The sequence below is a fragment of the Massilia endophytica genome (genome assembly GCF_021165955.1).
Lineage (GTDB): Bacteria > Pseudomonadota > Gammaproteobacteria > Burkholderiales > Burkholderiaceae_D > Rugamonas > Rugamonas endophytica.
Map to the genome: position 1 here is coordinate 3441801 of NZ_CP088952.1, position 229384 is coordinate 3671184.

The 229384-nt window shown below is 64.2% G+C and carries 194 protein-coding genes, 2 tRNA genes, 1 other RNA gene and 1 pseudogene (2 of these 198 only partly in view); 109 read left to right on the forward strand and 89 right to left on the reverse strand.

Annotation, left to right across the window (positions count from 1 at the left end):
- Positions 1–94, reverse strand: the 5' end (the start) of a protein-coding gene (locus LSQ66_RS15785; RefSeq protein WP_231766152.1) for an HAD-IIIA family hydrolase. Its footprint begins 566 nt before the window's first position; only the first 94 of its 660 coding nucleotides appear in the window; the start codon lies at positions 92–94; its stop codon lies off the left edge, out of view.
- A 14-nt stretch (positions 95–108) separates the two neighbouring features.
- Positions 109–1128 (reverse strand): RluA family pseudouridine synthase, encoded by a 1020-nt coding sequence (locus tag LSQ66_RS15790; protein WP_231770126.1) that lies wholly within the window; start codon positions 1126–1128, stop codon positions 109–111.
- Positions 1129–1683: 555 nt separating this feature from the next.
- Here LSQ66_RS15790 and LSQ66_RS15795 point away from each other — a divergent pair.
- The 4 genes from LSQ66_RS15795 (at position 1684) to moeA (ending at position 9091) form a co-directional block, all read left to right on the forward strand.
- Positions 1684–4668 (forward strand): Rne/Rng family ribonuclease, encoded by a 2985-nt coding sequence (locus LSQ66_RS15795; RefSeq protein WP_231766153.1) that lies wholly within the window; start codon positions 1684–1686, stop codon positions 4666–4668.
- A gap of 77 nt (positions 4669–4745) precedes the next feature.
- Positions 4746–6059, forward strand: coding sequence for a chromate efflux transporter (gene chrA, locus LSQ66_RS15800; protein ID WP_231766154.1), 1314 nt, complete (start codon positions 4746–4748; stop codon positions 6057–6059).
- Between the two features lie 22 nt (positions 6060–6081).
- Positions 6082–7194, forward strand: coding sequence for a GTP 3',8-cyclase MoaA (moaA, locus tag LSQ66_RS15805; RefSeq protein WP_231766155.1), 1113 nt, complete (start codon positions 6082–6084; stop codon positions 7192–7194).
- Position 7195: 1 nt separating this feature from the next.
- A complete protein-coding gene (moeA, locus tag LSQ66_RS15810) occupies positions 7196–9091 on the forward strand; it encodes a molybdopterin molybdotransferase MoeA (RefSeq protein WP_269449086.1) in 1896 nt (631 codons plus the stop codon).
- A 28-nt stretch (positions 9092–9119) separates the two neighbouring features.
- On the opposite strand, the pseudogene LSQ66_RS15815 reads toward moeA, so the two are convergent.
- The 3 genes and pseudogenes from LSQ66_RS15815 to LSQ66_RS15825 all read right to left on the reverse strand — a co-directional run.
- Positions 9120–10670, reverse strand: a pseudogene (locus LSQ66_RS15815) (acyl CoA:acetate/3-ketoacid CoA transferase); the annotation flags it as partial.
- Positions 10671–11915, reverse strand: a complete 1245-nt coding sequence (locus LSQ66_RS15820) for a DNA recombination protein RmuC (RefSeq protein ID WP_407659530.1) — start codon at positions 11913–11915, stop codon at positions 10671–10673.
- Positions 11916–11922: 7 nt separating this feature from the next.
- On the reverse strand, positions 11923–12321 hold the full coding sequence (locus tag LSQ66_RS15825; RefSeq protein ID WP_231770128.1) for a group II truncated hemoglobin: 399 nt from the start codon (positions 12319–12321) through the stop codon (positions 11923–11925).
- 113 nt (positions 12322–12434) lie between these two features.
- Between LSQ66_RS15825 and LSQ66_RS15830 the strand changes: the two genes are divergently transcribed.
- Positions 12435–13706: a sensor histidine kinase gene (locus LSQ66_RS15830; protein WP_231766158.1), complete on the forward strand. Its 1272-nt coding sequence runs from the start codon at positions 12435–12437 to the stop codon at positions 13704–13706.
- Positions 13703–14695 carry a response regulator gene (locus LSQ66_RS15835; protein ID WP_231766159.1) on the forward strand — a complete coding sequence of 331 codons (993 nt, stop codon included), beginning with the start codon at positions 13703–13705 and terminating at the stop codon, positions 14693–14695. Before LSQ66_RS15830 ends, LSQ66_RS15835 begins: the two co-directional genes overlap by 4 nt.
- 2 nt (positions 14696–14697) lie before the next feature.
- On the opposite strand, the gene LSQ66_RS15840 is transcribed toward LSQ66_RS15835, so the two are convergent.
- The 3 genes from LSQ66_RS15840 to LSQ66_RS15850 all read right to left on the reverse strand — a co-directional run bounded on the left by LSQ66_RS15840 (position 14698) and on the right by LSQ66_RS15850 (position 18674).
- Positions 14698–17229 (reverse strand): ABC transporter permease, encoded by a 2532-nt coding sequence (locus LSQ66_RS15840; protein ID WP_231766160.1) that lies wholly within the window; start codon positions 17227–17229, stop codon positions 14698–14700.
- 3 nt (positions 17230–17232) lie between these two features.
- Positions 17233–18246 carry an adenosine deaminase gene (locus LSQ66_RS15845; RefSeq protein WP_231766161.1) on the reverse strand — a complete coding sequence of 338 codons (1014 nt, stop codon included), beginning with the start codon at positions 18244–18246 and terminating at the stop codon, positions 17233–17235.
- Between the two features lie 68 nt (positions 18247–18314).
- Positions 18315–18674, reverse strand: coding sequence for a hypothetical protein (locus LSQ66_RS15850; protein ID WP_231766162.1), 360 nt, complete (start codon positions 18672–18674; stop codon positions 18315–18317).
- Positions 18675–18745: 71 nt separating this feature from the next.
- On the opposite strand from LSQ66_RS15850, the gene LSQ66_RS15855 reads away from it, so the two are divergent.
- From LSQ66_RS15855 to LSQ66_RS15945, 19 genes are all read left to right on the forward strand, one after another.
- Positions 18746–20668 (forward strand): PrkA family serine protein kinase, encoded by a 1923-nt coding sequence (locus LSQ66_RS15855; RefSeq protein WP_231766163.1) that lies wholly within the window; start codon positions 18746–18748, stop codon positions 20666–20668.
- Between the two features lie 78 nt (positions 20669–20746).
- The gene (locus LSQ66_RS15860; protein ID WP_231766164.1) at positions 20747–22015 is read left to right on the forward strand and encodes a YeaH/YhbH family protein; all 1269 of its coding nucleotides are present in this window, start codon (positions 20747–20749) and stop codon (positions 22013–22015) included.
- Positions 22015–23553, forward strand: coding sequence for a SpoVR family protein (locus LSQ66_RS15865; protein ID WP_407659531.1), 1539 nt, complete (start codon positions 22015–22017; stop codon positions 23551–23553). The genes LSQ66_RS15860 and LSQ66_RS15865 overlap by 1 nt, the downstream gene beginning before the upstream one ends.
- Before the next feature lie 475 nt (positions 23554–24028).
- Entirely contained in the window at positions 24029–24691 is a 663-nt protein-coding gene (locus tag LSQ66_RS15870) for an energy transducer TonB (protein WP_231770130.1), read from the forward strand.
- 84 nt (positions 24692–24775) lie between these two features.
- Positions 24776–25684, forward strand: coding sequence for a MotA/TolQ/ExbB proton channel family protein (locus tag LSQ66_RS15875; protein ID WP_231766165.1), 909 nt, complete (start codon positions 24776–24778; stop codon positions 25682–25684).
- A 6-nt stretch (positions 25685–25690) separates the two neighbouring features.
- Entirely contained in the window at positions 25691–26119 is a 429-nt protein-coding gene (locus LSQ66_RS15880; RefSeq protein ID WP_231766166.1) for an ExbD/TolR family protein, read from the forward strand.
- A 54-nt stretch (positions 26120–26173) separates the two neighbouring features.
- Entirely contained in the window at positions 26174–26605 is a 432-nt protein-coding gene (locus LSQ66_RS15885; protein WP_231766167.1) for an ExbD/TolR family protein, read from the forward strand.
- A gap of 73 nt (positions 26606–26678) precedes the next feature.
- Positions 26679–27908 carry a tetratricopeptide repeat protein gene (locus LSQ66_RS15890; protein WP_231766168.1) on the forward strand — a complete coding sequence of 410 codons (1230 nt, stop codon included), beginning with the start codon at positions 26679–26681 and terminating at the stop codon, positions 27906–27908.
- 115 nt (positions 27909–28023) lie between these two features.
- Complete coding sequence (locus LSQ66_RS15895) at positions 28024–28995, forward strand: bifunctional riboflavin kinase/FAD synthetase (protein ID WP_231766169.1); 972 nt, start codon at positions 28024–28026, stop codon at positions 28993–28995.
- Positions 28996–29049: 54 nt separating this feature from the next.
- Entirely contained in the window at positions 29050–31914 is a 2865-nt protein-coding gene (ileS, locus tag LSQ66_RS15900) for an isoleucine--tRNA ligase (protein WP_231766170.1), read from the forward strand.
- Positions 31915–31983: 69 nt separating this feature from the next.
- A complete protein-coding gene (gene lspA / locus LSQ66_RS15905; protein ID WP_231766171.1) occupies positions 31984–32490 on the forward strand; it encodes a signal peptidase II in 507 nt (168 codons plus the stop codon).
- Positions 32491–32505: 15 nt separating this feature from the next.
- Positions 32506–33732 (forward strand): bifunctional phosphopantothenoylcysteine decarboxylase/phosphopantothenate--cysteine ligase CoaBC, encoded by a 1227-nt coding sequence (gene coaBC / locus LSQ66_RS15910; protein ID WP_231766172.1) that lies wholly within the window; start codon positions 32506–32508, stop codon positions 33730–33732.
- On the forward strand, positions 33729–34178 hold the full coding sequence (dut, locus tag LSQ66_RS15915; protein WP_231766173.1) for a dUTP diphosphatase: 450 nt from the start codon (positions 33729–33731) through the stop codon (positions 34176–34178). Before coaBC ends, dut begins: the two co-directional genes overlap by 4 nt.
- Before the next feature lie 9 nt (positions 34179–34187).
- Complete coding sequence (locus LSQ66_RS15920) at positions 34188–35273, forward strand: M48 family metallopeptidase (RefSeq protein ID WP_231766174.1); 1086 nt, start codon at positions 34188–34190, stop codon at positions 35271–35273.
- Positions 35274–35277: 4 nt separating this feature from the next.
- The gene (locus tag LSQ66_RS15925) at positions 35278–35667 is read left to right on the forward strand and encodes a surface-adhesin E family protein (protein WP_231766175.1); all 390 of its coding nucleotides are present in this window, start codon (positions 35278–35280) and stop codon (positions 35665–35667) included.
- A gap of 19 nt (positions 35668–35686) precedes the next feature.
- The gene (locus LSQ66_RS15930) at positions 35687–36694 is read left to right on the forward strand and encodes an XdhC family protein (protein ID WP_231766176.1); all 1008 of its coding nucleotides are present in this window, start codon (positions 35687–35689) and stop codon (positions 36692–36694) included.
- Between the two features lie 182 nt (positions 36695–36876).
- Positions 36877–37767 carry a DMT family transporter gene (locus LSQ66_RS15935; RefSeq protein WP_231770131.1) on the forward strand — a complete coding sequence of 297 codons (891 nt, stop codon included), beginning with the start codon at positions 36877–36879 and terminating at the stop codon, positions 37765–37767.
- Positions 37764–38666: a DNA-3-methyladenine glycosylase family protein gene (locus LSQ66_RS15940; RefSeq protein WP_231766177.1), complete on the forward strand. Its 903-nt coding sequence runs from the start codon at positions 37764–37766 to the stop codon at positions 38664–38666. Before LSQ66_RS15935 ends, LSQ66_RS15940 begins: the two co-directional genes overlap by 4 nt.
- Positions 38667–38776: 110 nt before the next feature.
- Positions 38777–39778: a MerR family transcriptional regulator gene (locus LSQ66_RS15945; protein ID WP_231766178.1), complete on the forward strand. Its 1002-nt coding sequence runs from the start codon at positions 38777–38779 to the stop codon at positions 39776–39778.
- Between the two features lie 49 nt (positions 39779–39827).
- On the opposite strand, the gene LSQ66_RS15950 is transcribed toward LSQ66_RS15945, so the two are convergent.
- Entirely contained in the window at positions 39828–40442 is a 615-nt protein-coding gene (locus tag LSQ66_RS15950; protein WP_231766179.1) for a hypothetical protein, read from the reverse strand.
- Between the two features lie 49 nt (positions 40443–40491).
- Positions 40492–40568: transfer RNA gene (locus LSQ66_RS15955), tRNA-Met, on the reverse strand.
- Between the two features lie 155 nt (positions 40569–40723).
- Between LSQ66_RS15955 and LSQ66_RS15960 the strand changes: the two genes are divergently transcribed.
- The 5 genes from LSQ66_RS15960 (at position 40724) to LSQ66_RS15980 (ending at position 44958) form a co-directional block, all read left to right on the forward strand.
- Positions 40724–41302, forward strand: a complete 579-nt coding sequence (locus tag LSQ66_RS15960) for an NUDIX hydrolase (protein WP_231766180.1) — start codon at positions 40724–40726, stop codon at positions 41300–41302.
- Positions 41299–42027 (forward strand): leucyl/phenylalanyl-tRNA--protein transferase, encoded by a 729-nt coding sequence (aat, locus tag LSQ66_RS15965; RefSeq protein ID WP_231766181.1) that lies wholly within the window; start codon positions 41299–41301, stop codon positions 42025–42027. Before LSQ66_RS15960 ends, aat begins: the two co-directional genes overlap by 4 nt.
- A 73-nt stretch (positions 42028–42100) precedes the next feature.
- A complete protein-coding gene (locus tag LSQ66_RS15970) occupies positions 42101–42829 on the forward strand; it encodes an arginyltransferase (protein ID WP_231766182.1) in 729 nt (242 codons plus the stop codon).
- A 30-nt stretch (positions 42830–42859) separates the two neighbouring features.
- Complete coding sequence (locus LSQ66_RS15975) at positions 42860–43900, forward strand: quinone-dependent dihydroorotate dehydrogenase (RefSeq protein ID WP_231766183.1); 1041 nt, start codon at positions 42860–42862, stop codon at positions 43898–43900.
- Positions 43901–43911: 11 nt separating this feature from the next.
- A complete protein-coding gene (locus LSQ66_RS15980; RefSeq protein WP_231766184.1) occupies positions 43912–44958 on the forward strand; it encodes an aldo/keto reductase in 1047 nt (348 codons plus the stop codon).
- Positions 44959–44961: 3 nt separating this feature from the next.
- On the opposite strand, the gene LSQ66_RS15985 is transcribed toward LSQ66_RS15980, so the two are convergent.
- The 7 genes from LSQ66_RS15985 to LSQ66_RS16015 all read right to left on the reverse strand — a co-directional run bounded on the left by LSQ66_RS15985 (position 44962) and on the right by LSQ66_RS16015 (position 51441).
- Positions 44962–45651 carry a methyltransferase family protein gene (locus LSQ66_RS15985; RefSeq protein WP_231766185.1) on the reverse strand — a complete coding sequence of 230 codons (690 nt, stop codon included), beginning with the start codon at positions 45649–45651 and terminating at the stop codon, positions 44962–44964.
- Positions 45652–45660: 9 nt separating this feature from the next.
- On the reverse strand, positions 45661–47076 hold the full coding sequence (locus LSQ66_RS15990) for an FAD-binding oxidoreductase (protein WP_231766186.1): 1416 nt from the start codon (positions 47074–47076) through the stop codon (positions 45661–45663).
- A 51-nt stretch (positions 47077–47127) separates the two neighbouring features.
- On the reverse strand, positions 47128–48060 hold the full coding sequence (locus LSQ66_RS15995; RefSeq protein WP_231766187.1) for a CysB family HTH-type transcriptional regulator: 933 nt from the start codon (positions 48058–48060) through the stop codon (positions 47128–47130).
- Positions 48057–49124, reverse strand: coding sequence for a sulfate/molybdate ABC transporter ATP-binding protein (locus LSQ66_RS16000; protein WP_231766188.1), 1068 nt, complete (start codon positions 49122–49124; stop codon positions 48057–48059). The genes LSQ66_RS15995 and LSQ66_RS16000 overlap by 4 nt, the downstream gene beginning before the upstream one ends.
- 1 nt (position 49125) lies before the next feature.
- Positions 49126–49998, reverse strand: coding sequence for a sulfate ABC transporter permease subunit CysW (gene cysW / locus LSQ66_RS16005; RefSeq protein ID WP_231766189.1), 873 nt, complete (start codon positions 49996–49998; stop codon positions 49126–49128).
- Between the two features lies 1 nt (position 49999).
- A complete protein-coding gene (gene cysT / locus LSQ66_RS16010) occupies positions 50000–50806 on the reverse strand; it encodes a sulfate ABC transporter permease subunit CysT (protein WP_231770132.1) in 807 nt (268 codons plus the stop codon).
- Positions 50807–50991: 185 nt separating this feature from the next.
- Positions 50992–51441, reverse strand: a complete 450-nt coding sequence (locus LSQ66_RS16015; protein ID WP_231766190.1) for a hypothetical protein — start codon at positions 51439–51441, stop codon at positions 50992–50994.
- Between the two features lie 152 nt (positions 51442–51593).
- Between LSQ66_RS16015 and LSQ66_RS16020 the strand changes: the two genes are divergently transcribed.
- Positions 51594–51953 carry a hypothetical protein gene (locus LSQ66_RS16020; protein ID WP_231766191.1) on the forward strand — a complete coding sequence of 120 codons (360 nt, stop codon included), beginning with the start codon at positions 51594–51596 and terminating at the stop codon, positions 51951–51953.
- Positions 51954–51956: 3 nt separating this feature from the next.
- Here the strand turns inward: LSQ66_RS16020 and LSQ66_RS16025 are convergent, their stop codons facing one another.
- The 4 genes from LSQ66_RS16025 to LSQ66_RS16040 form a co-directional block, all read right to left on the reverse strand.
- A complete protein-coding gene (locus LSQ66_RS16025) occupies positions 51957–52595 on the reverse strand; it encodes a peroxiredoxin (protein WP_231766192.1) in 639 nt (212 codons plus the stop codon).
- 17 nt (positions 52596–52612) lie between these two features.
- A complete protein-coding gene (locus LSQ66_RS16030) occupies positions 52613–53173 on the reverse strand; it encodes an RBBP9/YdeN family alpha/beta hydrolase (RefSeq protein ID WP_231766193.1) in 561 nt (186 codons plus the stop codon).
- A gap of 9 nt (positions 53174–53182) precedes the next feature.
- A complete protein-coding gene (locus LSQ66_RS16035; RefSeq protein WP_231766194.1) occupies positions 53183–54175 on the reverse strand; it encodes a sulfate ABC transporter substrate-binding protein in 993 nt (330 codons plus the stop codon).
- Positions 54176–54274: 99 nt separating this feature from the next.
- On the reverse strand, positions 54275–54661 hold the full coding sequence (locus LSQ66_RS16040; RefSeq protein ID WP_269449089.1) for a diacylglycerol kinase: 387 nt from the start codon (positions 54659–54661) through the stop codon (positions 54275–54277).
- Positions 54662–54785: 124 nt separating this feature from the next.
- Here LSQ66_RS16040 and LSQ66_RS16045 point away from each other — a divergent pair, with 124 nt between their 5' ends.
- Positions 54786–55568 (forward strand): IclR family transcriptional regulator, encoded by a 783-nt coding sequence (locus LSQ66_RS16045; protein WP_231766195.1) that lies wholly within the window; start codon positions 54786–54788, stop codon positions 55566–55568.
- Here LSQ66_RS16045 and LSQ66_RS16050 read toward each other — a convergent pair.
- The 3 genes from LSQ66_RS16050 to LSQ66_RS16060 all read right to left on the reverse strand — a co-directional run bounded on the left by LSQ66_RS16050 (position 55547) and on the right by LSQ66_RS16060 (position 58365).
- Positions 55547–56620 (reverse strand): serine hydrolase, encoded by a 1074-nt coding sequence (locus LSQ66_RS16050; RefSeq protein WP_231766196.1) that lies wholly within the window; start codon positions 56618–56620, stop codon positions 55547–55549. The genes LSQ66_RS16045 and LSQ66_RS16050 overlap by 22 nt on opposite strands.
- 151 nt (positions 56621–56771) lie before the next feature.
- Complete coding sequence (locus tag LSQ66_RS16055; protein WP_231766197.1) at positions 56772–57467, reverse strand: nitroreductase; 696 nt, start codon at positions 57465–57467, stop codon at positions 56772–56774.
- A gap of 10 nt (positions 57468–57477) precedes the next feature.
- Positions 57478–58365, reverse strand: coding sequence for a DMT family transporter (locus tag LSQ66_RS16060; RefSeq protein ID WP_231766198.1), 888 nt, complete (start codon positions 58363–58365; stop codon positions 57478–57480).
- A 221-nt stretch (positions 58366–58586) separates the two neighbouring features.
- Here LSQ66_RS16060 and phaP point away from each other — a divergent pair, with 221 nt between their 5' ends.
- The 4 genes from phaP to LSQ66_RS16080 all read left to right on the forward strand — a co-directional run bounded on the left by phaP (position 58587) and on the right by LSQ66_RS16080 (position 61836).
- On the forward strand, positions 58587–59150 hold the full coding sequence (gene phaP, locus LSQ66_RS16065) for a TIGR01841 family phasin (RefSeq protein WP_231766199.1): 564 nt from the start codon (positions 58587–58589) through the stop codon (positions 59148–59150).
- Positions 59151–59248: 98 nt separating this feature from the next.
- On the forward strand, positions 59249–59878 hold the full coding sequence (locus LSQ66_RS16070; RefSeq protein ID WP_231770134.1) for a helix-turn-helix transcriptional regulator: 630 nt from the start codon (positions 59249–59251) through the stop codon (positions 59876–59878).
- Positions 59879–59887: 9 nt separating this feature from the next.
- A complete protein-coding gene (locus LSQ66_RS16075) occupies positions 59888–60853 on the forward strand; it encodes an ornithine cyclodeaminase family protein (protein WP_231766200.1) in 966 nt (321 codons plus the stop codon).
- 17 nt (positions 60854–60870) lie between these two features.
- On the forward strand, positions 60871–61836 hold the full coding sequence (locus LSQ66_RS16080) for a threo-3-hydroxy-L-aspartate ammonia-lyase (protein WP_231766201.1): 966 nt from the start codon (positions 60871–60873) through the stop codon (positions 61834–61836).
- A 131-nt stretch (positions 61837–61967) separates the two neighbouring features.
- Here LSQ66_RS16080 and LSQ66_RS16085 read toward each other — a convergent pair whose 3' ends face one another.
- The 6 genes from LSQ66_RS16085 to LSQ66_RS16110 all read right to left on the reverse strand — a co-directional run bounded on the left by LSQ66_RS16085 (position 61968) and on the right by LSQ66_RS16110 (position 67295).
- Positions 61968–62690, reverse strand: a complete 723-nt coding sequence (locus LSQ66_RS16085) for an ABC transporter ATP-binding protein (protein WP_231766202.1) — start codon at positions 62688–62690, stop codon at positions 61968–61970.
- Positions 62690–63463 carry an ABC transporter ATP-binding protein gene (locus LSQ66_RS16090; RefSeq protein ID WP_231766203.1) on the reverse strand — a complete coding sequence of 258 codons (774 nt, stop codon included), beginning with the start codon at positions 63461–63463 and terminating at the stop codon, positions 62690–62692. Before LSQ66_RS16090 ends, LSQ66_RS16085 begins: the two co-directional genes overlap by 1 nt.
- 14 nt (positions 63464–63477) lie before the next feature.
- The gene (locus LSQ66_RS16095; RefSeq protein WP_231766204.1) at positions 63478–64695 is read right to left on the reverse strand and encodes an ABC transporter permease subunit; all 1218 of its coding nucleotides are present in this window, start codon (positions 64693–64695) and stop codon (positions 63478–63480) included.
- Positions 64696–64712: 17 nt separating this feature from the next.
- A complete protein-coding gene (locus LSQ66_RS16100) occupies positions 64713–65642 on the reverse strand; it encodes a branched-chain amino acid ABC transporter permease (RefSeq protein ID WP_231766205.1) in 930 nt (309 codons plus the stop codon).
- Between the two features lie 247 nt (positions 65643–65889).
- Positions 65890–66840, reverse strand: a complete 951-nt coding sequence (gene ispH / locus LSQ66_RS16105) for a 4-hydroxy-3-methylbut-2-enyl diphosphate reductase (RefSeq protein WP_231766206.1) — start codon at positions 66838–66840, stop codon at positions 65890–65892.
- On the reverse strand, positions 66840–67295 hold the full coding sequence (locus LSQ66_RS16110) for an FKBP-type peptidyl-prolyl cis-trans isomerase (protein WP_231766207.1): 456 nt from the start codon (positions 67293–67295) through the stop codon (positions 66840–66842). The genes ispH and LSQ66_RS16110 overlap by 1 nt, the downstream gene beginning before the upstream one ends.
- A 127-nt stretch (positions 67296–67422) precedes the next feature.
- Between LSQ66_RS16110 and LSQ66_RS16115 the strand changes: the two genes are divergently transcribed.
- The 4 genes from LSQ66_RS16115 to rpmG all read left to right on the forward strand — a co-directional run bounded on the left by LSQ66_RS16115 (position 67423) and on the right by rpmG (position 69340).
- Positions 67423–68091 (forward strand): hypothetical protein, encoded by a 669-nt coding sequence (locus LSQ66_RS16115; RefSeq protein ID WP_231766208.1) that lies wholly within the window; start codon positions 67423–67425, stop codon positions 68089–68091.
- Positions 68092–68119: 28 nt separating this feature from the next.
- On the forward strand, positions 68120–68794 hold the full coding sequence (gene radC / locus LSQ66_RS16120) for a RadC family protein (protein WP_231766209.1): 675 nt from the start codon (positions 68120–68122) through the stop codon (positions 68792–68794).
- A gap of 129 nt (positions 68795–68923) precedes the next feature.
- Positions 68924–69160: a 50S ribosomal protein L28 gene (gene rpmB / locus LSQ66_RS16125; RefSeq protein WP_008451488.1), complete on the forward strand. Its 237-nt coding sequence runs from the start codon at positions 68924–68926 to the stop codon at positions 69158–69160.
- Positions 69161–69172: 12 nt separating this feature from the next.
- On the forward strand, positions 69173–69340 hold the full coding sequence (gene rpmG, locus LSQ66_RS16130) for a 50S ribosomal protein L33 (protein WP_050411857.1): 168 nt from the start codon (positions 69173–69175) through the stop codon (positions 69338–69340).
- A gap of 57 nt (positions 69341–69397) precedes the next feature.
- On the opposite strand, the gene LSQ66_RS16135 is transcribed toward rpmG, so the two are convergent.
- From LSQ66_RS16135 to LSQ66_RS16160, 6 genes are all read right to left on the reverse strand, one after another.
- Positions 69398–69898, reverse strand: coding sequence for a hypothetical protein (locus LSQ66_RS16135; RefSeq protein WP_231766210.1), 501 nt, complete (start codon positions 69896–69898; stop codon positions 69398–69400).
- Between the two features lie 63 nt (positions 69899–69961).
- The gene (locus LSQ66_RS16140) at positions 69962–71152 is read right to left on the reverse strand and encodes a DesA family fatty acid desaturase (protein ID WP_231766211.1); all 1191 of its coding nucleotides are present in this window, start codon (positions 71150–71152) and stop codon (positions 69962–69964) included.
- Between the two features lie 49 nt (positions 71153–71201).
- Positions 71202–72593, reverse strand: a complete 1392-nt coding sequence (locus tag LSQ66_RS16145) for a mechanosensitive ion channel family protein (protein ID WP_231766212.1) — start codon at positions 72591–72593, stop codon at positions 71202–71204.
- 136 nt (positions 72594–72729) lie between these two features.
- Positions 72730–74022: an RsmB/NOP family class I SAM-dependent RNA methyltransferase gene (locus LSQ66_RS16150; RefSeq protein ID WP_231766213.1), complete on the reverse strand. Its 1293-nt coding sequence runs from the start codon at positions 74020–74022 to the stop codon at positions 72730–72732.
- Between the two features lie 8 nt (positions 74023–74030).
- Positions 74031–74645 carry a phosphoribosylglycinamide formyltransferase gene (gene purN, locus LSQ66_RS16155; RefSeq protein WP_231766214.1) on the reverse strand — a complete coding sequence of 205 codons (615 nt, stop codon included), beginning with the start codon at positions 74643–74645 and terminating at the stop codon, positions 74031–74033.
- A 46-nt stretch (positions 74646–74691) separates the two neighbouring features.
- Positions 74692–75090, reverse strand: coding sequence for a barstar family protein (locus LSQ66_RS16160; RefSeq protein ID WP_231766215.1), 399 nt, complete (start codon positions 75088–75090; stop codon positions 74692–74694).
- A gap of 400 nt (positions 75091–75490) precedes the next feature.
- Between LSQ66_RS16160 and LSQ66_RS16165 the strand changes: the two genes are divergently transcribed.
- From LSQ66_RS16165 to LSQ66_RS16195, 7 genes are all read left to right on the forward strand, one after another.
- Complete coding sequence (locus tag LSQ66_RS16165; protein WP_231766216.1) at positions 75491–76000, forward strand: glycine zipper 2TM domain-containing protein; 510 nt, start codon at positions 75491–75493, stop codon at positions 75998–76000.
- Between the two features lie 103 nt (positions 76001–76103).
- Positions 76104–76901: a spermine/spermidine synthase domain-containing protein gene (locus tag LSQ66_RS16170; RefSeq protein WP_231766217.1), complete on the forward strand. Its 798-nt coding sequence runs from the start codon at positions 76104–76106 to the stop codon at positions 76899–76901.
- 12 nt (positions 76902–76913) lie between these two features.
- A complete protein-coding gene (locus LSQ66_RS16175; RefSeq protein ID WP_231766218.1) occupies positions 76914–78683 on the forward strand; it encodes a GspE/PulE family protein in 1770 nt (589 codons plus the stop codon).
- 58 nt (positions 78684–78741) lie between these two features.
- Positions 78742–78817 (forward strand) — tRNA-Lys (locus LSQ66_RS16180).
- Positions 78818–78978: 161 nt separating this feature from the next.
- Positions 78979–80535: an RICIN domain-containing protein gene (locus tag LSQ66_RS16185; protein ID WP_231766219.1), complete on the forward strand. Its 1557-nt coding sequence runs from the start codon at positions 78979–78981 to the stop codon at positions 80533–80535.
- A gap of 246 nt (positions 80536–80781) precedes the next feature.
- Positions 80782–82191, forward strand: coding sequence for an amidase (locus LSQ66_RS16190; RefSeq protein WP_231766220.1), 1410 nt, complete (start codon positions 80782–80784; stop codon positions 82189–82191).
- A gap of 54 nt (positions 82192–82245) precedes the next feature.
- Positions 82246–82845, forward strand: coding sequence for an IMPACT family protein (locus LSQ66_RS16195; RefSeq protein WP_231766221.1), 600 nt, complete (start codon positions 82246–82248; stop codon positions 82843–82845).
- A 45-nt stretch (positions 82846–82890) separates the two neighbouring features.
- Here LSQ66_RS16195 and LSQ66_RS16200 read toward each other — a convergent pair whose 3' ends face one another.
- The 5 genes from LSQ66_RS16200 to LSQ66_RS16220 form a co-directional block, all read right to left on the reverse strand.
- Complete coding sequence (locus tag LSQ66_RS16200) at positions 82891–83703, reverse strand: BON domain-containing protein (protein WP_231766222.1); 813 nt, start codon at positions 83701–83703, stop codon at positions 82891–82893.
- A 96-nt stretch (positions 83704–83799) separates the two neighbouring features.
- Entirely contained in the window at positions 83800–84486 is a 687-nt protein-coding gene (locus LSQ66_RS16205; RefSeq protein ID WP_231766223.1) for a hypothetical protein, read from the reverse strand.
- A gap of 189 nt (positions 84487–84675) precedes the next feature.
- A complete protein-coding gene (locus tag LSQ66_RS16210) occupies positions 84676–86430 on the reverse strand; it encodes a methyl-accepting chemotaxis protein (RefSeq protein ID WP_231766224.1) in 1755 nt (584 codons plus the stop codon).
- A gap of 132 nt (positions 86431–86562) precedes the next feature.
- The gene (locus LSQ66_RS16215; protein ID WP_231766225.1) at positions 86563–88263 is read right to left on the reverse strand and encodes a dipeptidyl-peptidase 3 family protein; all 1701 of its coding nucleotides are present in this window, start codon (positions 88261–88263) and stop codon (positions 86563–86565) included.
- A 48-nt stretch (positions 88264–88311) separates the two neighbouring features.
- Positions 88312–88911, reverse strand: a complete 600-nt coding sequence (locus LSQ66_RS16220; RefSeq protein ID WP_231766226.1) for a short chain dehydrogenase — start codon at positions 88909–88911, stop codon at positions 88312–88314.
- 99 nt (positions 88912–89010) lie between these two features.
- Here LSQ66_RS16220 and LSQ66_RS16225 point away from each other — a divergent pair, with 99 nt between their 5' ends.
- The gene (locus LSQ66_RS16225) at positions 89011–89889 is read left to right on the forward strand and encodes a LysR family transcriptional regulator (RefSeq protein WP_231766227.1); all 879 of its coding nucleotides are present in this window, start codon (positions 89011–89013) and stop codon (positions 89887–89889) included.
- On the opposite strand, the gene LSQ66_RS16230 is transcribed toward LSQ66_RS16225, so the two are convergent.
- From LSQ66_RS16230 to LSQ66_RS16240, 3 genes are read right to left on the reverse strand one after another with little or no spacing between them, the layout of a single operon-like run.
- On the reverse strand, positions 89882–91315 hold the full coding sequence (locus LSQ66_RS16230) for an efflux transporter outer membrane subunit (RefSeq protein WP_231766228.1): 1434 nt from the start codon (positions 91313–91315) through the stop codon (positions 89882–89884). The two genes, LSQ66_RS16225 and LSQ66_RS16230, sit on opposite strands and share 8 nt — an antisense overlap.
- Before the next feature lie 18 nt (positions 91316–91333).
- Complete coding sequence (locus LSQ66_RS16235; protein WP_231766229.1) at positions 91334–92917, reverse strand: DHA2 family efflux MFS transporter permease subunit; 1584 nt, start codon at positions 92915–92917, stop codon at positions 91334–91336.
- A 12-nt stretch (positions 92918–92929) separates the two neighbouring features.
- Positions 92930–94054 carry an HlyD family secretion protein gene (locus LSQ66_RS16240; protein ID WP_231766230.1) on the reverse strand — a complete coding sequence of 375 codons (1125 nt, stop codon included), beginning with the start codon at positions 94052–94054 and terminating at the stop codon, positions 92930–92932.
- Between the two features lie 157 nt (positions 94055–94211).
- Here LSQ66_RS16240 and LSQ66_RS16245 point away from each other — a divergent pair, with 157 nt between their 5' ends.
- The 5 genes from LSQ66_RS16245 (at position 94212) to LSQ66_RS16265 (ending at position 98367) form a co-directional block, all read left to right on the forward strand.
- On the forward strand, positions 94212–94868 hold the full coding sequence (locus tag LSQ66_RS16245; protein WP_231766231.1) for a TetR/AcrR family transcriptional regulator: 657 nt from the start codon (positions 94212–94214) through the stop codon (positions 94866–94868).
- 92 nt (positions 94869–94960) lie between these two features.
- Entirely contained in the window at positions 94961–95143 is a 183-nt protein-coding gene (locus tag LSQ66_RS16250; protein ID WP_231766232.1) for a hypothetical protein, read from the forward strand.
- 95 nt (positions 95144–95238) lie between these two features.
- On the forward strand, positions 95239–95535 hold the full coding sequence (locus LSQ66_RS16255; RefSeq protein ID WP_231766233.1) for a DUF3144 domain-containing protein: 297 nt from the start codon (positions 95239–95241) through the stop codon (positions 95533–95535).
- 127 nt (positions 95536–95662) lie between these two features.
- Entirely contained in the window at positions 95663–96985 is a 1323-nt protein-coding gene (locus LSQ66_RS16260) for a GH1 family beta-glucosidase (RefSeq protein ID WP_231766234.1), read from the forward strand.
- A 53-nt stretch (positions 96986–97038) separates the two neighbouring features.
- A complete protein-coding gene (locus tag LSQ66_RS16265; RefSeq protein ID WP_231766235.1) occupies positions 97039–98367 on the forward strand; it encodes an MFS transporter in 1329 nt (442 codons plus the stop codon).
- Between the two features lie 82 nt (positions 98368–98449).
- Here the strand turns inward: LSQ66_RS16265 and lpdA are convergent, their stop codons facing one another.
- Genes lpdA through aceE form a run of 3 tightly spaced genes read right to left on the reverse strand, consistent with a single transcriptional unit; the run spans position 98450 to position 104603 of the window.
- Complete coding sequence (gene lpdA, locus LSQ66_RS16270) at positions 98450–100219, reverse strand: dihydrolipoyl dehydrogenase (protein ID WP_231766236.1); 1770 nt, start codon at positions 100217–100219, stop codon at positions 98450–98452.
- Between the two features lie 10 nt (positions 100220–100229).
- Positions 100230–101885: a dihydrolipoyllysine-residue acetyltransferase gene (aceF, locus tag LSQ66_RS16275; protein WP_231766237.1), complete on the reverse strand. Its 1656-nt coding sequence runs from the start codon at positions 101883–101885 to the stop codon at positions 100230–100232.
- 21 nt (positions 101886–101906) lie between these two features.
- A complete protein-coding gene (gene aceE / locus LSQ66_RS16280; RefSeq protein WP_231766238.1) occupies positions 101907–104603 on the reverse strand; it encodes a pyruvate dehydrogenase (acetyl-transferring), homodimeric type in 2697 nt (898 codons plus the stop codon).
- Between the two features lie 177 nt (positions 104604–104780).
- Between aceE and LSQ66_RS16285 the strand changes: the two genes are divergently transcribed.
- From LSQ66_RS16285 to LSQ66_RS16320, 8 genes are all read left to right on the forward strand, one after another.
- Positions 104781–106724: a hypothetical protein gene (locus LSQ66_RS16285; RefSeq protein ID WP_231766239.1), complete on the forward strand. Its 1944-nt coding sequence runs from the start codon at positions 104781–104783 to the stop codon at positions 106722–106724.
- Between the two features lie 52 nt (positions 106725–106776).
- Complete coding sequence (folD, locus tag LSQ66_RS16290; RefSeq protein ID WP_231766240.1) at positions 106777–107622, forward strand: bifunctional methylenetetrahydrofolate dehydrogenase/methenyltetrahydrofolate cyclohydrolase FolD; 846 nt, start codon at positions 106777–106779, stop codon at positions 107620–107622.
- Between the two features lie 45 nt (positions 107623–107667).
- Complete coding sequence (locus tag LSQ66_RS16295) at positions 107668–109743, forward strand: M3 family metallopeptidase (RefSeq protein ID WP_231766241.1); 2076 nt, start codon at positions 107668–107670, stop codon at positions 109741–109743.
- A 2-nt stretch (positions 109744–109745) separates the two neighbouring features.
- Complete coding sequence (locus tag LSQ66_RS16300; RefSeq protein WP_231766242.1) at positions 109746–110351, forward strand: glutaredoxin family protein; 606 nt, start codon at positions 109746–109748, stop codon at positions 110349–110351.
- 10 nt (positions 110352–110361) lie between these two features.
- On the forward strand, positions 110362–110787 hold the full coding sequence (locus LSQ66_RS16305) for a DNA polymerase III subunit chi (protein ID WP_231766243.1): 426 nt from the start codon (positions 110362–110364) through the stop codon (positions 110785–110787).
- Positions 110784–111134, forward strand: a complete 351-nt coding sequence (locus LSQ66_RS16310; protein WP_231766244.1) for a hypothetical protein — start codon at positions 110784–110786, stop codon at positions 111132–111134. The genes LSQ66_RS16305 and LSQ66_RS16310 overlap by 4 nt, the downstream gene beginning before the upstream one ends.
- 114 nt (positions 111135–111248) lie before the next feature.
- Positions 111249–112379: a branched-chain amino acid ABC transporter substrate-binding protein gene (locus LSQ66_RS16315; RefSeq protein WP_231766245.1), complete on the forward strand. Its 1131-nt coding sequence runs from the start codon at positions 111249–111251 to the stop codon at positions 112377–112379.
- 65 nt (positions 112380–112444) lie between these two features.
- A complete protein-coding gene (locus tag LSQ66_RS16320; RefSeq protein WP_231766246.1) occupies positions 112445–113569 on the forward strand; it encodes a branched-chain amino acid ABC transporter substrate-binding protein in 1125 nt (374 codons plus the stop codon).
- Between the two features lie 48 nt (positions 113570–113617).
- On the opposite strand, the gene LSQ66_RS16325 is transcribed toward LSQ66_RS16320, so the two are convergent.
- Positions 113618–113929 carry a c-type cytochrome gene (locus LSQ66_RS16325; protein WP_231770135.1) on the reverse strand — a complete coding sequence of 104 codons (312 nt, stop codon included), beginning with the start codon at positions 113927–113929 and terminating at the stop codon, positions 113618–113620.
- A gap of 141 nt (positions 113930–114070) precedes the next feature.
- Here LSQ66_RS16325 and LSQ66_RS16330 point away from each other — a divergent pair, with 141 nt between their 5' ends.
- A complete protein-coding gene (locus tag LSQ66_RS16330; protein ID WP_231766247.1) occupies positions 114071–114301 on the forward strand; it encodes a TIGR04438 family Trp-rich protein in 231 nt (76 codons plus the stop codon).
- Positions 114302–114317: 16 nt separating this feature from the next.
- Here the strand turns inward: LSQ66_RS16330 and ilvD are convergent, their stop codons facing one another.
- The gene (ilvD, locus tag LSQ66_RS16335) at positions 114318–116183 is read right to left on the reverse strand and encodes a dihydroxy-acid dehydratase (RefSeq protein ID WP_231766248.1); all 1866 of its coding nucleotides are present in this window, start codon (positions 116181–116183) and stop codon (positions 114318–114320) included.
- A gap of 100 nt (positions 116184–116283) precedes the next feature.
- Here ilvD and LSQ66_RS16340 point away from each other — a divergent pair, with 100 nt between their 5' ends.
- Together LSQ66_RS16340 and lgt are read left to right on the forward strand one after the other, a co-directional pair.
- Positions 116284–117186: a LysR family transcriptional regulator gene (locus tag LSQ66_RS16340; RefSeq protein WP_231766249.1), complete on the forward strand. Its 903-nt coding sequence runs from the start codon at positions 116284–116286 to the stop codon at positions 117184–117186.
- The gene (gene lgt / locus LSQ66_RS16345) at positions 117187–118035 is read left to right on the forward strand and encodes a prolipoprotein diacylglyceryl transferase (RefSeq protein ID WP_231766250.1); all 849 of its coding nucleotides are present in this window, start codon (positions 117187–117189) and stop codon (positions 118033–118035) included.
- Here lgt and LSQ66_RS16350 read toward each other — a convergent pair.
- From LSQ66_RS16350 to LSQ66_RS16385, 8 genes are all read right to left on the reverse strand, one after another.
- Positions 118032–118301 (reverse strand): TfoX/Sxy family DNA transformation protein, encoded by a 270-nt coding sequence (locus tag LSQ66_RS16350; protein ID WP_231766251.1) that lies wholly within the window; start codon positions 118299–118301, stop codon positions 118032–118034. The two genes, lgt and LSQ66_RS16350, sit on opposite strands and share 4 nt — an antisense overlap.
- The gene (locus tag LSQ66_RS16355) at positions 118298–118765 is read right to left on the reverse strand and encodes an EVE domain-containing protein (protein ID WP_231766252.1); all 468 of its coding nucleotides are present in this window, start codon (positions 118763–118765) and stop codon (positions 118298–118300) included. Before LSQ66_RS16355 ends, LSQ66_RS16350 begins: the two co-directional genes overlap by 4 nt.
- Positions 118766–118788: 23 nt before the next feature.
- Positions 118789–125667: a cadherin-like domain-containing protein gene (locus tag LSQ66_RS16360; RefSeq protein WP_231766253.1), complete on the reverse strand. Its 6879-nt coding sequence runs from the start codon at positions 125665–125667 to the stop codon at positions 118789–118791.
- A 383-nt stretch (positions 125668–126050) separates the two neighbouring features.
- A non-coding RNA gene (gene ssrS, locus LSQ66_RS16365) (6S RNA) lies at positions 126051–126230 on the reverse strand.
- A gap of 45 nt (positions 126231–126275) precedes the next feature.
- A complete protein-coding gene (locus tag LSQ66_RS16370; RefSeq protein WP_231766254.1) occupies positions 126276–126587 on the reverse strand; it encodes a cell division protein ZapA in 312 nt (103 codons plus the stop codon).
- A complete protein-coding gene (locus LSQ66_RS16375; protein ID WP_231766255.1) occupies positions 126584–126814 on the reverse strand; it encodes a hypothetical protein in 231 nt (76 codons plus the stop codon). Before LSQ66_RS16375 ends, LSQ66_RS16370 begins: the two co-directional genes overlap by 4 nt.
- Before the next feature lie 51 nt (positions 126815–126865).
- A complete protein-coding gene (locus tag LSQ66_RS16380; RefSeq protein ID WP_231766256.1) occupies positions 126866–128113 on the reverse strand; it encodes a gliding motility protein GldB-related protein in 1248 nt (415 codons plus the stop codon).
- Complete coding sequence (locus tag LSQ66_RS16385; RefSeq protein ID WP_231766257.1) at positions 128110–128748, reverse strand: glutathione S-transferase family protein; 639 nt, start codon at positions 128746–128748, stop codon at positions 128110–128112. Before LSQ66_RS16385 ends, LSQ66_RS16380 begins: the two co-directional genes overlap by 4 nt.
- A 290-nt stretch (positions 128749–129038) precedes the next feature.
- Between LSQ66_RS16385 and groES the strand changes: the two genes are divergently transcribed.
- The 6 genes from groES to LSQ66_RS16415 all read left to right on the forward strand — a co-directional run bounded on the left by groES (position 129039) and on the right by LSQ66_RS16415 (position 134800).
- On the forward strand, positions 129039–129329 hold the full coding sequence (gene groES / locus LSQ66_RS16390) for a co-chaperone GroES (protein WP_231766258.1): 291 nt from the start codon (positions 129039–129041) through the stop codon (positions 129327–129329).
- Positions 129330–129363: 34 nt separating this feature from the next.
- Positions 129364–131010, forward strand: coding sequence for a chaperonin GroEL (gene groL / locus LSQ66_RS16395; protein WP_231766259.1), 1647 nt, complete (start codon positions 129364–129366; stop codon positions 131008–131010).
- Between the two features lie 127 nt (positions 131011–131137).
- Positions 131138–132928 (forward strand): thiamine pyrophosphate-requiring protein, encoded by a 1791-nt coding sequence (locus LSQ66_RS16400; RefSeq protein WP_231766260.1) that lies wholly within the window; start codon positions 131138–131140, stop codon positions 132926–132928.
- An 82-nt stretch (positions 132929–133010) separates the two neighbouring features.
- Positions 133011–133508 carry a hypothetical protein gene (locus LSQ66_RS16405; RefSeq protein ID WP_231766261.1) on the forward strand — a complete coding sequence of 166 codons (498 nt, stop codon included), beginning with the start codon at positions 133011–133013 and terminating at the stop codon, positions 133506–133508.
- Between the two features lie 8 nt (positions 133509–133516).
- Positions 133517–134143 carry a glutathione S-transferase family protein gene (locus LSQ66_RS16410; protein ID WP_231766262.1) on the forward strand — a complete coding sequence of 209 codons (627 nt, stop codon included), beginning with the start codon at positions 133517–133519 and terminating at the stop codon, positions 134141–134143.
- 18 nt (positions 134144–134161) lie between these two features.
- On the forward strand, positions 134162–134800 hold the full coding sequence (locus LSQ66_RS16415) for a hypothetical protein (protein ID WP_231766263.1): 639 nt from the start codon (positions 134162–134164) through the stop codon (positions 134798–134800).
- On the opposite strand, the gene LSQ66_RS16420 is transcribed toward LSQ66_RS16415, so the two are convergent.
- The 4 genes from LSQ66_RS16420 to LSQ66_RS16435 form a co-directional block, all read right to left on the reverse strand.
- Entirely contained in the window at positions 134784–136016 is a 1233-nt protein-coding gene (locus LSQ66_RS16420; protein ID WP_231766264.1) for an MFS transporter, read from the reverse strand. The genes LSQ66_RS16415 and LSQ66_RS16420 overlap by 17 nt on opposite strands.
- Positions 136013–136528 carry a PadR family transcriptional regulator gene (locus LSQ66_RS16425; RefSeq protein WP_231766265.1) on the reverse strand — a complete coding sequence of 172 codons (516 nt, stop codon included), beginning with the start codon at positions 136526–136528 and terminating at the stop codon, positions 136013–136015. The genes LSQ66_RS16420 and LSQ66_RS16425 overlap by 4 nt, the downstream gene beginning before the upstream one ends.
- Before the next feature lie 121 nt (positions 136529–136649).
- Positions 136650–138521, reverse strand: a complete 1872-nt coding sequence (locus tag LSQ66_RS16430) for a glucokinase (RefSeq protein WP_231766266.1) — start codon at positions 138519–138521, stop codon at positions 136650–136652.
- Positions 138522–138531: 10 nt separating this feature from the next.
- The gene (locus tag LSQ66_RS16435) at positions 138532–140151 is read right to left on the reverse strand and encodes an alpha-glucosidase (protein ID WP_231766267.1); all 1620 of its coding nucleotides are present in this window, start codon (positions 140149–140151) and stop codon (positions 138532–138534) included.
- Positions 140152–140375: 224 nt separating this feature from the next.
- On the opposite strand from LSQ66_RS16435, the gene LSQ66_RS16440 reads away from it, so the two are divergent.
- The 7 genes from LSQ66_RS16440 to LSQ66_RS16470 all read left to right on the forward strand — a co-directional run bounded on the left by LSQ66_RS16440 (position 140376) and on the right by LSQ66_RS16470 (position 150757).
- Positions 140376–142001, forward strand: coding sequence for a POT-type proton-dependent oligopeptide transporter (locus LSQ66_RS16440; protein WP_231766268.1), 1626 nt, complete (start codon positions 140376–140378; stop codon positions 141999–142001).
- A 177-nt stretch (positions 142002–142178) separates the two neighbouring features.
- The gene (locus LSQ66_RS16445; protein WP_231766269.1) at positions 142179–143147 is read left to right on the forward strand and encodes an ABC transporter substrate-binding protein; all 969 of its coding nucleotides are present in this window, start codon (positions 142179–142181) and stop codon (positions 143145–143147) included.
- Positions 143148–143159: 12 nt separating this feature from the next.
- A complete protein-coding gene (locus tag LSQ66_RS16450; RefSeq protein ID WP_231766270.1) occupies positions 143160–143981 on the forward strand; it encodes an ABC transporter permease in 822 nt (273 codons plus the stop codon).
- 1 nt (position 143982) lies between these two features.
- Positions 143983–144780: an ABC transporter ATP-binding protein gene (locus tag LSQ66_RS16455; RefSeq protein WP_231766271.1), complete on the forward strand. Its 798-nt coding sequence runs from the start codon at positions 143983–143985 to the stop codon at positions 144778–144780.
- A 144-nt stretch (positions 144781–144924) separates the two neighbouring features.
- On the forward strand, positions 144925–146700 hold the full coding sequence (locus tag LSQ66_RS16460) for a sensor histidine kinase (RefSeq protein WP_231766272.1): 1776 nt from the start codon (positions 144925–144927) through the stop codon (positions 146698–146700).
- The gene (locus LSQ66_RS16465; RefSeq protein WP_231766273.1) at positions 146697–148022 is read left to right on the forward strand and encodes a sigma-54-dependent transcriptional regulator; all 1326 of its coding nucleotides are present in this window, start codon (positions 146697–146699) and stop codon (positions 148020–148022) included. The genes LSQ66_RS16460 and LSQ66_RS16465 overlap by 4 nt, the downstream gene beginning before the upstream one ends.
- Before the next feature lie 86 nt (positions 148023–148108).
- Positions 148109–150757, forward strand: a complete 2649-nt coding sequence (locus LSQ66_RS16470; RefSeq protein WP_231766274.1) for an alpha-1,6-glucosidase domain-containing protein — start codon at positions 148109–148111, stop codon at positions 150755–150757.
- 3 nt (positions 150758–150760) lie between these two features.
- Here the strand turns inward: LSQ66_RS16470 and LSQ66_RS16475 are convergent, their stop codons facing one another.
- From LSQ66_RS16475 to LSQ66_RS16490, 4 genes are all read right to left on the reverse strand, one after another.
- Positions 150761–152404: an alpha-amylase family glycosyl hydrolase gene (locus tag LSQ66_RS16475; protein ID WP_231766275.1), complete on the reverse strand. Its 1644-nt coding sequence runs from the start codon at positions 152402–152404 to the stop codon at positions 150761–150763.
- Positions 152405–152417: 13 nt separating this feature from the next.
- The gene (locus LSQ66_RS16480) at positions 152418–154049 is read right to left on the reverse strand and encodes an alpha-D-glucose phosphate-specific phosphoglucomutase (protein ID WP_231766276.1); all 1632 of its coding nucleotides are present in this window, start codon (positions 154047–154049) and stop codon (positions 152418–152420) included.
- A 90-nt stretch (positions 154050–154139) separates the two neighbouring features.
- Positions 154140–155465: an MFS transporter gene (locus LSQ66_RS16485; RefSeq protein WP_231766277.1), complete on the reverse strand. Its 1326-nt coding sequence runs from the start codon at positions 155463–155465 to the stop codon at positions 154140–154142.
- A 159-nt stretch (positions 155466–155624) separates the two neighbouring features.
- Positions 155625–158012 (reverse strand): glycoside hydrolase family 31 protein, encoded by a 2388-nt coding sequence (locus LSQ66_RS16490; RefSeq protein WP_231766278.1) that lies wholly within the window; start codon positions 158010–158012, stop codon positions 155625–155627.
- Positions 158013–158129: 117 nt separating this feature from the next.
- Between LSQ66_RS16490 and LSQ66_RS16495 the strand changes: the two genes are divergently transcribed.
- On the forward strand, positions 158130–159941 hold the full coding sequence (locus LSQ66_RS16495) for a M2 family metallopeptidase (RefSeq protein WP_231766279.1): 1812 nt from the start codon (positions 158130–158132) through the stop codon (positions 159939–159941).
- Positions 159942–160010: 69 nt separating this feature from the next.
- Here the strand turns inward: LSQ66_RS16495 and LSQ66_RS16500 are convergent, their stop codons facing one another.
- The gene (locus LSQ66_RS16500) at positions 160011–162743 is read right to left on the reverse strand and encodes a TonB-dependent receptor (protein WP_231766280.1); all 2733 of its coding nucleotides are present in this window, start codon (positions 162741–162743) and stop codon (positions 160011–160013) included.
- 343 nt (positions 162744–163086) lie between these two features.
- On the opposite strand from LSQ66_RS16500, the gene LSQ66_RS16505 reads away from it, so the two are divergent.
- Both LSQ66_RS16505 and LSQ66_RS16510 read left to right on the forward strand, forming a co-directional pair.
- Positions 163087–164937, forward strand: a complete 1851-nt coding sequence (locus LSQ66_RS16505; RefSeq protein ID WP_231766281.1) for a glycoside hydrolase family 13 protein — start codon at positions 163087–163089, stop codon at positions 164935–164937.
- Positions 164934–168158 carry an alpha/beta hydrolase-fold protein gene (locus tag LSQ66_RS16510; RefSeq protein WP_231766282.1) on the forward strand — a complete coding sequence of 1075 codons (3225 nt, stop codon included), beginning with the start codon at positions 164934–164936 and terminating at the stop codon, positions 168156–168158. Before LSQ66_RS16505 ends, LSQ66_RS16510 begins: the two co-directional genes overlap by 4 nt.
- Here the strand turns inward: LSQ66_RS16510 and LSQ66_RS16515 are convergent.
- A complete protein-coding gene (locus LSQ66_RS16515) occupies positions 168136–168585 on the reverse strand; it encodes a MarR family winged helix-turn-helix transcriptional regulator (RefSeq protein ID WP_231766283.1) in 450 nt (149 codons plus the stop codon). The two genes, LSQ66_RS16510 and LSQ66_RS16515, sit on opposite strands and share 23 nt — an antisense overlap.
- An 86-nt stretch (positions 168586–168671) precedes the next feature.
- On the opposite strand from LSQ66_RS16515, the gene LSQ66_RS16520 reads away from it, so the two are divergent.
- The 3 genes from LSQ66_RS16520 (at position 168672) to LSQ66_RS16530 (ending at position 169965) form a co-directional block, all read left to right on the forward strand.
- Positions 168672–169097 carry a DoxX family protein gene (locus tag LSQ66_RS16520; protein ID WP_231766284.1) on the forward strand — a complete coding sequence of 142 codons (426 nt, stop codon included), beginning with the start codon at positions 168672–168674 and terminating at the stop codon, positions 169095–169097.
- 90 nt (positions 169098–169187) lie between these two features.
- Positions 169188–169496, forward strand: a complete 309-nt coding sequence (locus tag LSQ66_RS16525) for a type II toxin-antitoxin system TacA family antitoxin (protein ID WP_231766285.1) — start codon at positions 169188–169190, stop codon at positions 169494–169496.
- A complete protein-coding gene (locus LSQ66_RS16530; RefSeq protein ID WP_231766286.1) occupies positions 169459–169965 on the forward strand; it encodes a GNAT family N-acetyltransferase in 507 nt (168 codons plus the stop codon). The genes LSQ66_RS16525 and LSQ66_RS16530 overlap by 38 nt, the downstream gene beginning before the upstream one ends.
- On the opposite strand, the gene LSQ66_RS16535 is transcribed toward LSQ66_RS16530, so the two are convergent.
- Genes LSQ66_RS16535 through LSQ66_RS16545 form a run of 3 tightly spaced genes read right to left on the reverse strand, consistent with a single transcriptional unit; the run spans position 169958 to position 173377 of the window.
- On the reverse strand, positions 169958–171571 hold the full coding sequence (locus LSQ66_RS16535; RefSeq protein WP_231766287.1) for a methyl-accepting chemotaxis protein: 1614 nt from the start codon (positions 171569–171571) through the stop codon (positions 169958–169960). The two genes, LSQ66_RS16530 and LSQ66_RS16535, sit on opposite strands and share 8 nt — an antisense overlap.
- A 10-nt stretch (positions 171572–171581) precedes the next feature.
- Positions 171582–172094, reverse strand: a complete 513-nt coding sequence (locus LSQ66_RS16540) for a GNAT family N-acetyltransferase (protein WP_231766288.1) — start codon at positions 172092–172094, stop codon at positions 171582–171584.
- A complete protein-coding gene (locus LSQ66_RS16545) occupies positions 172091–173377 on the reverse strand; it encodes an amidohydrolase family protein (protein ID WP_231766289.1) in 1287 nt (428 codons plus the stop codon). The genes LSQ66_RS16540 and LSQ66_RS16545 overlap by 4 nt, the downstream gene beginning before the upstream one ends.
- A gap of 174 nt (positions 173378–173551) precedes the next feature.
- On the opposite strand from LSQ66_RS16545, the gene LSQ66_RS16550 reads away from it, so the two are divergent.
- From LSQ66_RS16550 to LSQ66_RS16565, 4 genes are all read left to right on the forward strand, one after another.
- On the forward strand, positions 173552–174157 hold the full coding sequence (locus tag LSQ66_RS16550; protein ID WP_231766290.1) for a phasin family protein: 606 nt from the start codon (positions 173552–173554) through the stop codon (positions 174155–174157).
- Positions 174158–174295: 138 nt separating this feature from the next.
- Positions 174296–176047 (forward strand): ABC transporter ATP-binding protein, encoded by a 1752-nt coding sequence (locus LSQ66_RS16555; protein ID WP_231766291.1) that lies wholly within the window; start codon positions 174296–174298, stop codon positions 176045–176047.
- A gap of 22 nt (positions 176048–176069) precedes the next feature.
- Positions 176070–177818 carry an ABC transporter ATP-binding protein gene (locus LSQ66_RS16560; RefSeq protein ID WP_407659642.1) on the forward strand — a complete coding sequence of 583 codons (1749 nt, stop codon included), beginning with the start codon at positions 176070–176072 and terminating at the stop codon, positions 177816–177818.
- A gap of 162 nt (positions 177819–177980) precedes the next feature.
- Entirely contained in the window at positions 177981–180086 is a 2106-nt protein-coding gene (locus LSQ66_RS16565) for a sensor domain-containing diguanylate cyclase (protein WP_231766292.1), read from the forward strand.
- A gap of 3 nt (positions 180087–180089) precedes the next feature.
- Here LSQ66_RS16565 and LSQ66_RS16570 read toward each other — a convergent pair whose 3' ends face one another.
- The 7 genes from LSQ66_RS16570 to LSQ66_RS16600 all read right to left on the reverse strand — a co-directional run bounded on the left by LSQ66_RS16570 (position 180090) and on the right by LSQ66_RS16600 (position 189094).
- Positions 180090–180386, reverse strand: coding sequence for a hypothetical protein (locus LSQ66_RS16570; RefSeq protein WP_231766293.1), 297 nt, complete (start codon positions 180384–180386; stop codon positions 180090–180092).
- A gap of 66 nt (positions 180387–180452) precedes the next feature.
- Positions 180453–181421, reverse strand: a complete 969-nt coding sequence (locus LSQ66_RS16575; RefSeq protein WP_231766294.1) for a hypothetical protein — start codon at positions 181419–181421, stop codon at positions 180453–180455.
- Positions 181422–181430: 9 nt separating this feature from the next.
- Positions 181431–185009, reverse strand: coding sequence for a tubulin-like doman-containing protein (locus LSQ66_RS16580; protein ID WP_231766295.1), 3579 nt, complete (start codon positions 185007–185009; stop codon positions 181431–181433).
- A 9-nt stretch (positions 185010–185018) separates the two neighbouring features.
- Positions 185019–185456 carry a hypothetical protein gene (locus tag LSQ66_RS16585; protein ID WP_231766296.1) on the reverse strand — a complete coding sequence of 146 codons (438 nt, stop codon included), beginning with the start codon at positions 185454–185456 and terminating at the stop codon, positions 185019–185021.
- A 7-nt stretch (positions 185457–185463) separates the two neighbouring features.
- Positions 185464–186948 carry a hypothetical protein gene (locus tag LSQ66_RS16590; protein WP_231766297.1) on the reverse strand — a complete coding sequence of 495 codons (1485 nt, stop codon included), beginning with the start codon at positions 186946–186948 and terminating at the stop codon, positions 185464–185466.
- Positions 186945–188459: a hypothetical protein gene (locus tag LSQ66_RS16595; protein WP_231766298.1), complete on the reverse strand. Its 1515-nt coding sequence runs from the start codon at positions 188457–188459 to the stop codon at positions 186945–186947. Before LSQ66_RS16595 ends, LSQ66_RS16590 begins: the two co-directional genes overlap by 4 nt.
- 158 nt (positions 188460–188617) lie before the next feature.
- Positions 188618–189094: a cache domain-containing protein gene (locus tag LSQ66_RS16600; RefSeq protein ID WP_231766299.1), complete on the reverse strand. Its 477-nt coding sequence runs from the start codon at positions 189092–189094 to the stop codon at positions 188618–188620.
- A gap of 293 nt (positions 189095–189387) precedes the next feature.
- Here LSQ66_RS16600 and LSQ66_RS16605 point away from each other — a divergent pair, with 293 nt between their 5' ends.
- The 3 genes from LSQ66_RS16605 to LSQ66_RS16615 are packed head-to-tail and all read left to right on the forward strand — an operon-like array spanning position 189388 to position 194560.
- Positions 189388–191694 (forward strand): DUF6531 domain-containing protein, encoded by a 2307-nt coding sequence (locus LSQ66_RS16605; RefSeq protein ID WP_231766300.1) that lies wholly within the window; start codon positions 189388–189390, stop codon positions 191692–191694.
- Positions 191691–193895, forward strand: a complete 2205-nt coding sequence (locus LSQ66_RS16610; protein ID WP_231766301.1) for an RHS repeat-associated core domain-containing protein — start codon at positions 191691–191693, stop codon at positions 193893–193895. The genes LSQ66_RS16605 and LSQ66_RS16610 overlap by 4 nt, the downstream gene beginning before the upstream one ends.
- The gene (locus LSQ66_RS16615; protein WP_231766302.1) at positions 193895–194560 is read left to right on the forward strand and encodes a hypothetical protein; all 666 of its coding nucleotides are present in this window, start codon (positions 193895–193897) and stop codon (positions 194558–194560) included. Before LSQ66_RS16610 ends, LSQ66_RS16615 begins: the two co-directional genes overlap by 1 nt.
- Positions 194561–194966: 406 nt before the next feature.
- Here the strand turns inward: LSQ66_RS16615 and LSQ66_RS16620 are convergent, their stop codons facing one another.
- Positions 194967–195419 carry a hypothetical protein gene (locus tag LSQ66_RS16620; RefSeq protein ID WP_231766303.1) on the reverse strand — a complete coding sequence of 151 codons (453 nt, stop codon included), beginning with the start codon at positions 195417–195419 and terminating at the stop codon, positions 194967–194969.
- Positions 195420–195549: 130 nt separating this feature from the next.
- Between LSQ66_RS16620 and LSQ66_RS16625 the strand changes: the two genes are divergently transcribed.
- A complete protein-coding gene (locus LSQ66_RS16625; RefSeq protein WP_231766304.1) occupies positions 195550–196581 on the forward strand; it encodes a M29 family metallopeptidase in 1032 nt (343 codons plus the stop codon).
- Here LSQ66_RS16625 and LSQ66_RS16630 read toward each other — a convergent pair.
- Positions 196568–197494: a LysR family transcriptional regulator gene (locus LSQ66_RS16630; protein WP_231766305.1), complete on the reverse strand. Its 927-nt coding sequence runs from the start codon at positions 197492–197494 to the stop codon at positions 196568–196570. The genes LSQ66_RS16625 and LSQ66_RS16630 overlap by 14 nt on opposite strands.
- Positions 197495–197599: 105 nt before the next feature.
- Here LSQ66_RS16630 and LSQ66_RS16635 point away from each other — a divergent pair, with 105 nt between their 5' ends.
- Entirely contained in the window at positions 197600–198439 is an 840-nt protein-coding gene (locus tag LSQ66_RS16635) for a phytanoyl-CoA dioxygenase family protein (protein WP_231766306.1), read from the forward strand.
- On the forward strand, positions 198439–199272 hold the full coding sequence (locus LSQ66_RS16640; protein ID WP_231766307.1) for a sugar phosphate isomerase/epimerase family protein: 834 nt from the start codon (positions 198439–198441) through the stop codon (positions 199270–199272). Before LSQ66_RS16635 ends, LSQ66_RS16640 begins: the two co-directional genes overlap by 1 nt.
- Here LSQ66_RS16640 and LSQ66_RS16645 read toward each other — a convergent pair.
- From LSQ66_RS16645 to LSQ66_RS16655, 3 genes are all read right to left on the reverse strand, one after another.
- Positions 199245–201530, reverse strand: a complete 2286-nt coding sequence (locus LSQ66_RS16645) for a CHASE domain-containing protein (protein WP_231766308.1) — start codon at positions 201528–201530, stop codon at positions 199245–199247. The genes LSQ66_RS16640 and LSQ66_RS16645 overlap by 28 nt on opposite strands.
- A gap of 72 nt (positions 201531–201602) precedes the next feature.
- Positions 201603–202715: an HD-GYP domain-containing protein gene (locus LSQ66_RS16650; RefSeq protein ID WP_231766309.1), complete on the reverse strand. Its 1113-nt coding sequence runs from the start codon at positions 202713–202715 to the stop codon at positions 201603–201605.
- Between the two features lie 90 nt (positions 202716–202805).
- The gene (locus LSQ66_RS16655; protein WP_231766310.1) at positions 202806–203108 is read right to left on the reverse strand and encodes a hypothetical protein; all 303 of its coding nucleotides are present in this window, start codon (positions 203106–203108) and stop codon (positions 202806–202808) included.
- Between the two features lie 122 nt (positions 203109–203230).
- Between LSQ66_RS16655 and LSQ66_RS16660 the strand changes: the two genes are divergently transcribed.
- The 8 genes from LSQ66_RS16660 (at position 203231) to LSQ66_RS16695 (ending at position 212365) form a co-directional block, all read left to right on the forward strand.
- The gene (locus tag LSQ66_RS16660) at positions 203231–203689 is read left to right on the forward strand and encodes a MarR family winged helix-turn-helix transcriptional regulator (RefSeq protein WP_231766311.1); all 459 of its coding nucleotides are present in this window, start codon (positions 203231–203233) and stop codon (positions 203687–203689) included.
- Positions 203686–204660, forward strand: a complete 975-nt coding sequence (locus tag LSQ66_RS16665; RefSeq protein WP_231766312.1) for an alpha/beta hydrolase — start codon at positions 203686–203688, stop codon at positions 204658–204660. Before LSQ66_RS16660 ends, LSQ66_RS16665 begins: the two co-directional genes overlap by 4 nt.
- A gap of 222 nt (positions 204661–204882) precedes the next feature.
- A complete protein-coding gene (locus LSQ66_RS16670; RefSeq protein ID WP_231766313.1) occupies positions 204883–207306 on the forward strand; it encodes a M1 family metallopeptidase in 2424 nt (807 codons plus the stop codon).
- Positions 207306–207806 carry a DUF6702 family protein gene (locus LSQ66_RS16675; RefSeq protein ID WP_231766314.1) on the forward strand — a complete coding sequence of 167 codons (501 nt, stop codon included), beginning with the start codon at positions 207306–207308 and terminating at the stop codon, positions 207804–207806. Before LSQ66_RS16670 ends, LSQ66_RS16675 begins: the two co-directional genes overlap by 1 nt.
- Positions 207803–209806, forward strand: coding sequence for a TonB-dependent receptor (locus LSQ66_RS16680; RefSeq protein ID WP_231766315.1), 2004 nt, complete (start codon positions 207803–207805; stop codon positions 209804–209806). The genes LSQ66_RS16675 and LSQ66_RS16680 overlap by 4 nt, the downstream gene beginning before the upstream one ends.
- Before the next feature lie 19 nt (positions 209807–209825).
- Positions 209826–210581 carry a 2OG-Fe dioxygenase family protein gene (locus tag LSQ66_RS16685; protein ID WP_231766316.1) on the forward strand — a complete coding sequence of 252 codons (756 nt, stop codon included), beginning with the start codon at positions 209826–209828 and terminating at the stop codon, positions 210579–210581.
- Positions 210582–210619: 38 nt separating this feature from the next.
- A complete protein-coding gene (locus LSQ66_RS16690; RefSeq protein WP_231766317.1) occupies positions 210620–211972 on the forward strand; it encodes a hybrid sensor histidine kinase/response regulator in 1353 nt (450 codons plus the stop codon).
- On the forward strand, positions 211973–212365 hold the full coding sequence (locus tag LSQ66_RS16695; RefSeq protein ID WP_231766318.1) for a response regulator: 393 nt from the start codon (positions 211973–211975) through the stop codon (positions 212363–212365).
- 199 nt (positions 212366–212564) lie between these two features.
- Here LSQ66_RS16695 and LSQ66_RS16700 read toward each other — a convergent pair whose 3' ends face one another.
- Positions 212565–213965, reverse strand: coding sequence for an SH3 domain-containing protein (locus LSQ66_RS16700; protein WP_231766319.1), 1401 nt, complete (start codon positions 213963–213965; stop codon positions 212565–212567).
- A 269-nt stretch (positions 213966–214234) separates the two neighbouring features.
- Between LSQ66_RS16700 and LSQ66_RS16705 the strand changes: the two genes are divergently transcribed.
- A complete protein-coding gene (locus LSQ66_RS16705) occupies positions 214235–214966 on the forward strand; it encodes a right-handed parallel beta-helix repeat-containing protein (RefSeq protein WP_231766320.1) in 732 nt (243 codons plus the stop codon).
- Positions 214967–214987: 21 nt separating this feature from the next.
- On the opposite strand, the gene LSQ66_RS16710 is transcribed toward LSQ66_RS16705, so the two are convergent.
- Entirely contained in the window at positions 214988–216238 is a 1251-nt protein-coding gene (locus LSQ66_RS16710) for a DUF1501 domain-containing protein (RefSeq protein ID WP_231766321.1), read from the reverse strand.
- A gap of 10 nt (positions 216239–216248) precedes the next feature.
- The gene (locus LSQ66_RS16715) at positions 216249–217649 is read right to left on the reverse strand and encodes a DUF1800 domain-containing protein (protein ID WP_231766322.1); all 1401 of its coding nucleotides are present in this window, start codon (positions 217647–217649) and stop codon (positions 216249–216251) included.
- 223 nt (positions 217650–217872) lie between these two features.
- On the opposite strand from LSQ66_RS16715, the gene LSQ66_RS16720 reads away from it, so the two are divergent.
- Genes LSQ66_RS16720 through LSQ66_RS16735 form a run of 4 tightly spaced genes read left to right on the forward strand, consistent with a single transcriptional unit; the run spans position 217873 to position 224165 of the window.
- Positions 217873–218472: a CerR family C-terminal domain-containing protein gene (locus LSQ66_RS16720; protein ID WP_231766323.1), complete on the forward strand. Its 600-nt coding sequence runs from the start codon at positions 217873–217875 to the stop codon at positions 218470–218472.
- The gene (locus LSQ66_RS16725) at positions 218469–219866 is read left to right on the forward strand and encodes an efflux transporter outer membrane subunit (RefSeq protein ID WP_231766324.1); all 1398 of its coding nucleotides are present in this window, start codon (positions 218469–218471) and stop codon (positions 219864–219866) included. Before LSQ66_RS16720 ends, LSQ66_RS16725 begins: the two co-directional genes overlap by 4 nt.
- Before the next feature lie 24 nt (positions 219867–219890).
- Complete coding sequence (locus LSQ66_RS16730; protein ID WP_231766325.1) at positions 219891–221048, forward strand: efflux RND transporter periplasmic adaptor subunit; 1158 nt, start codon at positions 219891–219893, stop codon at positions 221046–221048.
- 9 nt (positions 221049–221057) lie between these two features.
- On the forward strand, positions 221058–224165 hold the full coding sequence (locus LSQ66_RS16735) for an efflux RND transporter permease subunit (protein ID WP_231766326.1): 3108 nt from the start codon (positions 221058–221060) through the stop codon (positions 224163–224165).
- Positions 224166–224264: 99 nt separating this feature from the next.
- On the opposite strand, the gene LSQ66_RS16740 is transcribed toward LSQ66_RS16735, so the two are convergent.
- Positions 224265–224690: a hypothetical protein gene (locus tag LSQ66_RS16740; protein ID WP_231766327.1), complete on the reverse strand. Its 426-nt coding sequence runs from the start codon at positions 224688–224690 to the stop codon at positions 224265–224267.
- A gap of 193 nt (positions 224691–224883) precedes the next feature.
- Between LSQ66_RS16740 and LSQ66_RS16745 the strand changes: the two genes are divergently transcribed.
- Both LSQ66_RS16745 and LSQ66_RS16750 read left to right on the forward strand, forming a co-directional pair.
- Entirely contained in the window at positions 224884–225066 is a 183-nt protein-coding gene (locus LSQ66_RS16745; RefSeq protein WP_231766328.1) for a hypothetical protein, read from the forward strand.
- 63 nt (positions 225067–225129) lie between these two features.
- The gene (locus tag LSQ66_RS16750; protein ID WP_231766329.1) at positions 225130–226254 is read left to right on the forward strand and encodes a branched-chain amino acid ABC transporter substrate-binding protein; all 1125 of its coding nucleotides are present in this window, start codon (positions 225130–225132) and stop codon (positions 226252–226254) included.
- Positions 226255–226261: 7 nt separating this feature from the next.
- On the opposite strand, the gene LSQ66_RS16755 is transcribed toward LSQ66_RS16750, so the two are convergent.
- Both LSQ66_RS16755 and LSQ66_RS16760 read right to left on the reverse strand, forming a co-directional pair.
- Positions 226262–226540 carry a DUF4242 domain-containing protein gene (locus tag LSQ66_RS16755; RefSeq protein ID WP_231766330.1) on the reverse strand — a complete coding sequence of 93 codons (279 nt, stop codon included), beginning with the start codon at positions 226538–226540 and terminating at the stop codon, positions 226262–226264.
- Between the two features lie 40 nt (positions 226541–226580).
- Positions 226581–227390, reverse strand: a complete 810-nt coding sequence (locus tag LSQ66_RS16760) for a methyltransferase domain-containing protein (RefSeq protein WP_231766331.1) — start codon at positions 227388–227390, stop codon at positions 226581–226583.
- A gap of 170 nt (positions 227391–227560) precedes the next feature.
- Here LSQ66_RS16760 and LSQ66_RS16765 point away from each other — a divergent pair, with 170 nt between their 5' ends.
- Positions 227561–228592 (forward strand): GlxA family transcriptional regulator, encoded by a 1032-nt coding sequence (locus LSQ66_RS16765; RefSeq protein WP_231766332.1) that lies wholly within the window; start codon positions 227561–227563, stop codon positions 228590–228592.
- A 20-nt stretch (positions 228593–228612) separates the two neighbouring features.
- Here the strand turns inward: LSQ66_RS16765 and LSQ66_RS16770 are convergent, their stop codons facing one another.
- Positions 228613–229384: the end of an FtsX-like permease family protein gene (locus tag LSQ66_RS16770; protein ID WP_231766333.1), read on the reverse strand. It continues 1670 nt past the right edge of the window; only the last 772 of its 2442 coding nucleotides appear in the window; its start codon lies off the right edge, out of view; the stop codon is at positions 228613–228615.

Here is a 229384-nt window from a genome sequence, read left to right on the forward strand (position 1 = left end):
CCGCGGCCTGGATCGACTTCACGATGGTGGCGGTGCTGTCCATCAGCGTGCCGTCCCAGTCGAAGACGATCAGATCAAATTGCTTTCTTGGCATGTATTGTCGTTTACTTAATCCAGCGGTTTGCCCAAGCTTACCAAGAATTTTTCGCATTCGGGGGCGAGCGGCGCCTTGAGGGTCATTTTTTTGCCGCTTTCCGGATGGGTGAAGGTGATCTGGTGGGCGTGCAGGAACATGCGCTTGAGGGCCCCGCGCGTCGCATTGGCCTTCTGCAGCGCCTTGTTCAGGGCGAAATCGCCGTATTTGTCGTCACCTGCGATGGGAAAGCCCGACGATGCCAGATGAACGCGGATCTGGTGCGTGCGGCCCGTTTTCAGCTCGGCTTCCAGCAGGGCAAAGCCGGGATATTTATGCAGCAGCGTGAACACCGTATGCGCGGGCTGGCCGTCGGCCTGCACCACCACGCGGCGCTCGCCGTCCGGCGTCGAGTACTTAAACAGGGGCAACTTCACGTGCTGGCGCTTGTTCTTCCAGTCCCCCACGGCCAGGGCGTAGTAGCGCTTGTCCGTCTCACCGTCGCGCATCTGGTCGTGCAGATGAGTAAGCGCCGACCTCTTCTTGGCCAGGAGCAATAGTCCGCTCGTTTCCCGGTCCAGGCGGTGCACCAGTTCCAGGAACTTGGCGTCCGGCCGCGAGGCGCGCAGCTGCTCGATGACACCGAAGGAGACGCCCGAGCCGCCATGCACAGCCACGCCGGCCGGCTTGTCCACCACCAGCAGGTGGGCATCTTCGAAAATGACGGGAAATTCGGCGGCCGGGACGGCATTTTCGGCCTTCTCCGCGATACGGATGGGCGGAATGCGCACTTGGTCGCCCTCCTGCAGCCGGTACAACTGGTCGATGCGGCCCTTGTTGACCCGCACTTCGCCCGAGCGCAGGATACGGTAGATGTGGCTTTTTGGTACGCCTTTGCAAACACGCAACAGGTAGTTATCTATCCGTTGACCGGCCTCTTCTTCGCCAATTGTCACGAATTGCGCCTGCGGCAGGACCTTTGTTGGAGAAGTTGCAACAGCCGCTTGCGCAGGCTTTTGCCTTGCCTTCCCAGAAATTCCCTCTAAGTCCTTCATTTTGAATATATAATCGTCTCGCGGCGGTTTGGCTGCTGCACGTGTAAGAAAGAAAAGTACAATTTTACACAGGGGCGTCACCACTGGCCTCGCCATTTTGCAAATTCAGTGGAAATAAATGTATGCGCACATTTCGGCGCAGGCCAGGGTGGCAACCACTGTTGTGATCGGGTCGGGCGACGGAATGCCGGAATTAGACTGGCTGGATATTAAGGATAAGTCCGGCGAGCAAGCACTACAGTCGTTGCTCGCCGGTTGATGGAACTGATAACGCTTGCCGTTTCGCCAGGCACCATACAAGATGCCCTGGCTCGACGCTTCGCGCACGCCTGCATTCTCCGCCCCGTCAGAACGGGATGTCCGGATGAGTTGCCAGCAGTGCGACACTCGGCAAAACGATCGGCTCCATGCGCCCTTTGCGGCAGCAGCGCCCGTGCGCGCTGTCGCATGACAAGGCATTTCCCCGCAGCCTCCTTAATTCTCGCGTGTATCCCTATGGTAGCCCTTCCCCGGAAGGGCATTGCTTGGCCTATGGGCCCGCGGAGTTAATAAAAAATGAAACGCATGTTGTTCAATGCGACGCAGCAGGAAGAATTGCGCGTCGCCATTGTCGATGGTCAGAAACTGATCGATATCGACATCGAGACCGCCGGACGCGAGCAGCGCAAGTCCAATATCTACAAAGGCGTCATCACCCGGATCGAACCCTCGCTGGAAGCCTGCTTCGTCAGCTACGGCGAAGACCGCCACGGTTTCCTGCCGTTCAAGGAAGTGGCGCGCAGCTACTTCCGCGAAGGCGTGGACGTGCGCAACGCCTCCGTCAAGGAAGCGCTGCGCGAGGGCCAGGAAATCATGGTCCAGGTAGAGAAGGAGGAACGCGGCAATAAAGGCGCGGCCCTCACCTCCTTCATTTCCCTGGCCGGCCGCTACCTGGTGCTGATGCCGAACAACCCGCGCGGGGGCGGCGTGTCGCGCCGCGTGGAAGGCGAAGAACGCCAGGAACTGCGCGAAACCATGGACAAGCTGGACCTGCCGCAGGGCATGTCCGTCATCGCCCGCACCGCAGGCATCGGCCGCACGGTCGAAGAGCTGCAGTGGGACCTGAACTACCTGATGCAGCTGTGGCGCGCCATTGAAGGCGCCTCCAAGTCCGCGCCGGGCGCCTTCCTGATCTACCAGGAATCCTCGCTGGTCATCCGCGCCATCCGCGACTACTACCAGCCCGATATCGGCGAAATCCTGATCGATACCGACGATATCTACGAGCAGGCGCACCAGTTCATGAGCCACGTGATGCCGGACATGGTGCACCGCGTCAAGCGCTACAGCGACGACGTGCCCCTGTTCTCGCGCTTCCAGATCGAACACCAGATCGAAACGGCCTACTCGCGCACCGTGCCCCTGCCGAGCGGCGGCGCCATCGTGATCGACCACACCGAGGCCCTGGTCTCCGTGGACGTGAACTCGGCCCGCGCCACCCGCGGCTCGGACATCGAAACCACCGCCTTCCACACCAACTGCGAAGCGGCCGAGGAAGTGGCCCGCCAGCTGCGCCTGCGCGACCTGGGCGGCCTGATCGTGATCGACTTCATCGACATGGAAGTGGCCAAGAACCAGCGCGAAGTGGAACAGCGCCTGAAGGACGCCCTGCACCATGACCGCGCCCGCGTCCAGATGGGCAAGATCTCCCGCTTCGGCCTGATGGAGCTCTCGCGCCAGCGCCTGCGCCCTTCCCTGTCCGAAGGCTCGCACGTGACCTGCCCGCGCTGCTCGGGCACCGGCCATATCCGCGATACCGAGTCCTCCGCCCTGCAGGTGCTGCGCATCATCCAGGAAGAGGCGATGAAGGAAAACTCGGCCGCCATCCACGTGCAGGTGCCGGTGGACGTTGCCGCCTTCCTGCTGAACGAAAAGCGCGGCGAAGTGCTGAAGATCGAAAGCCGCCACCGCATTACCGTGATCCTGATCCCGAACAAGCATCTGGACACCCCGCACTACAAGCTGGAACGCATCAAGCACGACGATCCGCGCCTGGAAGACCACGCCGCCAGCTACACCATGGCAGAGCAGGCCGAAACCGACATGGCCTTCAGCAAACGCCAGAAGGAAGACGCCAAGCCGCGCCAGGAAGCCGTGGTCAAGACCATCACCCCGGACCAGCCGGCGCCGATGGTGGACCGCAGCGCCGCTGCCGCTCCCGCAGCGCCGGCGAAAGCCGCCCCTGTGGCAGCCGCTCCGGCCGAAAAAGGCTTCTTCGCCAAGCTGATCGCTTTCTTCACCGGCAAGACCGAAGAACCTGCCAAACCGGCAGCCCCCGCCATCGTGAGCAAGCCTGCGGGCGGCGAGCGCGGCGAACGCAATGCACGCGGCCCGCGCGGCCGCAACCGCGGCAAGGGCCGCGGCGAGCGCGAGGAGCGCGAACCGGGCAGCCGTGCGGGCGCCGAGGAAAGCACGGGCAAGGCAGCTGCCGAAGCCCGTCCGCCGCGCCAGCCGCGTCCTCCACGCGAACCGCGTGAGCCGCGCGAAGGCGCCGAAGGCCAGGTGGAGGCGAAAGCCCCGCGCGGCGAGCGCGCCGAGAAGGGCGAACGCGCCGAGCGCCCACCGCGTCCGCCACGCGAGCCGCGTGAACCGCGCGCCGACAAGAATGTGCCAGCCGAAGCCAAGGCTGAAGAACTGGCGCTGGCCGCCGCTGGCGTCGGCCCGGTCGGCACCGGCACGGGCACGCCTGAGAACGTGGGCGCCGTGAAGTCCGCGGGTAATGCGGGTCCGGAAGGCGAAGAGGCTGATGGCGCCGAAGGCGGCGACGAGCCGCGCCGCCGCCGCCGCCGTGGCGGCCGTAACCGCAACCGCCGCGAGCGCGAAGGCGCCGAGGGCATGGAAGCGGCAGAAGGCGCGGAAGGCGCCGAGGTTGTCGCCGCACCGGTGGAAACCGTCGAGGAAAAACTGGCGGCCCGTCCGGCGGAAGATGCGCCGGTGGTGGCTGAAGCCCCTGCCGCGCCGGTGGAAGCCGCTCCAGTGGCGGAATCCGCAGCGCCGGTAGTGGAAGCTGCTGCGCCGGTGGCCGAAGCGGCCCCTGCTGTCGAAGCTCCGGCTGCGGTGGAAGCCCCTGCCGCCGCCCCAGTGGTCCAGCCTGCCGTGCAGCCCGAGCCTGTTGCCGCAGCGCCCGTGGTGCATGCCGAAGAAGCCGCAGCGCCGGCTGTAGCGGCCGAACCTGCCGAGGCGGAAATCGCAGCGTCGGGCGCCGGAGCTCCGGTTGCACAGCCAGCTGTTGAAGCGCCCGCCCCGGCGCCTGCTCCAGCCCCGGCCCCGGTGGCAGCTGCGCCGGCGCCGGCCCCGGCTCCCGCCCCCGCGCCAGCGGTGGACATGAACCAGGTGCTGGAAGCCGCCGGCCTGACGATGGCGGCCACCGACCCGGCCAAACTGCGCGCCGCGCAGGAAGCCGCCGCCCAGATCCAGCCGCCGGTCCGCAAGCCGCGCGAGCGCAAGCCAGCGCCGCCGGTTCCGGACGAGCCGCTGATCCAGGTCGACACCCGCCGCTAAGCGGATGACGCTGGAACGCAGCATCAAAGGGAAGCCTTCGGGCTTCCCTTTTTTCTTGTCCCCGCCCAAGGGCTTCCATGAACCGTCCTGATCCCGTCAGCCTGGCCGAAGCCTTCCGCTACTGGCTGAAGCTCGGCTTCATCAGCTTCGGCGGCCCCGCCGGGCAGATCGCCATGATGCACCGCGAGCTGGTTGAGCGCCGCCGCTGGATTTCCGAGCAGCGCTTCCTGCATGCCCTGAACTACTGCATGCTGCTGCCAGGCCCGGAGGCCACGCAGCTCGCCGTCTATATCGGCTGGCTGATGCACCGCACCCGCGGCGGCATCATCGCCGGAGCGCTCTTCGTGCTGCCATCGCTGCTGCTCCTGATGCTGCTGTCCTGGATCTATCTTGCCTTTGGCGCCGTGCCTGCGGTGGCCGGGGTGCTGTACGGCATCAAGCCCGCCGTCGTGGCCATTGTGCTGGCCGCCGCCTGGCGCATCGGCACGCGCACGCTGCGCAACGCTGCATTGATTACCCTTGCCGCGCTGGCCTTCATGGCCATCAGCCTGCTGCACATTCCCTTCCCTGCCGTCGTGCTGGGCGCGGCGCTGGCAGGCTGGCTTGGCGGCCGCTATCTGCCCGGTCATTTCAGCCCCGGCGGCCATGCGGCAACATCCGCCCCGGCCAGCTACGGTCCCGCGCTCATCGGCGACGACACTCCCACTCCGCCGCACGCCCTGTTCAGCTCCCGCCGCCTGGCGCTTACTGTGGCCATGGGGCTGCTGCTGACGGTGGGCGTATGGCTGCTGCTGGCCGCCCTCACGGGCATCCGGAACCCGCCGGCGCAGATGGGATGGTTCTTCACCAAGGCCGCCATGCTCACTTTCGGCGGCGCCTACGCCGTGCTGCCCTACGTCTACCAGGGCGCGGTCGATCACTATCACTGGCTCACTCCGGGGCAGATGATCGACGGCCTCGCGCTGGGCGAAACGACGCCCGGCCCGCTGATCATGATCGTCGCCTTCGTCGGCTTCGTCGGCGGCTGGACGCACGAAGTCTTCGGTTCCTGGCCCGGCCTGGGCGGCATCGCAGGTGCGGCCACGGCGGCCTGGTTCACCTTCGTCCCCTCCTTCCTCTTCATTCTCGTGGGCGGCCCGCTGGTGGAGGCGACGCGCGGCAATATCCGCATGACGGCCCCGCTGACGGCCATTTCCGCCGCCGTGGTGGGGGTGATCGCCAGCCTCGCCGTCTTCTTTGGTGCGCACGTCTTTCACGCGGCGGCACGCTGGGACTGGACCGCCATCGCCATGGCAGCCGCCGGCGCGCTCGCCCTCATGCGTTATCGGGTTGGCACCATTACACTGCTGGCCGCCTGCGCCGCTGTGGGCCTCGCGCTGCACGGCTGGTGATGCATCGTGCTATCGTATAGGAATGACTGAGAGAATCATCCTGCTCAAGCAGGAACGGGGCAGCAAGCCCGCCGTTCCGCTCGTGCCAGAAGCGCCCGACGGGCTGCTGGCCGACGCCCTCGCGCGCCCGCTGCACGACCTGCGCATTTCCATCACGGACCGCTGTAATTTCCGCTGCGTCTACTGCATGCCGAAGGAAGTGTTCGACAAGGACTACCAGTACCTGCCGCACTCTTCCCTGCTCACCTTCGAAGAAATTACGCGCATCGCGCGCCTGTTCGTGGCGCACGGCGTCGAAAAAATCCGCCTCACCGGCGGCGAGCCCCTGCTGCGCAAAAATGTCGAGAAGCTGATCGAAATGCTGGCCAATCTGCGCACGGTCACTGGCAAACCGCTCGACCTGACGCTGACCACCAATGGCTCCCTGCTGGCGCGCAAGGCACAGTCCCTGAAGGACGCAGGCCTGCAGCGCGTGACGGTATCCCTCGACTCCCTGGACGATGCCACCTTCAAACGCATGAACGACGTCGACTTCGCGGTTGCAGACGTGCTGCACGGGATCGACGCGGCCCACAGCGTGGGGCTGGGTCCGATCAAGGTCAACATGGTGGTCAAGGGCGGCATGAACGACCAGGAAATCCTGCCCATGGCGCGCCATTTCAGGAACACGCCCTACATCCTTCGCTTCATCGAATACATGGACGTTGGCGCCTCCAATGGCTGGAACATGAAGGAAGTGATTCCTTCCGCCGAGGTGGTGCGGCGCATCGGCGCCGAAATGCCGCTGGTGCAGGCCGATCCCAACTACACCGGGGAGACCGCCGCGCGCTGGCGCTATGCCGATGGCGGCGGCGAGATCGGCGTGATCTCCAGCGTCACCCAGGCCTTCTGCAGCGACTGTACGCGCGCGCGCCTGTCCACCGAAGGCAAGCTGTATACCTGCCTCTTCGCCACGCAGGGCCACGACCTGCGCGCCCTGCTGCGCGACGGCCACAGCGACAACGAACTGTCCGGCGCCATAGCCGGCATTTGGCGCGCACGCGGCGACCGCTATTCCGAACTTCGCACCATCAACACCGACGGCCTGGCGCACGGCAGCGAGCGCAAGGTCGAGATGTCCTATATTGGGGGGTAGTTTGACGATCAAAGAGAAAGTCAGCGCACTGATACTGGCCGGTGGACGCGGCACCCGCATGGGCCGGGTGGACAAAGGCTTGCAACCCTTCCGCGGCGGCACGCTCGCCTCGCACGTGCTGCAAAAGCTGGCGCCGCAGGTGGCGAAAGCCGCCATCAACGCGAACCGCAACCTGCCGCAGTACGAGGCGCTCGGCGTGCCGGTGCTGCCGGATGAACTCAAGGGCTTCGAAGGCCCCCTTGCCGGCCTGCAGACAGGCCTCAGGCATTGCAGCACGGAGCTGCTCGTCACCGCGCCCTGCGACTCCCCTTTCCTGCCGTCCGACCTGGTGCAGCGCCTGTACGACGCCATGGAGGCGCAGGATGCCGACCTTGCTGTCGCCGCCACGATGGAGGCGGATGAATCGGGGGCCGCGCACAAGCAGCAGCATCCCGTATTCAGCCTGATGAAGGTGTCGGTAAAGCCGCATCTGGACGCCTACCTCCAAAGCGGTGCGCGGCGCATGGATGGCTGGTACAAATCCATCAAGGTGGCGGAAGTCATGTTCAGCGACTCGGCAGCCTTCCGCAACATCAACACGCTGGAGGAACTGCAGAAGGAAGAATCTTCTGCGGGCGCGCGGACGCTGAAGGACGTGGTGAGCTGCCTGTCGGACTACGATCCCGACGCGCTGCCGGTGACGCAGGCGCAGCGCATCATCCGCGATTTCATCCAGCCGGTGCAGACGGTCGAAAAGGTGGCCCTGCGCGCTGCGCTCGACCGCGTGCTGGCCGAGGACATCATCTCTCCGATCAGCGTTCCGGCCCACGACAACTCGGCCATGGACGGTTTCGCCTTCGCGGGCGCCCAGCTGCAGGCCGGTACGCCAACCACTTTCGAAGTGATCGGCACCGTGTATGCGGGCCGCACGTCCGATCTGGCGCCGGGCCCCGGCCAGTGCGTGCGCATCATGACGGGCGGCGTCATGCCCGCAGGCTGCGACACGGTGCTGCCGCAGGAGCATGCTGCCGAAATCAGTGAGCGCAGCGTGACAGTGAAACCGGGCAGCATCCGCACGGGCGACAACCGCCGCTTCAAGGGCGAAGACCTGAAGGAAGGCAGCCCTGCCCTGCGCAAGGGCAAGATCATCCGCCCGGCGGACCTGGGGCTGATCGCATCGCTCGGCATTGCCGAGGTGCCGGTCCGGCGCAGGCTGCGCGTGGCCTTCTTCAGCACCGGCGACGAACTGCGCTCCATCGGCGAACCGCTGGCGCAAGGCTGCGTCTACGACAGCAACCGCTACACCCTGTTCGGCATGCTCACGCGGCTGGGCTGCGACATCATCGACATGGGCATCGTGCGCGACGACCCGGCATCGCTGGAGGCAGCGCTGCGCAGCGCCTGCGAAAGCGCGGATGCCATCATCACCTCGGGCGGCGTATCGGTGGGCGCGGCGGACTACACGAAGCAGATCATGGCCACGCTGGGCGAAGTCGCCTTCTGGACCATCGGCATGCGTCCTGGGCGGCCCATGGCCTTCGGGAAGATCGCCTCCAACGGCTGCAGCGCCTTCCTGTTCGGACTTCCGGGCAATCCGGTGGCGGTGATGGTGACCTTCTACTTCTTCGCCCGCCACGCCCTGCTGCGCATGATGGGTGCGGAGGCGGCGGACGACCAGCTGCTGCGCGTGCGTTCCCAGAGCGCGATCCGCAAGAAGCCGGGCCGCACGGAATACCAGCGCGGCATCCTCTCCCTTGGCGCGGACGGCCAGCGCGAAGTGCGCACCACAGGCTCGCAAGGCTCGGGCATCCTGCGTTCCATGTCCGAAGCCAACTGCATGGTTGTGCTGCACGACGGCCAGGGCAGCGTCGCCCCCGGGGACATGGTCGACGTTCTCCTCTTCGAAGGCCTGGCCTGACAGCTTAGCCGTGCCCGGTGAGCGTCCAGCCCATCGGGGCGTCGGCGAAGAGGCGCGCGTCCATCTGGCGCAGGCCGGCGGCGACGCGGGGGCGGAATTCCATTTGCCCAAAGATGTCGCGTTCGAGGTCGATACCGGGCGCGATCTCGGTCAGCTCCAGGCCATCCTCGCACAGGCGGAATACGCAGCGCTCCGTCACGAACAGCGCTGGCTGGCCTTTTTCGCGGGCGTAGGTGCCGCTGTAGGTGCGGTGCTCCACTTCTTCCACGAACTTGCAGCACTCCCCTTCCTGCACGATCCGAAGCGCCCCGCCCTCGATAGCGATTTCCAGCGCGCCCGCCGTGAAGGTGCCGGCGAAGACCACCTTCTTCGCGTTCTGGCTGATGTTGATGAAACCTCCCGATCCGGCCAGCTTGCTCCCGAACTTGCTCACGTTGAGATTGCCGCAGCGGTCGGCCTGCGCCAGCCCGAGGATGGCGACATCGAGTCCGCCGCCGTCGTAGAAGTCGAACTGGTAAGGCTGGTCGATCACGGCGTCCGCGTTGGTGGCGGCGCCGAAGTTCAGGCCGCCCGCGGGCATGCCGCCGATGACGCCCGGCTCCGCCGTCAGGGTCACCCGGTCCAGCAGGTCCTCTTCCGCCGCCACATTGGCCACGCCTTCCGGCATGCCGATGCCGAGGTTGACCACGTCGCCGTCCCTTAGCTCCATCAGCGCCCGGCGCGCAATGATCTTTCGCGCGCTGAGCGGCATGCGCGCAATCTCCGAAAGCGGCACCCGCACTTCACCCGCGAAGCCTGCATCGTAATGCGTGGAAAATGTCTGCATGTGGTATTCGGGCTTCTCGGCTACCACCACAAAGTCCACCAGAATGCCGGGAATCTTCACCTGGCGCGGATTGATCGCCCCTTCCGCGATGCGCTCGACCTGCACGATGACGATGCCGCCCGAGTTGTGCGCCGCCATCGCAATGGCCAGCGCCTCCAGCGTGAGCGCCTCGCGCTCCATCGACACGTTGCCGCAGGCATCCGCCGTGGTGCCGCGGATGATGGCGCAGTGGATAGGCTGGGCCTTGTAGAAGAGGTGCTCGGCGCCGCCCAGCGTCGTCAGTTCAACCAGGTCTTCGGTGGTGCGCGCATTGATCTTGCCGCCGCCGTGGCGCGGATCGACGAACGTGCCCAGGCCCACATGCGTCAGCAATCCCGGCTTGCCTGCCGCCGTGTCGCGGAACAGCTGGCTGATGACGCCTTGCGGCAGGTTGTAGGCTTCGATGGCATTGTCCATCGCGAGCTGCTGCAGCCTGGGCACCAGGCTCCAATGCCCGCCGATCACGCGCTTGACCATGCCCGCGTGGCCGAAGTGGTTCAGGCCACGATCCTTGCCGTCGCCCTGCCCCGCCGCGTACACCAGCGTCAACCCGCGCGGCGACTCGCTGGCGAGAAAGCGCTGCTCCAGCGCCACCGCGATATTCTCCGCGAATCCCACCCCGACAAAACCGCCCGTCGCCACCGTATCGCCATCGCGGACATGGGCCACTGCTTCGGTGGCGCTGACGATCTTGTTGCGGCGGTTTGCGGCCATTCAGTTCTCCTGTTGCGGGTCGTCGTCCGTATCTTTTCCAAGCAGAAGCTGGGCCGCTTCCGCAGGCAGCGCCTCCACCGACTTGAGCTTGCGCGCCATTTGGCGGCTGCGCACTTCGGCGTTCTCGATATTGCGCGCCGCGCGCTCGAGCGTGGTGCGCGTCGCGGCAAGCACGTCGCCGAACTTGGCGAATTCCGTCTTGACGGCGCCCAGCACCTCCCACACTTCGGAGGAGCGCTTCTCCAGCGCCAGCGTGCGGAAACCCATCTGCAGGCTGTTGAGCAGGGCCGACAAGGTCGAAGGCCCGGCGATGCTCACGCGGCACACGCGCTGCAGCTCGTCCGCCAGGCCGGGACGGCGCATCACCTCCGCATACAGGCCTTCGGTGGGCAGGAAGAGGATGGCGAAATCGGTGGTCTGCGGCGGGGACAGGTATTTCTCGGCGATGGTCTTCGCTTCCACGCGCACGGCCCGCTCCAGCTCCCTGCCCGCCAGCGCCAGCGCTTCGGCGTCGGCCTGGTCGGCCGCTTCCAGCAAGCGCTCGTACTGCTCTTTCGGGAACTTGGCGTCGATGGGCATCCACACCGGCGCGCCTTCCTTCTGGCCCGGCAGCTTGAGCGCGAATTCCACGCGCGCATTGCTGCCTGCTACAGTCTCCACGTTCTTCGCATACTGGTCCGGCGTGAGCATCTGCTCCAGCAGCATCTCCAGCTGCACTTCGCCCCAGGTGCCGCGCGTCTTCACATTGGTGAGTACGCGTTTCAGGTCGCCCACGCCCAGCGCCAGCTGCTGCATCTCGCCCAGGCCCTGGTGCACCCGCTCCAGCCGCTCCGACACCTGGCGGAACGATTCGCTCAGGCGCGACTCCAGCGTGGCGTGCAGTTTCTCGTCCACGGTCTTGCGCATCTCTTCCAGCCGCGCGCCGTTATCGGCCTGCAGTTCGCGGATGCGGCCTTCCAGCGTCGCCCGCACCTCGGCCATGCGGCGCGCGTTCGATTCGGTGAGCGCCTCGATCTGGCGGCGCATGCTGTCCAGCTGCTGCACCGTGGCTGCGTGGGCCTGGGACAGGGTATGCCCCATCTCCTGGCGCTGCGCCTGGGCCGTGGCCTGCAACTGCATGCGCACCTCGCGCTCCACGCGTTCCAGCCGCTCGGCCATCTCGCCACCGCCCTGGCCGCGCGCGCGCCACAGCAGCACGAGCTGCAAGGCCAGTACCGCCGCCACCAGCGCCAACAGGATCAGCATCTCCATCTCAGTCGGCCTTGTTGCGCATCCAGTCGGCCGTCTGGTAGAAGGACTGCATGAGGCGCAGGCGCAAGTCCTCCTCGATGCCGACATCTTCCATGGCCCAGGCCATGGCGCGCAGCCACTGGTCGCGCTCACTCGTTCCCACCGCGAATGGCAGGTGGCGGGCGCGCAGGCGGGGGTGGCCGAACTGCTCCTGGTAGAGATCCGGTCCGCCCATCCAGCCGCTCAGGAACCAGAACAGCTTGTCGCGCGAGCCGTCGGTGGACGGCGGATGCATGGCGCGGATGCCCGCGAACTCGGGCTCCAGCTCCATGAGGTCGTAAAAACGGTCCACCATCGCGCGCAGAACGCTCTCTCCGCCGATGACGTCATATAGGGTGCGTGATTCAGTCATAGCTGCCATCATAACGCAGCAAAGCGGTACGTATTGATCAAGATCAAACTCAGCGTCGATTTCTTTCAAAACGGTCCTGTTTGCTTGCACCATGGAAGATTCGGAACAGCCCGCCGACTGCCATGCCTACTGCGCCCGACCAGCCCTGGAACTTCCGTACCCGCCGCCGCTTCGGCCCATTGCTCCGCTATCGCCGCGACGACAGCAAGGGAGCCCTGCGCGTGACGCTGCTGGCCTGGCTCGGGGTGGCCGGTTTCCCCGCCTACTACTGGGTCTGCACCGTCCTCTTCCCCCAGCCCTACGAGAGCGTAACGGCCCGCCTGATCGGCATGGCCATTGCCCTGGCCGGGCTGGCCGCCGCGCGTTTCAGCTATCCCTACCGCGAGATCTATGTGGCGGTCGCGCTGACGTATTTCCTGCCCTTCTTCTGCAGCTACATGTTCCTCATGAACGAGGGCGGGAGGCTGTGGGGCCAGGTGCTCATGGTGGCCCTGGTCGCGCTGTTCCATTTCGAGATGCGCCTCGCCGTTCCCGCCTACCTGGCCGGAACCCTGCTGGCCGTTGCCTGCGTCGCCATCCAGGGCCGGACCTCGCTGCTGCTTCTGCCTTCCGTGCTGGAACAGCTGCCCGTGCATGCGTTTGCCATTTCCGCCTTGAGCGCCGTGCGCATCGGCCGCGCGGCGCTGGAGCAGCAGAAACTGAGCGGCCTGAAGGAAGGGCTGGGCACCGTGGCGCACGAGATGCGCACGCCGCTGGCCAGCGTGGACGCGAACGTGCGCGGCCTGACCCGCCTCCTGCAATGCGGCGACGGCGACGAGGAACGCCAGCAGGAAGTGCGCCAGGCCATGACCCGCATCCAGTACGAGGTGCGCCACATGAACCACCTGATCGACATGTTCCTGGTCAGCGCCAGCGCCACGCGGCGCCGCATGGACCCGTTCGAGACCGTGTCCATGGAGGAGACCGTGCAGGCGGCGATGCGGCGCTATCCCTTTACCGGCCCGGCCCAGAGCGACATGGTGAGCGTCGAGGTGCGCAGCAATTTCCGCTTCCCCGGCCAGCAGGAGCTGGCCGTGGTGGTGCTGCTGAACCTCCTGCGCAATGCCATGAAGGCGATTCACCGCGCAGGAAAAGGGCGCGTGCGCATCGTGGTGGACGGCGCGCGCGCCACCCCGCGCCTGCTGTTCATCGACACCGCCTGCGGCATCTCGGCGCGGCGCGTGCCGCTGATCTTCCAGCGCTTCTACGCCTATCCGTCCCATAACGGCACCGGCATCGGCCTAGCCCTGTGCCGCCAGATCATGAAGGCCTGGAACGCCAATATCCGCTGTATCTCCCGCGAGAGCGCTTATGCTATCTTCATACTGGAATTTCCACGTTCAGGTGCCCTATGAAACTGCCCGTACTGAGTCACCCCACGACCACCGTGCTGGTGGATGACAGCGACTCCTTCCTGCAAAGCGTCGTGTTCCAGCTCGATTCCTCGATCGCCAGCAAAACCTTCCACAACACCACCGAAGCCCTGAACTGGTTCCAGGCGAGCGCCAAACGCAGCGAGCTGCCGCTGGAAGTGAATGTGGACGTGCTGAACCTGCCGCCGGACCAGCGCAATGTGGCGGTGGATGTGCGCCGCATTTTCCGCGTGTGCGGCCAGCGCCAGCGCTTCGCCATTCCCTCGGTGCTGGTGGTGGACTATTCAATGCCGCAGATGAACGGCGTGGCATTCTGCGAGGCGCTGCAGGGCATCCCCTGCAAGAAGATCCTGTTCACCGGCGCGGCGGACGAGAAGATCGCCGTGGACGCCTTCAACCGCGGCCTGATCGACCGCTATATCCGCAAGAGCGCGGAGGATGCGCTGGACCGCCTGGAGCAGGAAATCCAGGCCATGCAGCAGGCCTACTTCATCGACCATTCCGAAACCCTGGGCGAGATGCTGGCCCTGCACGACTATGGATTCCTGCGCTGCCAGGCGATGGCGTCACTGATCCAGCGCCTGCGCCGGGAGCATGGGCTGGTGGAGCACTACCTGTTCCACGGCCCTACCGGCGTACTGTTCTTCGACCGCCACGGGCGCGCCCAGCTCATGGTGATCGAGACCGAAAAGAGCATGTGCTCCCACTACGAAATCGCCCGCGACAACGACGCGCCCCCTTCGCTGCTGGAGGCGCTGCGCGAACGCCGGGTGATTCCCTTCTTCAGCCAGCCCGGCGCGGACGGCATGTATTCCGCGGCGGTGGGCGAGCAATGGCACCGCTATTGCGCGGCGCCGCAGGTCTGCCTGGGCCGGGAGACCTACTACTGGGCCCTGTTCGACGTGCCCGACCACTACCTCGAATCGCCGGTCTACGCCTTCAACGAATACCTGCGCGCCGAACGCGCCTGAACTCAGGCCTCGCGCAAGGTCTGCAGGGGCGGCTGCCTCAGCACGTTGCGCAAGCCCAGCCAGCCGCCCGCTATCGCGCACAGCGCGCCCGCGGCGAGGCCCGCCAGCCATACTCCCGGAGTGAACGCCCATTCGAACTTGAACTGGTAGGTCGCCAGGCCCCAGCCCATGGCCGCCGCGCCGCTGGCCGCCAGCCCCCCCGCCAGCGAACCGACCAGCAGGAACTCGATCAGCTGCGCCTGCGAGAGCTGGCGCCGGGTGGCGCCCAGCGCCCGCAGCAGGCCCGCCTCGCGGGTGCGCTCGTCCTGCGATCCCATGAGCGCCGCGTACAGCACCAGCACACCGGAAGCGAGCGTAAAGGCGAACAGGAACTCGACGGCCTGGATCACCTGGTCCAGCACCGCCTGGATCTGGCGCAGCACGCTGCCCACATCCACCACCGTCAGGTTCGGGAAGTCGCGCGAGAGCGCATTGCCCGTCCCCGCGGACTGTTTGGGCAGGTGGAAGGAGGTGATCCAGGTCTGCGGCGTGTCGGCCATGGCGGCCGGATTGATGATGACGAAGAAGTTCACCCGCATCGAGCCCCACTCCAGCTTGCGCAGGCTGGTGATCTTCGCCTCCACCGGGGAACCCGCGATATCGAAGCGCATGGTGTCGCCCAGCTTCAGGCGCAAGGTGCGCGCCAGGCCCTCCTCCACCGAGGCCTCGGCGCTTCCGGGCGCGTCGCTGTACCAGCGCCCCTGCACGATCCTGTTCTGCGCGGGCGGCTCGGTCATGGTGGAGAGATTGAACTCGCGCGCAGCCAGGCCGCGCGCGCGGTCGTCCGTGTAGGTATCCGCCGTCACGGCCTTGCCGTTCACCGCCACCAGGCGGCCCCGGATCATGGGATACAGCGGAATCTCCGCCACGCCAGCCTTGCGCAGGCGCCCGGCGATGGCTTCCTTCTGGTCCGGCTGGATGTTGATGATGAAGTGATTCGGCGCGTCCGGCGGCGTGGCGCTGCGCCAGGCCGTCATGAGGTCTCCGCGCACAACGGTCAGCAGCAGCAGGGCCATCAGGCCCAGCGCCAGCGACACCACCTGCACCACCGTCGCGCCGGGACGCCGCTGCAGCGAGGTCACCGCGAAGCGCCAGCCCTGATGGTTGAACACGCCCCGCAGGCTCTTGAGCGAGGCCAGGCCGAGCCAGCCCGCCAGCGCGAAGAGGCCGAAGGCCCCGAGGAAGCCGAGCGCCGTGTACAGCGCCAGCTGCAGGTCGCCCGCCTGCCACAGCAGCAGGGCCGTGAAGCTGGCAAGACCCAGGCCATAGGTCGCCAGCGCGGCCGGCTGCGGGGCGCCCTGCTCGCGGCGGATGACACGGTTATGCGGCACATTGCGCAGCTGGAGTACGGGCGGCAGGGCGAAGCCCGCCAGCAGCAGCATGCCGGTGGCGAGGCCCTGCAGGGCAGGCAGAACGGTGGGCGGCGGCAGGTCGGCCGACACGAGCCTGCCTAGCATCTCCAGCAGCACGTAGTGGCTGCCGAAACCGGCCAGAACACCCAGCAGGCTGCCCGCCAGCCCCACCAGCAGGAATTCGATCAGGTAGATGGCCGTGACCTGGTTCTGCGTCAGCCCCAGGCAGCGCAGCATGGCGCAGGCGTCCAGGTGGCGCATCATGAAGCGGCGCGCGGCCATGGCGACAGCCACGGCGGCCAGCATGGCGGAGAGCAGGCCCACCAGGGACAGGAAGCGGTCGGCGCGCTCCAGGGTGGCGCGCATTTCGGGCCGCCCGTCCTCCAGCGAGTCGATGCGCACACCCTTGATGTTGCCGCGCTTGATGGTCTCCCGCAGCCACTCCCCATAGGCGCGCAAGGCCCCGGCATCCGAGGGGGCGGGCGCGGCCAGCAGCAGGCGGTAGCTCACGCGCGATCCGTCCTGCACCAGCTTTGTCGCGGGAAGGTCCGACAGCGGCAGCATCACGCGCGGGGCGAAATTCAGGAAACCCGTGCCCCTGTCGGGCTCTGTGGCGATCAGCTGGGCCACGCGGAAGACCTTTTCGCCCAGGCGCAGCTCGCCGCCCACTTTCACATTCAGTGCGCCCAGCAGATTGGCATCGAGCCAGACAGTACCAGGGGCCGGGATCGCGCGCGCCGGCGTGCCGACACTGTCGATGGCCTGCGACGGATCGGTAGTGATCTTCAGCGCGCCGCGCAGGGGATAGCCGTCGCTTACGGCCTTGAGTGAGGCCAGCACCGATTGCGCGGCATCGCCCGCCCCTGCCTGGGCCATGCTGGGGAAGATGGCCGTTTCGGCGATCAGCAGGCCGCGCCTGCGGGCCTCCTCGCGCCAGGCCTGGGCGACGGGCTGGTCGGCGTTGACCACGAGGTCCGCCCCCAGCAGCTGATGGGCGTCGCGATTCAGGCCGGAACGCAGGCGGTCGATGAAGAAACCGGCGGCCGACAGGGCCGCGACGGCAACGATCAGCGCCACCAGCAGGAAGCGCAGCTGGCCGGCGCGCCAGTCGCGCGCGGTCATTCTCAGGGCTTGAAGGAACATGGATCAGACCACGTTGAAGGCGGTGAAGTAGGCGTCCACCTCGTCCAGGAACTGCTGCTTGGCGGGCGCATCGAGGAAGGAGGCGGCGAAGCTGTTGCGCGCGAGCTGGTAGGCGTGCTGCAGGCCGAGCGGCAAGGCTTCGAAGGCGGCCACGAAATTGTCGTTCATGTAGCCGCCGAAATAGGCCGGGTCGTCCGAGTTCACGGTCGCGGCCAGTCCTGCGTCCAGCAGCTTGAGCAGGTTATGGTCGTGCATGGTGTCGAATACACGGAGTTTGATATTGGACAAAGGACAGACGGTCAGCGCGATCTGCTGCTCGGCAACGCGCTTCGTCAGCGCCTGGTCCTCCAGGATGCGCACGCCATGGTCGATGCGCTCCACTTTCAGCACGTCCAGTGCGCTCTGGATGTACGCAGGTGGCCCCTCCTCTCCCGCATGGGCCACGAGGTGCAGGCCGAGGCCGCGCGCCTTCTCGAACACGCGGGCGAACTTTTCGGGGGGATGCCCCACTTCCGAAGAATCGAGCCCCACGCCAATGAACTTGCCGCGGAAGGGCAAGGCCGCGTCCAGCGTTGCCAGCGCGTCCTCCTCGCTCAGGTGGCGCAGGAAGCACAGGATCAGGGAGGCGCTGATGCCGCTGTCCGCGCAGGCCCGGTGGATGCCGTTGACCACGTCCGCCATCGGCACGCCGCGCGAGGTGTGGGTCTGCGGGTCGAAGAAGATCTCCGCATGCCGCACATGGTCCGCCTTCGCGCGCGCCAGGTAAGCCGCCGTCATGTCGTAGAAATCCTGTTCCTTCAGCAGCACGCTGGCGCCAGCGTAGTAGATGTCGAGGAAGGACTGCAGGTCCTTGAAGGCATAGGCCGCGCGCAGCGCGTCGACCGAGGGATAGGCGAGCTTCACGCCATTGCGCTCGGCCAGCGCGAAAATGAGTTCCGGTTCGAGCGAACCTTCGATGTGGATATGCAGTTCGGCCTTGGGCATGTTCTGCACGATATGGCGAAGTTGGGTGTTCATTCGAGGTCCCTGGAATTGGCAAGCTGACAGCGCATCTTAGCGCAAGACGGCGGCAGTTTTCATGCGCTCTACCAGCGCACGGTTTGTGCGGTGTTCAGCACGGCTTTTGCAGGCGTGCTACTGTGTGAAAAAAGTGGCAACACGCCGAGTGGATGATGCGCAATGTGTGGCGAAACGTGCGCAAGTTTTGACAGCAAAATCAGACGTTTACGAAAAATTTTGCGCGTGCCGGATAATCTTTTGACTTCCAGCACCATAAGAGCAATAATCAATTTCATAGACGTAAGAAGCGTTTCGACCCACACATTCAGACGCCGGAATCCACTCCGCGCGCCCCATAAAAACGCCGGCTCCGAGGCATGGGCAATCCATGCCGCCGCAAGCAAGCCGGCACGCAAAAACAATAACAGACAAGGAGCAGCACCCAAGGATCAGGCCAGCAGCCGCGCGATGACTGCCGACCACAGTGAAAGCAGGTTTACCCGAAAAGGACATGCACATGACCATTTTTGACAACTACGCCTCACGGTACGAGCGCACCAAAGAAGAAGAGATGTCGATCTCCGAATATCTCCAGCTATGCAAGAAGGACCCGCTGACTTATGCCAGCGCGGCCGAACGCATGCTGGCAGCCATCGGCGAGCCGACCCTGGTGGACACCCGTACCGATACGCGCCTGTCCCGCATCTTCGCCAACAAGGTCATCAAGATCTATCCCGCCTTCCGCGAGTTCTACGGCATGGAGGAAGTGATCGAGCAGGTCGTTTCCTATTTCCGCCACGCGGCGCAGGGCCTGGAAGAACGCAAGCAGATCCTGTATCTGCTGGGCCCCGTGGGCGGCGGCAAGTCCTCGATTGCAGAAAAACTCAAGGCGCTGATGGAGCAGGTGCCCTTCTACTGCCTGAAGGGATCGCCCGTCAACGAGTCGCCCCTCGGCCTGTTCGACGAACAGGAGGACGGCACCATCCTCGAAGAGGACTACGGCATTCCGCGCCGCTACCTGCGCAGCATTCCCAGCCCCTGGGCGGTGAAGCGCCTGCATGAATTCAACGGCGACATCAATCAGTTCCGTGTGGTCAAGCGCTACCCTTCCGTGCTGAAGCAGGTGGCCATCGCCAAGACCGAGCCGGGCGACGAGAACAACCAGGACATCTCCTCCCTCGTGGGCAAGGTCGATATCCGCAAGCTGGAAGACTACGCCCAGGACGATCCGGACGCCTACAGCTACTCGGGCGGCCTGTGCCTGGCCAACCAGGGCCTGATGGAATTCGTGGAGATGTTCAAGGCCCCCATCAAGGTGCTGCACCCGCTGCTGACGGCCACCCAGGAAGGCAACTACAAGGGCACGGAAGGCTTCGGCGCCATTCCCTTCGACGGCATCGTGCTGGCGCACTCGAACGAATCGGAATGGAAGAGCTTCCGCAACAACCGCAACAACGAGGCCTTCCTCGACCGTATCTACATCGTGAAGGTGCCCTACTGCCTGCGCGTGTCCGACGAGATCAAGATCTACGACAAGCTGCTGCGCAACTCCTCGCTCAGCGCCGCGCCCTGCGCGCCGGGCACCCTGCGCATGATGGCGCAGTTCGCGATCCTCTCGCGCCTGAAGGAGCCGGAGAATTCCTCCATCTTCAGCAAGATGCTGGTCTACGATGGCGAGAACCTGAAGGACACGGACCCGAAAGCGAAGTCCATCCACGAGTACGTGGACTACGCGGGCGTGGACGAAGGCATGAACGGCCTGTCGACCCGCTTCGCCTTCAAGATCCTGTCCAAGGTGTTCAACTTCGATTCCACGGAAGTGGCGGCCAACCCGGTGCACCTGCTCTATGTGCTGGAGCAGCAGGTCGAGCGCGAGCAGTTCCCGCCGGAGACCGAGCAGAAGTACTTCTCCTATATCAAGGAGCACCTGGCCCAGCGCTACGTGGACTTTATCGGCAAGGAGATCCAGACGGCCTACCTGGAAAGCTATTCCGAGTACGGCCAGAACATCTTCGACCGCTACGTGACCTTCGCCGACTTCTGGATCCAGGACCAGGAATACCGCGATCCGGACACGGGCGAGAGCTTCGACCGCGAGGCCCTGAACAGCGAGCTGGAAAAGATCGAGAAGCCGGCCGGCATCTCGAACCCGAAGGATTTCCGCAACGAGATCGTCAACTTCGGCCTGCGCGCGCGCGCCAACAACGGCGGCAAAAACCCGGCCTGGACCAGCTACGAGAAGTTCCGCACCGTGATCGAGAAGAAGATGTTCTCGAACACCGAGGAGCTGCTGCCGGTGATCTCCTTCAATGCGAAGGCGAGCGCCGAAGATGCCAACAAGCATGCCGACTTCGTCGCGCGCATGGTGGAAAAAGGCTATACCGCCAAGCAGGTGCGCCTGCTGTGCGAATGGTATCTGCGTGTGAGGAAGTCGTCGTAAGCTGACGGTGGGATAATTGGGGACAGAGGGCGCAGCCCTGCGGGGTCTGTGCCCGAAAGCCTGGTACAGGAGGCATCGTTGACTTACCTCATCGACCGTCGTTTGCAAGGCAAGAACAAGTCCGCGGTGAACCGCGAACGCTTCTTGCGGCGCTACAAAAGCCAGATCAAGGATGCGGTCGGGCGCGCCATCAAGGGCCGCTCCATCACCGACATCGAGAATGGCGAAAAGGTTTCGATTCCCGTCAAGGACGTGAACGAGCCCTCGTTCGGGCACGCCCATGGCGGCGTGTGGGAAGTGGTGAATCCCGGCAACGAGGAATACCAGAAAGGCGACCAGATCGCCCGCCCCAAGGGCGGCGGCGGGTCCGGCAAGGGCAAGGCCGGCAACAGCGACCAGACCACCGAGGACGACTTCATCTTCGAGCTCTCGCGCGAAGAATTCATGAACTACTTCTTCGAGGACCTGGAGCTGCCCAACCTGGTCAAGACCCAGCTCACCGCCACCGTGGAGTTCAAGAACCAGCGCGCCGGCTATACCGTGTCCGGCACGCCTTCGAACATCCACGTGCTGCGCTCCCTGCGCGGGGCTCTGGGCCGGCGCATTGCCGTGGGCGGCAAGCCGCGCAAGCAGCTGGCCGAGGCCGAGAAGGAACTGGAAGAGCTGCTGCTGAACGATACGCCGCTGGCCGACCCGCGCGTGGTGGAGCTCAAGAAGCTGATCCACCATCTGCACACGCGCATCCTGGCCATTCCCTTCATCGACCCCTTCGACCTGCGCTACAGCAACCGCATCAAGGTGCCCAAGCCCATGACCCAGGCCGTGATGTTCTGCATCATGGACGTGTCGGGCTCCATGGACGAGCAGCGCAAGGACACGGCCAAGCGCTTCTTCATCCTGCTCTATCTCTTCCTGAAGCGGGTGTACGAGAAGATCGAGGTGGTCTTCATCCGCCACCACACGGCGGCGCTGGAGGTGGACGAGAACGAGTTCTTCCACTCGCGCGAGTCGGGCGGCACGGTGGTGTCCTCGGCCCTGAACCTGCTCAACAAGATCATCGACGAGCGCTATGGCGCGGGCCAGTGGAACAGCTACGTGGCCCAGGCCTCGGACGGCGACAACTGGGACAACGACTCCGTGCTGTGCCGCCAGCTGCTGGCCAACACCATCATGCCCAAGGTGCAGTACTACACCTACGTCGAGATCACCGACGGGCCGCCGCAAAACCTGTGGGAGCAGTATGCGCAGGTGCCGGAACTGCATCCCCACTTCGCGATGCAAAAGATAGTGACGCCGGCCGATATCTATCCGGTGTTCCGTGAACTGTTCAAGAAGCAGCCCAAATAATGAACCAGATGACGAAACGGCCGCCCCACCCGCGCGCCCTGCCCGAGCAGTCCGAGTGGACCTTCGAGCTGATCGAGCAGGCGCACGAGGAGATCAAGCGCGTGGCCCAGGGCTTCGGCCTGGATACCTATCCCAACCAGCTGGAAATCATCACGGCCGAGCAGATGATGGATGCCTACACTTCGGTGGGCATGCCCGTGTCCTACGCCCACTGGTCCTTCGGCAAGCATTTCCTCTCCACGGAGAAGGGCTACAAGCGCGGGCAGATGGGCCTGGCCTACGAGATCGTGATCAATTCCAATCCCTGCATCGCCTACCTGATGGAGGAGAACAGCCTGACCATGCAGGCCCTGGTGATCGCGCACGCGGCCTACGGGCACAATTCCTTCTTCAAGGGGAATTACCTGTTCCGCACCTGGACCGACGCCGACGCCATCGTCGACTACATGGTCTTCGCCAAGAACTACATCACGGAATGCGAGCAGCGCCACGGCATCGATGCGGTGGAGCTGCTGCTGGATTCCTGCCACGCCATCCAGAACTACGGGGTGGACCGCTACAAGCGTCCGGCCAAGCTCTCCCTGGCGCAGGAGCAGCAGAAGCAGAAGGAGCGCGAGGAATACCTGCAGTCCCAGATCAATGAGCTGTGGCGCACGGTGCCCAAGCGCGAAGAGGAGGAAGTGAACCGGCCGGCGCCGCGCTTCCCCCAGGAGCCGGAAGAGAACCTGCTGTACTTTATAGAGAAGTACGCGCCCCTGCTCGAACCCTGGCAGCGCGAGATCGTGCGCATCGTGCGCAAGATCTCCCAGTACTTCTATCCGCAGCGCCAGACCCAGGTGATGAACGAGGGCTGGGCCACCTTCTGGCACTACACCATCCTCAACCAGTTGTACGACGAGGGCGTGGTGGGCGACGGCTTCATGATGGAGTTCCTGAAGAGCCATACGAACGTGGTCTACCAGCCGCCGGTGCACAGTCCCTACTACAACGGGATCAACCCCTATGCCCTCGGTTTCGCGATGATGCAGGACATTCGCCGCATTTGCGAGAACCCGACGGCGGAAGACCGGGAATGGTTCCCGGATATCGCGGGCAGCGACTGGAAGAAGACGCTCGACTTCGCCATGCGCAACTTCAAGGACGAGAGCTTCATCGCCCAGTTCCTCTCGCCGCGCCTGATCCGCGACTTCCACTTCTTCGCCGTCCTGGACGACGACAAGAACGAGAAACTTTCGGTATCGGCCATTCACGACGAAATGGGTTACCGCTACGTGCGCCAGCAGCTGGCCGACCAGTACAACCTGGGCAACCGCGAACCGAACATCCAGGTGTGGTCCGTGAATACCCGGGACGACCGCGCCCTCACCCTGCGCCATACGCAGTTCAACCGCCGCCCCCTGAACCAGCAGGCCCACGAGGTGCTCAAGCACGTGGCCCGGCTGTGGGGCTTCGACGTCCACCTCGACACCGTCACGCCCGAGGGCCAGCTGGTCTCCACCCTCGAATGCCGCCGCGAGAAACGCGGGCGCATCTTCTGAGAACCCGGGCAGGCGGCCGCCTGCCGGGCTCTTCCCTGTAGTGAAATTTCATCCTTACATGTTTTACATCATCCGTGCGCTACTCTGCACGCCTTTTGCATATACTGGGCCGGTGTCTTGTTCTTGAAATAACTTGCAACAGGGCAACTCGTGCACCAAATTTTCAATAGGCAAACGTTTGCTAAAGTGCGAAAAATTCGGCGTTTTACCAAAAGGCTAAATTTATCCACGTGGCCCCGGCGGCCGCCCCAAAGCGGGGCCGCAGCCGCCCAAAACCGTGCGCCGGAATGGTGCAGTGCACACTCCGGAGTTGCCGTAAGATCATGAAATTTAAGCCGATTTTATGGATCAAATTTCTATGTGATTTCGTAAATTCGTATGTATAATTCGCCGACGTCCCGGATGCGGCTGTAGCTTTGTGCCGCCTCTTCGGGGTTTAGTAGTATCAAGAGAGTTGGTATTGGAGAAAGCAGTCATGGATTTTAGTGATAACGGGAAGGGCGGCAAAAAGAACTATACCGGCATCGCCGTAGTATTGGCCTTGCACGTAGTGGCTGCTTACGGGATCGTATCGGGCCTGGGCAAGCGCATGATCAATAAGATGATCGAGCCTGTTGAGACCAAGATCATCGAAGAAGTGGCCCCGCCGCCACCGAAGGAGCTGCCGCCACCGCCTCCACCGCCAGAAATGAAGGCGCCACCGCCCCCCTTCATTCCGCCGGTTGAAGTACAGGTTCAGCAGCCTCCGCCACCGCAGAACACGATCGCCAACGCGACCAATGTGAAGCCGGCATCGAACGAACTGCAGCGCCCGGCCCCGCCGGCCCCGCCTGCACCCCCAGCGCCGCCGGCCCAGTCCGTCCGCGTTCCCGCAGTGGCTGACTTCAGCACCTGCGCGAAGCCGGAATGGCCGAAATCGTCGCTGCGTAACGAAGAAACGGGTACGGTAACCCTATCGTTCCTGATTGGAGTAGATGGCCGCGTTGCGGACTCGAAAGTCGTGAAATCCAGCGGCTTCCGGGACCTGGACAAGGCTGCTCAGGTGGGTATCGGCAAGTGCCGATTCAAGCCTACCATGGTTGACGGCAAGCCGGAACAAGCGTGGATGCAAATGCAATACGTCTGGACGCTGGAATAACCCGGGACAGCTGCACCGTCCCACTTAGTAATTTCGTTGTCGTTATGTTCAGCGAACTGATTATTTTATCAATTTGGAGGAAGCATGTTTAAGAATACCCGTTTGTCCGCTGTACTGGCCGCTGTGCTGTTCTCGGTGACCGCAGCAACCGCCCTGGTGAGCGCGCCAGCGATGGCCGACGCTCCTGCCTCGGCCGCTGCCGAAGCCCCAGCCGCCGCCCCAGCGGATACGGCTGCCGCCCCTGCCGCCGCACCAGCTGCTGACGCTGCTGCTGCCGCTCCCGTGGCAAAAGAAGAAGTGGAAAACCCATTCGGCATCAAGGCTGTGTGGGAATCGGGCTGGGTCCCGCGCGGCACCATCATCATCATGTCCCTGATGTCCATCGGTTCCTGGTACATCATCATCACCAAGCTGATCGACCAGATGAAGATCATGCGTCAAGCCAAGGAAACTTCCGCCAAGTTCTGGAAAGCTTCCTCGATCGCCGCTGGCACCACCACCCTGGCCGAAGGCTCGCCTTTCCGCTTCATCGCTGAAACCGGCACCAAGGCTACCGCCCACCACGACGGCGCCCTGCTGGAGCAGATCGACCTGTCGACCTGGGTGACCATGTCCATCCAGCGCGCTGTGGACAAGGTGCAGTCCCGTCTGCAGGACGGCCTGTCCTTCCTGGCAACCGTCGGTTCGACCGCACCGTTCATCGGTCTGTTCGGTACCGTGTGGGGTATTTACGGTGCACTGACCAACATCGGTATGACCGGTAACGCCTCCATCGACAAGGTGGCAGGTCCTGTGGGTGAAGCGCTGATCATGACCGCCTTCGGTCTGGCAGTGGCAGTTCCTGCGGTTCTGGGCTACAACTGGCTGGTGCGTCGTAACAAGACCGTGATGGAAGACGTGCGTACCTTCTCCGCAGACGTGCACTCCGTGCTGATCTCGGGCGCCATGTCCACCGCCGATTCCGCTGCTAAAGCTGCTAAAAAGATTGGGTAATTAACCATGTCGATGTCCGTAGGCTCCGATAGCGGAGATCAAGATCAGGTAATGTCGGAGATCAACACGACGCCCCTCGTGGACATCATGTTGGTTCTGCTGATTATCTTCCTGATCACGAGCCCGGTCGTTCTCAAACTGCAGAAGATTCAGCTGCCGGAAGAGATCAACCAGGCGATCCAGACGAAGCCGGAAAATGTCAACATCGTGGTTAACAAGGATGGCGACATCTACTGGAATCAGAAGAAGATGCGCGATACGAATGAGCTGTTCGATCTGCTGAAGGTGGAAGCTGTGAAGCTGCCGCAGCCGGAAGTGCACGTGCGCGGCGACAAGGACGCCAAGTACGAATCGATCGGCCGCGTGATCTTCACCACCCAGCGCGCTGGCATCCAGAAGGTCGGTTTCATCACCGAACCGCCTGACAAGATGTAATTGGACACGCCGCCCCGCCCTCACGGGGGGCGGCGGCCATGAAAGGAACACTACATGAGTATGAATGTCGGTTCTCCGGGCGGAGCAGCAGCTGATCCGGAACCAATGATGGAAATGAATATGACACCGCTGATTGACGTCATGCTGGTGCTCATTATCATGTTGATTATCACGATTCCAAAAGCGAATCACTCGGTGAACCTGAACATGCCGGTGGGCACCCCGCCGCCGCAGACGACGGAACCCGTGGTTGTGACGATCGACGTGGACTTTGACGGTACGGTCCTGTGGGATGGCCAGGTTGTTCCTGACCGTTCCGCGCTGGAACAGAAACTGATGAACGTGGCAGCGCAAGCTGACCAGCCGGAAGTGCACCTGCGTCCGAACAAGCTGGTACAGTACAGCGCAGTCGCAGGCGTGATGGCTTCGGCCCAGCGCCTGGGCGTGACGAAAATCGGTCTGGTCGGCAACGAGCAGTTCCAGTAAGTACGGCTCTTTATTTTCCGTGATAGGCAGGTTATCCTGCCTATTTCGTTTTTTGATGAAAGAAATTTAACCCATGTCCAAGTTCCGTCTCGCTCATCTCGGCCTGGTGATGGCCGCCATTGGTTTTAGCGCCGCCGCCCCGCTGGCAGGCCTGGTTCCGGCCGCGTATGCTGCCGATACCGTGCGCGCCGAAGTTGGCAAACCATTGCAGGAAGCCCAGCGCCTGGCCTCGTCCGGCAAGAACCGCGAAGCCCTGGCGAAACTGAAAGAAGCCGACGCCGTCGGTGGCAAGACCGAATTCGAGAAATACCAGATTGAACGCGTGCGCGCCTCGGCCGCCGCCGCCGCCGGCGACAGCGACACCGCTGCCCGCGCCTTTGAGGCCGTGATCAACTCCGGCCGCCTGTCCGCCGCGGAACAGCCGAAATTCACCGAAGCCCTGGCCGGCATGTACTACCGCGCCAAGGACTACAACAAGGCCATCACCTGGATCCAGCGCGCCCTGAAGGACAATCCGAACAACGGCACCATGCGCGACCTGCTGATCCAGACCTACTACATCAGCGGCAAGTACAACGAAGCGGCCAAGGAACTGCAGTCGCAGGGCAAGACCAGCGAGCAGAACCTGCAGATGCTGGCCAATATCCAGCTCAAGCAGAACGACAAGGCCGGCTATGTGCAGACCCTGGAAAAGCTGGCCGGCCAGTATCCCAAAGCCTCCTACTGGGCCGACCTGCTGAACCGCGTGGTGGGCAAGCCGGGCTTCTCCCCTACCCTGAACCTGGACGTGATGCGCCTGAAACTGGCCCTGGGCCAGCTGGCCAAGCCGGCCGAATTCATGGAAATGGGCCAGCTCGCGCTGCAGGCGCGCAATGCGCCTGAATCGCTGAAGATCATCGAGCAGGGCTACAAGAAGGGCGCCCTGGGCACCGGCACCGACGCCGGCCGCCACCAGCGCCTGAAAGACCTGGCCGTGAAGAGCCAGGCCGAGCACAGCGCCAACCTGGCGAAGGACGAGGCCGAAGCCATTGCCCAGAAAGACGCCGACACCCTGGCCAACATCGGCTTCGCGCTGGTGAGCGACGGCAAGGGCGAGGAAGGCCTGAAACTGATCGACCAGGCCATGAAGTTCGGCACCGCGCGCAATCCGGAAGCGATGAAGCTGCACTATGGCATCGCCCAGTTCCGCGCTGGCAAGAAAGCGGCTGCCATCAGCACCCTGAAATCGGTGCGCGGCACCAGCGGCGAAGCCGAACTGGCCCGCTACTGGGTGCTGTACATCAACAATCCGATTTCCGGCTGATCCCGGCCTTCGGCTTGTCCGCAAAGCGCCGCCTGCCCCAGCAGGCGGCGCTTTTTGCTTGTGGGCGGGCTATAATCGAGCATTCAGGCAGAGAAACAAGAGAATCACACACCTCATGAAGGTTTTTCGCGGACTTCCGAACGCAGCGGCGCGCGCGCCCTGCGCCCTCACGATCGGCAATTTCGACGGCGTCCACCGCGGCCACCAGGCGCTGCTGGCGCAGGTGCGCGCTGCCGCCTCGTCGCTGGGCCTGGAAGCGGCCGTCATGACCTTCGAGCCCCATCCCCGCGAGTTCTTCGCCCGCAGGATGGGCCAGCCGGACAAGGCCCCACCCCGCATCGCCAACCTGCGCGACAAGCTCGCTTCCCTGGCCAATAACGGCATCGACCGCGTCATCGTCGAACACTTCAGCGACAGCTTCGCCTCCCTCACGCCCCAGGAATTCACGGAGCGCGTGCTGGTCGAGGGCCTGCACGTCAAATGGCTGATGGTGGGCGACGACTTCTGCTATGGCGCCAAGCGGGCGGGCAATGTGGCCCTGCTCAAGGAAGCGGGCCGGCGCTACGGCTTCCAGGTCGAGACCCTGCCCACGGTGATGAACGGCGACATCCGCATCTCCTCCTCCGCCGTGCGCGCCGCGCTGGCGGCAGGCGACTTCGCGCGCGCCGAACAGCTGCTGGGCCACCCCTATTCGATTTCCGGCCATGTGATCCATGGCCAGAAGCTGGGCCGCGACCTGGGCTTCCCCACCCTGAACCTGCGCGTACCGCACCGCCCCGCCCTCTCGGGCATCTTCATCGTGCAGGTGCACGGCCTGGCCGCGGGCCCCATGCCTGCCGTGGCCAGCCTGGGCGTGCGTCCCACGGTGGAGGATGCGGGCCGCGTGCTGCTGGAAGTGCATGTCTTCGACTTTGCACGCTCCTGCTACGGCGAACGCGTGCGCGTCGAGTTCCTGCACAAGATCCGCGACGAAGAAAAGTTCATCGACCTGCCCACGCTGACTGCCGCCATCGAGCGCGACGCGATGGAAGCGCGCGCTTATTTCCGCGAGCGCAGCGGCGCCGTCACCGCCACCGACCGAATTTGAGTGCCGCGCCACCGCAACGACACTCACACCGAAACACGATAAAGAAAACCTGATATGTCCGAAAACAAAGCAAAGAAGGCCGAGAGCAAGTACCCGGTCAACATGACTGAAACGCCCTTCCCCATGCGCGGCGACCTCGCCAAGCGCGAGCCGGGCTGGGTGAAGCAATGGCAGGAAAAGAAGATCTACGAGCGCGTGCGCAAGGCTGCCGCCGGCCGTCCCAAGTTCGTGCTGCACGACGGTCCGCCCTATGCGAACGGCGACATCCACCTGGGCCACGCCGTCAACAAGATCCTGAAGGACATCGTCGTCAAGTCGCGCACCATGGCGGGCTTCGATGCGCCCTATGTGCCGGGCTGGGACTGCCACGGCATGCCCATCGAGATCCAGATCGAGAAGCAGTTCGGCAAGAACCTGCCGACCGCCGAAGTGCTGACGAAGGCCCGCGCCTACGCGCTGGAGCAGATCGACCGCCAGCGCGCGGGCTTCATCCGCCTGGGCGTGCTGGGCGAGTGGGACAATCCCTACCTCACCATGGCCTACAGCAATGAGGCAGACGAGCTGCGCGCCCTGGGCAAGCTGCTGGAAAAGGGCTATGTCTACCGCGGCCTGAAGCCGGTGAACTGGTGCTTCGACTGCGGCTCCGCCCTGGCGGAAGCGGAAGTGGAATACCAGGACAAGCGCGACCCGGCCATCGACGTGGGCTTCAAGTTCGCCGAGTTCGACAAGCTGGCCGCCGCCTTCGGCCTGGACACGCTGCCCACCGAGAACGGCTTCGTCGTGATCTGGACCACCACGCCCTGGACCATCCCGTCCAACCAGGCGCTGAACGCCAATCCGGAAGTGACCTATGCACTGGTCGAAACGAGCCGCGACGGCGCTCCCCTCCTGCTCCTGCTGGCGCAGGACCTGGTGGAGGCCTGCCTGCAGCGCTACAAGCTGGAAGGCAAGGTCATTGCCACCACCACGGGCGCCAAGCTGGGAGGCATCGCCTTCCGCCATCCGCTGCACGGCCGCGACGCTTTCTACGACCGCCTGTCGCCCATGTACCTGGCCGACTATGTGACCACGGACAGCGGCACCGGCATCGTGCACTCCGCGCCTGCCTACGGCCTGGAAGACTTCATCTCCTGCCGCCAGCACGGCATGAAGGACGACGAGATCCTGACGCCCGTGATGGGCGACGGCAAATACGCCTCCACCCTGCCGCTCTTCGGCGGCATGACGATCTGGGAAGCTTCGAAGCCCATCTGCGACGCCCTGCGCGAAGCGGGCGCCCTGTTCGAACTGAAGATGTTCGACCACAGCTACATGCACTGTTGGCGCCACAAGACGCCTATCGTCTACCGCGCCACCTCGCAGTGGTTCGCGGGCATGGACATCCAGCCCCTGGACGGCGGCGCCACCCTGCGCGAGACCGCGCTCGAAGGCATCGCCCAGACCCAGTTCTTCCCTGACTGGGGCAAGGCCCGCCTGCACGGCATGATCGCCAACCGTCCGGACTGGACCCTCTCGCGCCAGCGCCAGTGGGGCGTGCCCATGGCCTTCTTCGTGCACAAGGAAACGGGCGAGCTGCATCCGCGCACCCAGGAACTGCTGGAGCAGGTTGCGCAGCGCGTCGAGAAGAACGGCATCGACGCCTGGCTGGCCCTCGACCCGAAAGAGCTGCTGGGCGACGAAGCGGACATGTACCTGAAGAACAAGGACACGCTGGACGTGTGGTTCGACTCGGGCGTCACGCACCAGACCGTGCTGCGCGGCTCGCATGCCCAGCAGTCCCACTTCCCGGCGGACCTGTACCTGGAAGGCTCGGACCAGCACCGCGGCTGGTTCCACTCCTCGCTGCTCACCTCCTCCATGCTGAACGGCCGCCCGCCTTACAAGGCGCTGCTGACGCACGGCTTCACGGTGGATGGCGAAGGCAAGAAGATGTCCAAATCCCTGGGCAATACGCTGGCGCCGCAGAAGATCTCCGACACCCTGGGCGCCGACATCCTGCGCCTGTGGATCGCCGCGACCGACTACACGGGCGAGCTCTCGATCTCGGACGAGATCCTGAAGCGCGTCACGGAGTCCTACCGCCGCCTGCGCAATACCCTGCGCTTCCTGCTGGCGAACACCTCGGACTTCGATCCCAAGGCGAACGCCGTGCCCGTGGCCGAAATGCTGGAAACGGACCGCTACGCCCTGGCCAGCCTCGCCGTGCTGCAGTCCTCCATCGAGAAGCACTACGAGCAGTACGAATTCCACCCCGTGGTGTCCAAGCTGCAGAACTACTGCTCGGAAGACCTGGGCGGCTTCTACCTCGACATCCTGAAGGACCGCCTGTACACCACGGCCGTCGATTCGAAGGCCCGCCGCTCGGCGCAGACGGCACTGTGGCACATCACGCAAAGCCTGCTGCGCATGCTGGCGCCGGTGCTCTCCTTCACCGTCGAAGAAGCCTGGGCCTCGTTCGCCGGCACGGAAGCCTATGCTTCCAGCGACGAGACCATCTTCACGCAAACCTGGTGGCAGCTGCCCGCCGTGCCGGACAGCGAAGCCCTGCTGGCGAAGTACGCCACCATCCTTGCCGTGCGCGCGGACGTCACCAAGCAGCTCGAAGACCTGCGCACCTCGGGCGCCATCGGCTCCTCGCTGCAGGCCGAACTCGAAATCAAGGCCTCGGGCGAGAAGTACAAGGCGCTCTCCAGCCTGGGCGACGACCTGAAGTTCGTCTTCATCACCTCCCTGGCCAAGGCCATCGAGGTGGCGAAGGAAGCGGATGAGGCGGTGGCGGTTGCCGCCTCGCAGAACGCGAAGTGCGAGCGCTGCTGGCACTACCGCGCGGACGTGGGCGTCAATCCAGCCCACCCCACCCTGTGCGGCCGCTGCGACAGCAATCTGCATGGCGCGGGCGAAGTGCGCAAGGTCGCTTAAGCAGCAAGCAGTTCCGGTCCCGCCGCCGTGCCATGGCGCGGCGGCGGCCTCCAACACACCTGAGAACACATGGCCACCAACAAGAAAACCTTCTCGAACGCGCCTTCCTCCAGCCTTGCGCCGTGGCTGGGCATTGCCGCCATCGTCATCCTGTTCGACCAGCTCTCCAAGATCACCATCAGCAAACTGTTCGTCTACGGCGAAGAAAAGGTGGTCACCAGCTTCTTCAATCTCGTGCTGGCCTATAACCGCGGCGCGGCCTTCAGCTTCCTCTCCAACGAGAGCGGCTGGCAGCGCTACTTCTTCACCGCCATCGGCATCGGCGCGGCGCTGTACATCGTCTACCTGCTGCGCAGGCATTCCGGCCAGCGCCTGTTCTGCTGGGCCCTCGCCCTGATCCTGGGCGGCGCCATCGGCAATGTGATCGACCGCCTGGTGTACGGCCATGTGATCGACTTCCTGGATTTCCACTGGCGCGGCCTGGGCCACTTCCCCGCCTTTAACATCGCCGATTCCGCCATCTGCATTGGCGCCGGACTGTTTATACTGGACGAATTGCGCCGGGTGAACCGGTAAGCGCAAGGAGGCATCATGGAACTGACTGGCAAGAAGATCGTTCTCGGCCTGACTGGCGGCGTCGCCTGCTACAAGGCGGCGGAACTGTGCCGCGCGCTGACCAAGGAAGGCGCGTCGGTGCAGGTGGTGATGACGGACGCCGCCGAGCACTTCATCACGCCGGTCACCATGCAGGCCCTCTCCGGCAAGCAGGTCTACAGCAGCCAGTGGGACCCGCGCGTGGCCAACAACATGGCCCACATCGACGTGACCCGCCAGGCGGACGCCGTCATCATCGCTCCCTGTTCGGCGGACTTCATCCGCAAGCTGGCGCATGGCGCCTGCGACGACCTGCTCTCCACCATGTGCGTGGCCCGGCCGCGCCACGTGCCCCTGCTGGTGGCGCCCGCAATGAACGTGGAGATGTGGACCAACCCCGCCACCCAGCGCAATGTGGCCCAGCTGCGCGAAGACGGCATCGCCATTCTCGGCCCCGCGGCAGGCGACCAGGCCTGCGGCGAGGTGGGCATGGGCCGCATGCTGGAAGCCGAGCAGTTGCTGGCAGAGCTGATCGCCTCCTTCCAGCCCAAGGTCATGGCGGGCAAACGCGTGCTGATCACGGCCGGCCCCACCTTCGAAGCCATCGACCCCGTGCGCGGCATCACCAATCTCTCCTCGGGCAAGATGGGCTATGCCGTCGCCCGCGCCGCCCACGAGGCGGGCGCGGAAGTCATGCTGATCTCCGGGCCGACCGCCCTGCCCACGCCCTTCGGCGTCACCCGCGTCAACGTGAAGAGCGCGCAGGAGATGCATGACGCGGTGATGGCGGCGCTGGACGGCCAGCACGTCTTCATCGCCGTCGCCGCGGTCGCGGACTGGCGCGTGGTGAACCCGAGCGCGCAGAAGGTGAAGAAAACAGGCGACGGCAGCGTGCCCCAGCTCCAGTTCGAACAGAACCCGGACATCCTGGCTTCCGCCGCCTCCCGCACCACACTGGCAGGCCATCCCTACTGCGTGGGCTTTGCCGCCGAATCGGAAAACCTCATCGAATACGGGGCAGCCAAGCGCGAACGCAAAGGCATTCCCCTCCTGGTGGGGAACATCGGCCACAACACCTTCGGGCAGGACGACAACACGATCATCCTCTTCGACGAGAACGGCCACACCATCCTGCCGCGCGCGAGCAAGCTCACGCTGGCACGCCAGCTCATTTCTGAAATATCCAAACGCATCGACCAGCATTCCCTGTTCCGCCGCCCATGAAAAACATCGACGTCAAAATTCTCGACCCGCGCATGAAAGAGCAGATGCCGGCCTACGCAACCCCCGGCAGCGCGGGCCTCGACCTGCGCGCCTGCATCGATGCGCCCATGGTGATCGAGGCCGGGCAAACCGTTCTTATTCCCACCGGCCTGTCCATCCACATCGGCGATCCGGGCTATGCGGCCATGATCCTCCCGCGCAGCGGCATGGGCCACAAGAACGGCATTGTTCTCGGGAATCTGGTAGGCTTGATCGACTCCGACTACCAGGGCCAGCTCATGGTCTCGACCTGGAACCGCGGGCATGCGGCGTTTACGCTGAACCCGATGGAGCGCCTCGCCCAGCTGATCATCGTACCGGTCCTGCAAGTCGGCTTTAACATCGTCGAAGAATTCGGCGCCAGCGAAAGGGGCGAAGGAGGCTTCGGCAGCACCGGCAAACACTGAGGAAGGACTATGGCAGGAGAAAAGAACAATAACCGGAACGCCTGGGCCGCGATCGCGGCGGCATTGCTGCTGAGCGCCTGCGCCACCACCGCCCCGCCCCCCGCTCCGCCTTCCGAGCCAGTTGCGCCCCCGCCGCCTTCGGAACCTGTGGTCACGGCCCGCCAGGCCGCCGCGCGCGAAACGCTGCGCACCATGGTGAACCTGCAGGACCGCCTGTACCGCGTCGCCGCCCCCATCCTGATCAACAACGCGGAACTGTGCCGCACCCAGGCGCGCAACCTGCTTGGCTTCACCGCCAAGAACCGCTGGTCCTACCCGGGCGAATACAACGACGCCTCGGCCGCCGTGCTGGGATATGACGACGTGCTGCAGGTCTCGGGCATCCTTCCCGGCAGCGGCGCGGCGCGTGCCGGCCTGCGCAAGGGTGACGACCTGGTGGCCGCCGACGGCAAGAACCTGCCTACGGGCCGCGATGCCGAATCCAAGGCCGCCGCCGTCTTCGGGCCGCTGGTCTCCAGCCGGGCGTCGCTGAGCATGACCATCGCCCGCAACGGCAATCGCCAGACCCTGAACGTCCCGGTGACGCGCGCTTGCGCCATCCGCGTGGACCTGGGCAACTCGGACAACATCAATTCCTATGCGGACGGCTCGCGCGTGCTGGTCACCCGCGGCATGATCAATTTCGCGCAGAGCGACGAGAACCTGGCCTACGTGCTGGCCAAGGACATCGCCCACAATGTGCTGGGCCACTCCGTCACGATGCGCAACAACGCGGCCATCGGCAGCATCATCGACAACCTGGCCAGCGTGAACCCGGACCTCAATATGCTGATCGGAACGGCGGGCATGAAAGCCTACCCGCTCGATATGGAGATCGCCGCCGACAACCTGGCGCTCTACATGCTGGCGCGCGCGGGCTACAGCATCGACAAGTACAAGAGCTTCTGGCAGCGCGTGTTCACCCAGTACCCGCCGACGGTGCTGAACGGCTACAGCGCGACCCACCCCAATGCGACGGGCCGCATGGCGCCCATCGACCGCAGCGTGGCCGAAATCAAGTCCAAGCAGAACGCGAAACGTCCGCTGACGCCGTAAAGCCATGAAAGCCCTGTGCGCGCTGCTGATGCTGCTGCCCATGCTGGCCCAGGCCGCGCCCTGGGCCAAGGCAGGCGGCGACAAGGGCAGCACGGTCTACATCGACCGCAGCACCATCCGCAAGACGGAGGAAGGGCGCAAGGCCTGGACCCTGCAGTCCTTCGACAAGGACCAGAGCGCGCCGGACGGCAAGCCTTACCGCTCCCTGCGCGCCCAGCACATCTACGACTGCGAAGCGCGCACCATCACCCTCAAGACCCAGCTGCTGTACGCCGGCCCTATGGCGCGCGGCGAGGCGCTCGGCACGTACAAATACGAGTCCTTCGACCCCGAGGAAGTGGGCGAAAAACACCCTTATGCGGGGGCCATGAAGGCGGTCTGCAAGCGCAAATAAGTCCGTGTATAGTTGATGCATGGACAGCATTGACCTCGAAGTACTCAAGACCAGCGCAGGCTGGATTGCCGCCGGACACCGCTGCGAACTCGTCACCGTCATCAAGACCTGGGGCTCCAGCCCCCGGCCGATTGGCGCCACCCTGGCCATCTGCGACGACGGCAGCGTGGTCGGCTCCGTGAGCGGCGGCTGCATCGAGGACGACCTCATCGACCGTGTGCGCAAGGAAGGCATCACGCGCAGCGCGCCCGAAGTGGTCAGCTACGGCATCACGGCCGATGAAGCCCACCGCTTCGGCCTGCCCTGCGGCGGCACCATCCAGCTCGCGATCGAGCCTTTAGGCCCGCACAGCCGCATCGGCGAACTGCTCGAACGGCTCGAACAGCACCAGCTGGTGGAACGCCGGCTCGACCTCAAGACGGGCGAAGCCAGCCTGAGTCCTGCCGGTCCCGGCGCCGTGCTCACACTGGGCGATGGGGTCCTGACCACACAGCACGGCCCCCGCTGGCGCCTGCTCATCATCGGCGCGGGCCAGCTCTCCCGCTTCCTGGCGCAGATTGCGACGGCCATGGACTACCACGTTACCGTCTGCGACCCGCGGGAAGAATACCGCGCAGGCTGGGCCCTGCCGGAAGTGCAGCTCGTGCACGCCATGCCGGACGACCTCGTCCTCAGCATGCAGCTCGACAGCCGCAGTGCCGTGGTGGCGCTGACGCACGACCCCAAGCTGGACGACCTGGCCCTGATGGAAGCCTTGAAATCCGGCGCATTCTATGTGGGCGCCATCGGCTCCCGGGTCAACAACGCCAAGCGGCGCGAGCGCCTGCTGCAGTTCGACCTGACGCCCGAGCAGCTGGCGCGCCTGCACGGCCCAATCGGCCTCTACATCGGCAGCAAGACCCCGGCGGAGATCGCCATCTCCATCCTGGCCGAGATGACGGCGGTCAAGAACGGCGTCCCCTCCGCGCTCCAGGTCAACCACGCGGCGGCCCTCTCCCCCGCCACAACGGAGCTCTGCGCTAACTAAAGAATTCGATAGCAAGAATCGGCTATCCCCGATACCCTTTCCCCATCACAATGTCCACTTCTGGTGCCAGGGAAGAAATTTGGACACAAGCTCGGCTGTAGCACTTATTGCTGAGGCTGTGTCCAAATTTCTTCCCTGGCACCAGAGTTGGACACGGGCTGGACTGTAATGATTGGATGATGATGAGTACTGCGAATTTGCTGCGCCTTGTTTTGCTTGCCGCTATCTGGGGCGGGTCTTTCTTGTTCATGCGCATCGCGGCGCCGGTGCTGGGGCCCGCCGTGCTGATCGAGTACCGGCTGGTCTTCGCCGCCCTCTTCCTGGCCACTATCGGCTTCTTCATGCGCAAGCCGCTCCAGGTGCGCGAGCATTGGAAGCATTACCTGATCCTCGGTTTCTTCAATTCGGCCCTGCCTTTCCTGCTCTTTGCCTATGCGGCGAAGACGCTGTCCGCTTCCGTGCTGTCGGTGCTGAATGCCACCGCGCCCATCTGGGGCGCCGTCATCGGCGCCGTCTGGCAGCGGCAGATGGTGAGCGCGCGCGTGATGCTGGGACTGGTCCTCGGCACCGCCGGCGTGGCCCTGCTGGTGGGCTTCGATCATGTGAGCTCGCGCGAGGGCGCGGGCATCGCCATTGCCGCCGCCTTGTTCGCGGCCTTTAACTATGGCATCGCCAGCACCTACGCGAAGTCTGCCAAGTCCGTGGAGCCGTTCGCCAATGCCCACGGCAGCATGTGGGCGGCTGCCCTGCTCGTCACGCCGTCGCTTGCCGTCTTCCCGCAAACCGGGGAGGCGAGCATGGGCATCATGGCCGCTGCGCTTGCCTTGGGCGTGCTGTGCTCGGGCGTCGCTTATCTGCTGTATTACCGCCTGATCCGCGACGTTGGCCCCACTTCGGCGCTGACCGTCACCTTCCTGAATCCACTGTTCGGTATTCTCTGGGGCACGCTGTTCCTGCACGAGATCGTCGGCTGGTACACCGTGCTGGGCGCCGCCATCGTCATCACCGGGACCGCATTGGTGACGGGCTATAAGCCGAAGCTGCCCTGGGCGAGCAAGGCCGAGACCGCATGAAGCAGCAATTCACGCTCGACCTGCCTCCCGGCTACCGGGTGCAGGATGTGATGGCCTTCCACAGCCGCGACGCGGAAAGTGTCGCGGAAGAGGTATCCCCGGAGCGCCTGCGCAAGGGGATGCTGCTCGACGGCGTGCCCGTCGTGCTCACGGTGGAACTGGGCAAGGCTGCACTTTGCGAAGCGGAGGCCGATCTGCCGGGCAAGCGCAAGTTTCCGGACCAGCTGCTCGCCAAGGTGCACGAAGCGGCCCGCAATATCCTGGGCTTGCGCATCGACCCTGCCGATTTCAGCGCCTTTGCGAGGAACGACAAGCTGCTCGGCCCCCTTGTCCGTGCCCAGCCCGGCTTGCGCATCGTGCAGTCGGCTACCGTTTTCGAGGCGCTGACCTGGGCCATCATCGGGCAGCAGATCAATCTGCCGTTTGCCATTTCCCTGCGCCGCACCTTCATCCTGCAGGCCGGACGGCAGCACAGCAGCGGCCTCTGGTGCTATCCAGAGGCCGCAGATGTCGTCAAATTGACGGCAGAAGACCTCACAAGCCGGAAGTTCTCGACAGCGAAAGCGGAAACCCTGCTGCGCTTCGCCGGGCTTGTGGCGGGCGGCGAGCTCGATCTCGTCCCCAGCGCGGCCAATCCCATCGAGACCATCAGCGCCAATCTGCTGGCCGTCAAGGGCATCGGACCCTGGACGGTGAACTACGGCCTGCTGCGCGGCTACGGCTATGCGGACTGTTCTTTGCACGGCGACGTGGCCATCCGCGCCGCCCTCCAGCGCCTGCTGGGCGAGGAATCGAAGCCGGACATGGCGCGCACCGAACGCATCCTCCAGCAATACCAGCCTCACCGCACCATGGCCGCCGCCCATCTCTGGGCCAGCCTGGCCGCGACAGCGGGCTGAGCCGTTGCACTTCCTTGCGCCTTGGCGCAATATCGCGTCAGCAAACTATTGACCCTCACGTAACGTCAGGCTCCAAGCTTGCGTCACGCATGAAGAAAAGGAGCTGACGGATGCTGAAAATTGGTGAACTGGCAACGCGCGCGGGCCTCACGGTCCGCACCCTCCACCATTACGACAGTATCGGCCTGCTCCAGCCTTCGGCGCGCTCCGATTCCGGTTACCGGCTGTACTGCCATCAGGACGTCGTCCGCCTGCACCACATCCAGGCCCTGCGGCGTTTCGGGATGGCATTGACCGACATCGGGGCTTTCCTGGCCAATCCCGAGGCCTCGCCCCTGTCCATTGTGGTCCGGCAGATCGAAGCGCTGGACCGGCAGATCGAAGAAGCCGGCCGCGTCCGCGCCCAGCTGACACGCCTGCATGAACAGCTTTCCGAAGGCGAGGAACCGGCTTTGGCCGCGTGGCTGACGACTTTGGAGCTGATGACTATGTACGAAAAGTATTTTTCAAAAGAAGAACTGGAGCAGCTGCCGCTGTACCAGAACCCGGAAGCGGAATATGAATGGAAGCTTCTGGCCATGCAGGTAAAGCAGGCGATGGAAGGCGGCCTCACGCCAAAAGACGCCCATCACCTGGCCTTGCGCTGGATGGAAATGCTGGACCGGGATACCGGCGGCAATATCGAACTGATGAGCCGCCTGGACCGCATGCATATTTCCGAGCCCTCGGTTCAAAAGGAAACCGGCATCGGCCTGGATATGCGGTCCTATATCATGCGCGCCATCAGCGAAGTAAAACTCGGACTGTACGCCAAATATTTGCTGCCAGATGAGCTGGCACAAATGCGCAGGCATTTCGACAGCCGGGGACAGGAATGGCCGGGATTAATAGAACAGATCAAGGCCCAAATGCGGGCCGATCCTTCGCCGAATAACCCGGCGGCGCGCACCCTGTCCGCAAAATGGATGGCGCTGTTCCGGGACATGGTGGGAACCAACCCCGAAACGATCGGCCGATTCCGCACCGCAACCGAAAGCGAGCCCACCCTTCGCCTGGGCCGTGGCATGAATGACGAGATGATCGCTTTCCTGCGCGCGGCAGACGGACGCTGAGCCCGGAATATGCCAGCTTCTGACGCAAACGCGCCAGAAGCTGGCACGATCAGAAGCGAACTGGACAGCTCGACATGGTCGGCTGCCCGAAATAGGCCTGCCCGGAATCGGGCGTCGATTTGCTCTTGTCCGGATAAAACACGCAGTACTCGCCGAACGCGGTGGTGACCTTGTATATCTTGCGCGGGTCATCGGGGGCGCTGAACAGTTCGATACGCGCGCCCTCAAACCATTTCGGCTTGACCCCATCGCGCGCTTCGGCCAGCCCGCGCGCCAATTTGCGTTCGAAACTGTCGCGGTTTGGCACGTTTTTTTCCTTGGCAGATAATTCCTTGCCGATTAATCCGGCTTGCCGCACCAGCGCTTCCATATTCATTTGGGGCTCGGCCGGTTCGGCCGGCCTAGCCGGTTCAGAAATGGTGGCGCTTTTCTCCGGCTCCACAGGAGAAGCAGCAATGGTTTTATCAGGAGCGCGCCGGGAAATTGGCGCAGGGGAAACCGGCCGCTTTTCCGGCTTCGGAGCAGGAGATTTAAGCCACACAATCTGGGAACGCAGAGATTCGAGCTGGGATAAGGGCGTGGGCGCCACGCCGCGCAGGGCAAACACCAGCACAAGAAGATGCAGGACCAGCGCGGCCAGCAAGCCGCCGGAGCGGCTCAGCATACAAAAAAACCGTCCCGGCGCGAGCCTGGAACGGTTCTTTGATGAATTCTGGTTGCGGGGACAGGATTTGAACCTGTGACCTTCGGGTTATGAGCCCGACGAGCTGCCAGACTGCTCCACCCCGCGTCTGATACGAGTATTATACGCGCTCCAGCCAATTTAGACAATCTTAATGCCGCTTTTCCGGTCGATAGACCGGCTTTATTTTGACGCAGCTCGCCACCGTGCTCGGGGCAGGCGGTGTAAAGTAAAGCATTAGACAAGTTTTCGTCCCTTTTCCTATGAAATTCTGCTCCGAATGCGCCCATCCGGTCGAACTGGCCATCCCTGCCGGGGACAACCGTCCGCGCTACGTGTGCGCCAACTGCTCGACCATCCACTACCAGAATCCGAAGATGGTCATCGGTTCCATCCCGGTCTGGGAGCGCGAGGGCGAACTGCAGGTGCTGCTCTGCCGCCGCGCCATCGAGCCCCGCTACGGCTTCTGGACCCTGCCCGCGGGTTTCATGGAAAACAACGAAACCACCGCCGACGCGGCGGCCCGCGAAACCCAGGAGGAAGCCGGAGCCAACATCGAACTTGGCAAACTGTTCACCTTGCTTAACGTTTCACATGTGCATCAGGTGCACATGTTTTATTTGGCAACACTGCGCGACCTGGATTTTTCCCCGGGCGAGGAAAGCCTGGACGTAAAAATGTTCAGGGAAGCCGAAATACCCTGGGACGAGCTGGCCTTCCCCACCATCCGCAAGACCCTGGAACTGTTCTTCGCCGACCGCCGCAAGGTGCGCGAAGGGGGCAGCTACGGCTTCCACGAGCATGACATCACCCGTCCCATGCGTCCGATCACCGACTCATGATCCCCTGGCTCGACGCCCACACCCCCTTTCCCGACGTTTCCGAAGCGCTGACCACCGAGGCGCCCGGACTGCTGGCGGCCGGGGGCGACCTCTCCCCGCAGCGCCTGCTGGCCGCTTACCAGCGCGGCATCTTCCCCTGGTTTTCGGAGGGCCAGCCCATCCTGTGGTGGAGCACGGACCCGCGCATGGTGCTGATGACCGAGCGCTTCAAGATTTCGGACAGCCTGAAGAAAACCCTGAAGAAGGTGGATAAAAGCAGCCGCAGCGACGGCCGCTGGCAGGTGCGCTTCGACAGCGCCTTCGAGCAGGTGATGCGCGCCTGCGCCGCGCCCCGCAAGGACGGCCCCGGCACCTGGATTTCGGAAGACATCGTGCAGGGCTACACCGGCCTGCACAAGCTCGGTTTCGCCCACTCCTCCGAAGTCTGGCTGGATGGCGAACTGGTGGGAGGCGCCTACGGCGTGTCCATCGGCCGCATGTTTTACGGCGAGTCCATGTTTGCGAAGGTGACGGACGCCTCCAAGGTCGCCCTCGCCTACCTCGTGCACTTCCTGAAGCTGAACGGGGTAAGGATGATCGATTGCCAACAGGAGACCGGCCACCTGGCCTCGCTGGGCGCCTCGCCCATCCCGCGCAACGACTTCCTCGCCCTCCTGAAGCAGGCCATCGACCAGCCGCGCATCCGGCACTGGGAGCCCGTGCCCCCCTTTGCGTCAACGTTCTGAGCGATACCACACACAGAAGCGGGCGGGAACGCGTTATGATATGGCCATACGGCTTCGTACCGGACGGGATTGCATGACGCAGCTAAACGACCTTCCTTTTGCGACGCTGCAGTTCTACACGACTGCACCGTACCCCTGCAGCTACCTGGATGCGCGCCAGGCGCGCTCGCAGGTGGCGACGCCCTCGCACCTGATCAATGCCGACGTCTATTCCGAGCTGGTGAAGAACGGCTTCCGCCGCAGCGGCATCTTCACTTACCGGCCCTATTGCGACGGCTGCCAGGCCTGCATTCCCGTGCGCGTGGTGGCCGAGGGCTTCCAGCCTTCGCGCGGCCAGCGCCGCGCCTGGGCGCGCCACAGCAGCCTGAAGACGGGTGTCGCCAGCCTTTCCTTCTCGGACGAGCACTACGCCCTCTACCTGCGCTACCAGAGCACACGCCACGCGGGCGGCGGCATGGACCAGGACAGCCGCGACCAGTACGCCCAGTTCCTGCTGCAAAGCCGGGTCAACACGCGCCTGGTGGAATTCCGCGAACCGGACGGCACGCTGCGCATGGTCAGCATCATCGACATGCTGAGCGACGGCCTGTCCTCGGTCTACACCTTCTTCGATCCGGACGTGCCGGGCGCCTCCTTCGGCACCTACAACATCATGTGGCAGATCGCCCAGGCCCGCGAACTGGGCCTGCCCTATGTCTATCTCGGCTACTGGATCGAGGACAGCCAGAAGATGAACTACAAGATCAACTTCCAGCCGCTGGAAGCCCGCCGCAAGGGGGTATGGAGCGTCATGCCAAGGTAAAATGGCGGCAATTCATCTGCTGATTGCCCCATGTCCGACAAATTCCTGTATTCCCTCGCGCGTCCCCTGCTGTTCTCGGTGGACGCCGAAGCCGCGCACCATTTCACCCTCCCTGCCCTGAAGCGCCTGTCCGCATTGGGCCTCACGCGCGCCATCGTGCAGCCGCCGAAACCCGACCCGCGCACGGTCATGGGCCTGCTGTTCAAGAATCCCGTCGGCCTGGCCGCAGGCCTGGACAAGGACGGCGCCTTCATCGACGCGCTGGCCGACCTGGGCTTCGGCTCCATCGAAGTGGGCACCGTCACGCCGCGCGCCCAGCCGGGCAACCCCAAGCCGCGCATGTTCCGCCTGCCCGCCGCGCATGCCATCATCAACCGCATGGGCTTCAACAACGGCGGCGTGGACGCCTTCGTGGCCAACGTGCAGTCGTCGCGCTTCTACCAGCGCAAGGAAGGTGTGCTGGGGCTGAACATCGGCAAGAATGCGGATACCCCCATCGAGCGCGCCGCGGAAGACTACCTGCACTGCCTGGAGAAGGTTTATCCCTACGCCAGCTACGTCACGGTCAACATCTCCTCGCCGAACACGAAGAACCTGCGCCAGCTGCAGGGCGGTTCGGAGCTGGATGGCCTGCTCGCGCAGCTCAAGGACGCGCAGCAGCGCCTCGCCGACCGGCACAAGCGCTACGTGCCGCTGGCCCTGAAGATCGCACCGGACATGGATGGCGACCAGGTGAAGAACATCGCCGATGCGCTGATCCGCCACAAGATCGACGGCGTCATCGCCACCAACACCACCCTGAGCCGCACGGCCGTGGAAGGCATGCAGCATGGCGCCGAAGCGGGCGGCCTCTCCGGCGCTCCCGTGTTCGAATTCTCGAACCAGGTGATCCGCCTGCTGAAGGCGGAACTGGGCGACGCCCTGCCCATCATCGGGGTCGGCGGCATCATGAAAGGCGCGGACGCGAAGGCCAAGATCGACGCGGGCGCGCAGCTCGTGCAGCTGTACAGCGGCCTGATTTACGCGGGCCCCGCGCTGGTGCGCGACTGCGCCGACGCGCTGCGCCGCTGAGGAGCGCCCGCATGGAGAAGACAAGGCTCGGCCGCACAGATCTTGAAGTCAGCAAGATCTGCCTGGGCACCATGACCTTCGGCGAGCAGAACACCGAAGCGGACGCGCACAGCCAGCTCGATTATGCGCTGGAGCGCGGCATCAACTTCATCGACACGGCGGAGCTCTATCCCGTGCCGCCGCGCGCCGCTACGCAGGGTTCCACGGAACGCTTCATCGGCTCCTGGCTGAAGAAGAGCGGCCGCCGTGCGGACGTGGTCATCGCCACCAAGGCCGCGGGGCCGAACTCCAACATGCACTGGATACGGGGCGGAAAACAGAACTTCGACGAGCAGAACCTGCGTACTGCCGTGGAAGCCAGCCTGAAACGCCTGCAGACGGATTACATCGACCTGTACCAGCTGCACTGGCCCAGCCGCAATGTGCCCATCTTCGGCGCCAGCGCCTTCGATCCCGCAAAGGAGCGCCGCGCGGTGGCCATCGAGGACACCCTGGCCGCGCTGGGCAAGCTGGTGGACGAAGGGAAGCTCCGCCACATCGGCGTGTCGAACGAAACCTGCTGGGGCGTGGCGGAATTCATCAAGCAGGCCGAGATGAAGGGCCTGCCGCGCATCGCCACCATCCAGAACCTGTACAACCTGAGTGCGCGGCATTTCGAAACCAGCCTGCTGGACGAAACCTGCTACCGGGAGGGCGTGAGCCTGCTCGCCTACAGCCCGCTCGCCTTCGGCCAGCTGAGCGCGAAGTATCACGACAACCTGAAGGCGCACGGCCGCCTCACCATCTTCCCGCCCACCTGGAGCCCGCGCTACCTGCGGCCCGGGGTATGGAAGGTTGTGGGCCAATATGCGGAACTGGCACGCGCCAACGGCCTTACGCCCGCGCAGCTCGCGCTGGCCTGGTGCTATTCGCGCTGGTTTGTCGGCTCCACCATCATCGGCGCCACCACGCTCGAACAGCTCAAGGCCAACATCGATGCCTGGTCAGTGAAGCTCACGCCGGAACTGGCCGCGGCGGTCGATGCCATCCACGCTGAAACACCCAATCCGGGCCAGTAGGCCTCAGCGCCGGCGCCACAGGCGTGGCAGCAGCGCAGGCACATCCCTCCGGTAGGCGCGGTAGCTCTCGCCGAGCGCCGCCTCCAGGTCATGCTCCTCCAGCCTGAGGGTGGCCAGCACGCTGTAGGCCGTGAGCACGGCGGCCATCAGCGCATGGCCCACGCTCATGTGCGGCGCTGACCATAGCGCAACGATCAGCCCTGTCTGGATCGGATGCCGCACGTAGCGGTAAGGCCCCTTCAGCGCAAACGGCGGCTCCGCCGTTCGCAGGCCGAAGAAGTGCAGCGCGTCGATGCTGAAGATGGCCCACGCCACCAGCAGCAGGCTTGCGCCGTACAGCGCTAGGAAAACACCGACCGCAGCGGGCGTGGAAAAATGCCAGACAACGCCCGGCATCGGCGTCCACAGCACCAGCAGCGCGCCGAGCTGCAATGCGCTGACGGCGATATACACCGGCCTGCTCCACGCAGCATTTGCGCCATACAGCCTGCGCTTGACGGCAGGCCGCGCCAGCGCGCTGTGCACAATGCCGAAGAAAGCGAGCAGCAGCAGATTGAATACAATGCCGCCCTCTATCGGCGGCATGCCGGTATCGATACCCTTCGGTATCCAGTTCTGCAGAAAGGCCGCAAACGCAGCCAGCACGGCCAGTACAGCAAGGCTGGACGCCACGGCAAACAGTCTCAATCCCATTTCGCCCCCCTACAGATATTTCGCCCACATCTCGTTCGAGAATTTGCCGCCCGGGTCGACACGCGCCTTGAGGGCGCGCAGCTGTACCGCTTCCGGGTAGGCCTTGCCGAACTGCTCGCGGGTGGCGTGCGGCTGGTATGGCAGGTAGTAGCGGCCGCCGAAGCTCAAGGCCGTATCGATCAGTTCCCGAGTCCACGCTCCCACCGTCCGCAAGGCCGCCTGAGTGCTGCGCTGCTTGAAGTAGACAACGAAGGAGAACACTTCTTCCTTCGCCCAAGGCAGCAGCGCCAGCGTATCCGCATCCGAATGGCGCACCGATACGTTCAGCACCTCCGCATCGTGCTTGCGGATGATCGCGGCCATCTTGCGGGTGAAAGCGGCGAAGTGCCGCACCGGCACGAAATACTCCTGCAGCGCATAGGTCGACATGGCCCTGGTACGCGGCTCCAGCTCCGCCACATCCAGGCTTGCCTCGTGGTTGCGCCACTTGACCGCAGGCTGGGACATGAGCAGGGGATGCAGGACCTTGCTGCGCAACAGGCTGCCGCCCGGCAGTTCCGTCACAACGAAGATCACGTTCTGGTTCATCGCATAGGTCTGCCCCCGCTGCACCAGCCGGGCCTTTTCCGTCAGCGGCTTGCCGGATTCGCGCCACGACACGGCCACCGGCGCATCGAAGAATGGCGGCAGCAGGTCGGCGTTGTGCAGCACGCAGCCGTGCGCCTGCTTCACCTCACGCTCGAAGTAGTCCGGGTAGCGCTCCAGCTTCACTTCCTTGACGCTGCGCTCGATTCGCGTGTTGGCGGCCAGGTCCAGCTCCACCTCGGTAATGAGGCCAACGGCGCCATAGCCCCCGATGGCGGCGCGGAACAGGTCGAAGTTCTCGTCGCGGCTCGCCTGCACGATGCTGCCGTCCGCCAGCACCAGCTGCAGGGCGCGCACGGAATTGCCGACGGGGCCATTGCCCACATAGCGTCCATGCGCATTGACCGAAACTGCGCCGCCGACCGTGAAGTTGGCATAGCTCTGCATCGTCTTCACGGCGAGGCCCACGGGATCCAGCACGTCCTGCAGGTCGCGCCAGCGCATGCCCGCTTGCACACGGGCGACACGGTTCGCGGCATCAATGCTGACCAGGTGGTTCATGCCGCGCATGTCCAGATGCAGCCCGCCGCGGACTGCGACCTGCCCGCCCATGCTGTAGCGGCCGCCACCAATCGCAACCCTGCCCTGCCACTCCCTGATGGCGCGTGCGGCTTCCTGCGTCGACGCGGGCGCCACCGCCTTCGCGACTTCGACCGTGTACAGGCCGGTCACATTGGGAATGGAGATGGCGGCCGCGGAGAGCGCGGGCAGCGGAGTCAGCGTCAGCAGGCCTGCGCCTGCCATCGCCTGGAAGAGAAAGGTGCGGCGTGATGGCGACATGCGGGCGACTTTAACATTGCATTGCCGCTTCGGCAATGCAATGAAAGCGCCTTACGCCGCCTCAGTGCCGATCAGGGCGTGCTCGATGGCGTTGCGCGTGAGCTCGGGTGCGAACTGCTGGATGAATTCATAGGCATAGGTGCGCAGATAGGCGCCACGGCGCACGGCGAGGCGCGTCGTGTTCACCGCGAACAGGTGCGAGGCCTCGATGGCGCGCAGGCCCTTGTCGCGGCCATGGTCGAAAGCCATGGAAGCGACGATGCCGACGCCGAGGCCGAGGGCCACGTATTGCTTGATCACGTCGGAGTCCATGGCCGTCAGCACAATGTCCGGCCTCACGTTGGCGCGGTCGAAGGCGGCGTCGATATGGCCCCGGCCCGTGAAGCCCACGTCATAGGTAATCAAGGGGAACTCGGCCAAGTCTTCCAGCTTCACCGGTGAGCGGGCAAGCAGGGGATGCCCGTCCGGCACCACGATAAGGTGGCTCCAGCGGTAGCAGGGGAAGGAAACCAGATCGGGGAACTGCGACAGGCCTTCGGTGGCGATGCCGATATCCGCCTTGCCGGACAAAACCCACTCGGCGATATGCTCCGGCGCGCTCTGCTGCAGGGCGATGCGCACGTCCGGGAAAGCGGCGCGGAATGCCTGCACAGCCTTGGGCAGCGCATAGCGCGCCTGCGTGTGCGTGGCCGCGATGGTCAGCGTGCCGCTGCTCTGGCCCTTGTATTCCAGGCTGGCCTGCTGCAGGTTCTCGGCCTCCACCAGCAGCCGGTCGATGATCTTCAGTATCCCCTTGCCCGGTTCCGTCAGGCCGGTCAGACGCTTGCCGTTGCGCTCGAAAATGACGACGCCCAGTTCGTCCTCCAGCTCGCGGATCTGGCGGCTCACGCCAGGCTGCGAGGTGAAGAGCGCGTTGGCGACTTCGGTAAGGTTGTAGTTGCGCCGCGCCGCCTCTCGGATGGACCGCAGCTGCTGGAAGTTCATATCGAAGCTCCTTCGTCCACGAACACGTGCATGCGCTTGGGCCGCACCACCAGGGTCTCGCCCTCCTTCAGCTCCAGGTTGCGGAAGCGGTCATTCGAAATGGTCGCCTCGATCAGCTCCGCATTGTCGGCGCGCTCCAGGTCCAGCTGGGCCAGCGGGCCGATGGCGTGGGCGCGGCGCAATTTGACCACAATGCCTTCGGCGCCTGCCGCATAGCGGTCGATCTCAAGATCGTGCGGGCGTACATAGGCGATACCCTTGCCTTCGCGGGTCGATTCCGGCACGTCCAGCTGGATGCCGTCGGTGGCCAGCACGCCGCCATGCACGCGGCCATGGAATACGTTCACGTTGCCGAGGAAGCCGTAGACGAAAGGCGATGCGGGATGGTTGTACACCTCGTCCGGCGCGCCCAGCTGCTCGACGCGGCCTTTGTTCATCAGCACCACCTGGTCGGCCACTTCCAGCGCCTCTTCCTGGTCGTGGGTCACGAAGATGGAGGTAACATGCAGGTCGTCGTGCAGGCGGCGCAGCCAGCGGCGCAGCTCCTTGCGCACCTTGGCGTCCAGCGCGCCGAAGGGCTCGTCCAGCAGCAGCACGCGCGGTTCCACGGCCAGGGCGCGGGCCAGGGCGATACGCTGGCGCTGACCGCCGGAGAGCTGCGGCGGGTAGCGGTCGGCCAGCCAGTCCAGCTGCACCAGTTCCAGCAGGTCCTTCACCTTGCGGCGGATCTGGTCTTCCGAGGGACGCTCGCTGCGCGGCTTCACGCGCAGGCCGAAGGCCACGTTCTCGAACACGGTCATGTGCTTGAACAGCGCATAGTGCTGGAAGACGAAGCCCACCTGGCGCTCGCGCACGTGGCGGTCGGATGCATCCTGGCCATCCAGCAGCACCTGGCCCGAGTCCGGATGTTCCAGGCCGGCGATGCAGCGCAGCAGCGTGGTTTTGCCGCAGCCGGAGGGGCCGAGCAGCGCGGTCAGCTCGCCCTGCGGGAAGTCCAGCGAGACGTCGTTCAGGGCGACGAAGTCGCCGAAACGCTTGTTGATGTTCTTGACTGCGATCGTCATATCAGTGCTCCGTTGCGTCGTCGGCGTAGTTCTCGTGCAGACGCCATTCGATAAAGGTTTTCAGGGCCAGCGTGACCAGGGCCAGCAGCGCCAGCAGCGATGCCACGGCGAAGGCGGCCACGAAGTTGTATTCGTTGTAGAGGATCTCGACCTGCAGCGGCATGGTGTTGGTCTCGCCACGGATATGGCCGGACACCACGGACACCGCGCCGAATTCACCCATGGCGCGCGCGTTACACAGGATCACGCCATACAGCAGGCCCCATTTGATGTTGGGCAGCGTCACGCGGAAGAAGGTCTGCCAGCCGGATGCACCCAGCACCACCGCCGCCTCCTCCTCTTCGCTGCCCTGGGCCTGCATCAGCGGAATCAGCTCGCGCGCCACGAAGGGGAAGGTGATGAAGATGGTGGCGATCACAATGCCCGGCACGGCGAACAGGATCTTGATGTCGTGCGCCGCCAGCCATTCGCCGAACCAGCCCTGTGCGCCGAACAGCAGCACATAGATCAGGCCCGAAATCACGGGCGACACCGAGAACGGCAGGTCGATCAGCGTGAGCAGCAGGCTCTTGCCGCGGAACTCGAACTTCGCCACCGCCCAGGAGGCGGCAATGCCGAAGACCATGTTCAGGGGCACGGCGATGGCCGCGGTAATCAGCGTCAGCTTGATCGCGGCAATCGCATCCTCGTCCAGGATGGATTCCACATAAACGCTCCAGCCCTTGCGCAGCGCTTCGGTGAACACGGCCACCAGCGGCACGAAGAGGAAGAGCGTCAGGAAAACCAGTGCGACCGCCAGCAGCGCATAGCGCACCCAGGACGGCTCCAGCACATCGGAAACGGTTGGCAGTTCGCCACGGTGTTGAGTGGCCATCTTATTTCCCCGACTTTCCGCGGGCCCAGGCCTGCAGCAGGTTAATCGTCAACAGCATGAAGAAGGAGGCGACCAGCATCACCACGGCAATCGCGGTGGCGCCTGCGTAGTCGTACTGCTCCAGCTTCGTGATGATGAAGAGCGGCGTAATTTCAGAAACCATGGGCATGTTCCCCGCGATGAAGATCACCGAGCCGTATTCGCCGGTGGCGCGCGCGAAGGCCAGCGCGAAGCCCGTCATCAGCGAAGGCAGGATGGTGGGGAACACCACGCGGAGAAAGGTCTGCAGCGAGGAAGCGCCCAGGCTGGCCGCAGCCTCCTCCAGTTCGCGCTCCGCATCTTCCAGCACGGGCTGCACGGTGCGCACCACGAAGGGCAGGCCGATGAAGGTGAGCGCGACCACCACGCCGACCGGGGTGAAAGCGACCTTGAGGCCGAGCATGCCTTCGATATAGCGGCCGAACCAGCCGTTGGAGGAATACAGGGCCGTCAGCGTAATGCCCGCGACGGCGGTGGGCAGCGCGAACGGCAGGTCCACGAGGGCGTCGATGAGGCGCTTGCCGGGGAAGCGGTAGCGCACCAGCACCCAGGCCACAATGCCGCCGAAGAAGGCGTTGATGCTGGCGCCGATCAGGGCGGCGCCGAAGGTCAGCTTGTAGGACGCCACCACGCGCTCGGAAGTCACGGCGGACCAGAAGCCTTCCCAGGTCATGGTGAAAGTCTTCAGGAAAACGGCGGACAGCGGAATCAGGACGATCAGCGTCAGGTAGAAGATCGTAAAGCCCAGGGACAGCTTAAAGCCCGGCATCACGCGGTAAGGCGCGCGCCGGGCCGGAACAGCTACCGGCACAGGAACCGGTATCACGACTGCTGTCATATTCACTCCCTCTTATTACATTTTCGACTAATAGGAGCGAATAATCGCAGAGCCGCGTTATATATCAAACTAACCTTTTGTCATTTGCTTAGATGTCAAAGCCGATATAAGCGGACTCAAGGGAGCGTGCATGGCACCTGCTGCAGGGCATGGGTAGTGAGCGAACCCGTGAAGGTCGAGCGCTGCACCTGCCACTGCTCGTTCTCCAGCGAGATGCGGGTCGTCATCACCGAGCCCGAGCTGTTGTCGAAGCCGGTCACCGCGCCCGCGGCGATCCAGTCCAGCGCTCCATCAGGACGGAACGAAGCCATGCCGCTCATGAAACCCTGCAGGTACAGGCGCCGTTCCGGCGGCTGGTAGCTGAAGACCACGTGCTCGTACACATTCACGGCAGCCGATTCGGTGCTGGTCTGCAGCGCCATGGGGTTGCCCGTATCCCGCGCAACGACATAGAAGCGGTTCAGGCTATCGTTCGTCATTTTGAAGCATGCCGGGAGGGTATCGGCATGGGCCGCGGTAGCCAGGGTAATGGCGGCGATTGCGGCGATCAGAGGTTTTACCTTCATTTTCTTATCCCTATTTCTGAGTTGTTTGACGGAGCGGGTCCGCCCCGCTACAGCCAGGGTCGTTGCAAACCTGGCACTGTTGCTTTGCAGAGGGAAGTGGAAAAAAGGAAAAAATGGCCTATGATGGACACAGAACAATTCAGGAGACAGCCATGACCCATGCATTGCTGCTGACGGACCGCCTGTGCGATCTCACCGAGATGGCCCTGCAGGCGTACACGAAGTTCGAAAAGGCCACGGTGTTCTCGGCCACCCGCGCCATCCGCGCGGAATTCCATGAAGTGGCGCCGCAGATGCCGCCGGCGGCGGAAGAGAAGCTCGCTTCCATCTGCCACGCCATCCTGGGCGCCGTGGAATATACGCCCACGGAAGGCCGCACCAATCCGCAGTGCATCGTTTGCGCGCGCAACGATATCGTCGCCTTGCGCGAGATGCTGAAGCAGCTGCCGCCCGCCTACTTCGCCCAACAAAAAGAGCGCCTCGAAGGGCGCTCTTCACCAACGCTGCAATAGCGCTTACTTGTTCGGCTGCGGCGTGACGCGCAGATAGGGGCGCAGCGCCGTATAGCCTTTCGGGTATTTCTGCTTGAGGAGATCCGGGTCCTGCACGGTGAGCGGAATGATCACGTCGTCGCCGTCCTTCCAGTTGCCCGGCGTGGCCACGGTGTGCTTGTCGGTCAGCTGCAGGGCGTCGATCACGCGCAGCACTTCGTCGAAGTTGCGGCCGGTGCTCATCGGGTAGGTGATGATCAGGCGGACCTTCTTGTTCGGATCGATCACGAACAGGGAACGCACGGTGGCCGTGGCGCTCTGCTCCGGGTGGATCATGTCGTACAGGCCGGACACCTTGCGGTCCGAGTCGGCGATGATGGGGAAGCCCACCACGGTCTTCTGGGTGTCCTCGATATCCTTGATCCACTCCTTGTGCGCATCGACCGGGTCCACGGACAGCGCGATGGCTTTCACATTGCGCTTGTCGAACTCCGGTTTCAGCTTGGCGGTCAGGCCCAGCTCAGTGGTGCACACCGGCGTGAAGTCGGCCGGATGAGAGAACAGCACCACCCAGGAATCGCCCGCCCACTCGTGGAACTTGATGCGGCCAATGGAGGTATCCTGCTCGAAATCGGGGGCGGTGTCGCCGAGGCGTAAAGTCATGGAAGTCTCCAAGATAGTTAAACAGACAACGGACTGCCATTGTGCGCTGTTTCGGCCAGCAATTGCAACTGCTGCTGGCCAAAAATCCAGTCGCCCAGCCCGGACTCGGAATTGATATGTCCCCGCTCGCCGATATCGATGAAGCGGCTGCCCCAGCGCGCGGCCCATTCGCGGGCCTTGCCGATGTCCATCCAGGGGTCGGTGCTGCTCGCGATGACGATGGAGGGGCAAGGCAGCGGGCCTTGCGGCAGCCGGGCCGCCAGGCCGAACTTGTCCGGATCGGCAGGCGCCACCAGCAGCAGGCCTTCGACGCCCAGCGGGTCTTCGGCCACGCTCAGGGCCGAAGCCAGGCTGCCGAAGCTGTGGGCCGCGATCAGCGTGGGCCTGCGGTCCTCCTGGCGCACACGGTCCACATTTGCCCGCCAGGCTTGCAGATTGGGAGTCTCCCAGTCCTGCTGGTTCACGCGTTCGAAGCCGGGATACAGGCGCTGCCAGCGGCTCTGCCAGTGCTCTTCTCCGCTGTTGGACAGGCCGGGCACCACGAGGACCCGGTAGTTCGATAGCAGCGCTGCTCCCATGCTTGCTCCTTATTTCGTCTGATAGATCTGGTCGAACACGCCGCCGTCGGCGAAGTGCGTTTTCTGCGCGCGGGTCCAGTCGCCCGCCACATCGGCAATCGTGAACAGCTTCACGTTGGGGAACTGGGCGGCGTACTTCTTCGCTTCCTTCTCCACCGTTGGGCGGTAGTAGTTCTTCGCGATGATCTCCTGCGCTGCATCAGTGTAGAGGAAATTCAGGTAGGCCTCGGCCACTTTGCGGGTGCCGCGCTTGTCCACCACCTTATCCACGATGGCGACGGGCGGCTCGGCGAGAATGCTCACGGAAGGCGCCACGATCTCCACCTTGTCCGGGCCCAGCTCCTTGATCGCGAGCAGGGCTTCGTTTTCCCATGCGAGGAGCACGTCGCCGATGCCGCGCTCCACGAAAGTGGTGGTGGCGCCGCGCGCGCCGGAGTCCAGCACGGGCACGTTCTTGTACAGCTTCTTCAGGTACTCGCGGGCGCTCGCCTCGCTGCCGCCCGGCTGGCGCAGCGCGTAGCCGTAGGCGGCAAGGTGGTTCCAGCGCGCGCCGCCGGAAGTCTTGGGATTGGGCGTGATCACGGCGACGCCGGGCTTCACCAGGTCGCCCCAGTCCTTGATGCCTTTCGGGTTGCCCTTGCGGACCAGGAAGACGATGGTGGAGCTGTAAGGCGTGGAGTTGTGGCCCAGGCGCTTCTGCCAGGCCTTGTCCACCAGGCCCTTTTCGGCCACGGCATCGATGTCGTAAGCCAGTGCCAGGGTCACCACGTCCGCCTCCAGGCCGTCGATCACGGCGCGCGCCTGCTTGCCCGAGCCGCCGTGCGACTGCTTGATCTTCACGTTGTCGCCGGTCTTCGCCTTCCAGTCCTTGGCGAAGGCGGCGTTCACGTCCTGGTAGAGCTCACGCGTGGGATCGTAGGAGACGTTGAGCAGGTTGATGTCGGCCGCCTGGGCGGTCAGCGAGACAAAGGCAGCAAGAGCGAGCAGTTTCTTGGACAGCATTGGATTTCCCCTGTTTGTTTGGAAATCGCAGGATAGAGCCGTCCTATATAAATGAGAACGAAGTATTTCGCGGTTTCTTATGCCGCCAATACATATAGCCTAGTAAAAGCGGTTGAACAGCACCACGGCCCAGGTGGCGCCGGCGAGCAGGCAGGCCAGCAGCACGGCGGCCGACCCGAAATCCTTGGCGTTCTTGGAGAGGGGATGGCGCTCGAGGGAGATGCGGTCCACCACGGCCTCGATGGCGGAGTTGATGAGTTCAACGATCAGCACCAGCACCATGACGCCGATCAGCAGCAGCTTCTGATAGGCCGAGAGCGGCAGGGCCAGCGCCACGGCCGAGGCCACCACGAAGAGCATCAGCTCCTGGCGGAAGGCGTGCTCGGTCTGCCAGGCCGACTTGAGCCCATCCATGGAATAGAAGAAGGCCGAAAAGATACGCTTGAGGCCGCTTTTGCTTTTGAATTCGCTGATTGGCTGTTCCATGGGGCACGATTTTGATTCGGTGCATCAATTATAGCCCCCGCTCTTGCGCGCAAAGCGTATTTCCACTTTTTTTCACATCATGGTATAAAGTGAAGCACGCATACTGCACTGCACCAACCACATCATGAAAAGCGAAATTGTCCCCGAACAAAAAACCACCATCCAGGTTATCGAACGCATGGTGGCGCTGCTCGATGCGCTGGCCAAGTATCCCGATCCGGTCAGCCTGAAGGAATTGTCCAAGGTCTCCGGACTGCACCCTTCCACGGCCCACCGCATTCTGAACGATATGGTGGTGACCCGCTTCGTCGACCGCATCGAGCCCGGCACCTACCGCCTGGGCATGCGCCTGCTGGAGCTGGGCAATGTGGTCAAGAGCCGCCTCTCCGTGCGCGAAGCGGCGCTCGATTTCATGCGCTCCCTGCACAAGAAGACGCAGCAGACCATCAACCTCTCCGTGCGCCAGGGCGACGAGATCGTCTACATCGACCGCGCCTTCTCCGAGCGCTCCGGCATGCAGGTGGTGCGCGCCATCGGCGGCCGCGGCCCCCTGCACCTGACCTCGACGGGCAAGCTCTTCCTGTCCGTGGACGAGCCCAAGGCCATCCGCGCCTACGCCACCCGCACGGGCCTGGCGGGGCACAACAAGAATTCGATTACGGATCTGGCCAAGCTGGAACGCGAGCTGAGCCTGGTGCGCGCGCGCGGCTATGCGCGCGACAACGAGGAACTGGAACTGGGCGTGCGCTGCATGGCCGCAGGCATCCGTGACGACTCGGGGAAGCTGGTGGCAGGCCTGTCGATTTCGGCGCCCGCCGACCGCCTGCAGGAGGAATGGCTGGAAGACCTGGTCAGCACCGCCAACCAGATCTCCGCAACCCTGGGTTACATGCCCGTGGCCGACTGAGCGCTGCCGCCCGCGCTGTCCGTGAAGGACGGCTTCAGGGCGGACAGCCACTTGCGCATGCGCATGGCATCGCCCACGCGCGCCGCGGTGCCTTTCGCATCCAGCAGCACCATGATGACGGCGCGGCCTTCGATCACAGCCTGCATCATCACGCAGCGGCCTGCTTCGTTGATGAAGCCCGTCTTCTGCAGGCCGATCTCCCAGCCCGACTTCGGCGACACGAGGCCGTTGGTGGTGCCGAACTGCACCGGACGGCCATTGCGCTCGATGATCGCTTTCGGATCGGTGGAGAACTCGCGCAGGATCGGGTGTTCGTACGCGGCCTGCGCCAGCTTGGCCAGGTCGCGCGCGCTCGCCACATTCATTTTCGACAGGCCGCTCGAATCCACGTAGTGGGTGTCGTTCATGCCGAGGGACTGGGCCTTCGCGTTCATGGCTTCCACAAAGGCAGGCAGGCCGCCCGGATAATTGCGTCCCAGCGCGGAGGCGGCGCGGTTTTCCGAGCTCATGAGCGCGATATGCAGCATATTGCGGCGGGTCAGGCGGTCGCCCACATTCAGGCGCGAGCTGGAGAATTTTTCGCGGTCCACGTCCTCGTCCGTCACCGTGAGCATTTCGTCCATGTCCTGGTTGGCTTCCACCACCACCAGGCCGGTCATCATCTTGGTAATCGAAGCGATGGGCAGGGCCACATTGGCGTTCTTTTCGAACAGCACTTCGGAATTGGCCTGGTCGACGACCAGGGCCACATTGGATTTCAGGTCGAGGGGATCGCGGGTCAGGTTCAGGCCCGCCAGGTCGCCCATGGTCGGCTTCGAGATCGCGCCGCCCACATTGGTTACGCGCTGGTACACCACCTTGCGCTTGCCGTTCACGGTGATGACGCGCTTGATGATGCGCTCGCGCGGGATCACGCTCTCCGGCGCCATGCGGCGCACGCCGGCCTTTTTCACGCTTACTTTTTTCGCGCTTGCTTTCGCCGCCTGCGCGTCGGCCACCGGCAGCGACACGAAGAGAGCGGAAATCAAGGCAGTCAATGCAAGTTTGAACATGGATAATTCCCCGGAACAGAGCAAAACAGCGCCGTTGCAGTGTAGCAAATCACTGATCCAGCGCAAGCGAATTTAACGTTTTTCGCTCGATTGTAGACAGTAGCGCAAGAGGTAAAGCCGATTCTTGAGGCTGTCGCACAACGAATGCTTGTCACTCCATAAATTTAACAAAACTGGCAACCGGCTCGCGTTCACTGATCAAGGAGTTCTCGATTTTCTCAGGGTCGGCGTAACCGAGGGCCATCCCGCACACCACCATTTCGTCGCTGGAGAGATCGAGTTCTTTCGCGATCAGGCGGTGGAACTGCGTGAAGGCGGCCTGGGGGCAGGTATCCAGTCCCCTGCCCCGTGCGGCCACCATAATATTCTGCAGGAACATTCCATAATCGAGCCAGGAGCCCTGCTCCATGATGCGGTCGATGGTAAAGATCATGCCCACGGGCGCATCGAAGAAGGTGAAGTTGCGCGCGTGCTGGGCGGCCATGCCCGCCTTGTTCTCGCGCGTCAGCCCCAGCAGGGCGTACAGGTCCCAGCCCACCTTGCGGCGGCGGTCGATATAGGGCGACTTCCACTCGCGGGGATAGTAGGCGTATTCCTCGGTGTGCTGGCGGTTCTGCTCGGGATCCTTGTACGCGTCCACAATCCGGGCGCACAGGCGCGCCTTGGCCTCGCCCGTGAGCACATAGGCTTTCCACGGCTGGGTATTGGTGCCCGAAGGAGCGCGGGCCGCGACCTGCAGGATCGCCTCGATGTCCTCGCGCGCCACCGGCGTGGGCAGAAAGGCGCGGATCGAGCGGCGCGAAGTGATGGCGGCGTCTACCGCCTGCTGGTCGGGGCTTGAAATCATGCTGAAATCCCTACTTTGACTTCTTTACAACGAATACTACACCGATTACGGCGAGCGCCATGCCCGCCATGCCGAGAAAACTGAAGGCCTCGCCGAACATGAGCCAGGCCATAAGGGCTGTAGTCGGGGGCGTGAGATAGAGCAGGCTCGTCACCTGCGTCGCCCCGCTGCCCCGAATCAGCTTGAACAGGAGGAAGATGGCGCCAATGGACAGGGCCAGTACCGACCACAGCAAAGCGGCAATAAAGCGCGGCGTCCACTGCACCGCATCCAGCGACAGGTTCAGGCCCTCCAGCCAGATGGCGAAGGGCAGCACCACCACGGTGGAGGCCGCAAACTGGATCACCGTGCCCGTGCGCAGGTCGAAATGGGGGCAGAAGTGCTTCTGGTACAGAGTGCCCGCCGTCATCGCGAGCAGCGCACCCACGCAGAGGGCCACCGCCTCCCAGCGCAGGCCCACGAGATTGATCTTGGCATAGACCACCAGGGCCACGCCCGCGATGCCGAACACCAGCCCCAGCCACTGAACCGGCCGCACGCGCTCGCCGATCAGGGGCGCGGCGAAGGCGGTCAGGATGGGCTGCATGCCCACGATGAGGGCCGACAGGCCCGCAGGCATGCCCAGCTTGATCGCGCACCACACCCCGCTGAGATAGCAGGCCTGCACCAGGATACCCGCAACGGCGATATGGGCCACCTTCCCTGCCGGCCAGGGTGCCTTGAGCACCAGCACGGCCGGCGCGAGGAGGACGAGGACGCCAAGGAAGCGCAGCAGCAGGAAAGTGAGCGGCGGCGCGTAAGGCAGGCCGAACTTCGCCACGACAAAGCCCGTGCTCCACAGGAAGACGAAAAACAGGGGAATGGGCGAGAGGAAACTTGCGTGTGGCTGACTGGACATCTGTCGAGTCTATCACGCGTCAGAAGGCCCTGCCGGAGGAGGCCCGAAAGCCTAAAAATTTCCTACCAGAACAATCACTTAGATATTTTGGTGCGTCGCACAAAAAACGCTTGACATCTGATTTCAGACCCGTAGAATGGTCCATGTTGCGTTGCACAATGTTGTTTATTACCCGGAACAGCAGGACCTATCAACGACTAATTCATTTTTTGGAGAGCTTCATGTTTTCGATTCCTGAACAATTTTCCAATGCGACCAAGGCCAATGTTGAAAGCCAGTTCGCCATCTTCTCCGCGCTGACCAACAAAGCCTTCGAAGGCGTTGAGAAGTTTGTGGACCTGAACCTGACCGCTGCCAAGGCCTCCCTGGAAGAGACCTCCTCCGCCGCCAAGCAGCTGCTGGCCGCCAAGGATCCGCAGGAATTCTTCTCGCTGACCGCCGCCCAGGCCCAGCCGACCGCCGAGAAAGCCATCGCTTACGGCCGTCACCTGGCTTCGATCGCTACCGGCACCACCGCCGAGTTCAGCAAGGCCGCCGAGACCCAGATCGCCGAGACCAACCGCAAGGTGATCTCCCTGGTGGAAGAAGTGAGCAAGAACGCCCCGGCCGGCACCGAGAACGCCGTGGCCCTGTTCAAGTCCGCCCTGGGCAGCGCCAGCGCCGGCTACGAGCAGTTCAGCAAGACCGCCAAGCAGGCTGCCGAGACCCTGGAAGCCAACGTCAACGCCGCCGTGAACCAGTTCACCTCGGCTGTGAAAGCTGCACCGGCTGCTGCTGCCAAGTAATCTCCTCGATCCGCGAGCAAGCGGAATCGTCTGCCCCGGCCTCGTCCGGGGCTTTTTTTCGTCCAAGAGTATACATTTCGTCCAAATCGAGATAATCTATCCAAATGCATACCCCTGAACAGAAACAGCTGCTGGAGCAGCTGCAGCACATCGCCGCCGGTCTTGGCCAGACGCTGGCCCCCTTCGGCGAAGTGGTGCTGCACGACCTGTGCGATCCCGAACACACCGTACTCGCCATCCACAACAATCTGTCCGGCCGCGAGGTGGGCGACCCGGCCACCGAACTGGGGCTCGCCCGCATTGCGGACCCGGACTTCGCCCAGGTGGTGGCCAACTACCCCAACCGCTTCCCGGACGGGCGGCAGGCCAAGAGCACCTCCATCGGCATCAAGGACAGCCAGGGCAACTACATCGCCGCCCTGTGCATGAACATCGACCTGACGCTGTTCCAGGGACTGCAAAACCTGCTTGGCCAGTTCGGCAGCATGAATACCAGCGCGGGCATCAAGGAAACCCTGTCGACGGCGGGGTCGGACACCATCCGCGCCTACATCGACACCTTCGCCGCGCGCCACGCCACCACGCCCCGCGCATTGAGCGCAGACCAGCGCCGCATGCTGATGCGCGAACTCAGGGAAGCGGGACTGACCGAAATGCGGCGCGCCATGGAAACCGTGGCGGCTCACCTGGGCGTATCGCGCGCTGCCGTCTACAACTACGCCAAATAAGGACGCCCCATGAGCGAAACCAGCCAGCTGCTTCTGCTCGACCGCGACCAGGCAGCCGCCCTGCTCGACCCCGAGGCGGTGCTGGAGGCCACACGCGAGGCCTTCCTGCTGCATGCCAGCCGCGCGGGGCGCATCTTCCCGCTGGTGCGCGAGCCGCTGCCGAACGGGATCTTCGGCATCAAATCCGGCAACGTGGAAGACGAGCAGCTGCTTGGCTTCAAGGCAGCGGGCTTCTGGCCGGGCAACCGCGCGCATGGCGCCGATGCGCACCAGGCCACCATCATGCTCTTCGATCCCGACACGGGCCGGCCGCAGTGCCTCATCGATGGCAACGCCGTGACCACGACGCGCACGGCGGCGGCAGGCGCCATCGGCCTGCTCGCGCTGGCGCGGCCCGAAAGCAGCAGCGTATGCGTCTTCGGCACCGGCGTGCAGGCCGTGGCCCAGCTGGACTATGCGCTGCGCTTCCTGCCCTCGCTGCGCACGGTGCGCTACATGGCATCCGGGGGCCGCCGTGACGAGGCCTTCGAAGCACGCTTCGCACAGCGCTGCGATATTTCGCCGGGGGTCAATGCCAACGAGGCGGTTGCGGCAAGCGACATCGTCATCGCCGCCACGCCGGGGCGCGCCGTGCTCTTCGACGCGGATGCGGTGAAGCCCGGCACCCACATCAATGCCGTCGGCAGCGACACGCGCGGCAAGCGCGAACTGCCGGAAGGCCTGCTGCCGCGCGCCCGCGTCTGGGCCGACGACCTGGCGCAGGCACGCACCCTGGGCGAACTGCAATGGAGCCCGGGCCATCCGGCGGAAGAACTCGGAACCGTGCTGGCAAGCGGCGCGGCGGCGCGCGCGGCGCACGACGTCACGGTTTTCGACATGACGGGCATCGCCCTGCAGGATCTCACGGTGGCGCGCATGCTCCGGCAGCGCGCCTTGGCAAGCGGCGCAGGCAGCAGCATCGCCTGGCCATGGTAATCACACAGGAAAAGCAAATGAGCGAACTTCAACTACCGACTTACGAAGACGTCGTCGCGGCGTCGAAACGCATCGAAGGCAAGGCCCACCGCACGCCGGTGCTCACCTCGCGCACGGCGAACGAGGAACTGGGCGCGGAGCTCTTCTTCAAGGCGGAGAACATGCAGCGCATGGGCGCCTTCAAGTTCCGCGGCGCCTACAACGCGCTGGCGCGCTTCAGTCCCGAGCAGAAGAAGGCGGGTGTGGTCGCTTTCTCGTCGGGTAACCATGCGCAGGCGGTTGCGCTGTCGGCAAAGCTGATCGGCATGCCCGCCACCATCGTCATGCCGCACGACGCACCTGAATCGAAAGTCGCGGCGACGCGCGGTTACGGCGCCAACGTGATCATTTACGACCGCTACACGGAGGACCGCGAACAGATCGGCCGCGAACTGGCGCAGAAGCACGGCTACACCCTGATCCCGCCCTACGACCACGCGGACGTGATTGCAGGCCAGGGCACGGCGGCGAAGGAACTGTTCGAGGACGTGGGCGAGCTGGATGCGCTGTTCGTCTGCATGGGCGGCGGCGGCCTGCTGAGCGGCTCTTCGCTGGCGGCGAAGGCGCTCTCGCCGAAATGCAAGCTGTATGGCGTGGAACCGGAAGCGGGGAACGACGGCCAGCAATCCTTCCGCAGCGGCAGCATTGTCCACATCGACACCCCGAAGACGATTGCGGACGGCGCGCAGACGCAGCACCTGGGCCAGCTCACCTTCCCCATCATTCGGCGCAATGCGGACGACATCCTGACGGTGAGCGATGCGCAGCTGATCGAAGCGATGCGCTTCTTTGCCTCGCGCATGAAGATCGTGGTGGAGCCGACGGGCTGCCTGGGCTATGCGGCGGCGCGCGCGATGCAGGACGGGCTGCGCGGCAAGCGCGTCGGCGTCATCCTCAGCGGCGGCAACATCGACATTCCCCGCCTCGCCGCCCTTCTCGCCTAAAGCCGAGCCCGTGTCCAACTCTGGTGCCAGGGAAGAAATTTGGACACGTGCTCTGCACTAAGCATGTAGGGCCGAGCTCGTGTCCACTTTTCTTCCCTGGCACCAGAAGTGGACACGAACACAGCAGTTTTTTATTCGCCGAGGTAGGCGGCTTTGACGCGGGGGTCGTCGAGCATGTCGGCGGCGTTGCCGCTCATGGTGATGACGCCGGAGTCCATCACGTAGCCGCGGTGGGCCGCCTGCAAAGCAAGCTTGGCGTTCTGTTCGACCAGCAGGATCGTGATGCCTTCCTTCGAGACATTGCGGATCACCTCGAAGATCTTGTCCACCATGATCGGGGACAGGCCCATGGAGGGCTCGTCCAGCAGCAGCAGGTGCGGGTGGCACATCAGCGCGCGCGCCATCGCCAGCATCTGCTGCTCGCCGCCGGACAGGGTGCCCGCCAGCTGCGCCGAGCGTTCCTTCAGGCGCGGGAAGACTTCGTACCACTTTTCGATGTCCGCCTCGATGCCCGCCTTGTCGTCGCGCGTGTAGGCGCCCATCATGAGGTTTTCACGGATGGTCATGCGGGTGAACACGCCGCGGCCTTCCGGCACCATGGCGAGCTTTTTCTCCACCAGATGGAACGATTGCGTGCCTTTCAGCGACTGGCCCAGGTAGGAAACCGTGCCTTCCACCTTGCAGGGCGGGAGCGTGCCGGTGATCGCTTTCAGCGTCGTGGTCTTGCCCGCGCCGTTGGCGCCGATCAGCGTTACCAGTTCGCCTTCGTTGACTTCCAGGTCGATGCCTTTGACTGCCTTGATGCCGCCGTAGGCGACCTTCAGGCCGGAGACTTTCAGTACATTGGCACCCATCAGTGCGATCCTCCCAGGTAGGCCTCAATCACGGCCTGATTGCTTTGAATCTCGGAAGGCAGGCCTTCCGCAATGAGCTTGCCGTATTCGAGCACGGAGATGCGGTCGCACAGGCCCATCATCAGTTTCACGTCGTGCTCGATCAGCAGCACGGTCTTGCCTTCGTTCTTGATCTTGACCAGCAGTTCGCGCAGCGCGAGCTTCTCGGTGGCGTTCATGCCCGCAGCCGGTTCGTCCAGCGCGAGCAGCTGGGGATCGGTCGCGAGGGCGCGCGCGATTTCCAGGCGGCGCTGGTCGCCGTAGGACAGGAACTTCGAGGTGCGGTTGGCGAACTGGCCGATGCCCACGAAGTCCAGCAGTTCCTGGGCGCGGCGGCGGATCGACGCCTCTTCCTCGCGCGCTGCCTTGTGGCGGAACACGGCGCCGAACACGCCCTGGTGCGAGCGCACATGGCGGCCCACCATCACGTTTTCCAGCGCGGTCATCTCGCCGAAGAGGCGGATGTTCTGGAAGGTGCGTGCGATGCCAGCTTTCGCCACTTCATGCGGCGCGGAAGGCGAATACGGCTTGCCGGCCAGTTCGAAGGTGCCGGTATCGGGCTGATACAGGCCGGTGATGACGTTGAAGAAGGTGGTCTTGCCCGCGCCGTTCGGGCCGATCAGGCCATAGATCTGGCCGCGCAGGATCTTGATGCCGACGTCCGTCAGCGCCTGCAGGCCGCCGAAGCGCTTGTTGACGCCCGCAATATTCAGGAGAACTTCTTGTTGGCTCATTCTGTTTCGCTCACTCAGGCTGGCATGACGCCGGACGATTGGTCTTTGGTGTCGGAGTCGGCATCCGGACGGTCTTCATGCTTCGGCGCCGGCCACAGGCCCGCAGGACGGTTCAGCATGATGAGCACCATGGCCAGGCCGTACAGCAGCTGGCGCAGCACTTCCGCTTCGATCAGCACATGGCCGAACAGTTTTTGCTGCAGCGGCTCCACCACGTGGCGCAGCACTTCCGGCAGCGCCGCCAGCAGCGCGCCGCCCATGATGACGCCGGGGATGTGGCCGATGCCGCCCAGCACCACCATCGCCAGCACGGCAATCGATTCGGTCAGCGAGAACGATTCGGGCGACACGAAGCCCTGGAAGGAGGCGAACATGGCGCCCGCCACGCCGCCGAAGGTGGCGCCCATGGAGAAGGCCAGCAGCTTGACGTTGCGGGTGTTGATGCCCATGGCTTTCGCTGCGATTTCGTCTTCGCGGATGGCGACCCAGGCACGGCCCAGGCGCGAATGCTGCAGGCGCGCCGTGATGAACACGGTGACCACGGTCAGCAGCAGGAAGAGGAAGTAGTAGGCGTTCACGGACGGCATGGCGAAACTGCCGATGTAGACGGTGGCGCGCGAACCCGCCTCGCCTGCAAGGTTCACGCCGAACACGCGGATCGGGTCGATCAGGTTGATGCCCTGCGGGCCGTTGGTGACATTGATCGGATCGTTCAGGTTGTTCATGAAGATGCGGATGATCTCGCCGAAGCCCAGGGTCACGATGGCCAGGTAGTCGCCGCGCAGCTTCAGGGTCGGCGCGCCGAGCAGCGCGCCGAACACGCCTGCCAGCGCTGCGGCCAGCGGCACGATGACCCACACGGAAAGGTGGATGCCGTTGGTGCGGATATCCTCGCCCAGCACCGCGGCCAGCGCTTCGCCGGTGCCGGGGTGCAGGTTGATCAGCGATTCCAGCAGGGTCGCGAACTGGGGCGACGCCAGCAGGCCGGTCATGTAAGCGCCCAGCGCGTAGAAGGCGATATAGCCCAGGTCCAGCAGGCCCGCGAAGCCCACCACGATATTGAGGCCCAGCGCCAGCATGATGTAGAGCAGCGCGAGGTCGACGATACGTACCCAGGAGTTGCCGAAGTTCTGGGCGATGAAGGGGAAGACCATCATCAGCACGAGCACGACGCCCATGCTGATATAGGCTTTCTTCGGATTCTTCTGGACTTCGAAATTGAGGAGTGCCATGTTTCGTGTTCCTATTCTTATGCGCGGTCGGCGACGCGTTCACCCATGATGCCGGACGGACGGATCGTCAGCACCAGGATCAGCACCACGAAGGCGAAGATGTCCTGGTAGTTGGAGCCGAGGAAGCCGCCGGTCAGGTCGCCGATGTAGCCTGCGCCCAGGCTCTCGATAATGCCCAGCACAATGCCGCCGATCATGGCGCCGTAGATATTGCCGATACCGCCCAGCACCGCGGCGGAGAAAGCCTTCAGGCCGGGCACGAAGCCCATGGCGAACTGGATGGACGCGTAGTTCGCGCCCCACATCACGCCTGCCACGGCGGCCAGCGCGGCGCCGATGCCGAAGGTGGCGACGATCACGCGGTTCGAGTCCACGCCCATGAGGCCCGCCACGCGCGGGTTCTCCGCCACGGCGCGCATGGCGCGGCCCATGCGGGTTTTCTCGACCAGCATCACGAGGCCGAACATGGAGGCGGCGGCCAGCACCAGCAGCAGCACCTGGGTCACGCTGATCACGGCGCCACCCACCAGGATTGGATCGCTTGGCAGCAGCTGCGGGAAGGGCAGCGGATTGCGGCCCCAGATCATCATGGCGAAGGTCTGGAGCAGGATGGACACGCCGATGGCGGTAATCAGGGGAGCGAGGCGGGGTGCGTTGCGCAGGCGGCGGTAGGCCACGCGTTCGATGATGATGTTGACCAGCATGCAGAGCGGAATGGCGCCGATGATGGCAACGGCCAGCTGCACGTAGCCCGGCAGGCCGGGCGCATACGCTTCGAGCAGGCGCAGGATGGTCAGGCCGATCATGGCGCCGATCATCAGCACGTCGCCGTGGGCGAAGTTAATCAGGTTCAGCACGCCGTACACCATGGTGTACCCGAGGGCGACCAGCGCATACATGCTGCCTAGCACCAGCCCGTTGATAATTTGTTGGATAAATGTATCCATCGTGAGAAAGCCCCTTCAGGTAACAAAAACGGCACCCGGAAACTCCAACTGTCTCCGAAGTGCCGCCGTTCGACGCGACTGCGTGTTATCCGGGTTCCGGCGGCTTTCTGTTGAGCAGAAGAGTCGCCAGAACGGCAATTTTTCAAAGCGTTCGCAATGATAGCGATGTTTGCATAAAACTAAACGCTGAAAAATCGGGAATATTCTAAATTAAATTCATGCAAATGGAACACCTCTGAGGCGCTTGTTACATAGTCGTGTTGTTTTTATTGCCATCCAGGCCTTTGGGCAGGGGGAAGGTCACGTGCTCCTCCACGCCCTCCAGGGGACGCACGCTCTTCGCGCCCAGCTCCTTGAGGCGGTCGATCACAGCCTGCACCAGCACTTCGGGGGCCGACGCGCCGGCGGTCACGCCCACGCGCAACTTGCCTTCCAGCCAGGCGGGGTTGATCTGGGAGGCGTTGTCCACCATGTAGGCCGGTGTGCCCTTCTTCTCGGCCACTTCGCGCAGGCGGTTGGAATTCGAGCTGTTCGGGCTGCCCACCACGATCACCACCTCCACCTGCGGCGCCATGAACTTCACGGCTTCCTGGCGGTTGGTGGTGGCGTAGCAGATGTCGCCCTTCTTCGGCTCGATGATGGCCGGGTAGCGCGCCTTCAGGGCGGCGATGATGTCCGCCGTGTCGTCCACGGACAGGGTGGTCTGCGATACATAGGCCACCATCTCGGGATTGCGCACGTTCAGCTTCGCCACGTCGTCCACGGTTTCCACCAGGTGCATGCCCTCTTCCGCCTGGCCCATGGTGCCTTCCACTTCAGGATGGCCGTCGTGGCCGATCATGACGATCTCGCAGCCCTGCTTGCGCATCTTGGCCACTTCCACGTGCACCTTGGTGACCAGGGGGCAGGTGGCGTCGAAAATGGAGAGGCCGCGCGCCTCGGCTTCGGCGCGCACGGCCTTCGATACGCCGTGGGCCGAGAACACCAGCGTGTTCCCCGCGGGGACGTCGTCCAGTTCCTCGATGAAGATGGCGCCCTTGGCGCGCAGGTCTTCCACCACATAGGCGTTGTGCACAATCTCGTGGCGCACGTAGATGGGCGCGCCGAACTGCTGCAGCGCGCGTTCCACGATTTCGATGGCGCGGTCCACGCCAGCGCAGAAGCCGCGCGGCTGGGCCAGGAGAATTTCTTTGTCCATTACAGTACCGAGATGATGTTCACTTCGAACTTCACCGGCTGGCCAGCCAGCGGGTGGTTGAAATCGAAAACGGCGGAGTCCTCGCGCAGCTCGCGCAGGATGCCCGCAAAGCGGCCGCCGCCCGGCGCCGCGAAGTCCACCAGGTCGCCCACCTTGTAATCGGCGCCCGGCACCGAGTTCTCGTCGAGCGTGGCGCGCGACACGTGCTGGATCAGGTCCGGGTTGCGCGGGCCGAAGCCGACGCCTGGTTCCAGGTCGAAGACCTTGTGCGTGCCCTCGGGCAGGCCGATCAGCAGATCCTCCAGCACGGGCGCCAGCTGGCCCTGGCCCAGCATCAGCGTGGCCGGATTGCCCGCGAAGGTGGAAACGATGTCCGCCCCATCGAGGGTGGCAAGGCGGTAGTGCAGGGTCAGGTAGGCCGACTTGGTAACGACGGCAGCTTGAGTGTCAGACATGGCAATACTTTTTACGTGCAAACCGCTATTGTAAGCCAGCTTGGCCTGCCTCAGTGCGGGCCGATGCTCGCGGCCGATAATACGCATGATATGCTCGCCTTCCCTATAACAAGCAAGGCGGAGAGCTGTGAGCAAATCGATCGAAGAACGGCTGGCAGCCCTTGAGCAGGAAAACGCCAGCCTGCGCAAGCGCGTCGCGCGCCAGAATGCAGCGTGGCTGTTCGGCGTTCTGGCGCTGGTGGGCGGCGTCGCGGTGGCTGGCGTGGCGGTGAAGGATGCGGTATTTGGCAGCATCAAGGCGCGTGAAGTGGTCGTGGTCGACAGCAAAGGCACCATCCGCGCCCGCCTCGGCGGCGACGTGCCGGACGCAGTGATGGCAGGCGGGCGCGTTTCCAAACGCGGCACCAAGGCCAGCGGCTTGATTATTTACGACGAGGAAGGCATCGAGCGCGGCGGCTATGTCACCGCCGACGAGGGCAGCAACGCCATGATCACACTGGATTCCAAGCATCGCATGGCTGCCATCCTGGTGGCGGGTCCGGATCAGAGCCAGGCTGCGGCCATGTCGCTGATTACCAAGGGCAGCATGCTTGACTTCCGCGCCGACGAAAACGGCTCGCGCATGACGATGGCCGACAAGGATGGCGTGAAATTCCAGCAGCCTGCTATTGCAACGCTGTCGGCCGGTACTTGCGGCGAGTATCGTGAGATCGAGAAAAAGGAGCCCGGCAAGCGCTGGTGCCAGAAACGATTCTCCGACGCAGCCTGCCAGGCCTGCCTGGAGGGCAGTAACTAAGCAAATCGGCGGAACGACGGAGGTCGATATGGGCATCACGGATTGGCCGGAACATCTGCGTCCAAGGGAACGCCTGATTCGCGAAGGCCCGCAAGCCCTGTCCGACGCCGAGCTGCTGGCCGTCTTCCTGCGCGTGGGCGTGCGCGGCAAGAGCGCCGTGGATCTGGCGGGCGAGATGGTGCGCCATTTCGGCTCCCTCCAGGCCCTGTTCGCGGCCGGACAGGCCGAATTCACCCGTATCCCCGGCCTGGGCGCGGCCAAATACGCCCAGCTGCAGGCAGTGATGGAACTTGCCCGCCGCGCCATCGCCGAAGAATTGCGTACCGGGCCCACCCTCAGCTCGCCCCAGGCCGTGAAGACCTACCTCCAGGCCGCGCTGACGGGAAAACGCCACGAGGCCTTCCACGTGTTGTTCCTGGACGTCAAAAACCGCCTCATCGAGGCCCGCGAACTATTTCGTGGCACCCTCACCCACACCAGCGTCTACCCGCGTGAAGTGGTGCGCGAGGCGCTGGCGCGCAACGCCGCCGCCGTCATGCTGGCTCATAACCACCCTTCCGGCACACCCGAACCCAGCGAGTCCGACCTGCTGCTCACCAGGGCCCTGGTGCAGGCCCTGGCCCTTGTGGACATCAGGGTTCTGGACCATTTCGTGGTGGCCGGCAGCCGCGTCCACTCCTTCGCCGAACATGGTCAAATCTAGCTTGCGGCAAATGTTAAATTTATCGATTTAGTCGAGACACAATTGTTTTTCGCAAGTGATTGAAAAATCTGAGTTTTTTGGATATACTCTTGTTTTTTCCAATTTCGGAAGTTATCAAAGGAGTGCGTCATGGCACGTGTCTGCCAAGTTACTGGGAAGAAGCCGATGGTCGGCAACAACGTTTCCCACGCAAACAACAAGACGAAACGTCGTTTCCTGCCTAACCTGCAGAACCGCCGTATCTTCGTTGAATCGGAAAACCGCTGGGTCTCCCTGCGTCTGTCCAACGCCGGTCTGCGCGTTATCGACAAGGTCGGCATCGACGCCGTCCTGGCCGACATGCGCGCTCGTGGCGAAAAAGTTTAATAGGGAGCTATCATGGCGAAAACTGGCCGCGACAAAATCAAGCTGGAATCGACCGCAGGTACCGGTCACTTCTACACCACCACCAAGAACAAGCGCACGATGCCTGGCAAGATGGAGATCATGAAGTTCGATCCCAAAGCACGCAAGCACGTGACCTACAAAGAAACCAAGATCAAGTAATCCCGGTTTCTCGCAAAAAACCGCTCTACGGAGCGGTTTTTTTTCGCCTGGCGACCTCTAAAGGCAGCCCTCCATGTACTCCACCTGGTCCCAGCTGCCTGCATGGTAGGACTTGACGCGTCCCGCGCTGGCGCGGAAACGGAAGCCGTGCTGGCCGCTGCCGGAGCGCACGCTCAGATAGCGCTCGCTCCGCTCATAGTCCGCCGGGGTCACATGCACCGCTTCGCCGTACAGGCGCAGCACCTTGTCCGCCGGGTCGCCGACGCCGATGCCGCGGTCGTTCAGCACGCCCGGCTCCTCCACGTCCACCCGGCGCAGCACATCCTTCACGAACATGAGTCCCACGCGCGGCTCCGCGGCGGGAATCACATAGAAGCACTCCGGCGATGCCCGCAGCTCGGGCGGCACGCGCACCATCCGCTCGCCGAGCACGCGGTTCACGGTATCGAAGTCCATGCCCACCTTCAGCGGCCCCGCCCCGTCGATGCGCACCACCCAGCCCTGGGCCTGCGCCGACAGGGCCACGCCGCACAGCAGCGCCAATAACCAGGCTCTCATCCTTTTCCTCCGCCGGAAACAACAACGGCCCCGAAGGGCCGCCGTTCATTGCATCTTTTCCGCTTACGCGTAGCTGCGCAGGCGCAGCGAGAAGTCCTGCAGCGCCTTGATGCCGGACGCCTCGGCGCGCTCGCACCAGTCCTGCAGCTTGTGCACCAGCTCGTCGCGCGAGAAGTGCGAACGCTCCCAGATCACGCCCAGTTCCACGCGCATATTGTGCATGGTCTCCAGCGCCTTGCTGTGCTGGAAGAGCTCGATCAGCTGCTGCTTCTGCGGCGCCTCCAGCTTGGCCGGTTCGCGCTGCAGCAGCTTGCGCGAGGACTTCAGGAAGCGCGATTCCAGCTGCGCCTTGTCCTTCAGGTGCTCCAGCTCTTCCTTCCAGGCGTGCTTGACCGACTTGGCATACTTGGCCATCACGTCGTAGCGGTTGGCGATGACGGACTGCAGCGTGTCGAAGTCCGCCTTCAGCTTGCCTTCGGCGAATTTCGGCACCGGCGGCAGCTTCTTCACTTTGGCCAGGCCCAGCATCTCCAGGGCGCGGATATAGCCCCAGCCGATATCGAACTCGTACCACTTGGACGACAGCTTGGCCGAGGTCGCATAAGTGTGGTGATTGTTATGCAGCTCCTCGCCGCCGATGATGATGCCCCAGGGGATGATGTTGGTGGCGGCATCCGAGCAGTCGTAATTGCGGTAGCCCCAGTAGTGGCCGATGCCGTTGATGATGCCGGCGGCCGTCACGGGAATCCACAGCATCTGCACAGCCCACACCGTAATGCCTTTGGCGCCGAACAGGATGAAGTCGACGATCAGCATCAGGGCCACGCCCTGCCAGCTGAAGCGCGAATACAGGTTCTTCTCGATCCAGTCGCTCGGGGTGCCGTGGCCGTACTTCTCCAGCGTTTCCTTGTTCTTCGACTCGGCGCGGTACAGTTCGGCGCCTTCCCAGAACACTTTCTTGATGCCGCGGGTCACCGGGCTGTGCGGATCTTCCTCGGTATCGCACTTCGCATGGTGCTTGCGGTGGATGGCGGCCCACTCCTTGGTCACCTGGCCGGTGGTCAGCCACAGCCAGAAGCGGAAGAAGTGGCTCGGAAGGGCGTGCAGCTCCAGGGCGCGGTGCGCCTGATGGCGGTGCAGATAAATCGTCACGCTCGCGATCGTAATATGCGTCACGATCAGCGTAAAAATCACGGTCTGCCAGTTGGACAGGCCGGAGACGCCATGCGTCAGGAACTCCAGTACTGCGTTCAAATTACTACTCCACGGTAATTGCCCCGGCTAGAGGCCCGACGGTCGGGCTTTAGCGGCCGGTGTTTTCGCTTGTATCGGACGTGATTGTACGCGCATTTCCCGCCGAATCCCGGAAAGTTGCCTGCTCATCAACACGGTTCTGCGACAGCGCAACATCGGGCAGCGGACCCAGAATGCGCAGCTCGCGCTGGGGGAAAGGCAGCGATATCCGATTGTCTTTCAAGGCTTTCCACACGGCGCGGTTCACGTCCGACGTCACCCCGCCCTTGCCGTGCTCGGGATCGCTGATCCAGAAGCTCAGCTGGAGCTCCAGCCCGTCGGCGCCGAAGGCCTGGAGCGTGGCGCCCGGCGGCTTCTCCGCCGACACCCGTTCGACCGAAGCGGCGGCCTCTTCCAGCAGCTTCAGCACCTGGTCCAGGTCCGAATCGTAGGCCACGGTGACTTTGGTGCTCAGCGCCAGCATCTTGTTCGACAGGGAAGAATTCTGAACCGGGCTCGACACGAACATCTCGTTCGGCACAATGGATTCCACCCCGTCCAGGCCCTGCAGCACGGTATAGCGGGTATTGATGCGGGTGACCTGGCCGCTGAACTTGTCCACGGTAATCATGTCGCCGATGGTCAGGCTGCGGTCCAGCAGGATGATAAAGCCCGACACGTAATTGCTCGCGATCTTCTGCAGGCCCAGGCCGAGGCCCACGCCCAGCGCGCCGCCGAACACGGACAGCACCGTCAGGTCGATGCCCACGAGCGACAAGCTCAGCAGCACGGAAACCAGGATCAGCAGCGCCCTCCCCGTACGCGCCAGCACCACGCGCAGATTCGTGTGCAGGGTGGGCATGTTCATCAGCCGCTCCTCCAGCGCCGCGCCCGCCCACATCGCCAGCACCAGCAGCACGACGACGGAGATGGCGCCCTGGAAGATAGCGGCCACCGACACCCGGTACTTCCCGAGCGGCAGCACGATGGCATCCAGATGGCGGTAGATATCGTCCCACAGGCCGGTAATGTAGAGCGCGAAGGCAAGCCAGACGAGGAGCTGGAAGATCTTCTCGAAGGTCAGGAGGGCGGCGCCGAGCTGGCCCTGGCGGGCGAAGACGCGGCGCAGCAGGAAGAACACGAAGCGGATGACGGCAAGCGAGCCGAAGATCGGCAGCGCCACCTTCAGCAGATTTACATGATGCCAGCGCTGCAGCACAACCTGCGCGGCCGCCAGCAGGCAGACGATGGCGAGCGGTCCCACGACACGGCCGAAGCTCTCCACGCCGAAGCGCTGCACCCCGTGCACCTCGCGCTGGGCGAGGCGGCTGCGGATCATGCCCGACAAAGTCCAGCCCAGCACGATGGCCACGACGAGAGCGCCGAGCTGCCACATCAAGCCGGGATCGCGCAGATCGCCCAGCAGGTCGTTGATCAGATTAGACAGCGGAATCTGCTTCATACCTCTCCTATGGCTCAGCCCGTGTCCACTTCTGGTGCCAGGGAAGATTTTTGGACACGGGCTCGTCTGTTGACCACGCTACGGCTGCGCTTGTGTCCACTTTTCTTCCCTGGCACCAGAAGTGGACACGAACTGGTCAGTTGTCCTCGGTGGATGCGGGGGCGGGTTTGGGCATGGGCTTGCGCTCGAAGACGGCGGCGAAGAAGCCGTCCGTCTGGTGCTTGTGCGGCAGCAGCTTGAGGTAGTCGCCCATGTCGAGGTCGATCTTCTGCTCGGCCAGCACGTCTTTCATCGGCACCAGCGTGAAGTCGGGGTGGCTTTCCAGGAATTGCGCCGCGACCGCGTCGTTCTCTTCGTTCAGCAGGCTGCAGGTGGCGTACACGAGGCGGCCACCGCTTTTCACCAGCCGCGCCGCCCCGTCCAGGATCGAGACCTGCTTGTCGTGCATCTCGGCGATGGCTTCCGGCGGCTGGCGCCATTTCACGTCCGGATTGCGGCGCAGCGTGCCCATGCCGGAGCATGGCGCATCGACCAGCACGCGATCGATCTTGCCCGCCAGGCGCTTAATCTTGGCGTCGCGCTCGTGCGCAATGGCCACGGGGTGCACATTGGACAGGCCCGAACGCGCCAGGCGCGGCTTGAGCTTGGCGAGGCGCTTTTCCGATACGTCGAAGGCGTAGAGGCGCCCCGTATTGCGCATCTGCGCGCCCAGCGCCAGCGTCTTGCCGCCCGCGCCCGCGCAGAAGTCGACCACCATCTCGCCACGCTTCGCGCCCAGGATCTGCGCCAGCACCTGGCTGCCTTCGTCCTGCACCTCGATGGCGCCTTCCTTGAACAGCGGCAGGTTCTGCAGCGCGGGCTTTTTCAGCACGCGCAGGCCCAGCGGCGCATAGGGCGTGGGATTGGCGGCAATCGGCGCCTCGGCCAGCTTGGCGATCACTTCGTCGCGTCCGGCCTTGAGGGCGTTCACGCGCAGGTCCAGCGGCGCCGGCGTGTTCAGTGCGTCGGCCAGGGCCAGGGTTTCTTCTTCGCCGTACTGCTCCACCAGTTTCTCGAACAGCCATTTCGGCATGTTGGTGCGCATGGATTTATGCAGCAGCTTGCGGTCGATCTGGGCCACACGCTGCAGCCATTCGCCCTCTTCCTCGGTGAGGCCGGGCAGCGCATCGGCGCCCACGGCGTCGGACATGCCCAGCAGCATCAGGCGGCGCATGGTGGCGCCGCCCGCGCCTTCGGCGAAGTCGGTGAAGAAGGCCTTGTTGCGCAGCACGGCATAGACGCATTCGGCGATGGCGCCGCGCTCGCGTCCGCCCAGGCGGGGGTGGTCCTTGAAGTAGCGCGACAGGGTGGTGTCCGCCGGCGCGGTAAAGCGCAGGATCTCGCGCAGCACTTCTTCGGCGCTGGCGAGTACGGCTGGTGGCAATCTCATTTCAATCCTTAATTAACGGTATGGTCCACACGGACCTTGCCATCCTCGACCGTGAGTCTATCTTCAATAAACCAGCGGATGGCGCGCGGGTAAAGTACATGTTCCTGTTCCAGCACGCGGGCCGACAGGGTGTCCACCGTATCCCCCGGCAGCACGGGCACGGCGACCTGGTCCACCATGGGACCATGGTCCAGCTCGGCCGTCACGAAGTGGACGGTGGCGCCGTGCTGGGCCAGCCCGGAGGCCAGCGCCGCCTCGTGCGTATGCAGCCCGGGGAAGAGCGGCAGCAGCGAGGGGTGGATATTGAGCATGCGCCCCGCATAATGCTCGACGAAGCCGGGCGTGAGGATGCGCATGAAGCCCGCCAGCACCACCAGGTCCGGCTGGTAGCTGTCGATCACCTGCTGCAGCGCCGCATCGAAGGCCTCGCGGCTGGGATATTCCTTGTTGGCGACCACCGCCGTGGGAATGCCATGGCGGGCGGCAAATTCCAGCCCTTTGGCATCCGGCTTGTTGCTGATGACGGCGGCAATACGCGCCGGCCACTGCTCGGCCTCGGCGGCCTTGACCACGGCTTCCATATTGCTGCCGCGTCCGGAAATCAGGATGACGATGTTTTTCATAACCCGCCATTGTACCCGCTGCGGCAGAGCGCGGGCCAAAAGCGGACTATTCGAAGGAGTAGAAAACCCGGAACGGGACTTTCTTTTCGGCCCAGTAATCGGCCGCGTCGCGGAACACGTCGAGCAGGGTCTCGCGGGCTTCGCGGTCGAATTTTTGCGTGTTGGGCAGCTGCTCCAGCACAATCAGGAAGCCCGGCTGGGGACCGGCCTGATGCAGCGTATTGGTCAGCGTTTCGCGCAGCGCGTCGAAGTTTTTACCGCAGGGCTTGGGAAAGCGGAAGGATTCGGCAATGATCCCCAGTACTTGCTGCTTGGTCAGGCCAGCGTGGCAGTGCGCATACAGGAAATGCTGTCCCAGGCGGCCGGCTTCTTCTTGCAGTTCCACCACCCGGAAGGCCCGGATGGACTGGACAAGATTGGGCGGCACGGTTATCAACAAACTCATTTTTCCCTCAAATCGACCTGTTCTGTACGGTTTTGTTTTTTTGCTATTGTGAAACACCTATACAATTGTCCGGACGGGCGGGTCATCGCGCCTGCCTGGGCGTAGTCGCATTTCTCTCTGTCAATGTGATCCCAGGGTGTTAGGGTAACGTGTTGTCCAGCATGAATCAACTTGAATGTGCTGCATGGCGAAATAAACGTTAAAAATCAGCCATTTTCCGCGCATTTTGCGAGACATTGCCGTACGGCAGCATCCCCGGCAAGCTTGGCGCCGAGGGGTTACAATTTGTTGCCATGAACGCAGGAACGTTACACGCACCCGCGTTACTATAGGGCTGTGCACTTCCCATTTCCCGTTGAACTGCCACCCGAACTGAATAAAATACAAACGAGGTACTGATATGAAAATGCAAACGAAGCTGATCCTGTCCGCACTCTGCCTGGGCGCGGCCGTGCCGGCGGTTCAGGCTGTCGAGTTCGAAGACTACGCCCGCGTGGTGCGCGTCACCCCGCAAATGGAACGCATCAACCGTCCGCGCCAGGAGTGCCGCACTGAGTATGTGCAGGTCCAGCAGCAGCCCCAGCGCAGCGTGGGCGGCTCCATCATCGGCGGCGTGGCCGGCGCCCTGCTGGGCAGCCAGGTGGGCAGCGGCCACGGCAAGACGGCCGCCACCGCGGCCGGGGCCATCGCCGGCGCCGTGGTGGGCGACCGCGTGGATAACCAGAACGCCGGCCCAGGCGGCGTGACCGAGCAGGCAGTGAAGCAGTGCCGCATGGTCGACAACTGGGAACAGCGTCCGAACGGCTATGAGGTGGTGTACGATTACCGCGGCCGCAATTACACCAGTTTCATGAGCTACGACCCGGGCGAGCGCCTGCGCCTGCGCGTGTCGGTCGAGCCCATGCAGTAAAGAGCATCACAACCCGCCTCCTCGGGTGACTGCCGGCCAGCAATGGCCGGCAGTTTTTATTTGGGCGCTTGCCTCATGGCAAGAGCTCGCGGGATAATAGCCCATGCTTATCAAACGCAAATCCATCGAAAAAGAAGAGTCGTCCCGTCCCGCGTCCCCCCGGACGGCCGTATCCCGCAAGCCCAAGTTCGCGCCGGTGACCCTGTCCGAACAGGACGGCGTGCGCTACCTTCATTTCGGCACCGAATGGGTGCAGGGCGCCATGCGCATCCGCAAGCCGGACTGGCCCGAGCTGGAATACGCGCAGCAGATGATGGCCTGGATGCTGTGGAACCGGGCGCCGCGCCGCATCGCCCAGCTGGGCCTGGGCACCGGCGCGCTCACCAAGTTCTGCTACAAGACCTTCCCGGAAGCCTCGGTAACGGCCGTGGAGCTGAACCCCTCCGTCATCGCCATCGGCGCCTCCATGTTCAAGATGCCGCCGAACGACGAGCGCCTGCAGGTACTGGAAGGCGACGCCATGGATTTCGTGAACGATCCCGCCAACCACGGCACCCTCGACGCCTTGCAGGTGGACCTGTACGACGCCACCGCGCGCGGCCCCGTGCTCGACACGCCGGAGTTCTACCAGGCCTGCGCCGCCTGCCTGACGGCCGATGGCATCATGACCGTCAACCTCTTTGGCGATCACCCGAGCTACGCGAAGAACCTGAAGGCGATGAAGTTCGCCTTCCCGCAAGTTCTCAGCCTGCCGCAGGTGCATGATGGGAATGTTGTGGCGATAGCCTTCAAGACCGAACGCGCCATCGATGCACAGGCGCTCAAAGACCGGGCCGCGCAGATCGCGGCCGAAACCAAACTGCCGGCCAAGTCCTGGGTCAAGGGCCTGCTGGCGAGCTGACACGGATACCTCATGGCGAAAGCGCTCGACCTTCAGCAGATCTTCACCTGGCTCCTCGCCGATGGCATGGTCGCGAAGGCGGACGTCAAGGCCCACTACAACCAGGCGCAGGGCATCCTGCGCAACGCCTCGGGGGTGATGCATCCCCTGTGCGCGGTGGCGCACTGCAAGCTGCTTTCGGCCAAGCCGCCGCACAAGCTGCTCACGCTCGATGCGCTGAGCGAATGGCTGGCCGAACGCAGCCACCTGCCCTTCTACCGCATCGACCCGCTGAAGGTGGACTTCACGCGCGTGGCGGACGTGATGTCCGCCAGCTATGCGGCCCGTTTCAATATCCTGCCCGTGGAGATCAGCGCGGACACGCTGACCGTGGCCACGGCCGATCCCTTCGCCCTGGAATGGGAGAGCGAGATCGCCAAGGTCTCGCGCCGCGCCATCCGCCGCGTGATCGCCAATCCGCTCGATATCGCGCAGTACACCTCGCAGTTCTTCTCGCTCGCCAAATCGATCAAGAAGGCCAGCAAGACGACCGGCCAGGACGTCGCCCTGCGCAACAACTTCGAGCAGCTGGTCGAAATGGGCAAGTCCAACAAGCAGGTGGACGCCAACGACCAGCACGTGATCAACATCGTGGACTGGCTGTGGCAGTACGCCTTCGAACAGCGCGCCTCGGACATTCACCTTGAGCCCAAGCGCGAGATGGGCGCCATCCGCTTCCGCATTGACGGCGTTCTGCACCAGGTCTACCAGGTTCCCGCCGTGGTGATGATCGCCATGACGGCGCGCATCAAGCTCCTGGGCCGCATGGACGTCATCGAAAAGCGCCGCCCGCAGGATGGCCGCATCAAGACCCGCACGGCGGGCGGCCAGGAGATCGAACTGCGCCTCTCCACGCTGCCAACAGCCTTCGGCGAAAAGCTCGTGATGCGTATCTTCGATCCGGACGTGGTGGTGAAGACCCTGCCGGAGCTTGGCTTCCCGCCGGAAGACGCGGCGCGCTGGGACGCGCTCACCAACCGCCCGCACGGCATCATCCTCGTCACCGGCCCCACCGGCTCGGGCAAGACGACAACGCTGTACACCACGCTCAAGGCGCTGGCGACGTCCGAGGTCAACGTCTGCACGGTGGAAGACCCCATCGAGATGGTGGAAGCCTCCTTCAACCAGATGCAGGTGCAGCCCGGCATCGACCTCTCGTTTGCCGACGGCGTGCGCGCCCTGATGCGGCAGGACCCGGACATCATCATGGTGGGCGAGATCCGCGACCTGGCGACGGCGGAGATGGCGATCCAGGCCGCGCTGACGGGCCACCTTGTACTGTCCACCCTGCACACGAACGACGCCCCATCCGCCGTCATGCGCCTGCTGGAGCTGGGCGTGCCCTACTACCTGCTGGAGGCCACGCTGATCGGCATCATGGCCCAGCGCCTGGTGCGCACCCTCTGCCCGGACTGCAAGCAGGACGATGGCGAGATCGCGGACGACATCTGGCAAAGCATCGGCGGCGCCTGGAACATCCCCAAGCCGGAAAAGGTCTACCGTCCCGTGGGCTGCCCCGAATGCCGCCAGACAGGCTACCGCGGCCGCACCGGCATCTACGAGCTGCTCACGGTGACCGAGCCCTTCAACCAGCTGCTGCAGGAAGAGACCGACATCGGCGCGCTGCGCAGGCAGGCCGCCACGGACGGCATGAAGCCCCTGCGCATTGCGGGCGCCCACAAAATCCGCGAGGGCGTGACGACGGCCGAAGAAGTGCTGAAGGTGACGGCGGCGCTGGCCTGATGCCCGCACGCGGCACTTGGCAGACCGTCATTGCGATGTGTATAATGCGGCCTCTTTCGGGTCGTTAGCTCAGCTGGTAGAGCAGCGGACTTTTAATCCGTTGGTCGCAGGTTCGAATCCCGCACGGCCTACCACCGAATTCAGCAGCAGCAAATCAGGCTTTCCCGCTTCGGCGCGAAAGCCTTTTTTGCGTCCGCCGTATAAAGATATTTCCCCACAAGAAGAACTCCTCAGGTAGCATCGGGATTGAAAAATAAGCAATAGTTACTTTCAATAACGTACCGAGGGACCATACATGAGTAACTTCTACATTAGCAACGTTGGCGGTGGAGTCGTAACGGCGGCACAGGGAACTGCGGGCTCGGCGATAGCACTGCTGAATCAGGGCTCCTCCGGCCTGCAAGGCTGGGCTCTCACGGCGGATGGCTATCTTGTCCTCTCCTCGTCGGCGAACCTTTGCCTGAGCATCGCAAGCAGCCAGCTCCAGGACGGAAGCGCCGCGACCCTGGCGGCAAAGGGCGCCAGCGGATACCTCCAGCAGTGGAACTACGATGCTGCCACCTCCCAGCTCTCGCTCCAGAACAATCCCGGCTATCTGCTGGCGAGTGCCTCCGGCGGCCCGGCGGGTCCCCTCGTCTACGTTTCCACGTCATCGGCCGCGCCGCAGAACCAATGGAGCCTGATCGCCAGCGTACTCCTGCAACCGATGATCGGCATGAACTGGGAACCCTCGCCTTCGGATTACGCCAGCCTGCCTGCGCCGTCCAAGTATGGCGATACCGATTTCGCGAATGCGGATTTCCAGGCGCTGTGGAGCCCGGGCCAGCGAAACGATCTCGGTACGATCGCGGGCTTCGGCTGCAATACGATCAAAATGTACAACTGGAGCGTGCCGGCGCCGAACGGCTACTGGATGCGCAATCACCAGCCGTTTCTCGCTGCCGCGGCGAACGCAGGCCTGAGCGTCATCGTCCCCATCAGCAATTTCTTCACGGGCACCGCGTACAACAACCGGACCCAGAACGCCAATCCCGCAGGCCCCTCGTCGAGCACGGATCTGGCGTCGTGGATCACCGAAATCGTCACCGAAGTCTATGCGAACAACAAGGCGCCCGGACCGGTGGTGATGTGGGCCATCGGCAATGAATACGACAACAGCAATAGCGGCGCCTACGGCTATTGCGAGGCGCAGGACATTGCGGCGGTCGCGAGTCTCATCATCGCCGCGGAGGCGAGCCTTGGCATTCCCGCCGCTAATGTGCTGCCTTTCACCAGCCCGGTCACGACCGCGATCAATCCGGTCAACACCAGCATTCCGCAGCCCAACCCGCCCGCCAATCCCATCATGGGCCAATACGCGATCCAGGCGCTCAGCGATGCCTTCACCGCCGCCGGGATTCCTGCAACGCGCTTCATCGCATCGGTCAACTCCTACCAGACCGGCGCCCAGCTGACCGAATACAATGCGGCGTTTCCAGCGGCATTCCCGGGCATGTACTGGTTCTACGGCGAGCTCGGTTGGAGCAACGCCAACGGCGGCGAAACCACCCAGGCCAACAATCTCTACAACCAGTTCTCGACGATTCTTCCGTTGGCGAAGGCTGCAGGCAGCACCTTCCTGGGCGCCTGCTGTTTCGAGTATTCGGACGAGCTCTGGAAAGGAGCCGCCGGGTCATCGGAAACCGAGTTCGGGATCTACACCTTCCCGGCGAGCGGCACACCTCCGACCGCGCTGGAGGGGGACCACTCGCCGGTGTGGGGCGCGTCCTACCCCGTCGACGCGTTCGCAGCGCGCCCGGCCGTAGCGTCCTTCACCGCCGCGATCGCAGGATTGCCGAATCCCCAGTCCTGAGCTTTTTCCGCCGACTAGTCCTATTCAGCGGTAACAAATCAGGCTTTGCCGCTTCGGCGGGAAAGCCTTTTTTCGTCCGTAGATAAAAGCATATTGTCCGCGCAGATGAATTTCTCAGGAACAGATACTCTCAAGCCCCTTTTATCTTTACGTATGGCGTACCCATTGCAAAAAAGGCTTGTCTATTGCGGCTAGCCCTGTCGCACTGGTGGCAAAATGCCAACTCGTCCATTGTCGAACCCTTTTATGCCAAACAATTCCAAGCGTTTACCGATGCCCGATGCCAGTGCCTATCTGGAGCGGATGCGCGCAGGCCAACTGACCGCTAGCGCTCTCCTCGAGCAGCAACTGGGCCAACTCCAACTGAGCCAGCCCAAGCTCAACGCTTGCACGACAATCCTGGACGAGATCGCGCGCCGCCAAGCGTTTGAGCGACGCCCGGGGCCCCTTTGCGGCTTGCCGGTTACGGTCAAGGAGACGTTCGCCCTTGCCGGGACCAGCATCACAGCGGGCTCCCTACGGATGCGTCCCCAACAACAAGGCAGCGATGCGGCGGTGGTCCGGCGCCTGCGCGATGCTGGCGCGATCATCGTCGCCCGCAGCAATATTCCCGAGTTTGCGATGACGGGGGAAACGAGCAATCCACGTTTTGGGCGAACCAACAACCCGCTCGACCCGGAACGTGTGGCCGGAGGCTCAACTGGCGGAGAAGGTGCGCTCGTGGCATCCGGCGCCAGCCTGATCGGCCTCGGGTCGGACATCCTCGGCTCAATCCGCATACCGGCCGCTTTTTGCGGTGTGGTCGGTTTCAAGCCTGCTTCAGGCGCAGTCGACAAACAGGGCACCTGGCCCAGCGTAGCGGGTTACTCGGCCAACTGGCTGGCTGTCGGTCCTCTCGCTCGCAGCGTGCGCGATGCCCGTCTGGTCTATGAGGTGATTGCGCGCGAGCCTCTGCGTGCTCCGGCACCTCTGGAAGGCTTGCGCCTGCTTGTACCGGACCGCTTCCCTTACAGTGTGGAACAGCCGTGCATCCAGGAGGCACTAAGCGCCGCCCTGTCATTCCTCGTCGAGGCCGGACTCAGACCGGAAACACCGGCGTTCGACGACGTGCCCCGGATGTTTGTTCGCAGCGCCGACGTGATCCTGTACGACTTCGAGCAGGACTGGCACACATTGCTCAGTCCCGATGGCGCTCCAAAGTTCAGCGTGTGGCGCGAAGCATGGCATCAAGTAACAGGCCGTCCGGGCATCGATCCCGGTTTGTTTACCTGGATACTGCACGGCGCTACGCTCGGCCGTTTGTCCAAGCCACGCGATGTACGCCAGATGACGCGCCTGGCCGCTTTCTTCGATTCCGCACGCAACCACTACCGCGCCATGCTTGGCGAGGACGGCATCCTTGTGCTGCCAACCATTGGCATGCTGGCGCCCAAGCACGGCCAGATGAACAGAAAGACCCTGCGTCCCGGCTTGAACAAGCTCATGACGCCGCTTACCTTCTGCAATTACCTTGACTTGCCAGCGATGGCCATTCCGGCTTGGCGTTTCGCCGACCCGGCCACGGGGCTGCCGCCCAGCGTCATGATTGTGTGCGCACCAGGTGCAGAGAGCCGCCTGTTCGACGTCGCGGCGGCACTCGAGCCGGAATTGAACTGAGCCGGGGAACGGACACGACTGCGCCCGCCGCGAGTTTTGTTTTAAGATGGCGCCATGCCTCATACCTTAGCCGCCTCAGTCAACTTTGAACTCCTCATCAAAAAAAGCCGCTTCATCGCCTGCGTGCAGCCCATGCCTGACCGGGCGGGTGCGCAGGCCGTCGTTGCGCAGCTGCGTGCGCAGCATCCCGGCGCGGCGCATGTGTGCTGGGCCTTGCTGGCGGGCGGCCAGTCGGCGGCAGTGGACGATGGGGAGCCGAGCGGCACGGCAGGACGTCCCATGCTCGACGTGCTGCGCCACCAGGATCTGGAAGGGGTGCTGGCAACCGTGGTGCGCTACTTCGGCGGCGTGAAGCTGGGCGCGGGCGGCCTGGTGCGCGCCTATACCGACAGCGTGGCGCAGGCCCTGCTCACAGCGCAGAAGGTGCCCATCATCCGGCTGCAGACCTTGCGCTGCGCTGTCCCCTACCCGCTGGAAGGACTGCTGCGCCGGGAGCTCGATGCCGCGGGCGCAAGGCTGGACGAAGTGGTGCATGGCGACGATGTCGGCTTCACCTTCAGCCTCCCCGCCGGGGATGCGGCAGGCCTGCAGCTTCGCCTGAACGAAGCGGGAGCGGGCCGCATCGTATGGCGCCGCGAGGAAGATAGCGCATAAAAAAACGGCCTGCATTGCGCAGGCCGCGAGGTGAAGAAAACCGGCTTACTTGGTGTTCTTCACTTGAATCGAACTTTTCACGTCGGTGACGCCCTTCACGCCCTTGGCCAGCTGCACGGCGCGATCGGCTTCCGCCTTGGTGGGCACGAAGCCGCTCAGCATCACGACGCCGTTCTGGGTCTCGACGTGCACGTCCATCGCCTTCACAGTCTTGTCGGCCGCCATGTCGGCTTTCACCTTGGTGGTGATCATGGTGTCGGACATGGCCTGCGATGCGTCAGCCGTTTTCTCCGCAGTCTTTTCCTTCATGTCATGTGCTGCGGCCACGGTCTTGTCCTTGGCGTTTTCGGCAGCGTTGGCGGTGCGGTCGGCAGCCGTGTTGGCGGCAGCGGCCGTACGGTCGCGCACATCGGCGGCGTTGGCAGCGACGGTGGAACGGTTGGTGTTATCGACCAGAACACCGGTGCGGCTGTCGGCCGTGGTGCCTGCAATGGCGGAGCTCTTCGCTGCCTTGGCTTGCGCCTGGCAGGTGTCCTTGGCGTTGCCGCTCAGGTCATCGCATTTTTCCTTGGCGAGGTCATACTCGGCGTCGGCCAGCTTGCGGTTGGCGCGGTCGATGTCCGATTTGTTGTTCTTGTACTGGGCTACGGCATTGGCTTCGGCACGGGCGCGCGCCACTTTCGCTTCTTCCTTGCACACGTCCTTGCTGTTGCCCTTCATGCCGTCGCAACGTTCCTTGGCGACTTTGTAGTCGGCTTCGGCTTTCTCGTGGGCGGCCTTGTAGCCGGCGCTGTCAGTGTTTTGTGCGAACGCAACGCTAGCGGCAGTGGCCAGCGTCAGGAATACGAGTTTCTTCATGTCGGTCCCCTTTAGGATGGTTGGCATGAAGATTTAACGCTGTTGGGCACATTCCTTCTGTGCGTGAGCGAACACAGACCACACCTCGGCCTTACTTTATTCAGACTGAAGCAGCCCTTCGCTCCACAGAACTTTCACCTGGTCAAAAAGACTGGCGCCAGCCGCGAACTGGCCTCCATTGCCCGCAAGTTTGAGCCAGGCGCGCGTGTCGTGCGAGCCATGGCTGGGCTGGTCCGCCCGCACGCCTTCCAGCCAGCGATGGACGCGTGCGTAGTCGCCGGGGTGCGTGCGCTGGGTCCAGGCCAGCGCAGCGAGGTCGGAGTAGGCTTCTTCGCGGCGGGTTTCGCGCATCTGCTTGGAGAGCTCGAGCAGTTCCGGGCTGTCCGATTGTTCCTGCCCAACTTCCACGAAGCCGGAGGGCAGCGCGTGCCAGCTGCCTTGCGCGTAGCGCCAGCAATGGGCCACCTCATGCGCCGTCATCGCTTCGATCAGCACGCCCTGCTGCGCTTCCGGCACGCCGTCGAAAATCGATTCCGCGTTGGGGTTGCCGCGCATGGAGAGCACGAGCTTGCAGCGGCCGTCGGCGAAGCCCATGGCCATGGGAACATCGTTTGGTCCGGCCTGGGGCTGGACGATGATGTCGATGGGGAGTTTCAATTCCTTCGCGTAAGCCAGCACCGGCGAACCGGCCGTCAGCCAGCGCGTTTCCGTTGCGGTCAATTGGCCTGCGCTGGCGCCTGCTGCGGCAAGAGAAAGGAGGACGGCGGCGGGGAATTTTGACATGGTGAAACTCCTGATTCGAAGTTTCACTATACATGCCGTAGCGCAATTTGTTACAGGCCGGGATGGGCTGTTACAAAATATTTGCTTGTGGAAATAGGCATGTTTGAGGGATTGTTAAGGCCGCGGACTGTGTTCGGTGGCGGACTGGGGTACCGGGGACAGACCCTGTTCAGGTCTGTCCCCTGCTCATCAGAACTCTTCCCAGCTGTCTTCTTCGGCGGCGGCAGCGGCGGGGGCGGCCTTGCGCGCTGCGGCGGCCTTGCGGGCGCCTGCGAGGCGCGCCTGCGGACGCGGCGCGGGACGTGGCATCGGCACCACGGCGGCGGCGGACGCCACGGCGCTCACCGGCGGCGCCAGCGGCGCGCTCTGCTGCGAGTCGTCCAGGCGGAACACGCTGACCACCGATTCCAGGTGATTCGCTTCATCCTGCAGCGAGGCTGCTGCGGCAGCGGCCTGCTCCACCAGCGCGGCGTTCTGCTGCACCACCGCGTCCATGTTCGAGATGGCTTCGTTCACCTGCTCGATGCCCGCAGTCTGCTCCTGGCTCGCCGTGGAGATCTCGCCCATGATGTCCGTCACGCGCTTCACGCTGTCCACGATCTCCTTCATCGTGTCGCCCGCCTGGTCCACAAGCTTCGCGCCAGCGTCCACGCGTTCGACGGAATCGTCGATCAGTGCCTTGATCTCCTTCGCCGCGCCAGCGGAACGCTGGGCGAGGTTGCGCACCTCGGTCGCCACCACAGCAAAACCCCGTCCCTGCTCGCCCGCGCGCGCCGCTTCCACGGCCGCATTCAGGGCCAGGATGTTGGTCTGGAATGCAATGCTGTCGATCACGCCAATGATGTCCACAATCTTCTTGGACGATTCGTTGATCGATGCCATGGTGCTCACAACTTCTTCCACCACGGCGCCGCCCTTGGTCGCCACTTCGGATGCGGACATGGCGAGCTGGTTGGCCTGGCGCGCGTGGTCGGAGTTCTGCTTCACGGTGCCCGTCAGTTCTTCCATCGACGATGCGGTCTGTTCGATATTCCCGGCCTGCATTTCGGTGCGGGCCGACAGGTCCTGGTTGCCCGCCGCGATCTCGCGCGATGCGGTGGCAATGGTCTGCGTACCGGCACGCACCTGGCTAACGATGTTTACCAGGCTGTCGCGCATGCCGCGCATGGCGTGCAGCAGGCTGGAACGGTCGCCCGCCTTGGTGTCGATGTTCACGGCCAGGTTGCCAGCGGCGATGCTGGCCACGATGGAGGCCGCATATTCAGGCTCGCCGCCCAGTTGCTTGAGCAGGCCGCGGCTGATGAACCATGCGGCCGCCACGCCGATGGCGATCGCAACCCCGCACAGCACCACCATGAAGAAGAAGAAGCTGCGCGCAACGGTCTTGGCGCTTTCCGCCTGGTCCTGGCTCATCTTCTCTTCGAGGTCGATCATCTTGTTGATGGCGGCGAGCCAGCTCGTGAAGGCAGGCGCCGCCTGCTGCGCCAGCAGCGTTCCCGCTTCGGCCGTGTTGTCGGCCTGGCGCAGTTCGATCACCTTGGCGATGAGCGGCTGGGTCCTCGCCTCGGCTTCCTTGATGCCCGCAATGGCTTCCTTTTCGGCCGCGCTGGTGTCCTTGCGGCTGGCCAGCAGCTGGTCCAGGGGCGCGGCGGACTTGGCGTAGTTGTCAGCCAGGGTGCGGATGGTTTCGATATGCGGCCTGGCGGCATTGGCATCGGCCGCCAGCACCACGTCGCGCAGGGCGATCGAGCGGTCATGCACGCTGCCGCGGAAATTGATGGCGTAGCGCTGCTTGACGTTGTTCACGTCGCTGACGTTGGTGAGGATGGTGTCGATCTTCTGCACCCGGTTGATGCCGAGCGCCGTCACTACAATCAGGAGGAGGAAAACCAGCCCAAAGCCAATGGAAAGGCGGGTGCTGATCTTGGTGCTTTCGATGTCCATTTAGAAATGTCCCTGGTCTGGATGTTAAGTAACAAAAGGAAACGTTACCACGAAAGCCAGGGTCTTGCTGCGGACCAACAAGAGATTAGCGGTAGAGCAAGATTGGTTTTGCTCTACCGCAAACGGACTGTCTTATTTCGCCAACAGCGCTTTGGCGGTCGGGAAGGAAGGACGGATGTCGTTCGGGACGGACTTCATCTTGTCCAGCGCCTTCTGCACATCGGGGCGGATCACCACGTACTTGGCCATCATGGCCTTGGCGGCGGCATAGTCGCCCGTGGCTTCGATGGTCAGGAACTCGCGGTCCAGGTCCATGACGGCCTGCTTGATCTTTTTGAAGTCGACCGAGAAGGTGCCGTCGCCGTGGGACACGAAGCCGCCCTTGTCCAGCAGGTAGTTCATCTGGATCGCCATGCCGCGCGCATGCGAGTCGGTGAGGCCGAAATGCAGGGTGCGGAAGGCCGAGGCGAGGAAGGTGGTGTGCAGCTTGCGTTCGGCTTCGGCGCCCTGGCCCAGCGTGTCCTTCAGCTGGCCCTTCTCCATCATGTACATCAGGGCATAGAGGCCGGTGACGTCCGCCTTCGCTTCCTCGATGGTGGAGTAGGTCTCCTTCAGGTCCTGGCGCGGCGTGGAGGCGACGCCTTTCACTTTCGTGATGTGCGGCCCGAGGCCGTGCGTGATTTCGTGCGCGAGAATGTGGGTGAAGAAGGAGTTGAAATCCACGTCTTTCTGGTCCTGCGCGCGCAGAACGATCTTCGAGATCGGCGTCAGCGTGGCCTTGAACTTCTCTTCCTGCACGTTCTTCAGCATTACGCGCTTGGAACCGCGCTGGCTGATGATGCGCTCATCGTTCGGCAGGTTGTAGGCGGCCGTCTGCACGCCCATATTGCCGTCGCCCGCGCCATACACTTCGTTCACCACCACCATCGGCGCCACGGCGCCAACCTTCGGGTTGCGGTACTGCTTGTCCAGCGGCAGATTGTCTTCCAGCTCCTGCATGTGCTTGGCGAAGAAGTCCAGCTTCTTCGTCTCCTTCTCGTCGCGGATGCTCACATAGGCTTCGAAGGCGGCCTTGTAGCCGAACAGTTCGTCGTTGTAGGTCTCGTACGGGCCAATGGTGACGTCCACCAGCGAGTCCAGGTCCATCCACGCGAAGTCGGAGGCGAGATAGTCGTTGCTCAGGAATGCGTCCGCGCGCAGGTTCAGGAACTTCTTCAGCGATGCGTTATCGGTGGCGGCGGCGGCTTCCTTCAGGAGCGCGGAGAGCTTCTGCATCTCCGGCTTGTATTCTTCCGAATACTTCACGGTCTTGAACTTGCCGTCCGCTCCGCTGCGGATGGTAGTGAAGAACCACTGCGCGTCCTGCTTGTCCTTGGCGGCCAGGCCGTTCATCCACTTTTCGAGCGCTTCCTTCGATGCGCCGGACGGATAGAAATTGGCGCCCTCGGGCTTCTTGGCCGGGATCTTGATCCCCGCAATGTCGGCTGGCAGGAAGGACTGGTTGCCGTCGATGATGGACCACGGGCCCTTGTTCAGCCAGAAGTACTCGGCGCGGGCCTTGCCCAGCGGCGAAGTGTCCTTCTGCAGCGCCGCCCACAGCGCCTCGTTGCCTTCCCAGCGCTGGCGCAGCTGCAGCGTGTCGACGATCTTCGCCGCTTCGATCAACTTGGCGATGGCCTTGCGGTCGCCTGCGCTGAGGCCGGACGTATCGGCCTTCAGCTCCACCGGCGCGAAGCGCTGCGTCATCTTGTTCAGCTCTGCGACGGTGGCGGGCGCCGCCACGGCAGCGGCGCTGGCGGCAGCCAGCACCATCGGGATCAGGATCTTGTTCATGTGGCCTTTTCTCAACAGTTGAAAGGAGGCCACATTGTAATCCTGTCTTTACCAAACTTTATAGGTTTTGCCGGTCTCCGCGCCCTCTACACTTCGGCTGTAGGCCAGGGCCACGCGCCTGGCATCGGCCGATTCGAAGCCGTAGAAGAAGGGGCCGTATTTGTCCAGCGATTCGGTCAGCACCGTCGGGCTCACGACGTTGATGCGCAGGCCGCGCTGCAGTTCGATCGCCGCACCCAGCACGAAGCCTTCCACCGCGGCATTCACCGCAGACGCATTCGCGCCGAAGCGGATCGGCTGCTGGCCCACGATGCCGCTGGTGAGCGTGATCGAGCCGCCGTCGTTCAGGTATTCCTGCGCAATGAGAGCCACGTTGATCTGCCCCATCAGCTTGCTGTTCAGGCCTTTGCGGAACTGCTCAGGCGTCATCTCGTGCAGCGGGCCGAAATGCAGATCGCCCGCGGCGACAACGACAGCGTCCACCTTGCCCGTTTTGGCGAACAGGGCGCGCACCGAGGCTTCGTCCTCGAACTTCACCTGGTACTGGCCCCCGGTGCCGCCGACGGTGACGATCTCGTGGCGCTGGCCCAGCTGCTCCACCACTGCCTTGCCTACCGCGCCCGTGGCGCCGATCACGACGATTTTCATTACTGCTCTCCTGTATGGTCAAAGAGCGGCCAGTATCCAATTCTTCCAAACAGGAATAAATGAGTTAGGATGAACATCATTCCAAACCATAGGTTAGTAATGGACAAGCTGCGCAGCATGGAGATTTTCGTCGCGGTCGTGGACCAGGGCAGTTTCACGGCCGCCGCGGACCGCTTCAAGATTTCGCCCGTCATGGTGGGGAAACATATCCGCTCGCTGGAACAGCGGCTGGGCGCAGCCCTGCTTACGCGCACGACGCGGCGCCAGTCGCTCACCGAGATCGGCAGGCAGTATGCGGACCAGTGCCGCATCATCCTGGCGCAGATCCAGGCGGCGGAAAGCGGGGCCGAGGCGATGCGCGGCGCGCCGCGCGGGCAGCTGAAGATTTCGGCGCCCGTATCGTTTGGCGCCGAGTGGCTGAGCCCTGCCCTCACCGAATATCTGGCGCTGTATCCCGAGATCGGTGTGGAACTGAGCCTGAACGACAGGATGGTGGACCTGGTGGAGGAAGGTTTCGATGCGGCGGTGCGCATCGGCGTGCTGGGCGACTCGACGATGATCGCGCGGCCCCTGAAGCCTTACGGCATGGCTATCTGCGCCTCGCCCGAGTATCTTGCACGGCGCGGCGTGCCGCGCGTTCCGGCCGATCTGGCGCAACACGAATGCCTCGACTTCACCGGCTGGTCGGCGCAGGGACGCTGGCGTCTGAAGGGCGAGAAGGACGGCCGCGCCTTCCCGCCTGCGCGGCTGCGGTCCAACAGCACGCATGCGCTGCGCATGGCGGCACTGAGCGGCTTCGGCATCACCATGCAGGCGGAGATGATTCTTTCGCGCGATATCGCGGCGGGGCGGCTCGTGCGCATCCTGGAAGACTACGTCCCGGCCGCGCGCCCCGTGCACCTTCTCTACCCGCGCGACCGCCAGCCCACGCCGAAGCTCACCACCTTCATCGACTTCGTGCTGGAACGTTTCAGTTAGCGGACCATCCGGCGCCGAGGGAGCGCGCGACGGCGACCGAGGCGAGCAGGCGCTGCGTGCCGATCTGCACGCCCGCACGGTCCGCCGCCAGGGCGCTGCGCTGGGCATCGGTCACGTCCAGATAGGTCGAAAGACCGCGCTCGTAGCGCGCACGCGCGACCAGGTAGGCGCGTTCCGCCGCCTCGCGCGAGGCCGATTGCACCTGCGCCTGCTGCTGCCGCTGCTGCACGTCGGAGAGCGAGTCTTCCACTTCGCGCAGCGCCGTCAGCAGCTTGCTCTGGTGGTTGGCCAGCGCTTCCTCGTAGCGCGACTTCGCGATGTTCAGGTTGGCCTGGTTGCGGCCGCCATCCAGCACCGGCAGCGACAGGGCCAGGGGTCCGAAGCTGAAGGCGCGCGAACCGCTTTTCAGCAGGTCGCCCAGGCTCTCGGAAGCAAAGCCGAAATTGCCGGTCAGGCTGAGCGAAGGATAGAAGGCGCCTTCCGCCACGCCCACGTTCGCATTGGCCGCGCGCAGCTGCGCAACGCTGGACGCGATGTCGGGGCGGTGGCCCAGCACGGTGGCCGGAACGCCCACGGGAATCGCAGGCGGCTGCGGCAGCTTTGCTTCCGCAACGGCGGGCAGCACGGTAGTGGTGGGCAAAGCTCCCAGCAGCACGGCCAGGCCGTGCTCCAGCTGGTTGCGCTGGCGCTGCACTTCTTCCAGGTCCGCCTCCGCATTGGCGCGTTCGATCTTCGCGCGCGAAGTATCGAGCTCGTTGGAAAGGCCGGCGTTGAAGCGGGCGTTCACCAGTTCTTCCGTTTCGCGGCGCGTGTCCAGCGCACCGCGCAGGATGGCCATTTCCGCATCCAGGCCGCGCAGCTGCCAGTAGGCGGTGGCGACCTGCGAGGACAGGAGCAGCAGCACGCCGTCGCGGTCCGACTGCGCCGCCAGGGCCTGCGCGTCCGCCGCCTCGACGGCGCGGCGCACGCGGCCCAGCAGGTCCAGCTCATAGGAGAAGGCGGCGCCTGCCGAGAAGTTGTTGCCGCTGATGGAACGGCCGCCCAGCGCCAGGCCCTGCGAGGTGTTGGCCGAGGTGCGGGCATTCGAGATGCCTGCATTCACGTTCACCGACGGCTGCTGGCTGGCGCGCGCGAGGCCCAGCTGCGCTTCGGCCTGAACGATGCGCTGCGCGGCGATGCGCACGGATGGATTGTCGCGCAGTGCCTGCTGCTCGAGGCGGTTCAGGGTCTCGTCGCCGAACACGGTCCACCACTGCGCAGGCAGGCGGGCGCCGCTGGCCGCGCCCTGCGGCGCATGGCGGAACGACGTTTCGCTCACATTGGCCGGGGCTTTGAAGTCGCTGCCCACGGTCGCGCAGCCGGACAGCGCCAGCACAGCGGCGGCAACGGCCGCGCCAAGAGTCATGCGTTGGAATTGCTTGGTCATTTCTTTACCTCGTTCTTTTCAATGCGCGCCGCCGCCGGCGCCGGAGGGCGATTTCACTTTGTCCGACAGCCACAGGATCGGAATGCAGGCCAGCAGGATGGCGCCCACGATCAGGAAGCCGTCGTTGTAGGCCATGACGTAGGACTCGCGCCGCACGATGCCGTCGATGGCTTTCAGCGCCTTGTCCGCTGCCGATACCGGATCGATGCCCTGGCCGATGAAGGCCTGCGTCATCGAGTCCAGGCGCTGCTGCACGGCCAGCGAGAAGCCGGTGATGGATTCGCCAAGGCGGGCCGAGTGGAAGTGCTCGCGCTGGGTCAGCGCCGTCGCCAGCATGGCGATGCCGATGGAGCCGCCCAGGTTGCGGGTCATGTTGAACAGGCTCGAAGCCGATGGCATGTCCTTGGGCTGGATGCCGTTCATGGCGAAGTTCGACAGCGTGAGCATCACGAAGGGCTGGCCCATGGCGCGGATCACCTGCGACACCATCAGCTGGTCGTAGCCGGTGCTCGCGTCCATGAAGGCATTCATCAGGCAGGAGCCGCCGAAGAGCAGCAGGCCGATGGTGCACAGCAGCCGGTTGTCGAACTTCGACGACAGCTTGGCCACGAAAGGCATGATGAACAGCTGCGGCAGGCCGACCCACATGATCACTTCACCGATCTGCATGGGCGAGTAGCCCGCGATCTGGCTCAGGAAGAGCGGCAGCAGGAAGGAAGACCCGTACAGGCCCATGCCCATCACGGCCGACAATGCCGTCGCCACCAGGAAGTTGCGCTGGCCGTAGAGGCCCAGGTTGACGAATGGCTGGGCGCGCATGGCGCTGGTCACGACCCAGCCCAGCAAGCCAAACAGCGCCAGCGCGGCGAAGGTGATGATGAAGCCGGAGTCAAACCAGTCCTTGCTGTTGCCTTCCTCGAGGAAGATGGTGAGGCAGCCCAGGCCGAGCGCCATCAGGCCGATGCCCAGCCAGTCCGCATCGCGCAGCAGCTCCCATTTCGATTTCTCGGCATCCAGGCCGTAGGCGATGCCGCCCATGAGCAGCAGGCCGGGAACCCAGTTGATATAGAAGATGGAAGGCCAGCCGTACAGCTCGCTGAGATAGCCGCCCAGGGTGGGGCCCATGGCCGGAGCCAGGGTGGCGGTCAGGCCGAAGATGGCCATGCCGGTGGCGCGTTTGGAAGGCGGCAGCTTGGCCATCACGAGCGTCATCGCCATCGGGATCAGCGCGCCGCCCGTGAAGCCCTGCATCATGCGGAACACGATCATGCTCTCCAGGTTCCATGCGAAGCCGCACAGGGTGGAGAAGACGAGGAAAAGGCCCGTGGTGCCCATCATGTAGCCGCGCATGCCGAAGACGCGCGTCAGCAGGGCCGTCATGGGAATGACGATGATCTCGGCCACCAGGTAGGCGGTGGAAATCCAGGAGCCCTCCTCCTGCGTGGCGGACAGGGTGCCGAGAATGTCGCGCAGCGAGGAGTTGGTGATCTGGATGTCCAGCACCGCCATGAAGGCGCCCAGCATGCCGGCCGCCACCGCGATCCAGGTGCGTGCGGGCACCGCCGCGCCGGCCGTGCCGGGAAGCGTTTGCGTTGTGCTCATTGCGAGCGCTCCTTAGTGCGCGGCGGTTTCTTTGACGGCCACTTCGGCGATCACGGACATGCCGGGCACCAGGCGGCCGCTGTAGGCCTTGATGTCTTCCGGCTTGAGCGTGATCTTCACGGGCACGCGCTGCACGATCTTGGTGAAGTTGCCGGTCGCGTTATCCGCCGGGAGCAGCGCGAACTGCGCGCCCGAGGCAGGCGAGAAGCTGTCCACGCGGCCCACCAGTTCCTTGCCCGGCAGCGCGTCGATGCTCAGGTGGACCGGCTGGCCCACGTGCATATCCGCGAGCTGGGTTTCCTTGAAGTTGGCGGTGACCCAGACGTTGTCCTGCACGATGGCCGCGAGCTGCTGGCCGGGCTGAATGCGCTGGCCCACTTCGATGGTGCGCTTGCCGATACGGCCGCCCACCGGCGCGAGGATCTTGTTATAGGCCAGCTGCTGCTCCGCGTCCTTCAGCTGCACGTTCAGCACTTCGATCTGCGCCTTCAGCACGTCGCGCGCCGAAGCGGCGGCGGTGATCTGGGCGCGGGCGGCGGCGGCGCTGTCCCTGCGCGCGCTGACGTCGGCGGCGGCGCTGGCGCGGCTCGCATTGGCCGCATCCAGTTCCGCCTTCGACACCGCCTTCATCTGCGCCGTGTACAGCTGGCTGTACCGCTCGGCGTCCTGGGTGGCGCGCAGCTGCAGCGCCTCTGCCTGTTTGACCTGGGCCGCGGCCGCGCTGGCCTGCGCATTCACCTGCGCCACCTGCGCATCGGCCTGCAGCACCTGCTGGCGCGCGCTCGCGATCTGGGCCTTGATCTGGTCCACCTTCATCTGCTGGTCCACCGGATCCAGCTCGGCGATCACATCGCCCTGCTTCACGATCTGGTTATCGTCGATCAGCACCTTGCCGACCACGCCCGCCACGCGCGAGGACACTGGGTGCACATGGCCCGCCACATAGGCGTTCTCCGTCTCGACATAGAAATGGCTGCGATACCACATGCGGCCGCCCGCCACCAGGGCGGCCAGTGCGATCAGCCCTGCCCCCACGAGGACGCGGCGGTTGGGCGGGGTGCGGGCGGGAGCGGCCTGGGCGGCAGGAGCTGCGGGAACGGCGCTCAGCGGTTTTTGTTCTGCGTGGTGGGTGGACATGGGACGCTCCATCAAAATGAAATGTGTTCGGAGCATTATTAGCGCAAAAATCCCACAAGTCAAGAAATGAAACGATTTCATTTCATTTTCCGAGCCGGATGGTGTAAAGTAATGGCATCTGATAGCCTGTTTTCTTTTGACGGAGTCTCTTTTCGCAATGTCCGACGAGCAGATCGATCTTTCCTGCCCCGCCTGTTCCAAGCCCGGCCGCCCCAAGGCCAGCGAGGCGGAGGCGCGCATGTTCGAACTGACGAACACGGCGGCCACCTTGTTCCTGAGCAAGGGCTACAGCAAGGTGAGCCTGGAAATGATTGCGCGCGCCGCGCGGGTGGCGGTGCGCACCATCTATGTGAAATTCGGCGGCAAGGCCGGCCTCTTCCGGGCCATCCTCCTGCGCGGGCGGGAGCATTTCTTCTCCTCGATGGAAGACCTGGAATCGAGCCAGCGCCCGATCCGGGAGGTGCTGCTGGACGTGGGCCAGCGCATCCACGAGCTGCTGGCGTCGCCGGCCGTCATCAACCTGCACCGCATGGTCATTGCCGAGGCGCATGCGACCCCCGAGCTGGCCCAGGCCTTCTTCGAAGGCGGGCCCCAGCAGACCCGCCTCATGCTGACGCGCTATTTCGAGCGCCCCGACATCCGCGCCCAGCTGCGGGACGACATGCCGCCCAACCAGCTGGCCGTGCATTTGATCAACTGCCTGACGGGCGATCCCCTGAAGCGCTATCTGTTTGGGGTGGAAGCGCTGAGCCGCGAGGAGTCGCCTTCTGTCGAGTTCGCCGTGGACCTGTTCCTGCGCAGCGTCCTCCGCTAAGCTGCTCAGCGATATGTGCGGCAACGCACGGAGCGGGAACGCCCGCTGCCGGATACTGATTCCCTTAAGAATAATTTTGTAGGGAGGGCAGTATGAGCAAGATGGATCGGCTCGAATGGAGCAAGAAGGTCGCCTCGCTGAACGAACGCATCCGGGGCTTCCAGGCCAATCCGAGCAAGGAGCAATTGGACCTCGCCATCAACGAACTGCGCGAATACGCCAATGCGGCGCATGAAGGCGGCATCGAGATACCGCCGCGCTTCGTCGCCAACTGAACAAAGACCGGGCCACGCCCGGTTTTTTTTTCGCACTCTTGCAGCCCTCCCCCGTTCGTGTCAGCATAGCCAGTCCACCTTAACGAAAGCCCCCGATGAGCGAGCAAGAGAACAATGAAGACCAGCTGTTCTGGCAGTTGAGCAACTCCCTGATCCAGCACACCAATAACGAGGGCCGTGAAAGCGGCGCCACGCCCGGCCTGGCCGCGGCAGCCCTGCTGTTTGCCGCCGCGCGCTTCAACGCCCACCTGCTGGCGCGCAATGCGGAAACGGTCGAGCAGTTCCGCGAGATGCAGAAGGAAGGCATGGAACACTTCCAGGAGCAGTTCCGTAAGATGCTGACCGACAATCTGGCCGACTACGAAAAGAACTTCGACCAGTTCCGCGGCTAAGTCCGCCCACCCGGCTGCGTCCGCAGCCGGCTTTTCTCACTTCAGCAATTGACACCGGGGATGGCATGCTGTTTAATGCTCGGACACTCGTGAAATCGTTTTCAAACCAAAACTCAAAACCTGCACAATGAGCGAACTCCAGCATTTCCCGCCCTCCTTCACCTGGGGCGTGGCCACCAGCGCCTTCCAGATCGAGGGCGGCGCCACCGCCGACGGGAAGGGCCCGTCCATCTGGGACACCTTTACCCATACGCCGGGCAAGATCATCGATGGCGGCACGGGCGATGTGGCCTGCGACCACTACCACCGCTACGCCGAGGACGTGGCCCTCATGGCCAGTCTGCATGTGGACGCCTACCGCTTCTCCATTGCCTGGTCGCGCGTGCAGCCTCAGGGCAAGGGCGCATGGAACGAGGCGGGCTTCGCTTTCTACGACCGCCTGCTGGGCGAGCTGGAGGCGCGCAATATCGAGGCGCACGTCACCCTCTACCACTGGGACCTGCCGCAGGGCCTGCAGGACGAAGGCGGCTGGCTGAACCGCGATACCGCCAAGCACTTCGCCGTCTATGCAGCGGAAGTGGCACGCCGTTTCGGCAACCGCGTGAAAACGATTGCAACGCACAATGAACCCTGGTGCTCGGCCAACCTCGGCTACGGCAACGCCCAGTTCGCGCCCGGCGTGGCCGACCTGAAGCAGTCGATCCAGGTCTCCCACCATCTGCTGCTGTCGCACGGGCTGGCCATGCAGGCCATGCGGGCGGTGGGCAGCAGCGCCAGGCTCGGCATCGTGCTCAACCAGTGGACGGCCGACCCCGCAACGGACAGCCAGGCCGACCGCGACCTGGCCGCCTTCGAGTACTCGCGCTCGGTGGAATGGTTCATGGACCCCATCTTCAAGGGCCGCTATCCGGAGCTTGCCCTGAAAGCCCATGGGGCCAATGCGCCGGTCGTGCATGATAACGATTTCAAAGATATCCAGCAGCCTATCGACTTCCTCGGCTGTAACTACTACTTCCGCGCCTTCTGCAGCGCCGAAACGCCGCCGCGCCAGCCCCAGCCGCCCCTGGGCTTCACCGACATGGGCTGGGAAATCTACCCGCAGGGCCTGACCGAGCTGCTGCTCAAGTTGAACGCCGCCTACGAGCTGCCGCCCATCCTCATCACCGAGAACGGCATGGCCAATGCCGACCAGCTGGTCGGCGGCCGCGTGCCGGACGCGAAGCGCATCGAGTACGTGGAGCACCATCTTGCGGCGCTGAAGAAGGCGATGGACGCCGGCGTGAAGGTGGAGGGTTATTTCCTCTGGAGCCTGCTGGACAACTTCGAATGGAACTCCGGCTACGCCAAGCGCTTCGGCATCGTCCACGTGGACTACGAGACCCAGGTCCGCACGCCCAAGGACAGTGCGCTCTGGTATCGCGATTTCATCGACGCCCAGCGCGCCCGCTGATCCAGCACGGATGACCCGGCAGCATAGCCGGGCATTTTTTTTAAGGAGACACCATGTCCGCATTGCCATCCGAGATCGGCGCCGCCAGCATGCCGCGCGCCGGCGCCAGCCCCCTGCTGTGGGTGCCCAGCACCTATTTCACCATGGCCCTCGCCTATGTGATGCTCAACAGCGTCACCGCCATCATGTTCAAGAACCTGGGCATGGACAACGGCAAGGCGGCCGAATACGCGAGCTACCTGATCCTCGCCTACACCATCAAGCCCCTGTTCGCGCCGGTGGTGGAGATGTACCGCACCAAGAAGTTCTTCGTGCTGTGCGCCCAGTTCGCCATCGCGCTGGGTTTCGCGGGCGTGGCCCTGGCCATGGCGCTGCCGGACTACATGGTGCTGCTGGTGTTCCTGTTCACGGTGCTGTCCTTCATTGGCGCCACGATGGACATTGCCGCCGACGGCGTCTACGTCACGGCCCTGGACGGGCGCTCGCAGTCGCTGTACTGCGGCGTGCAGAGCCTGAGCTGGAATATCGGGCCCATCGTCGCCTCGGGCGGCATGGTCTACCTGAGCGGCTGGCTGCACAGCCAGTACTTCCATCACGATTCCAAGGTATTCGGGCCGGAATGGATCGATGCCTGGCGCATCGTCTTCTTCCTTGCAGCCGGGCTCGCGCTGGTGATGGCGCTGTGGCACATGAAAACCATGCCCGAAGGCGCGCGCGCCGAGAATGCGCCCTCCTCCATCGGCCAGGCCTGGTTCATCCTGAAGGATTCCTTCGTCACCTTCTTCGGCAAGCGCGACGTGTGGCTGATGATCGGCTTCGCCTTCCTGTTCCGCCTCAGCATCGGGCTACTGGAAAAGATCGGCCCCTTCTTCATGGTGGACCCGGTGGCAAAGGGCGGGCTGGGGCTGTCCAACGAACTGCTCGGCATCGTCTACGGCACCTACGGGCTGGTGGCGGTGCTGGTAGGTTCCCTGCTGGGCGGCCTGTTCGTGGCCAGGCGCGGCCTGAGGCCCACGCTGTTCCTGCTGTGCTGCGCCGTCAATATCCCCAACGTCACCTTCCTGCTGATGGCCTACTACCAGCCTGCCAGCCTGGTGGTGATCAGCGTGGGCGTGGCGGTGGAAAAGTTCTTCTTCGGCTTCGGCTCGGTGGGCTTCATGATCTACCTGATGCAGCAGCTCGCGCCCGGTAAGTACACCACCACCCATTACGCCTTCGGCACGGGCCTGATGGGCATGTGCATGATGGTGACGGGCCTGGTGAGCGGCCACCTGCAGCAGTTCCTCGGCTACGTGAACTACTTCTGGTTCGTGATGGCCGCCACCATCCCCTCCTTCCTCGTCACCTGGTTCGCGCCCTTCCACAACAAGGAAGACGCCTGAACCAGAAACAGCCGAGCCCGTGTCCACACCTTGGGGTCAGACCCCCAAGGTTGGACACGGGCTCGGCTGTAGGAGCGCCAGATCAGCGCTTGCGCGGAGGCGGGAGGTCGGTGCAGACGCCTTCGTAGACTTCGGCGGCCATGCCGATCGATTCGCCCAGCGTCGGGTGCGGGTGGATGGTGCGGCCGATGTCCGTGCCATCCGCTCCCATCTCGATCGCCAGCGCGATCTCGCCGATCATGTCGCCAGCGTGCGTGCCGACGATGGTGCCGCCGATGATGCGGTGGGTCTCGGCGTCGAACAGCAGCTTGGTGAAGCCTTCCTCGCGGCCATTGGCCACGGCGCGGCCGCTGGCGGCCCAGGGGAAGTGGCCCTTCTCGACCTTGATCCCCTTGACCTTCGCTTCGTCCTCGGTAATGCCTGCCCACGCCACTTCAGGATCGGTGTAGGCGACCGACGGAATCACTTTCACGTCGAAGTGCGCCTTCTCGCCGTGCGCCGCTTCCGCAGCCACGTGGCCCTCGTGCACGGCCTTGTGCGCCAGCATCGGCTGGCCCACCAGGTCGCCGATGGCGAAGATGTGCGGCACGTTCGTGCGCATCTGGCTGTCCACGTTGATGAAGCCGCGGTCGGTGACGATCACGCCTGCCTTCTCGGCGGCGATCTTCTTGCCGTTCGGGCTGCGGCCCACGGCCACCAGCACCATGTCGTACACCTGCGGCGCGGGCGCGGTGGCGCCGGCTTCCGCCGCTTCGAAAGTGACCTTGATGCCTTCCGGCAGAGCCTCGACCGCCACGGTCTTGGTCTTGGTCATGATGTTGTCGAAGCGGTGGGCGTTGAACTTCTGCCAGACCTTCACGGCCTCGCGGTCCGCGCCCTGCATCAGGCCATCCATCATTTCGACCACGTCGATGCGGGCGCCGAAGGTGGAATAGACGGTAGCCATTTCCAGGCCGATGATGCCGCCGCCGATCACGAGCATGCGCTTCGGGATCTGGCGCAGTTCCAGCGCGCCGGTGGAGTCCACGATGCGCGGGTCTTCCGGCACGAAAGGCAGCTTCACCACGGAGGAACCGGCGGCGATGATAGCCTGCTTGAACTGCACAACCTTCTTCGTGCCGTCGGCAGCGGTCACTTCGATGTGGTTCGGGCTGACGAACTGGCCCACGCCCTGCACCACATTGACCTTGCGCGCCTTGGCCATGCCGGCCAGGCCGCCCGTCATCTTCTTGATGACGTCTTCCTTGTACTTGCGCACTTCGTCGATATCGACTTCAGGCTTGGCGAACTTCACGCCGTGCTTGCTCATGGTCGCGGTTTCGTCGATCACGGCCGCCAGGTGCAGCAGCGCTTTCGAAGGGATGCAGCCCACGTTCAGGCAGACGCCGCCCAGCGTGGCATAGCGCTCCACGATCACGGTGTTCATGCCCAGGTCCGCGGCGCGGAAGGCGGCCGAGTAGCCGCCCGGGCCGCCGCCCAGGACCATCATGTCGCATTGCACATCCACCTGGCCGCTGTAGCCGCCCGCTACGGGGGCTGCCACAGGAGCGGGCGCAGGGGCTGGCGCCGCAGCGGCCGGCGCGGGAGCCGGCGCAGGAGCCGGGGCGGCGGCGCCTGCCGCCTCGTCCAGCATCAGCAGCAGGCTGCCTTCGGAGACCTTGTCGCCAACCTTGATCTTCAGTTCCTTCACCACGCCAGCGTGGGTCGAAGGAATCTCCATGGATGCCTTGTCGGATTCGACGGTGGCGATGGACTGGTCGACCTTGATCGTGTCGCCCGCCTTCACCATCACTTCGATCACTTCCACTTCCTTGAAGTCGCCGATGTTCGGCACTTTCACTTCTACGGTCATTGCGGCCTCCTTACAGCAGGATCTTGCGCATATCGGCCAGTACCTCGGCCAGATACACGGCGAAGCGTGCGCCGGACGCGCCATCGACCACGCGGTGATCGTAGGACAGCGACAGCGTCATCATCAGGCGGGGAGCGAACTGCTTGCCGTCCCACACCGGCTTCATTGCGGCCTTGGACAGGCCCAGGATCGCCACTTCCGGCGCATTCACGATAGGCGTGAAGTGCGTGCCGCCGATGCCGCCCAGCGAGGAGATGGTGAAGGTTGCGCCCTGCATGTCGGTCGGCTTCAGCTTGCCTTCGCGCGCCTGCAGCGACAGTTCCGTCATCTCTTTCGCGATCTGCGTCACACTCTTCTGGTCCGCGTTCTTGATCACGGGGACCACGAGGCCGTTCGGCGTATCGGCCGCGAAGCCGATGTTGTAGAACTTCTTCAGGATCAGGTTCTCGCCCTTCTCGTCCAGCGAGGAATTGAAGGACGGGTATTTCTTCAGCGCGGCGACCGATGCCTTGATCACGAAGGCCAGCATGGTCAGCTTGACCGCATCCTTGTTCTTCGCGTTGGCCGCGTTCGAGGCGACACGGAACTCTTCGAGCTCGGTGATGTCCGCATCTTCGAACTGCGTTACGTGCGGGATCATCACCCAGTTGCGGTGCAGGTTCGGGCCGGAGATCTTCTTGATGCGCGGCAGCGGCTGCAGTTCCGTTTCGCCAAACTTGCTGAAGTCCAGCGACGGCCATGGCAGCAGGTTCAGGCCCGCGCCGCCGCCCGCAGGCGCAGCGGCGCCAGCCGGGGAAGCCACGGCGCCGGACATCACGCCCTTCACGAAGTTCTGCACGTCCTGCTGGGTGATGCGGCCTTTCGGGCCGCTGCCCGGCACGCGGCCGACGTCCACGCCCAGTTCGCGCGCGAACTTGCGCACGGAGGGCGATGCGTGGGCCGCCTTGCCGCTGACGGCAGGCGCGGATGCGGCAGCAGGCGCAGGCGCCGCGGCGGCAGGGGCCGGAGCGGCGGCAACTGGAGCGGGAGCAGCGGCAGGAGCCGGGGCGCTCGGCGCAGGAGCCGCGCCAGCGGCGCCTTCAACGACCAGCACCAGCGAGCCTTCGGCCACCTTGTCGCCAACCTTGACCTTGATCTCCTTCACGACACCGGCGTGCGACGATGGAATCTCCATCGAGGCCTTGTCCGATTCCACGGTGATCAGGGACTGGTCCTTGGCGACGGTATCGCCCACCTTGACCATGACCTCGATGACTTCCACCTCCTTGAAGTCGCCGATATCCGGCACCTTCACTTCGATGGGGCCCGAGGCGGCAGCAGGCGCCGCCGGGGCGGGAGCCGGGGCGGGAGCCGGGGCTGGCGCAGGCGCCGCAGCGGCAGGCGCAGGAGCGGCGGCAGCGGCCGGAGCGGGCGCCGCAGCGCCGGCGCCATCGGCCTCCACCATCAGCAGCAGCGAGCCTTCCGCGACCTTGTCGCCCACCTTCACCTTGATTTCCTTGACCACGCCAGCGGCGGAGGAAGGAATCTCCATGCTGGCCTTGTCCGATTCAACGGTGATCAGCGACTGGTCCACCTTGATCGTATCGCCGACCTTCACCATCAGCTCGATGACTTCAACTTCCTTGAAGTCGCCGATATCCGGGACTTTGACTTCCACAATGCTCATAGCGTTTGCTCCGTATTCTCGTTATTGGGTCACCGGATTTGGCTTGTTCGGGTTGATGCCGTACTTGGCGACGGCCTTCTCGACCACCGTCATGGCGATCTTGCCTTCGTCGGCCAGGGCGCGCAGGGCGGCAACGGTCACGTAGTAACGGTTCACTTCGAAGAACTCGCGCAGCTTCACGCGGCTGTCCGAGCGGCCGAAGCCATCGGTGCCCAGCACCTTGTAGGTGCGGTCTTTCGGAATGAACGGACGGATCTGGTCCGCAAACGCACGCATGTAGTCGGTGGTGGCGATGACCGGGCCGGTGGTCTTCTGCAGCAGGCCGGTCACGTAAGGTACGCGCTGTTCCTTGGTCGGGTTGACCATGTTCCAGCGCTCGCAGTCCTGGCCTTCGCGCGCCACCAGCGTCAGGGACGGAGCGGACCACACGTCGGCGGCGATGCCCCAGTCGTTCTTCAGCAGTTCCGCCGCGAAGATGGATTCGCGCAGGATGGTGCCCGAGCCGATCAGCTGCACGCGCTCCTTGGCCTTCTTGTCGCCTTCCTGGAGCAGGTACATGCCCTTCAGGATGCCCTCTTCCTGGCCTGGCTTCAGGCCTGGATGGGCGTAGTTCTCGTTCATGATGGTGATGTAGTAGAACACGTCTTCCTGCTCGCCCACCATGCGGCGCAGGCCGTCCTGGATGATGACCGCCAGCTCATGGCCGAAGGTCGGGTCGTAAGGCACGCAGTTCGGGATGGTGGCGGCCATGATGTGGCTGTGGCCATCCTCGTGCTGCAGGCCTTCGCCGTTCAGCGTGGTGCGGCCTGCGGTGCCGCCCATCAGGAAGCCGCGTGCGCGCATGTCGCCGGCGGCCCATGCCAGGTCGCCGATACGCTGCATGCCGAACATCGAGTAGAAGGTGTAGAACGGAATCATCACCCGGTTGTTGGTCGAGTACGAAGTCGCCGCCGCGATCCAGGAGCTCATGCCGCCCGCTTCGTTGATACCTTCCTGCAGGATCTGGCCCGCCTTGTCTTCGCGGTAGTACATCACCTGGTCCTTGTCGACCGGCTCGTACAACTGGCCCTGCTGGTTGAAGATGCCGATCTGGCGGAACAGGCCTTCCATACCGAAAGTGCGCGATTCGTCGACCAGGATAGGCACAATGCGCTGGCCCAGGCTCTGGTCGCGCAGCAGCGCGGTGATGATACGCACGAAGGATTGGGTGGTGGAGATCTCGCGGCCTTCCGCGGTCGGCTCCAGCACGGCCTTGAAGGCGTCCAGCGGCGGCACGGTCAGCTGCTCGTCCGCCTTCACGCGGCGCTGCGGCAGGTAGCCGCCCAGGGCCTTGCGGCGCTCGTGCAGGTACTTGATCTCGGGCGCGTCGTCGGACGGCTTGAAGAAGGGGATCTCGGCGAGCTTGTCGTCCGGGATGGGGATGTTGAAGCGGTCGCGCATTTCGCGGATCGCCTCGTCGTCCAGCTTCTTGGTCTGGTGCGCGGTGTTGCGCGCCTCGCCGGACTTGCCCATGCCGTAGCCCTTGATGGTCTTCACCAGCAGCACGGTCGGCTTGCCCACGCTTTCCTGCGCGTTCTTGAAGGCGGCGTAGATCTTGTGCGGATCGTGGCCGCCGCGGGTCAGGCGCCAGATGTCGTCGTCGCTCATGTTGGCGACCATTTCCAGCAGCTTCGGATGCTTGCCGAAGAAGTGCTTGCGCACGTAAGCGCCGTCCTTGGCCTTGTAGTTCTGGTATTCGCCGTCCACGGTTTCCATCATCACCCGCTGCAGGATGCCGTCCTTGTCCTTGGCCAGCAGGTTATCCCAGCCCGGGCCCCAGATGACCTTGACCACGTTCCAGCCTGCGCCGCGGAAGTCCGCTTCCAGTTCCTGGATGATCTTGCCGTTGCCGCGCACCGGCCCGTCCAGGCGCTGCAGGTTGCAGTTGACGACGATGACGAGGTTGTCCAGCTTCTCGCGCGCGGCCATGCCGATAGCGCCCATCGATTCCGGTTCGTCCATCTCGCCGTCGCCGCAGAAGGCCCATACCTTGCGGCCTTCGGTGTTGGCGATGGAACGCGCGTGCAGGTACTTCAGGAAGCGCGCCTGGTAGATCGCCATCAGCGGGCCCAGGCCCATGGACACGGTCGGGAACTGCCAGAAGTCCGGCATCAGTTTCGGGTGCGGGTAGGAGGACAGGCCCTTGCCGTCCACTTCGCGGCGGAAGTTCAGCAGCTGCTCTTCGGTGAGGCGGCCTTCCAGGAAGGCGCGGGCGTACACGCCCGGCGAGGAGTGGCCCTGGATGTAGAGCAGGTCGCCGCCGTGTTCTTCGGTCGGCGCTTTCCAGAAGTGGTTGAAGCCGATGCCCAGCATGTTCGCCAGCGAGGCGAAGGAGGACAGGTGGCCGCCCAGGTCGCCGTCCGCGCGGTTGGCCTTCACCACCATCGCCATGGCGTTCCAGCGCATCCAGGAGCGCAGGCGCTCTTCGTATTCCAGGTTGCCCGGGCAGTGGGCTTCCAGGTGGGCGGGGATGGTGTTGACGTAGGCGGTGTTGGCCGAGAACGGAATCTGCGCGCCGCGGCGGCGGGCCAGGTCGACCAGGCGTTCCATCAGGTAGTGCGCGCGCTCCGGACCTTCGTTTTCAATGACGGCCTCGAGCGCGTCAAGCCATTCTTTCGTTTCGAGCGAATCAGGATCGTTGACGGCCTGGGCCGTGACCTGGTCGAGTTGAGCTGACATTGACGTGTCTCCTTTAATTAGTCCGTCGATTATTCACGAAGAGGGCGAAATTAGTGCGAAGATTCTAACAGTGTTTTTGGCATTTTCCAAATTACGGTATGCCGTTTCATAATACGAAATTTACCGAAAGAAATTGCGTTTATGTTACCTTTGGGTATACATCGTATGAGGCCCTCCATGCACTTCCGAACCCTTGGCGCATCCCTGTTGGCGGCGGGCATTCTCGCCGCCCCTTCCGCGCACGCCGGACTCTTCGGCAACTTCATCAGTTGCTCGGACGATGGCGCCGCCACCCGCCAGCTGGACAGGAAGGGTTTCTCGTTCTCCGGGAACTACCAGTGCTGGAAGGGCAGCGGCGCTTTCCGGGGCAAGGGGACGCTGTTCGCCGCCGAGGACAACAGTACCGTCCGCGCCACCAACTGGTTCGGGGAATACGACAGCGGCGCCATCCCCAGGATCGGGGGCGAGCAGGAACACACCAATCCGCGCGGCAACCTGCTGGAGCGGTATCACGAGCACGAGCCCTGGCTGTTCGAGGTGCTGACCGCCGACGGCAAGTTCCGCGTGAGCGGTCCCACGAAGTTCCGCTACATGAAACTGCTGGACAGCGGACTGGACGGCTGGGAGCTGAAAATCAACGACAAGGTGATCTACAGCATGGAAGGGCCAGGCGAGATCAGGGTCAAGAAGATCGCCTGCCCCGGCACCCCCGCCGGCCTGTTCATGGTCAAGGGCGCCTGCGTCAACGGCATGCCCGACGGCGATGTCGAGCTGCTGTCGGGAAACGGCTTGCAGCAATACCTCGTCAAGTTCGCGGACGGCCGGCCAACCGGCAACATGGAATACCGCACCCTGCATCTGGATTCCCGCACCCTGAATGATGGCGAGCAGCCTTTCCTGCCCAACATTGTCCGTCCCGAGAGCGACCGCGAACGCGACATCGTGAAGGTGAAGCGCTTCATCTCCGCGAACGGGAGACCGGAGCTTGTCGCTGGCAAGCTGGAATTTGCCGCCATCGCCAAATACACCATCAACAACACAACGGGCACCGAATATTTCTATGGCGGACGCACCGTCGATGGCATCGCGCGCGGCGACGGGACTTGCCAGGTCACCGGCTACAACGACATGACGCATGTGAAGTCCGACAGCCGCAGCTACGACCGCGAAGCCTGCACCGTGGCTGACGGGCGCACCTGGCTGTACCGTGTGGACCAGGTCTACCAGGACCGCATGGAGGCGCGCGCTGCAGAGCGGCGCGAGGCGGAAGCGGAATCGGACCGCCGCTACGAAGAGGAGAAGCGGCGCCGCGAGGCCGAGTGGGCCGCCGCCGATGCCGAAATGCGCAACAGCCGCAAGGACGATATCGGCCTCTATATATTGCAGAAGGGCGCCGAGATGAACGCCCACATGCAGGAAGTGAACCGCCAGACCCAGGCGGCCCTGCGCGACGCCGAGCGCATCCGGCAGCGCCAGGCTGCCGAGCGCGAGCGCGAATCGCGCGACCGCGCGGAGCGCCAGGCCGAGGACCGGCGGCAGGATGCGGCAATCCGCGCCCGCCTTGCCCAGGGAAGCCAGCCATCCCAGCCTTCGCGGCCGGCCGCGCAGGAAACACCGCCTCCGGCACGTCCGGCGCCCCAGCAGCAGGCGCCAAGGCCGGTGATGGCGTCCCCGGCGCCCGTGCTCACCTACGCCGCGCAGCAGCAGCAGATGCAGCTCGCGGCGACTGCACCGTCCGCCCCAGCCGCCGAGCGCCCGCGCCCCGAGCGGAAGATCGAACTGGGCCCCGTGGTCCAGGAAATGCTGGCGGTCTGCCGCCAGGGCAAAAGCGGCGGCTGGGCCTGCCATGGAGGGCTGGACAACCAGGTCCTCTTCGACGAACCCTCGGTCGAAAGCGCCCTGGCCCGCCAGGGCTGCGAAGGCGGCACCTGGGCGGCGGGCGGCCCCACCCTGGACGGCGTCAAGTGGGAAGCCTACCGCTGCAACAAGTCGCTCGGCGCAGGCGACTACGACGTGGCGGCGCGCTACCACATGGTCACGGCACGCCGTTCCTACCAGTGCGAAAAAGGCAAGCCATCCGACGGCCGCTGCACCACGCCCTATGGTATGGCCCCGCAATAGCATTTGGACAGGTAATTTATAATGGCGTTTTTCCTTCTTTCCCGAACGCCCCATGTCTGCCCAACTGATCGACGGAGTCAAACTTTCCCAACAACTGCGCGCTGAAATCGCCGGCCGCGCCGCCGCACTGACCGCCAAGGGCAAGCAGCCCGGCCTGGCGGTCATCCTGGTCGGCGAAGACCCGGCCAGCCAGGTCTATGTGCGCAACAAGATCAAGGCTTGCGGCGACGTGGGCATCCACTCCGTCTTCGAAAAGTACGAGGCCGACCTGACCGAGCAGGCCCTGCTGGACCGGATCGAGGCGCTGAACAACGATCCCACGATCCACGGCATCCTGGTGCAGATGCCGCTGCCCAAGCATATCAACCCGCACAAGGTCATCGAAGCCATCTCCACCTCCAAGGACGTGGACGGCTACTCCGTGCTGTCGGCAGGCGAGCTGATGACCGGCCTGGAAGGCTTCCGGCCCTGCACCCCCTACGGCTGCATGAAGCTGATCGAATCGACCGGCGTCAGCCTGCGCGGCAAGCACGCCGTGGTGATCGGCCGCAGCAACACCGTGGGCAAGCCCATGGCCCTGCTCCTCTTGCAGGCGAACGCTACCGTCACCATCTGTCATAGCGCCACCCCGGACCTGGGCCTCTACACCCGCCAGGCGGACGTGGTGGTGGCCGCCGTCGGCCGCCGCAATACCTTGACGGCGGACATGGTGAAGCCCGGCGCAATCGTGATCGATGTCGGCATGAACCGCGACGATAATGGGAAACTGTGTGGCGACGTGGATTTTGCCGCCAACAAGGAAGTGGCCGCGCACATCACGCCCGTGCCGGGCGGTGTGGGCCCGATGACCATTACCATGCTGCTGATGAATACCATCGAGTCGGCTGAGCGCGTCTGATCGAAGGCGCGGCGCGGCCGGGTCGAACAACCTTTGGAAAAGACTATGACTCAAGACAATCCCCTGCTGGACTTTTCCGGCCTGCCGCGCTTCGATGTCATCAAGCCGGAACACGTTACGCCCGCCATTGAGGAACTGCTCGGCAAGAGCCGGGAGGTCGTCAGGCAGCTGGAAGGCCCCGCGGACAGCGTCAGCTGGGCCAACTTCGTTACCCCGCTGGAGAACTCCACGGAGCTGCTGGGCCGCGCCTGGGGCATTGTGAGCCACCTGAACAATGTGGCCGATACGCCCGAGCTGCGCGCCGTCTACAACGAGAACCTGCCCAAGGTCACCGAGTTCTGGACCGAACTGGCCCAGAACGAGGCGCTCTTCGCCAAATACAAGGCCCTGCGCGCGAGCGCCGAATTCAACGCCCTGTCGCCCGCCCGCAAGCGCATCGTCGAGAACGCCATCCGCGACTTCCGCATGGGCGGCGCGGAACTGCCCGCCGACAAGAAAGAACGCTTCGCCGCCATCCAGGAAGAGCACGCTGCCACCTCCACCCGCTTCTCCGAGAACGTGCTGGACGCCACCAACGACTGGAAACTGGTGGTGGAGACCGAAGCCGAACTGTCCGGCCTGCCGGACGACGTGAAGGCCGCCGCCAAGGCGCTGGCCGCGAAGGAGGGCAAGAGCGGCTACATGTTCACGCTGCACTTCCCCTCCTACTACCCCATCCTGCAGTTTGCCGACAACCGCGCCCTGCGTGAGCAGGTCTACCGCGCCAACGCCACCAAGGCCTCCGAGCTGGGCGAGGTGTTCAGCGAGCGCGAGAAGTGGGACAACAGCGGCAATATCGTCAAGCTGCTGAAGCTGCGCGCGGAAGAGGCGCAGCTGCTGGGCTATGCGAATTTTGCGGAGGTCTCGCTGGTGCCGAAGATGGCCCAGAGCCCCGAGCATGTGATTGGTTTCCTGGAAGACCTGGCCAAACGCGCCCGTCCCTTCGCGGAGAAGGATGTGGCCGAGCTCCGCCAGTTCGCGAAAGACGAGCTGGGCCTGGACAAGCTCGAAGCCTGGGACCTGCCCTACGCCTCGGAAAAGCTGCAGGAACGGCGCTACGCCTTCTCCGCCCAGGAAGTGAAGCAGTACTTCCCCGAGCCGAAAGTGATCGACGGCCTGTTCCGCCTGGTGCAGTCCCTGTTCTCCGTGAATATCGTTCCGGACAGCGCCCCCGTGTGGCACAAGGACGTGCGCTTCTACCGCATCGAGCGGGACGGCAAGCTGATCGGCCAGTTCTACCTGGACCTGTATGCCCGCTCGGGCAAGAACGGCGGCGCCTGGATGGACGACGCGCGCAGCCGCCGCGTGGAAGGCGGCAAGCTGCAGACCCCTGTGGCCTATCTCACCTGCAATTTCACGGAACCTGCCGTCATCGACGGCAAGCCCCAGCCTTCCCTGTTCACGCACGATGAAGTGATCACACTCTTCCACGAGTTCGGCCATGGCCTGCACCATATGCTGACGGTGGTGGAGGAACTGGGCGTTTCCGGCATCGCGGGCGTGGAATGGGACGCGGTGGAGCTCCCTTCCCAGTTCATGGAGAACTTCTGCTGGGAGTGGGACGTGCTGAGCCACATGACGGCCCACGTCAAGACCGGCAAGCCCCTGCCGCGCGAGCTCTACGACAAGATGCTGGCGGCGAAGAACTTCCAGTCCGGCATGCAGACCCTGCGCCAGGTGGAGTTCGCCCTGCTGGACATGCACCTGCACTACGACTACCAGCCGGAAAGCGGCAAGCCGGTGCAGGAGGTGATCGACGAAGTGCGCCGCAAGTTCTCGGTCGTGATTCCACCCGCCTTCAACCGCTTCCAGAACTCCTTCGGCCATATCTTCGCAGGCGGCTACGCGGCGGGCTATTACAGCTACAAGTGGGCCGAGGTGCTGTCCGCCGACGCCTACGCGGCATTCGAGGAGGCGGCGGCCCTGGATGGCGGCAGGCTCTCCACCGAGACCGGCAAGCGCTTCCTGGAAGAGATTTTGTCCGTTGGCGGATCGCGCCCGGCGCTGGAATCCTTCACGGCCTTCCGCGGCCGCGAGCCGAGCATCGATGCCCTGCTGCGCCACAGCGGGATGGCGGTGTAGCGATGAAGAAGCTGGCGGCTGTCCTGCTGGCCTGCCTGGTCCTCCCGGCCCAGGCGCAGATGTACAAGTGGAAGGACGCCAGGGGCGTCACCCACTATACGGACACGCCGCCGCCCGCCGCCAGGGCGGAAGTGAAGAACTTCGCCACCGGGGCTCCGGTCTCCCTGCCTTACGAACTGGCGGAGCCTGCCCGCGCCCGCCCCGTCACCCTCTACACCACCGCGGACTGCGCGGCCTGCGCCGAAGCGCGCAACATGCTGCGCGCGCGCGGCATTCCCTTTGCGGAAAAGACGGTCGCCACGAACGAGGACTATGCCGCCCTGAAGCGCGCCGGAAGCAACGGCCAGTTGCCCCTGCTCCTGGTGGGGCGCAGCAAGCAGATCGGCTTCGAGCAGGTGGCCTGGGACACGATGCTGACCGACGCAGGCTACCCGCTCACGCGCGTTCTGCCGCAGGGCTACCAGTGGCCCTCCCCCACTCCGGCCGCCCCGCCGCGCCAGCCCACCGAGGAAGAAAAGGCCGTGGCCGCGGCAAAGGTGGCGGCGGAGGAGCAGGCCCGCCTGAAGCGCAAGCCGCCGGTCAACGCCCCACCCGATTTTCAGTTTTAGAATAGCGTTCATGACCCGAATCGATTTCCACAGCAATGTCCCGGACAAGATCGCCTATGCCTGCCGCCTGCTGCGCAAGGCCTACGGCGCGCGCAACCGCATCGTCGTGATGACGGAGGATGCAGCCCAGCTGGCGGAGCTGGACCAGGCGCTGTGGACCTTCTCCTCCACCGATTTCCTGCCGCACGCCCACGTCAACGACCCGCTGGCGCCGGACAGCGCCATCGTGCTGGCCGACAGCGACGACACGGAGCTGCCGCAGGCGGACGTGCTGGTCAACCTCTCGCGCCGCGCCCCGGCCCAGTTCGAGAGCTTCCCTCGCCTCATCGAGGTGATCTCGACCGACGAAGCCGACACCGCCGCGGGCAGGCAGCGCTTCATCGCCTACAAGCGCCAGGAATTCCAGCCAACCCACCTCAACGTAGGACAAGCATGAACCAGGCATTCGACGCCAGCATTCCCGTTCTCACCGAAGTCGTGCGCGAGGAAGCCCCCGCCCCGGCGCCGGCGCCGGCGCCAGAGCCTGCGGCCGAAGCATCCTTCCTGGGCACGGACTGGGAGCAGTTCGAGAAGGAGGTTTCCGTCCGCATCCTGCAGCAGCTGCAGTCGCGGGTGGACTTCGTGCTGGAGCAGCGCATCCGCGACAGCATCGCCGAAGTGCTGGACCAGTCCCTGCGGGAACTCACCGGCCAGCTGCGCGAGGGGCTGCACGACACGCTGGGCAAGATCGTCACCCGGGCGGTGCAACAGGAAATCACCCACCTGCAGGCCCGGAAAAAGTAAGGCTGGGGAAATCCCGCTTTTCCAATTGAACATTTTGTTGTACCTTCTGCCCCTGTACAATCAGAGCCGGCGTCCCGGAGGCGCTGCCGTTTTCACATTCACTGGAGAATGAATATGCTGTTCAAGACGAAGTTCATGCCGCTCGCTATCGCCCTCGCGTTCGCTGGCAGCGCCGGCGCACAGGAAATCATCAAGATCGGCCACGTTGCCCCTGTCTCCGGTCCTTCGGCCCACCTCGGCAAGGACAATGAAAACGGCGCCAAGATGGCGGTGGAAGAACTGAACGCCCGCCCCTTCAAGATCAACGGCAAGCCGGTCAAGTTCGTGCTGGTGCTGGAAGACGACGGCGGCGACCCGAAACAGGGCACCACCGTGGCCCAGAAGCTGGTGGACGCCAAAGTGAACGGCGTGATCGGCCACCTGAATTCGGGCACCACCGTTCCCGCCTCGAAGATCTACTTCGACGCCGGCATTCCCCAAATTTCCCCTTCGGCCACCAACCCGGTCTACACCAAGCAGAAGTTCAACACCACCTTCCGCGTGGTCGCCAACGACAACAAGCTGGGCGGCACCCTGGGCAAATACGCCGTGGAGAAGCTGAAGGCCAAGAAGATCGCCGTGATCGACGACCGCACGGCCTACGGCCAGGGCGTGGCGGGTGAATTCGTCAAGGGCGCCAAGGGCCCGGGCGTTTCGGTCGTGGACAAGCAGTTCACCACCGACAAGGCCACCGACTTCAACGCCATCCTCACCAGCATCAAGGCCAAGAACCCTGACCTGGTCTTCTTCGGCGGCATGGACTCCGTGGGCGGCCCGCTGCTGCGCCAGATGCGCGCGCTGGGCATCAAGGCCAAGTACATGGGCGGCGACGGCGTCTGCACCGAATCCCTGCCGAAGCTGTCCGGCGCCGCCGACGAAAGCGTGACCTGCGCCGAAGCGGGCGGCGTGACGCCGGACCTGCAGAAGAACATGGACGACTTCGTGGCGCGCTACAAGAAGAAGTACAACTCGGACGTGCAGCTGTACGCGCCGTACGTGTACGACGCCGTGATGACCATGGCCACCGCGATGGCGGACGCCAAGTCGGCCGAACCTGCCAAATACCTGCCTTACCTGGCCAAGGTGAAGTACCAGGGCATCACCGGCCCGATCTCCTTCGACCAGTACGGCGACGTGAAGGACGGCGCCCTGACCCTGTTCACCTACACGGGCGGCAAGAAGACGAAGATGGAAGTGGTGAAGTAAGCTTCACCGCGGGAATCGCAGGCCGTCCAGTTTGCGCGGACGGCCTTTATTTTTTGGAGAATACAATGCAAAGCAAGCTCATCCCTCTGGCCCTGGCCCTCGCCTTCGCAGGCAGCGCCGGTGCGCAGCAAGTGGTGAAGATCGGCCACGTGGCCGCGATCTCCGGCCCTTCCGCCCACCTGGGCAAGGACGACGAAAACGGCGCCCGCCTCGCCATCGAAGACCTGAATGCCAAAGGCTTCAAGATCGACGGAAAAGCCGTGAAATGGGTGCTGGTGCCGGAAGATGACGCCTCCGATCCGAAACAGGGTACGGCTGCCGCGCAGAAGCTGGTGGACGCAAGGGTGAACGGCGTGGTGGGCCACCAGAGCTCGGGCACCACCATTCCCGCCTCCAAGATCTATTACGACGCGGGCATTCCGCAGATTTCGGGCGCCGCGACCAATCCCGTCTACACCCACCAGGGCTTCAACACGGCCTTCCGCGTCGTGGCCAACGACAGCAAGCTGGGAAGCACGCTGGGCAAATACGCCGTGACCAAGCTGGGCGCCAAGCGCATCGCCGTGATCGACGACCGCACCGCCTACGGCCAGGGCGTGGCCAGCGAGTTCGCCAAGGCCGTCAAGGGGCCGGGCGTTTCCATCGTCGACAAACAGTTCACGAACGACAAGGCCACCGACTTCAACGCCATCCTCACCAGCATCAAGGCCAAGAATCCTGACCTGATCTTCTTCGGCGGCATGGACTCGGTAGGCGGCCCGCTCTTGCGCCAGATGAAGGCGCTGGGCATCAAGGCCAAATTCATGGGCGGCGACGGCATCTGCACGGAAGCGATGCCCAAGCTGGCCGGCAATGCGGACGACATCGTCACCTGCGCGGAAGCGGGCGGCGTGCTGGCAGGCCAGCAGAAGAACATGGACGAATTCGCGGCGCGCTTCAAGAAGCGCTTCGGGGTGGAGGTGCAGATCTACGCGCCCTACTACTACGATGCGGTGATGACGATGGCGACAGCCATGGCCAATGCCCGCTCCGCGGACCCCATCAAATACCTGCCCTACCTGGCGAAGGTGAAATACCAGGGCATTACCGGCCCTATTGCCTTCGACAACTACGGCGACATCAAGGACGGCGCGCTGACGCTCTTCACTTACAAGAACGGCAAGAAGACCCTGCTCGAAGTGGTCAAGTAAATAAAAAAGGGACAGCCGAGGCTGTCCCTTTTTGCTGGTGCTACAGAATTACTTCTGCGCCAGGATCCATTTCACCAGCGTATGCGCTTCGGCTTCGCTGACTTGCGGATTGGCGGGCATCGGGACTGCGCCCCACACGCCGGAGCCGCCCTTCATCACTTTTGCGACCAGCTTGGCTTCGGCGTCCTTCTGGCCCGCGTACTTGGCTGCCACATCCTTGTAAGCAGGGCCCACCAGCTTGTTGGCCACAGCGTGGCAAGCCATGCAATTCTTCGCCTTGGCCAGATCCGGATTCGCCATTGCAGCCTGCGAAGCAAACGCAGAGGCCAGCACCGCGACAACCATCAGGGAACGTTTCATCATTTTCTCCAAAGAAAAACCAAACTCATTCTACCGCGTTTCCAGAACGCAGGGAGAGGTGGCCGCGTTGACGATGGGGCGGCAAAAACCTCCCCATAAATCGTAATGTTTTGTAAGATGGGCGTTCAACAGGAGTTGCCCATGCCCATCATTATCATCATTGCAGCCTTGTGCGCGCTGCGCTACTTCGAAGTGTGGAAATTTGCCGAGCTGTCCTGGTGGTGGATAGTGGGGCTGATGGCGGCCGCCTTCATCTGGTTCGAGTTCCTCGAACCCATGCTGGGCCTGGACAAGCGCAAGGCCCACAACGAAGACGAAAAGCGCCGCCAGGCCCGCGTCGCCAAAAACTTCAACGACCCCAAGCGCAAATAAGCGCTCAAGCAGGTAGCTAGCGCTTGAGCTGGCTGAGGTCGCGGACGGCGCCGCGGTCGGCGCTGGTCGTGAGGGCGGCGTAGGCCTGCAGGGCCTGCGAGACGTAGCGCTCGCGCTTGACCGGCTGCCAGGCGTCCGCGCCTTTCGCTTCCATCGCGGCGCGGCGCGCGGCCAGCTCCGTATCGCCGATGCGCAGGCTGATCGTGCGCGCGGGGATGTCGATGTCGATCATGTCGCCTTCCTCCACCAGGCCGATGGCGCCGCCTTCCGCCGCTTCCGGCGAGGCGTGGCCGATGACGAGGCCCGAGGAGCCGCCGGAGAAGCGGCCGTCCGTCAGCAAGGCGCAGGCTTTGCCCAGGCCCTTGGACTTGATATAGGAAGTGGGGTAGAGCATCTCCTGCATGCCCGGCCCGCCCTTTGGACCTTCGTAGCGGATGATGACGACGTCGCCCGCCTGCACCGTGTCGCCCAGAATGCCTTCCACCGCCGCGTCCTGGCTTTCGAAGACGCGCGCCTTGCCGCTGAACTTCAGGATGCTTTCGTCCACGCCCGCCGTCTTCACGATGCAGCCCTTCTCCGCCAGGTTCCCGTACAGGACCGCCAGGCCGCCGTCCTTCGAATAGGCGTGCGCGATGTCGCGGATGCAGCCGCCGGCGCGGTCGATGTCGTTCGCTTCATAGCGCTCCGCCTGCGAGAAGGCGATCTGCGTGGGCACGCCGCCCGGCGCCGCGCGGAACAGCTTGTGCACTTCGGGGTCGTCGGCGCGCTTGATGTCGTAGTTTTCGATGGCCTCGCCCATGGTCCTGCTGTGGACCGTCGGCAGCGAGGTGTCGAGCAGGCCCGCACGCGCCAGTTCGCCCAGGATGGAGATGATGCCTCCAGCGCGGTGCACGTCCTCGATGTGGAACTTGTCCGTCATCGGCGCGACCTTGCACAGGCAGGGCACCTTGCGCGAGATGCGGTCGATGTCCTTCATGGTGAAGGGCACGCCCGCTTCGTGCGCCGCCGCCAGCAGGTGCAGCACCGTGTTGGTGGAGCCGCCCATCGACACGTCCAGCGCCATGGCGTTCTCGAAGGCCGCGAAGCTGGCGATGCTGCGCGGGAGCACCGAGGCGTCGTCCTGTTCGTAGTAGCGCTTGGCCAGGTCGACGATCAGGCGCCCGGCCTTCAGGAACAGTTCCTTGCGGTCTGCGTGGGTGGCGACGATGGTGCCGTTGCCGGGCAGGGAAAGGCCCAGCGCCTCGGTGAGGCAGTTCATGGAGTTCGCGGTGAACATGCCGGAGCAGGAGCCGCAGGTGGGGCAGGCCGAGCGCTCCACCTCCGCCACGTCCGCATCGGACACGTTCTTGTCGCCCGCCTTGATCATGGCGTCGATCAGGTCCAGCTTGATGACCTTCTGCGCCCCGCCATCGACCACCTTGAGCACCTTGCCCGCCTCCATCGGCCCGCCGGACACGAAGACCACGGGAATATTGAGGCGCATGGCCGCCATCAGCATGCCCGGGGTGATCTTGTCGCAGTTCGAGATGCAGACCATGGCGTCCGCGCAGTGCGCATTGACCATGTATTCCACGGAGTCGGCGATCAGGTCGCGCGAGGGCAGCGAGTAGAGCATGCCGCCGTGGCCCATGGCGATGCCGTCATCGACCGCGATGGTGTTGAATTCCTTGGCCACGCCGCCCGAGGCTTCGATCTCGCGCGCCACCAGCTGGCCCAGGTCCTTGAGGTGGACGTGGCCGGGAACGAACTGGGTGAAGGAATTCACCACGGCGATGATCGGCTTGTCGAAATCCCCGTCCTTCATGCCAGTCGCGCGCCACAGGGCGCGGGCGCCTGCCATATTGCGGCCTTGGGTCGTGGTACGTGAGCGGTATTCGGGCATGGCGGTCTCCTTCGGGTAAGGGCATCAGAGTGCCTTTCCCCGCAGAATATGTCAAATATATGATTTAATAGTCAGTGAGTCGAATTACATATCACAGGAAATGAGCGCCAACATAGAACTGCGCCAGCTGCGCTATTTCGTCACCGTGGCCGAGGAGCTGCATTTCGGCCGCGCCGCGAAACGCCTGCACATGACCCAGCCCCCGCTGTCGCAGACCATCCTGGCGCTGGAGGACCTGCTGGGCGCCTCCCTGTTCGACCGCAACCGGCGCGGCGTGGCGCTCACTCCCGCCGGGGAGGCCCTGCTGCCGGAGGCGCGCCGCCTGCTGGCCCAGGCCCAGGAACTGTCCGGCGTGGTGAAGCGGGCCGCCACGGGCGCCTCCGGCCGCCTGTCGCTGGCTTTCGTGTCCTCGGCCGACTACAGCGTGCTGCCGCCTTCCCTGCGCGCCTACCGCGCCGTCTATCCCCATGTGCAGATCCAGCTGCAGGAGGCGACCTCGGACCTGCAGCTGGAAGAGCTGCTGCACGGGCGCATCGATGCGGGCCTGCTGATCCCGCCCCTGCCGGAAAAAGCCAAGGCGGAGCTGGATTACATGCCGGTGCTGAACGAGCCGCTGATTCTCGCCTCGCCCGCGAACCTGCCGGAGCTGCATGGGCAGCACATGGTGAGCCTGCGCACCCTGCCGCCGCTGCCGCTCATTATCTTCCCGCGCGCGATTTCGCCCGGCCTGTACGACGCGGTGCTGTCCGTGTTCCGCGCCGCGGGCATGACGCCCGTGATCGGGCAGGAGGCGATCCAGATGCAGACCATCGTGAGCCTGGTGTCGGCTGGCATGGGCATCGCACTTGTGCCACAATCGGTCTCGAATTTGCGCCGGCCCGGCGTAGAATACCGCCCGCTGGCGCAGTCCACGCCGCTGGTCGAGACCGGCCTGGCCTGGCGCCGCGACAATGCCTCGCCCGTGCTGCGCGGCTTCCTAGAATTGATGCGAAAGAGACTCTGAATGCTGATTCATCCAATGCCCGATCCGGTGGCGCTGCACATCGGTCCCGTGGCGATCCATTGGTATGGCCTGATGTATGTGCTGGCCTTCGCGCTGTTCATCGCCCTCGGCCGCGTGCGCGTGAAGCAGCCGCATATCGCGAAGCTGGGCTGGAAGAACCAGGACCTGGATGACATGCTCTTTTACGGCATGCTGGGCGTGGTGATCGGCGGCCGCATGGGCGAAGTGCTGTTCTACCGCCTGCCCTACTTCGCCGCCAACCCGCTGGAGATCTTCATGGTCTGGCACGGCGGCATGTCCTTCCACGGCGGCTTTATCGGCGTGCTGGTTGCGATGTGGTTCTGGTCGCGCCGCGCGGGCCGCAACCTGCTGGATGTCTACGACTTCATCGCTCCCATGGTGCCGCTTGGCTATGCCTGCGGGCGCTTCGGCAATTTCATCAACGCCGAACTGCCCGGCCGCGTGGCCGATCCTTCCCTGCCCTGGGCCATGCTGTGGCCGGACACGCACTATCCCATCGGCGTGAACGCCGTCTTCCTGGAAGGCCTGCGCCATCCCTCGCCCATCTACCAGATGCTGGTGGACGGCCTGCTGGTCTTCGCCATTCTCTGGCTGTTCGCGCGCAAGGAGCGTCCGCAGCTGGCGGTGGGCGCCATGTATACGCTGCTGTATGGCTGCGCGCGTTTCTTCACCGAGTATTTCCGCACGCCGGACTGGGAGATCCACGTGGCGGGCCTGCCCGTCACTTCCGGCCAGGTGCTGTCCCTGCCCATGATCGTGGCCGGGATCGCGATGCTGGTGTGGTCCTACCGCCGCAAGGTGTACGGAGCGAGCCCGGTGCGCGCCTAGCGCGGCGCCAGCCCCATATCCTCCAGGCGCATCAGGATCTCGCCCTTGCGTTCGCGCTTGATGTCCAGCCAGTGCCGGTCTTCGATGGCGCCGATCAACGCATACAGCGCATTCAGGCTGGTGCCCGGAACCGTCGCCTTCAGGCGCGCATAGACTTCGTAGGGATCAGACGCCAGCAGGGCCTCCACGGTGTGGATGCCCACTTGCGCCAGCATGCCTTCGCTGCGCGGCCCGAGCCCTTTCAGGCTGCTGAAAGGCCGCGTCATGCCGCCTTGCCGATCAGCTTCAGGATGAAGCGCCACTCTTCCGGTTCCACCGGCATCACCGACAGGCGGCTGCCCTTGGCCAGCAGCCGCATGTTCTCCAGTTCGGGATGGCTGCGCAGCTCCTTCAGCTCCACGTAGCGCCCTTTCTTCACGGCCTTCACGTCGATGCCCGTCCAGCGGGGCTGCTCGGGCGTGGCCTTGGGATCGTAATAAGGACTCTTGGGATCGAACTGCGAGGCATCCGGATACGGCGCGCTCACGATCTCCGCCACGCCCGCCACGCCGGGCACCGCGCAGCTGGAGTGGTAAAACAGCACCCCGTCCCCGACCTTCATCTGGTCGCGGATGAAGTTGCGCGCCTGGTAGTTGCGCACGCCGTACCACGAGGTGGTCTGGCGCGGCGAGGCCAGCACGTCGTCGAAACTGACATCGTCCGGCTCCGATTTCATCAGCCAATACTGCATTGCGGGCTCCCCAAAATGGCGGTTCAGTAGAAACGGCTATGATACTCCGCACTGTTGAGGAAGCCTCCAATCATGTCCACATGGCTCATGCCCGCCTGGCTCAAACCGGTCCAGTAGGCCAGCCCGGCCGCCTCCGGCGTGCGATCGAGCAGGTCGACATACAGCGCCGTCACGGCGTTGGCAGCATCGTGCAGGGCATGGAATTCCTGCGACTCGATCACGCCATGCACGATGTCCGCACGCGACTTCCCGGCCTGCAGCTGCGCCAGCCAGAAGTCGTATCCGGCCTGCTCCGGAGCACGGTTCAGGGCATTCCTGTACAGCTGCGACACGAAGGCGCCATCATCCACCAGACCGGTACTCTTGCCGAACCAGTCGGAGGAGAACAGCCGCTCGGCAATCTTCGAGGCGTCCATGCCATTGTGCAGGCTGGCATTCCAGCTGTCGAACGCCGCCTTCTCCGCAGGCTGGCCGAACACGGCGATGTACAGGCTTGGCAGGTCGCCCAGAATATCGAGCTGCTGGTCGATGATCTCCTTGGCGATTTGCGCCTCATTGGCGATGTGATTGTCCAGCTTCGATTGCAGCACGTCCTTCGTTTCCGCGCCGATTTCGCGGCCGAAAGTGTCGCGGTAGGCCTGCATCACGAACAGGTCGCCGCGCTCGAACACAAAGTTGTCGCGCTGGTCCACGCCTTTCCCCACGTTACCTTCCACGGCATTGGGAATACCATCCTTGTCGTGGTCCGTGCTCCAGCTGCCGGGGGCGCCGATCTCCGTGACACGCCCGTCCACCTTGCCGTCCGCGTCGAATTCGCCGCCGTCGGTGACCGCGAACTCGATGCGCGTCTTGCCCCCCGCGGTGACAATACTGCTGCTCACATCGACCCACTCCCCGTGACGGTTCTGCATCCAGTAGCCGTTCAGGACAATATCCGACGAGACATAGGTCGTCATCTTCAGGGTCTGCCCGGCCGCAATGCCGCTGATCGATGCCTCGACCTGGCCAACCGGTATCTTCAGGTCGATCGGCAGCGCGGCAGGAGACGCCAGCGTGCGCGCCGCGAGCTGGTCGAGCTTCAGGTCGTTGGTGAACGTGACATAGCTGGTAGGTTTGCCGCCATTGGCAACCCAGGGCAGCGAAGTCACATAGCCCTGTTCCGCGTCGCGGATGCCGTCGCCGTTGCCGTCGCCCAGCAAGCCGCTGCCCATCGCGGGCGCCCTGCTCTCGATGTCGCTGCTCACGCCATCGCGGTCGTCGCTCGCTGTGGGCACTGGTACTGGCACCACCCTGTCCGACACGTTGCTGTAGACCGTTTCGGCCGTTCCCCGTCCATCCGTATAGGCGATTTTGAGGCGAAGGAACTTGCCGAGGTCCGTGGCCAGCGGCGTATAGGAGGCAGCTGTTGCGGCAGGAATGGCCGCCCAGCCCGAGCTGCCGTCCGCCGAGGCTTCCCATACATAGGTAAATGCGCCGAGGCCTTCCGCATCGGTCAGGGTGTTCGATGCCGCCAGCACCTGGCCGACCATCGGGCTGCCCGCGATGCCGACGGCGCCACCCGGCAGGTCGTTCACTTCCGCCACCGTGATGGCGAAGTCTGTGCTGGCGATGGCGCCGCCCGCGCCATCGGACACGGTGAATTTGAACAGGTCCGCGCCGTAGTAGTTTGCGTATGGGGTGTAGCGCACTCCCATGCCCGGGGTAGCGTTCTCGATGTCCGCCTGGGTGAATGTCTGGCCCGCCGCGGTCAGGGCCACGCCATTCACGCTCAGGGTGCCGTGCGCCGGAAGCGTGCCGACGGTGTACACGCGCAGCGCTGCGCTTTGGTCGTCGTCATTCACGGACAATTCAGTGGGGGTGATGCGCACGGCTGCGTCTTCGGCAATCGACAGGCCAGTGTTGGCAACCAGCAGCGGCTTCGTGTTCACCAGCACTGGCGCCGTGGTATAGCTCTCCGCGTTGGACTCGCCATCCGTATAACTGGCTTTCACGCGCAGCTCATGGCCTGCATAGGCAGATGCCAGCGCCAGCGAGCTGCCGCTTCCGGCGGCATTCCACACTCCCAGGCTGTCCTTCACCTGCCACTCGTAGCTGACCGCGCCCACGCCTTCCGCGTCGGTCAGGCTGTGCGCCACCGTCAGCGTTTCGCCTTCGCTTACGGTGCCAGATATCGTGACTGTGCCACCCGGCAGGTCGTTCACCGAAGACACGGCGATGTTGAAGGTCTGGGCGCCAACCGTGCCGCCATCGCCATCGCTGACCGTGAAGGTGAAGCTGTCGGCGCCATGGTAGTTGCCCGTCGGCGTATAGCGCAGCCCCATGCCCGCCGTGGTGTTCTCGATGTCCGCCTGGGTGAAGGTCTGGGCGGTGCTGGTGATCTCCGCACCGTTGAGATAGAGCTTGCCGTGCGCAGGCAGGCTGCCCAGGGTGAATACACGCAGTGCGGCGCTTTGCTCGGGGTCGGCCGCTGCCAGTTCGGCAGGCGTAATCCGCACCGCTGTGCTGTCCTCGGTCACGGTGATGCCGTTGTTGGTCACCGTCGGCATCGTGTTGACCGTGTCCACTGCGCTGAGAACACTTTCGCTCTTGCTGCCGCCATCGGTGTAGATTGCCTTGAGGCGGATATCATGGCCCGCATGCGCGTGGTCGATCAGCAGCGTCGCACCCGTTCCCACTGCATTCCACACGCCCAGGCCGTCCTTCACCTGCCATTCGTAGCTGATGCCCGGCGCAGGAATGCCGTCATCGTCCGTGATGGTGTTGTGGGCCGCGAGCGTTTCGCCTTCGCTGACGGTGCCAGTAAAGGTCACCGTGCCGCCAGGCGCGTCATCGACGTTGCTGACCGCAATATTGAAGGTCTGCGTGGCAACCGTTCCGCCATCACCGTCGCTCACGCTGAAGCTGAAATTGTCGGCGCCGAAGTAGTTGCCCGTCGGCGTATAGCGCAGCCCCATGCCCGCCGTGGTGTTCTCGATGTCCGCCTGGGTGAAGGTCTGGGCGGTGCTGGTGATCTCCGCACCGTTGAGATAGAGCTTGCCGTGCGCAGGCAGGCTGCCCAGGGTGAATACACGCAGTGCGGCGCTTTGCTCGGGGTCGGCCGCTGCCAGTTCGGCAGGCGTAATCCGCACCGCTGTGCTGTCCTCGGTCACGGTGATGCCGTTGTTGGTCACCGTCGGCATCGTGTTGACCGTGTCCACTGCGCTGAGAACACTTTCGCTCTTGCTGCCGCCATCGGTGTAGATTGCCTTGAGGCGGATATCATGGCCCGCATGCGCGTGGTCGATCAGCAGCGTCGCACCCGTTCCCACTGCATTCCACACGCCCAGGCCGTCCTTCACCTGCCATTCGTAGCTGATGCCCGGCGCAGGAATGCCGTCATCGTCCGTGATGGTGTTGTGGGCCGTGAGCGTTTCGCCTTCGCTGGCGGTGCCAGTGAAGGTCACCGTGCCGCCAGGGGCATCGTCCACGTTGCTGACGGCGATATTGAAGGTCTGGCTGCCAACCGTGCCACCTGCGCCGTCGCTGACCGTGAAAGTGAAGCTGTCCGCTCCGAAGTAGTTCCCAGTCGGCGTGTAGCGCAGGCCCATGCCTGCCGTCGTGTTCTCGATGTCGGCCTGGGTGAAGGTCTGGGCAGTGCTGGTGATCTCCACGCCGTTGAGATACAGCTTGCCGTGCGTGGGCAGGCTGCCCAGGGTGAACAGGCGCAATGCAGCGCCCTGCTCGGCGTCGGCCGCCGCCAGTTCGGCGGGGGTGATGCGCACTGCCGTGCTGTCCTCGGTTACCGTGATGCCGTTATTGGTCACCGCCGGCTTGCTGTTGACTACCTGGACTGCGCTGTAGCTGACTTCGGCCTTGCCGCCGCCATCGGTGTAGCTGGCCTTCAGGCGCAGCTCGTGGTGTGCATAGGAAGGGTCGAGCAGCAGCGTGTTGGCGGCGCCCACGGCGTTCCACACGCCCAGGCCATCCTTCACCTGCCACTCGTAGGCGACGCCCGGCGCGGGCATGCCGTCCACGTCCGCCAGATTGTTGGCAGCGGTCAGGGTCTCGCCCTCGCTCACCGTGCCGGTGAAGCTCGTGCCGCCGGTATAGGCGTCGTCCAGGGCATTGATCGAAATGCTGAAGGTCTGGTGTTCCAGGATGGCGCCGTGCGGGTCCTTCACGCTGAACTTGAAGGAGTCGCCAAGGTTGGCGTCCGCATTCGGCCGATAGGTCAGCAGGTGCGCCGCGAGATCCGCCTTGGTGAAGGTCGCGCCAACGGCGAGGCTGAGCGTACCCTTGGCAGGGCCGGTCTCGATGGTGTAGACCAGGTCATCGGCCGAATCGTCCACGTCGGAGGAGACAAGCATCGCCGATGTGATTTCCGTTACGCCGTCGTCTTCATTCAGCGTGAGCCCGAGGTTCGTATCCACCGTCGGCGTGTCGTTCACCGCCGATACGGAAATGTCGAACTGGGTGCTGCCGATGGCGCCGCCCGCGCCGTCGCTGGCAGTGAAGAGGATGCGGTCGGCGCCGCTGTAGTTGCTATTCGCCTGGTAGCGCAGCCCCATGCCGGGCGCCGCGTTCTCGATGTCGGCCTGGGTGAAGGTGGCCGGTACGGCGCCGATCGGCGTGCCGTTCAGCGTCAGCGTGCCATGCAGCGGCAAGGCGGTGAGCGTGAAGACGCGCGCCGCGGCGCCCTGCTCCGGGTCCGCCAGCGCCAGCTCGGACGGCGTGATGCGGATGCTGGTGTCCTCGTTGACGGTGAGCCCCGCATTGGTGAGCGTGGGAATGGTGTTGACCACCGCGCCCGCAGTCGTCACGGTCTCGGCATGGCCGGTGCCGTCGACGTAGCTGGCCTGCAGGCGGACGGAATGGCCGGCATAGGCATGGTCGAGCAGAAGGGTAGTGCTCGTGCCGACCGTGTTCCATACGCCCAGGCCGTCCTGCACCTGCCAGGCGTAGCCGATACCGGGGGCTGCGATATTGTCGCCATCCGTAATCGTATTGCTGGCGGTAAGAGTCTCGCCTTCGCTGACGGTGCCCGAATAGCTCAACGTACCGCCGGGAGCGTCGTCCACATTGTTGACGTTGATGCTGAAGGTCGTGCTGCCGATGCTGCCGCCCGAGCCGTCGCTGACGGTAAAGGTGAACCCATCGCTCCCGTGGTAGTTGAGCGCAGGCGTGTAGCGCACGCCCATGCCCGGCGCGCCGTTCTCGATGTCAGCCTGGGTGAACGCCACGCCGGTGCCCGTGATGGCAACACCGTTGACGGTCAGCGTACCATGCAGCGGCAAGGCGGTGAGCGAGTAAACCAGGCGCGCCTTGGGCTGCTCGACGTCCGATACGGCCAGTTCGCCCGCCGTGATGCGGATCTCGGTTTCCTCCGTGGCAGTGAGCCCGTTGTTGGCGGCCAGCGTCGGCGGCGTATTCGGAATGACCTGGTTGGTGGAATTGCTGTACGAAACCTCGGTGTGCCCCTGGCCGTCGGTATAGGTGACCACCGCGCGCAGGTACTTGTTCGCCTCCGGAATACCGAGCAGATATGAGTCCGACGTCGCGCCGCCGATCGTTGTCCAGCCGCTGGTGCCGTTGTCCGAAATCTCCCACTGGTAGCTGAGCGGCGTGGCCGCGCTGAAGCCGTCGATGTCGGCAATGTCGCCGCGCGTGGCATGGATCGTGTCGCCCTGCACCGCCACCAGGGTGACCGCGGCGTCGCCCGTGTGCGTGTCGTTGACCTTGCTGATCGTGATGCTGAAAGTCTGGTCGTCGTTGTGCGACCACACGCCGTCGAACACATTGAACTTGAAGGAGTCCGTGCCGTTATAGTTCGCGTCCGGCGTGTAGGTCAGCTTGCCCTGGTCGATATCGTCCTGGGTGAAAATGGTTCCGGCCACAGGCGGCGATGTGGTGTTCAGGACGATGCTGCCGCCATTGAACTGAAGCACGCCATGCGTGGGCATCTGCCTGATCACGTACTTGATCTGGGAGGAGGTGTAGCCGTATTCCCTGCTGCTCAGGTAATTCTCGTCCAGCGTCACGGTCACCGGCGTGCTGGTACTGCTGCTGCTGCCGTCCTCGTTCATCGTGATGGACGTGTGGTCCATGAAGATCTGCTGGTGGCTCACGTACCACACGTTCGCCGCGGACGGGGTCTCGGCGTTGCCCGAGCTGTCCGTGTAGCTCACGTACAGCTTCATCGTCCAGCCTTCCATGGAAGGATCGAGGAAGACCGATTTGAACGCGTCGCCCGTCCCGGACAGCGCAGGCTGCAGGGTCTCCGCCGATGTGCTGGTGTTGACCCTGTACCACTGGTACAGAACGTTCGCGGGGTTGAAGCCGTTCGAGTCGCTGATCACCGCCGTCAGCGTCTGTCCCACCTGCTGCAGGCCAGTCAGGGAAAGCGAGCCGTTCACCGCCAGCACGCCGCGGAAACCGGCAAAGACCAGCGGGGTGGTGGCAAGGCTGCCCTGCATCTGATCCAGCTCCCAGCTGCCGCCAAGGCGGGCTTCGCCCACCAGGCGCGAGGACGCCGCCACGTTGGCGCCCACCACGCGCGAAAGACTCGCGGTAAAGGCCTGGCCCTGGGGACCGCGCGCCACTTCGCAGGCATACAGCAGCAGGTCGCCGCCGCGCAGCGCCGTGGCAATCATGTCGAGTGCGGCCGTATAGCTGTGCAGGTTCCCGGTACACAGCCAGTCGCTGCCAAGCTTGAGCAGGCCCTGCTCCCCGTGGCAGAACAGATGGATGCTTCTCAGGCGAGGAAAACTGGCAAGCTCGCGGGCGATGGCGGTGAGCGCATCGCGACGATGGTCGATGGCGACGGGCCAGATATGCGGCGGCAGATTCTCGAGAATGTCTTCGGCAAACTCGATATCCGTCAGTACGAATGCAACTTCCTGTGCGACGTTCAGCGTTCTGGACATAACTCCCTTTTCCCCCGGCGCCGGATCACGGCCCCATTGGTCCGGCATTTCACGACGGGAATGGGCTGCAAGCGCTGCCGCGGAAACGGTAATTTCCAATGCGGTCGCGCGCCGCCGAGAAGCACGGCGGCATGTTGGCGTTCACCGTCGCTGCCTTGTAATTAACTACTAGGTGGCAGAAGACTTGGAACCAAGAAAGCAGGAGTTATAGTTTTGAGTTGCTGCGGGGGATTATAGTGAGCAAAGCTTGCTGGCAAGAGAAGATATCTTTCCTTTTCCCATCAAATGTTGCTTTTTAGCCTCGGAAATTAACCACAATAAATTAATGTCCCGGGACTTGGGACGAAAAAAAAGCTGCACCGGATGGTGCAGCTTTTTTGGTAGAGGGCCCCGCCTGTGCCGCTATGCCGGCATCCCGAACCTGACGGCTCAAGGTGGTTGCAGTTAGTCCAACTTCGGGTTCATCGGACAAGCGACGCTCACGCCCGTCGAACAAATTTCCGCAACCGATGCATGTAAATGGTTCAAGGAATATATGACAATCGCGAACACTGCAGGGTGACACGGAGTTTACTCCTCTCGCCGCCTCGGCGAAAGGCTTTTTCGCATCAGAACAGATTTTCTTGTGGCGTCAGTGCGCTGTCGAGCACCTTGTGCATGGCGCCGATCTTCTGCTGCACTTCCAGCAGCGACATGTCCGACAGGGGACCGGCCGGCGATTTTGCGGTCAGGAATTCGGCAGCCATGCTGAGGGCCGCCATCACGGCGATACGGTCATTGCCCTTCACCTTGCCGCTCTCGCGGATGCCGCTCATTTTCTTATCCAGCAGCAGCGCCGCTTCCTTCAGGGCGCGGTCTTCGCCTTCCTTGCAGGCCAGCCGGTAGGGCTGGTCCATGATGGTCACGTCGACATGGATCATTGCGCATCCTCTTTTTCAGGCGCGGCTTCTTCAGCCGGCGCAGGAATTTTTTCCAGCAGCGCCGTCACGCGTTCGTACGCTTCCGTCAGCCGGCGCTGGTAGCCCATGTTGTCGGCAACTAAAGCAGCATTAGCCTGGCGCAACTGGGCGTTCTCGCGGCGCAGGGACTGCGTCAGCTCGGCCAGCTGGGCGATCTTGTCGGAGAGTTCTTGGAAATCTGAAATCATTTCGCCACTATAGGGCCGCACGAAAGGGCGGTCAACCGCTTTCAGTCCGGCCTACTGCAGATACGCGCTCTCGCGCAGGATCTGTTCCGGGTCGCGGTAGGTGAGCAGGGTTTTCACCGCCGCCTTCTTGTCCGCGCTCCTGTTGTAATAGGCCTGGGCGATGCGGAAGCCCATGAAGTAGCCCAGGTCCGCCGGGCGGTCGCCTTCCATGCTGCCCGCGCCGAACCAGCGCTTGCGCTCATTGCGCTTCACGTCCTCCGCGAAAGCCTGCTTCAGCGCCGCTTCGTGCTTGTAGCCGTAGGCGTAGGTGACTTCGTTGAAGTTCCCGTTCGAGATGAGCGATGCCAGGAAGTCCGCCGTGCCCTCTTTCAGCGCCCCTGCCAGCAGGGTGTTTTCCGGCACCTGCTGCTGGGTGTGCATCAGTTCATGGATGGTGATGTTGGGGATCAGCGCGGCGGTCTTGGTGCCATTGCGCAGCCAGGGCGAGAGTTCGTCGATGGGGACGGAATCGTCCCGGCTGAACATTTCGGCGCCCATGATGAGGCCATCGGAACTCGCCGTACCGCCGGAGGACAGGGCGCCGATGACGAAGTAGATGTCGCCGAAGGTGGCATCGTCGTACAGGGCCTTGAACTTGTGCAGCGAGGCGCGGATCTCGCCCTCCATCTCCTTCACGCGCAGCGTATTGGCGCGGATCGCCTTGTAGTAGCGGGCGTGCTTCTGCGTGACGGCATGCAGGGAGGCGCCGCTGCGGATGCGCATGTTGATGAAGCTGTGCAGGCCGGGGCTGCCCGGTTCCAGATAGTCGGTGTCGTACAGCGCGCCGGGATCGGCGGCCTGCGCGGCGCGGTCGTAGACGGACCAGAAGCGGTCGATATCGCTGGTGACAATGCGTGCGCGGTCCGGGTCCGAGCGCAGCGCGCGGTAGGCGGCGTCGTTGGCCGATATTTTTTCGAGCACGGCGGCCCAGCGCGCGTCGCCATGCAGGGGGAGCAGGTCGCTGTCGTTCTCCACCATCAGGCGGCCGCGCATGCCTGCCGCGGCGGCGCGTTCGGCCATTGCGAGCGCTTCCTCGCGCTTGCCCTCCAGCGCCAGCGCGCACGCTGCGTCGTAGATCACGGAAGGATGGCCCGCGCCCTGGTCCATGGCCTGGCGGAAGGATGCCGCCGCGGCGGCATACTCCTTCTTCCCGATATGGGCGCGCGCGTCCGCGATGAGCTGCTGCGTGGTGGCGGCTGCCGCGCTTCCGGCGAAGGAGGCGGCGAGCATGAATGCGGTGATGAATGGCTTGATCGTCATGGCGTACCGTTTGCACAGAATTGATTGAATCCCGCCTCCGAGGCAAGGCGGGCGTACCACGCTTCCACGGCGGGCAGCGCGGCGTGTTCGATGGGCGTCATTTTCCAGCGGTTGGTGGAGAGCCCGAGCACGATGTCCGCCAGCGAGAAGCTGGAACCGGCGGCGTAGGCGCCCGTCTTTTCGAGCTGGCTTTCCAGGATGCGCATTTTCGCGTTCCAGGCCGCGGCGCTGGCTTCGATGCCTGCCGCGTCGGCGAACTGCGGGCTTCCGCGCACCAGCCCCATGAAGGCGTGCCGCCAGGCGGGATTGAGCTCCGTGGCCTGCCAGTCCATCCATTGCTCCACCATCGCGCGGCGGGCCGGTTCGGCAGGCAGCAGCGCTCCCTTGCCGTAGGCGCCCGCCAGGTAGCGGCAGATCGTGTTCGATTCGTACAGCACGAGCGCGCCGTCGCGCAGCACGGGCACCATGGCGTTGGGGTTCAGGGCCAGGAATTCGGGAACATTGGTATCGCGGTGGCCGCTGCCCCACTCCTCCTCCAGTTCGTACGGCAGGCCGAGGGCCTCCAGCGTCCACAGGACTTTGCGCACATTGATGGAGCTGCGCTTCCCCAGCAGGCTGATGTTTGTGTTTTCCATAGGTAACAAGTTATCAGATTGGCACTCTTGCGTCATCTTCTTTGTCAGGAACGCGGCTTACCTGCGACTCAAAGGGGATGGCGGCACCCCGGCGCCATCGTTTCACGCTGTTCCTCAGTTTTCACGCCGGCCCCGGGCCGGCGTCTTTTTGCTCGTCCGCAAACTTCCCGACTTGAAATCGCATGTGGTCGTCCCTATAATTGTTGGCACTCGTTAGTACCGAGTGCTAACAATGTTGAGCAGTCTTGCATAAATAGCATTAACCCCACTGAATATAAAAGGAGTTTTGTATGAACCTTCGCCCTTTGCACGATCGCGTCATCGTCAAACGTCTGGACCAGGAAACCAAAACTGCGTCCGGCCTGATCATTCCTGATGCAGCGGCCGAGAAGCCGGATCAGGGTGAAGTGCTGGCTGTAGGCAACGGCAAAGTGACCGACAGCGGCGCCCTGCGCGCGCTGGAAGTGAAAGTGGGTGACCGCGTTCTGTTCGGCAAATACTCCGGCCAGGCCGTCAAAGTCGACGGCGAAGAGCTGCTGGTGATGCGCGAAGAAGACATCATGGCCATCGTTAACAAGTAATCGGCCCTTTTAAAGAATTCAGGAGAATACAAACATGGCAGCTAAAGAAGTTATTTTCGGCGACGCAGCGCGCGCCAAGATGGTTGAAGGCGTCAACATCCTCGCCAACGCCGTTAAAGTCACCCTGGGCCCGAAAGGCCGCAACGTCGTGCTGGAGCGCTCCTTCGGCGCCCCTACCGTCACCAAGGACGGCGTGTCGGTCGCCAAAGAGATCGAACTCAAAGACAAGCTCATGAACATGGGCGCGCAGATGGTGAAGGAAGTCGCTTCCAAGACCAGCGACAACGCCGGTGACGGCACCACCACCGCGACCGTGCTGGCACAAGCCATCGTTCGCGAAGGCATGAAGTTCGTGGCCGCCGGCATGAACCCGATGGACCTGAAGCGCGGCATCGACAAGGCCGTGGCAGCGACCGTCGAAGAACTGAAGAAGATCGCCAAGCCCTGCACCACCTCCAAGGAAATCGCCCAGGTTGGCGCGATCTCCGCCAACTCCGATTCCTCGATCGGCGAGCGTATCGCTGAAGCGATGGAAAAAGTGGGCAAGGAAGGCGTCATCACCGTGGAAGACGGCAAGTCCCTGAACGACGAGCTGGATATCGTGGAAGGCATGCAGTTCGACCGCGGCTACCTGTCCCCGTACTTCATCAACAACCAGGACAAGCAAGTTGCCGTGCTGGAGAACCCGTTCGTTCTGCTGTGCGACAAGAAGATCTCCAACATCCGCGACCTGCTGCCCGTGCTGGAGCAAGTGGCCAAGGCTGGCCGTCCGCTGCTGATCATCGCCGAAGACATCGAAGGCGAAGCGCTGGCCACCCTGGTGGTGAACAACATCCGCGGCATCCTGAAGACCTGCGCAGTGAAGGCTCCTGGCTTCGGCGACCGCCGCAAGGCCATGCTGGAAGACATCGCCATCCTGACCGGCGGCCAGGTGGTGGCTGAAGAAGTCGGCCTGACCCTGGAAAAGATCTCGCTGGCAGAACTGGGCCAGGCGAAGCGCATCGAAGTGGGCAAGGAAAACACCATCGTCATCGACGGCGCTGGCGAAGCCTCCAACATCGAAGCGCGCGTCAAGCAGATCCGCGTGCAGATCGAAGAAGCGACCTCGGACTATGACCGTGAGAAGCTGCAGGAGCGCGTGGCCAAGCTGGCTGGCGGCGTTGCAGTGATCAAGGTTGGCGCAGCCACCGAAGTCGAAATGAAAGAGAAGAAGGCCCGCGTGGAAGACGCGCTGCACGCAACCCGTGCCGCCGTTGAAGAAGGCATCGTCCCAGGCGGCGGCGTGGCCCTGCTGCGCGCCCGCGCTGCACTGAGCCTGAAAGGCGACAACCCCGACCAGGAAGCCGGTATCAAGATCGTTCTGCGCGCGATGGAAGAGCCGCTGCGCATGATCGTTCAGAACGCAGGCGAGGAATCGTCCGTGGTCGTGAACGCCGTGCTGGCTGGCAAAGGCAACTACGGCTACAACGCTGCCAACGGCACCTACGGCGACATGGTCGAAATGGGCGTGCTGGATCCAGCCAAGGTGACCCGTTCGGCCCTGCAGAACGCAGCGTCGATCGCTGGCCTGATGCTGACCACCGACTGCATGGTGGCTGAAGTTGTGGAAGACAAGCCAGCCGGCGGTATGGGTGGCATGGGTGGCATGGGCGGCATGGGTGGCATGGACGGCATGATGTAATAGCCGCCAGACCTCACCGTCTGAACAGGGCCGCTTCTTTGGAAGCGGCCTTTTTTATTGCCTTGAGGATTGCGTGCGCCACCGCCGGCGGCGGGCTTCTATCATCTTGCCCTGACGGGAGGGCGCCATGGCGAAGACGGTCGGGGATTTTCTTTTGGAGCGGCTGCATGCCTGGGGCGTGCAGCGTGTGTTCGCCTATCCGGGCGATGGCATCAACGGCATCATGGGCGCCTTCGAGCGGCAGGACAAGATCGCCTTCATCCAGGCCCGCCATGAGGAGATGACAGCCTTCATGGCTACAGCGCACGCCAAGTTCACCGGCGAGGTGGGCGTCTGCCTTGCCACCTCCGGCCCCGGCGCCATCCACCTGCTCAACGGTTTGTACGACGCGAAGCTGGACCATCAGCCCGTGGTGGCCATCGTGGGCCAGCAGAAGCGGCTCTCCCTCGGCAGCGACTACCAGCAGGAAGTGGACCTGCTCTCGCTGTTCAAGGACGTGGCCCACGAATACGTGCAGATGGCGACGGATGCGGCGCAGGTGCGCCATCTCATCGACCGCGCCTTCCGCATCGCGAAGGAGCAGCGCACCGTCACCTGCATCATCCTCCCCAACGACGTGCAGGACCTGGACGCGGTGGCCGAACCGCCGCGCGAGCACGGTTCCGTGCACTCGGGGATCGGCGCCCTGGAACGCAGCCATGTGCCGCCCGCCCAGGCCTTGCAGCAGGCCGCGCGCATCCTCAACGAGGGCAGGAAGGTGGCGATACTCGCCGGAGCAGGCGCGCTGCACGCCACCGACGAACTGCTGCAGGTGGCCGACCTGCTGGGCGCGGGCATTGCGAAAGCCCTGCTGGGAAAGGCCGCCGTGCCGGACGACCTGCCTTTCGTGACAGGCTCCATCGGCCTGCTCGGCACGAAGCCCAGCCACGACATGATGAACGGCTGCGACACGCTTCTCATGGTCGGCTCCAACTTCCCCTACGGCGAATTCCTGCCGAAGGAAGGCAAGGCGCGTGGCGTGCAGATCGATATCGACGGCCGGCGCGCCAGCCTGCGCTACCCCATGGAGTTCAACCTGATCGGCGATGCGCGCGACACCCTGCGCGCGCTGATCCCGCTCCTCGAACGCAAGACGGACCGCAGCTGGCAGGACGGCATCGCCGAAAACGTGGCGCGCTGGTGGCGCGTGCTCGAAGCGCGGGCAATGAACGATGCGGACCCCATCAATCCCCAGCGCGTGTTCTGGGAGCTCTCCCCTCGCCTGCCGGACAACTGCATCGTCACCGGCGATTCCGGCTCCTCCACCAACTGGATGGCGCGCGACCTGAAAATCCGGCGCGGCATGATGTGCACCGTTTCCGGCGGGCTGGCCACGATGGGCTGCGCCGTGCCCTATGCCATCGCCGCCAAGTTCGCGCTGCCCGAACGCCACGCCATCGCGCTGGTGGGCGACGGGGCCATGCAGATGAACGGCCTGAATGAGCTCATCACCATTGCGCGCTACTGGCAGGGCTGGGGCAACGGCAAGCTGACCATCATGGTGCTGAAGAACGGGGACCTGAACCTCGTCACCTGGGAACAGCGCGCCATGGGCGGCGATCCGCGCTATGCCCCATCGCAGACCGTGCCGGACTTCCCCTACGCCGCCTACGCCGAGCTGCTTGGCCTGAAGGGCATCAAGGTCGAGCGCCCCGAGGACGTGGGCCCGGCGTGGGATGCCGCCCTGGCCAGCGACCGCCCCTGCGTGATCGAGATGGTGACCGATCCCAAGGTGCCGCCGCTGCCGCCGGACGTCACGCTGAAGCAGGCGCGCAGCTACTTCACGGCGCTGCTCAAAGGCGACAAGGACGCGCTCTCCATCGTCAAGGCAGGCATCAAGGAGACATGGGATTCCTGGTTCCCGCCCAAGCCTCCCTGATGCATCAGGCCATTGGAAATATTGATGCAGCAACAACTTTGGTTTAGTATGTCCGCTCCATCGATCTCCAAGGCCTGCCGCGATGTCATCCCGCTCTCCCCTTCGATTTCCCGCCATCGCCGGCAGCGTGGCGGGCCTGCTGGCCGCCGGGCTGGCTGTCTGGTATCTCTATCCCCAGCCCGAGAAGGCCGTGCCGCAGCGCAGCGCGCCCCAGGCCACGGCGCCTTCGCCCGTGCAGCCGCCCGCGCCTTCGGTGCTGAGCCGCGAGCAGGCGACCGAACGCCTCATGGCGCTGCCCGAGCTGAAAGCCTGGTCCGCCCTGATCGAGAAGAATTCCGGCGGCAAGGTGCACGGCGCCCTGATCGAATACGACCCCGAACCGCGCGCCGTGAAAGGCAAGGACTTCTACCAGTTCAGCTTTATCGAGAACCGTCCCGAAGCCGCCGTGCGCTGGGAGAACTTCCTGGTCTCGACCACCGATGGCGAGATCCTCGTCGAAGACGCGGTCACCGACGAACTGCAATCGCTCGACCAGTGGCGCGATACCAAAAAACCCATGTCGCGCCGCAGCGCGCAATAAGGAAACCCATGTACACACTTTACTACTCCGCCGGCGCCGCCAGCCTGGCGCTGCATGCCGCGCTCTTCGAAATCGGCGCACCCTATGAACTGGTGGAAGTTGACCTGAGCAAGAAGCGCGACGCCTCCTACCTCAAGCTCAACCCGCAAGGCGTGGTGCCCACGCTGGTGGTGGACGGCGAAGTGCTGCGCGAATCCGCCGCGCTGATGCTGCTGCTGACGGAGCGCCATCCCGAAGCCGGGCTGGCGCCGCAGCCGGGCTCCCCGCTGCGCGGCCGCTTCCTGCAGGACGTGGTGTGGATGGCGAACACCTTCGGCTCGGCCTACCGCCTGTGGTTCTACCCCGCCGACCTGGATGCTACGGAGGAGAACTGCCAGGGCCGCGACGCCCTGCGCCGCCGCATCGAATCGAGCTTCGCCGAACTGGATGAACGGCTGAGCGCCAACGGCCCCTATCTGCTGGGCGAGCAGTTCTCCGCCGCGGACCTGATGCTGACCATGTACATGCGCTGGTCACGCAAGATGCCGCGTCCCGCGACGGAGTGGCCTGCCCTGAACAAGCTGGCGGACCTGGTATGCGCGCGCCCCAGCTGGAAGCACGTGAACGCCACAGAAGGACTCAGCGGCTGGCGTTAAATGGCTTATGATGGCGGCATGTTCAAGAAATTACTCGCCGTCTTCGGCGGCCGCAAGGCCGCCGCCAACCCCTACCAGCAGGATGAGCTGAACCTCGTCTACAAGCTGCTGTTCTGCGACGATCCTTCCCTCGTCGCGCCCCAGGGGAAGCCCGCCAGCCACCTGTTCGGCGACAGCCCCGATCCCCGCGTGGTGAAAGCCATCGCGGACGACGCCGCCGAAGAGAGCCGCGTGCGCCTGCTGGCCTGGCATTGGCTGCGCAAGTCCGGCGCCCAATCCGATTCCACGGAACTGCTGGGCGTTGTGGTCGAAGTGCCGATGAAGGAAGGCCTGGACGCGCTGGCCGCCTATGCCGATGGCAGCGCGCGCTACATCAACCACACCGGCCGCGTGGCCGTCTTCGAAGGCGCGCCGGAAGATATCGCCCACCAGGCCCGCATGCTGGTGCATGCCGCCATTCCCGCCGCCGCCAAGGCGCCCCTGCGCGAACGGGGCGGCCCGCCCGCCATCGGCAACGTGCGCTTCAGTTTCCTGGGTGCGGACGGCCTGCACGTGCGGGAGGGCGGCTTCGGCGAAATCGACCGCGATTCGCTGGCGGGCCCCGTGCTGAAACAGGCCCAGACCCTGCTGGACCTGATCGTCAGGCAGGCGAGCTGACAGGAGCGGCGCTCGCGCCGCGCACATTGCCCACCCACCAGCAGCAGACCACGATCAGCCCTGCCGCGATCCAGCCATTCAAGCCATAGCCGCCGATGCGGCCCGACGCGTCCGTGGTCAGCCACATGCCGCCCACCAGCGCACCCAGCCCGGTTCCCACCTGCTGCAGCGCGGAGTTCGCGCTAAGGAAGGCGCCCCGCTTCTGCGGCTCGGGAATGGTCGTCATCAGCGCCTGCATCGGCACATTGCGGCCGGACATGGACACCATGAAGAATGGGAAGAAGACGATCAAGGCGGCCAGCGAGAGCTGGGGCAGGTGCGTGATCGCCAGCGTGGGCAGGATGGAGAACATGGCCGCGTAGCGGTAGACCCGGTGCTTGCCCGCCCTGTCCGACCAGGTGCCGATCATGCGCGAGGTGAAGAAGGTCGCGATCCCGCCCGCCATATAGATCCAGGTGATATCACCCGGATGCACGCCCAGGTTCCCCACCAGCACAGGCGAGATGAATGGGATGATCAGCATGCCCGTGAACATGTTCAGCATGGAGAGCGCAAAAGCCTTCAGGTGTGCCGGCACGCGGAACAGCCCAATCAGCCGTGGCAGCGCCTGCGACAGGGGAACCGGCGCGCCGAGATGGTCCTTCATCGGCGGCAGCACGCTTGCGCCCATGAGCCAGATCACCATCGAGAACACCACCAGCAGGTAGAACGGCGACTGCCAGCCGAACTTCGCGGCCATGCTCACGCCGAGCGGCACGCCCAGCACGGCGGCCATGCTGAAGGACGTCATGACGATGCCGGTGGCGTAGCCACGGCGGTTCGGCGCAATGAGGTCGCCGATGATGGCCATGACGATGGCGCCCAGCACGCCCCCCGTCAGCCCTGCGAAAGCGCGCGAGAGCACCAGCACATGGAAGCTTGGGGCCAGCGCGCAGGCCAGGTTGGAGAGGTTAAAAAGCAGGAAGACCGACAGCAGCATGCGCTTGCGGTCGAAGCGGTCGATATAAGTCACGGCGAGCAGGCCGGAAAGCCCGGCGCACCAGGCGTACGCCGACACCGCGCCCGAAACCTGGGCAGCGCTGATGGAAAAGGCCTGCATCAGCTGGGGCGCCAGCGGCATCATCACAATGAAGTCCATGATGACGGTGAACTGGGTAAGCGCGAGCAGCCAAAGGATCAGCCGCTCGCGGCCTGGAGATAAGGGTTGTGCGCTCATAGGGCCTCGATCTCCGCGCTGGCGCGGCGCAGGATGGCGGCGATCTGCTCGTGCCGCGACTGGTCGGCGGAAGCGTCGCGGGCGCGGGAGATCACGACCGCCTTCAGTTCGTGCATGACCGAGCGCAGGTCGTCCGATCCGTGGCGCTGCTCGGGAACGCGCGCCATCAGCGCATCCACCATCTGCCGGTTCTCGTCGAGGAAGGCCTGCCCTTCGGGCGTGATGCTGTGCAGCTTCTTGTTGCCTTCATGGCTGATGGAGACATGGCCCATGTCGTAGAGCATGGCCATGAGCGGATAGATGGCGCCAGGGCTCGGCGCGTAGCCGCTGCCCGCGCGCTGTTCGAGCTCCTTGATGATTTCGTAGCCGTGGCGCGGCTTTTCGGCGATCAGCTGCAGCACCACATAGCGCATGGCGCCGGCGTCGAACATGCGGGGACCGCGGCCACGGCCGCCCCCGCCATGATGGTGATGGTGACTGTGGAATGCGTGCTTGCGCAGGAAATGAAACATGATGATCCTCATTAAGATATATCGCAATAAGATATATCGTAAACGTTTTTGCGCGAAGTGCAAGCTTTTTTTAGGACGAGCGAAGGCCGCCCGCTTGCGCAGGCCGCCCTCAGCCGGGATCTCAGTTGTCGAGGTGGGAGATCAGCAGGCGGCGGCTTTCGTGGGTCTTGCCTGCCTTGTTTTCGAGGACGAGGGACGCGTTCTGCTCGTCGAGCGAGATACCCACGGAGAGAATGTCGATCAGCAGCAGCTGCAGGATGCGCGAGATCATGGAGAGGAAGGTGGTGCTGTCCTCGCTGTGATCGACCGCCAGGCACACGCTCGCGCGCTTGGCCAGCGGCGACTGGCTGCTGGTAATGGCGATAACGTCCGCCCCTGCCGCGCGCGCCGCATCCACGGCTTCGAGCAGCTCCGGCAGCTTGCCGGAATTGGAGATGGCGATGACCACGTCGCCCGGCCCAAGCAGCTCGGCGGCCAGCGTGAACAGGTGCGAATCGCCATACATGGCGGTGGGAATGCGGAAGCGGAAGAACTTGTGCTGGCCGTCCAGCGCCACCACGCGCGAGTTCCCCATGGCGTAGAACTCCACCTTCTTCGCCTTGCTGATCAGGGCGATGGCGCGGTCCAGCGAGCGCACGTCCAGCTGGTCGCGGAACTTGAGGATGGCGGAGACGGTGTTGTCGATCACCTTCGCGCTCAGGTCGTGCGTGCTGTCGCTCACGCGCACCTGGCTGTGGCGCACGGGAATGGCGCCCGTCAGGCTGCTGGCGAACTTCAGCTTGAAGTCCGCCAGGCCGAGGAAGCCCAGCGAGCGGCAGAAGCGGATCACGGTGGGCTGGCTCACTTCGGCGAGGCGCGCGATATCCGCAATCGGCTCGTTCAGCACAAGGCGCGGCTGTTCCAGCACCAGCTGGGCCACGCGCTGCTCGGCGGGCGTGAGCTCGTGCTGCAGATGCTGCACGCGCTCCATCAGCGTATTGGCGCCGCTGCGGCCGCGCAGGTGCTCGGAAAGAATGGTGGCCACGCCGTAGAACGCCGGATTCGGCGTGGTGATCACATAGGTCGGAATCTCGGCCAGATAGGACGAGAAGCGGCCCTTGGCTTCGAAGCGCGTGCGGAATGGCGAAGATTTGAACCACTCGCCCATGCGCGGCACGATGCCGCCGCCGATGAAGATGCCGCCGAAGGAACCCAGCGTCACCGCCAGGTTCGCCGCTGCGCCGCCCAGCATGGCGCAGAAGCACTCCAGCACTTCCACGCACAGCGGTTCCTTGTCCTTCAAGGCGCCCGCGATGATCTGCTGCGAGGTGAGGTCGCGCACATTGCGGCCATTGCGGCGCGCGATGGCGCGGTAGATGATCTCCATGCCGGGGCCGGAAATCAGGCGCTCGTTCGACACGTGCGGCCAGGTCTGCCACGCGTACTGCAGGATGGCGTATTCCCGTTCGTCCGCCGGGGCGAAGTTATTGTGGCCGCCTTCCGAGCCCAGGGTGACAAAACCGTCGATGGTGGGAATCACGCCCGAGCAGCCGAGGCCCGTGCCGGGGCCGAGCACGCCGATCACCGAGTTCGCCGCAGGCGCCCCGCCGCCCACCTGCATCAGGTCATCCGGCTTGAATGTCGGAATGGCCATGGCCAGGGCGGTGAAGTCGTTCACCACCAGCAGGGTATGCAGGCCCAGTTCGCGCCGCACTTCGTCGGTGGAGAACTGCCAGTCGCGGTTGGTCATGCGGATATAGTCGCCATGCACCGGGTTGGCCAGCGCCAGCGCGCCGTGATTCAGGTTGATGCCGGGATGGTCCGCGAGATAGCTGCGCAGCAGCGGCACAATGCCCGTGAAGTCGTCGCACTGGAGCACGCGCACGGCCTGGTACTCGCCGGGCGCCGTCTGCAGGGCAAAGCGTGCGTGCGTGGCGCCGATATCGGCCAGCAGGCGGGGGCCGTCGGCGAAGGCGGCGCGGTTCAGTTTCTGGTCGGCGTCGAGCTGTTTCATTTCGCCCCCCTCAGGCTGCGTAGCCGAACCAGGCGCCGTAACCCGGCAGCTTCACTTCGCCATCCCTCACTTCGCCCGGCAGGCCTGGCTGGTCCAGCTTCTGTGCGCCCTTCGCGGCGGGCAGCGCGAAGCTCGCTGGCTCCTTGCCGAGATTGAAGATGGCGATCACGCTGCGCTCGCCCGGCAGGTCGCGGCGCAGGGCCAGCACCGGTTCGGGCGCGTCGAGGAATTCGATATCGCCGCGCGTGAGCTGCGGCATGGTGCGGCGCCAGGCGATCATGCGGCGCGCGAAGGACAGCGGCGAATCGGGATCGCCCTCCTGCAGGGAGGCCGCAACGGCCTTGTGCTCCGGCGCGACAGGCAACCATGGCTTGCCGCTCGTGAAACCGCCGTTCTCGCCATCGGTCCATGCAATGGGGGTGCGGCAACCGTCGCGGCCCTTGAACTCGGGCCAGAAGGTGATGCCGTAAGGGTCCTGGATCAGCTCATACGGCACTTCCGCTTCCGTGAAGGCCAGCTCGTCGCCCTGGTACAGGCAGGGCGTGCCCTTGAGCGAAAGCTGCATTGCCAGCACCAGCTTGCCGAAAGCGGCGGGATTCTCGCCGCCGCCCCAGCGCGTAGCAACGCGCGGCACATCGTGATTGCCGATGGACCAGGAAGCCCAGCCATCCTTCACGCGCGCCTTGAAGTCCTCCACCTGGGTGCGGATATGCTTCGCCGTGCAGATGTTGTTCAGCAGGTTGAAGCTGTAGGCCATGTGCAGCTTGTCGCCGCCCGCGGTGTATTCGGCCATGACGGCCAGCGCATCGTCCGCGCCCACCTCGCCGATGGCTACCGCGCCGTATTCGTCCAGCAGCTGGCGCAGGCGCTTGAGGAAGGCCACGTTCTCGGGCTGGCTCTTGTCGTGGATATGGGCCTGCATGCCGTAAGGGTTCACGTCCGTCACGGTGGCGGTGTCGCGCACCAGCGCGGGAGGATTGCTGCGCAGCTGGCGGTCGTGGAAGTGGAAATTGCAGGCGTCCATGCGCACGCCGTCCACGCCGCGTTCGAGCCAGAAGCGCAGGCTGTCCAGCAAGGCCTGCTGCACTTCGGGATTGTGGAAGTTCAGGTCCGGCTGGCTGACCAGGAAGTTGTGCATGTAGTACTGCTTGCGGCGCGAATCCCATTGCCAGGACGAGCCGCCGAAGACGGACAGCCAGTTGTTGGGCGGGTTCCCGTCCGGCAGGGGATCGGCCCACACGAACCAGTCGGCCTTCGGGTTATCGCGGCTGCTGCGGCTCTCCTTGAACCAGGGATGCTCCTCGGAGCAGTGGGACATGACCTGGTCGATCATGATCTTCACGCCCAGGCTGTGGGCCTTCGCAATGAGCTTGTCGAAGTCCGCGAGATTGCCGAACAGGGGATCGACGTCGCAGTAGTCCGACACGTCGTAGCCGAAGTCCTTCATGGGGGACTTGAAGAAAGGCGAGATCCACACGATGTCCACGCCCAGTTTCGCAATATAATCCAGCCGGTCCGTAATGCCGGCCAGGTCGCCGACGCCGTCGCCGTTCGTATCGAGATAGCTGCGCGGATAAACCTGGTAGATGATCGCTTCCTGCCACCAGTTCGGATTCGTGTGTTTGCTCATATTGCTGTCCCCGGATTTGCTTTGTAGATAATATACATGAACTATGCCGTTTATTCAACGGCAAGCGACGCCTGTGTAGTTCTATATATTCGTTGAAAATCAATGACTTAATGATTTTCGTAGTATCGATACCGTAGTCAAACTACAGTGCAGCACACTCAGCGGTTGCCAATCCCACCCCGTTCGCATAGCATCGCGTCCATATCAAAAATCCGGGAGACCTCATGTCACAAGCAGAGCCACACGCCGGGAACGGGCCGCTACCGCGCCAAATTCCCTATATCGTCGCCACCGAAGGCTGCGAGCGATTCAGCTTCTACGGGATGCGCAACATCCTCACGCCGTTCCTGATCAGCACCCTGCTTGCCTTCATCCCGCTGATGGAAGACCGCACGAGCGAAGCGAAACACGTCTTCCACACCTTCGTGATCGGCGTGTACTTCTTCCCGCTGCTGGGCGGCTTCCTCGCCGACCGCTTCTACGGCAAATACAACACCATCTTCTGGCTCAGCCTCATTTATGTGATCGGGCATGGCTGCCTTGCCGTCTTCGAGGACAACCTCACAGGCTTCTACTTCGGCCTCTTCCTGATTGCGCTGGGCTCTGGCGGCATCAAGCCGCTGATCTCCGCCTTCGTCGGCGACCAGTTCGACCAGACCAACAAGAACAAGGCCAAGATCGTCTTCGACGCCTTCTACTGGATGATCAACTTCGGCTCCTTCTTCGCGTCGCTGCTGATGCCGGTGTTCCTGAAGAACCTCGGCCCCTCCATCGCCTTCGCCATTCCCGGCCTGCTGATGCTCACCGCCTGGATCGTGCTCTGGTCCGGCCGCAAGAAGTATGTGAACGTGCCGCCAGCCGCGCCGAACGAGAACTCCTTCACGCGCGTGGCGCAAACCGCCCTGCTGGCGAAGAAGCCCGGCGAAGGCCGCCCCGGCCTGGTGGTGGCGCTGATCGGCGCGCTGGGCGCCGTGGCTTCGCTGATCATGTCCTATAAATGGGGCTTCGTGATCGGCGCATGCACCGCGCTCGTGCTGGTGCTGGCCTTCGGCGGCATCGGCACCTCGATGCAGCTGGAGCGCGCACGCGGCAAGCATGGCGACGAAGCGGTTGAAGGCGTGCGCGCGGTGCTGCGCATCCTTATCGTGTTCGCGCTGGTGACGCCGTTCTGGTCCCTCTTCGACCAGAAGGCATCGACCTGGATCGTGCAGGCGAACTCCATGACCAGCCCCATGCTCTCCATCTTCGGCTGGGAATTCCAGCTGCTGCCCGCGCAGATGCAGGCCATGAACCCGCTGATGGTGATGATCCTCATCCCGCTGAATAACATCCTGATCTTCCCCATCCTGCGTGCGCTGGGCATCGAACCGACCGCGCTGCGCCGCATGGGCGCGGGCATTGCGCTTTCGGGCCTGGCCTGGATCATCATCGGCTGGATCCAGATCTCGATGGATGCAGGCACGCCCATGTCCCTGCTGTGGCAGTTGCTGCCCTATATCGTGCTGACGATGGGCGAAGTGCTGGTTTCGGCCACCGGCCTGGAATTCGCATACAGCCAGTCCCCCGCATCGATGAAGGGCTCGATCACCGGCTTCTGGCAGCTGGCCGTCACCGTCGGCAACCTGTGGGTGCTGATCGTGAACTCCAGCGTGAAGAACGACGCGGTGCTTGGCCATATCGCGGGCACCGGCATGTCGACCATCGCCTTCCAGATGTTCTTCTTCGCCGGATTCGCCCTGCTCACGGCGCTGGTCTTCATGCTCTACGCCATGCGCTACAAAATGGTGGACAACTACCGCGTCACCGAACCTGCCGCCACCTGCTACGGCGCCATTCCGGCCAAGGCCTGAGGACGGAAAACCGCACACGGCGCGGCGGAATTTCCGGAATTCCGCCCGCCGCCTCCCTGCCCGCCGCATCTGCGGCGGCGCAGCAAACGAAGCAAATCAAGCACTTAGTCTTCGAGCCGTGCGCTGGCACGGAAGCTGCTCTTAGTCTCCCCAAACTATTCAACCAAGGAGACCAGCATGAGCAAGACCCGCCTGTTAACCCTCGCCCTCGCCGCAGCCTTCGCCACCTCCGCCAATGCGCAGGAAGTGGTCCGCCTCGGCAACCTGAAGTTCGCCCACTATGGCGCCGTTTCGTACATCAAGGAGATTGCGCCCAAGTGCGGCATCAAGGTCGAAGAACACGTCTTCGCCAAAGGCCCGGACGTGATGCAGGCCATCCTCGCCGGTGAACTGGACGTGGGCGCCACCGCATCCGAAGCCGCCATCCAGGGCCGCGCCAACGGCGCACCGATCTTCGTCGTCGCGGGCTTCGCCAAGGGCGGCGCGCGCCTGGTGGCGCGCAGCGACGTGCCGGTGAAATCCATCAAGGACCTGAAAGGCAAGAAGGTCGGCGTCACGCGCGGCGGCATTCACGAAGTGCTGCTGGCTGCGGAACTGCAGCAGGCAGGCCTCACCTTCTCCGACCAGCCGGGCAAGGACGTGCAGCTCGTCTTCCTCGCCTTCGCGGACCTGAACCAGGCGCTGCTCGGCAAGAACCTGGACGCGATCATGCAATCGGAACCGCAGTCCTCGCAGGCCATCAACAAAGGCTTCGGCGTGGAAGTGATGAAGCCTTACGACACGCCGATCGGCGAACCGGTGCGCACCATGGTCATGAGCGAGATGTTCTACAAGGACAAGCGCGCCACGGCCGCCAAATTCATGAAGTGCTTCGTCCAGGCGACCAAGACCTTCATCGACCAGAAGCCGGTGGCCGAAAAATACGTGCGCGAAGTGATCTTCAAGGGCCAGATCACCTCCGACGACTTCCAGGACGCGATCAGCAACTCGCCATACACCTACGACATCACGCCGCAGCACATCCAGATCACGACGGACGTGATGGCCAAGACGGGCGTGGGCAAGATGCGCCGTCCGCCGGTGGCCGCCGAGTGGGTCAGGACCGACCTGCTGGACGAAGCCAAGAAAAGCCTCAATATCAAATAAGCGGAGCACACGATGGCAACTCTGAAATGGCGAGAGATCGCCGTGGGCGCGGTCGTGCCCGTAATCGTCATCGCGCTTTGGCAGGCGAGCGCGATGCAAGGCTGGATCAACCCTCAGGTGCTGCCATCGCCGCTGGCGGTGCTCACCAAGTGGGTTGAATATGCGCTGCCGCTGCAGGCGCACGATCCGGCGACCCAGTCCTGGCTGGAATGGGCGCTTTCCGGCGAACTCTGGGCCGATACGCTGGGCAGCATGTACCGCGTGCTGGTCGGTTTCGCGGTAGGCGCCGGCCTGGCGCTGCCCATCGGCCTCATGATGGGCGCCAGCCAGCGCATGTACGCATGGCTCAACCCCATGATGCAGGTGCTGCGCCCAATTCCGCCGATTGCCTATATCCCGCTGTCGATCCTCTGGTTCGGCCTTGGGAATGCGCCTGCGGTCTTCCTCATCGCGCTGGGCGCATTCTTCCCGGTGCTGATGAACACCATCGCCGGTGTGCGCCATGTGGACGGCATCTACATCCGTGCTGCGCGCAACCTTGGCGTGAGCCAGCGGGCGATGTTCGTGCGCGTGATGCTGCCTGCGGCCGTGCCCTACATCCTGTCCGGCGTGCGTATCGGCATCGGCACCGCCTTCATCGTGGTCATCGTTTCCGAGATGATCGCCGTGAACAACGGGCTGGGCTTCCGCATCCTTGAGGCGCGCGAGTACTTCTGGTCCGACAAGATCATTGCGGGCATGATCAGCATCGGCATTCTGGGCCTGATCATCGACATCGGCATGAACAAACTGAATAACCACCTGCTGCGCTGGCACCGCGGCCTGGAGAACTGACATGAGCGCGACCCACATCAACGTCAAGGGCGTCAACAAGGTCTTCAAGACCGACAGCCGCGAAGTGATCGCGCTGAAGGACATCAACCTCGAAATCCCGCAGGGGCAGTTCGTGTGCCTGCTGGGCCCATCGGGCTGCGGCAAGTCCACGCTGCTGAACGCCATTGCAGGCTTCTCCCTGCCGTCGAGCGGCGAGATCACGGCGGACGGGCAGCTCATTACCGGCCCCGGTCCCGAGCGCGGCATGGTCTTCCAGGAATACGCCCTCTTCCCATGGATGACGGTCGAGAAGAACATCGCCTTCGGCCTGGAAGTGAAAGGCATGCCGAAAGCGCAGATCGAGCAGACGGTCGCGCAGCTGCTGCAGATGCTCTCCCTGAGCGACTTCCGCAACCGCTACCCGAAGGACCTCTCCGGCGGCATGCGCCAGCGCGTGGCGATTGCGCGGGTGCTGGCGCTCGACTCGCCCATCATGCTGATGGACGAACCGTTTGGCGCGCTGGACGCCCTCACCCGGCGCAACCTGCAGGACGAGTTGCTGCGCATCTGGTCGGAGCTGAAGAAGACCATCATCTTCGTCACGCACAGCATCGAGGAAGCCGTCTACCTGGCCGACCGCATTGTGGTGATGACCTACCGTCCCGGCACGGTCAAGCGCGACATGATGGTCGAGCTCCCGCGCCTGCGCGACCCGGCGGCGGCCGAATTCAACGCCCTCAAGCGCGAACTCGGCATGCTCGTAATGGAAGAACAGCAGCGCCACCACAACGACGAACTCCGCCTCGCCGCCGTCGACTAACCACCGCCGAGCCCGTGTCCACTTCTGGTGCCAGGGAAGATTTTTGGACACGAGCTCTGCGCTAGCCCGCTCGCGGCCCAGCTCGTGTCCACTTTTCTTCCCTGGCACCAGAAGTGGACACGGGCTGTGCAGTAGAATCGGTTTATGCGCGTTAGAAAGCTCCTGTTATTGCTGCCGGTTGGGATGGCTGCGGCCTGCATTATTGCGGGCGCCTTTGCGCTGGGTGCGCATCGGGCGCGCGCGGAGCTCTTGGAGCAGGGGCAGCGCCAGCTGCAGTTGATGGCGCCGGACCTGCAATCGGTCCTGGAACGCTTCGAAACCCTGCCTTTCGTCCTCGGCCAGCAGCCGGACCTCACCCACGCCCTCGCCCACCCGAACGATCCCGCCGCCATCGCCCGCCTGAACGCGACCTTGCAGACGATCCAGCAGCAGGCGAAGGTCGGCGCTCTCTATCTGATGGACCATACCGGCCTGACCCTCGGCGCCAGCAATTGGGATCAGCCGCTCGGTTTCGTGGGCAAGAACTTCTCTTACCGTCCCTACTTCAGGGAGGCTATCCAGGGGCGCGCGGGACGTTTCTACGGTATCGGCACCAGCACCAGCGAGGCGGGCTACTTCATCGCGCAGCCGGTGTACCGCAACGGCAGCAAGGGAGGCCCCATCGCCGGCGTCATCGCGGTGAAGATCAGCCTCGCCGACTTTGAACACACCTGGGGCAGCAGCGAAGACCCCATCGTGCTCGCGGACCGCAGCGGCGTGATCTTCCTCAGCAACCGCCCCGCATGGCGCTATCACAGCCTGCATCCGCTCGACCTGGGCACGCGGCAGGAACTCGCGCGCACGCAGCAGTATATGGGCCAGAACATCACGCCTCTCCTTCGCCATCCCGGCGACTTCGTGACGCAGCCGGTCGGGCGCCTCGGCTGGCACCTGATGCTCTTTCCGGGCCAGACGCGCGTTGTCCGCGCGGGTGCGCTGTGGGCCCTCGCCGCTGCGCTGCTGCTGGCCAGCGCTGGCGCGAGCTACTGGGCCATGCACCAGCGCCGCCGCCGCCTGGAGGAGCGCATGGCTTCGCGCGAGGCCTTGCAGCAGGCCGCGCGCGAGCTGGAGGACCGCATCGTCCAGCGCACGCAGGAACTGAGTGATACGAACCGGCATCTGGAGCAGAAGTACGCGAAACTGCAGGAGACCGAGCATCTGCTGCGCAGCACGCAGAATGAGCTGATCCAGGCGGGAAAGCTGACGATGCTCGGGCAGATGGCCGCTGGCGTCACCCATGAACTGAACCAGCCTCTCGCCGCTATCCGCGCCTTTGCGGACAATGCGCGTACCTTCCTTTCACGCGGCCAAAGCGAACAGGCCGAGAAGAATCTCACCCATATCGGGGAGGCCAGCGCGCGCATGGGCGCCATCATCTCCCAGCTGAAGGGCTTTGCGCGGCGGGACGAGACAGTTTCGATTGTGGACCTGGCCCAGTCCGTGCGCGCTTCCGTCTTCCTTCTCGAGAGCGAGTTTCGGCGCCACGACGTAACGCTCCTCTGCGGCACGGGCGAGGAGCCGCTGCTGGTTGCGGGCAATCCCGTGCGCCTCGAGCAGGTGTTGATCAACCTGTTGCGCAATGCTCTCGACGCCGTCGAGGATGCGCCCCGGCGCGAGGTCGGCGTCACCATGGCGAGCGAAGACGGGCAGGCAATCGTCCGCATTGCCGACAGCGGCAGTGGCATCCCCGAGCAGGTTGCCGCCCATCTGTTCGAGCCATTTTTTACGACGAAGCCGTCCGGCAAAGGTCTGGGACTCGGCCTGGCTATTTCCTCGTCCATCGTGCAGGCGATGAACGGACAGCTCTCGGCGCATAATCAGGCCAGCGGCGGAGCGGAATTCGAGTTGCGCCTGCCCCTGGCGAAAGGAGTATCCGATTGAACGCGCAAGCCATCCTGGTTGAAGACGAAGCCTCGCTGCGCCTGGCTACAGCACAAACGCTCGAGCTGGGCGGGTTCAGCGTGCAGGCCTGTTCCAGTGCTGAGGAAGCGCTGGCCCTGCTGCGCGCGGACTTCGGCGGCGTACTGGTTACCGATGTGCGCCTTCCCGGCCGTTCAGGCCTGGAGCTGCTGGCGCAGGCCGTGGCGCTCGATGCGGAACTGCCGGTCATCGTTGTCACCGGTCACGGGGATGTGAGCATGGCCGTGGAGGCGATGCGCAGCGGCGCCTACGATTTCATTGAGAAGCCCTTCGCCTCGGAACGGCTGATGGACGCGGTACGCCGCGCCCAGGAGCGGCGCAATCTCGTGCTGGAGAACCGGCAGCTGCGCACCGCCCGCGCCCTGCATCCGGATACGCCGGACCTCATCGGCCGCTCCCCGGCCATGGAGCAGCTCAAGCTCACTATCCGCAATGTCGGCCCCGCTGGCGTCGATATCCTGATCAACGGTCAGACAGGCACGGGCAAGGAGGTTGTAGCCCGGGTTCTGCACGCGGCCAGCGGCCGCAAGGGCAATTTCGTCGCCATCAACTGCGGCGCGCTCCCGGAATCCGTGTTCGAGAGCGAAATCTTCGGCCATGAACCCGGGGCGTTCACCGGCGCGCAGAAGCGCCGTGTCGGCAAGCTCGAATACGCCAACGGCGGCACGGTGTTCCTGGACGAGATCGAGACCATGCCGATGTCGCTGCAGGTGAAGCTGCTGCGCGTGCTGCAGGAACGCCGCCTTGAGCGCCTTGGGGCCAACGAGGCTGTGCCTCTGGACTGCCGCGTCATCGCGGCCAGCAAGGCGAACCTGCTCCAGCTCAGCGCCGAGGGAAGGTTCCGCGAAGACCTTTACTACCGCATCGGCGTCGTCACCATCGATCTGCCTCGGCTGAACGAAAGACGGGACGATATTCCGCTGCTGCTGGCCCACTTCGTGCAGGAGGCCGCGCTGCGCTACCAGCGTCCCCTGCCCCAGTGGAGCGCTCAGGATATGGCGGCCTGGCAGGCTGCGGACTGGCCGGGCAACGTGCGGGAGCTGCGGAATTTCGCCGAGCGCCTCACGCTGGGCCTCGCGCCGCAGGCCGCTGCCGCGCAAGCAGCCGAATACACTTCGGGTTCGCTGCCGCAGCAGGTGGATGCCTACGAACGTGATCTGATCCTGCGCGCGCTGGCGGAGGCGGATCACAATGTCGGCATCGCAGCGGACCGCCTGATGGTGCCGCGTAAAACGCTGTACGACAAAATGAAGAAATACCAGATCAGCACCGGCCGCAAATAGCCCGCTTTCCGGTAACATACCGGCCAGCGCATTCCTTCTGGAGACTGGCCATCAAACCCCTCGCCCACTTCATCACTATTGCGGCGTTGGCCGCGCCGCTCGACAACGCCTACGCGGCGCCCCAGCTGGCAGTTTGCAATGGCCCCTTCGCCACCGTCCTGCACGCGGCGCCCTCCATGGAGGCGCGCGCTTTGTGGCTGGATGGCCGAACTATCATATGGCCGGGCGCGGGCAAGGAAGGACAGTTCAAGCTCTATCATTCGGCGGAGGCAGCCCTGCAGGCCGGAGTTGGCAAGCAGGTTGAGGGCGCGGACGGAGCATTGTCCCTGCCGATTGCCGAAGGCACAGTGCCGCAGCGCTTCCGTTTTGCTGGAGAGGGCCCCCTTCTCTCCGCTGCCATCGATCCGAAACTGCTCGGCAGCCAGCTCCTTCTCGTACGCGAGGATGCGAACGGAATCGTGCTGGAATCGACCGCCCTTCAGATTGCGGGGGCGCTGGATGACATCTATTCATCAGCGGAGAACGAACGGGCGCTGGGCGTGACGCTGAGCCGGTCCGGCGCGGTATTCAAGCTCTGGGCTCCCACAGCGCGCAACGTGGCCGTCTGCATTTACGATACCGGCACGTCTTCGGCCAGCAGGGTCGCGCCGATGCGCATGGATGCGAAAACCGGCATCTGGTCGGCCAGCATTCCCGCACCCGCGAAGGGCAGGTATTACAAGTATGCGCTGGACGTCTTCACGCCAGCGGCGGGACTGGTCCGCAACCTCGTCACCGATCCCTATTCGATCAGCCTCACAAGCGATTCGAAGCGCAGCTACATCGGCGACCTGAACGACTCCAGCCTCAAGCCCGCAGGCTGGGATGCGTCGCGCGCACCGCTCAACGTAAAGGCTCAGCCGGACATGTCGATCTACGAGCTGCATGTGCGTGACTTCTCGATCAACGACCCGGCGGTCAGCGCCGCGAACCGCGGCAAGTACACGGCGTTCAAGGAAACCTCTTCGGCGGGGATGCGCCACCTCATTGCGCTCGCCAGGGCGGGGATGACCGACGTTCACCTGCTGCCGGTCTATGACATCGGCAGCATTCCGGAGCACGGCTGCGTGTCGCCCGCACCTGCGGGCGCGCCAGACAGCGAGGAGCAGCAGGCGCTCATTGCGCGCTCCATGCTGAAGGACTGCTACAACTGGGGCTACGATCCCTATCACTACAGTGCGCCGGAAGGGAGCTACAGCACGGACGCCGCCGATGGCGCGCGCCGCATCGTGGAGTTCCGCGAGATGGTGATGGCGCTGCACAAGGCGGGGCTGCGCGTCGGCATGGACGTGGTCTATAACCACACCTATCGCGCGGGCCAGGAGGAAGCCTCTGTCCTGGACCGCATCGTTCCGGGCTACTACCACCGCCGTAATGCCCGCGGCGAGATCGAGCAGTCCACCTGCTGCTTCAACACGGCTACCGAAAACCGCATGATGGCCAAGCTCATGATTGATTCCGCCGAGCTGTGGGCCCGGCATTACAAGATCGATTCCTTCCGCTTCGACCTGATGGGCCACCAGCCGCGCGAGGCCATGCTGGCTCTCCAGGAGCGCGTTAACAAGGCGGCTGGGCGCCACGTCAACCTGATTGGCGAGGGCTGGAACTTCGGCGAGGTGGCGAACGGCGCGCGCTTCGCGCAGGCTTCGCAGCTGTCGCTGAATGGCACAGGCATCGGCACCTTCAGCGACCGTGGCAGGGACGCCGTGCGCGGCGGCGGGGCAGGCGATTCAGGCGAGAAGATGTTTTCGCAGCAGGGCTATATCAATGGCCTCTTCTACGACCCCAACGGCCATGGGGCCCACAGTCGCGAGGAACTTCTGAACGCGGCGGACATGGTGAAGGTTGGACTAGCGGGTTCCGTGCGCAGCTACCGCCTTCGCACGCATACGGGAGAGGTGCGGGAGCTGCAAGCCATGGTGTACGGCGGCGGCCAGCCTGCCGGTTACGCAAGCCAGCCCGGCGAAGTCGTGAACTATGTGGAGAATCACGACAACCAGACGCTGTATGACCTCAACGTCCTGCGCCTGCCCCGCGCAACCAGTACGGCGGATCGCGCCCGCGTTCAGGTGCTCGCTGCGGCGATCAACGCCTTTAGCCAGGGCGTGGCCTACTACCACGCTGGCTTCGACATCCTGCGCTCCAAATCGCTCGACCGCAACAGCTTCGAGTCCGGCGACTGGTTCAACCGCCTGGACTGGAGCTACCAGCACAATTACTTCGGGACCGGCCTCCCGCCAGCAGCGGACAACGGCAAGGACTACGCGCTCCTCAAGCCACTGCTGGCGGACGCGCAACTGAAACCCTCGCCTGTGGATATCGCCTTCACCCGCGACGCCTTCCGCGATCTTCTCCGGATCCGCGACAGCAGCACCTTGTTCCGCCTGCGCACGGCGGACGATATCGGCCAGCGCCTGCATTTCCTCAATACGGGACCGGAGCAGGTGCCAACCGTTGTCGCAGCGCGCATCGACGGCACGGGAGACGCCGGCGCCAGGTTCAAATCGCTGGTTTACCTGATCAACGTGGGCAAGGAGGAGGCGATCATTCCGGCCGATACCGGCATGGCGTACCGACTGCACCCTGTCCACTCAAGCAAGGAAGCAGCGGACAAGCGCGCAGCCAGCGCGCGCTACGACAGCGCCACGGGGCGTTTCACCGTCCCGCCCCGTACTGCCGTCGTCTTCGTGGAGTAAGGATTATTTCGCGAGAAGGACGGTGTTGAACTTGCCGCTGGTGCGCACAACTCCTTTGCGCACCGTGTAGCTGGCGCCGGAATATCCGTCCTTCACGCGCGTGCCGTCCGCGAACACGCCGCCGACCGTAATGTCCACCGGCTGGCCGGTCGGCACATCGAGCGCCACCACCACCTTGTCCTCGCCCAGCGTGCGCTTGAAGGTGTAGGGCTTGTCAGCCAGCTTCTCGTGGACGCCCGCGCCGATGGCGAGGTGCTGCTGGCGGAAGAGACCCAGCTTGCTCCAGTGCTGGCGAACCGCGGCTGTCTTGTAGCCTTCCCGCTGCGCGTTGCGTTTCAGGTCGTCCCAGTTCATGAAGGAGCGCAGCTTCGCGTCGCCCACAGCCTCGGCCACGTCAAGCCGGCGCGCAGTCTCGTCGCCGTAGTAGATCTGGGCGGCGCCCGGGGCGAGCAGCAGCTTGTTGGCGCTCTCAAAAGGTTTGTGGCGCGCACCGTCGAAGGGGTTGCCGTCGTCGTGCGAGTCCAGATAGTTCAGCACCGAGTAGCCTTTCAAAGGTCCATTCAGCAGCGCCGAGTATTTGCTGAACAGGCTCTCGTAATCGCCCTTGGCGTCATGGATCAGGCCAAAGTTGATCAGGCTGTCGAAACCGTTCTGGTAGAAGTTGGCCTTCTCGCCGCCGCCCATGTCGAATTCCTGGCCATGCGCGATGGCGTAGTTGTAGACCTCCGCCGTCATGTAGAACTTGCCGTCGCCGAGCACCTTCTTCGGGTTGGCCTTCTTCCAGTCCTCGTAGGCCGCTTCGGCTACAGTACGCAGCTCCTTCCATACGCCGGGCTCCGTATGCTTGACGGTGTCCCCGCGGAAGCCGTCGATGCCGTACTTGCGCACCCAGTCGGCATGCCACTTCATCAGGTAGTAGCGCGGTGCACGCGGATAGCCGGTGCGGGCGAAGAAGTCGTCCAGCTCCTTCACCTCGCGCTCGTAGCGCCCTTCCGCTTTCCATTTCGCCGCCAGAGCCTCCGGCAGCGCAACAGGCTTTTCGCTGTCGGTCAGCACGTCCGGCAGGTTCTTCACCAGCGTGCAGCTGACGGTGGTGGGAACGTCCTTGTACTGGCATTGAGGGCTGGTGCGTACCCAGTCGGATGGCCAGACCGGATCTTCCTCCGTCACCGGGCCGGTATGGTTCATCACCACGTCCAGCAGCACGCGGATGCCGCGCGCGTGCGCAGCTTCCACGAAGTCGCGGAAGTCCTTTTCGGTGCCCAGGTTGGCGTCGATGGCGGTCCAGTCGCGGGCCCAGTAGCCGTGGAAGCCGTAGGACTTGCCCGTGCCTTCGTCAGTGCCAGCGTGAATCTGCTCGACGGGCGGCGTGGTCCAGATGGCGTTCACGCCCAGGCTGTCGAAGTAGCCTTCCTTGATTTTTGCCGTCAGGCCTTTGAAATCCCCGCCCATGTAGCCGCGCAGCGGCGCGGCATCCGCCTTGCGGTGGTAGGCCAGGTCGTTGCCGCGATCGCCGTTGCTGAAACGGTCGGTGAGCAGGAAGTAGATGGTCGCATTCTCCCATGCGAAGGGCTTTGGTTTTGCTGCCAGTGCGGCGCCGCAAGTGGCAGCCAGCAAAACGGACAGTGCGATGGGAGTCAACTTCATGCGGCCTTTCCTTTCAGGTGATAACGGACGGATTGCTCCGCCCCGTGTTGGCAGCAATGTTGGCAACGCTGTCCGCAATGGCGATCAGCGCGGCCAGGGCCTGCTGCGTTGGGATGTTGTGCATGGACGGATCGGCCTCGTAGCGTTCGAGGTAAACGCGCAGCGTGGCGCCTTCCGTACCGGTGCCGGAGAGCCGGTACACGATACGCGATCCATCCGTCATGACGATACGGACGCCCTGCTTGTGCGCCTGCGATCCGTCCACGGGATCGGTGTAGGAAAAATCGTCCGCGAACGCCACCGTGTAGTGGTTCATGTCCTGGCCCGCCAGGTTGGCGAGCTTCACGCGCAAATCGTCCATCAGGATATTCGCCGCGCCAGCGTCGATGCCTTCGTAGTCGTGCCGCGAATAGTAGTTGCGCCCGAAGCGCGCCCAATGCGAAGCGACGATCTGCTGCACGGACTTGCCCGTTACGGCAATGAGGTTGAGCCAGAACAGCACGGCCCACAGGCCGTCCTTCTCGCGCACGTGGTTCGAGCCGGTGCCGTAGCTTTCCTCGCCGCACAGCGTGGCCTTGCCTGCGTCGAGCAGGGTTCCGAAGTATTTCCAGCCGGTCGGCGTTTCGTAGCAGGGCACACCCAGCGCCTCGGCTACCCGGTCGGCAGCGCGGGAAGTCGGCATCGAACGCGCTATGCCCTTGATGCCGTCGCGGTAGCCCGGCGCCACAGTGGCGTTGGCCGCCAGCACTGCCAGGCTGTCCGAGGGTGTGACGTCGAACTTGCGGCCGACGATCATGTTGCGGTCCGCATCGCCATCCGATGCGGCGCCGAAGTCGGGTGCGTCCACCCCGGCCATCAGTTCGATCAGCTGGGCAGCGTTCACGGGGTTGGGATCGGGATGCAGGCCGCCGAAATCCTCGAGCGGCACGGCGTTGATGACGGTGCCCTGCGGCGCGCCCAGCATGCCCTCGATGATCGCCTTGGCGTAAGGCCCGGATACCGCGTGCATGGCGTCGAAGCACATGGTGAAGCCGCCCGCAAACAGCTTGCGGATGGCGTCGAAATCGAAGAGGCGCTGCATCAGTTCCGCATAGTCGGCCACCGGGTCGATCACTTCCACCTGCATCTGCTCCAGCAGGAGTGTGCCAACGGTATCGATGTCGATATCCGGCGCGTCGCTGATGCGGTAGGAGTTGATCGTCTCGCTGCGGGCGTACACGGCTTCCGTCACGGATTCCGGTGCGGGGCCGCCGTTGGAGATGTTGTACTTGATGCCGAAGTCGCCGTCCGGTCCGCCGGGATTGTGGCTGGCCGAGAGCACAATGCCGCCCAGCGCCTCGCGCTTGCGGATCACGCAGCTGGCGGCGGGCGTGGAGAGAATGCCGCCCTGTCCCACCAGCACGCGCCCCACTCCGTTGGCTGCGGCCATCTTCAGTATGGTCTGGATAGCGCTGCGGTTGTGGAAGCGGCCATCGCCGCCGAGAACGAGGGTTTTGCCCGCGAGGCCGCCCAGCGTATCGAACAGGCTCTGGACGAAGTTTTCGAGGTAGTGGGGCTGTCGGAAGACGCTCACCTTCTTCCGCAGGCCGGAGGTTCCGGGCCGCTGGCCTGGAATGGGTGTGCTGGATACCGTTTGGATTGCCATGTTCGCTCCGAGTGGGTGGTCTTGCCGGCCGCCCGATGAGCGCCGGCGCAACCGCCTTTTTACCCCGAACAATCGTGCGGCGGCGCGCGCTTAACCCGCCGGTTTGGCCGAATCTTTCACGAACACGGTCAGCACTCCGGCCAGCGCCATCGAGATACCGCCCAGCACCAGCGTGCTGGCCGCGTGGCCGTTGAACACGTGCTTGATGAAGAAGCCCAGCACGATGCCGCTGACGATCTGCGGGATCACGACGAAGAAGTTGAACACGCCCATGTAGTAGCCCATGCGGTGGGCGGGCAGCGCGCCGGCCAGAATCGCGTAGGGCATGGTCAGGATGCTGGCCCAGGCCACGCCCACGCCCGCCATCGGCAGCAGCAGCATATGCTTGTCCGTGATGAGGAAGATGCTGATGAGACTCAGGCCGCCGATGAGGAGGCAGACGGTGTGCACCAGCTTGCGGCTGAAGGCGCGCGCGAACACCGGCAGCACGAAGGCCGCGAGCGCGGATACGCCGCTATACACCGCGAACATGGTCCCTACCCAGTTGCCCGCCTCCTGGTACAGCGAGGACTGGGCGTCGGTAGTGCCGAATACATTGTCCGCCACAGCGCTGGTGGTGTAGATCCACATGGCGAACAGGGCGATCCAGGTGAAGAACTGCACGAACGCCAGCTGCACCATGGTCTTGGGCATGCGGCGGAAGCCGCTGAAGATATCCTTCAGCGCATGGCCAAGGCCGCGCGATGCCGCGCGCTCTGCGCGGAACTGCTCCAGATTCTCGGGCGGGTTCTCGGAGCTCGTAAGCACCGTCCACAGCACGGAGAAGAAGAACACGGCGCCGCCCGCATAGAAGGAGTAGCGCACCGTGTCGGGAATGCTGCCGTTCACCGCCTCGTTACTGACGTGGAAAACCCAGGCGAAGAGGGTTGGCAGCAGCGAGGCAATCACGGCGCCGCAGCCGATGAAGAAGGTCTGCATCGCGAAGCCGGCCGTCTGCTGCGAGGCATCGAGCTTGTCGCCGACGAAGGCGCGGAAAGGCTCCATCGAGATATTGATCGCGGCGTCCATCATCCACAGCACGGCAGCGGCCATCCACAAGGCCGTTGAATTCGGCATCAGGAACAGGGCAATGGAAGCGAGAAGTGCCCCAAGGAAGAAGAAGGGACGGCGGCGGCCCCATTTCGCGTGCCAGGTGTTGTCGCTCAGGTAGCCGATGATGGGCTGCACCAGCAGGCCGGTGACCGGCGCCGCAAGCCACAGCAGCGGAAGCTCGTCCTGGTTCGCGCCCAGCGTGGAGAAGATCCGGCTGGTGTTCGCGTTCTGCAGCGCGAAGCCGAACTGGATGCCGAAGAAACCAAAGCTCATGTTCCAGAGCTGCCAGAACGACAGCCTGGGCTTGATGGAAGAAGATTGCATCTACCGTGTCCCCGTTATCTGCGGCTGAGTGCGCAGGTCAATTTGTAGCAAAATAACATGCGCCATTTCGCATGTCAATCGAGCAAACCGCTCTTTTCCGGGGCACAGCGTGAAAGTCTGTAGTCAAACAACAGACTTTCGCCTTGCCAACTACAGAATCTACAGCGCTACCGAGATGCGGGTCTCCGCGGCGGCGGCAGCTGGGACCTGCACTGTGAGCAGTTTGCGTTTCGCATCCCACTGGAAGTCCGCACCTCGCTGGCCGATCGCCACGCGCTTCGGGCGGGACGCCACGTTATGCACCTGCACCGTATAGCCGCGCGAGACCGGCTTCCATGCCTTGCCGGCTTCAGTCCTCAGCGTCAGCGTGAGTTCGCCGGGCGCCGCCGCGCTGTTGAAGCGGACGATCTCGTACTGGCCCTGCTCGTAGGCCTGCGCGGTTTCGCCGTCGTCGTCATACAGCTTGCCGGTGGAGGAGCTGACGCTGGCGTCATGGTAGTAGTGCAGGTCGATATGGCGGGTGGAGTAGTCGCGCGTGGACTGCACAGGCTTCGCCAGTGGGATGAAGGCGCCCGCGCGCACGAACACCGGGATATGCTCGGCCACCGCGGGCACCACCTCGGTAATGCCGCCGCGGTGGGGCTTGTCCGTATAGAAGTCGAACCACATCGAACCCTTGTTGGGGAAATAGACTTCCTTGCGCAGCGCGCCCGGCTCCACGATGGGCGACACGAGGAAATCGCTGCCCCACAGGTAGGTGGAGGACATGGCCGCTGCGTCGCCGCTGTCAGGCTCCTCGAACAGAATGGGACGCATCAGCGGCATGCCGGTGCGGCTGTTCTCGAACGCCGCCGTGTAGTTATAGGGCAGCATGGCATAGCGCAGGCGTACCGCCTCCGCAGCCAGCTTCTTGGCCGCGCCTTCGCGGAACACCGGTTCCGCAGGAACTTCCTCCTGCGCGTGAGGACGGAACACGGGCTGGAACACGCCGTACTGCAGCCAGCGCACATAGAGCTCGTCGTCCAGCACCGGCGATGCGAACCCGCCCAGGTCCGAATGCATATAGGCCATGCCCTGCATGCCCATCTGCAGCGCGATCTCCATCTGCGACTGCAAACCGCCCCAGCTGCGGCTTACGTCGCCGGACCAGGGAATCATGCCGAAACGCTGCGAGCCGGAATATCCCGCCCGCATCAGGATGAACGGTCGCTCCTTCGGGAACTCCTTCGCGTAGCCCTCGGCGATGAGGCGCGCCCAGTCGTGGCCGTAGATATTGTGCACCTGGTCGGCGCTGCCCACCGCATGCTGAAGAGCGGAAGGATGCACTTCCGGCTCGCCCAGGTCGCCCCACCAGCCGGTAACGCCGCCCTTCTTCAGGTCCTTGTAGATATCCCAGAACCAGTCCTTGCCCTGCTGGCTGTAGATGTCGATCAAGCCGGTGTTCCCGAAGAAGAAATCGTAGGTGTAGGGCTTGCCGTCTTTCGTGGTGGCCAGCGCCTTGCGGTCCACGGCTTCCTGCCAGCGCTTCGACGTGGTGAGCACGAAGGGCTCGGTGATGACCACCGTCTTCACGCCCTTCTTCGCCAGGTCCGCCATCATGCCTTCCGGGTTGGGGAAGCTGTCGCGGTCCCAGGCCAGGTTGCCCATGGTGCCCTTCACTTCCTTGCCGAACCAGTAGAGATCGAGCACCACAGCATCCAGCGGGATCTTCTCGGCGACGAACTTGTCCACCACGGCGCGCGTTTCCGCCTCCGTGTGGTAGCCGAAGCGGCTCGCGAAATTGCCGAAGGTCCAGCGCGGCGGGAGCGGCTGGCGGCCCGTGAGGCTGGTGTAGGCAGCCATGACATCGGCCCATTGCTCGCCCGCGATCACCTGGTAGGTCTTGCGGCCGCCAATGGTCTCGTAGCGCAGCGTGCCGTTCCTGCGGCTGTCGAAATCGAGATAGCCGATCTGCGGATTGTCGAAATGGATGGCGTACTTCTTCGAGGAGAGCGCCATCGGGATCGTGAAGTTCAGCAGCTCCGAACGGCTGCCGTAGCCGTAGTGCGCCTTGTTATACAGCTGGAAGCGGTTGCCCCGGCGGTTCATGCCCACCGCGCGGGCCCCGGCTCCATACAGGGCCTCGCCATCGTCCAGCGCGAACTCGATGGTTTCCATCCCGTCCGCCTTTGCATAGCCCGACTTCTCCGCCACCAGCGGCCGGCCCTTGTAGGCGTAGCTGATGCGGAAAGGACTCTTCTCCACCGTGACCACGATGCCGGATGTGGCGAACTCAATCCGGCCGGGCGATTCGCGCAGGGCTGCGGTGGCCGAAGGCGCGAGGATCACCGCATGCGATGCATCGATCGCGCTCTCGCCTTTCGGCACGAAGGTCGTTTCGACGACGGTGGCGGAATACGGCTTGATCAGGTATCGGCCGTCGCTGGTGACGATTTCCAGCACATTGCTGCTGGCACGGAACCCCTCGAAGTGGCGGTTGGCGCTCTGGGAAAAGGCGGGGAAGGCGGCCAGCAATGCGGCCAGTGGAGCAAGCTGTTTGAATTCCATCGGTCTCGAAAGGCGTTATTGGTATCGATGCCAGGAGCATGACAGATTCCGGCTGAGGAAAACAGTCCGGATTCAGTTATATTAGCGCCCAGCTTCATACCTGAGGAGACCATAACGATGAAACAAACCATCGCAGTAGCGGTGTCGCTCGCACTGAGCGCCGCCTATGCCAATGCAGCACCTGCCACGGCAAAACCCAATGCTGCGGAAGCGCAGCGCTTCCTGGCAAGCACGGAAGCAAAGTTCGACAAGCTGAATCTGGACCAGGCTCGCGCCGAGTGGGTTGGCTCGAACTTCATTACGGACGATACGGAAGCCATCGCCGCCTACTTTGGCGAACTGGCGCTCACGGCCAGTGGCGAAGCCGCCCTCCAGGCGCGCCGCTACAACGGCCTGAAACTGAAACCCGACGAGCAGCGCAAGCTCAAGCTGCTGCAGCTGAGCCTCATGCTGTCCGACCCCAAGGACCGAGCCGCCTATGCCAGCGCGCGCGCCGCCCTGACGGGCGCCTACGGCAAGGCCAAGTACTGCCCGAAGAATGCGGACGGCAGCGAAGCGGCATGCATGCCGCTGGGCGAGCTGGAAAAGATCCTGGCCACGAGCCGCGATCCGGCCAAGCTGCTGGACGCCTGGTCGGGCTGGCATATGCAGGCTGCTTCGTACAAGCAGCGCTACGCCGATTTCGTCCAGCTCTCGAACAAGGGCGCGCGCGAGATGGGCTTTGCGGACACCGGTTCCCTGTGGCGCTCCCAGTACGACATGCCTCCGGAAGCTTTCGCCGCGGAGATGGAGCGCCTGTGGCAGCAGGTGAAGCCCCTGTACGACTCGCTGCACACCTACGCCCGCCACAAGCTGCGCGCCGCCTACGGGCCGGACGTGGTGCCGCCTACGGGCCCCGTTCCCGCCCACCTGTTCGGCAATATGTGGAGCCAGACCTGGGACAATATCTATCCCCTGCTGAAGCCCGAGCAAGGCGCGAGCAGCTTTGACCTGAGCAAGGTGCTGGAGGAGCGCAAGACCACGGCGAAGGAGATGACCCAGTATGCGGAGCGCTTCTACACCTCGCTCGGCATGCAGAAACTCCCCGCCTCCTTCTGGGAACGTTCGCTGCTGACCAAGCCGCGCGACCGCGACGTGGTCTGCCACGCTTCCGCATGGCCTATCGACGGCAAGGATGACGTGCGCATCAAGATGTGCATCAACCCTACCGCCGAAGACTTCACGGTGATTCATCACGAGCTGGGCCACGTCTACTACTTCCTGGGTTACCAGAACCAGCCCGTCCTGTTCCGCAACGGCGCGAACGACGGCTTCCATGAAGCGATCGGCGACACGGTGGCGCTGTCCATCACGCCGAGCTATCTGAAGCAGGTCGGCCTGATGAACGAGGCGCCCGACCCGAAGGCCGATATCGGCGAGCTGCTGCGCCGCGCCTTGTCGAAAGTGGCGATCCTGCCCTTTGCCTATTCCGTGGACAAGTGGCGCTGGGACGTCTACAGCGGCAAGACCCAGCCTGCCGACTACGACAAGACCTGGTGGCAGCTGCGCGAGCAGTACATGGGCGTGAAGCGTCCCGCGCCTGCGCTGCCCAACGGCTTCGACGCGGGCGCCAAGTACCACGTGCCTGCGGACGTGCCCTATGCCCGCTACTTCCTCGCCGACCTGCTGCAGTTCCAGTTCCACCGCGCGCTGTGCCGCGAGGCTGGCTATACCGGCCCGCTGCACCAGTGCTCGATCTACGGCAACGAGAAGGCAGGCAAGAAGCTGCAGGCGATGCTGGAAATGGGCGTCAGCAAGCCATGGCCGGAAGCGCTGAAAGCCATCAGCGGCGAAGACCGCATCGACGGCCAGGCCCTGCTCGACTACTTCGCGCCGCTGAAGGCGTGGCTCGATGAGCAGAACAGGCAGCTCGCTGCGCAGGCAAAGTAAACGCAGCATCAAACAAAAAACCCCGCCGCTTGCGCGGCGGGGTTTTTCTTTGGCCGTTCAGTTCCGGAATCAGAACTTGTAGCTTGCGCCCAGCAGGATGGTGCGGCCGTACTTCTGGTACTCCAGCTGCTGGTTGCGGTTGCCGTTGTAGGTTTCGTAGGCGGCGTTGCGCAGGTTGTTCGCCTGCAGCACCAGGCCCAGGCCTTTCAGCGGGCCGTCGTTGAAGTTGTAACCGATCTGGAAGTCGATCACGTTCTCGCCGACGACGTAGCGCAGGGTGCGTTCCGCTGCGAAGTTGCCGATCTCACCCACGAAGTCCGAACGCTTGCGCTGCGAGATACGGGTTTCGAAGCCGTTCTTCTCGTAGTACATGGTCAGGTTGTACACGTGCTTCGACTGGCCTGGCAGCGGGATGTGCTGGCCGATGTTGGAGCCGTCGTCCTCGATCGTGATGTCGGAATCGTTGTAGCTCGCCGAAGCGATCACGCCGAAGCCGTCCAGCGCCGGGGTCACCATGTTCAGAGGCAGGGAACCGGACAGTTCCAGGCCCTTCATCTTGCCGCCGTTGCCGTTGTACGGCGCCTTGTAGTCGCCGAACTGCGTATTGGCGATGGTGCCAGGAATGAACTTCGAGAAGTCGTAGGTCTTCGTCTGCGTGAAGATGTAGGTATCCAGCTTCTTGTAGAAGAACGCGGCAGCCAGGTAGGCCTTCTTGCCGAAGTACTTCTCATACGACAGGTCGAACGCCTTTGCGCGCCATGGATCCAGCTGCGCATTGCCGCCGCTCGCACCCGGCTTGAAGGTGGTTTCGCTCACGCCGAAGTCCAGGGCGGAACGCAGCTGGTCGACGCGCGGACGTGCAAGCTGCTTGGCCAGCGCCACACGCACGGTCTGGTCGTTCTGCAGGCCGAAGGCCAGGTTCATGCTTGGCAGGTAGTCGGTGTAGGTCTTGCCGTCGTGGACAGGCTTGACCTGCTTGCCGGCAGGCGCGGTGCCATCCCAGTAGTTCGCATCGGAGAACTGCTTGGTGTGCTGCGCCTGCACGCCGATATTGCCGCGCAGGGTCACGTCGCCCAGGTCATGATCGATGTTCGCCTTGAAGAAGGCGGTGCTGATCTTCTCGGACACCAGCCAGCTCTTCGAGATCAGGTAGCTCTCGGTCGAAGTCGGCTTGAAGCTCATGTACTTGGAGACCACGGCTGGAACGTTCCATGCCGGGATGGTGCCGACACCGGCGAAGCCCAGGCCCACCGATGGATACAGCAGGTCGGACGAAATCGTGGTCGGGTTGCCCACCAGGTTGATGCCGCCTTCCGGCTGGTCCTTGGCCTTCTCGCGGTTCGCGTAGTTGAAGCCCACGTCGAAGCCGGAGAACCACTTCTCCAGTGCGCCGGTTGCCTGGATATTGGCGGCCAGTTTGAAGCTCTTCAGCTCGTCTTCCACGAACGGGGTCTTGCCGTAGCCGGAACCGTAGATCGTGCCCTTCACGTAGAGCTGGGCCGGATCGCTGTAGGTGCGGCGGGTCGGCACCATCTGCGGGAAGCCGCCGGAGGTGAACGTCAGGTTCAGGTTGTCCAGCGAAGCGGCGCTGTTGGTGGCGCCCAGCTGCAGGTTGTTTTCGAGGCTCAGCTCATCGCGCTTGGCCTTGGACCAGGAAGCGTCGGCCACCAGGCTCCAGCCGTCCATGCGCACTTCGTTGTTCCAGCCGATGGCGCGGATATCGTCGCGGCGGTTGGTGTACATGCCGCGCACCAGCGGGTAGACGTTGTTGGCGGTGGCGCTGCCAATGGCGTTGCCGTTCTTGGTGACGTTGGTGAACTGCAGGCCAGGATCGATGCCGCCGTTCCAGCCGCCCAGGTTCACTTCGAACTGGTTGGCGGTGTCTTCATGCTTGAAGATGGAAGCGTACATGTCGACCATGCTGGTCCACTGCTTGTTCGGGCGGTACTGGATCACGCCCATCAGGCCATCGCGGCGGTTGTAGCCGGAACGTGCCAGCGACTTGATGCCGTCGGTAATGGTGGTGCCGGCGGCAACGCCGGGACGGGAATCGGTCTTCCACGGTTCGTAGATACCGGTTTCCTGTGCCAGCACTGGCGATTCCAGGTGAGCGAAGCCCACGGCCACACCCAGGGTGCGGTCCAGGAACTGGTCGATGTAGCTGATGCTGAAGCGGTTGCCCAGCGCATCGGTGTTGGCGATGCGGCCGATGGAGTTCTTCTCGCCGCGCACGTTCAGCGCCACGGTGCGCTTGCCGAAGTTCAGCGGACGCACGGTCTGCAGGTCGAGGGTGCCGGACAGGCCCTGGCCGATCAGGCCGGAGTCAGGGGTTTTGTAGATGGTCACGCCGGACAGCAGTTCCGACGGATACTGGTCGAACTCCACGGAGCGGTTGTCGCCGGTGGACACCTGTTCGCGGCCGTTCAGCAGCGTGGTGGCGAAGTCGGGCGACAGGCCGCGCACGGAGATCACCTGGGCGCGGCCGGCGACGCGCTGGGCGGCCAGGCCTGGCAGGCGGGCGATCGATTCCGCGATACTCACATCCGGCAGCTTGCCGATGTCTTCAGCGGAAATCGCTTCGACGATGGAGGTGGCGTCCTTCTTGACCGAGATGGCGTCCTCGATACCGCGGCGGATGCCCGACACGGTCACGGTGGCGATCGGCGCATCGGCGGCCGGGGTGGATTGGGCCTGGGCATAGGCAGGATTAGCCAGTGCTGCAACGAACAGGGCGCAGCCAGCGGCTACCGGGCTCAGTTGCAGGGCCGTGCGCGAGCTACGCTCGGTCGCGAAAATTTTCATAAAGTCCCCTCACTCATTAATCAATTTTCCCGTAGCGCAACGACAAATCCGCTTAATTCAACTACACGGGAATCCAAGGCAAACGGACGTTCTTCTGGACGTCCTGTGGGAATTTTGTACTAAAACTAGATTCAGTGTCAATAAATGCTCCGCTCGACTACGCGAAACTACGGGCATTTGTTGGCCTTCTCCCTATGAAGGGTGCTGTTGCGTTGTATTTAGGCTACACAGATGCTTCCGGACACTTGTAGTCGAACTACACGCCACCCCGCTCAGTTTGGTGTACCATCCTTGCAAACCTACAAGTTTGTAGTTCCGCTACTAACAGAATAAGGAGACACGCATGAAGCGCACAGCGCTGGCCTTCCTGATGGCCGCCGCCCTCTCCCCCGCCGCCCAGGCGAGCGGCTACCGCATCGAGCACATGGAGCCCGCCTTCTGGTGGAGCGGCATGCAGCACAAGCGGCTGCAGCTGATGGTGCACGGCGCGCATATCGCCGACCTGCAGCCCGCGCTGAACTATCCCGGCGTGCGCATCGAAGCGGTTTCGCGCGTGGCCAACCCGAATTACCTGTTCATCGATCTGGCGCTCGCGGACAGCGCGGCGCCCGGCCAGTTCGACATCAGCTTCAGCCGTGACGGCAAAACGGCGGCCAGCTACCGCTACCGGCTCCTCGAGCGCGAGCCCGGCTCCGCCCAGCGCAAGGGCTTCGGCCCCGAGGACGTGATCTACAACCTCATGCCCGACCGCTTCGCCAACGGCGATTCCGCCAACGACAGCGTGCCGCGCCTGGCGGACAAGCTGGATCGCAAGAACGGCTCCGGGCGCCATGGCGGCGACCTGCGCGGCATGGCGCAAAGCCTGGACTACCTGGCAGGCATGGGCTACACGCAGATCTGGCCCACGCCCCTGGTGGAGAACGACATGCCGGCCTACTCCTACCACGGCTACGCCTCCACCAATCATTACAAGGTCGATGAGCGCTTCGGCAGCAACGAGGACTACCGCAGCTTCGTGGCGCAGGCAAAGGCGAAGGGCATCGGCGTGATCCAGGACGTGGTGCTGAACCACATCGGCAGCAGGCACTGGTGGATGCAGGACATGCCCATGCCCGACTGGATCAGCTACGAAGGCAAGCCTGTGATGACAGCGCACCACCGGGTCGCCACGCAGGATCCTTACGCCAGCAAGGAGGATGCGCGCAACTTCACCGAGGGCTGGTTCAGCAAGGGCATGCCGGACATGAACCAGGCCAATCCCTATGTGGCCAATTACCTTATCCAGAACAGCATCTGGTGGATCGAGTACGCAGGCCTTTCCGGCCTGCGCGTGGATACCTACGGCTACTCCAATGTGAACTTCCTCACCGAGTGGTCGCGCCGCCTCACGCAGGAATACCCCAACATCAACCTCGTTGGCGAGGAGTGGAGCAACCATGTGCCCATTGTGGCGCGCTGGCAGCGCGGCAAGCAGAATTTCGACGGCTACCGCTCCTACATGCCAAGCATGATGGACTTTCCGCTCAACGACGTGCTGCGCAAGGCCCTTTCGGACACGGATGGAACCTGGAGCCTGAAGGACCTCTACGAAACCCTGTCGATGGACTACCTGTATCCGGACGCGCACAATCTTGTGCTCTTCGAAGGTAACCACGACCTGGCGCGTACCTTCAGCGTCCTGCACGGCGATCCCGCCCTCTTCCGCATGGCGATGGCCTACGTGCTCACCGCGCCACGCATCCCGCAGCTCTATTACGGCAGCGAAGTGCTGATGACCAGCACCACCAAGGGCCGCGACGATCCATCCTACCGCCAGGATTTCCCGGGCGGCTGGGCAGGCGACAAGGTCAATGCCTTCACGGGCGAAGGCCTGAGCGCCCAGCAGCGCGAGGCGCAGGCCTTCCTGAAAAAGCTGCTGAACTGGCGCAAGGGCGCGGGTGTCATCCACCACGGCAAGACCATGCACTTCGGGCCGGAGCAGGACAGCTACGTGTTCTTCCGCTACGACGGAAAGAAGAAGGTCATGGTGTCACTGAACCGCAATACAAAGGATGTCACCCTCGACGCAGGCCGTTTCCGCGAAATGCTGGCCGGCGTGCGCAGCGGGCGCGATGTCATCAGCGGCAAGGAATATCCCCTGCGGGACAGCATTACGCTGCCTGCGCGTTCGGCATTGATCCTGGAGCTTCAATGAACAGACTTACCCAAATGATGATGCTGGCCGGGCTGCTGTCCTGCACCGGCCACGCAGCGGCGCAAGCCATGCAGTTCGGCGCCTTCGGCAAGCAGGAATCCGTCAACATCGCCTCGCCCGATCCTGCCGCGCCCTTGCGCAGCTATACCCACAGCACCAGCATGGCGCTGCGCGAAGGGGATCCGCAGTCGGTCACCTATGCAGAGCGGGCGGACCTGCCGCGCGTGCGCAGCGGTTTCCTTCCTTTCGACGGCCTCTTTGCCCTGGCCGTGAACGAGATGAAGCAGGATTCGGTTTCCGCCATTCGCGACGGCAGCTACAACGGCGGCCAGCCAATTCCTTGCGAATGCTTCGAAACGGGCGAAAAGTGGAACTACGTATGGACGCGCGACCTGTCCTACGCCGCCCATCTCGGCCTCGGCATGCTCGACCCGAAGCGCGTACGCAACTCCCTCCTGTTCAAGCTCTCCGGCTACCGCGAAGGTGCGGCAAAGCCGCCGGAAGCCGCAGGCACCGCCGACGGCCTGCAGATCATCCAGGATACCGGCAGCGGCGGCAGCTGGCCCGTGAGCACGGACCGCGTCAGCTGGGCCTTCGGCGCCGACGAAGCGCTGAAGGCCCTCCCCGCGAACGAACGCGCCGCATTTGCCGCCACCGCCCTCAAGGCGCTGGTCAACACCATCGAGAACGACCGCATTGCGGCCTACGATGCCGCCGATGGCCTGTACAGGGGCGAACAGTCCTTCCTCGACTGGCGCGACCAGACTTACGCATCCTGGATTCCGGGCGACCTCGCGAGCATGGCCTCTTCCAAGGCCCTGTCCACCAACGTCGGCCACTACAAGGCGCTGACGCTGGCCGCGCAACTGGCGCAGGAGGCAGGCGACACCGCGGTGGCGGAACGATACAAGGGCTGGGCCGCTGCGCTGAAGCTGGCAATCAATGCGGGCTTCTGGCTGAACGACGCAGGCATGTACAGCAGCCTGACCGCAGGCCACTTCGACGGCGCGCCGCTGCACAAGTTCGACTGGCTGGGCCAGTCCCTCGCCATCGTCACCGGCGTGGCGGATGCCGAGCAGGCGCGCAGCATCATGGCACACTATCCGCATGGCCCCATGGGCGCGCCCGTCATCTGGCCCCAGCAGCAGGACATGCCGGTCTACCACAACCGCGCGATCTGGCCCTTCGTCACCGCCTACGGACTGAAAGCGGCGGCCATGACGCGCAATGTACTGGTCGCCGATGCCGCGTATGAAACGCTGCTGCGCGGCGCCGCCGTCAGCGCTTCGAACATGGAGAACCTGGAGTGGCTTTCCGGCCAGACGGTGCTGCACTTCCCGGGCAAGGCAGCGCTGGACGGCCCGGTAGTCAATTCGCGCCGCCAGCTCTGGTCCGTTGGCGGCTACCTGGGCGCTGTGATCGGCACCATGTTCGGCATTTCCACCACCACCGACGGCATCGACATCAAGCCCTTCATCACCTCGCGGCTGCGGGGCGGCCTGTTCCAGGGCAGCGAAGCCATCGTCCTCGACCAGCTCGTCCTGCAGGGCAAGCGCCTGCGCGTAAAGATCGCCCTGCCGCCTGCGGAAAACAGGGCTGGATACTACTTCGTGCAGGGTGTGGCGCAGAATGGCAAACCGCTCAACATGCCCGCGAAGTGGAGCGAAATTGCAGACGACAGCCAGATCGAGGTGACGCTCGGCCAGTTGATGCCCGGCCGCCAGGAGATCACCCGTATCGGCGCGCCCGTGCTGGAGCAGGACAGCACCGTGTTCGCGCCCCATGAGCCGGTGATCGCCTCCCTGAAGCGCGTTGGCGGCAAGCCCGTTCTTGCCATTTCAGGCAAGGAGCCGCTTGCCGCAGGCACTGTTCTGCCGGACCGTGGCCGCATCGCCTACAACATCTACCGCGACGGCAAGCTGGTCGCGGAACGCATTTCGGGCAGCAGCTGGACCGACCTTACGCCGGCCCTCGGCAACGCCTGCTACGCAGCCGAAGCCGTGTTCACCGATTCCGGCAACCGCAGCCACCACAGTGCGCCCGTGTGCCTGGACCAAGGCATTGCCACCGGCGGAAGCGAAACCGTGCAGCTTGCACAGGCAGGCCGCTACGCGGTGCAGGCCCTGTATCGCAACACCGCGCACCAGATCAACCTTGGCATCACGAACGGGGTGAAGTGGCTGCGCGTACGGGATGCATCCGGCGCCACCGTGGCGGAAGGCGTGGTGCAGATGCCCCACTCTCCCGCCGACGCTAAACAGCCTTCCTACTCCACGCCCCTGTACGCCCAGCTCAAGCCGGGCCGCTACACGCTGCAGATGAGCGACTTCTACAACATGAGCTACCTGCAGTCGAATGCGGCCTATGCGGACGCAGGAGGAAAGTCCGGCGCGCGCAATCGCACCGACCTTCACGGCTACCGCCTCATGCCGCTCGCCGCACAGGAAGCGCCTGCTGCCTCGAACGGCACCGTGAAGATCGTTGACGGTTTCCGCTCGCCGCAACTGGGCAACGAGCGCAAGCTGCGCATCTACCTGCCGCCCGGCTACGAGGCCAATGCCGGCAAGCGCTATCCGGTGCTTTACATGCACGACGGCCAGAATCTGTTCGACGCACGCAGCGCCGCCTATGGCGTGGAATGGAATATCGATGAAGTGGCGGACCGGCTGATCGCCAGCGGCAAGATGAAGGAGGTGATCGTGGTCGGCATCGACAACACGCCGGACCGCATCTCCGAATATACCCCCTGCTGCGACCTTTTCGTTGGCGGCGGGAAGCTGGACGACTACGCGCGCTTCATTGTGGAGACCGTGAAGCCCTGGGCGGACAAGGAGTTCCGCACACTTCCCGACCGCGGCAACACGGCCATCATGGGTTCCTCGCTGGGCGGCATCGCTTCGGTCTATATCGCGCAGCGCTATCCGCAGGTGTTCTCCAAGGCGGGCGGCGTATCGAGCTCCTTCTGGTGGAACCAGCGCGCCTTCGTGTCTTCGCCGCCTCCGCATCTGCCGGTGCAGTTCTACATCGACGCGGGCAACGCGGCGGACGGCATCGAGGATACGAAGCTCTTCCGCGATGCGATGCTGAAGCAGGGTTACCAGCAGGGCAAGGACCTTTACTACTACGAGGACGAGGGCGGCATCCACAACGAGCAATCGTGGGCCAGCCGCGTGCACTTGCCCCTGCTCTGGTTCTTTTCTAAGAACGCGCCCCCGAAATAAGCTTGCGCAGCGCGCTGCCCAGCACGCGCTGCTCTTCCGCCGACAGGCGCGAGTCGTAAAGCTCGCCGATGGCCGCCGAATAGTGCGGCCACATTTTTTTGCGCAGCGCCTTTCCCTCCGCCGTCAGCACGGCATAGGCGCCGCGCCGGTCGTTCAGGTCCTGCTCGCGGGACAGCAGCCCCGCCGCCATCAGCCTGTCCGCCAGGCGGGTCAAATTGCTGCGCGTGAGCACCACGTGCTGCGCCAGTTCCGACATGCGCAGCCGGTGTTCCGGCGCACGTTCCAGCGCCCACAGCACGTCATACCACCCCAGCGGCGGCAGATCGGCCTCCGCCAGCCTGCGCTCGATCAGCTCCGTGAGCAGAGCATGCGCGGTCAGGAACAAGGGCCAGGACGAATCCTGCGCCGCTTCGGACGTTTTCTTCATGCGCATAATTTTAGTTGCAATTGCAATTATCTGCAACTACAATGCGATTTAGTTGCATTTGCAATTACCTTGAAAGGATGAAGATCATGCAAACTTCGAACGCAGGCCGTCCCGACCTGGCCGCCGCACTGCTGCGCGTCAGCCTGGGTGCAATGTGGATCTCGCACGCGCTGTTGAAAGTGCTGGTATTTACGATGGCGGGAACGAGCCAGTTCTTCGTGTCGCAAGGCCTGCCCGGCTGGCTGGCCTGGCCCGTGGTGGCGGCGGAAATCGTTGGGGGCGCCGCCATCCTGGCGGGCTACCGCGGCAGGCTCGTTTCGCTGCTTCTGCTGCCCGTGCTGGCGGGTGCGCTGTACGTCCACGCCGGGAACGGCTGGGTATTCACCAGCGCCGGCGGCGGCTGGGAATATCCGCTCTTCCTGATGGCGATGTCGCTGGTCCACGCCCTGCTGGGCGACGGCGCCTATGCCGCGAGCAGTCCGCAGCAGAACCCGATTGCTGCGCGGGCGTAAGGGCGCCAAAGGTGCCATTTTGACGCCTGGCGGCAAATTGGCACCAGTATGCTATTATCCTCCACATCAAGTGACGTGTGGGTTAGCCATATGAAAGCAACTACGGAACGAGAGCGTATTACTGCGCGGGTTTCCAGCTCCGTGGCGGAAACGCTGAGCGAGGCTGCCGAGTTGTCCGGAACGACCTTGAACAGCTTTGTCATTCAGGCAGCACTGAAGGAAGCGCAACGTGTGATCGACCGGGAAAAGATGATCCTTATGTCCCGCGATGATGCAGCCATGATGCTGGACCTGCTTGAGAATCCTGCTCCCCCGAATGCCGCACTGACGCGTGCTTTTGAGCGCTTCAAGAAAGCGAAATATGGCGCCGGAACTAAAACCGCTCGAAAGCGTGCATGACATAAGCAGCTTTGATTGCGGCAATCCTGCACTCAATAGCTGGCTGCAGACGACAGCGATGCAACACCAGAAAAATGGGATGTCACGGACTTTCGTCGCATTGGACGAGAAGAACCCAGGCAGGATTAACGGATTCGTGACACTGGCGGTTCGAACGTTGACAAGCAGGGAAGAACTCCCCGCCAGCATGCGCAAGAAGTTGCCGCGAACGGTACCGGGCTATACCGTAGCCCGTCTGGCTGTCGACAGGACGGCGCAGGGCCGTCATCTGGGCGAGTATCTTCTCATTGAAGCGATGGAGCGTGCATATAGCGCAGCCAAGTCTGTGGGCGGGTTTGCGCTTTTCGTTGACGCAAAAGAAGGAGCTGCCGCCTTCTACCAAAGATACGGCTTCGTCCCACTGCCGAACGATCCGGACACGCTGATTCTTCCATTCGCAAGCATGCCCGATTTCGGCGAACTTAGCTGATCAACGCCGGAAGGCGCTGCGGCGAGAGGCGCGGGGTGTCGTGGAGTTTGAAGACGGACACCGCTTCCGCCAGCGCAGCAGCCTGCTGCTGCAGGGCGTCCGCCGCCGCTGCGGCTTCCTCCACCAGCGCCGCGTTCTGCTGCGTCACGCTGTCCATCTGGCTGATGGCGCTGCTCACCTGCTCGATGCCCTGCTGCTGCTCCGAACTGGCGGAGGCTATCTCGCTGACGATGGCCGTCACCTGCTGCACGCTGTTCACCACTTCGTCCATCGTCACGCCTGCCTGACCGGCCAGGCGCGTACCCGCCTCGACCCGCTGCACGGATACGCCGATCAGCTCCTTGATTTCCTTCGCCGCGCCGGCGGACCGGTGCGCCAGGTTGCGCACCTCGCTCGCCACCACGGCGAATCCCCGCCCCTGCTCCCCCGCGCGCGCCGCCTCCACCGCCGCGTTCAGGGCGAGGATATTGGTCTGGAAGGCGATGCCGTCGATAACGCCGATGATGTCCGAGATGCGGCGCGAGGACTCGTTGATGGCTTCCATGGTCTGCACCATGTCCGACACGGTTGCCCCGCTGCGCGCCGCGATCTGCGAGGCCGCATCGGCCAGCCTGCTTGCCTCGTTGGCGTTCTCGCTGTTGTGGCGCACAGTGCTCGTGAGTTCCACCATGGACGATGCCGTTTCCTCCAGCGCGCCCGCCTGCTCCTCGGTGCGGGAAGAAAGATCCAGGTTGCCCGTGGCGATCTCGGTCGAGGCCCCCGCAATCTGCTCCGTGCCTGCGCGCACCCGGCCCACGATGCTCGCGAGGTTGTCGTTCATCTGCTTCAGTGCCGCCAGCAGCTGGCCCACCTCATCCTTCGAGCGCACCTCGACATTGCAGCGCAAGTCGCCCGATGCCACGGTTTTGGCGATATCGATGGCCTGGGACAGCGGGCGCGTGATGCCCCGCACCAGCCACACCAGAATGGCCGCGCCCAGCGCCAGCGTCACTGCCAGCATGATGCCGAGCGACATGGTGGCGCTCCTGTTGGCCTCCTCGTTATCGCGCGCCACTTCTCCCATCAGCTTGCGCGACTGTTCGCCGATGTATTCCACAATACCGTCGATCTGTTTGGTCGGCGCCCGGTCCATGCCCTTCACCAGCGCGTCGACGGCTTTTGCGCTTTCCGGATTGGCGGAGTCGTACTGCTTCAGTGCGTTCAAGTAGTTGCGTCCCAGCTCGTCGTGCATGCGCAGCGCCACGTCCACCTGCTCGGTTTTCAGCTGCAGTTTCTCCATCAGGCCGCGCAGTTCGCGCAGTTCGGCCTGGGTCTGGTCGCTGCTCTTGCGGAACGCATCGGTGTAGCGCTGCAGGGCTTCCGCGTCGCCGCCGCGCAGCAGGATGTTCTTCCACTCCTGCACCTGGATCTTGAACTCCACCTGCGAGCTGCGCGCCTTGTCCACCGCCGCGGTCAGCGTCGTCGAACGCGCCATGCCCGACTCGTTGCGCTCCTTGATGAAGGACAGCGCGCTCAATCCCTGGTAGCCCACCACCAGCACTGCCAGCAGGAAGAAGGCGCCCAGCAGCGCAAGCCTGAAACCAATCTTCAGATCTGAAAATTTCATCTCGCTCCCCTTAGAAGGTGATGCTGTACAGATTCGTTCCCGGATCGGTGTCGCTCGTATGGATGACGCGCACGAATTTCAGGCCGAGCTTCTGCAGCAGGTAATTGGACGCCTCGTTCTTCGGCGAGGTAATCCCCAGCAGTCTTTTCAGGCCTATATGGTCTCGGGCATGCGCCACCACGGCAGTCGCAGCCTCGTAGGTATAGCCCTGGCCGTTGTAGCGCGGCAGGATGGCATAGCCGATATCCGTATCCGGCAGGCTGTCGCGCTTTATCAGGCCGCAGAGCCCCATGGGCGTGCCGTCTTCCGTGCGCTCCATGACATACAGCGAATAGCCGAGGCGTTCCTGCATTGCCACCGGTCCGCTCATGATCGCTTCGCGCGCTGCCTCCAGGGTGCGGATGCCCTTGTCGCCGATACCGGCCAGCCAAGTTGGATTATTCACCAGTTCGAAATAGAACGGCGCGTCGTCCACGCTGATCACGCGCAGCGTGAGGCGCGCGGTGGAGATCACGGCGCTCATGCCTGCCCCGCGCGGTGAAGGCGGAAGTCGGCCTGGGACGGACGCCCGGGCAGCGCAAGCTTTGCGACGGCGCGCGGCGATTCGGCCACCACCTCCCCGCGCCGCATCACCATCCTGCGCGCCGCCCGCAGGCGGATCGCTTCAACCGGATCGGCTGCATCGAGCATCACCAGGTCCGCATGGCAGCCCTCTTCCAGGCCGTAGCTTTCCAGGCCCAGGATGCGCGCGGGCGTTTGCGTCACCGCGTCGAAGCAGGCGCGCATGGCCTGCTGGCCTGTCATCTGCGCCACGTGAAGGCCCATATGCGCCACCTCCAGCATGTCGCCGGAACCAAGGCTGTACCAGGGGTCCATCACGCAGTCGTGGCCAAAGGCCACGTCGACGCCAGCGGCCATGAGCTCGGGCACGCGTGTCATGCCGCGCCGCTTGGGATAGCTGTCGTGCCGTCCCTGAAGGGTGATGTTGATGAGAGGGTTGGCGATGGCCGCCACGCCGCCTTCGCGGATCAGCGGCAGCAGCTTGCTTACGTAGTAGTTGTCCATCGAGTGCATCGAAGTGAGGTGGGAACCGGCCACGCGGCCGTGCAGGCCGAGGCGGTTGCTTTCGGCCGCCAGGGTTTCGATATGGCGCGACAGGGGATCGTCCGACTCGTCGCAATGCATGTCCACGCGCAGGCCCTTGTCCGCCGCGAATTCGCAGAGCAGGCGCACGGACTCGGCGCCGTCGGCCATGGTGCGTTCGAAATGGGGAATGCCGCCCACCACGTCCACGCCCATGGCGATGGCGCGTTTCAGGTTGGCGAAGGCGGTGGGGCTGCGCAGCAGGCCGTCCTGCGGGAAGGCGACGAGCTGCAGGTCGAGATATGGCGCCACGCGGCGTTTCACTTCCAGCAGGGCCTCCACCGCCAGCAGGCGGTCGTCGCATACGTCCACGTGGGTGCGGATGGCGAGCAGGCCGCGCGCCACCGCCCAGTCGCAATACTGCATGGCGCGCTCCACGAGCGCATCCTGGCTCAGCGAAGGTTTGAGTTCGCCCCACAGCGCGATTCCCTCAAGCAGGGTGCCTGACTGGTTGACGCGCGGCAGGCCGTAGCTGAGCGTGGCGTCCATGTGGAAGTGGGCGTCCACAAAAGGCGGGGTTACCAGATCGCCTTCCGCGTCGAACTGCTGCCGCGCCTGCACGGGGAGGCAGGGGCCGATCGCGGCGATGCGCCCGGCATCGATTGCGATATCGATGCCTTGCCTGCCGTCCGGCAGCGTTGCGTTCCTGATGACAGCATCCATCCTCTTCCTCCGCTCGCGTCGATGGATGATTGTAGGCATCGCGCGCCCCTTCGTGCAATGTTGCGCTGCATTAATTTTGATGCGAAGTAAGCGAAAAACGCTTTGCGCCGCGACCAATCCTGACTAGAATGGGATATTGCATCGCACCATTTCTAACCGTTCGCAGGAGAGAGTATGTTTCCGATTCCCGAGCAGTTGTCCCAGGCAGCCAAAACGCAATTCGAAACCCAGTTCGATATCCTGAACCGCCTTGCCAGCAAAACCTTCGAAGGGGCGCAGAAAGTCATCGCCCTCAACCTGAGCACCACCCGCACCACGGTCGAGCAGGGCTCGGAGGCGGCGCGCAGGCTGTTCGAAACCCGCGATCCCAAGGAGTTTTTCAGCACCGATGCGGCCAAGGCGCCCATCGATACCGTGCTGGCTTACGGCCGCGAGCTGTTTACCATCGCCAGCCAGACGCAGGCCGAGCTGCTGCAGACGGCCAAGGAGCAGCTGAGCGCCGCCCGCAGCGCCAACGAGGCGGTGCGCACGGCCGCGGCGGCCGCCCCCGCCGAGGCAAGGAAGACGGCCCAGCTGGTGGTGGAAGCCGCGCAGCCTGCTGCCGGGAAGGCGGCCGACCTGGTCGCCGCCGCCACGGCTTCCGCACCCGCCGCCGCGCCCGTGGAGGCGGATGAGGAAGTGGTCCACGCCAAACCGGTGAAGGCCAAGCCCGCCGCGGCGGCCAAGGCGGTGTCGGAGGCGGTGACTTCCATTCCGGTAGCCGCGAAGCCGCGCAAATAAGCTTCGCTGACTGTGTTCGGTGACGGGCCTCGTCACCGGGGACAGACCCCGTCCGGGGTCGGTCCCCTCTGCTGCGTCTGCGCCCTGTCAACAAATCTATCCTGATGTATCCTAGCGGGCTCACTGCAAGGATATTTCATGAGTTTATCGAGGCTTATCGGCGGCTTCGTGCGTTCGCATTGGCGCGCCTATGCCGGTTCGGCTGTCATGCTGACCGGCGTTGCCATCATCGGCATCTGGATTCCCCGAAAAATCGGCTCCATGGTGGACGACCTTGCCGCCCACCGTCTTGGTCCCCATGAGCTGCTGACCGGCGTCGGCCTCCTGCTCCTGGTCGGACTGCTCAACTACGCCCTGCGCGTGGCCTGGCGCATCCGCCTCTACTCGGCCGCCTACCAGCTGGGCGTGGAGCTGCGCACGCGCTTCTACCGCCGCCTTTCGCGCCAGGGGCCGGCCTTCTATCAGAAGCAGCGCACCGGCGACCTGATGGCGCTGGCCACCAACGACATCGACGCCATCGAAATGGCGGCGGGCGAGGCGGCGCTGGCGGGTTTCGACGGCTCGCTCACGCTGGCCATGGTGCTGGGCATGATGCTGCTGGGCGTGGACTGGCGCCTCGCCCTCGTGGCCCTGCTGCCCTTCCCCCTGATGGCCTACGCCTTCTGGCGCATTTCGAGCCACATCCACACCGCCTCCGCCGATTCCCTGAAGCGCTTCAGCGCATTGAACGAACATGTGCAGGAGACCCTCTCCGGGGTGCGCACCCTGCGTACGCTCGGCCTGGAACAGCGCAGCAGCGCGCGCTTCTCCGAACTGGCGGGGCATGCCGCCCAGGCCAACCTCACCTCCCAGCGCTGGGAGGCCGCCTACGAACCCGCGTTCGGCCTCACGCTGTCCGCGGCGGCCGTGCTGTCCCTGGGCTACGGCGGCTACCTGGTATGGAACGGCCAGCTCTCCATCGGCGCGCTGACCAGCTTCAGCATGTATCTGAGCCTGCTGATCTGGCCCATGTTCGCGGCGGGCTGGGTGCTGTCGCTGATCGAACGCGGGCGCGCAGCCTGGGCGCGGCTCCAGCCCATGCTGGACGAGCCGCTCTCCATCGACGACCGCGGCACCGTCACGGCATTCGAGCCGGGAGAACTGGTGCTGGACGATATCACCGTGGCTTACCCCGGCCAGACCACGCCTGCGCTCTCCGGCCTGTCGCTCACGCTCAAGCCGGGACAGACGCTTGGCCTCGTGGGGCCGACGGGCGCGGGCAAGTCCACCCTCCTGCGCGTGCTGCTGCGCCAGCTCACGCCGCAGCAGGGCGCGGTACGCTGGGGCGGACATGCCCTGGAGGAGTACAAGCTGGCCACGCTGCGCGACGCCATCAGCTGGGTGCCGCAGGAATCCTTCCTGTTCTCGGCCAGCATCGCGGAGAACATTGCGCTGGCGCGGCCGGAAGCGACGCGCGCCGAAATCGAGCACGCCGCCGACCTCGCAGCCATTCACGACGACATCCAGCTCTTCCCGCAGAAGTACGAGACCGAAGTGGGCGAACGGGGCATCACCCTCTCGGGCGGCCAGCGCCAGCGCGTGGCGATTGCGCGCGCGCTCCTGTCCGATAACGATCTCCTGCTGCTGGACGATGCCCTGTCGGCCGTCGATACCGGCACCGAGACGCGCATCCTGGAACACCTCGAAGAGCTGCGCCGCGCGCGGCCCGAACGCAGCGCCATCATCGCCAGCCACCGCCTGAGCGCCGTGGTGGACGCGGACCGCATTGTGGTGCTGCGCGATGGCCGCATCAGCGAGTCGGGCACGCATGAAGAACTGCTCGCCCTGAACGGCTGGTATGCCAGCCAGTGGCGCTATCAACAACTGGAGGCCAGCCTCGATGCAGCCTGAGACCCAAGACAAGCAGCGCTCCATGGCGCTTTCCTACCGCCTGCTGCACAGCGTGACCAGGCCGGACATGCACCACCTTTACTGGGCCCTGCTCTGGCTGATCTGCGCCGCCGGTCTCGAAGTTCTCGGCCCCTTGCTGGGCAAGCGCCTGATCGACGAGCACCTGCTGCCGCGCCGCCTGGACTGGACGGCAATGGGCCTGCTGCTGGCGGGCGTGCTGCTCACCGGCTGGGCCTCCACCATCCTGCGCTACATGCAGCTGGTGCGTCTCTCCGGCCTCGCCATGCGCTCCGTGCAGCGCCTGCGCGAACGCGTCTACAGCCACGTGCTGCGCCTGCCCATGGCCTTCTTCGACCGCGCCATCACCGGCCAGCTGGTCTCGCGCGTTACAAACGATACCGAAGCGGTCAAGGGGCTTTACATCCAGGTGCTGTTCGTCATGCTGGACAACTCCATCGTGCTGGTGGGGATGGTGTGCGCCATGGCATGGCTGGACTGGCGCCTGATGCTGATCGTGGTGGCCCTGCTGCCCTGCGTGCTGCTGATCGTCTTCCTCTACCAGCGCCTGAGCGCGCCCGCCGTGACGCGCGCGCGCCAGCTGCGCAGCGAGATCAATGCGCAGATGGCGGAATCCATCGGCGGCATGAGCGTCCTGCAGGCGAACAACGCGGGCGAGCGCTTCACCGAGCGCTTCGCAAAAACGAATGAACAGCACTACACGCAGCGCGTGGCCGAGATCCGCGCCAACGCCTGGCTGCTGCGCCCCGCGCTGGACATGCTCAACGTGATCCTGCTTGCGGGCGTGATCTTCGCCTTCGGCCAGCGCAGCATGAGCGCCGCCGAAGTGGGCGTGCTGTACGCCTTCATCAACTACATCGCCCGCGTGATCGAGCCCCTCATCCAGATCACCATGCAGTTCAGCCAGTTGCAGCAATCCGTCGTGGCCACGAGCCGCGTGGCCGCCCTGCTGGCGGAAGAGGACGCGCAGGAACACCATGCGGGCCGGCACGGCGTGCGCAGCGCAGCCAACGATCCGGACGCTCCCGCCATCGCCATCAGCCACCTGGACTTCGAGTACAACCCCGGCCAGCCGGTGCTGCACGACCTGTCGCTCACGATCCCGCAGGGCGCCTTCTTCGGGGTGGTGGGCCACACGGGCAGCGGCAAGTCCACGCTCATGTCCCTGCTGCTGCGCTACTACCCTGCGCGCCACGGCAGCATACTGATGAACGGCCGCCCCCTGGACGATATCGACACGGAGCAGTTCCGCAGCGACGTGGGCCTGGTGCCGCAGGACCCCTTCCTGCTCGCGGCGTCGGCGCGCGAGAATATCGACATGGGCCGCGGCCTGCCGCAGGAGCAGATCGAGGCGGCGGCGCGGGCGGCGCACGCGCACGGCTTTATCCAGGCGCTGGAGGATGGCTACGACACCATGCTCGGCGAAGGCGGCTCACGCCTTTCCTCCGGCCAGAAGCAGCTGATCGCCATTGCGCGCGCCCTGGCTGGCCAGCCGCGCATCCTGCTCATGGACGAAGCCACCTCGCGCATCGACAGCGCCACGGAGCAGATCGTGCAGGCGGCAATGAACGAGCTGCGCGGCCGCGTCACCATCATCGCCATCGCCCACCGCCTGTCCACCATCCGCGATGCCGACCGCATCATCGTGCTCAATCACGGCCGCATCGCGGAAGCGGGCGCCCACGATGAACTGATGCAGATCGACCAGGGCCTGTACCAGCGCCTCTACCTGCTGCAGCAGTTGGCTGCGTGACAACGCTGGCTAACTATCAACAAATTGGTGCGAAGTGTAGGGAAAAGGTCACTTTTCGAAAAAAAGTCTTCTCGATCCTGAATTTCCGAACTGCAACGACCTATAATGGAATGACACGATTCGCGCCGTCGATAGGCGCCGTGCAGGCTCGAGGACACAAAGTTGGCAGGATTACCGGCATCGACGATCTCGCGTGGCATAAGGCTGCTGGGAGCGGCCTGCCTGCTTGCGCCGGTACTCGCCTTCGGCGAGACTCCGCTCGATAGCGAGATCGCGGCCATCCGCGAGCAAGTGCGCTTCATGCCCGACCAGGCCCTGCACCGCCTGCAGAAGATCGACAGCGAAGCGCGCAGCGCACCGCCCGCCGCCTATGGCGAATTCCTGGTGCAGATGGCATCCGCCTGGCGCGGCATCCACGACAACGAAAAATCCCTGCAGGCCGCTGAACAGCTGATCGCCTTCGGCAAGGCCCACAAGGACAACGCCCTTCTCGCCAAGGGCATGCTGGCCAAGGCTTACACGCTGTCCGCCATGAGCGAGCTGAAAGCCTCGCATGCGGTGGCCTTCGAAGCCGAAAAGATCGCCAACACCACGAACGACATGCCGCTGCGCGTGCAGGCCACGATCACGGCGGGCCAGAGCTTTGCGGAACAGGGGAACTTCCCCAGCGCGCTGCCCAAGCTGCAGCTGGCCGTGGACCTGGCGCGCCCCATCACCGAAGACCTGACCCCGCTGGCCATGGCCCTCAACGCCCTGGTGCTGGTCTATGTGCAGCTCAAGGAATACGACAAGGGCTGGGAAGTGCAGGCCGAGTCCATGGAAGTGGCGCACAAGCTCAATTCACCCGGACGGCTGGCCATTGCGCTGAGCACCGAGTACGGCCTGGCCATCGACACCCAGCAGGATGAACGCGCCATGCGCGCCCTGCTGCGCGGCCTGGAAGTGGTGCGCAAGCTGGGCGCCCGCCGCATGGAGGCCACCACGCTGGTGAACCTCTCGGACATCTACCTCAAGCAGCGCGACTATGCGAGCGCCCTCCGCTTCGGCAACGAATCGCTGCAGGCAGCGCTGAAGATGAACGACACGCGCACCGAAGCCACGGCCCGCATCAACATCGGCCAGGCCTACCTCGGCATGGGGCGCGTCGCCGAAGGGAAGAAGAGTTTCGAAGCCGGGCTGGCCGTTTATGAAAAACTGAACGACAAGCCCGAACTGCAGATCATCCTGACCGAGTACGGCGATGCGCTGGAACGCGCGGGCGACTATGCCGCCGCCGTTTCCGCCTACCACCGCGAGCGCAGGCTGTCGAATGAGCTGTTCGAGAAGGCAAGGCAGAAAGCCGTGCTGGAGCTGCAGGAGAAGTACGACGCCGAGAAGAAGCAGCGCCAGATCGAGTCGCTGAGCCACGAGAACCTGGCGAAGAGCGCGGAGCTGGATAACCGCCGGCTGCAGCAGCGCGTGTGGTGGCTGCTGGCACTGGTGTTCGCCCTCGCATCGGTCATCGTGGGCCTCCTCTACCGCAAGGTGCGGCAGGCGAACGCCCAGCTGGAAGTGAAGAACCTGGAGCTCAAGCAGCAAAGCTCCCTGGACCCCCTCACCTCCCTCTACAACCGCCGCCACTTCCAGGAATACATGCGGGCCCACAACCACCACGAACGGCGCGGCGCAGGCAGCGACGAGGAAATGGTGGGCGCCCTCTTCCTGCTGGACGTGGACCATTTCAAGCACGTCAATGACACCCATGGCCACGCCGCGGGCGACGCCGTGCTGAAGATGATTGCGGAGCAGCTGCGCGTGGCCTTGCGCGAAACGGACATGATCGTGCGCTGGGGCGGCGAAGAATTCCTGGCCTTCCTGCCTTCGGTGCCGCGCAGCAGCCTGGAGGAAGTGGCGCGGCGCATCCTGTACAGCATCTCCACCCAGCCTCTGGACTACCAGGGCACCGCCATCCCGGTCAATGTATCGGTCGGCTTCGCGCCCTTCCCGCTCATGCCGGGCAATACCCCGCTGCCATGGGAGCGCGCGGTCAACCTGGTGGACATGGCCCTGTATCTCGCGAAGGCACATGGCCGCAACAGGGCCTACGGCGTGCGCGGCTTCTCGAACTTCCACAGCACCACCATGGAGCACATCGAGCAGGATCTGGAGCGCGCGTGGCGCGAAGGCTTCGTGGACCTGAGCGTGGTGCTGGGCGGAGCGCCGGGTGTGCCGCCGCCGTCAGCCAGCAATGTGGTGCCGCTGAACGTGCAGCGCAAAACCAGCAGCTGAACGCTACTTCTCCTCTTTCTTCTTCCGCTCTTCCTCCGCGCGCGCCTCACGCGCCGAATCCTGCACCTTCTCGCCTGCCTTTTCCATCTTCTCGCCGATCACCTCGGCGGCCTTGTTGATGGTGCGGCCTGCATCTTCGGCCGCCTTGTCCAGTTCCACGGCCGCCTTGGCCGCCGCCTGGTCGATCTGGCGCCCGGCGCGTTCGGCCGGGCCTTCCTTGATCCGCTTGTCCTCCTGCCTGTCGCAGCCCGCCAGCGCGAGCCCGAGAATGATGATGCCGATCCAGTGCTGTGTCCGCATAGCCACTCCTCCAACAAACTTTCTCCCCAGCATAGCAAAATCGGGCCGGGCGGAGCGCTATGTTGGCTACTGCGCGGGCGCTGGAGTCTCATCCAGCAGGGTGGTTTCGAGCAGCCTTGAAAGGTCTTCGCGCAAGGCCTGAAGCCGGGGCGCGGCTTCGGGCCGGTTCAGCTTTTCCGCCGCCTGTATCTTCGCTTCCGCACAGGCGCGCTTGCGTTGCGCGATGCAGCTGCGGGCCTCGTCCAGCAGGTTCTCGGCGCGCATGGTGTCGATGCGCGCGAACAAGGCATCGGTTTCCGCGTCCTCGCCCCACTTGGCGGTGAAAGCCTTCAACCGGGTTGCCGCGCGGTCGGGCGCGTTGGATTTCAATGCGCCGTTCAGCACGGGCTGCAGTTCGGTCCAGGCCTTCGCCCGCTGCCGTGCCTTGTCGCAGGCCGGCGCCGCATCGTTGATCGCCTGCTGCACACGCTGGAGCTGTTCCGCCGACGCCTTCGCGGTCTTCAATTCCGCCAGCCCGGCGCGCGCATCGCCAATGCGGCAGCCGCCAGCCTGCGCAATTGCTTCGGCAACGCGGCCTTCGAACTTCTTCGTCCGGTTCTCCGGCCTCACCATCAGCCAGATGGCCAGCAGGAGCAAGGCGACAACGACCCAGGTGCCCTTCCCCACGGGCTCGCGCACCGGAGGCCGGGCCGCGCGTGGCGCGCTGCTCTCCTGCGCAGGTGCGGCGGCCGGTGGGGCCGCCGCATCTGCCGTGGCCTGCGCTGTCTCGCGTTCCTGTGCGGCCCGCCCGGCAGACGCCCGCCCCGCCGCAGCGCGGTAAGCGGCCACGCGTTCGGCGGCTGCCATGTCGGCAGCGGCCCGCTCCGCCGCTTGCCGGCCGGCTGGTGCGATGTCCTGCGCAAGGTCCGGCGCACGGGCCGCTGCCGGAGGCGCGGCTGTGCCTTGCTGCCGTACGCCGCAGTAGGGGCAGAAGTTCACCGCGCGCGGGAAGGTCTTCCCGCACTCGCTGTTCACGCAGGCATGAAGCTCGGTCACCGCTGCTCCTTATTCCGGGTCGGGAATATCGTCCTGCGGATCGGGAATCGCGCCTTCGAAGAGCGCCGCGACCTCAGGCAGCTCGGCGGCCGTCTTCCACTGGTCCACATGCGGCACCCAGCGCATATTCCACAGCTTCGTTCCACGCACGATCTCGCCGCGCGCAATGCGCTGCGCCAGCTCCTGCAGGTTGAATGGCCCCTGCTGTACCCGGTCGAGGAAGACCTTGTACAGCGAGTCAGGCGCCAGCGGCGGCGCGCTGCCGAAGATGGAAACCGCGGCGGACTCGCTGGCCAGGTACTCGGGCCGCAGCACGCGCTTGTCCGCCTGCTGCTGCACCTCCCAGCTGTAGCTGTCGCTGGCCGATCCGGGAACGATCTCGCTCCACTGCGCGAGCGATTCCATGGCCCGCTCCTCGCTGGCGGGACCAAGCGCAGGATCGGAAGCGTGCGCGCGGCGCAGCCAGGCGTCGTGCAGCCGCCGTGCCGTAATGTTCGGCAGCGAGGGCGACGGCAGTTCGGCGCCCGTTTCATCGACCTCCAGGCGCGGCTGGTATACGCGCAGCTGATAGTGCCGCATGAGGGTGGCCAGCAGCAGCATCTGGTGCGGCCCCATCCTGCCCAGGCGCTGCTGGACGGCGGCAATCAACTGATCGCGGTAGTAAGGCGGCAGGCCGTTGGACCGTATTGCGAACTCATTCCCGATCTGCAGCCACTCGCCCGATCCGCGCTCCACCTCGAACAGATACTGGCCGTGCGGCTGGAAGCTCGCTTCCCGGTCCGCCAGGTCCGCCTTGCGGCGCAACACGCCCAGCGCTACGGCCTGCAGGAACCATTCATAGTCGTCCGCCAGCCGGTTCAGTTCATCCATGCTCGGCGAAATGGGGTGGCGGAAGCGCGTGGAATCGAAATGCAGGTGTGTGGGAATCTTCGGGTTCTCGATCTGGTAGGACGTGCGCCAGGTCGGCAGGCCGCGCAGCACTGTCATGGGGAAGCCGGAAAGCTCGATGTAGCAGACCGCCCGGCCGCCGATGCCCGTGTTGACCAGGTTGAGCAGGTCGCCGTGGAAAAAGCCTGTTGGCACGGCAGCCCGCAGCTCGCCTTCCAGCCTGCGCCAGGCATGGGCGTCCGCCACGCCGATGAAGCACTTGAACTGGTCGGCGTTCGGCGTGTACTCGGCGCCGAAACGCGCGTTCACCCATGGCATGGCGCTGCGTATCCATTCGTTGAAGATGCGCTGGCGCTCCTGCGGCGTGAGCGTCAGCAGCCTTTCGAGCAGCGGGTCCGTGGCGGGCGCATCGCCCGGCTGCACGGTCGCCAGCTGCACTTGCGCGCGGCGGAACAGCTTGAGAAGCAGTGAGGCGCGCAGCTTCTCCTCGCCCAGCTGCGGGAACAGGCGCGCGGAACCGCCGAATTCGCGCAGCACCTCCTCGCTCCAGGCGCTCACATCGCCGCTCAGGCGCACCGGCTCCGGCGGCGTATCGCTGGCCAGCTTCATATAGGTGGCGTGTTCGTGCTGGGCGTCCGCCCGCAGCTGGGCAATGCGCTGGTCCACTGCGCCCAGCATCGCCTCCACGCTGCGGCGGCCTTCCTGGAATTCCCCTGCAATGCCTGTCCATTCCCCCCGGCCCTTCTCGTCCACCGTGCGGATATCGCCCAGCCAGAGCGACATCTCCTTCAGCAGGACGATGGCCTGCCCTGCCGCCACGGCGAGCATGTGGAAGCGCAGATAGTCCGAGAGGTCGCGCTTCAGGTGCGCCATCACTTCGCGCGACTGCTGTTCCCGCCCCAGCAGCTTGCCGGAGGCCTGGGTGAGATTGTTCAGCGACTCCTCCACCTGGCGGGTGCGCAGCACATCGCGCATCTCCCGGTAGCGCAGCGCATTGCGTTCCATGTGCGGCAGGTCGCGCTGCGCCAGGCGCCCCTTGACCTGCTCCAGCAGGGAGAGCACGAACTCCAGGCCGCCCTGCTTGCGGTCGTCCAGCAGGGCGTAAAGGCGGCTGCGCACGCGCTCCTTCAGCCGCACCGCCAGTTCGCTGGTGTGGCGCTTCAGCCTGTCCTCGCTCGTCTCCGCCGTGGCGCCCGCCTCGCGGATGGCGTCGCGTTCCAGCTGCGGCAGCAGTTCGGCCACCTTTTCGCGCCACACTTTCAGGTCGTAGCCCGCCATGATGCGGTCGATCTCCATCTGCACCTTGCTCTCGACCCGCTCCAGCAGGGAGCGCTCGTCCTTGTCCTGCAGGAGCTGGCCGACCAGCGCGTATTCGTGGAAGGGCGTCGTATCCACGGTTCCCCGGCGGAAGTCCGGGAACTCGTCGAATGGCTGCTCGCTCATCGCCATGTGCTCGCGCATGAAGACGTCGCGCTCCTGGTCCCCGGCCCGCCGCGCAGGCGCGCCATCGCTGCCCATCACGCCGAAGAAGGCCTTCACCATCAGCCCCGCGAGCTCGTAGGCGCGTATGTCCTCGCGCAGGCTTTGCTGGGTATCGAGCACCGACTGCCCGAAGGCCGAGTACACCTTCGAGTACGAAAGGCGCATGTCGCCGAAGCGCTGCTCCGGCACACGCGGATTGAAAGGCCCCAGCTTGTGCTGCTGCTGGTTGACCGCGACGGAGCGCTTGCGGTTGGCGAAATCGGCGGAAGCGAAGTCTTCGAACAGGGAGTCCGCCACCATCTGGTACACGTCCTTCACGTCCAGCGTGGCCTTGTTGGCGAGGTTGGCCGTATCGACCAGGTACACGTCGTCGAAAGGCGCGCCACGGCCTGTCAGGCTGTCCGGGTCCGCCCAGCGAACATGAGCGTTCATGTCGCGCATGGCCGTTTCCAGTTCCATCAGCGTGGCGTAGGCATTGGCCTCGGTGCGTTCCTTGTTGGCGCGGGCATAGCCGGTGGGCATGAACATCACCGCGTCCACCTGGCTGTCCGCCACCTCCTGCCGGGCGATGGCCTTGGCGATCCAGCCCAGGTCCATCATCGTTCCCGCCCCGGTGCCGCCCGCGTTGGAGCCGATCACCACAATGCGGAACTTCGACGTATCCACCTGCAGGCCGAGGCGCTGGTAGTTTTCCTTGCGCTCCTGGCCCGCGTTCCCGCTCAGGAAATTGAGCGCACCCTTGATGCGGCCGCGCAGCTTGGGATATTTGTCGTACAGGTAGAGCCGCGCCACGGCGCGGATCTGGCCCGCTCCCTTGGACGGATCGATACCCAGGGAACGCAGCTTCTTCGGCCGCAGCGGCATCCAGCTTTCGATCAGGGGGAAGCGCGCCAGGCTGTCGTCCGACTCGTGGTACTGCTGCAGATCGATCGGTTCGACCAGCCTTTCCTCGTCGCTGAGTTTCACCAGCTCGTACCACGGGTCGGTGCGCTGCGATTTGCCCTCGTCGATCACCGCGCCGCTATCGAGGTCGATATGCAGGAAGCGCGCAACGGGAAAGTCGCCGATGGCGTCAACGCGGGTGGGATGGTGGCGGTTCCACACTGCGGACAGAATGCGCCTGCGGATGCGCATCAGCACTTCCATGCCCGTGCCGCCCGCGCCGATGAACAGCGTGGGCCGCAGGTCTACCTTGAGTTCCGTCTTCTTCTCGTCCATGGGCGTCTCCTAGCGGCGGCCGGTAATGAAGGCGCCCACCAGCGCGGCGATGCCGAACACCAGCAAGGTGCCGGTGACGGCGAGATTCAGGAACTTGCTTGCATTGAGCAGGCCCAGTACGACCGCCGCGCTCAGGAAGGAGAGGCCGAAGAACATCAGCCAGCCCGCCGTGTCGGCGGACGCGGGCGACACGCGCTTGCGCACCAGGTGGTTGGCATAGGCGTTCCGCGCCAGGAAGAACACCAGCAGCAGCACCACGAATATCCCGCTGCCGATGGCGATGTCGCGCGTTGAGGTATCGGTGGCAGGCGCCCCGGCGACCGGCGCGACCTCGATGGGCGTTCCCGCTGCCGGAGGCGGCGTGGTGGAGAGCGCAGGATTGGAGCCATCCGGCGCCTTCGGGGACTTGCTGTCGGGGACTTTGAATCCTGGATCTGGTGTCTGCATGGTGTCCTCATTTGCCAAGGCGGACCTGCGCGCCCTCGCGCACGTCCGCCAGCTGGTTACCGAAAACGGTGGTGTGAAGCGTTGCCGCCTGCATGCCGGTGCGATCGTAGAGCGGCGTGCGCGCGCCGGGCTTGGCGCGCACGGTACGGGGTTCTCCGTCTATGGTGAGGAGAACCTTGCGCGGCCTCGTCATGGCCACCGTCGCCGCTGCGGCGGCGCCCAGCAGGGCTAGCGCGGCGCCTGCCGCCATGGCCAGCGGCGCCATGCCGTAATGAACGCGCACCTCAAGCGGCAGCGTGGCGCGCGAACCCTGTATCTGCGCGGGCGGCGTGAAGATCTCTGGCAGCGGATCGCCTGGAAAGAGCGCCGCCATGCGCTGCCGGAACGCCTGCGACAGTTCGAGTTTCTGGTCCGCGAGCTGGACCTCGATGCGTGCCGGCAGAACCTGCGCGGAACCTGCCGAACGCAAGGCCTGCAGGGACCACTTGCCTGGCAGCTCCCCAAGCGGCAGCGGCATGGCGGAAGCCATGGCCTGCGGCTTGCCGGGGCTGAGCGCGGTGATAGCGCCATGTTCCAGCCGGATCGGCGCTTCACTGCCTGCGATATCTGCGCGGGCCGCGATCCTCGCGTGTGCGATGGTGTAGGGATAGATGGCGTTCTCCATGCGCCAGGCGATGCGTGCCGAAGCGCCTTGCGCGGCCCCGGTATCGGCATCGATGTCCGCGCGCAGCAGGCCATTGGGCAGCGTGCTGAAGGCAACGCCCGGCAGGTTCTCCACCTTCGCGGGCAGCAGGCGCACGGTGTCCTGGTCCAGGGGCTTGAGGCGCGCAGGCGGCTCGGTGATCACCTGCTGCACGCGGCCGCTGGCCATCAGGCGGTCCAGCTCGCGCGCCCCTTCCTCCTGCACGGCAAACACGTACACCATCAAACCGTTCGCGCTGTAGCTGGCGCCATGCACCGGCATATGCAGGGGAAAGGCGAGCGCCTTGCGGATTGCGCCGCCCTCGTGGATCAGCTGATAGAACTCGCGGTTGCGGCGCGCCGTGGCCTGGTCGTTGTTCGGACTGTTGCGGTTATTGGTGAAGAGCCACACGAGGCCGGGCTTGCCGCCCAGCGCCACGTCCATGGACGCGCGCACGGCCTCGCCAAGGTCCGTATCGGCCAGCGCGCTGCTGCCCGGTTTGCGCGCCACGGCCAGCGATGCGAGGGCGTTCGCGATGGCGTCGCGCGGCGGCTTCGCATCCACCTTCAGCGCCAGCAGGGCCCTGGGCGAAGGCGCGCCGGGAAGGCTCTGGTTGAAGGAGGCCATCACCAGCGCATCGCCAGGCTGCACGGCCGCCAGCGCAACCTCGCGCACCAGCGCCTTGTACTGCGAGGCCGGGTCGCTGTAGAACGGTTCCATCCAGCCCGAGTTCTGGACCAGGAACACGTGCGATACGGCGCCTGCGGGTGCGGCGGCCGCGCAGCACAGCGCGAACAGCAGCGCCTTCATGGCTCCTCCCCAAGACGCCAGCCACGGATATGGTTCCAGGACGGGTGATGCAGCCAGAGACAGTCGTTATGCACGAAGGGCAGGCAGTCCGCCGGATGCCGCAGGCGCACGATTTCGTCCAGGATCACATTACGCTGCCCCACCCACTCGAACAGGGTGCGGGGCAGCAGCTCGCCGCTGAGCGCCGCCTCCGCCTTGCCGGTATAGCCCTCGATGCGCAGCACCAGGCCGGAAGGCTGGCTGCGCGTGGCCGAGATGTTCTCCAGCAGCGGCAGCACGAGGGCATCGCCATGGCGCTGGTCTTCCACGTCTTCCACCGACCAGGGATCGTTCTTGACCTGGTGCCCGCGCCGGAACAGCAGCGTATTGAAGCCGAGGCGCGCGCCGTCGATGGGCTGCACCTGCCCTCCGGCGCGGCCCAGCTCGCGAAAGGAATAGCTCTCGCCGTCGTGCCCGATCAGCCACAGGCGGCCGTCGCGGCTGCGGGCGGGGCCGCCGAACTGCAGGCGCGGCTTCCACGGGAAGGGCCAGGCCAGCCATTGCGGCGCGCGTCCCGGATGCCACAGCAGATGGCCGCGCTCATGCAGCCACACGAGGGCGCCGTCATAGCTGTAGGGCCGGGACCAGCCACTGTCAGGCACCTCTGAACCGTTGACCGGGAGGGATTCCGGATCGGCGCCATCCGCCAGCGCTGTCCACAGGCGCGGCCCCTCCGGGGCAGCCACAAGGCAGGCGATATAGCGGCCGGCCGCGCCCGGGCTGGACGCCAGCGGCGCGTGCAGCACGGCTTCCGTGCGGAAGCTTTCGTTGACGGGATTGACGAGCAGGCGATACAGGCCGCCATCGCCCGGCAGCAGTCCCACCTCGCCCCGCCTTCCGCCGGATGCAGGCAGCCAGGCAAAGGCGGAGCGCTCGAAGCGCAGTTGCGCCGCGCCCTCTTCCGGCGCCAGCAGTTGCCAATGGCTGGCGCAGGGGTCCCAGTACTGCAGCACATTGCGCGTGTAGGCCAGCGCCAGCAGGCGCTGCGCAGCAAAACCGAAGGTGCCGGAGATGAAGGCGCTGACTGCATTCGGCGGCACGGGCAGGCGCAGCTCGGCCTGGCCCACCGCAGGCTCGGGCGCCCGCTTCTCCAGCGCCTGCGCCAAGGGAGCGGAAGTGAGCGGCAGTCCCTGCGGCGCGTGCTTGGGCAAAGGCCAGGCGCTGGCAGGAAGCGCGGCGGTGCCGGGCGGCGCGGCCCAGGCCGGGATGAGGCGCGGGGCATCGCCCGCCTGCAGCAAGGGAGCGCCGCAATCGGGGCAGAACGCAAAATTTTCGGGGAAGATCGCCGCGTGATCGCAGCTCGCTGGAAGCGCTGCGCCGAGCACGGCCGCCACATCTGCCAGGCGTCCGCGTGCGTGAGCCCAGGCGACGGGACTCAGTTCCCTGCTGCGTTCCAGTTCAAAGCGGCTGGACCCCGTGCCCGGCGCGTGTTCGAGCCAGGCACTGTCTTCGCTGTGCCATCTGTATGCCATGTTTCATCCGGTCTGTTCGACTGCATTGAACACAAGCTCTGCCTTGGCGAGCGCGTGCTGCTGGGCCCATCATAACGCATCCGGATGAAAAAACTACGCCCCGCAGGAAGCGGGGCGTAGAAAGATATTAGGCGCAAGTTACGCGCAAATAGCGGAAATTATTTATAAATACCAACTCCAATCAGCACATCGCCCGCCTTCTCGACGTAAGTGGACTTATCTTCGAGATTCTTGCTGACCGAATTCGGCCATTTATATGACACCCAGCCCTTGCCGGCGGGGCTGCCGGCGATCTTCAGGAACTCCTTGATGGGGTAAACCCCGCCCGCATTCAGCTCCACCAGGTTCTTGTTCACCATTTTCGGGTTCTGGCCGTGGGCCAGGGCCACGCCGCGTTCATCGCCGGTGGTGCCGAACATGAAGACATACAGGTCGCCGTTGATGAACTCGCCTTTCGGATCGTTGAAGGCGGCAATCGCCTTGGCGCGGCCGTTCTTTTCCAGATAGGCGACCGCTTTCTTGACCATGGCCACCGCCTCGTCGGCCGTGCCGCGATGGGTGGATTGGGCGGAAGCGGAGCCGCCGACAGCGAGGGCAAACAGGGCCAGCAGCAGGTGACGGAACAGGTATTTCATAGCGATGTATCTCCTCGTTTTGGAATGTCTTCTTGACCGGACTTCGTCGAGCCCGTGATTCCAGAGTAGCACATGCTCTCAGGCAATAATCCGCCAGAGCGTGAATATTCACACTGCATACAACAACCGTGAATCACCTTCCTCAGAGCCAAGCACGAAATTGACATAGATTTAATTTCGATATTTTTATAACAACATCCTGTGAGCTTGAACAGGCTGCGATTTGCCGCCCCATCTACGATGAACTGGTCTCTCGTCAACGCGAGTTCGGGCCAACATCCACAGGGGGAATCATGAAGTCTCTCGTATTCATCCTTTTACTGCTGCTCCAACTTCCATCTCTATGCCATGCGCAGATCGACGATTCGCCAGGCTGGGTATATGGTTTTCCGCCCCGCGCGGCAGCGACACCAGAAGAAGCATGCCGGCTCAACTTCCGGATGTGGCCTGACGAGTTTCTATACCTTGAACCAGCCCCGCTCTCCGGCATCTGGAATGGCGCGTATTACCACTGCTGGTATCGCTTGAAATTTACTGGCACCAAATATCGCCTGAGTACCTTTCTGCGCTGTGGTCCCGAAGAACATCGCGCCTGGCCCGGCGTTTGTACGCGGCGCATCTGGCGCCAGCCCAAGGCCGAGAACTGCTCATCGAACGAGCCTTCGCACAAGGTAGGCAATCCTGTCACCGTGACGTCCGGGGCCAAGGTGGAAGACGAGATTGATTTTGTCTGGGGACCGACGGATCTCCACCGCATAGCGCGTTCCTACCGCTCCATACGTGAGGCGATGCCCGCCGCAGCGGGGCGGAAGCTCTGGTCTTTCTCATTCCAGCGAAGTCTCAGTGTCCTGCCAGCATCGTCTGCATCCGCTCCTTCGCTGGTCACAATTACAGATAACGACGGCAGCGTCGAACAGTACAAGCAAACGGATGGGCGCTATCAGGCAACCGCGTCGGATACCATTCTGACGCCGATTGGGCCCGGCTTTGACAAGTGGGCGCACCTGCAGCCGCAGGGGCTGTTGGACATTTACGAAAAAGCGGGCGAGGACTATCGGCTGGCGAGTACGCATGCCGCAGGCGGCGCCGGCATCGTCTACACGTATGACCAGGAAAACAGACTGACCCGGATCACGGATACCTTCGGCCGCATCGTCGATATCGAATGGACGCCTGAAGAAAATATCTCAGCGATAGGCAATGCAGGCGGCTCGGTAGCCTATGAGTATGAAGCGGTGGGCACGGAAAACCGGCTGGTCGGCACGTACAGGCTACGTTCCGTCTCGCAGCAGACGTCCGACAAGGAAGAACTTGCCACCACGCGCTACCACTACACGGACGGCGATACATGGCAGAGCCGCTTTCTTCTTGAGAGCATAGAACATGACCCGGACGTGAAGTTTGCCCAATTCAGTTACGACGACGAAGGTAGGGTCCTCAGTTCCGAGCACGCGGGTACAGCATATCGCCACACCTTCTCCTACCCGAACCGCAGCAGTACGGTCGTCACCGATCCGCTTGGGGCGGTACGGATATACTCGTACAAGGCAATCAATCAGCGGGAGCGCATCACTGAGATCAGCCAGCCTGGCGGTTCCGGCTGCGCGTCAGCAGCGCACAAGCTTACTTATGATCGCGATGGCGGGCTATCCAGCCTGGTGAAATTCGATGGCCTGAAAATCTGCTTCGCCAATCACGCTACGAGGAACCTGGAAATCAGCCGGATCCAGGGCTTGAGCGCTGCAGAAAGCTGCCCTGCCGCCAGTGCGCAACCGGCGCCGGGACAACGCAAGATATCGACGCGCTGGCACCCGGTATGGCGACTGAAGACCGGCATTGCCGAGCCGCTCAGGATCACGAGCTATGTCTACAACGGCCAGCCGGACCCGGACGGCAAAGTTTTCACCTGCGCCAACGGGGGCAAGCTGCCCGATGGATCACCGATAGCAGTGATCTGCAAGCGCATAGAGCAGCCCACGACCGACCAGACTGGTGCGCAAGGTTTCGCTGCAACGGCACATGGCGCTGCCCGCGTCACCAGCTACGCTTACAATGCCATGGGCCAGATTCTGTCCAGCACTGAAGTTTCAGGCGCAGGCGGCGGCAACACCACCGGATACGAATACTATTCCGATACCGCGCCATCGCACACTTCCGGCGACCTGCATAAGGTCACCGACGCCAAAGGCCACACTACCGAGTACCTGGAATACACCCCATCCGGCCTGGCCACCAGCATCCGTACGCCACAGGGAACAGTAACTGAGCGCAGCTACGACGCTTTGCAGCGCATGACCCGCCATGTTATTGCAGCAGGCACGCCAGATGCCGAGACCACAAGCTTCAGCTATAACCCTGCCGGACTTCTCAGCAGAGTGGACCTTCCCGATTTGTCCTACCTCCAGTACAGCTATGACCAGGCGGAGCGGCTGACGGCCATTACCGACAAGGCAGGCAACTCGGTCGAGTACACCCTGGACGGCATGGGCAACCGCATCCGCGAAGAAATCCGCGACGCCTCGGGAACGCTGACACGGCAGATAACGCGCGTGTACGACGTACTTAACCGCCTGCAGGACAGCACGGAGAAAACAAAATGAAAACCCACGCACTCAAACTGGCGGTGTGTATTGCCGCCCTCCTTCCCGCCGTGGCTGGCGCACAGGACATGACACACTATGAATACGATGCGGAAGGCAGGCTCACACGGGTGGTCAACCCAACGGGTCAGGCCACTGTGCAGGCTTACGATAAGCTGGGAAGGATAGCAAAGCAGATTCTTCCCCAGCCTGCGCCAATCCAGCCAGCACCCGCCATCTCATACGCCTATGACCAGCAAGACCAGCTCATTGGCGTTACCGATCCGAGGAACTTAACGACCCGTTACACGGTCAATGGCATAGGAGACCGATCGCTGACGGCGAGCCCCGACACTGGTTCGACAAGCTATGTAGTGGACGCGACAGGCAATGTGGTGCAGATGAGAGACGCCCGGGGCCAAGTCACCAACTTCTCCTACGACGCTTTGCACCGCCTGACGAGAGCAAGCTATGCAAGCGGCACGCCAACCACATTCGAGTACGACACCGGCTCACCCGGCGCTATCGGAAAGGTAAGCAGAATGACCGACGAATCCGGACAAACGCGCTACCGCTACGATGGCAAAGGCAGACTGTTGGCTAAGGAGCAAACCACCGGCGCGAAAACGTTCATCGTGAGCTATGAATACGGCCAGAGTGGCAGCGCCCTCGGCAAGGTGACATCCATGCGCTACCCAAGCGGCAACCGCATTCAGTTTGCCTACAGCGACGCAGGCCGGCTCCAACAAATGACGCTCGTGACCGCCGATGCCCTGACCATCCCGCTGCTGCAGGATATCCGTCACCAGCCATTTGGTCCCGTTCTCTCGTGGACTTGGGGCAGCCCCACCCTTGGCGCCGCACGCAATTACATTCGCCAATACGATCTGGATGGGAGACTCGTAGGATATGACCTGGGCGCCGGAGTATTCCGCAAGCTCCAATATGACGCCGCAGGCAGGATAGTACGCACCCAGCACAGCGACCGGCTGCAAGCAAAGCCGCCGCATACAGCACTGGATCAGTCCTACGCCTACGACAATCTCGACCGCCTCACCCACTTCACCGGTGCGGGCACCTCACAGGGTTACCGCTATGATGAGAATGGAAACCGCGTGACCTCGACTTTCGGCGCCAGTACCTATGTGAACACCTACGACAAGTTCAGCAACCGCCTGCTGGCGACAAGCGGCCCGCCGTCTGCAAGGATGCTGACCTACGACGCCATGGGAAACCTTGTCAGCGACGGTAGCACCAACTACATCTACAACGCACGCGGCCGTATGCAGGCAGCGCTCACCGGTAGCGGAAAAGTCACCTACGCCTACAACGGCTTAGGCGAGCGCGTACTCAAAACCGGCCCAGAATCCCTCATCAAAGGGGGAAGGCTCCACTTCGTCTACGACCCAATGGAACCGCTGATCCTGGGCGAGTACGATGCATCCGGCCAAACTATTCAGGAAACAGTCTATCTCGGCAACACTCCGGTCGCGGTTGTAAGGCCAGGAGCAAACAAGTCGCGACCCGGCATCTACTACGTTTACGCAGACCACATCGACACCCCACGAGTGCTAATTGATTCGGAACGAAATGCGACCATATGGCGCTGGGATAATTCCGATCCGTATGCCCTGACAGCGCCGACCGAAAACCCCTCAGGGCCCGAAGCCTTCACCTACAACCTTCGCTTTCCTGGGCAGTACTATGATTCCGAAACTGCACTTCATCATAACTACCATCGAGATTACGAACCCCTGACAGGACGATACGTCCAAAGTGATCCGATTGGGCTAGAAGGAGGGATCAACACCTATTCTTATGTTCACAACAATCCCCTTGGCAGGGTGGACCCACTTGGTTTGTCAGATATCGTTTTCAATCGCGCAACAGGCACGATCACGATCACAGACCGTAGTGGCAATCCCGTGGGGACGTATCCTGCCGCGAACAATACGACCTCGACAAGCAACGGGCCTTGGCCCAACGGCACCTATCCCTACTCGCATCATCGGCCACATCCAGAAAGCGGCATCACGGGTCGGTTTGGCTCAAACGGAAACTTTGTGTTCTCCGTGCCAGGACGTTCTGGCATGGGAGTCCATTCTGGGCGCGGTGGTCCACAATCTAAAACAGAGGGCTGCATTCGTACGTCCGACGAGGCGACGAGTTTTCTTCGTGCGCTACATTCAACCGATCCAATTCAAACTATTACGGTGCAATAATGGCTCAGCGTATGCTATTAGCTTGGATTCTCAGCTTCTCCGTTTCCTGTTCACTTGCCGAAACCCGCCTGTGTTCTCCGCAAGAGGAGGAACAAGCTGAGTATGTGGCCGCGACAGCGACGTCATGGCAAGAGTTGTATCAACAATTTCTACGCTACGGTCATTGTGACGATGGTGCAATAGCTGAGGGATTTAGCGAGGCCGTGACCGTCTTGTTGGCCGAGCATTGGCACGCTGTCAAAGAACTGGATGCGATGCGAAGATCAGATCCCGGGTTCCAAGCCTTTGTTTTCCGCCATATCAACGAAACTGTTCCTCCCGAACGGCTGAACTTGATCGCAAGGAATGCGCATGAGCGATGTCCTCCTGGTTTAACCAAGCTTTGTCGTGATATTGAGGAGACTATTTCTACGCTGGCAACTGAGGCGTATCGTCTCCCAAAGAATGGAGAAGGCTCCTACTGCTTCTTTGACCCCAAGCTTCGGGTGAGCTGGAGCCTGCAGACGTTTGATCTTCATGAGGAGCAGAAGGGCCCTGAGAAAATCGAATATGTGATGAGTGCTTCGGTATCAGCTGATCAACATTGCTTCCCCAGCCCTCGCCAACCCAGCCGGCACCCGCTATTTCATATACCTACGACCAGCAGGACCAGCGCATTGGGGTAACCCGAGGAACTTAACAACCCGCTACACGGTCAATGGCATAGGAGACCAGTCCCAGACGGCGAGCCCCGACAGTGGTTCGACAAACTATGTTGTGGATGCGACAGGCAATATCGTGCAGACGAGAGACGCTCGGGGACAAGTCACCAATTTCTCCTATGACGTCTTGCACCGATTAACGAGAGCCTGTAATGACCCAGCGGTTCCTGCTCACCTTAGGGCCGCTAATCTAAATGCCTCAGCGGGTGTTTTCATACCCACCTATTTCGGCGCCGTTGACAACTGATCGGATTGTTTGTGTCTGCTGCCACACTCTTAGTTGTTCGGAAATGGCTCCGCTGAGATCTCTTGTTTCGGGGACTTGGCGGCCCCCCCTACCCTTCAGGCGGGAGTTACGTTCCCTACAACTTTACTCGATCTTGATTTTCTTGGGCGCGGCAGGCGCGGCGTAGGCGATGAAATCGGTTTCCGGCGCCGAAGCCAGGGCGTCGGAGAACTCCAGCCAGCGCTTCAGCTTGTCCATATGGCGGATGGTGATGCCCTTGCCGTTGATGTAGCCGACCTGCTCGAAGAAGTCCTGGCGAACCGTCATCTTCGAGGTGGTGGGAAGGTTCTCGACCATGCGGTCGTAGGCCTTGCGCGCCCGCTGCTCCCACTTCTGCAGGCCGGGCTCGTTGAAGCGGTTGCTCTCGTAATAGATGGTGACGGTGCGGTCGTGATTGCCGAAGCCGACAATGGCCGCGCCCTTGCGTACCTGCTGCAGCACGTCGTCCTTGATGGTGGCCGTCGGCACCAGCAGCGCCGCGCGGCCCTGGGGTTCCGGCCGCTCCTGCGGCAGATCCTGGCCAAACTGAATGCTCATCCCTGCTCCACTGTGATCGGCCGATGTTACCCCCCGGCTATATCCATCGATTCTACATGGGCGGTTCGGGCGCTTCAAGCCGCTCGCCGTATAATGCCGTGGCTTCTACCACACTCTTCCGTTGTCAATCATGCCTGTTTTCCCAGCCGCCGTCCGGGACCTCGCCGCGCGCAATGTGCGCGACACCCTGGCCTTCGCCATCGAGCACGCGCCGCCCCGGCGCGCCCTCGTCGTGTTCGACCGCCGCAGCGAGCTGAACGAGGTGTTGACGGAAGCTTATCGCCGCGCCCTGCCGGACGGCGAGTTCATCGACTTCGACACCGTGGCGCCGCAGGAGGTGCTGGACGCCTTCGCACGCCTGCAGCCGAAGGACCTGGTGGTGCTGATCCAGACCACGAGCTTCCGCCTCAACGACTACCGCATCCGCATGGAGCTGTTCAAGCTGGGGCTCAAGGTGATCGAGCATATGCACCTGTCCCGCATGCCGGGACAGCAGGGCCTGCACTATATCGAGGCGCTGGCCTACGACCGGGACTACTACCGCGGCGTCGGCCACGCACTCAGGGCGCGCATCAACGGTGCGCAGCGCGCGGTGGTGGACAGCGGCGGCGAGCAGCTCGTCTTCGCCTCGCCCTTCGAGGAAGCGAAGCTGAATATCGGCGACTACGGCGCCATGAAGAACGTGGGCGGCCTCTTTCCCATCGGCGAAGTGTTCACCGAAGCGCGGGACCTGGAGGCAGTGAGCGGGCGTGTGCGGGTGTTCGTGTTCGGCGACACTTCCTTCCACGTCAACCGTCCCGCCACGCCGATCACCATGATCGTGGAAAAGGGCCGCGTCACCGGCGCCGAAAACAGCACACCCGAATTCGACCAGATGCTCGGCATCATCCGCGCCCACGAAGGCGAAGTGTGGCTGCGCGAACTGGGCTTTGGTATGAATCGCGCCTTCTCCTTCGAACGCACGGTGGACGACATCGGCACCTACGAGCGCATGTGCGGCATCCACCTTTCACTGGGCGCAAAGCACGGCCAGTACCAGAAGCCCCAGTTCAAGCGCAAGGACGCACGCTATCACGTGGACGTTTTTGCCATTACCGAAGCGGTTTACCTGGACGGCGAAAGGGTGTACGCGGACGGCGCCTGGCAGATCACGCCTGCCTGATGCCCAGCGCCCTGTCCCAGGGCGGCACAGGGCTGTATTCCGCCAGCAGGAAATCGATCAGCGCGCGCACCTTCGGCGAAGGCCTGCGGCTGGCCGGATACAGTGCGCTCAGGTGATTCAGCGGCAGTTCCCACTCCGGCAGCACCTGCACCAGGCTGCCGTCCAGCAGCTCGCGCCAGGCGAGGAAGCTGGTGCTGTACACAATGCCCAGCCCTCGCAGCGCCGCATGCTGCAGCACCAGTCCATTGTTGGCGGTGAATGCCGCCTTGACGCGGATGGTGGTCTCTTCGGCGCCGCGCCGGAAATGCCAGGCCGTGCCGCCCGTGAGGTGGCTGAAGTGCAGGCAGCGGTGGGCGTGCAGGTCTTCCGGCGCCTTCGGCTGGCCGAACTTGGCGAGATAGGCGGGCGAGGCGCACAGAACGCCACGGCATGGCGCGAGAGGACGGATGGCGAGCGCGCTGCTGTCGGGAATACCGCCGACGCGGATGGTGAGGTCGAAACCGTGTTCGATGGGATCGAGCAGCGCGTCGTCCACGTGCAGGAGCGGCTGCAATTGCGGATGCGGCAGGCAGAAACGGGCCAGCGAATCGGCCAGCCACTCGCTGCCGAAACTGGACGGCGCCTGGATGCGCAGTGGACCTGCCAGCTCCGCTCCCGCGTGGGTCACTACCCGCGCCGCCTCCTGCGCCTGGAGCACGGCGGCGGAGCAGGGTTCGAGGTAGGCCTGGCCCGCGTCCGTGAGGCTCACTTCGCGGGTGGAGCGGTGCAGCAGGCGGGCGCCCAGCCTGTCCTCCAGCTGGAGCACATGCTTGCTCACCATGGCGCGCGTCATGCCCAGCTTGCGCGCGGCGCCGCTGAAGCTGCGCAGGCGCGCCACCTCCACGAAAATCTCCATTGCCCTCAGCTGGTCCATGCTGCGATTGTCTCCATTTTGCAGACAATGTGTCAACCGCTTGCGCGTTGTTGGAAGCTTCCTCCCTCCGTACAATGGCTCCATCACATCGAGGAGCACCACGCCATGCTAAGCGCAGCCCAGAAAGAGCAGTACCAGAAGGACGGCTACATCGTCATCCCCGGCTTCAAGAGCCTCGAAGAGATTGCCGCGCTGCGCGCGCGGGCGGCCCAGATTGTCAACGAATTCGATCCATCGGTGGCCCAGGGCATCTTCACCACCAAGGAGCAGGAAAAGAAGGCGGACGAATACTTCCTGCGCTCAGATAACGCCGTGCGCTGCTTCTTCGAGGAAGAGGCTTTCGGCCCGGACGGCCAGCTGAAACAGGCCAAGGAGCTGTCGATCAACAAGATCGGGCACGCAATGCACGATCTCGACCCCGTGTTCCGCGCCTTCTCCACCGACGTCCGTCTTGCCGCCGTGGCGCGCGACCTGGGCCTGGAGCAGCCGCAGGTTTGGCAGTCCATGTACATCTTCAAGCAGCCCGGCATCGGCGGCGAGGTGCGCTGGCACCAGGACGCCACCTATTTCGACACCACGCCTATCAGCGTCACCACATTCTGGTTCGCGCTGGAAGACGCTACGCTGGAAAACGGCTGCCTGTGGGCCGAACCGGGCGGCCACCGCTCGCCGCTGCGCGAGCGCTTCGTGCGCAAGGGCGACGATATCTCCGTCGAGAAGCTGGACAGCACGCCCTGGCCCGACGACAGCACCGCCGTTCCCCTCGAATGCAAGGCGGGCGCGCTGGTCTGCTTCCACGGCCTGCTGCCGCATTACAGCGCCCCCAACCGCTCGCCCGTTTCGCGCCACGCCTATACCCTGCACGCGACGGATGCCCGCAGCGAGTATTCGCCGCTGAACTGGATCCAGCGCGACGCTTCCTTCCCGGTGCGGGGCTTCATCTGATGCAGGTAAAGATCTTCGCCCCACACTGGGGCAGCAATGAGCTGCCGCCGGAAGTTTTCATCGCACGCGTTCTGGAAGCTGGCTTCGACGGTATCGAAATGTCCCTGCCGCTCGACGCGGCCGCGCGCGGCGACTGGGTGCGGCGCATTGCGGACGCGGGCCTGGAACTCATTGTCGCCCAATGGGAAACCGTATTCCACAGCGGCTTCGAGGCGCACCGCCGCGCCCTGGGCGAGCTGCTGGAGAATGCCTGCGCCGCCAGGCCGCTGCTGGTAAATTCGCACACGGGCAAGGACTTCTACAGCCCGCAGCAGAACGAGGAGCTGATTGCCCTCGCCGCCGCGGTCTCGCGCGAACACGGTGTGGACATCGTCCACGAAATTCACCGCAGCCGCTTCAGCGGCCATCCCGCCTTGCTGCTGCCCTACCTGGAGCGCCTGCCGCAGCTGCAGCTGACGGCCGATCTCTCCCACTGGTGCGTGGCCTGCGAATCGCTGCTGGAAGACCAGGCCGGAATGCTGGAGACGGTGCTGCCGCGCGTGCGGCACATTCACGCGCGCGTGGGCCACGCGCAGGGGCCGCAGGTGGCGGACTTCCGTGCGCCCGAAGCGGCGCCGGAGCTGGCCGCCCATCTGGCGTGGTGGGACCGTATCGTGAGCCTGCGCCGCGCGGCGGGTGCGGATACGATGACGATCACGCCCGAATTCGGCCCTGCGCCCTATACCTTCACCCAGCCTTATACCCGCCAGCCGGTCAGCAACGCCTGGGAACTGAATGTAGCCATGCTCGGCCTGCTGCGCGAGCGCTACGTGGCGGCCAGTTCATCTTCCTGAACGGGCGCGCGCAGGGGAAGCGTGATGGTGATGCTGGTGCCCTTGCCGGGCGCCGACTCGATGTCGATCTTCCCTTTGAGGACGCCTGTCACGATGTTGTAGACGATGTTCATGCCCAGGCCCGAGCCGCCCTGCCCCATCTTGGTGGTGAAGAAGGGATCGTAGATCTGGTGCAGCACGCGGCTGCTCATGCCCACGCCGTTGTCCTGGAAGCGTAGCACCGCCATGCCCTCGCCTTCTTCGCGCGCCGTGATGGTGATGCGGCCGTGTGCGCGGCCCTCGAAGGCATGCAGCATGGCGTTGTTGATCAAGTTGCTCAGCACCTGGCCCACGCTGCCCGGATAGGATTCGAGCGTGAGCGTTTCGGGCACGTCCACCTTCACTTCGCAGTTCGCGCGCCGCAGCTGGGCCGCATAGGTGGCGAGGGTATCGTGGAGCACACCGGCCAGCGCGAAGCGGCGGCGCTGGTCCGAGGTCTGGTCCACCGCTACCTGCTTGAAGGAGGTGATCAGGTCCGCCGCGCGGCCCAGGGAATTGGCGATGATGGCGCATGCCGTCTTCGCGTCCGCCAGATGGGCATCGAGCGCCGAACGGCGGATGCCGCCGTCGGCCAGCTTGCGTTCGAAATCGGCCACCATGTCGCTCAGTGCCGTGGCGGTGAGCAGGCTGTTGCCGATAGGCGTATTCAGCTCGTGCGCGATGCCCGCCACCAGCGCACCCAGGGAGGCCATTTTCTCGGAAGTGATCAGGCTGGCCTGCGCCTGCTTCAGCGTCACCAGCACGGCGGAAAGGTCCTGGTGCGCCAGCTCCACATTGGCCTTCTGCGCCGCCAGCTCGTTCAGGCTGCGCTCCAGGCCTTCCTTCGCCTCCACCAGCGCGGCTTCCGTCTGTTTGCGGTCGCTGATGTCCGAGATCACCCACACGCAGCCCTTGGACGGGGCGGCTGCATCGAGCACCTTGCCGTTCACCATGCACCATAGCTGCGCGCCGTCGTGCCGCGTGAGGGCCAGCTCGCCGTGCACGCGCTGTCCATCCGGGCCGCAGACGAAAACGTCCTCCGTCGTGGTGCCGCGGGTGAGCGCGGTGCTGGGGCAGCCCGCCAGGGCGCCGCTCGGATAGCCCAGCATCTCTTCCAGGCCGCGGTTGCAGCGCATGATGCGGCCATCGCGGATCAGGGCGATGCCGACGATGGCGCTGTCCTGCAGCGCGCGCTGTTCGCCCACGGTCACGCGCAGGGTTTCGGCCATGTCGCGGTGGCGCTGCGCCAGCATCAGCAGGGCCGAAATCAGGGCGCTGATCAGCGTGCCCGCGCCCGCGATGAGGGCGATGGTGAGGTAGTTGCGGCTATAGCGCTTTCCGGGATGCCCGTCGAACTGCAGCACCCAGCGCCGCTCGCCCACGTTCAGCGTGAGGCGCGAGCGCAGGTCTTCCAGCGAAACATGGGGCCCGCTGCCCACCTTGCCCGCGCTGTCGTACATGAGGTTGTTCAGGGAAGGCGCGTCGGCGCCGCCGTCGCGCAGGTAGCCCGCGTCGTAGACGGCGATATGCAGGTCCGGCAGGAGCGCCTGATCCACCACTTCGCGCATCAGGTCTGACACGCGGAACACGATGGCGACGAATCCGACAAGGGCCGCGCGGCGCTGGTCCACCGTTGCCACCGGCGCGTCCGGGCGGAAGATCGGCAGGCGGGCCACGAAGCCGGGCTGGCCGCTCGCGTCCTGCACCAGGATGACCCTTTCGGTGGCGATCAGGCGGCCCGTGTCGCGCCCCAGCTCCAGGGCGCGCAGGTGGGTCGGCAGGGCTGCCAGGTCGAGGCCGAAAGCATTCTCGTTATGCTCCATCGGCTCGTTGTATTCGATGAGGAAGTGCTCGGGCCGCAGCGAGGCGGGATGCACCGTGTAGTTCGGGTAGCCCTCAGGCTTCAGGCTGCGGTCGGCGCGCACGGCGGCGACATGGCGCGCCAGGTCTTCCTGCGGCACGCGCCGCACGAACTGAATGGCCTGGAATCCCGGATAGCGCTCGGAGAGCCGCAACTGGAGCACATAGTCGTGGAAGGCGGCGCGGTCGATGTCCCTGGCGACAGCGAACAGGCCCTGGATGCTGAGCAGGGAATCGAAGTAGGTCTGCATGCGCACATTGGTGTCGCGCGCAATCTTCTCGGTGTCGCGGCGGAAGGATTCGTCGATCTGGCGGTCCTGCACTTCCATGACGAAAAGGCAGACCCAGACGGTGAGGCACAGTCCGACTGCAAGCGCCACGTACCCCCTCATCCGCATGCTTCGCTCCACCCTGCCTAGATGAATCGACTATAACATACAGCAATAGTCAATTCACAACAGTAATGACTTATCTGTATCGTCCTGGAAACGCATGGCGATGCTCATGAACTCTTCCTCGATGGCCAGCATGGCGTCCACCACGTCCGGATCGAAATGCTCGCCGCTGCCCTGGCGGATCAGCTCGATGGCGGTCTCGTGGGTGAAGGCGGGCTTGTAGACGCGCTTGGAGATCAGGGCGTCATAGACGTCGGCCACGGCCAAGAGGCGCGCCGACACAGGAATATCCTCGCCCGCCAGCCCTTGCGGATAGCCGGAGCCGTCGAATTTCTCCTGGTGGGAATAGGCGATTTCGCGCGCGAAGCGCAGGAAGGTGTTGCTGCCGCCCATGCGGTCTTCCACCCCGGCGATGGCGTCGCGGCCGTAGACGGTGTGCATCTTCACCACTTCGAATTCCTCGGGCGTCAGGCGGCCGGGCTTGAGCAGGATGGCGTCGGGAATGGCTACCTTGCCGATATCGTGCAGGGGCGCGGCGTTGAAGAGCAGCTTGATGTTGTTGTCGCTGAGCTCGGCGGCGAAGCGGGGATGGTGCTGCAGCTTCTGCGCCAGGGCCTGCACATAGTGCTGCATGCGGCTCAGGTGGTTCGGCGTTTCGTTGTCGCGCAGCTCGGCCAGGGTGGCCATGGCCCAGATCACGGCATCGGCCATCTGGGTCAGCTCCGTGGTCACGTCCTGCACCAGATGCTCCAGGTGGTGGCGCTGGTGCTTGAGCAGCAGGTGGGCATGCTGCAGCTGGAGCTGGTTGCCCACGCGGGCCTGCACCGTGTCCGCCTGCAGGGGGCGGGTGATCACATCGGCCGCGCCGGCCAGCAGGCAGCGCTGCTCCTGGGCGTAGTCGCCCGCGTCCACCATCATCATGACGGGAATGGCGGCCGTATCGGGAATGCTGCGCAGCTGGCGCAGGGCATCGAAAGTGTCGGGATCGGCCAGGCCTGCATCGAGCAGCATCAGCTCGGGCCGGGGCAGCTGCTGCGCCGCGCGCAGCACGGCATTGCCGTTGTCGGCCAGTTTGATCTCATAGCGTTCCTGCAGCACACCGCTGAGCTGGATCAGGTTTTCCGCTGCCGCATCCCCGATCAGGATCACGGGCCTCGTTTGGCCATTCATCTAAAAGCATCTCCCCGCGGCAGCTTGCCGCAATGGAAGCATGATACCCGAGGCAGTGCGGTTTGCGGGCGGCGCCCTGGCCAATCGTCGCTATTCGATCAGGGCGGGACGGCCGTCCTCCAGGAAAGCGCCGAAACAGCGGGTGCACTCCAGGCAGAACAGATGGGCAATGCGGACATTTTTCTGGCGCAGCACCAGTTGCAGCCGGCCCTCGCGGCACACGGGACAGGTTTCGCGCATGGTGCCGCAGGTGCGCACCTCGTCGGCCAGATAGCTGCCGTCGTAGCGCACGCCGTCGACGACATGCTGTGGATCGAGTTGCACCAGGAACAGCTCGGCGGGTGCGGCGCGCTGCTCCGCCGCCGTCGGGTGATACGGGTCTGCCTTATTCATTGTCATCCCCTCGCGCATCGATTGGCACGTCCGGAAACGATAGACCGAATGGCAAGCGCTGGCAAGCACAAACGTGGCGGATATCGCTTGCAACTAGATCGCGCGCTATCTATACTGCAGGCATGGCAGACGATACCGACAATCCCCTGCGCCAGGTGCCCCGCCTGGGCGCCCAGCTGTGCTTCGCCCTGTACTCGACCTCGCTGGCGATGAACAAGCTGTACCGCAAAATCCTGCGCAAGCTGGGGCTCACCTATTCCCAGTACCTGGTGATGATGGTGCTGTGGGAGCAGGACGAGCAGACGGTCTCCGCCTTGGGCGAGCGCCTCTACCTGGACTCCGCGACCTTGACGCCCCTGCTGAAGCGCATGGAGCAGGCCGAGCTCATTACCCGCACCCGCTCGGCCAGCGACGAGCGCCAGGTCATCGTCGCCCTCACGCCGCAGGGGAACGCCCTGCGCGACGAGGCCGCCAAGCTGCCCGAGCTCGTGCTCGGCGCCAGCAATTGCAGCGTGGACCAGGTCGTGGGCATGAAAAAGCAGCTGGACGCCCTGCGCGACAGCCTCATGAAAAACGCTTGAAGCATCCCGGCCTCGAACCCCGCACCGCCCGCTTCCTGCAAGCCCTGGCAGGCAGCAAGCCCCTGGAGCGCCTGAGCCCTGCCGCCGCGCGTTTTGTGCTGGCCGCCGCCCAGAAAGGCGCGGCGCTGCCGGATGCGCAAGTCTCCGTCCACAGCATCGAGCTGGCGGGAAAGCCCTTGCGCCTCCATGTCGTGCGCCCTCCTGGGGCCGAGGGGACTCTGCCCGCCTTCATCTACCTGCATGGCGGCGGCTGGATGCTGGGCGACTTCCCCACCCATGAGCGCCTGGTGCGCGAACTGGTGGTGCATTCCGGCGCCGCCGCCGTCTTCATCGAATACAGCCGCTCGCCGGAGGCAAAGTATGGCGTGGCGCTGCAAGAGATCCACAGTGCAGCGCGCTGGGTGCAGGAATCCGGTCACGAGATCGGTGTGGACGGCAACCGCCTCGCCATCGCAGGCAACAGCGCGGGCGGCAACCTGGCTGCCGCGGTGGCGCTGCTGGCCAAGGAAAAAGGCGGCCTGACGCTGCGCGCCCAGGTGCTGCTCTGGCCCGCCACGGACGCCGGCTTCGACACGGCCTCCTACGGCGAATTCTCCGAAGGCTACTTCCTCACCCGCAGCATGATGCACTGGTTCTGGGACCACTACGCCCCAGATGTCGAGCAGCGCCGCGAAATCCACGCCTCCCCCCTGCAGGCATCGCTGGACCAGCTGGAGGGCCTGCCGCCCGCCCTGATCCAGACCGCCGAGTTTGATGTATTGCGCGACGAAGCCGAAGCCTACGGCCGCAAGCTCAGTCAGGCCGGCGTCGACGTCACGACGGTACGCTACCAGGGCATGATCCACGACTTCGGCCTGCTCAACGCCCTCAGCGCCCTTCCCGCCTCCCGCGCCGCCCTGCGCCAGGCCGCCGAAATGCTCAAGCTCCACCTCACCGCCGAGCCCGTGTCCACATCTGGTGCCAGGGAATAAATTTGGACACGAACTCATCCCTAGATGACCACGGACGGGCTCGTGTCCAAATTTATTCCCTGGCACCAGACTTGGACACAGACTGAGCATTTAGAAAAAGTGTCCGCGGACGTCCGGGCGGACAGTTTATTTCAGGTTTTTTACAAATAAATTTACGCTGGGGAAGTTACCTCGCGCTTAGAATAGTCCGGCTATTTCTACAACTATAGAAGCGGGGCATTGATGAAGCGTCTGTCATTTGCAGTTCTTGCAGCAACACTTTCCACGGCCGCCTTCGCGGCGCCAACCTTCGACGATAAGTTCCGTCAGCTCGACGAACTCCTCCCGGCACCGACCCAGTACCGCACCGCTTCCGGCGCACCGGGCCACGCCTATTGGCAGCAGCGCGCGGACTACAAGATCCGCGCTACGCTGAACGAGGCCGAGCGTTCGATCACCGGCAGCGAAACGATCACCTATCACAACAACTCGCCCGATACCCTGAGCTACCTGTGGGTGCAGCTGGACCAGAACATCTATGCCAGGGATTCGGACGCGCGCATGATGCAGACCGCGCCTTCGCGCGAAGCCTGGACCCGCCCGCGCGGCGCGGACGATGGCTTCAAGTTCGAAGGCATGCGCAGCATCCTGGTGGGCCAGGAGTTCGACGGCGGCTTCAAGCTCTCGAACCTGAAGTCGGCCAGCGGCGCACCGCTGAAGTTCGTGGTGAACCGCACCATGATGCGCATCGACCTGCCTACGCCCCTTAAGCCGGGCGAGCGCTTCAGCTTCAGCCTGGACTGGACCTACAAGATCAATGAGCAGAAAGTCCTGGGCGGCCGCGCAGGCTACGAGCACTTCCCCGAGGATAAGAACGACCTGTTCGAAGTGGCCCAGTGGTTCCCCCGCATGGCGGCCTACTACGATGTGACGGGCTGGCAGCACAAGCAGTTCCTGGGCGCCGGCGAATTCACGCTGGAATTCGGCGACTACGACGTGGCCGTGACCGTGCCCGCAGACCATATTGTCGCTTCCACGGGCGAGCTGCAGAATCCCGGCGAGGTGCTGAGCGCCGCCCAGCGCGACCGCCTGGAGCGCGCGAAGACCGCCAAGCAGCCCGTCATCATCGTGACGCAGGCGGAAGCCGAAGCGGCCGAGAAGTCGGTCTCGAAGGCGACCAAGACCTGGCGCTTCAAGGCGAAGAACGTACGCGACTTCGCCTGGGCTTCCAGCCGCAAGTTCATCTGGGATGCGCAGGGCTACAAGAAGGATGGCACCAATGTGCTGGCCATGTCCTTCTATCCGAAGGAAGGCAATCCGCTGTGGGAGAAGTATTCCACCGCGTCGATCATCCACACCATCGAGCAGTACAACAAGTACAGCTTCGACTACCCTTACCCGATCGCGATTTCCGTGAACGGCCCGGTGGGCGGCATGGAGTATCCGATGATCTCCTTTAACGGCCCGCGTCCCACCAAGGACAAGAAGACCGGCCAGATCACCTATTCCAAGCGCGCCAAGTACGGCCTGATCTCCGTCATCATCCACGAAGTGGGCCACAACTACTTCCCGATGATCGTGAACTCGGACGAGCGCCAGTGGACCTGGATGGATGAGGGCCTGAACACCTTCCTCGAATTCCTGGCCGCCCAGGCATGGGAGAAGGACTTCCCCATCGACCGCGGCGAAGCGCGCGATATCGTCGGCTACATGCGTTCGCAGAACCAGGTGCCGATCATGACGAACTCGGAATCGCTCCTCCAGTTCGGCAACAACGCCTATGCGAAGCCCGCCACCGCGCTGAACATCCTGCGCGAGACCATCCTGGGCCGCGAGCTGTTCGACAAGGCCTTCCGCGAGTATTCGCAGCGCTGGAAGTTCAAGCGCCCGACCCCGGCCGACTTCTTCCGCACCATGGAAGACGCTTCCGGCACGGACCTGGATTGGTTCTGGCGCGGCTGGTTCTACACCACCGACCCGGTGGATGTGAGCCTGGACGGCATCACCGAATTCGGCGTGAGCAGCAAGAATCCGGAAGTCGAGAAGGCGTGGCAGAAGGCGCGCAAGGCCGAGGAGCCGGTTTCCATCACCGACCAGCGCAACGAAGGCATGCCGCGCCGCGTGGATTCGCAGCCGGAGCTGAAGGACTTCTACAACGAGCATGACGACTTCACCGTCACCAATGCGGACCGCAACAAGTACGCGGAACAGCTGAAGGACCTGGAGCCGTGGCAGAAGGACCTGCTGGCCAAGGGCAAGCACCTCTACCTGGTGGACTTCACCAACGTGGGCGGCCTGGTCTCCCCGCTGATCCTGCAGATCGAGCTCAAGTCGGGCAAGAAGTATGTCGAGCGCGTGCCTGCCGAAGTGTGGCGCTATTCGCCGAAGAAGATCACGAAGCTGATCGTCACCGACGAACCCATGGTCTCGCTGGTGCAGGACCCTTACTGGGAAACCGCCGACATCGACACCAGCAACAACAGCTGGCCGCGCAAGGCGAGCCAGTCGCGCCTGGAGCTGTTCAAGACCCAGCGCGGCGGCACTGACCTGATGAAGGACTTCAACACTCCCCTGAAGACCGAGGAGCCGAAGAAGGAAGAGAAATCGGGCCAGCCGGCCGCCGGTAACGGCGCGGCTGCCAAGCAGGAAGCGGAAACGAAGAAGTAATGCAGTTCCCTCGATTCAATGCCGTCCTTGCGGCGGCGCTGCTTGCATGCAGCGCCGCCGCCCATGCCCATAACTACCACATGGGCATGGCGGACATCAGTTTCAATCCCAATACTGGCAATACCGAGATCGTGCACACCTATACCGCGCACGATGTCGAATCGCTGCTCATGAACCTCTACCAGCGCCAGTTCGACCTTGGCCTGGAAGAAGACCAGGCGGTGTTCCGCCGCTACCTCGAAAAGCAGTTCACGCTCACCGCCAGCGGCAAGCGCCTTCCCATACAGTGGGTGGGCATGACCGCCAACGCGGACAACGTCACCGTCTACCAGGAAATAGAGAAGACCGCCCTGCCCGCAGGCGCGGTACTGCGCAACAATGTGCTGACCGATTTCCTGCCCACGCAGATCAACACCGTCAACGTCGACCGCCAGGGGGCAAGCCGCGCGGCGCAGACGCTGGTCTTCAAGCTGCCCCAGACCGAACAAGTACTTCCATGATCCGCCGCGCTGCACTGCCGGTTGCGCTGCTGGCTGCCTTTGCGCCACGCGCGGCCCTCGCCGACGATCCTTTCCTGCAGCGCGTGCTGATCGACGGCTCGCGCGCCACCCAGCTGGGCATCGCCGATTCCGCCGCGGCGGGCAGCGTTACCCAGCGCCAGCTCCAGGACCGCACCAGCTACCGCCCCGGCGAACTGCTGGAAGCCACGCCGGGACTCATCGTCAGCCAGCACAGCGGCGAGGGTAAGGCCAACCAGTTCTACCTGCGCGGCTTCAACCTGGACCACGGCACCGACCTGCGCACCACGGTCGACGACATGCCCGTGAACCAGCGCAGCCACGCCCACGGCCAGGGCTGGACGGACCTGAACTTCCTGATCCCCGAGCTGAGCGCGCGGCTCGACTACAAGAAGGGCCCCTATTCCGCCAGCGAAGGCGACTTCGCCTCGGCGGGCGCCACCGCCATCACCTACGCCAACCGGCTGACCCGGGGCATCGCCAGCGCCACGGCGGGCCAGAACGGCTATGGCCGCGCGCTGCTGGCGGATGCGCCGGAACTGGGAGGCGGCAGCATGCTCTATGCGGTGGAGGCCCTGCACAACGACGGCCCCTTCACGAAGGGCGACAACTACCGCAAGCTGAACGCCGTGCTGCGCTACAGCCAGGGCTATGCCAACAATGGCTTCAGCGTGGCGGCCATGGCCTATCGCGGCAGCTGGAACGCCACCGACCAGATTCCGCAGCGCGCGGTGGACGATGGATCGCTGGGCCGCTTCGACGCCATCGACAGCAGCGACGGCGGCGAGGCACGGCGCATGAGCCTTTCCGGCATCTGGCGCCGCACAACGGATGAAAGCTCGTCGAAGATCAGCGCCTACGTCATCGCCAACCGCCTGCAGCTGTTCTCGAACTTCACCTACTTCCTGGACGATTCCGTGAACGGCGACCAGTTCGCCCAGCCGGACCGGCGCGTGACGAGCGGCCTGAATGCAAGCCACAGCTGGCATTGGCACGAAGGCGAGCGCGCTTCCGTCACCACTGTGGGCGTTCAGGTCCAGAACGACAATATCTTCAATGGCCTGTACAGGACGAAGGCGCGGCAGGCGCTCGCCGTGACGCGCGAGGACCATATCGTGGAGACCAGCGGCAGCGCCTACGTCGAGAACCAGACGCGCTGGAACGCCGTGCTGCGCACCAGCGCCGGCCTGCGTGCCGACCGTTACCGTTTTGACGTTGCGCGTGTGGGCAAGGCGGACGACACGCTGCTCAGCCCCAGTGCCAGCGTCGTGCTGGGTCCCTGGGCGGACACGGAGTTCTACCTCAACGCCGGCAACGGCTTCCACAGCAACGATGCGCGCGGCGTGCTGGACAAGGAAAATCCCGCCACGCCGCTGGCGCGTTCGCGCGGCCAGGAGCTCGGCGCACGCAGCGAATTTTTGCGCGGCCTGCAATCCTCGCTTTCGCTGTACAAGCTGGATTTCGATTCGGAGCTGGTCTTCGTTGGCGATGCGGGAACGACGGAGGCGAGCCGTCCGAGCCGCCGTTACGGCATCGAGTTCTCGAACTACTGGAAGCCGCTCAAGTGGATGTCCATCGATGCCGACCTTGCCTTCGCGCGCGCCCGCTACCGCGACGCGGATCCTGCAGGCCGCCGCATTCCAGGCGCCATCGAGGGCACAGGCCAGCTCGCGCTGACGGTATCCCCCGCCGGACCGTGGAGCGGCTCCCTGCGCCTGCGCTACTTCGGTCCCCGTCCCCTGGCCGAGGACAACAGCGTGCGCTCACAGGGCAGCATGACGCTGAATGGGCGCCTCGGCTACAAGCTCACGAAGCGCATGCACATCGAACTGGAAGGCTTCAACCTGGCCAACCGGCGCGATTCCGCCATCGATTACTACTACGCCTCGCGCCTCAAGGGCGAAGCGGCGCCGGTGGAGGATATTCACTTCCACCCCATCGAATCGCGGTCCTTCCGCCTTACCCTCAGCACCGCCTTCTAGCTGGGCGTACAATGAGGGAATGACAACTGCATTCCCCGCATTCACGCCCCTGGAACAGGTGGCGCAGGCCCTGCGCGGCGACGGCTATGCCCTGCTTGCCCCCGCCGACGTGGCAGCCCTCTCCGGCGCCCCGCTGTCCGAGTTGAACAAGCTCGCCGCCAGCTGGGACGACCTGGCTCTCGACAACTACCTGCGCGACGGAGGCCGCTACCGGCGCCGCCGCCATTCCTGCTTCGTGCAGGAAGGCGAGGCCCTGAGCCAGAGCGCCCACCGCGCCCACTGGCAGCCGGTGGAATACAACGCCCTGCATGGCGGCATGCGCCGCATGTTCGAGCCCGTGAATCCCGCCACCATCGAGCAGCCGGGCTGGCAAGGCCTGCTCACGGCCCTCGGCAAGATCTGCAGCGCCGCGCGCGGCCAGCAGACCTGGTACGTGGAGGCCCACCAGTTCCGCATCGATACCGCGGACGGCATCGGGCGCCCCACGCCGGAAGGCGCGCACCGCGACGGTGTCGATTATGTGGCGGTGATCCTGGTCGGCCGCCACGGCATCAAGGGCGGGGAGACTCGCATCTTTGAAGCGAGTGGGCCCAACGGCAAGCGTTTCACCATGACCGAGCCCTGGACCATGCTCCTGCTGGACGACGCGGCCGTGATTCACGAGTCCACGCCCATCCAGCCGCTGGAAGAACATGGCTACCGCGACACACTGGTGCTCACCTACCGCGCGGGTGGCTTCCAGGGCGATGGCGAGGCAGGGTCAAATCCGATATAGTGGCGTAGAGCATTATCAACACTACGGAGACGGCTGCTGTGGATTCCAGCTATGAAATCGCGCCCGATGAAATCGAGATCCTGATTGTCGAGGACAGCCCCACCCAGGCCGAACGCCTGCGCCGGCTGATCCAGTCGATGCGTTACGGGGCCCGCGTGGCCGCCAACGGCAGGCTCGCGCTGGAAGCGATTCATCAGCGGAAGCCCCATCTCGTGCTGTCCGATATCGTGATGCCGGAAATGGATGGCTATGAGCTGTGCCGTTCCATCAAGGGCGATCCCGGCCTGCGCGACATTCCCGTCATCCTCGTCACTTCCCTCACCGACCCGAAAGACATCATCCGCGGCATCGAGTGCGGCGCGGACAATTTCATCCGCAAGCCGTATGCGGAGGACTACCTGCTCAACCGTATTGGCCACATGCTGGTCAACCAGAAGCTGCGCAAGGATTCGAACATGGAGGTGGGCATTGCGCTCTACCTCGGCGACCAGAAGCACTTCATCAACGCGGAGCGCCAGCAGATCCTGGACCTGCTGATCTCCACCTACGAACAGGCCGTGCAGGTCAACAGCGAGCTGCAGGCGCGCGAGCGCCAGGTGATCGAGCTGAATATGCGCCTGGCCCAGCATGCGGGCGAGCTGGAAGCGACCAACCGCGAGATCGCCATGAAGAATCTCGAGCTGGCCGAGGCAAGCCGCATGAAGTCGGCCTTCATCGCCAATATGTCGCACGAGCTGCGCACGCCGCTGAACGCCATCATCGGCTTCACGGGCGCGCTGCTCATGAAGCTTCCCGGCCCGCTCACACCCGAGCAGGACAAGCAGCTGAACACCATCCGCTCCAGCGCGCGCCACCTGCTTTCGCTGATCAACGACATCCTCGATGTGGCCAAGATCGAAGCGGGCAAGGTGACGCTGTCCGTGGAAACCGTGCAGTGCCAGGATCTCGTGCGCGAAGTGTGCGAAACGCTGCGCCCGCTGGCCGCGCAGAAAGGCCTCACGCTGGACGTGGAGCTGGCGGCCCAGCCGATTTCGCTGGATACGGACCGCCGCGCCCTGACCCAGATCCTGATCAACCTTGCCAACAATGCCATCAAGTTCACCGAGAAGGGCACGGTGCGCATCACCCTTGGCCAGCGGGACGACGCCGAGGGCAAGGTCACGGAGTTCTCGGTGGCCGACAGCGGCGCGGGCATCCGCGAGGAAGACCAGGCAAAACTGTTCCAGGCCTTCTCGCAGCTGGACTCCACCTCCACCCGGCACGCGGAAGGCGCGGGGCTTGGCCTCTACCTGTCGCAGAATCTCGCCAACCTGCTGGGCGGCTCCCTCTCCTTCAACAGCGATTTCGGCAAGGGTTCGACCTTCACCCTGTCCCTGAGGACCCGCAAGTAAATGGGGGCGCGCATCCTGGTCATCGAGGACAACCAGGTCAATATGGACCTGATGAGCTACCTGCTGACTGCTTTCGGACATACCGTGCTGCCCGCCGCCGACGGCGTCGCGGGCGTGGCGGTGGCGCGCAGCGAACGGCCTGACCTCATCCTCTGCGACCTGCAGCTGCCCCGCCTCGACGGGCATGGCGTGCTCGCCGCCCTGAGGGGCGATCCCGCGACCAGCGCCATTCCCATCCTCGCCGCCAGCGCAGCCGCCATCGACGACGGCGGCGCGGCCCTGCGCGCGGAAGGCTTCACGGGCGTGCTGCCCAAGACCCTCGAGCCGGAAGCCCTGCTGCCCGCCCTGGAGGCCTTCCTGCCTGCGGCCCTGCGCAGCGCAGCAAGCAACTGAGCGGCCGAGCTGCTCCTTTGCTGCTGCGCACAAGTATAACTTTCCCTCTCTGCCGTATAAATTCTGGGTATATCGTAGTTATACGGTATTGCACTGCAACATAGACTGGGATATAGTGGACCTGTCTCCTCCAAGCGTTCTCCGAACAATTGGAATTCGCCCGCGGCCTCCGGCTTGCGGGCTTTTTTTTTGCCCCGGATTACGGCCGGGTGACGTGCACCAGGCTGGTCATCGCATCGACGTACAGCGTCTTGTCGTCCGCATACAGCGGCAGCAGGGGCGTCACGGATACCTGGTTCAGCTTCGTCTTGCGGATCTGCTGCGTCGCGGGATCCTTGAACACGGCGTAAGGAACGTCCTGGATCACATAGGGTTCGCCGTTGACATGGCCGATGATCATGAGCACATGCCCGGGCACCACCACGAGGTCGCCCACCTGGGCCTTCGCCAGCGCCCGCACGCGGTCGGCATGGGAATCGCGCGCCGAAAAGAGCTGATGATTCAGCGCCGCGCTGCTCCCTTGCAGCCCGGAATTCGGCGGCAGGTGCAGCCCCATGCTGCGGTAGGTTTCGCTCGTCAGGCCGCTGCAGTCGCGGGCGTTGAACTGATGCCCCCATCCATAGCGCTCGCCGAGGAACTTGAATGCCTGGCGGATGATGTTTGCGCGGGTCACCGGCAGATAGCCCGGCGCGCTGTCCGCGGTGCGGCGCAGGAGCGCTGGCTTGAACGTGAGCGAGCCGTCCTGCTGGCGCGCCGGGAGCAGGAGCGGCCACGATACATAGCTGCTGGCGCCATTCACTGCTTCGCCCTCCTTCACCTCGGCCAGGGGCATCGCAACGCCCATGTCCAGGTCCAGTTCCGATACGTCGGGCGCCTCCGGTGTAAATACCGTGCGCGCATGATCGCCCGTGACGACGCGGCCAGGCGCCTTCGCTACGTAGGAGAACACGGCATCCCTTGTCCCTTCCGCGATGTCGCTTCCCTTCACCCAGGCCGGTCCCTGTGTGCTCATGACCAGCAGCCATTGCCCGTCTGCGCTCTTGTGGACGATGATCACGGGCTCTCCCGGGAACAGCACGCCTCCCTGCAGGCTTTCGTAGTCGCGCGAGTCCTCGGACGCGTAAAGGCGCCGGTCGGACGGCAGCGTGCGCAGGTAGGTGCGGCGCACGCTCAGGCCATAGCGCGCGGACGTCGTGTCGGGAATCCGGTCCACCGCGGCGTTCTGCTGCAAGCCGCGAAGCAGTTCCTCGGTGACGGGGCGCCCGCTTTCGTCGATGGATGCCTTTATCGGTGTCTGCTGCGCGTTCCCCAGCCATTCGGCCACCTGGACCTTCGTCAACGTGGCCGGAAGCTGCGCCAGGTCGATCAATCCGCCCTGCGGACCGTAAGCGCGCTGGCGCTTTTCCGATACCTGCCGTGCATCGAGCAGCACTGCGTTGGGCGATGGCGCGCGGCGAATCCAGAACTCGGGAGACAGCATCGCTTCGCTGATGGCCGGAACGCCCGACGGCGAGACCGACGGCCCTGCGTTGGACGGTGCGGCAGCTGTCACCACTGCCGCCAGCACGGCGGCGCCTAGCAGCCGGGTGTGACGTTTCATGTACCGCGCCTGCCTGTCGGCGAAGCCGTGCTGCGAAGATGCCGTTTGCTCCATCAAATCCGTCCCATGTCGAGTTGTCCCGGCCGCCTGTCCCGCGCTTCGGCGGCAAAGCTGGCAGCTTAACATGACCCAAAATTTTCGGTTGAGCAAGCTATTTCCCGACAATTTCAGGACAAATGCCCCGGAAACCCGCAGCATAATTCCCTCCGGAAATTATGCATTTGACACAATTTCCTTTCGGAAGTTACTTCTAAATAAAGGGTAGAACAATGAAAGTTCAACAGAAAGTCCTGATCGGCGTATCCCTCGTCCTGGCCAGTTTCGGCGCCCAGGCGCAGGACAGCCGCACGCCAATCGATACCTGCCAGGCCATTTCCAGCGAGGGCTCCTATGTGCTCACCGCTAACCTCTCGGCCAGCGGCAACTGCATCGAAATCCAGGCGAGCAACGTCACCCTGGACCTGAATGGCTTCACCATTTCGGGAAATGGCAGCGGGGAAGGCGTGACCACCGGCGGCGGCACGGCCCGTTCCGGCATCACTGTGCGCAACGGCGTGGTGCGCAATTTCCGCCATGGCGTCTACCTCATTGGATCTGGTTCCACCATCGAGCGCATGAGCGCTATGGACAACGCCCACACCGGCTTCCTGGCCAGCGGCGCACGCGTTATCGACAGCGTCGCCCTCCGCAATGTCGACACCGGTTTCAATCTGGGCGCGCGCAGCAGCATCACCGGCAGCACTGCCACGAATAACGGCGATGGTATCAACGTTTCCACGGGGTCTACCGTTATCAACAACATCGTCGGCTTGAATACCCGCCACGGCATCCTCGCCGGAAACGGCAGCGTTGTCAGCAATAATTCCGTCCTGGGCCAGGGGAGCCTCGGCATTTACCTGAACTGCCCGAGCCTGGCCACCGGCAACACCTCTACCGCCAATGGCACCAACCTGGTTCAATCGGGAACCGGCTGCGTGGTGACCGGCAACGTGGCTCCGTAAGCATGCGGGGCTGAAGCCCCTTCACGCGCGCCGCAGGAAATCGACTGCGGCGCTTCGTGGCAATTGAGGGAAGATGCGCACAAGCTCATTGTCGGGCAGGCGCAGATGGCGTTCGGCGATGTGGGCGAGCACCGTGCGGAAGTCGGTCGTCACCGGCAGGTCGCGTCCTTCGTTCAGCGCCTTCTCTTCCAAACCGCGCCACTCTCCCAGCACTCTGCCTCCGGCGACGCCTCCACCCAACACCCACATCGCATTCCCATGCCCATGGTCGGTGCCGCGGTTGCCGTTCTCGCGTGCCGTGCGGCCGAATTCGGACATCACGACAATCGTGGTGTCGTCGAACATGGGGCCAAGGCGCTGCGCCAGCACGGCCAGGCCTTGCGCCAGGGGCGACAGGCGGTTCGCCAGCTGGCCCGTTGCCGCGCCCTGGCTCGCGTGCGTGTCCCATCCGCCCAGCGCAACGAAAGCCAGCTGCATGTTCGGGTCGTTGCGCAGCAGGGTGGCAAGGCGCGCCGCATCGTCCGGGAAGCCGTTCGGCAAAGGCGCTCCGCCGTTGGCAGCCATCATCTCCGCCGCCATGGGATTGGCTGCGGCGGCCATCACTTCCTTGCGCGCCTCGCGGCCGTCCATGTAGACCTTGCCGAAGCGCTTGTTGTCCGCATACAGCTCGTCGAAGGCGGCGCCCAGCGCGGGCCGGTTATCCAGCACCGTGCCTTTCGTACCCGCTGCACCGTTCGCGACGTTTACGGCGGCGGCGCGGCCGCTCAGGATGCGCGGCATGGTGGGCCCGATGCTCAGCGCGCGGGTGGGCCGCGAATCGCCGGGCAGCGCGCCCACCAGGCGGTTCATCCAGCCGTCCGGCGTACTCTTCACGCCCGGCGTGGCCGACTCCATGTAATCCTGCGCATCGAAGTGCGAGCGCGTGCCGTCCGGCGAGCCGCTGGCGTGGATGAAGGCGAGCTTCTTCTGTTCCCACAGAGGCAGCAGCGGTGCGAGCGCGGGGTGCAGGCCGAAGTAGCCGTCCAGGTCGATGGCTCCCCCTTCCTGCCCCGGCCTGGCAAGCGCGATGGTGGGACGCAGCTGGGCGTATTCCGCATCACCTACCGGCGCCACCACATTCAGGCCGTCGACGGCGCCGCGCAGCATGATGACGATCAGCTTGCGCGAGTGCGGCGCCGGCGCGGCGAGCGAGGCCGCCCAGGCTTCGCGGCCAAGAGGCGCCACCAGCCCGGCACCGGCGGCCAGGGCGTTCAGAAAATCGCGGCGTTGCATGGTTTTCTCCTCAGCGCTGCATGAAATCGGGGCTGCCCAGCAGCAGGGCGCTGCGCAGCCTTTCGGGGCTGGCGGCCGCCACCTCCTGCGTGCGCAGCGCGATGGATGGCCCGAGCGCGGCCTGCACAGTCTCCACGCTGGCGTTCTGGCCCAGCGAGGCGGCAAGGCCGATGCGCATGGCCAGCGCATCGGGATTCAGCCAGGCATCCTGCGTGTTCTTGTAGCCGTCCGGCGTCTGGCAGCCGTAGAGCGGCATGCCGAGGCGGGCCAGCACGCCCTGCATGCGCTTCGCGTCCGTCATGCCGGTGCCGCTGGCGCGCGCGGCGGACACCACGTACTGGTATGGCGTCTTGAATTTCGCGCCCGCCACACTGGAGTCCATGAACTCGGCGCTGGAAAACAGGGTGCGCAGAACGGTGCGGATATCGCCCCTGCTTTCGAGCCAGGTGCGCGCCATGCGGTCCACCAGCGCAGGAGGCGGAACGTCCGCCACGAAGTACTGCGCAAGCTTGTGGCTGATATGCCTCGCCGTGGCGGGATGCAGGGCCAGCACGTCCAGCGCATGTTCGCCTTCCGTCTGGCCTTTGGCGTGGATGGTCCAGCCCAGCCACTGCTTGCTTTCCTTGTCATGCCGCTTGGGATCGAAGAAGAAAGTCTCGTTGTCGCCCACCAGCTTGCGCGGGCGGTAGGTCCAGCCGGTGAGCATGCGCGCAAGCTCGGTCACGTCCTTCTGGGTGTAGCCCTGGTCCACACCCATGGTGTGAAGCTCCATGAGTTCGCGCGCGTAATTCTCGTTCAGGCCATTGGCCTTCGAGATCCAGTTATCAAGATAAAAAAGCATGGCCGGGTGCTTCGCCGTGGCGCCCAGCAGGTCGCGGAAGGAGCCCAGCACATAAGGACGAATCGCATCGCGTTCGAAGCTTGTGGCCAGCGCCCTCACTTCTCCCTTGCCGGAAAAAACGTTGAAGTGGTTGAACCAGAAATCGACCAGCACCTCCTCCAGCTGGCGCGGACTCTCCACGGCGCGCAGCAGGCGCGCTTCCGCGGCCTCGTTCGCGATCTGGCCGAAGACCTCGCGCCGTTTCGCCTTGAAGGCTTCGTCCTCGTCGCGGCGCATGGCGCGCACTTCCAGGAAGCGGCCCAGTGTCGCGCCCGCGGGTTCCTGCAGGGTTTGCAGGGCATGCAGTCGCCGGGACAGCTCCTCCGGCAGGGGAATGGACGCCGGCTGCAGCTGCTCGTCGACATAGCGCTGCACACCCATTTCCGCCACGCGCTGGATGTCGCCGGGGCGCGGCCCGAAGGCCAGCCGGTTCAGCACGTGCGCGGCCGCCTGCTCTCCCGTCAGCGGGGCGGCGTGCAGCAGCGGCAGGCAGGCCAGAAGCAGTAGCGGAAGGCAGCGGAACGGGCGCATGGCGTGTTTCCTTGGCGTATGGTGAGCCTTATTTATACGCCAGCCGCGTCCGTCTGCCAAAGGCCAGTTTGTATCGCACTGTTACATGGAACTCAACATTAATGAAACAATCGATTTAGTTATATCAATTGTTTAAATTCTGTGATGTAATAGTGAGATGACAGAAAAACATTCCCCTAGAAAATCGCGATCCGATGGAGAACAATCGCGCGAGCGCCTGCTCATGGCGGCGATGCGCCTGTTCGCCGAACAGGGATTCGCCCGCACTTCGACACGGGAAATTGCCCTGGCGGCAGGCGCCAACGTGGCCGCCATCAGCTACTACTTCGGCGACAAGGCAGGCATCTACCGTGCCGCCCTCACCGACCTCATTCCGCCACCCGAACAGAACATCGAACTGTTCGACCAGCCCCATTTCACCCTGCGCGAAATGCTGGAGGGCTTTTACACGCAGATGCTGGCGCCACTGGCCGAAGGCGAGCTCGCCGTGCTGTGCATGCGCATGTGGATGCGCGAGATGGTGGAGCCCACCGGCATGTGGACGCGCGAAATCGAGGTGGGCATCAAGCCCGAACACATGGCGCTGGTGCGCGTGCTGGCCCGCTACCTCGGCGTTACGCCCGACGAAGAAACGCATCGCCTTGCCTACTCGGTTGCGGGCCTCGCCCTGCAGCTCATGCTGGTGAGGGACGTGATCGGTTCCATTACGCCGCAGCTGCTCAATGCGCCCGATGCCATTGCGCAGTGGACCACGCGGCTGGCGGACTACGCGGAAGCAATGATCTTGGCCGAACAAAAAAAACTCAGAGAAGGGAAACTATGAAAGCACTGAACATATGGCTGGCCGTTCCGGCGGCGCTCGCGCTCAGCGCCTGCGCCGTGCAGGGACCGGCCTCGAAGGTCGATGCGCAGGCCCCCGCGCAATGGCAGGCGCCCTTGCCGCACAAGGGCGAACTGCCGGAGCTGAGCGGCTGGTGGCAGCGCCAGGGCGACCCGCTGCTGGTGCAGCTGATCGAAGCGGCGCAGAACGTGAGCCCCACCATCGCCTCGGCGCGTTCCCGCATCGAAGATGCGCGCGCCCAGAGCGTGGCCAGCGGCGCGGCCCTGCTGCCCAACCTGAACGGCGTGCTCACCTCCACCCGCATGAGCCAGCAGCAGGCGAATGTGCCGTCGAACACCACCTCGCAGGCCCTGCTCCAGTCGTCGTGGGAGATCGACCTGTTCGGCCGCAACCGCGCGGCGCGCGATGCGGCGCAGGCGCGCCTGGAAGGAGCCCAGGCAGGCTGGCATGACGCCCGCGTGTCGGTGGCGGCGGAAACGGCGAACCAGTACTTCGGCCTGCGCGCCTGCGAACGCCTGTTGGACGTGGCGCGCCAGGATGCAGCTTCGCGTGCGGGCACTGCGCGCCTGACGGAGCTCATGGCGAAGGCCGGATTCCAGTCCCCCGCAAACGCGGCCCTCGCGCGCGCCAGCGCGGCGGACGGCAACTCGCGCGCCGTGGCGCAGCAGGCCCTGTGCGACATCAACGTGAAGGCGCTGGTGGCGCTGACTGCATTGCCGGAGCCCGAGCTGCGCGCCAGGCTGGCAGCGGGCGCCGCATCGGCCGCGCTGTCTCCCGCGCAGGGCGTGACCGTTCCTGCCCTGCCTGCGGAAACGCTGGCGCAGCGGCCGGACGTGTTCAACGCCGAGCGCGAAGTGGCAGCCTCCAGCTTCGAAGTGGCTGGCGCACGCGCCGAACGCTTCCCGCGTCTCTCCATTACCGGTTCGGTTGGCCGCGGCCGTATTCACGCCGCTGGTGAAAACGTTACCGCCGATACCTGGACCCTGGGCCCCGTTCAAATGACACTGCCGCTGTTCGACGCGGGCCTGCGCCGCGCCGCCGTGGACGCCGCCAAGGTGCGCTACGAGACCGCCGTGAGCAACTACCGCGGCGCCGTGCGCCAGGCCGTGCGCGAGGTGGAGGAGGCGCTGGTCAACCTGGACAGCACGGACCAGCGCGCGGCGGACGCGCAAACCGCCCTGGAAGGTTATCGCGTGGCGTTCACGGCCACGGAAGACCGCTACAAGAACGGCATGGCCAGCCTGCTGGAGCTGGAAGATGCACGCCGCACCCGCCTGGCGGCCGAGAACACCGTGGTGGCCCTGCAGCGCGAACGCAGCGCCGCGTGGATCTCCCTGTACCGCGCCGCTGGCGGCGGCTGGACCGCGGCCCAATAAGACAAAAACATGATCGGATACTCCATGAACAAACAGACTATGAAACCGATGGCCGCCCTCCTGCTGGCCGCTTTCGTGCTGCCCTGCGTGGGCATCGCGGTGTACAGCCCCGTTTCCAATGCCGCGGACAAGAAGGAAGAGGCCCAGAAGCCCGCCCTCACCGTCAGCGTCACCCGCCCTGAAAAGACCACCCTGCCGATCCGCCTGACCGCGAACGGCAACGTCGCCGCGTGGCAGGAGGCCAGCATCGGCAGCGAGTCGAACGGCCTGCGCCTCACCGAAGTGCGGGTGAACGTGGGCGACGTGGTGAAGAAGGGCCAGGTGCTGGCCGTGTTCTCGGCCGATACCGTGAACGCGGACGTGGCGCAGGCGCGAGCAGCGCTGCTGGAAGCGGAAGCCACTGCGGCCGAGGCCAAAGCCAATGCGGCCCGCGCCCGTACGCTGGAATCGAGCGGCGCACTGAGCGCACAGCAGATCAGCCAGTACCTGACCGCAGAGCAGACGGCCAACGCCCGCATCGCATCGGCGCGCGCCGCCCTGAACTCCCAGCAGCTGCGTCTGCGCTACACGCAGGTGGTGGCGCCGGACAGCGGCGTGATTTCCGCGCGCAGCGCCACCGTGGGCGCGGTGGTGGGCGCAGGCACGGAGCTGTTCCGCATGGTGCGCCAGGGACGGCTGGAGTGGCGCGCCGAGGTGACGGCGGCGGACCTGCGCAATATCCGCGTGGGCGGCGCGGCGCGCGTGAAGGCAGCCAACGGCAGCGAGCTGACGGGCAAGGTGCGCATGATCGCGCCGACCGTCGACCCGCAAACCCGCTCCGCCCTGGTCTATGTGGACCTGCCGACCGATACCGGCGCCAATGCGCCCTTCAAGGCAGGCATGTTTGCCACCGGCCAGTTCGAGCTGGGCGAGTCGGGCGCCTTCACCCTGCCGCAGCAGTCCGTCGCCGTGCGCGACGGCTTCAGCTACGTGTTCCGCCTGTCGCAGGATTCGCGCGTGCACCAGACGAAGATCCAGCCTGGCCGCCGCATCGGCGACCGCATCGAGGTCCTGAGCGGCATTGCCGCGGACACGGTCGTGGTGCAGAGCGGCGCAGGCTTCCTCAATGACGGCGACCTCGTTGCAGTAAGCAATGCGCCGCGTGTCGCGCCCCCGGCAGGCGGCGCCCGCGCATCCAAATAAGGAGGCTCCGTGAATTTCTCAGCCCTCTCCATCAGGAATCCCATCCCGGCGATCATGCTGTTCGTGCTGCTCACGCTCGCGGGTCTGCTGGCCTACAAGGCCAACCCGGTGCAGGATTTCCCCGATATCGAACTGCCCATCGTGAACGTGACGGCCTCGCTGCCGGGCGCCGCGCCCGCGCAGCTTGAAACCGAAGTGGCGCGCAAGATCGAAGACTCGGTCGCCACGCTGCAAGGCATCAAGAACATCTACACCAAGGTGCTGGACGGCACTGCGACCATCACTGTCGAATTCATCCTGGAGAAGAATATCTCCGACGCGGTGAACGACGTACGCGACGCCGTGTCGCGCGTGAAGGCGGACATGCCCGCCGAGCTGCGCGACCCCGTGGTGAGCAAGGTCTCCACCGCTGGCCGCGTGGTGCTGACCTTCGTCACCACGTCGAAGGCCAACAGCGGTACGCAGATGGACGACGCGGACCTGAGCTGGTTCGTGGACAACAGCGTTGCCAAGCGCCTGCTGGCGGTGCCCGGCGTGGGCGCCGTCAACCGAACCGGAGGCGTGACCCGCGAGATCCGCGTGGAGCTCGACGACGCCCGCATGGCGGCGCTGCGCGTTTCCGCGCTGGACGTATCGCGCCAGCTGCGCCAGGTGCAGAAGGAAGCGCCCGGCGGCCGCGGCGACGTGAGCGGCGCCGAGCAGTCCGTGCGCACCATCGCCACCGTGCAGAGCGCGCAGGCCCTGGCGGCCATGGATATTCCGCTGGGCGACGGCCGCCATGTGCGCCTGGACCAGGTGGCCACCGTGACCGACACGATCGCCGAGCCGCGCTCCGTGACCACGCAGGACGGCAAGCCCGTGATCGGCTTCGAGGTGTTCCGTACCAAGGGCGCCAGCGAGACCGACGTGGCCAACGGCGTGCGCGCTGCAGTGGAAGAGCTGCGCGCAGCGAATCCCAACATCGAGATCCGCCAGTCCATCGACAATGCGCAGCCGGTGGACGAGAACTTCGTGGGCTCCATGGAGCTGCTGTACGAAGGCGCCATCCTCGCCGTGCTCGTGGTATGGTGGTTCCTGCGCGACTGGCGTGCCACCCTGGTGGCCGCTGCCGCCCTGCCGCTCTCCGTGCTGCCCGCCTTCCTCGGCATCTACTGGTTCGGCTACACGCTGAACACCGTGACCCTGCTCTCGCTGGCACTGGTGGTGGGCGTGCTGGTGGACGACGCCATCGTGGAGATCGAGAACATCGAACGCCACCTCCGCATGGGCAAGACGCCGATGCAGGCTGCGCTCGAAGCGGCGGACGAAATCGGCATGGCCGTGATCGCAACCACCTTCGCGCTGGTGGCCGTGTTCCTGCCGACCGCCTTCATGGGCGGCATTCCCGGCAAGTTCTTCAAGCAGTTCGGCTGGACCGCCGTGCTGGCGGTTCTCGCCTCCCTGGTGGTGGCGCGCCTGCTGACGCCGATGATGGCCGCCTACCTGCTGAAGCCCGCCAAGCACCGCGAGGAGAAGGACGGCTGGATCATGCAGCGCTACATGCGCACCATGAAGTGGTGCCTGACGCACCGCCTGTTCACCGCCATCGCATCGGCCGTGTTCTTCTTCAGCTCCATCATGCTCGTGGGCTTGCTGCCCACGGGCTTCGTGCCCCCGGCGGACCGCAACCAGACCCAGATCACCCTGGAGCTGCCGCCCGGCTCCACCCTGGCCGAAACGAAGGCCGTGGCGGAACAGGCGCGCGTGCTGGCGATGCAGGTGCCCTCGATTACCGGCATCTACAGCTCCATCGGCGGCGGTTCGGCAGGCGATGCATTCGCTCCCGGCGCCGCTGCGGAGGCGCGCCGCGCCGTGATGACCATCACCACCAAGCACCGCAACGACCGCAAGGAATCCATGGCGCAGATCGACGACGCCCTGCGCGAGAAGATGCGCGCCATCCCTGGCGCCCGCTTCACCGTGGGTCCGCCGGATACGGGTGTGAAGATGCAGCTGGTGCTGCGTTCGGAAGACCCTGTGGCGCTGACTGCCGCCGCGCAGCAGGTCGAGCGCGAACTGCGCACGCTGAAGGGCATCGGCAACGTGACCTCCAGCGCTTCGCTGGTGCGCCCCGAGATCATCGTGCGTCCCGACTTTGCGCGCGCCGCCGACCTGGGCGTGACCGCCAACGCCATCGGCGAAACCGTGCGCGTGGCGACGGCGGGCGACTACGACTTCGACCTCACGAAGATGAACCTGCCCGAGCGCCAGGTGCCGATCCGCGTGAAGCTGCCGGACGCCGTGCGCGCCGACCTGGACGCCATCGGCCGCCTCACCGTGCCGGGCCGGAACGGTCCCGTGCTGCTCTCGACCGTCGCCGCCATTACGATGGAAAGCGGCCCGGCCCAGATCGACCGCCTGAACCGCAGCCGCAACGTGACGCTGGACGTGGAACTGGGCAGCCGCTCCCTGGGTGAGCTGAACGAGGAGGCGCGCGCACTGCCTTCGATGAAGAACCTGCCGCCTTCCGTGAAGCAGGCGGAGCTCGGCGACGCGCAGGAGATGGCCGCGCTGTTCGCCAGCTTCGGCATCGCCATGCTGATCGGCGTGCTGTGCATCTACGGCGTGCTGGTGCTGCTGTTCAAGGACTTCATGCAGCCGGTGACGATTCTCGCGGCGCTGCCGCTGTCCATCGGCGGCGCCTTCGTGGCGCTGCTGATCACGGGCCGCGCGCTGTCCATGCCGTCGATGATCGGCCTGATCATGCTGATGGGGATTGTGACGAAGAACTCGATCCTGCTGGTGGACTACGCGATTCTCGCGCGCCAGTCGGGCATGAGCCGCTTCGATGCGCTGGTGGACGCGTGCCACAAGCGTAGCCGTCCGATCCTGATGACGACGATTGCAATGGGCGCGGGCATGATGCCGCTGGCCCTGGGCTTCGGCGCCGACCCGAGCTTCCGTTCGCCGATGGCGATCACGGTGATCGGCGGCCTGATTACCTCCACCTTGCTCAGCCTTCTGGTGGTGCCCGCCGTCTTCACCTACATCGACGACCTGGAGCACCTGATGCGCCGCGTGGCCCACAAGCTGCGCCGCCACAAGGAAATCCCGGCAGCTGAAGCCGTAGTGCAGTAACGGCAGAGGGGACAGACCCTGCTTTCGGCTAAGCCGAAACCAGGGTCTGTCCCCGATACCTCAGTCCGCCACCGAACACAGTCGGCAGCGTCCAGGCAATCAATGCTTCCGCGACCCCAGCAGCTTCGACACGGCAAATCCCGCCGCCATTGCCACCAGTACCGACACCCCCGGGCTCTTGCGCACATAGCTGGCGCCGGTTTCCGCGAAGCGCTTGTAAGCCACGCTCAGTTCTCCCGCCTTCTCGCTCAGCTTGCCGGACATATTGTTCATGCCATCGCTCAGGCGGTCCACGCCCTCGTGCGCCTTGTTGACGATGCGGTCGGTGGCTTCCGGCACTTTCTCGGCCAGCTTGTCCGCCGTGTCGCGGGCGCTGGTGGCGGCGCGCTCGAGCGCCGACGCGCTCTTCTCGGCAGCCTTGTCGATACTGCTGTGCAGGTCGTTGCGGGTGGTGTTGCCGATCGGCGTTACGGTGCCGCTAGCGGTCCCGCTTGCATTCGCATTCTGGTCCTTGCTGTTGTCCATGATGTGATTCCTCGTTCGTTAGTGGTTGCGGTCTTGCACGGACAACAATAGGCCGATCGTTGCGGCTTCACCGTGCGTCATCTAACAAAGGTCGAGCGGGGTGCTCAGCAGCGGGCAAATGCGCCGATTGTGTGAGCCGGAACACGGACGCGGCGCCGCGCCGCGTGCACCCTGCTGCAAAAGGAGGTATGCCATGAACCGACCGCCTCTCATCAAGGACACGGTAGAGCTCGAGATCGACGAGGGCCGCGCTGCCGGCGCCGAACCGGGCGCGGTATCCGGCCTCGAAGGCCTTCAGCCATCCGAGGCCGTCCCGCCCGACCCGCAAACGCTGCCAAGCCAGCAGATCCCTCCCCTGCCTCCCGGAAAGACTTAGCTTGCGGTCCCGGCAGTATTGTGGATAATTCACGGATTCTCATAACAAACGACAGGAGATCCGATGAATGTGAAGCATTCCCTGGGCGCGCTCGCGCTGGCAGGCCTGGCTGCAGGCGCCATGGCGCAGGAAGCAGTGGTGAAGGTGGGTCACAGCGGTCCCCTGTCGGGCGCCCAGGCCTTCTCCGGCAAGGACAACGAGAACGGCGCGCGCCTCGCCATCGAGGAGCTCAACGCCAAGCCGATCACCGTCGGCGGCAAGAAAGTGAAATTCGAACTGGTGTCCGAGGACGACCAGGGCGATCCGAAAGCCGGAGTCTCGGTCGCGCAGAAGTTCTCGGACAGCGGTATCAAGTACGTGGTCGGCCCCTACAACTCGGGCGTGGCCATTCCCGCATCGCGCGTCTATAACGACGCGGGCATCGTGGTGGCCTCGGTAGCCTCCAACCCCAAGCTCACGCAGCAAGGCTACAAAAACCTGTACCGCGTGAATGCCAGCGATACCCAGCTCGGCTCCAAGATGGCGCTCTACGCGGCCCAGGAACTGAAACTGAAAACGGTCGCCGTGATCGACGACCGCACCGCCTTCGGCCAGGGCCTGGCCGAGGAATTCAAGAAGCAGGCGCGCGCCTCCGGCATGACGGTGGCAGCCCACGAGTACACCACCGACAAGGCCGTGGACTTCACCGCCATCCTCACCAAGCTGAAAGCGAAGAAAGTGGAAGCCATCTTCTTCGGCGGCTATGCACCGCAGGCCGGGCCGATGGCGCGCCAGATCAGGCAGCTGGGCATCAACGCCAGGCTGCTGGGCGGAGACACGATCTGCACCGCCGAACTGGGCAAGCTGGGTGGCGACGCGGTGGGCAGCAATGTCCTGTGCTCGCAGGGCGGCGCCCTGCTGGACAAGGCGGCGCAGGGCCCGGCCTTCAAGGCCAAGTTCAAAAAGCGCTTCAACGCCGAGCCGGACGTGTACGCCGCTTCCTACTACGACGCGATGCAGATGTACGCCGCCGCCATGCAGAAGGCGAACTCGCTCGATCCCGCCAAGGTGGGGGCCGCCATTTCAGCGGGCAGCTACAGCGGCGTGGCGGGCACCTACGCCTTCGACGCCAAAGGCGACATGAAATCGTCGCCGGTGACCATCTTCACCTTCAAGAACGGCCAGCCGGCGGCATTGACCAGCTATTGATTCCGCTTCAGGCAGCGGCGCTGGATGGATCGATTACGGTGACCACTTCCGAAATGCGGTTCGCGGGGAAGCCGCTCGTTTCGGCGTGCTTGCGGATGATGTCCGCGTCCTTGGCGAGGTAGACGCAGTAGGTCTTGTCCGCGACAACGAAGGTTTCCTGCCACTGGATGTCGTTCCCCAGCGCATCCAGCGCGGCGTTCGAGGTTTTGGCGATGGCGCAGAAGCCGTCCGGCGTGTTGCTGCCGATGCCTGGGACGTCGCGCTCGATGACAAATTTCTTCAACATGGTATTTCCTTCCTTCTGAATAGGCGGCAAATGCCGCAGGTCATGCCCGTTTCCGAGCCGAGATGGACACCGCCGCCACACGCACGGCGCGCCCGAATTTGCGCTCCACGGCAGTGCCGCGGAAGCAGTCGAATGTTTCGACAATATGGCTGCCGGCCAGCCCGGCATCGTCAGCCAACCGCAGGAGCTCCTGCGCCTGCACGGCGCCACCCACGCAGGCGGCCCACAGGTCCGCATCGCTGCGCGCCGCGGCGCTGAGCGGACGGTCGACCACCACATCGGCAAGCAGCAGCTGCCCGCCCGGCCGCAGCACGCGCGCAATCTCCTGCATGACGCGCGGCTTGTCCGGCGCCAGGTTCAGAACGCCGTTCGAGAGCACCACATCCACGCTCGCATCCGGCACAGGCAGGTCCTCGAACACACCCTGGTGCAGGACCACCCGCCCGGTCAACCCCGCCTCGTGGGCGGCAAGCCATGCGCTGTCGAGCATGGCCGGTGTCATGTCCACACCGATCACCCGGCCGTTCGGCCCCACCTTCGTGGCGGCCAGGAGCAGGTCCATGCCTGCACCGCAGGCGTGGTCGAGCACGGTGGCGCCTTCCGCGATCTGTCCCGCACGGTGCGGGTTGCCGACGCCAGCGAAGCGGTCCACACAGCGCCGCGGCAGCTGCTTGAGGGCGGCGCGTTCATAGCCAAGTTGCGCCACGGCGTAGTCGAGCCCGGTATTGAAGTGGAAGCTTTCGGCCGGGTCCCTGGCAACGCGCTCATACATGGAGCGCACCTGGAGGCGCAGCCTGCCAGTGTCCAGTCCCACCGGGCAGCTGGCCACGGCGTCGTTTGCGATGTTCATATTTTTCCTTTCTTGCGGCGATGTGCTACTTTCCCAGATACGGCGGTGGGCAAGAAGATGGGATTTCCGCCAAAAAGCGGTGGGATATGCGCCTTTTTGACGACGATGGCGCATTTGCCACCCCTGGTTGGCGGGAATGCCAACGGTCTCCGTGCGATAGTGCAAGGCTTATGAAACCGACACCTGACAACCCGCGGCAGCTCACCCGGGTCACCGTATTGATGGTCGATGCGACCTATTCTTCGCCTGCGCTCGGCCCGATCGATATCTTTCATTCCGCGGGCAGGCTGTGGAACGGCTTCCATGGCCAGCCCCATGCGCCGTGCTTCGAGGTGCAGCTTGCGTCCATCGGCGGCAGGCGGCTCGAATGCATCGGTGCGCTGGGCATCATGCCGCATGTGGATGTGCTGGACGTGGGCAGCACGGACCTGATCCTGGTGCCGACCGTGAACCTCCACGAGCAGCCCGCCGATCCGCGCATCGTTCAGTGGCTGCGGGAACGGCATGCGCAAGGCAGCGCCGTCGCGGGCATCTGCGCGGGCGTCGCCTACCTGGCCGAGGCCGGGCTGCTGGACCACCGTGTCGCCACCACGCACTGGGCGATTGCGGAGCAGATGCGGGAACGCTATCCGCTCGTTCAATGGCACCCGGAGCGCTTCGTTACCGAGGACGGCGGCGTGTTCTGCAGCGGCGGCGTGTATGCATCGATGGACCTCAGCCTGTTCCTGGTGGAGAAGTACGCGGGACGTGAAGTGGCCTTGCAGTGCGCGAAGTCACTGCTGCTGGCCATGCCGCGCAAGAACCAGACGAGTTACAGCGTCCCGCTGCTCACACGGCCGCACGAAGACGGCGAGATGCGCGATATCGAAGAGTATCTGCGCCTGAACTTCGCCAGGCCGATCACGGCGGATGTGCTGGCTGCGCGCGTGAATATGAGCCCGCGCAGCTTCCTGCGCCGCTTCAAGGCAGCCACGGGACAGCTGCCGGGAGCGTACCTGCAGGCGCTGCGCATCGGCGCGGCAAAGGAACTGCTGGAGAACGGGGCAAGCTCCATCCAGCGCGTGGGCATGCAGGTCGGCTATCAGGACGTGGCGCACTTCCGCCAGGTGTTCAAGCGCCACACCAGCCTGACGCCGGGCGAGTACCGCGAGCAGTTCGGCACCATGCATGCACTGGTCGGCGACAGCCATGCCCTGCCCTGAACCGCGGGCAGGCCTTTCGCCTACAGCCGCAGGGCATCTGCGGGTTTCGCCTGCATGGCCAGAATCGCGTGCCGCACTACGGCCATGCAAACGACGAGTGCGGTGGCAGCCAGCGCCCCGGCGATAGTCCACCAGCCTACCGGCGCGCGCTCGACATAGCCCGCCAGATAACGCTCGATACCCAGCGCCGCCAGCGGCAGTGCAAGCACGGCCGCCATCAGCACCAGTGCGCCGAAATCGCGCGCCAGCAGCAGGCCGATATCCCGCCGGCGGGCGCCATGCAGCTTGCGCAGCACGAACTCCTTGGCACGGCGCTGCACGCTGCGCGCCGCCATGACATAGGAACCAAAGGCCGCGATGCCCAGGGCAACACAGCTTGCGGCAGCGAGAAGCCGCGACACCCGCGCTTCCTCGTCGTAGTTCGCCTGCTGGATTGCAGCCGCGGGCTGAATGCTGGGCATCGCATTGGGGAAGTAGCCCGGCCACAGTCCGCGCACTGTGCGTTCCGCGTCTGGAAGGGAGGCCGCGCGCACCGTCAGCGTAGCGCCCGCCGTCCAGAGCTCGTATGCCGTCGCGCGCGGTGCGTCGCGCAGCGAGCGGAAACGCAGGTCGGGGGCAATGCCGATAACGCGCTTGTGCACGACCTTGTTGTCGAATCCAGTGAACAGCAGCGTCTGGCCCAGTGCTTCGGCGGGACTGGAGAAGCCGAGCTCCCGCGCGGCCATTGCATTCAGGATCAGGGGGACCGCATCGTCCTCCTTGTCGAGGGAGGCGTCGAACAGGCGCCCTGCC

Bases quoted from the DNA above. Each gene is read 5' to 3' on its own strand.
- LSQ66_RS15940 (WP_231766177.1), top strand. From the start codon at position 37,764: ATGAAGCAGCAATTCACGCTCGACCTGCCTCCCGGCTACCGGGTGCAG.
- LSQ66_RS16625 (WP_231766304.1), top strand. From the start codon at position 195,550: ATGCCTGTTTTCCCAGCCGCCGTCCGGGACCTCGCCGCGCGCAATGTG.
- LSQ66_RS16580 (WP_231766295.1), bottom strand. From the start codon at position 185,009: ATGGACGAGAAGAAGACGGAACTCAAGGTAGACCTGCGGCCCACGCTG.
- LSQ66_RS16075 (WP_231766200.1), top strand. From the start codon at position 59,888: ATGAGCGAAACCAGCCAGCTGCTTCTGCTCGACCGCGACCAGGCAGCC.
- LSQ66_RS16325 (WP_231770135.1), bottom strand. From the start codon at position 113,929: ATGAAACGTTCCCTGATGGTTGTCGCGGTGCTGGCCTCTGCGTTTGCT.
- LSQ66_RS16755 (WP_231766330.1), bottom strand. From the start codon at position 226,540: ATGTTGAAGAAATTTGTCATCGAGCGCGACGTCCCAGGCATCGGCAGC.
- coaBC (WP_231766172.1), top strand. From the start codon at position 32,506: ATGGAACTGACTGGCAAGAAGATCGTTCTCGGCCTGACTGGCGGCGTC.
- LSQ66_RS15945 (WP_231766178.1), top strand. From the start codon at position 38,777: ATGCTGAAAATTGGTGAACTGGCAACGCGCGCGGGCCTCACGGTCCGC.
- LSQ66_RS16000 (WP_231766188.1), bottom strand. From the start codon at position 49,124: ATGACGATCGCAGTCAAGAACATCAACAAGCGTTTCGGCGACTTCGTC.
- dut (WP_231766173.1), top strand. From the start codon at position 33,729: ATGAAAAACATCGACGTCAAAATTCTCGACCCGCGCATGAAAGAGCAG.
- LSQ66_RS16435 (WP_231766267.1), bottom strand. From the start codon at position 140,151: ATGAGCAAACACACGAATCCGAACTGGTGGCAGGAAGCGATCATCTAC.
- LSQ66_RS15930 (WP_231766176.1), top strand. From the start codon at position 35,687: ATGGACAGCATTGACCTCGAAGTACTCAAGACCAGCGCAGGCTGGATT.
- ileS (WP_231766170.1), top strand. From the start codon at position 29,050: ATGTCCGAAAACAAAGCAAAGAAGGCCGAGAGCAAGTACCCGGTCAAC.
- LSQ66_RS16700 (WP_231766319.1), bottom strand. From the start codon at position 213,965: ATGAAACGTCACACCCGGCTGCTAGGCGCCGCCGTGCTGGCGGCAGTG.
- LSQ66_RS16350 (WP_231766251.1), bottom strand. From the start codon at position 118,301: ATGACGCGGCCTTTCAGCAGCCTGAAAGGGCTCGGGCCGCGCAGCGAA.
- LSQ66_RS16745 (WP_231766328.1), top strand. From the start codon at position 224,884: ATGAACCGACCGCCTCTCATCAAGGACACGGTAGAGCTCGAGATCGAC.
- LSQ66_RS16050 (WP_231766196.1), bottom strand. From the start codon at position 56,620: ATGTTCAAACTTGCATTGACTGCCTTGATTTCCGCTCTCTTCGTGTCG.
- LSQ66_RS16600 (WP_231766299.1), bottom strand. From the start codon at position 189,094: ATGAAATACCTGTTCCGTCACCTGCTGCTGGCCCTGTTTGCCCTCGCT.
- lspA (WP_231766171.1), top strand. From the start codon at position 31,984: ATGGCCACCAACAAGAAAACCTTCTCGAACGCGCCTTCCTCCAGCCTT.
- LSQ66_RS16380 (WP_231766256.1), bottom strand. From the start codon at position 128,113: ATGACGATCAAGCCATTCATCACCGCATTCATGCTCGCCGCCTCCTTC.
- LSQ66_RS15870 (WP_231770130.1), top strand. From the start codon at position 24,029: ATGGATTTTAGTGATAACGGGAAGGGCGGCAAAAAGAACTATACCGGC.
- LSQ66_RS16200 (WP_231766222.1), bottom strand. From the start codon at position 83,703: ATGAAGAAACTCGTATTCCTGACGCTGGCCACTGCCGCTAGCGTTGCG.
- LSQ66_RS15950 (WP_231766179.1), bottom strand. From the start codon at position 40,442: ATGCTGAGCCGCTCCGGCGGCTTGCTGGCCGCGCTGGTCCTGCATCTT.
- LSQ66_RS15995 (WP_231766187.1), bottom strand. From the start codon at position 48,060: ATGAACTTCCAGCAGCTGCGGTCCATCCGAGAGGCGGCGCGGCGCAAC.
- LSQ66_RS16415 (WP_231766263.1), top strand. From the start codon at position 134,162: ATGTTCAAGAAATTACTCGCCGTCTTCGGCGGCCGCAAGGCCGCCGCC.
- LSQ66_RS16480 (WP_231766276.1), bottom strand. From the start codon at position 154,049: ATGGCAATCCAAACGGTATCCAGCACACCCATTCCAGGCCAGCGGCCC.
- phaP (WP_231766199.1), top strand. From the start codon at position 58,587: ATGTTTTCGATTCCTGAACAATTTTCCAATGCGACCAAGGCCAATGTT.
- purN (WP_231766214.1), bottom strand. From the start codon at position 74,645: ATGAAAAACATCGTCATCCTGATTTCCGGACGCGGCAGCAATATGGAA.
- LSQ66_RS16715 (WP_231766322.1), bottom strand. From the start codon at position 217,649: ATGCGCCCGTTCCGCTGCCTTCCGCTACTGCTTCTGGCCTGCCTGCCG.
- LSQ66_RS15820 (WP_407659530.1), bottom strand. From the start codon at position 11,915: ATGCTGATCCTGTTGGCGCTGGTGGCGGCGGTACTGGCCTTGCAGCTC.
- LSQ66_RS16215 (WP_231766225.1), bottom strand. From the start codon at position 88,263: ATGAACAAGATCCTGATCCCGATGGTGCTGGCTGCCGCCAGCGCCGCT.
- LSQ66_RS16100 (WP_231766205.1), bottom strand. From the start codon at position 65,642: ATGGATACATTTATCCAACAAATTATCAACGGGCTGGTGCTAGGCAGC.
- LSQ66_RS16090 (WP_231766203.1), bottom strand. From the start codon at position 63,463: ATGAGCCAACAAGAAGTTCTCCTGAATATTGCGGGCGTCAACAAGCGC.
- LSQ66_RS15975 (WP_231766183.1), top strand. From the start codon at position 42,860: ATGTCCGACAAATTCCTGTATTCCCTCGCGCGTCCCCTGCTGTTCTCG.
- LSQ66_RS16670 (WP_231766313.1), top strand. From the start codon at position 204,883: ATGAAGCGTCTGTCATTTGCAGTTCTTGCAGCAACACTTTCCACGGCC.
- LSQ66_RS16190 (WP_231766220.1), top strand. From the start codon at position 80,782: ATGCCAAACAATTCCAAGCGTTTACCGATGCCCGATGCCAGTGCCTAT.
- LSQ66_RS16630 (WP_231766305.1), bottom strand. From the start codon at position 197,494: ATGGACCAGCTGAGGGCAATGGAGATTTTCGTGGAGGTGGCGCGCCTG.
- LSQ66_RS16235 (WP_231766229.1), bottom strand. From the start codon at position 92,917: ATGAGCACAACGCAAACGCTTCCCGGCACGGCCGGCGCGGCGGTGCCC.
- LSQ66_RS16495 (WP_231766279.1), top strand. From the start codon at position 158,130: ATGAAACAAACCATCGCAGTAGCGGTGTCGCTCGCACTGAGCGCCGCC.
- LSQ66_RS16145 (WP_231766212.1), bottom strand. From the start codon at position 72,593: ATGAAGCAGATTCCGCTGTCTAATCTGATCAACGACCTGCTGGGCGAT.
- LSQ66_RS16240 (WP_231766230.1), bottom strand. From the start codon at position 94,054: ATGTCCACCCACCACGCAGAACAAAAACCGCTGAGCGCCGTTCCCGCA.
- LSQ66_RS15830 (WP_231766158.1), top strand. From the start codon at position 12,435: ATGCCTACTGCGCCCGACCAGCCCTGGAACTTCCGTACCCGCCGCCGC.
- LSQ66_RS15875 (WP_231766165.1), top strand. From the start codon at position 24,776: ATGTTTAAGAATACCCGTTTGTCCGCTGTACTGGCCGCTGTGCTGTTC.
- LSQ66_RS16205 (WP_231766223.1), bottom strand. From the start codon at position 84,486: ATGTCAAAATTCCCCGCCGCCGTCCTCCTTTCTCTTGCCGCAGCAGGC.
- LSQ66_RS15855 (WP_231766163.1), top strand. From the start codon at position 18,746: ATGACCATTTTTGACAACTACGCCTCACGGTACGAGCGCACCAAAGAA.
- LSQ66_RS16035 (WP_231766194.1), bottom strand. From the start codon at position 54,175: ATGCTGTCCAAGAAACTGCTCGCTCTTGCTGCCTTTGTCTCGCTGACC.
- LSQ66_RS16740 (WP_231766327.1), bottom strand. From the start codon at position 224,690: ATGGACAACAGCAAGGACCAGAATGCGAATGCAAGCGGGACCGCTAGC.
- LSQ66_RS16695 (WP_231766318.1), top strand. From the start codon at position 211,973: ATGGGGGCGCGCATCCTGGTCATCGAGGACAACCAGGTCAATATGGAC.
- LSQ66_RS16405 (WP_231766261.1), top strand. From the start codon at position 133,011: ATGTCATCCCGCTCTCCCCTTCGATTTCCCGCCATCGCCGGCAGCGTG.
- LSQ66_RS15985 (WP_231766185.1), bottom strand. From the start codon at position 45,651: ATGGGATTGAGACTGTTTGCCGTGGCGTCCAGCCTTGCTGTACTGGCC.
- rpmB (WP_008451488.1), top strand. From the start codon at position 68,924: ATGGCACGTGTCTGCCAAGTTACTGGGAAGAAGCCGATGGTCGGCAAC.
- LSQ66_RS16545 (WP_231766289.1), bottom strand. From the start codon at position 173,377: ATGGATGCTGTCATCAGGAACGCAACGCTGCCGGACGGCAGGCAAGGC.
- LSQ66_RS16385 (WP_231766257.1), bottom strand. From the start codon at position 128,748: ATGGAAAACACAAACATCAGCCTGCTGGGGAAGCGCAGCTCCATCAAT.
- LSQ66_RS16490 (WP_231766278.1), bottom strand. From the start codon at position 158,012: ATGGAATTCAAACAGCTTGCTCCACTGGCCGCATTGCTGGCCGCCTTC.
- LSQ66_RS16040 (WP_269449089.1), bottom strand. From the start codon at position 54,661: ATGGAACAGCCAATCAGCGAATTCAAAAGCAAAAGCGGCCTCAAGCGT.
- LSQ66_RS16765 (WP_231766332.1), top strand. From the start codon at position 227,561: ATGAAACCGACACCTGACAACCCGCGGCAGCTCACCCGGGTCACCGTA.
- LSQ66_RS16165 (WP_231766216.1), top strand. From the start codon at position 75,491: ATGAAAATGCAAACGAAGCTGATCCTGTCCGCACTCTGCCTGGGCGCG.
- LSQ66_RS16455 (WP_231766271.1), top strand. From the start codon at position 143,983: ATGAGCGCGACCCACATCAACGTCAAGGGCGTCAACAAGGTCTTCAAG.
- LSQ66_RS16710 (WP_231766321.1), bottom strand. From the start codon at position 216,238: ATGCAACGCCGCGATTTTCTGAACGCCCTGGCCGCCGGTGCCGGGCTG.
- LSQ66_RS15925 (WP_231766175.1), top strand. From the start codon at position 35,278: ATGAAAGCCCTGTGCGCGCTGCTGATGCTGCTGCCCATGCTGGCCCAG.
- ispH (WP_231766206.1), bottom strand. From the start codon at position 66,840: ATGGACAAAGAAATTCTCCTGGCCCAGCCGCGCGGCTTCTGCGCTGGC.
- LSQ66_RS16615 (WP_231766302.1), top strand. From the start codon at position 193,895: ATGGCTCAGCGTATGCTATTAGCTTGGATTCTCAGCTTCTCCGTTTCC.
- LSQ66_RS16605 (WP_231766300.1), top strand. From the start codon at position 189,388: ATGAAGTCTCTCGTATTCATCCTTTTACTGCTGCTCCAACTTCCATCT.
- ilvD (WP_231766248.1), bottom strand. From the start codon at position 116,183: ATGCCCGAATACCGCTCACGTACCACGACCCAAGGCCGCAATATGGCA.
- LSQ66_RS16085 (WP_231766202.1), bottom strand. From the start codon at position 62,690: ATGGGTGCCAATGTACTGAAAGTCTCCGGCCTGAAGGTCGCCTACGGC.
- LSQ66_RS15795 (WP_231766153.1), top strand. From the start codon at position 1,684: ATGAAACGCATGTTGTTCAATGCGACGCAGCAGGAAGAATTGCGCGTC.
- aceE (WP_231766238.1), bottom strand. From the start codon at position 104,603: ATGTCAGCTCAACTCGACCAGGTCACGGCCCAGGCCGTCAACGATCCT.
- LSQ66_RS16225 (WP_231766227.1), top strand. From the start codon at position 89,011: ATGGACAAGCTGCGCAGCATGGAGATTTTCGTCGCGGTCGTGGACCAG.
- LSQ66_RS15825 (WP_231770128.1), bottom strand. From the start codon at position 12,321: ATGGCAGCTATGACTGAATCACGCACCCTATATGACGTCATCGGCGGA.
- LSQ66_RS15790 (WP_231770126.1), bottom strand. From the start codon at position 1,128: ATGAAGGACTTAGAGGGAATTTCTGGGAAGGCAAGGCAAAAGCCTGCG.
- groL (WP_231766259.1), top strand. From the start codon at position 129,364: ATGGCAGCTAAAGAAGTTATTTTCGGCGACGCAGCGCGCGCCAAGATG.
- LSQ66_RS16535 (WP_231766287.1), bottom strand. From the start codon at position 171,571: ATGAAATTTTCAGATCTGAAGATTGGTTTCAGGCTTGCGCTGCTGGGC.
- LSQ66_RS15845 (WP_231766161.1), bottom strand. From the start codon at position 18,246: ATGAACACCCAACTTCGCCATATCGTGCAGAACATGCCCAAGGCCGAA.
- LSQ66_RS16220 (WP_231766226.1), bottom strand. From the start codon at position 88,911: ATGAAAATCGTCGTGATCGGCGCCACGGGCGCGGTAGGCAAGGCAGTG.
- LSQ66_RS16045 (WP_231766195.1), top strand. From the start codon at position 54,786: ATGAAAAGCGAAATTGTCCCCGAACAAAAAACCACCATCCAGGTTATC.
- LSQ66_RS16370 (WP_231766254.1), bottom strand. From the start codon at position 126,587: ATGATCCATGTCGACGTGACCATCATGGACCAGCCCTACCGGCTGGCC.
- LSQ66_RS16310 (WP_231766244.1), top strand. From the start codon at position 110,784: ATGAACCAGGCATTCGACGCCAGCATTCCCGTTCTCACCGAAGTCGTG.
- LSQ66_RS16340 (WP_231766249.1), top strand. From the start codon at position 116,284: ATGAGCGCCAACATAGAACTGCGCCAGCTGCGCTATTTCGTCACCGTG.
- LSQ66_RS16675 (WP_231766314.1), top strand. From the start codon at position 207,306: ATGCAGTTCCCTCGATTCAATGCCGTCCTTGCGGCGGCGCTGCTTGCA.
- LSQ66_RS15885 (WP_231766167.1), top strand. From the start codon at position 26,174: ATGAGTATGAATGTCGGTTCTCCGGGCGGAGCAGCAGCTGATCCGGAA.
- LSQ66_RS16445 (WP_231766269.1), top strand. From the start codon at position 142,179: ATGAGCAAGACCCGCCTGTTAACCCTCGCCCTCGCCGCAGCCTTCGCC.
- LSQ66_RS15920 (WP_231766174.1), top strand. From the start codon at position 34,188: ATGGCAGGAGAAAAGAACAATAACCGGAACGCCTGGGCCGCGATCGCG.
- rpmG (WP_050411857.1), top strand. From the start codon at position 69,173: ATGGCGAAAACTGGCCGCGACAAAATCAAGCTGGAATCGACCGCAGGT.
- LSQ66_RS16555 (WP_231766291.1), top strand. From the start codon at position 174,296: ATGAGTTTATCGAGGCTTATCGGCGGCTTCGTGCGTTCGCATTGGCGC.
- LSQ66_RS16540 (WP_231766288.1), bottom strand. From the start codon at position 172,094: ATGAGCGCCGTGATCTCCACCGCGCGCCTCACGCTGCGCGTGATCAGC.
- LSQ66_RS16245 (WP_231766231.1), top strand. From the start codon at position 94,212: ATGTCCGACGAGCAGATCGATCTTTCCTGCCCCGCCTGTTCCAAGCCC.
- LSQ66_RS16355 (WP_231766252.1), bottom strand. From the start codon at position 118,765: ATGCAGTATTGGCTGATGAAATCGGAGCCGGACGATGTCAGTTTCGAC.
- LSQ66_RS15840 (WP_231766160.1), bottom strand. From the start codon at position 17,229: ATGTTCCTTCAAGCCCTGAGAATGACCGCGCGCGACTGGCGCGCCGGC.
- LSQ66_RS16330 (WP_231766247.1), top strand. From the start codon at position 114,071: ATGCCCATCATTATCATCATTGCAGCCTTGTGCGCGCTGCGCTACTTC.
- LSQ66_RS16525 (WP_231766285.1), top strand. From the start codon at position 169,188: ATGAAAGCAACTACGGAACGAGAGCGTATTACTGCGCGGGTTTCCAGC.
- LSQ66_RS16315 (WP_231766245.1), top strand. From the start codon at position 111,249: ATGCTGTTCAAGACGAAGTTCATGCCGCTCGCTATCGCCCTCGCGTTC.
- LSQ66_RS16760 (WP_231766331.1), bottom strand. From the start codon at position 227,390: ATGAACATCGCAAACGACGCCGTGGCCAGCTGCCCGGTGGGACTGGAC.
- LSQ66_RS16185 (WP_231766219.1), top strand. From the start codon at position 78,979: ATGAGTAACTTCTACATTAGCAACGTTGGCGGTGGAGTCGTAACGGCG.
- LSQ66_RS16375 (WP_231766255.1), bottom strand. From the start codon at position 126,814: ATGATTTCAGATTTCCAAGAACTCTCCGACAAGATCGCCCAGCTGGCC.
- LSQ66_RS16725 (WP_231766324.1), top strand. From the start codon at position 218,469: ATGAAAGCACTGAACATATGGCTGGCCGTTCCGGCGGCGCTCGCGCTC.
- LSQ66_RS15970 (WP_231766182.1), top strand. From the start codon at position 42,101: ATGACGCAGCTAAACGACCTTCCTTTTGCGACGCTGCAGTTCTACACG.
- LSQ66_RS16500 (WP_231766280.1), bottom strand. From the start codon at position 162,743: ATGAAAATTTTCGCGACCGAGCGTAGCTCGCGCACGGCCCTGCAACTG.
- LSQ66_RS16015 (WP_231766190.1), bottom strand. From the start codon at position 51,441: ATGAAGGTAAAACCTCTGATCGCCGCAATCGCCGCCATTACCCTGGCT.
- LSQ66_RS16595 (WP_231766298.1), bottom strand. From the start codon at position 188,459: ATGGCATACAGATGGCACAGCGAAGACAGTGCCTGGCTCGAACACGCG.
- LSQ66_RS16285 (WP_231766239.1), top strand. From the start codon at position 104,781: ATGCACTTCCGAACCCTTGGCGCATCCCTGTTGGCGGCGGGCATTCTC.
- folD (WP_231766240.1), top strand. From the start codon at position 106,777: ATGTCTGCCCAACTGATCGACGGAGTCAAACTTTCCCAACAACTGCGC.
- LSQ66_RS16265 (WP_231766235.1), top strand. From the start codon at position 97,039: ATGTCCGCATTGCCATCCGAGATCGGCGCCGCCAGCATGCCGCGCGCC.
- LSQ66_RS16730 (WP_231766325.1), top strand. From the start codon at position 219,891: ATGAACAAACAGACTATGAAACCGATGGCCGCCCTCCTGCTGGCCGCT.
- LSQ66_RS16680 (WP_231766315.1), top strand. From the start codon at position 207,803: ATGATCCGCCGCGCTGCACTGCCGGTTGCGCTGCTGGCTGCCTTTGCG.
- LSQ66_RS15935 (WP_231770131.1), top strand. From the start codon at position 36,877: ATGAGTACTGCGAATTTGCTGCGCCTTGTTTTGCTTGCCGCTATCTGG.
- lgt (WP_231766250.1), top strand. From the start codon at position 117,187: ATGCTGATTCATCCAATGCCCGATCCGGTGGCGCTGCACATCGGTCCC.
- LSQ66_RS16420 (WP_231766264.1), bottom strand. From the start codon at position 136,016: ATGAGCGCACAACCCTTATCTCCAGGCCGCGAGCGGCTGATCCTTTGG.
- LSQ66_RS16410 (WP_231766262.1), top strand. From the start codon at position 133,517: ATGTACACACTTTACTACTCCGCCGGCGCCGCCAGCCTGGCGCTGCAT.
- LSQ66_RS16530 (WP_231766286.1), top strand. From the start codon at position 169,459: ATGGCGCCGGAACTAAAACCGCTCGAAAGCGTGCATGACATAAGCAGC.
- LSQ66_RS15960 (WP_231766180.1), top strand. From the start codon at position 40,724: ATGAAATTCTGCTCCGAATGCGCCCATCCGGTCGAACTGGCCATCCCT.
- LSQ66_RS16610 (WP_231766301.1), top strand. From the start codon at position 191,691: ATGAAAACCCACGCACTCAAACTGGCGGTGTGTATTGCCGCCCTCCTT.
- LSQ66_RS16295 (WP_231766241.1), top strand. From the start codon at position 107,668: ATGACTCAAGACAATCCCCTGCTGGACTTTTCCGGCCTGCCGCGCTTC.
- LSQ66_RS16020 (WP_231766191.1), top strand. From the start codon at position 51,594: ATGACCCATGCATTGCTGCTGACGGACCGCCTGTGCGATCTCACCGAG.
- LSQ66_RS16720 (WP_231766323.1), top strand. From the start codon at position 217,873: ATGGCGGCGATGCGCCTGTTCGCCGAACAGGGATTCGCCCGCACTTCG.
- chrA (WP_231766154.1), top strand. From the start codon at position 4,746: ATGAACCGTCCTGATCCCGTCAGCCTGGCCGAAGCCTTCCGCTACTGG.
- radC (WP_231766209.1), top strand. From the start codon at position 68,120: ATGGGCATCACGGATTGGCCGGAACATCTGCGTCCAAGGGAACGCCTG.
- LSQ66_RS16635 (WP_231766306.1), top strand. From the start codon at position 197,600: ATGCTAAGCGCAGCCCAGAAAGAGCAGTACCAGAAGGACGGCTACATC.
- lpdA (WP_231766236.1), bottom strand. From the start codon at position 100,219: ATGACCGTAGAAGTGAAAGTGCCGAACATCGGCGACTTCAAGGAAGTG.
- LSQ66_RS16450 (WP_231766270.1), top strand. From the start codon at position 143,160: ATGGCAACTCTGAAATGGCGAGAGATCGCCGTGGGCGCGGTCGTGCCC.
- aat (WP_231766181.1), top strand. From the start codon at position 41,299: ATGATCCCCTGGCTCGACGCCCACACCCCCTTTCCCGACGTTTCCGAA.
- moaA (WP_231766155.1), top strand. From the start codon at position 6,082: ATGACTGAGAGAATCATCCTGCTCAAGCAGGAACGGGGCAGCAAGCCC.
- LSQ66_RS16080 (WP_231766201.1), top strand. From the start codon at position 60,871: ATGAGCGAACTTCAACTACCGACTTACGAAGACGTCGTCGCGGCGTCG.
- LSQ66_RS16360 (WP_231766253.1), bottom strand. From the start codon at position 125,667: ATGTCCAGAACGCTGAACGTCGCACAGGAAGTTGCATTCGTACTGACG.
- LSQ66_RS16030 (WP_231766193.1), bottom strand. From the start codon at position 53,173: ATGGGAGCAGCGCTGCTATCGAACTACCGGGTCCTCGTGGTGCCCGGC.
- LSQ66_RS15880 (WP_231766166.1), top strand. From the start codon at position 25,691: ATGTCGATGTCCGTAGGCTCCGATAGCGGAGATCAAGATCAGGTAATG.
- LSQ66_RS16475 (WP_231766275.1), bottom strand. From the start codon at position 152,404: ATGAAGTTGACTCCCATCGCACTGTCCGTTTTGCTGGCTGCCACTTGC.
- LSQ66_RS16095 (WP_231766204.1), bottom strand. From the start codon at position 64,695: ATGGCACTCCTCAATTTCGAAGTCCAGAAGAATCCGAAGAAAGCCTAT.
- LSQ66_RS16430 (WP_231766266.1), bottom strand. From the start codon at position 138,521: ATGAAACAGCTCGACGCCGACCAGAAACTGAACCGCGCCGCCTTCGCC.
- LSQ66_RS15980 (WP_231766184.1), top strand. From the start codon at position 43,912: ATGGAGAAGACAAGGCTCGGCCGCACAGATCTTGAAGTCAGCAAGATC.
- LSQ66_RS16685 (WP_231766316.1), top strand. From the start codon at position 209,826: ATGACAACTGCATTCCCCGCATTCACGCCCCTGGAACAGGTGGCGCAG.
- LSQ66_RS16460 (WP_231766272.1), top strand. From the start codon at position 144,925: ATGCGCGTTAGAAAGCTCCTGTTATTGCTGCCGGTTGGGATGGCTGCG.
- LSQ66_RS16425 (WP_231766265.1), bottom strand. From the start codon at position 136,528: ATGTTTCATTTCCTGCGCAAGCACGCATTCCACAGTCACCATCACCAT.
- LSQ66_RS16655 (WP_231766310.1), bottom strand. From the start codon at position 203,108: ATGAATAAGGCAGACCCGTATCACCCGACGGCGGCGGAGCAGCGCGCC.
- LSQ66_RS16170 (WP_231766217.1), top strand. From the start codon at position 76,104: ATGCTTATCAAACGCAAATCCATCGAAAAAGAAGAGTCGTCCCGTCCC.
- aceF (WP_231766237.1), bottom strand. From the start codon at position 101,885: ATGAGCATTGTGGAAGTCAAAGTCCCGGATATCGGCGACTTCAAGGAA.
- LSQ66_RS16110 (WP_231766207.1), bottom strand. From the start codon at position 67,295: ATGTCTGACACTCAAGCTGCCGTCGTTACCAAGTCGGCCTACCTGACC.
- LSQ66_RS16640 (WP_231766307.1), top strand. From the start codon at position 198,439: ATGCAGGTAAAGATCTTCGCCCCACACTGGGGCAGCAATGAGCTGCCG.
- LSQ66_RS16485 (WP_231766277.1), bottom strand. From the start codon at position 155,465: ATGCAATCTTCTTCCATCAAGCCCAGGCTGTCGTTCTGGCAGCTCTGG.
- LSQ66_RS16550 (WP_231766290.1), top strand. From the start codon at position 173,552: ATGTTTCCGATTCCCGAGCAGTTGTCCCAGGCAGCCAAAACGCAATTC.
- LSQ66_RS16505 (WP_231766281.1), top strand. From the start codon at position 163,087: ATGAAGCGCACAGCGCTGGCCTTCCTGATGGCCGCCGCCCTCTCCCCC.
- LSQ66_RS16300 (WP_231766242.1), top strand. From the start codon at position 109,746: ATGAAGAAGCTGGCGGCTGTCCTGCTGGCCTGCCTGGTCCTCCCGGCC.
- LSQ66_RS16195 (WP_231766221.1), top strand. From the start codon at position 82,246: ATGCCTCATACCTTAGCCGCCTCAGTCAACTTTGAACTCCTCATCAAA.
- LSQ66_RS16135 (WP_231766210.1), bottom strand. From the start codon at position 69,898: ATGAGAGCCTGGTTATTGGCGCTGCTGTGCGGCGTGGCCCTGTCGGCG.
- LSQ66_RS16250 (WP_231766232.1), top strand. From the start codon at position 94,961: ATGAGCAAGATGGATCGGCTCGAATGGAGCAAGAAGGTCGCCTCGCTG.
- LSQ66_RS16585 (WP_231766296.1), bottom strand. From the start codon at position 185,456: ATGCAGACACCAGATCCAGGATTCAAAGTCCCCGACAGCAAGTCCCCG.
- groES (WP_231766258.1), top strand. From the start codon at position 129,039: ATGAACCTTCGCCCTTTGCACGATCGCGTCATCGTCAAACGTCTGGAC.
- LSQ66_RS15895 (WP_231766169.1), top strand. From the start codon at position 28,024: ATGAAGGTTTTTCGCGGACTTCCGAACGCAGCGGCGCGCGCGCCCTGC.
- LSQ66_RS16750 (WP_231766329.1), top strand. From the start codon at position 225,130: ATGAATGTGAAGCATTCCCTGGGCGCGCTCGCGCTGGCAGGCCTGGCT.
- LSQ66_RS16560 (WP_407659642.1), top strand. From the start codon at position 176,070: ATGGCGCTTTCCTACCGCCTGCTGCACAGCGTGACCAGGCCGGACATG.
- LSQ66_RS16150 (WP_231766213.1), bottom strand. From the start codon at position 74,022: ATGAGATTGCCACCAGCCGTACTCGCCAGCGCCGAAGAAGTGCTGCGC.
- LSQ66_RS16025 (WP_231766192.1), bottom strand. From the start codon at position 52,595: ATGACTTTACGCCTCGGCGACACCGCCCCCGATTTCGAGCAGGATACC.
- LSQ66_RS15990 (WP_231766186.1), bottom strand. From the start codon at position 47,076: ATGTCGCCATCACGCCGCACCTTTCTCTTCCAGGCGATGGCAGGCGCA.
- LSQ66_RS16175 (WP_231766218.1), top strand. From the start codon at position 76,914: ATGGCGAAAGCGCTCGACCTTCAGCAGATCTTCACCTGGCTCCTCGCC.
- cysT (WP_231770132.1), bottom strand. From the start codon at position 50,806: ATGCCGGGCTTTAAGCTGTCCCTGGGCTTTACGATCTTCTACCTGACG.
- LSQ66_RS16520 (WP_231766284.1), top strand. From the start codon at position 168,672: ATGCAAACTTCGAACGCAGGCCGTCCCGACCTGGCCGCCGCACTGCTG.
- LSQ66_RS16400 (WP_231766260.1), top strand. From the start codon at position 131,138: ATGGCGAAGACGGTCGGGGATTTTCTTTTGGAGCGGCTGCATGCCTGG.
- LSQ66_RS16650 (WP_231766309.1), bottom strand. From the start codon at position 202,715: ATGAATGGCCAAACGAGGCCCGTGATCCTGATCGGGGATGCGGCAGCG.
- LSQ66_RS16255 (WP_231766233.1), top strand. From the start codon at position 95,239: ATGAGCGAGCAAGAGAACAATGAAGACCAGCTGTTCTGGCAGTTGAGC.
- LSQ66_RS16620 (WP_231766303.1), bottom strand. From the start codon at position 195,419: ATGAGCATTCAGTTTGGCCAGGATCTGCCGCAGGAGCGGCCGGAACCC.
- LSQ66_RS16210 (WP_231766224.1), bottom strand. From the start codon at position 86,430: ATGGACATCGAAAGCACCAAGATCAGCACCCGCCTTTCCATTGGCTTT.
- LSQ66_RS15835 (WP_231766159.1), top strand. From the start codon at position 13,703: ATGAAACTGCCCGTACTGAGTCACCCCACGACCACCGTGCTGGTGGAT.
- LSQ66_RS16660 (WP_231766311.1), top strand. From the start codon at position 203,231: ATGGCAGACGATACCGACAATCCCCTGCGCCAGGTGCCCCGCCTGGGC.
- LSQ66_RS15865 (WP_407659531.1), top strand. From the start codon at position 22,015: ATGAACCAGATGACGAAACGGCCGCCCCACCCGCGCGCCCTGCCCGAG.
- LSQ66_RS16570 (WP_231766293.1), bottom strand. From the start codon at position 180,386: ATGCGGACACAGCACTGGATCGGCATCATCATTCTCGGGCTCGCGCTG.
- LSQ66_RS16060 (WP_231766198.1), bottom strand. From the start codon at position 58,365: ATGTCCAGTCAGCCACACGCAAGTTTCCTCTCGCCCATTCCCCTGTTT.
- LSQ66_RS16230 (WP_231766228.1), bottom strand. From the start codon at position 91,315: ATGACCAAGCAATTCCAACGCATGACTCTTGGCGCGGCCGTTGCCGCC.
- LSQ66_RS16160 (WP_231766215.1), bottom strand. From the start codon at position 75,090: ATGAGTTTGTTGATAACCGTGCCGCCCAATCTTGTCCAGTCCATCCGG.
- LSQ66_RS16320 (WP_231766246.1), top strand. From the start codon at position 112,445: ATGCAAAGCAAGCTCATCCCTCTGGCCCTGGCCCTCGCCTTCGCAGGC.
- LSQ66_RS16305 (WP_231766243.1), top strand. From the start codon at position 110,362: ATGACCCGAATCGATTTCCACAGCAATGTCCCGGACAAGATCGCCTAT.
- LSQ66_RS16055 (WP_231766197.1), bottom strand. From the start codon at position 57,467: ATGATTTCAAGCCCCGACCAGCAGGCGGTAGACGCCGCCATCACTTCG.
- LSQ66_RS16590 (WP_231766297.1), bottom strand. From the start codon at position 186,948: ATGAAGGCGCTGCTGTTCGCGCTGTGCTGCGCGGCCGCCGCACCCGCA.
- LSQ66_RS16440 (WP_231766268.1), top strand. From the start codon at position 140,376: ATGTCACAAGCAGAGCCACACGCCGGGAACGGGCCGCTACCGCGCCAA.
- LSQ66_RS16260 (WP_231766234.1), top strand. From the start codon at position 95,663: ATGAGCGAACTCCAGCATTTCCCGCCCTCCTTCACCTGGGGCGTGGCC.
- LSQ66_RS16705 (WP_231766320.1), top strand. From the start codon at position 214,235: ATGAAAGTTCAACAGAAAGTCCTGATCGGCGTATCCCTCGTCCTGGCC.
- LSQ66_RS16515 (WP_231766283.1), bottom strand. From the start codon at position 168,585: ATGAAGAAAACGTCCGAAGCGGCGCAGGATTCGTCCTGGCCCTTGTTC.
- LSQ66_RS16510 (WP_231766282.1), top strand. From the start codon at position 164,934: ATGAACAGACTTACCCAAATGATGATGCTGGCCGGGCTGCTGTCCTGC.
- LSQ66_RS15890 (WP_231766168.1), top strand. From the start codon at position 26,679: ATGTCCAAGTTCCGTCTCGCTCATCTCGGCCTGGTGATGGCCGCCATT.
- cysW (WP_231766189.1), bottom strand. From the start codon at position 49,998: ATGGCCACTCAACACCGTGGCGAACTGCCAACCGTTTCCGATGTGCTG.